Source organism: Ruegeria lacuscaerulensis (assembly GCF_013034685.1).
Taxonomy (GTDB): Bacteria; Pseudomonadota; Alphaproteobacteria; order Rhodobacterales; family Rhodobacteraceae; genus Ruegeria; species Ruegeria lacuscaerulensis_B.
This window is the reverse complement of sequence record NZ_WQGO01000005.1, coordinates 115,343-346,028: the sequence shown is the minus strand read 5'-3', so window position 1 is coordinate 346,028 and position 230,686 is coordinate 115,343. Positions and strand designations below refer to the sequence as shown.

Below are 230,686 nucleotides of genomic sequence, written 5' to 3'. Positions count from 1 at the left end.
GGAACCGGTGCGAGACCTACAACTTCTCGAACCCGTTCTACGAGGTTGTGGATACCTTCTTTGCCCGTGAAGGCTCGGGCTATGAACAGACCCTGACCTATGCCGATTTCGCGGGTACCACGATCTGCCGCCCCGAAGGCTGGTCACTGTCGCATATGGATGCAGTGGGTCTGTATGAGCCAGCGATTTCGATGCTGCGCCCGGTGTCGCCTGACGACTGCTTCCACGCCTTGATGGACGGCACGGCCGATATCGTCGCGGTCGAAGCGCATTTGGCAGTCGAAGCAATTGCGCGCCTTGGCTATGAACATCGCATTGTAGAAAACCCCAACCTTGCGGCGATCAAGTCGCTTAACATAATGACCCACAAAGATAATCCAGATGGGGAAGCGATCCTTGAGACGCTCAACCAGGGTCTGTCGATCATGCAGCAATCCGGAGAGTGGCGGGACATCGTCTCAACCGCTCTGCGCTATCAAATGGAAAATGGATAAGGCCCCAGCTGGCCTGAAAACAACAAAAGTCTGGAGGACGAGACATGTTTAATTTCAATCTGAAGAAGGTGGCATTGTCGGCCACGGCTGTAACTGCCCTCAGCGCTGGCGCGGCGGCGGCTCAGGAAGCGTGTACCAACTACACCGTGCAGGATGGCGACACGATGGCAACCATTGCCATCGCGGCCTATGGCACCTCAAACTATCAGCCGATCTTCAACGCGAACCGCAATGACATCACCAACCCCAACGCGCTGGAGCCCGGTCTGGTTCTGGCCCTGCCCTGTGACGATGGCAGCCTGCCGAACGGCCAGAGCGCGCAGGACATCATCGCCGCCGAAGAGCAGCGCGCCGCCAGTGTCAAACGTTCGAATGTCTACGCTCCGCCGATCAAGATGGTTGCCGGCAATGGCTGGGAACCTTTCACCAGCGAAGGTCTGGGCGGCGGCGGTATCATGACCCGTCTGGCGACCACCAGCCTCCAGCGTGCAGGAAACCAGCGTGAATATTCGGTCAGCTTTGTGGATGATTGGGCATCGCACCTGGATACGCTGCTGCCGCTTGGCGCGTTCGATATCTCGATCGCCTGGACAGTTCCTGATTGCACCAACCGCACCTATGAATGGTCCGAAGAAACCGAAGCACGCTGCTCGCAATTTGTGGCTTCGGTTCCGGTCTATGACGTCGTAGGCGGCTTTTTCACCCTGCCCGAGAGCGAATATGTCGACGCAACCTCCTTCTCGGATTTCGAAGGCGCAACCATCTGCCGGATGGCCGGTTGGAGCATGGTCGTTCTGGAAGAGGTTGGCCTGAACCGCAGCAACACCACCGTGGTTCAACCCAACTCGGCCCGCGAATGCTTGGATGCGGTTCTGACTGGTACCGCCGATGTCGCAGCGTTCGAAGTTGAATTGTTTGCGGCCACGAAGAAAGACATGGGCCTTACGTCGGCTGACATCGTGGAAAACCCCTATGTTTCGACCCTGTCGTCCATGAGTTTCCTGGCGCACCGCACCAACCCGTTCGCACGCGAATACATCGCCATGATGAACAAGGGCCTGAACGAGATGCGCGAAAGTGGCGAATGGTATGCGATCATTTCGGACACGCTGCGCGAGCAGAATGAAAAGCTGAACGCAGCATCGAACTAATAGATTGGGGCTGGTCCCACGATCGGCCCCTTTTTTACGACGCCGCCGCATAGCAGGCGTTGCAGACCAAGAACCTCGATCGGAAAGGCGCAATTCTTTCCTACTCACTCTAATAAAGGGCAGACTTTGGGGGTCGGCCCTTTTTCTATTTTTGATAATGTGCGCGTTCGCTGTGTTTTATGCGTCTATCAACGCATTCAGCGTGGCACTGGGGCGCATAACCTTGGCGGTCTTGGCCGGATCGGTGTGGAAATAGCCACCCAAATCAGCCGCCCCACCCTGAGCCGAGGCAAGCTCGGACAGGATCGCCGCTTCGCCATCGGCCAGCGCTTTGGCCAAAGGCGCGAATTCGGCGGCCAGGTCGGCATCGTCCGATTGCGCCGCCAAAGCCTCGGCCCAGTAGCGCGCAAACCAATAGTGGCTGTCGCGGTTATCGGGCTGACCGACCTTGCGGCTGGGCGAGCGGTTGTTGTCCAGAATGCCCTGCGTCGCGGCCTCGGCTGCCGCGCCCAGAACGCCCGCCTTGGCATTACCTTTGCTGTCGGCCAGGAAGTTCAGCGACTCGCCCAACGCGCAGAATTCACCCATCGAATCCCATCGCAGATGGCTTTCCTCGACCAGCTGCTGCACGTGCTTCGGGGCGGAACCACCCGCGCCGGTTTCGAACAGGCCACCGCCATTCATCAGCTTGACGATGGACAGCATCTTGGCCGAGGTGCCCAGTTCGAGGATCGGGAACAGATCGGTCAGATAGTCGCGCAGCACGTTGCCGGTAATCGCAATCGAGTCGTTGCCGGCCGTGATCGTCTCCAGCGATTGACGGGTCGCTTCGCGCGGGGCCAGGATCATGAACTTGTCAGCCACGCCTGCGGCCTCAAGCGCCGGTTTGACGTATTTGATCAACTCAGCGTCATGTGCGCGGTTTGCGTCCAGCCAGAAGATCGCCTCGGACCCGGTCAGGCGCTGACGGTCCATGGCCAGCTGAATCCAGTTCTCGATCGGGGCTTTCTTGACGGTGCAGGACCGCCAGATGTCACCCTTTTCGACGTCGTGCGAATGTAGCACGTCACCATTGGCCAGAACGATGCGAATGGTGCCGTCGGCGGGTGCCTGGAACGTCGTCGGGTGGCTGCCGTATTCTTCGGCCTTCTGCGCCATCAGGCCCACATTGGCGACCGCGCCGGCGGTGGCCGGGTTCAGCGCGCCATTGTCTTTGAAGAAGTTAATCGTTTCGTCATAGACGGACGCATAGCAACGGTCGGGGATCACGCAGTTGGTGTCACCCTTGGCGCCTGCCTCATCCCAGCCTTTGCCACCCGCGCGGATCACGGCGGGCATCGAGGCGTCGATGATCACGTCCGAGGGCACGTGCAGGTTGGTGATGCCTTTATCGCTGTCGACCATATACATGGACGGGCGGTCGCCCTTTATCGCGTCGATGGCGGCCATTATATCGGCATTGCCCTGAACACGCTCCAACAGGTCGCCGAGCCCTGAGTTCGGGTTCACACCCAGCGCATCCAGTTCCGCACCGAATTTGTCAAACACCGGGGCCAGCCACGCCTTGACCGCATAGCCAAAAATGATTGGGTCCGAGACCTTCATCATGGTGGCTTTCATGTGCAGCGAGAACATGGTGCCGTCTTCTTTGGTGTCCTCGATGGCCTCGGCCAGGAACGCGGACAGTGCTTTTACCGACATGAAAGTCGCGTCAGCCACCGTGCCTTCCGCCAACGGCCAGCCGTCTTTCAAAACGGTGGTGCTGCCATCTTTGCCGACGAATTCAATCCTTGCGTCGCCTGCTTGGTCTGCGGAGATGGTGGCCGATTTCTCATTTGCGTAGAAATCGTTGCCGGGCATGGACGACACTTTGGTTTTGCTGTCCGAGACCCATTCGCCCATCGAATGCGGGTTCTTCTGGGCGTAGTTCTTCACGGCCTTTGCCGCGCGACGGTCGCTGTTGCCTTCGCGCAGAACCGGGTTCACGGCCGAGCCCTTGATGGCGTCATAGCGCGCGCGAATAGCCTTTTCTTCGTCACTCGAGGGTTCTTCGGGATAGTTCGGAATGTTGTAACCCTGCGATTGCAGCTCGTCGACGGCGGCCACCAATTGCGGGACCGAGGCCGAGATGTTGGGCAGCTTGATCACATTCGCTTCGGGTGTCTTCACCAGTTCACCCAGGGCGGCCAGATCATCGGTGATGCGCTGCGCGTCAGTCAGGTTCTCGGGGAAGGTCGCCAGAATACGTCCGGCCAGCGAGATATCCTTGGTCCCAACGCTTACGCCTGCGGCGGATGCGAACTTGCGGATGATGGGAAGGAACGAGGCGCTGGCCAGCTCGGGCGCTTCGTCTACAATGGTATACAATATGTCGAAGTCTGATTTATCTGCCATATTCTTTTACCTTTTTTAAAGCCTTTCGGGGCGTGCGTTCCAAGAGTTGGCCACTTTCGAGTGGCATAGGCGGGGCACGGCTATCCTGGTGCCCCAACGGTGACTCTGATTTGACAGGGCCTCCCTTAAATCACGTTTGGCTTGGGATCAATCACATCTGACCGCGCATTTTGACACGGTTTGCGGAAAATCGCGTCAAGAACCCCGTCGTGCTCAATTTTCAGACGCCCCAGGTGTCGCTCAGCTTGTAGCCGCCCGGCCAGGGATCGCTGGGGTCCAGCATGTGTTGATGAGTGCCGGTGATCCAGCCGCGACCGCTGATTTCGGGGATGATGGCGGGGTGTGACCCGACTGTTGCGGTGTCCAGAATTTTGCCGGTAAAGCGAGAGCCGATGATCGAGACGGCCTCGAACGTCTGCCCAACGGCCAGTTCACCCTTGGCGGCCATCAGGGCCATGCGCGCCGATACAGCAGTTCCTGTGGGCGAGCGGTCGATCTTGCCCGGTTGAATAGCGACGGCGGATTTGCCCCGCAGCCCGGTTTCTGTCTTCTCAACCGGGCCACAGAATGCGCAAAACGAGATATGGGTCCAGTCGGGGTTTTCGGGGTGCCGGAAATCGAGTTGTTCATTCGCAGCATTGGTGATTGCAACGCCAACGCGTGCCAGTTCGCGTGCCTCAGATTCGACGATGTCAAAGCCAAGTTGCGCCGCGTTGGCCACGACGAAGCTATCGCCGCCATAAGCGGTATCCACCGTCAGGTGCCCGATCCCTGGAACCTCCAACGATGCCGCCATCCGGTCGGCGAAGCTGGGCAGGTTCTGCACATAAATGCGCTCGGCCTTGCCATTGCGACAGTCGGCCCGAACGCGGACCAGCCCGCCGGGGGCCTCGAGCGTCAGATGCGTGACGGGTTCCTGCATGGGGATCATCCCGCTATCCAGCAGCACGGTCGCTACGCAGATGGAATTCGACCCGGACATAGGCGGCGTATCCTCGGGCTCCATGATGATAAAGGCCGCATCTGCCTCGGGGTGTTTGGGCGGGATTAGCAGGTTCACATGCCGAAACACGCCGCCGCGCGGCTCATTGAGCACGAAGTTGCGCAGTGTCTGGTCCCGCGCGATGAAAGAGCGTTGATCCCAGAGGGTCTCACCGGGCGGAGGCAAAACGCCCCCGACGATGACATCGCCCACCTCGCCTTCTGCGTGGGCGGAGATGACGTGGATGGTTTTCACGCTGCGCATCTGATCTCCCTAAAACCGAGTGGCGGAATAGGGGTTCATCGAAATGGGCGGCTGCGTCCCATCCAGCAACGCGCCAACCAACTCGGCGGTGCCCGCTGATTGCGTCAGCCCCAGATGGCCATGTCCGAACGCGTAGATCACATCGGGCGCGTTGGGGGATGGCCCGATCACCGGGATACTATCTGGCAGCGATGGTCGAAAGCCCATCCACTGTGTGCCCCCTTGCGTGTTCAGTCCGGGCATGAACTGCGCGGCCTTGTTCAGTAGAGTCTCGGCGCGTTTGAAATTGGGTGGCAGGGACAGCCCTCCCAATTCGACCGCACCACCGATGCGCACGCCGCCGTTGATCCGGCTGGCCACAAAGCCGTGGCCGGAAAACGTGAGATGCATCCGCAGATCGAAGGCACCCGGCGGCAGAGTCGTATTATAGCCGCGCTCTGTCTCAAGGGGGATGTGATCTCCCAGCGTTTGCGCCAGATGGTGCGACCACGCGCCCGCCGCGACGATGACCTTTGCCGCATCCAGCGTCCCATCCTCAAGGGTGATGCGCGTCCCGTTTTCCAGCGGGGTCAGGGCCCGGACGCCGCGCGTCTCGATCCGCCCTTGCCGGTCGCTGAATGCTTTGGCCAGATGTTGGACCCACGTCTTTGGATCGATTGTATTCATCCAGTTCGGCGTAAACCCTGCATGGGTGAAGCGGGGGCTGAGGCTCGGTTGTTTCTCGGCTATCGCTTCGCGCGTTTCAAGCAGTTCGAACTCAATCCCATGCGCGCGCCGCTGGTCCCAAGCGGGCAAACTGATGCGGAATTCAGCTTCGGATTCGTAGAGTTGCATCTGACCATCGCGCTGCATCATTGCCTCACCCTCGACGGCCGGTATCAAACGCTCTAACGCAGAGCTTGAGACCTGCATCAGTCGGGCCTGCGCGTCCAGCAGATCCGCATAGCGCGAAGGCCGACTTGCTCGCCAAAAGCGGTACATCCACGGTGCGATCTTCGGCGCGTATGAGGGCGGGATAGACAAAGGACCCAGCGGGTCCAGCAGCCATTTTGGCGCTTTGCGCATGATACCGGGCGTAGCCAGCGGCTCGACCTCGGGGAAAGCAAATGCCCCTGCATTCCCCGCCGAGGTTTGAGAGGCGACCCCGTCCCTGTCCAGCACCAGAACCGAATGCCCTCGGCGCTGCAGTTCCAGCGCGGTCGTGATGCCAATTACCCCAGCCCCGATGATGACGACCTGCTCGCTCAAACTTGTATCCCTGTTTTGAACGGGTCAGATTCCGGGAAGATCAGCGTGGTTTCCGCCATGACATAGGCCTGCCCGGTGATGGAGGGGATCACGCCGCCATCCAGGCCGGGGTGATAAGACAGGCGATAGGTGCTGCCGATAACACTCTGCTGCGTGATCTCATCGCCGGGGGCCAGCGCGCCATCGGCGGCCAAACAGGCCAACCGGGCCGAACAGCCGGTGCCGCAGGGCGAGCGGTCATAGTTATCGTCTGGGCACAGCACGAAATTGCGACCATGAATGGCTGGATCATCCGACGCGCCCTGAAAGATCACATGGTCTATCGGCTCACCCTGTTCGCCGCTTATCCCCTGCGCAATCGAGGCCTCGCGAATAGCGACCGTCATATCGGTGAGTTTGCGAATATTGGCAGATTCAACGGCAATCGGGCTGGGATCTACGATAAAGAACCAGTTTCCGCCATATGCAACATCGCCGGTCACCTGGCCATGACCCGGCACGTCCAGTGTCACGTCGCGATGCACCCGGCGGCTTTCGATATTCTGGACGGTCACTGTGTTTGCGTCGTGCAAAGTGACCGTCACCACACCGGCGGGGGTTTCGATGCGATGTTCTCCGATGCCGATACGTCCCAGATGCGCCAGCGTCACCGCCAGCCCGATGGTGCCGTGGCCACACATACCCAGCACTGCGTCAACGTCGAAATAGATCACGCCGGTTACGCAGGTTGGATCGACCGGTTCAACCAGCAACGCCCCGACCATGGCGGGTTGGCCACGCGGCTCCAGCATGATCGAGCGGTAGAATTCCTCGTGATCGGTTGCCAGCCTTCGGGCGCGGTCGGCCAGCGACCCGGTACCCAGATCGGGTGCTCCATCCAGAATGACCCGCGTGGGCTCGCCTCCGGTATGGCTGTCGATCACATGCATTCAGCGATCACTCCGCCCTGTTTCGACCAATTGGCGAACCACGCGCCGAACAGGGCATATTGCTGTTCGCAATAGTTGCGCTGCGCGTCAGTCAGCTCATCCGTTTCGTTGAAGTGCAACCGGTATTCCTCGTCCCCGTTGAGCACCAGAAGATGCTTGTAGTAAAGCACCAGATCCGGCCCTTCGTCAAAGCTGGACAGAACGTGAATCGCCTCGGTCAGTTCCTGTGCGCGCTGGCGGGCTTCGGCATCACCTTTGGCCGCCCGCTTGGACAGTTCGGCCAGCAACAGCGCCTCGCGCGGCAATGCGGTGCCGATGCCCGTAATCGAGCCGGTTGCGCCGCAATTGACGAACCCGTGATAGACCTCGGTGTCGACGCCAACCATCAGTGTCACCTGATCATCTTGACTGGTGATATTCTCCGCCGCATAGCGCAGGTCGTCTTTGCCCCCGAACTCTTTGAAGCCGATCAGATTGGGATGCTCGGCCCGCAGCGCAAAGAACAGGTCAGCGCGCGTGGCGAACCCGTAATAGGGGCTGTTGTAGATGATCGCAGGCACATCCGGCGCGGCGGTCAGGATTGCCTTGAAGTGGTTCTTCTGCGCAGTCGGAGAGCTGCCACGCGACAGAACACGTGGGATCACCATCAACCCAACGGCACCCACCTTTTGCGCATGCGCCGCGTGCGCAACAGCGGATTTGGTATTGATCGCCCCAGTGCCCACGACAACAGGCAGCCCCGCGGCCACCAGACGTTCAACGCCTTCCATCCGCTGGGCATCGGTCAGCAAAGGCCAATCCCCCATCGACCCGCAATAGACAACCGCCGACATGCCTGCGTCGATCATCTGTCGCCCCTTACGCACCAACGCGTCGAAATCTGGTTGACGGTCCGCTGTGCAGGGGGTCATGAGCGCTGGCATTGTGCCGGTGAAAACATTGGTCGTCATACGGCGATCCTTCGACAAATCTGAGGTTGCGGCGCAGGAGATGCGCCGTTTCAACCGCGATATCGGATATTGGATACAAAATCCACAACAAAATTGCGCTTCAAAAGGCGCCGTGTCTCGTGGCCAACGCCCTTCTGCGATGGACTGGTCTGCGTTTACCGCAACCGTTCACCCGTTTCGGCGTCGAACATCATTGCACGGTCGGGCGAGAAGGTGACGCCAATACGTGCGCCTTGCTTGCTGCGTTCATCGTCCCGCTCTTCCACGATCAGCTTGTCGCCATTCGCGGTCAGCAGATACGAGTAACTGACACCCCCCAAAGCTTCGGTCAGGTCCACGGTGCAACTGTCGCCAGAACGGTCCACCTGAAGGTGTTCGGGGCGAACGCCCAGCGTCACTTTCGTTGCGTTAGCAGGAACCGAAGACGTCACCGGCACTGGCTGGCTGAACGCGGGATGCGTCACATGGCCATCTGTCACGTCGCACTCCAAAAAGTTCATCGCAGGCGAACCGATGAAGCCCGCGACGAACCGGTTGTCCGGGTCGCGATAGAGGTCCATCGGCGCGCCCACTTGTTCGATCCGGCCATCGCGCAGAACCACGATCTTGTCCGCCATGGTCATCGCTTCGACCTGATCATGGGTCACATAGATCATGGTCGCGCCGATTTCATTGTGCAGGCGCGCGATCTCGACCCGCATTTCGACGCGCAACTCGGCATCCAAGTTGGACAGAGGCTCATCGAACAGAAACACCTCGGGGCCGCGCACGATGGCTCGACCGATAGCAACACGTTGCCGCTGGCCACCGGACAGAGCTTTGGGCTTGCGCTTCAGATACTGATCGAGTTTCAGAATGCTCGACGCTTCTTGTACCTTCTTGTCGATTTCGGTCTTGGCGACGCCGTTCATACGAAGACCAAAACCCATATTCTCGGCCACTGTCATATGCGGGTAGAGCGCGTAGGTCTGGAACACCATTGCAACCCCCCGTTTGGCCGGGTCCAAATGGGTCACATCGCGCGACCCGATCCGGATCTCACCCTCTGTCGTTTCCTCAAGCCCCGCGATCATCCGAAGCAAAGTGGATTTGCCGCACCCAGATGGACCCACAAAGACGCAAAACTCGCCATCCTCGATCTGTAAATCGATTCCGTGAATAACCTGCGTCTCACCATATCGCTTGATCGCACTGTTCAGAGTGACGCCTGTCATGTCGCTTGCATCCTGTCCTTAGATCCGTTTGGACGGCTTTCGGGAAACCGCCACGCTTGCGCTTCAATTCCAATTTGATCAGCCACACGGCGTACACGAGGCACCCATGCCTGCAACTGATCAAAGCTCATTCGTTCCGTCGATCCGGTGATCGAAATCGCACCCAAAATCCGCCCCCCTTCGGTCAGGACTGGACAGGCTACGCAGATAATGCCCGGTTCGTGTTCTTCATCATCCACGGCGTATCCCCGCGCACGGATGACATCGAGATCCGCCCGCAAGAGTTGTTCCGACGCCAAGGTCTTGTCGGTAAACCGATGAAAGCTTTGCTGCGACAGAGCTTTATCCAGCGCGTCAGCGTCCAGATACGCCATCATGGCCTTTCCCACGCCTGTGCAATAAGCTGGGCCAACTTTACCCGCTTGCGAATACATTTCTACAGGTTGGGTCGCGTTGCGCTTGTCGACATACAGAACCTGACCTGAATCCAGTTGGGCAAGGTGTACAGTCTCGCCCGTTTCGCGGCTGAGCGCGTCCAGAAAAGGTCGTGCAATCGGGGCAAGCGAACTTTGGGTCCACGCCGCATGCGCCAAACGGACGAGGCGCAGCCCGGGCGCGTATGTCTGCCGGTCCGGGTCATAAGACAGCATGCCCTGGTTTGTCAGGCTTTGAAGAAAGCGATACAGGGTCGCCTTTGGAAAATCGCTGCTTTCCAAAAGTTCCGCGAATCGGACCGGGCGGGCAAACGCTGCCACCTGCTCCAGTACGTCGCACGCTTTTCCTATAGTACCGTCGCCAGCCACGAGCGCCTTCCATCCTCCCATTGATCCACCGTCTTCGTCACGAGGGTCTTGACAAGATTAACCGATTCGATGTGTAGTTTTCAATATGTAAAACAAGGTTTCATTATTTGGAACCAAAATAACCAAAAAAATGGAATCTAAGGGAGGACACCATGAATTCCATCTTCAAGCGCACTGCGGCAGCTTTGGCGGCGAGTGTGGCACTTGCAGCGCCTGTAGCAGCTGAACTGACCGGCGAGCTGCGCATTTTCCTGGACACATCGAACCCGGCGCCTCGCGCAACGATGGAAGCGATGATCGACCGGTTTGCGGCGCAACACCCTGGTCTGGAGATCGAGACCACTGTGATCGACCGTGAGGCCTACAAGACTCAGATCCGCAACTTTCTGACTGCTGATACTCCGGATGTTGCCACCTGGTATGCTGCCAACCGGATGAAGCCCTATGTCGAGGCTGGCCTGTTCGAAGACGTGTCGGACCTTTGGGCCGAAGCCGAGATTGGCGACAATCTGGCCTCGACCAAAGGCGCGATGACCATCGACGGAAAGCAATGGGGCGTGCCCTATACCTATTACCAGTGGGGTGTTTACTATCGCAAAGACATCTTCGATGAGCTGGGTCTGACCGAGCCGACCACATGGGAAGAAGAGCTGGCCAACTGTCAGAAGATCGTCGATTCCGGCCGCGCCTGCTATACGATCGGTACCAAATTCTTGTGGACCGCAGGCGGCTGGTTTGACTATCTGAACATGCGTACCAACGGCTTCGACTTCCACCAGCAGTTGGCCAATGGCGAAGTGAGCTGGGAAGACGGCCGCGTCAAGCAGACCTTCGCCAATTGGAAACAGCTGATCGACATGGGCGCGTTCATCGACAACCACCAGACCTATAGCTGGCAAGAAGCCCTGCCCTTCATGGTCAATGGCGAAGCTGCAGCCTATCTGATGGGCAACTTCGCCGTGGCCCCGCTGCGCGAAGCCGGTCTGAGCGACGATCAGCTGGATTTCTATCAGTTTGTGTCGATCAACCCCGATGTCGAACTTGCCGAGGACGCGCCAACGGATACGTTCCACATCCCGTCGAACGCCTCGAACAAGGAAGCTGCGCGTGAATTCCTGCGCTTTGTTGTCTCGCCTGACGAACAGACCGAAATTAACAACGGCAAAAACCTGGGCCAGCTTCCTGTCAACGCAAAATCGGCCGTGGATGACGACAAATTCCTGAACCAGGGCTTCGAGATGCTGTCGTCCAACAGCCCCGGCGGTGTCGCCCAGTTCTGGGACCGCGACGCACCGGCAGAAATGGCCAAAGTGTCGATGGAAGGCTTCCAGGAATTCATGGTCAAGCCTGACAATGCCGACCGCATCCTGGCCAAGCTGGAACGCGCGCGTCAGCGCATCTACGACAACTGATCCGGTCAGACCGGGCCTCTGGCCCGGTTCGTACCAAGACCTGCGCAAGGCGGGTAAAGCCCGCCTTGCTCCTTTGATCCAATCCGAGTGTCCCCATGACCACTGCCGCCGAAGCTCCTGAACAGGAAAGCTGGTTTCACCGCAACCAGCAGCGCATCGCCCCGTGGCTGTTCCTTGCCCCTGGCCTGCTGTTCTTCATGGTCTACGTCATCATTCCAGTTTTTCAGTCCTTTAACCTCTCTCTTTATGAGTGGGATGGGCTGGGTGCTGCGGAATATGTAGGCTTTCGCAACTATGAGGACCTCTATTGGGAGTGGGTCGACCGGGATGCCTTTTTCATCTCACTCAAGAATAACCTGATCTGGCTAATACTGTATCTGGCCGCGATCCCTGCAGGGCTTTTCATTGCGCTGTTCCTGAACCAGACCGTTTGGGGTATTCGCCTCTACAAGTCGCTGTTTTTCTTTCCGTTCGTGATCTCACAGGTTGTTGTGGGCCTTGTTTTCACATGGTTTTACGACCCGACCTTTGGATTGCTGAACGAATTCCTCGCCTTCTTCGGTCTTGGCCCGCTCAACGTGCTGGGCGACGAGCGTTTCGTGACCTATGGCATCATCGTTGCCGGTCTCTGGCCGCAAACCGCTTATTGTATGATCCTGTATCTGACAGGTTTGAACGCAGTGGACCCGGAACAGATTGAAGCCGGCCGCTTGGATGGCGCAAAGGGCTGGCGGATGCTGTGGCACATCATCCTGCCGCAACTGCGCCCTGCCACATTCATTGCTTTCGTCGTTACAATCATCGGCGCCTTGCGCAGCTTTGACTTGATTTCGATCATGACCCAGGGCGGTCCTTTCGGTTCGTCTCGCGTGCTGGCCTACTACATGTTCGAAGTTGCCCTGTCCGAATATGGATTCCGTATGGGCTACGGTGCCGCCATTGCGGTCATCCTGTTCCTCATCATGCTGTGCTTCATCGCCTACTTCCTGTGGTCGATGTACCGTGAAGAAAGGGGACACTGAGATGTTTCCCAAACCTATCGAAAAACAGCCCCGCGCGGCGCAGATCACCTATCAGGCCATGCTACCCGTTGCCTTGCTGCTGTGGTTGGGACCATTGCTGGCGGTGGCGCTGTTCTCGGTCAAACCCGCGGCGGATTTCACCAACGCCAACTACTGGGGTATGCCGTCCAGTTTTGAAGGAGCCTTCAACTATGGGCAGGTGTTCTTCAACTCGGACATGCCGCGATATCTGCTGAACTCGTTCCTGATCACCATTCCTACTGTGATTGGTGCTGTTGCGCTTAGCTGCATGACTGGTTTTGCCCTGGGTATCTACAAGTTCAGGTCGAACCTGTGGATTTTCTTCCTCTTCGTGGCCGGCAACTTCGTGCCTTTCCAAATCCTGATGGTGCCGGTGCGCGATCTCACGCTGGAATTGGGCCTCTACAACACCAAAACCGGGCTGGTGTTGTTTCACATTGCCTTCCAGACTGGGTTCTGCACTCTCTTCATGCGCAACTTCATCCGGGCGCTTCCGTTTGAGCTGATCGAGGCCGCGCGGGTAGAAGGTATTAGCGAGGTGCGTATCTTTTGGTACGTCGTTCTGCCGCTGATGAAGCCGGCCATCGCTGCGTTGAGCGTGCTGATCTTCACCTTCATCTGGAACGACTATTTCTGGGCGGTGGTGTTGACCCAAGGGGCTGAAAGCCAGCCTGTTACCGCCGGGATCACCAGCTTTAACGCCCAATTCCGCGCCGCTTATCAACTGATGAGCGCCGGTTCCATCGTCGCGGCACTGCCGCCCGTGGCGATGTTCTTCTTGATGCAGAAACACTTCATCGCGGGTCTGACCCTCGGTGCCGTAAAATAACGTCAAACCAAAGGTTTGCAAAATGACAAAGATTGCCTTCGTCGGAGCGGGCTCCACGATCTTCATGCAGAATATCGTCGGCGATGCCCTGCTGACCCCTGCGCTTGCAGACAGCCATTTTGCGTTGATGGATATCGACGCGAACCGCTTGGCAGAAAGTGAAACCGTTGCCCGCGCCATGATCCGCTCGGTCGGGACCGGCGCAACCGTCACGACCCATTCAGACCGCCGCGCGGCGCTTGAGGGTGCGGATTTCGTGGTGACGGCGTTTCAGGTGGGGGGCTACAAACCCTGCACGGTCACGGATTTCGAAATCCCCAAGCAATACGGGCTGCGCCAGACCATCGCCGATACGTTGGGCGTTGGCGGGATCATGCGCGGCCTGCGCACGGTTCCGGTTCTTTGGGATATCGCGCAGGATATGCAGCAGCTCTGTCCAAATGCAACGATGCTGCAATACGTCAACCCGATGGCAATCAACACCTGGGCGCTGGCCGAACGTTTCCCGACGCTCAAACATGTCGGGCTGTGCCACTCGGTCCAGAACACTGTTGAGGAACTGGCCCATGATCTGGACCTGCCAAAAAGCGATATTCGCTACAAAGTGGCGGGCGTAAACCACGTCGCTTTTTTCCTGCGGTTGGAGCATGAAGGGCGCGATCTTTATCCCGCTCTGCGTCAGGGCTATGCCGGTGGTCGGTTCCCCAAGGCGCCCCTGTTGATGCCCCGCTGTCCCAACAAAGTGCGGTACGAGGTGATGGACCACCTTGGCTATTTTTGCACCGAAAGCTCGGAACATTTGGCCGAATACGTTCCATGGTTCATCAAGGACGGTCGTGGGGACCTGATCGACCAATTCGCGATCCCGCTGGATGAATATCCCACCCGCTGCGAAGAACAGATCGCCGGTTGGAAAGAACAGGCAAAAACGCTAACGGACGGGCGTGACATCGAGGTTGCCCGCAGCCATGAGTTTGCGGCGGATCTGATGAATGCCATCGTAACGGACACGCCGTACGTAGCTTATGGCAATCTGCCCAACACCGGCCAAATCCCTCAACTGCCTTTGGGTGCTGCGGTCGAAACGCCCTGTCTTGTAGACAGCAACGGGGTGCAGCCTTCCGTCGTGACGGATATCCCGCCGCAGCTGATTGCTCTGATGCGCACCCAGATCAATGTGCAGGAGCTGACCGTGCGTGCGCTTGTCGACCAAAACCCTGAATATATCTATCACGCCGCGATGATGGACCCGCATACAGCTGCGGAACTGGACTTGCGGCAAATTCGCAATCTGGTCACCGATCTCCTGACCGCGCATTCCGAATGGCTGCCCGATTGGTGTCAGCCTGCCAGGGCCGCGTGAGAGGCCCGACAAATTATTTTTCCAAACGGGCCAAACTACGCGCCCCGTAAGCAGAAAGAGCCGCTGATGAGCCAACCCGCCACATTCCACGACCTAAACGGTGCCTCGGTTTATATCACCGGTGGAGGCTCAGGCGTTGGCGCTGCGCTAACCGACGGGTTCATGGCGCAGGGGGCCAATGTCGCGTTCATCGGCCGGTCTGATGCCAGTGCTTTTGTTGAAGAGATGCGCGAAAAACACGGTCGTGCGCCGCTGTTCCTGCAAGGGGATATGACGGATACCGAACTGCTACGCGCCACGATGACCAAAGCTGCCGAGGCGCACGGACCGCTCAACGTGTTGGTCAACAACGCAGCCAATGACAAGCGCCACTCACTCGAAGAAACAACGCCCGAATTCTGGGATTGGATGATCGAGGTGAACCTCAAGGCGTATTTCTTTGCCTCACAGGAAGCCGCACGTCAGATGACTGAAGGCGGCGCGATCATCAATTTCAGTTCGATCAGTTACATGATGGGCAATGCCGGCTATCCGGTCTACACCACTTCGAATGCAGGGATAACCGGCATGACCCGCTCATTAGCACGTGAACTTGGCCCCAGGAATATCCGTGTCAACGCGCTGGCCCCCGGCTGGGTGCTGACGCAGAAACAACTGGACATGTGGGCCACGCCCGAAGATCTGGCCTCGCATCTGGACCGGCAATGCCTGAAAGAACATCTGACCCCAGAAGACATGATTGCGCCTACGCTTTTTCTGGCCTCGCAGGCCAGCCGAGCGATGACTGGTCAGTGCATGGCGGTCGATGGCGGTGTCGTGGTGACGGGATGAGACCATGAGTATCGAATGGATCGCAGCAGATTGGGGAACATCCCATTTACGAGTTTGGGCAATGCAGGGCAGCCATGTTCTGGATCAGGCGGACTCGGACAAGGGTATGGGAAGTCTGACCCGGGGCGCGTTTCAGGATGCATTGCTGGAATTGATCGAGGATTGGCTTGGCGCCGAGCCGGTCGATGTCGTCGCCTGTGGTATGGTAGGCGCGCGTCAGGGCTGGGTCGAGGCCCCCTACTCTGCCGTGCCTTCAGTGCCAGTGCCACGCGCTCCGATCAGGGTGCCGGGCACGGACCCGCGCTTCCGCGCTTTTGTGGTGCCCGGTTTGAAACAGGCCAACCCGCCAGACGTCATGCGGGGTGAGGAAACTCAGATCGCAGGCTATCTGGCAGGATACAAGAATTGGGACGGCGTGATCTGCTTGCCGGGGACCCATACTAAGTGGGTTCAAGTCAGCGCGGGCGAAGTGGTCAGCTTTCGCACCTTCATGACCGGTGAGATGTTCAGCCTGCTCAGCGGACATTCGGTGCTGCGTCACTCGGTCGGAGAAGGATGGGACGATGCGGCTTTTGCCGAAGCCGCGGCAGATGCTTTGTCCAAACCTGAACAGATGGCGGCGCGCCTGTTTGGACTGCGCGCAGCTGATTTGCTGAATGGGCAGGATGCTTCTGTTGCCCGCGCCCGTCTGTCAGGATTTCTAATCGGGGCAGAACTGGCTGCCACGCGACCCTATTGGCTAGGTCAGCAGATCGCGATCATCGGGGCTGAGGGGCTGTCGGATGTCTATGGTCACGCCCTGAAACAGCAAGGCGCTTTTTTTGAAATCGCCGATAGTACGAACACCACTCTGGCGGGTCTGCATCAGGCCCGAAACCTGACGAGGCAGACCGCATGAGCCGTCCCATTATTGCAATCCTCAGAGGTCTTCACCCGACCGAAGCGGCCGATGTTGGCCAGGCTCTGATTGATGCCGGTATCGACCAAATCGAAGTGCCGCTGAACTCGCCCGAGCCGCTGAAAAGCATCGGCATACTGGCCGAAAAATTTGGTGACACGGCGTTGATTGGTGCGGGCACGGTGTTGACCGTGGAACAAGTGGATGCCGTGGCCAAGGTTGGCGGCAAGCTGATCGTTTCGCCCAATTGCGACACGGATGTCATCCAGCGCACGGTCGCGCTGAACATGCAAAGCTGGCCCGGCGTCTACACCCCGACCGAGGCGTTTGCCGCCCTCAAGGCAGGCGCAACGGGGCTCAAGTTGTTTCCCGGTGTGATGGCGGGACCGACCGGATTGGCCGCTATGCGCCCAGTATTGCCGGAAGGGGCAAAGGTCTACGCCGTTGGTGGTGCTGGGCCCGATAATTTCGATGTGTGGATCAATGCGGGGGCGGACGGTTTCGGCATTGGATCGGCCCTTTTCAAGCCCGGCTTTTCAGTAGCCGAGATCTCGGAACGTGCACGCGGAATCGTCGCAGCCTACAACGAGGCCGCCGGATGAGCACCGTCTTTGACGACCGCCCTTGCGCATTGGGCGAGGGGCCGCTGTGGCATCCCCAACGGAAGCAGCTTTTCTGGTTCGACATTCTTGGCAAACGTTTGATGACGCAGGTCGATAGCGCGCCCGTTGAATGGCAGTTCGACGAACATGTCTCGGCCGCCGGGTGGGTCGACACTGAGACGCTGCTGATCGCGTCCGAAACCGGGTTGTGGCACTTCAATCTTGAAAGCCGCAAAAAGGCGCTGATCACTGCGCTTGAGGCAGAAAACTCTGTCACACGCTCGAATGATGGCCGGGCTGATCCGTGGGGCGGGTTCTGGATCGGAACGATGGGGAAAAATGCTGAGCGTGGAGCAGGCGCGATTTATCGGTTTTGGCGCGGGGAACTGCGCCGTTTGGTGCCTGACGTCACGATCTCGAACGCGATCTGTTTCGCGCCCGACCGATCCTGCGCCTATTTCAGCGATACGGCGACCAAGCAGGTGATGCGCTGGACGCTGAACCCGTCGGATGGCTGGCCCGAGGGCGACAGCTCCGTTTTTCTTGATTTACGCGCAGATGATCTGAACCCAGATGGTGCAGTGGTAGATGCCCAAGGCAACATTTGGATTGCCCAATGGGGTGCAAATCGCGTTGCAGCCCATGCGCCGGACGGTCAGTTCCTGCAGTCGGTGGAATTCGATGCGGCACATACCTCATGTCCCTGCTTTGGAGGGGCTGATCTGACAACCTTGTTCTGTACTTCGGCCCGGCAGGGGCTGGATGCGGATATCCTTGCAAAACAGCCTTCAAACGGCATGACCTTTGCGGCACACAGCGCGGGAAAAGGTCAGCCAGAATACAGAGTTATCCTATGAAACCGGAACTTGGCGTCTGCTATTATCCTGAACATTGGCCAGAAGTGATATGGGCCGAAGATGCCGCACGCATGGTCGAAAACGGCCTGTCCTGGGTGCGCATCGGCGAATTCGCTTGGAGCCGGATGGAACTAACTCCGGGTGATCTGCAATTCGACTGGCTTGACCGGGCCATCGACACTTTGGGCGCGGCGGGTTTGAAAGTGGTTCTGGGGACACCAACCGCCACGCCACCGCGCTGGATGCTTGAGAAATACCCGGACATGCTAGCAGTTGACGCGGACGGGAACCCACGCAAATTCGGATCGCGCCGGCATTACTGCTTTAGCCATCAGGGCTATATTGAGGAATGCGCCCGGATCACGCAGATCATGGGTAAGCGATATGGAAGGAACCCCCACATTGCAGCGTGGCAGATCGACAATGAATATGGCTGCCACGATACCACCATCAGCTATAGCCCTGTCGCCCTTGCCGCGTTTCAGAATTGGCTTGAGGATCAATACGGCTCGATTGATGCATTGAATACGGCTTGGGGGAATGTGTTCTGGTCGATGGAATATGATGGGTTCGACCAGATTGACCTGCCCAACCTGACCGTGACTGAACCCAACCCCGCCCATGTTCTGGCTTTCCGCCGGTTCAGCTCGGATCAGGTGGTGATGTTCAACAAGGCGCAAGTGGATGTGCTGCGCAAGCTGACCGACGCGCCGCTGCTGCACAACTACATGGGCCGAGTATTGGAATTCGACCATTTCAAGGTCGGCGCTGACCTGGATATCGCGACGTGGGACAGCTATCCGATCGGCTTCTTGTCTGACCGGCTTGAGGTGGAAGAGGCGCATAAAGCCGCCTTTTTGCAACAGGGTGATCCTGACATGCAGGCGTTCCACCACGACCTCTACCGCGCCGTGGGGCGGGGTCGCTGGTGGGTGATGGAGCAGCAACCGGGTCCGGTGAACTGGGCGCCCTACAACCCGGCACCGTTGCAGGGTATGGTCCGGCTCTGGTCGCTAGAGGCTGTCGCCCACGGGGCCGAGGTGGTCAGCTATTTCCGCTGGCGACAAGCCCCCTTCGCGCAAGAACAGATGCATGCAGGGCTACTGACACCAGATAATCGCCCTGCCCCAGCCTTGGCCGAAGCGCGAGAAACAGCGGATACCCTTGCCCAGATCGGTTCTGTGACGCAGCGCAAGGCGGATGTAGCCATTCTGTTCGACTACGCCTCAGACTGGGCGTGGGCGACCCAACCTCAGGGGGCAGGGTTTGATTATTTCCGGCTGGTCTTCTCGACCTACCGCGCGTTGCGAAGGGCGGGCTTGTCGGTGGACTTCCTGTCGCCCGACAGCATTCCGGCGGATGGCTACAAAATCATACTGGCACCTGGTCTGGCCACGATCGATAAGGACTTGGAGCGGAGTATTTCAAACGGCTGTGATCTGGCCATTCTGGGACCGCGTAGCGGGGCGATTACCCGCGATTTTCAGATTCCTCAGACTGGTCGACCGGGCCTGGTCGGCCTGGACAGCCATGTTGACCTGATCGAAACCCTGCCGCCCACGTCCAAACGCGATGTCTCGGGCGGAGGAGCGGCCTGTCACTGGGTCGAGCGTTTGTCTGGGACCGCCACAGCACTGTTGACCCATGCAGACGGAACGCCAGCGCTGACGGGCACCGGATCCATGTGGTATCTGGCCAATTTCCCGAACGACACTCTTTGGGATCGTGTCGTTCGGATGGCCGCTCAGCATACGGGGTTGAGTGTGTATCCCATGTTGAGCGGCCTCAGACGTCGTGAGACAGGTGAACATACATTCCTGATCAACTACAACGCCGCGCCGGTCACGTGGAACGGGCATGTGATTGATGCCTGTGATGCGCTTGTTCTGGAAAAAGGCGCGCCCGCCGAGGGGTAATCCCGGCGGGCGCAGATTGCGCTATTCGTCCGTTTTCAGACTGTTGGGGTCAAACGCTCCGCCGAACCCGCCATTGGTCGAAGGTTGCGGCTCGGCGTTGGATTCATCTTCGTCACCACTCAAAGCATTTGGCGCGAAGACATTGCCAAACCCGCTATTGTTCGACGGTTTCGGAGCGGATTGCGTCTCGCCTTGTTCTGCCTCGTCAGCTTCGCGCTGTTTGCGGCGTTCTTCGCGCTGCTTGCGCAGCTCTTGGATACGCTGGTCGGCTTCAAGCTGCTTTTGCTCTTTCACGTTGGCGATGCATTGGTCCGGGCTGTAGGCGGTTGCCGTGCCCACAACTGTGATCGTAGCGGCCGCGAAGATAACCACGAGCATGGCGGCGACATTGCCTGCAAAGAAACTGGGCAGTTTGATCTTGCCCGCCAGTTCTTCGACCGTGGCATTCTTGCGCGCGGCGGCGACCAGTTCCTGTCGCTTCAACTTCGCCTCGTTCAGCAGGGCAAAAAACACCGTCAGCGCCACGATGATAAAGGCCAGGGCCGAGATCGACGGCGTGATGCCATAGCGTACTTTCTGTGCCAGTTCGATGGTCAGTGTCGGGTATTCGCCGAAGGTGAAGGTGGTCGTGTTGTAGTTTTCGAACGACGCGAGGAACGCCAGCACTGCGGCGCTTGCAATCGCGGGCCGCATAAACGGCAGCAGGATTTTGCGGAACGCCTGCGCATGGGTCGCGCCAAGGTCCAGTGCGGCCTCGGTCAAGGCCACGTCATACCGCTGCAGCCGCGCCACCAGAACCAACATGCAATAGCTGGCGATAAAGGTGGACTGGCCAATCACCGTCAGGAAAATGCCGTTCGACAGGACACTATCCGCGCCCAGCCCCAGCATCCGGTTGATCCGGTCCCAGAACACCAGGGTTGAAATCCCCAGAACAACCCCGGGGATCAGGATAGGCGCGATGATGATTGTGTAATAGGTTGCGCGCAGCTTGGGCCAGATCTGGGTCAGCATCAGCGCCCCCGCCAGCCCCATCGCCACCGACAGAACCACCGTACCGGCCCCGATGATCAGCGAGTTCTTGATGCCGTTCAGGATACGCTGATCCTGAAACAGCTCTCCGAACCACTGGAAGGTCAGGCATTCCCACGGAGTCATCCGCGGGAAAGCAGACGAGTTGAAGGCCGTGACCGACATGATCACCAGCGGGCCCAACAGATACAGGAAGAAGATTGCCAGATAGACCCAGATACTTACACGAAGGAAGGACAGGTTCATTTGCCGATATCCCCCATATTCACCTTGAACAGACGCATTACGGCCAACACAAACAGGATACAGGTCACCAGCAGCACGATCGCGTAAGCGGCCCCCTGCGGCCAGTCATTGTTGTCGTTGAATTGCTGATAGATCAGCTGCGTGAACCACAAGCTGGACGGCCCACCCAGAATTTGCGGCGCAGCCAGCGCTCCTGCCGACAGCATGAACACCATCGTACAGCCCGAACTGATCCCCGGCTTGGCATAGGGGATGACGACCCGCCAGTGAATCCGCCACCACGGGGCACCCAGATCCCGTGCGGCCTCGATCTGGTTGCCGTCGAGGCTTTCGATCACGTTATACATCGGGAAAATCATCAGCAGGATGTAGGCGTAGCCAAGCCCTGCATAGAGCGCGATGTCGTTGCGGATGAAGTCGAACGGCGTGTCAAAGACGCCAAGGCCGACGAACAGGGTATTCAGCACGCCTGTCTCACCAAAGATGATGCGCAAGGCAAAGGCGCGCAGGATTTCGTTGATCCAGTAAGGGATGATCAGCATGATCGCAAAGATGCGAATATGGCTGCCCTTGGACTGGCCCAGATAGTATGCGATTGGGTAGCAGAGTATCAGGTTGAAGATCGTCACACAGACCGCCGCAACCAGAGTACGGAAGAACACGCGCAGATCGACCGCGTTGTAATCCTGACTGCCGCCCTCGGGGCCGTAAATCAGATATTTGTAATTCTCCAGCGTGTAGACATCCTTGGGCCCGCCAATCTCAGGCGGAGGCAGGTTAGGCCGGAATGAGAAATCCAGCATCGACAGCTGCGGCAGGATGATCAGGCCGATGGTCCAGAAGATCACCAGACCCAGAATCGCTAGCCCCATACCGGTGCCGTTGCGGTTAAAGAACTCTTTCAGGAAGCGGGGCATTTCAGTTCCCCCTATTCCGCGGCCAGTTCACCCGCCGGAACCAGAACCGCATTCTGCGCCTCATATTCCAGCGTGATGTTCTGTCCGGTGTGATCCTGGAAGGATTGACCATGGTTCGGGATCGAGACCTTGATCTCCTTCCCGCCCTCACCCTCAGTGAAGATGTTGAAGACGTTCCCCTCGAATTCCTCGTGGTTGACGCGGGCGGTGACGAAATGGTCGCCCGTCGCCCCATCGGGGGCGATGGCAAACGCCTCGGGGCGGATGAACATCATGGCGTCATCCCCCTCTTTCAACTTGCCTTGGTTGGCGGTGGAAATTCGCGCCACTAGATCACCAGAGCGATTGGTCGCGATCATCGCCTCATTGCCCATGACCTGCTTGATCTTGCCCCGGAACACATTGTTTTCCCCAACGAATGAGGCCGCGAAGGCTGTGTTGGGATCATTGTAGATGGTCTTGCCATCGGCAATCTGGTCGATCACGCCCGCACGCATCACGGCGATGTTGTCGGACATGGTCAACGCCTCGCCCTGGTCGTGGGTGATGTAGATGAAGGTGATGCCAACACGCTGCTGAATCTCGCGCAGCTCGGTGCGCATATGCTGGCGTAGCTTCAGATCCAGCGCCGAAAGTGGTTCATCCAGCAGCAGCACATCGGGTTCGGCACAAAGCGCACGGGCAATGGCGACCCGCTGGCGCTGACCACCCGACAGCTCGCTGGGCAGTTTGTCGCCCTGCCCCGGCAGCGCGATCATGTCCAAAAGCTCATCGGCGCGCTTGCGGCGTTCCTTGGCGCTGGCGCCCTTGATCTCCATGGAAAAGGTGATGTTCTCCCACACTTTCATCAGTGGAAACAGCGCGAGGTTCTGGAAGATCAGAGCTGTAGGGCGTTTGTTCGGTCCAATCCCGCGCATGTCGTTGCCGCCGATCAGAACCTTGCCCTCGCTGGGGTCCAGAAAGCCCGAAACCGCACGCAGGATCGTGGTCTTGCCACAGCCCGAGGGGCCAAGGAACGAAAAGAAATCGCCCCCGTTGATATTCACATTGGCATCCCGCACGGCGACGAAATCGCCGAACCGAATCCACAGGTTTTCCAGATCTACACCGACCCCTGCACTCATTTTAGGTATCTCCGTCTGGTGCGGATGGGGACCACACCGATATAGGGTCCGTCACGCCAAAGCGCACGGATGGATGGCCCCCCGCGACATCGCGGAGGGCGTCGTTTCAAAGCGATCAGGCGCTTTTGAACTTGTTGACGAATTCGGTCCGGGTTTCAGCGTACCACGGTGCTTCGGCCGGCCACGGGTTGAGGTTGGCCAGCGAGTCGCCCGGATAGGCCTCGGCAAAATTCTTCTTATAGGTGTCGCCCGAGTATTGATCGGCACCCAGAACCGGCGAGTTATAGCCATGGCTATCAATCGCCACACCAGCCGGCTTCGCCTGATAAGCGAAGTCGATGAAGGCGTAGATCTGGTCGATATTTGCCGCACCGGTCGGAATCGACATACCGTCAACCCAGGCCATCGCACCTTCGACAGGAGCTTGGTAGTGCACCGGCTCGCCCGCCGATTTCAGCGCTAGCGGCGGACCATCCCAGGTCTGGCCGACAACAACACCTTCGTTCAGCAGGCCGTTTTTCTGAGTATCCGCGTCGTTCCAGATCAGTTTGATCCGGTTCTTGCGTTCGATGCACCAGTCGGTGATCTGACCCCAAACCTTGCGCATGGTGTCTTCGTCACCATAAGCGGCCCAGACCGAGCCCGGCTCCATCTCCCCCGAACGTTCCATGTAAAGACCTGCGCCCAGCATCATCGAATGCGCGCGGCCCATGGTTTTGCCCGCGTTCTCCTCGGACCAAACATCGCCATAAGACGGCGCATCGCCCTCGGGCAGCCATAGATCGGTGCGATAGGCAATGCCCTCGGTGCCCCAGATATGCGGCAGCCAGTGCACGCCCGCATCGCCAAAGTTCCACGCATCTGTGCCAATAGCGGCCATCGCCGGGTTCACCAGATCAATCGGCACCTTGTTCATGTCGAAGGGCTGCAGCAACTCAAGCGGTTCCCACTGCAAGGACCGGTTGTTGGTGGGCGAGACGATGTCGAAGCCTTGGCCCTTGGTCGCCTTCATCTTGTTGATGATCTCTTCGTTCGACCCGATGCCGGTATAGTTAACCTTGATTCCGGTCAGAGTTTCAAACTCTTGCAGGAAACTGGGTGGCAGATAATCCGACCACATCAGAATGTTGATCTCACCTGAAGAGGCCAGTGCGCTTTTGCTGTAAAGAGGGGCCGCCAGAGCCGCGGCACCTGCGCTTTTCAGCACCGTCCGCCTGGACAGGTTTGTTAGTTTAGTCATTGTTAGATCTCCCGTTGTAAATCCGTTTTTTTGTTTTTGTGGATACAGGTTAGACCTTTGCGATCCAGCTGTCAGTCCAAAAGTGACAGTTGGCAGTTTCCATAAGTCCAGTTTGAATTGACTTGGCGCCTTTGCGACCACGTAACACCGCTGGTCGACGGGTCGGAACACTTAACCAACCGGTGCGTTTACAAGCTAAAAAACACGTTCCATTATCCGATTAAGGCACGTTGGAATACCTGGCGGCGTGGCCGACAGGTACAATCGAAATGATCAACGCTGATGATTAAATTGGACTTCACCAATTCGCAGAAAAGTCAGGACTTGCTGCGCATAGATTTTCCGTCGTGAAACAAATGCACCTTTTCGGGACGGGCTGAGACACCAACAGCTTGTCCCCGCATATTGCGCTGGATACCTTGCAACTTGGCAATCACAGATTCAGCCCCGGTGCGGTTTTCAAAGTACAGCAGTGTGACTTCGCCTAGTGCCTCGGTGAAGTCCACCACCCCTTGAAAGGCCGCGTCCGCGTCAGCTGGAACAAAATCTTCTGGCCGGATGCCGACATTCACTTGTTTGCCCATGTCCTCCGCCTGGGTCGCGATAGCGCTCGTGATCGTTCCACCGGCCTCTAGCGTGACAACTGTCGTTTCGCCCGTTTGTGTGATGATACCGGGCAGCAGGTTCATCGAGGGCGAGCCGATGAATTGCGCGACAAATTCGTTATCCGGCGTCTCGTACAATTCCAGTGGAGTCCCAACTTGCGCGATCCCCTTATTGGCAAGCACCACGATGCGACTGGCCAAAGTCATCGCCTCGACCTGATCATGGGTCACGTAGATCATGGTGCTGTCAGGCATCGCCTCTTTCAGGCGCGCGATTTCGATCCGCGTGGCGACTCGCAGGGCGGCGTCGAGATTCGAGAGCGGTTCGTCGAACAGATAGACCTTGGGATCGCGGACAATGGCCCGCCCAATGGCAACCCGCTGACGTTGTCCGCCCGAAAGTGCCTTGGGGAGCCGATCCAGAAATGGTTCAAGCTGAAGGATACGCGCGGCACGTTCGACAGCGGCATCCACATCCGCCGCAGGCATCTTTGCGATCTTGAGAGCAAAGGCCATATTCTCGCGCACGGTCATGTGGGGATAAAGCGCATAGCTTTGGAACACCATCGCAATGCCGCGCTGCGCCGGGGGCACATCGTTCATCACCTGCCCTTCGATCTCAAGCGTTCCGCCCGAGATCTTCTCCAACCCTGCAATCATACGTAGCAAGGTGGATTTACCGCAGCCCGAAGGACCGACGAACACGATCAGCTCGCCCCGGTCAATGTCCAGATTGATGTTCTTCAGAACATCTACATGACCATATGTCTTGGCCACGTCCGTGAGTTTGAGTTCAGACATAACCTACCCCTTGTCCCGCGCCAGCAGACAGAATTGCGCAGCGTCGAGGGACAATGCCCCTTCCCCGTCGACGCTGCCCAACTCCTCCCCGATTATGTGCCAGTTCCCCTCGGGCAGAGTGAATTGGGTCGGATCCGAACCCAGATTGAAGGCACAAAAAACCTGCTCGGTCGGGGCGTCCCGCAGGAAGGTCAGAACAGGGCCGGTCTGGGCCATCTGCATCTGCTCCCCGGACATCAGTGCCGGATGCGCATGTCGCAGCGCAATCGCGCGGCGATAGTGATGCAGCATCGAATTGGGGTCTTGCTCCAACCTGTCTACCGCGCGTTCGGCTTGCGGCGGGCTGACGGGCAGCCAGGGACGACCGGCACTAAAACCCGATTGCTCGTCCTGCGCGGCCCAGACCATCGGCGTGCGGCACCCGTCGCGTCCTTTGAATTCTGGCCAGAATTCGATGCCATAGGGATCTTGCAGGTCTTCGAATGCCACATCGGCCTCGGGCAGGCCCAGCTCCTCACCCTGATACAGGCAAGCAGAGCCCCGCAGGCACATCATCAGGACCGCATGCTGTCGAACGGCCTCGTCGCTTAATCCCCAACGTGTCGCGTGTCGCTGAACGTCGTGGTTCGAGAAGGCCCAGCAAGGCCACGCATCACCGGCCTTGTCCTCTAACTGATCGAAAACCTGTTTGGCATAAGTCGCCGTTAGCGCGCGTTTTTCCAGAAACTCGAAAGCATAGCACATGTGCATCCGCTTATCGCCGGTGGTGTATTCGCCCATGATCTCAAGCCCGCGCTGCGCGTCGCCGACCTCACCCAGACAGGCGCGGCCTTCGTATTCGTCGGTCAACGCACGCAACCGTTCGAGGAAGGCGATATTCTCAGGCTGGCTCTTGGAGAAAAGGTGATCTTGATGGTTATACGGGTTCACCATGGGCGCGATTGAGGCGTTGCGCTGCTCCATCGGCAGGCCGGGGTTGTCGCGCAGCTGCTTGTCATGGAAGTAGAAGTTGATCGTATCCAACCGGAATCCGTCGACACCCAAATCCAACCAGAATCGGGCCACATCCAGCAAGGCGTCCTGAACCGCCGGGCAATGAAAATTCAAGTCGGGCTGCGAAGTCAGGAAGTTGTGCAGATAATACTGCAACCGGCGCGAATCCCACTGCCAGGCCGAGCCTCCGAAGATCGACAACCAGTTGTTTGGCGGCGTTCCGTCCGGTTTCGGGTCCGCCCAGACATACCAATCGGACTTTTCGTTTTCGCGGTTGGACCTGCTCTCGCTAAACCACGGGTGCTGATCCGAGGTATGCGACAGCACAAGGTCGATCATCACTTTCAGCCCAAGCCCATGCGCCTGATCCAGAAGCTCTTTGAAATCCGCCATCGTTCCGAACATCGGGTCGACATCGCGGTAGTCGCTGACATCATATCCGAAGTCCTTCATCGGAGACTTGAAGAACGGCGATATCCAGATCGCATCGACCCCAAGCGAGGCGATATAGCCCAGACGCTGAGTAATCCCTTTCAGGTCGCCAATTCCGTCGCCGTTGCTGTCCTGAAAGCTGCGGGGATAGATCTGATAGATCACACCGCCACGCCACCAATCGGACGCTGCTTGGGTTGCCTTCGTTGTGTCCACAGTGTTCTGCACGTTCATCAGAAGCCTCTATTTGACGGATCCGGCCAGCAGGCCCCGGACCAGATATTTTTGCATTGCGAAGAAAACGATCAGCGGCACGGCGATCGACACGAACGCCGCCGTGGCCAGAATTTCCCAGTTGCCGCCCCGCGTGCCCAGCAACTCGACAATCTGGTTGGTCATGACGGTGGTCTGACCCGACGCGTCGATCAAAAAGACCTTGGCGACCAGCAGATCATTCCAAGTCCACAGGAACTGGAAGATCGCGAAAGAGGCCAGCGCCGGGAAACTCAGCGGCAGGATCAGTTTGGTGAAGATCTGAAACTCGGTCGCTCCGTCGACCCGCGCGTTTTCGATCAGGTCTCGGGGAAGGCCAGCCATGTAGTTGCGCAGCAGGTAGATCGCCAGCGGCATCCCGAACCCGGTATGGGCCATCCAAACCCCAAGATAGCCTTTCCCGATCCCGATATTGAGGTGGAATTTCAAAAGTGGGATCAGCGCCAGTTGCAACGGTACCACCAACAATCCAACTACGGCAGCAATCAGCAGGGCGCGGCCGGGGAAATCCATCCACGCCAATGCGTAGGCCGCAAAGGCGGCCACCAAGATCGGAATGATTGTCGCAGGGATGGTCACAGTCAGAGTATTGAAGAACGCCCGCCCCATGCTGTCAGAGGAATCTTCGGCCAACAAAACCTTGTGGTAATTGGCCAACGTGAACTCGGGCGGCAATTCTGCGGTCACGAATACACGGGCACCTCGGCTGCCGGTAAATTCTTCCGAATTCTCCATCCTGTAGTTGCCCTGCGCGTCCACAGTGATCGTACCACCCCGGCGCAGCTCAGCGGTATCACCCGTAACAAACGCATCCACGGCCCGAGAGCTGACACCCCATTGAGAGATCGTAGCCGTTGTGCCCGCGTCAAACAGGTTGCCTTCGATCACGTAAACCCCGTTTTCCAGAACCTGTGTGTCCGGCGCTGCAGACCGCAAAGTCAGATTCTGTTCGGACGGGAAGAGAGATTTCCACCAGCCGCTTGTGGCAATCTGATCGGCCGTGCGAAAGGACGAGATCAACAGCCCCAGTGTTGGCACCACCCAAAGCACGACCAGAAATGTGACCGAGGCATGGACGACCCAGCGCAGCGCCGGTTTGGTTCCTGCAATATCGCTCATGGCCTCACTCCATCTCTTTGCGCGCGTTGCGCACGTTCCAGATCAGGATCGGAGTGACCAGCAGCATGATCACCATGGCCGAGGCCGACCCCACACCCCAGTCATTGGCGCGGAACAGCTTGTCATACATGTAGTTGGCCAGAACCTGTGTCTCCCACTGGCCGTTGGTCATGGCAAAGACGATGTCAAAGACCTTGAGCACGGTGATCGTGATCGTGGTCCATACGACTAGAATTGTGGTCTTGATCTGCGGCACCTTGATGCGGAAGAAAATCTGGAACGGGTTGGCGCCGTCCAGAATGGCGGCCTCGATGGTTTCCTCGGGGATGCCACGCAAGGCCGCGGACAGGATCACCATGGCAAAGCCGGTCTGAATCCAAATCAGCACGACCATCAGGAAGAAACTGTTCCAGAACGGGATGGTCAGCCAAGTTTGCGGCTCGGTCCCGCCAAAGAAGATATAAAGCGCGTTCAGCATCCCGATCTGATCCTGTTCGGCCGGGCGAGTGTCATAGACCAGCTTCCAGATCACCGATGCACCCACAAAAGAAATCGCCATCGGCATGAAGATCAGCGACTTGGCGATATTGCCCCAACGAATGCGGTCGGTCAGTTGCGCAACCAAAAGACCCAAAGCGGTGGACATCGCCGGCACGATGATTAACCAGAACATGTTGTTGCGCATGGCTTCCCAGAATTTGGGCTCATTCGCCATCTGGATGTAGTTTTCCAGGCCCACCCATTCATAGCCCCCACCGGGTACCCGATCCGTAAGGGACAAGCGCAGCGTTTCGACCACCGGATAGGCCAGATACAGACCCAACGCCGCCAACGCCGGGAACAGAAACAACCACGGACGGATCATGTTGGCGCGGTTGATATTGCGCCCTGCATTCGGGCCGCGCGCCGGGAACAGCACTTTGTCCAGAAATTGGTTGGAGAGGTAGAAATAGCCCACACACCCTGACACGCCGATGGCGATGGTCAGCAGGCCCTGTAATGCCGGATGCATGCCGCGTCTCCCTTGCGACGGTGGCAGGCAACCCGGACTGGCGGGTTGCCCGATCAGGAACGCTTAGTCCAGCGCGTCCCAGGAGGATTGGATTTCGTTGGCAACCTCTTCCGCCGAGGCCCCGCCAGCATAGTCGACCATGCCGGTCCAGAACGTCCCTGCGCCAACACCGCCGGGCATTAGGTCAGACCCGTCAAACCGGAAGGTGGTCGCACCTAGAAGGATGTCGTTCATCTTCTTCAACGTCGGGTCCGAGAAAAGCGAGGTATCAACGCCCTTATGCGGTGTCAGGAACCCGGTCAATTGCATCCAGGTCTCGTGCGCTTCGGGGGTCTGCAGATACTCGATCAAAGCATGAGCGCCGGGGCTGTCATTGGTGATCGCCCAAAGCGTGCCCGCACCCAGAACCGGGCTGCCCAAGTCCTTGCTTTCATAGGCCGGGAAGTAGAAGAAATCCGCATCTTCACCCACGACCGTACCTTCCGGGAAAAATGCCGGAATGAACGAGGCCTGACGGTGCAGATAGCATTGCGGCGGAGAGCTGAACATGCCTTTGGGACTGTCGCGGAAATCGGTCGTGGCCACAGCCCCTGCCCCACCAGCGACATAGTCGTCGTTGCGGGCGAAGGCTCCGAATTCTTCGATGGCCGCGATGACCTTTGGGTCATTGAATTTCATTTCATTTGCGACCCAGGCGTCATAATCTGCGGGCGATTGCGTGCGCAGCATCATGTCCTCGACCCAGTCGGTCGCGGGCCAGCCGGTCGCTCCGCCAGACCCCAGACCGATACACCAAGGCGTCTCGCCATCCGCGACGATCTGGTCCGTCAGAGCTTTGAGTTCCTCCATCGTGGTCGGCACTTCGTACCCGGCGTCCTCGAAGTTCTCGGGAACATACCAGACCAGTGATTTCACATCGACCTTGTAGAAAAACCCGTAAAGGTTATCAGCCCCGTCCGGGCCTGCATATGTCCCCAGATCGACCCAGGATTGACCCGCAGCGTAATTGTCGCGAATCCAATCGGATGTGCCATCTGCCAAAGGCGTCAGAAAGCCGGATTTGGCCATATCCGCTGCCAGACCGGGCTGCGGGAACACCGCAACGTTAGGGGCAGATCCTGCTTCCGCGTCGATGCGGATCTGCTGTTCGAAACTATCCGAGCCGACATAGGCGTACTCATGCCCGGTCGCGGCAGCAAAGCCGTCCAGCACCTTTTCGACATTTTCCTGATCCGGCCCCAACCAGGGGCCAAACACCGTGACCTTGTCGGCATGCGCCGCGCCCGCCATCAGGGCGAACGTTGCCGCGCCTGCGTAAAGCGAGTGTTTCATGAATTCTCCTCCCAACTCTGTCGCGCCCGTGAGACTCAGTTTTCAAAGCGCTTTGAATGACGGGTTTTATCCGCTAACATTCAAGTTCTGTCAATATTAGGTTTGAAATTCGTCAAAAAATTAATAAAACACACGGAATGTAGAAACAGGTTGACCCAATGGGAAAACCCACCCACAAAAGTTTTGCCACTAATTTGAAGGCGCTTTGAAGCTAAATGAACCTAAAGCAGCTCTCAGAAATCCTTGGTCTTTCGCAGACAACGGTCAGTCGCGCGCTGAACGGATACCCTGAGGTGAACGAGGCCACGCGAGAGCGGGTTCAGGCTGCGGCGACCAAACACGGCTATCGCCCGAACAGCCGCGCCAAAGGGCTGGCCACGGGGCGTTCTATGGTGATCGGGCACGTGATCCCCAGTTCCTCGCAACATGAAATGGTCAACCCGATCTTCGGGGATTTTGTCGCCGGAGCCGCTCGGACCTATGGCGCGCATGGCTATGACATGATGTTCACCAATGCCGACGATACCTCGATCGAACGCACCTATCGGGACCTCTTCCAACGCGGCGCTGTCGACGGGGTCGTTCTGCAAGGCCCCAAGGTCAACGAACACCGGATCGAGGTTTTGACCCGCATGGCAGTTCCGTTCATCGTCCATGGCCGCTCGACCGGGATCGAGGTGCCTTATGACTGGGTCGATGTGAACAACAAAAGCTCATTCCTGAGGGCGACCCGGTTTTTGATTGATCTCGGGCACAAACGTATCGCGCTGATCAATGGGTTAGAGGATATGGATTTCGCCCAACGTCGGCGCGAAGGATATCTGCAGGCTCTGCAAGAAGCCAATCTGACACCCGAACCCGCTCTGATGCGCAGCGCCGAAATGACCGAGGTTTACGGCCATCACGAAGCCCGCGACATGCTGCAGCTGGACAACCCCCCTACGGCCATATTGGTCTCGTCAATGATATCTGCCATCGGGGTGCGACGCGCTTTGAATGAGGCTGGGCTGAAATTGGGGCGCGATGTATCGGTTATCGCCCATGATGACGACCTGTCCTATCTCAAGAATGGACAAGACGTGCCGATCTTTACAGCAACGCGATCCTCGGTCCGGCAGGCTGGGGAAATCGCCGCCGAAATGTTGATCGACCGGATCAAATCACCGGAGGACCCGGTTAAAACTAGATTGCTGGAGGCCGAACTGGTAGTTGGCGGCTCGACCGGCCCCGCTCCTGACAGGTTCTGAACATGAAATATACCCGCGCTGATTTCCCCAAAGATTTCCTCTTTGGTGTCGCAACCTCTGCCTATCAGATCGAAGGCCACGCGCAGGGTGGCGCAGGTCAGACCCATTGGGACACCTTTGCCCGCACGCCCGGCAATGTGGTGCGGTGCGAAAACGGAGATCTCGCTTGCGATCACCTCAACCGTTTCGATCAGGACTTTGATCTGGTGCGCGAAGCCGGTTTTGATTGCTATCGCTTTTCAACCAGCTGGGCCCGGGTTCTGCCCGAAGGACGTGGGGCGGTGAACCAAGCCGGGTTGGACTATTACGACCGACTAGCCGATGCTCTGCTGGAACGCGGCATTCGCCCCTGTGCGACGCTCTATCATTGGGAACTGCCCTCGCCGCTAGCGGATCTGGGCGGCTGGCGAAATCGGGATATCGCTGGGTGGTTCGCCGACTTCACTGAGGTCATTATGGGCCGCATCGGCGACAGGATGTTCAGTGTTGCCCCCATCAACGAACCCTGGTGCGTCAGCTGGTTGAGCCATTTCGACGGCCACCACGCCCCCGGCCTGCGCGATATCCGCGCGACGGCTCGCGCGATGCATCATGTTCTGCTGGCGCATGGCCGCGCGATCGAGGCGATGCGTGGTCTGGGCATGTCCAACTTGGGAGCGGTGTTCAATCTGGAATGGGCCGAACCCGCCGATGACAGCGCCGAGGCGCGCAAAGCCGCTGACTTGTATGACGGTATCTACAACCGCTTCTTTCTGGGCGGCGTATTCAACAAAGCCTATCCGCAAAATGTTCTGGACGGGTTGGAACCCTATCTACCCGCTGGCTGGCAGGATGATTTCGACACGATCGGCGCGCCCGTGGACTGGTGCGGGCTGAACTACTACACCCGCAAACTGATCGCGCCCGCCGACTCCGCCTGGCCCAGCCTGCAAGAGGTCCCTGGCCCCCTGCCCAAAACGCAAATGGGGTGGGAAATTGAGCCTTCCGCCCTGACACGTTTCCTGACCCGGGCCGCTCGTGAATATACCGGCGATCTGCCGATCTATGTGACCGAAAATGGCATGGCCAGCTCTGAGCGCCGGCAAGATGAGGACCGGATCGACTACCTCAACCAGCATTGGGCCGCTGTGAAAGACGCGTTGGATCAGGATGTGCCCGTCAAAGGCTATTTTATCTGGTCGCTGCTGGACAACTACGAATGGGCCCTTGGCTACGAGAAGCGCTTTGGTCTGGTTGATGTGGATTTCGACACGATGGGGCGGACGCCCAAAGCGTCCTTTGAGGCGGTGAAAACTGCCCTCGCCGGTGCACAAGTCTCTGTCCCCTTAGCACAACCCGCCGGAGCCATGCATGAACACTGGAATCTGGTGGCCGATATCGGCGGGACCAACACCCGATTGGGGGTTATCTCAAACGGGAGACTCACCGATCTGCGCAAATACCCAACGGGACAGCTGCCGCAACTGCTCGAAGCGTTTCACAGCCTGCGCGACGAAGTTGGCACCGACCCCCGCGCGGTTGTCGCCGCCGGGGCGGGCCCTGTGCGGGATGGTACGATCCGACTGACCAACGCGCAGCTTGATTTGTCCGAGGACGACATCGGACGCGCGACCGGCGCGCAACATACTTTTGTGATCAATGACTTCACCGCAGCCGCGTGGTCTGTGGCTGAAATCAGGGCCGGTGACGTCGAGGTTTTGCAAGGTGCGGAAACCCCGCCGGTCGGCACTCGCTTGGTCGTTGGGCCGGGCACCGGGCTTGGGGTTGGGTCGCTGCTCTATTCCGAGGGGCACTACCATACGGCATCTGGCGAAGGCGGCCATGTAGGCCTGTCACCGCGCCACGCTGACGAGGTTGAAGTATTTCGCGCCGCCCGCGAGGTCGCGACCGAGTGTTTCTTTGACGACTCGCTGACCCTTGAGGCCGAGATGTTCCTGAGCGGCACCGGCCTGCCCATCCTCTACCAAGCCATCCAACTCGCAGCCGGTCAAACCAACGCGGAAACCCGTCCCGCAAAGGATATCCTGCAAGACGCGCTGGCCCAAACCGACCCTCATGCGGTACGCGCGGCCCATATGTTCACCACTCATCTGGGGGCTGTCATGGGCGATATGGCTGTGACCATGATGCCAGCGGGCGGTGTTTTTCTGGTGGGCGGCGTGGCCGAAAAGAACCGTTGGCTGTTCAAGGACACCTTCCGCGACGCTTTCAACGCCGGGGGTCGGTTCAGTGAGCTACGCCGGTCGATGAACCTCTATGTCTCGGAACAGGATGAATTTGGCATTGTTGGCGCTAACAATTTCTGCAAAAGTGCCCTCGCGCGTCGGATGGCCTGACGCGGCCAAACTGGAAAGGTCCCGGCATGATCCTGTGCTGCGGTGAAGCGCTGATCGACATGATCCCCACCCCAACCACCGACGGGGCACAGGGCTTTGTCCCCCATTCAGGCGGAGCGATCTTCAACACCGCCATAGCGCTTGGTCGTCTGGGCGCGTCGGTTGGGATGCTGACTGGCTTGTCCAGCGACATGTTCGGGGCACAACTGTCCGACGCGCTGACCGACAGCCACGTGGATCAGACTCATGTCATCCGCTCGGACCGTCCATCGACACTGGCCTTTGTGCAGTTGAAGGACGGACAGGCCAGCTACAGCTTTCTAGATGAAAACTCGGCCGGGCGGATGCTACGGCCCGAGGATATGCCCGCGCAGTTGCCCGGCACCACAGCGCTCTATTTCGGTGGTATCAGCCTGGCCTGCGAACCTTGTGCGGATGCGTATGCGGCCTTGTTGGACCAACATGCCGACGCGTGCGCTGTGATGCTCGACCCCAATATCCGCCCCGGCTTTATCGCGGATGAGACCCGGTACCGCACCCGCCTGAACCGCATGATCGAACAGGCCGACATCGTAAAAGTATCTGACGAAGACTTGAATTGGATCGTCCCCGGACCTGAATCCCTGACCGAGAAAGTCCCTGCCCTGCTGGAAGCCGGACCGTCTGTTGTCATTATTACCAAGGGCAGCGAGGGCGCCTCGGCCTATCTACACGACGGGTCCGAGACCTCGGTGTCGGTCAAACAGGTGCAGGTGGTCGACACAGTCGGAGCGGGCGACACGTTCAATGCGGGCGTTCTGGCCCAGCTTGACGCGGACGGCTTGTTGACCAAATCCGGTCTACGCTCGGTGGACGTCAGTGCCATACGATCCGCTCTAAGCACAGGGGCCGAGGTTGCCGCCGTCACCGTATCCCGCGCCGGGGCGAATCCGCCCTGGGCACACGAACTCTGACCACGAAGGCCAAACCGATGAAACGTTCCGAAATCAACGAGATCAAATCCGCAGCCGAGGCGTTCATTCATTCCTTTGGTGCGGTTCTGCCTCCTTTCGCAACATGGTCGCCGGAACAGATGCGCAGCGCTCGGGCCGATGGCATTCGCGCGCGGGGATTGGGCTGGGATATCACCGATTACGGTCAGGGCCGATTTGATGAGCTTGGATTGTTCTTGTTTACACTGCGCAACGGCGATGTCACTGACCTTAGCAAAGGGCGCGGTATGCTTTATGCGGAAAAACTGCTGGTCTCGCGGGACAAACAACTCTCACCCATGCACCGCCATATCGTGAAGGCCGAAGACATCATCAACCGGGGCGGCGGTGATCTGGTGATGGAGATCTATGCCTCGGACACGGATGGCGGCATCGACCGCGACAACCCGGTCATTGTGCCAAGCGACAACTGCCCGGTCACGATCCAACCCGGTGAACTGTTGCGTCTGAAGCCCGGTGAAAGCGTGACATTGATGCCGGGTATCTGGCATGCCTTTTGGGCGGAGAAAGGCGATTGCCTGATAGGCGAAGTCTCAACCGTCAACGATGACCGAACCGACAATGTGTTCGAGGACCCAATTCCGCGCTTTGCCACGATCGAGGAAGATGCCGCGCCCGATTTCCTGCTGGTGGCCGATTACTGAAAATCTCAATGCGTGCCGCGGGGCACGAAGTGAGGTTTAATCAGAATTGTTTCGCTGGCTTTCAAAGGGTTCTTCAGCCGTTTCTCCAAAAGTTGAATGACGTGCTCGACAGCTTCGTCGATCGGGTTGCAAACCGTTGACAGATCGAATGTTGGCCAGCCAGCCATCTCAATATCATCGAACCCCACAACTGACAGGGTTTCTGGAACTGATACTCCCAAGTCTCGGGCCGCTGTCAAAGCCCCAATCGCGGTTGCATCATTGGCACAAATCAATGCATCCAGCGAATGCGTGGTCAGCAGGCGGGTGGCCGCCCTGTGGCCGGCGTCGACAGTGAAGTCGCCGTCGGTTTCGGCAACCAGCGAAAGCCCAGCCTCAGCCAAACTGTCCAGTAGCCCAGCCCGGCGACCGCTAGAAGAGGAGAAAGCCTCGGGGCCACCGATATAGCCGAATTTCTTTCTTCCCTTTTCGATCAGAACCCGAGTGGCAATCCGGGTGCCCTCGGCGTTTCGACAACAAACATTGTCAACACCCTGGGCCTCGACGACGCGCCCAGCGGAAATCATTGGAACCCCGATCTTGCTGCAATGCGTGACGACTTCGGCCTGCATACTTCCACCACGCAGGATCAACGCGTCCAACGGGTAGCGCAAGACTTGCTGAATTGCCTTTTCCGCAGACTGATCGCCGCCGTCGATCAGGATCGGCCATTTGTTCAGCGGGTTCAATTGCCCAACCAAAGCCATTACGAACTCGGTGTCATAAGCACTGCGCATATTTCCGACAAAAACAGCGACAAGATGCGAGCGACCATCTTTCAGCCCTGCCGCCAGCGCATTGGGCTGATACCCCATCTGCGCCGCGACCTCATGTATCTTTTTCCGCTTATCTGCATCCAGATAGGCGCCAGGTGTGAACGCGCGTGACACAGACGACCGCGATACACCTGCCGCTTCGGCCACAATCTGGGCAGTCACCCGCCGGGGTCGCGGGGTATTATATTCATTGTCACTGCTCACGCACTAGCTGTCCTATGTTTCTGAATAATTTGTCAATAATGCTAAAAATCTTTCACCGAACTGTCACATGCAAAGCGTATGTGACCACGTGTGCACAAGATGTGCATCACGAATGGGATTCGCCCTATTTGTGCAGATTTTTGACGCTGCCTGGGGCTTCGGCCCCGCAACCTGGTGCGCTGACCAAAACCTTGGTCCGCGGCCAAACCGGAGAGAGACATGACCAAGCTGACCTTCAGCGCTACCGCCGCCGCACTCGCCTTTACTGCGACCGCAACTTTTGCCGAAACCGAGATCACATGGTGGCACGCAATGGGCGGCCAACTGGGTGAAACCGTCAACAAGATTGCCGAAGATTTCAACGCCTCGCAGGACGATTACAAGATCACTCCGGTCTACAAGGGCAGCTATGAGGAAACACTGACCGCAGGTATCGCCGCCTTCCGTGCGGGCGAGCAGCCCAACGTCATGCAGGTCTTCGACGCCGGTGCCGCCACCGTGATCGGAGCCAAGGGAGCAACTATCCCCGTTCAGGATCTGCTGGCCGATAATGGCGTGAATTTCGACATCAACGACTACATCGCCGGTGTGCGGTATTTCTATGCCGACAGCGACGGCAAGATGATCGGCATGCCCTTCAACTCGTCTACGCCAATCCTGTACTTCAACGTAGACGCGCTGGAAGCTGCAGGTGTCACTCCGCCGAAGACCTGGGAAGAGTTCCAGACAACCACTGCTCCTGCGCTGAAAGACGCGGGCTACATCGCGCTCAGCCAGTCGCACCTGCCCTGGATCTTCACCGAAAACTTCATGTCGCGCCACAACCTGCCTTTTGCCACCAACAACAATGGCTATGACGGCATCGACACGCAGATCCTGGTGAACAATGACGCCATCAAGGCCCACTTCACCGCCGTGACCGATTGGAAAGACGAAGGTCTGTTCGAATGGTATGGTACCGGCTGGGGCGACAACGCCAAGCCGTTCGAAGAAGGCAAAGTCGCCATGTGGCTGGGTTCGTCGGGCTCTTTTGGTGGCCTCCTGCAAAAAGACCTGCCGTTCGAATTCAGTGCAACCGAGCTGCCCTATTGGGAAGCCGTGACCGCCGAGCCTACCCAAACCTTCATCGGTGGCGCCGCTTTGTTCGCAATGTCCGGCAAATCGGACGACGAGAACAAGGCCACGGCTGAGTTCTTCCGCTTCCTGACCGCGCCTGAAACCCAGTACTTCTGGCACCAGGAAACCGGATACGTACCGATCACCGAAGCCGCATATGAGGTTGCCAAGAAAGACGGCCATTATGACCGCTTCCCGGCCGCCGAAGTTGGTGTGAACCAGTTGCAGGCGAAGGCGGGCGACAACACCAAGGGCTACCGCATGGGCTTTTACGTCCAGATCCGCGACATCATGAACCGCGAATATGGACGTATCCTGACTGGTGAAACCGACATCGAGACCGCCTTCAAGACAATCGAAAAAGAAGCCAACGAACTGCTGGCACGCTTTGGTAAGACCCAGGGTTAATCCCCGTTATCACCCCCTGGATGGTCGTGCCTCCGGGTGCGACCATCGCTCATTATTCGCACGGAACCATTCATGAAACGCGCGGGCTTTGACACGATCTGGCTTCCTGTGGCGCTGCTGATGCCGCAACTGCTGATCATTGCCATCTTCTTCTACTGGCCTGCGGGCTGGGCTTTGCAATCCTCGTTCTACTTGCAGGACCCGTTTGGGTTCGGCTCGACCTTTGTAGGGGGGGAAAACTATACCTCGCTGCTGGGCAATGATCAGTACAAGCGCGTGGCAGTGTTCACGATCCTTTATTCGGTGCTTGTGACGTTCTTTTCGCTCGCCATCGCGCTGCTGTTAGCGATCAAGGCGGACAAGGTAATCCGAGGGGCAAAGACCTATCGCACGCTGCTGATGTGGGTCTATGCCATCGCACCACCTGTGGCCGGGTTTCTGGGCATCCTATTCTTTGATCAAAGCACTGGGCCGCTGACCAAGTTTTTTCAGATGTTCGGCTGGGATTTCAAACTGGGCGTGGACTATAACGCCACGGCCACCGCTATGGTCATCGTGGCCGTGTGGAAGCAGATCCCGGTTAATTTCATCTTTTTCCTCTCGGGCCTTCAATCCATTCCGCGATCCGTGCGCGAGGCGGCGATGATCGACAACCGCTCGGCCACCGGACGGTTCTGGCAGGTGACTTTCCCGTTGCTGGCCCCCACCGCGTTCTTCCTGCTAATCATCAACATCACCTACGCGCTGTTCGACACCTTTGGCGTGATCGACGCGCTGATGAAGGGTGAGCCGGGCAACAACCCGATGACGCTGGTCTACAAGGTCTATCTGGACGGGTTCCGGGGCAATGACCTTGGCGGCTCATCCGCGCAATCGGTGATCCTGATGGTGCTGGTGCTGATCCTGACCGTGTTTCAGTTCCGCCTGATGGAACGCCGGATTCACTATACGTAAGGGCTTTGGACATGGCTGAGACAACACTCGAAACTCCCGTTGAAACCCATCGTCCCCGCCGCATCAAATGGGGCGCGATCGGCGATCACACCGTCCTGATCCTAGGCGCTTTGCTGATGATGATACCACCGCTGCTGGCGCTGACCACGGCCAGCCATGACGCTGTGACAATCCACCGCGAGGGGTTGCAGCTGACGCTGGGCGACAATCTGGGCAAGAACTTCCATGCCGCCATGTTCGAAAAGGGTGGGTTCACCCAGACGGTGGATGGCACGCTGATGCTGATGAATTCCTTCATCCTTGGCATCGGCTTTGCGGTGGGCAAGATTATCATCTCGATGATGGCGGCCTATGCCATCGTCTATTTTCGCCTGCGCTTTGCCACGCTGGCCTTCTGGGTGATCTTCACCACCCTGTTGCTGCCGCTGGAGGTGCGCATCCTGCCCTCATACGAGGCGATCCAGAAACTGGGCCTGACAAACACCTATACCGGTCTGATCGTACCGCTGATCGCATCCGCAACCGGCACGTTCTTTTTCCGTCAGTTCTTCATGTCCGTCCCTGAGGAGCTGGCCGAGGCCGCCCGGATCGACGGCGCAGGCCCATGGAAGTTCTTTGTCGATATCCTTGTACCGCTTAGCCGGACGATGATCGCTGCGATCTTCATCATCATGTTTGTCTTTGGCTGGAACCAATATCTGTGGCCGACACTGATCACGACGGATGAGAGCTTTTTCACCCTGGTCCGGGGCATCAAACAGATCGTGCTGTCCTACACAGATAGTCAGATCCCAGAACACGGGCAGGCATTGGCGCTGGCCATTGTCGCGATGATCCCACCCGTGGCGATCGTCGTCTTTTTCCAAAACTGGTTCGTTAAGGGCCTTACAGAATCCGACAAATAAGGAATACGCGCATGGCTCAGGTTTCATTAGAGGGCATCCGCAAGGTCTATCCCAACGGCTTTCAGGCGGTTCAGACCACCAGCTTCACCATTCAGGACGGCGAGTTTGTCGTGCTGGTCGGCCCCTCGGGCTGTGGCAAATCCACCCTGCTGCGGATGATCGCGGGGTTGGAGGAGATCACCGAAGGTACACTGAAGATCGGCGACCGGGTGGTCAATGACGTGGATCCGGCGGACCGGGACATCGCGATGGTGTTCCAGAACTATGCGCTCTACCCGCATATGACCGTCCGAAAAAATATCGGCTATGGCCTCAAGAATCGCGGCAACCCGGCCTCCGAGATCGCGGCCAAGGTCGAAGACGCCGCCAAGATGCTGAACCTGACCGAATATCTGGACCGCAAACCAGCGCAGCTATCGGGTGGTCAACGTCAGCGCGTCGCCATGGGCCGCGCCGTAGTGCGTGATCCGGCGCTGTTCTTGTTTGATGAACCGTTGTCGAACCTCGACGCCAAGCTGCGCAACCAGATGCGGATCGAGATTAAGGCCCTGCAACGCCGCCTTGGCACCACAGCCGTCTACGTGACCCATGATCAGGTCGAGGCGATGACGATGGCCGACCGGATCATCGTCTTGAACGCTGGCCGGATCGAACAGATCGGCACGCCGTCGGAAATCTACCACAACCCAGCCTCGACCTTTGTGGCCTCATTCATGGGGGCACCGCCGATGAACCTGATCCGAGCTCAGGTCGAGCAAGGAGAAGTGCGCATCAATGGCTATGACGGTCTGATGCCAGCACCTGCTTCGCAAAACGGGCCGGTGACTTTGGGCATTCGCCCCGAGGATGTGGTACTGGACGATCACGGCAACATCCCGTTCCGTGTGGACATTCTGGAAGAGCTTGGCGCCCATCGCCTGTTGCATGGCGTGGTGGGGGAACAACCTTTTTCGGTGATGATCGGCAAGGATGATGCAGCCTCCACCGGGACCGCGACATTGAATTTGAAGCCCGAGGCCCTGCGGCTGTTTGATCCTGAAACGGGGCGCAAACTGTGACGGGGCAAACGTTTGAGACATTGCCCGCCGTGACGCTGGAACAGCGTAACGCGATCTTGGCTGCGCCGCGCACGGCTGAAGCGCATCGCGATTTGCTGTCCAGCCTGCCTGCCATGAATGCCGTGCAAGTTGGAGGCCGTGCTACGTCCACTCATTTGCAAAGCGATTTCACAGTGGCTGCCTGGAATGTGGAACGGTGTCTTTTTCCCGAAGAAACCGCCGCACATCTTGGCAAGGTCTGCCCCGATATCGTCTTGTTGTCCGAGGTCGATCACGGCATGGCCCGCACTGCACAGCGGCATACCACTGAAGTGATGGCCGACGCGCTTGGCATGACCTACGCTTACGGTGTCGAGTTTCACGAACTTGATCTCGGCGGCGCGACCGAGCGGGGCTTTTGCACGGATGACTTCAACAGTCTTGGCTGGCATGGGAACGCAATCCTGTCCTCGGTGCCGTTTGAACGCACGTCACTGATCCGACTGGACGATCACGGCCATTGGTTTGCCTCGGACACTGGCGCGACGGACCCGGATCAACCGCGGGTCGGCGGTCGCAATGCCATCGCCGCCATTGTCCCGGCTACGCAAGGTTCACTTTGCATTGTGTCCACTCATCTGGAAAGCAACGCAGATGCAGCGCACCGCCATCAACAGTTCCAACGGTTGTTAGATGAAATCGACGCGTTTGCGCCCGGACTGCCCGTTCTGATCGGTGGGGACCTGAACACCGGCAACCATCTGCCCCCCGATTTTAACTGGCGACGCGAAACCTTGTTTGGGTTGGCCGAACGCGAAGGCTACTCATGGTCTTTCACCGCAGAAGGTCCTACAACCCGACCCAGCCTGATCACTCCGCATCCTGAGCGGGTCATGAAACTGGATTGGCTGGCCGGACGGGGTCTGAAGTGTCTAGACAAAGGCATTCTGACTTCAATCTCGGACGAAGGTACGCCGCTTTCGGATCATGATTGCGTCTGGTGTCGCACAGGCTAAGCACTGGCCCGCTCAACTATCTGGATAAGTCCCTTTTACCGAAATAGAAAAACCGTCTAACATGCGGTTCATCGCGGTAGTAGGGACGCAACCATGGTAACAAAAGCAGAATTGGAAGCAGAGGTCGCCGAACTGCGCCGCCAGTTGGCCGAACACGCCAACCCCGAGCCACCCAAGGCCCCGGAACCAGCCGATGCATTCGTCGACAACCTCGGCCATTGGACTGCCCAAATTGATGAAGTTCTGACAGAATTCGAGGATTTGCCGCATAAAAAGCCCATCCTATTCGCCCTTGGCGTCTTTGCGCTTGGGTACATGATCGGTCGATCCCGGTAGGAGCCTGACATGAGCCGCATTTCCCGAAATATCTCGATCATTTTGCGCGCTGAACGGCTGATTGCACAGCGTCAAGTCGCAGTTGCCGCAAAGCGCACAGGCATCTATGCCGCAGCAGGTCTTGCCGTGGGTCTTGCCGCCGTGATGCTGAACGTGGCCGGGTTTTTCTGGCTGTCAGAGACTCTGTCGACGACCTCGGCCGCGCTGATTGTTGCCGGGATTGATCTGGTGGTGGCCGTTCTGCTTGCGGTAGTTGCGAATTCCATGACGGCACAGACAGACACGTCGGATGCCGTCGAACTGCGCGACATGGCTTTGCAAGATATTGAAACCGAAATCCGAGAAAACTTCGCGGATGCGCGCAACGCCGTAACCGGCATTAGGCGCGATCCGCTTGGCACGCTGACACCTGAAATTGTCAGTGCACTTCTTGGGGTCCTGCTGAAATACGCCAAGACCCGTAAAAAGCCGCAGGACTAGGTCACTCCACTAGGTTCGCAGCCGCGCGGGCGATCACCATTTCCTCATTCGTCGGAATCGACAGAATCCGCACGCGGCTGAAATCGGTTGAAAGAACCGTGCCACCATCGGCATTCCGGGCGTGATCCATCTCGATCCCGATCCAGCGCATGCCGTCACACACCATCTGCCGGATTGCGGCCGAGTTCTCGCCAACACCACCCGTAAAGACCAGCGCGTCGATCCCTTCCAGTGCGGCTGACAATGCGCCCAATTCGCGGCGTATGCGGAAGACGTAATAGTCAATGGCCTTACGCGCCTCGGACGTGTCAGCGGACAGAAGGGTGCGCATGTCCGACGATATCCCCGACAGACCCAGCAGACCGGATTTGCGATACAGAATCTCGGCAATCTCATCCGCCGACAGGCCTTCCTGCTGCATCATGTAAAGCACAACACCAGGGTCAAGCTGCCCGCTACGCGTTCCCATTGGCAACCCGTCCAGCGCCGAGAACCCCATAGTCGAGGCCACCGCCCGACCACCCGAAACCGCACACATCGAGGCCCCGTTACCCAGATGCGCAATAACCACGCGCCCGTCGTACAAGCCCGGCGCGATCTCTTTCAGCTTTTGCGTTATGTAGTCGTAGCTGAGCCCGTGAAACCCGTACCGTCGTACGCCTTTGTTATAGTAGCTCTGCGGCAGGGCGAAGGTGTCGTTGACCCAAGGGTGTGTCCGATGGAACGCCGTGTCAAAGCAGGCGATCTGCGCTGTATCCGGGAAGGCCGCGCTGGCTGCGCGTATCCCTGCAAGACTATAGGGCTGATGCAGCGGCGCGAAAGGTATGAACCCAGACAACGTCTCGACAACCGAGGCGTTAATGCGCACCGGCTCGGAATAAACAGTGCCCCCGTGGACGACGCGGTGCCCGATGGCACGTACATGGATGTCCGGCAGGTATTCCCGCGCCATTTCCAGAAAGGCGTGGATCGCCTCGTCATGGCTTTTGGTGTTGGTCAAAGGACGGTCGATCGAGCGTCCTCCAGCGGATTGGGCCAGCAAACGTGGTGCGTCGCCCAAACGTTCGATCTGGCCACGCCAGCGCATACTGGGGCGATTGCCCTCAACCAGCTCATAAAGCGCGAATTTCAGGGAAGAAGACCCGGCGTTCAGCGCCACAACATGATCAGCCATGGATTTTACCCTTGTTTGCATGCGCATGAAGCGCGGCTACAGCACAGGATGCCAATCGCGAGGCATCATCATCGGATCGTGACGTCAAAATGATGGGAACGGCCGCACCGATCACGACCCCTGCCGCCTCGGCATGAGAGATGAAGGTCAACTGTTTTGCCACCATATTCCCGGCCTCAATATTAGGCGCGACCAGAATATCGGCAGCACCGGCAACCTCTGACGTGATCCCTTTGGTACGGGCGGCGTTCAGATCAACCGCATTGTCCATCGCCAGCGGCCCATCGACCAACCCGCCGGTGATCTGACCGCGCTCGGCCATTTTCGACAGCAAGGCCGCATCGACCGATGACGGCATATGCGGGTTGATCGTCTCAACCGCCGACAACACGCCGACCTTGGGCTGTTCAATTCCCAAAGAATGTGCCAGGTGAATCGCGTTTTGCACGATATCCGCCTTGGTTTCCAAATCAGGCGCAATATTCACCGCCGCATCCGTCACCATGATCGGGCGCGACATGCCCGGAACATCCATTACGAACACATGTGACAGTCGCCGCCCTGTGCGCAGCCCTTTTTCACGACGCAAAACCGCGTGCAGCAACTCATCGGTATGCAGATACCCCTTCATCAGGGTCTGCGCGCGTCCGTCGACTACAAGATCCACGGCACGGTGCGCGGCGATGCCGTGGCTGCGGGCCTCGACAATTTCGATGCCAGACAAGTCGGCCCCCAGCTCAGCGGCAGCAGCGGCGATTTTATCGGGGTCCCCGACGAGGATCGGCGAAATAATATGATTGGCATGCCCCAGCAACGCGCCGCTCAGAGAGTTGGGCTCTTCTGGCGCAACAACGGCGGTTGGCATCGGCTCTAGTGGGCGCGCTTTTTCCAACAGCGCGTCGAAATGGCGGTGCCGCTGCACGATCAGGCCAGGGACCTCGACCGAGTCGAACTCCATATGCGTCGAAGGCGGTGTGACCTGAACGGTGCCGCTGAGAACCAGTGCATTGTCAACGACCCGTCGCACTTCGACTGAGCAGAGCAGATCACCATCGTCGCGCTTTTCCTCAACAGCGACAAAGGCAGTCAGTTCTTCACCCGCAAGCACCGGGAGGTGGAAGGCCAAATCCGCGCGGCGAGTCTGCGTTCCGGCGCCGGGCATGTAGTTTCCCAGCACGGCTGCGACCAGACCGGCGGGCCACAGCGCGGGTGCGACGGCTTCGGCAAGGCCGTCGCCATCCCCGTCATAGGCTGCCAGATGCAGCGGATTGTGATCGCCCGAGGCCGAGGCAAAAGCATAAAGGTCGTCAACCGTGCACAAGCGGGTCAGTTGTGCCGCGTCGCCAACCTTGAGCTGCTCGAAGGTTTTGTTTTCCTGGATTTTCATAGCGTGCCAACTTTGGTTTTTCGGACGTCTTACCGACTTGGGTCGCGGGTTTAATTGATACAGGTCAGTTCGGGGTCACAATAGTACGTCCAGCACCCTTGAGCCCGCAAAACGGAGCCTCGGCTTTCAAATTTTGCTGCGTCGCAGCATAACTGATTGCCCACTGAGCAGCAATATCCTTTGCGCTGTCTTCACTGGAACGTTGCGGAATCCATATTGACCCATGCTCTGATCTGAGGCAGTGACGCTACGATGGTTCCCGATGCTGCACGCGCGGGATGAAAAGGGAATACGGTAAGGTGCAGACCAAATCCGTAACTGCCCCCGCAACTGTAGGCGGTGAGCGACGCCAATATCCCACTGGCCGGATCAGGTCGGGAAGGGTGGCCAAGCACAGACCCGCGAGTCAGGAGACCTGCCATCTCAAACGCAACCAAACCGGGGCGGGGTGTCCTGGAAAGAGGCTCAATGTCACATCGACCCGATGTCATCAGAACCGTTCCTCTCCCTGCCCGTCTGGCATGCAGGTGGGGCGGAGCATGACGGATCATGTGGTGCTGATCTGCACGACCTGCCAAGGGGCAGAGGCGGCGCTATCGATTGCCGAGGCCCTGCGCGAGCGCCTGCCCGAGGGCTACGGCACACGGATGATCGAGTGTATGGCCGGTTGCGATCACCCACTGACCGTTGGATTTCAGGCGGGTGCGAAGGCACAATATCTGTTTGGCGAAATTCAAACCTCGGCCGATATCGACGCTTTGGCCGCTTTCGCGCGGCAATACCAAAACAGTTCCACAGGTTGGACCAAGGCAACGGATCGCCCCGAGGCGCTGTTGCACAAGACCTTGTCGCGGATGCCGCCCTTGGCGACGGGGGCCACATGAACGAACATGCGTTCCTTCAGGTCAACGGCGTCGGTTATCACGCCTATCACGGCGAAGTTCTGCTTCAGGACATCACCTTTGCGCTTCACGAAGGCGCGGTTCTGGCCATCGCCGGGCCCAACGGCGCGGGCAAGACAACGCTGATGAACCTTCTATGCGGGTCCGAGCATCCTTCGGACGGCAATGTATTGTTCAAGGGGCGAAATTTGCGCAGCATGTCGGCGACCGAGCGTGCGCGGATGATCGCTGTTGTCAGCCAGCAGGAATATCCCGACGGGCGGCTCTCCTTGCGCGAGTATGTAGCGCTGGGACAGATCCCGATCCGGGCCGACCGCTCGGCCGAGGCCCATGCCGCCGATCTTGCGCGAATTTTGGACCTGACCAGCCTGAACGATCTGGCCGACAAGCGCATGGCGGTTCTGTCGGGCGGGGAACGGCAGCGCGCCCATATCGCGCGGGCATTGGCACAAAACCCGGCACTGCTGTTTCTGGACGAGCCCACCAACCATCTGGACCCGGACGCCAAGGGGCGGATGTTGTCACTGGTGGCCGGGCTGGGGATCACAGTGGTGATGATCGTCCACGATCTGGTCATGATCCCGGAATTTGCGACGCATGTCGCGCTGATGAAATCCACCCGTCTTACCGGGTTCGGACCTGTGGCCGACGTGCTCACCACCGACCGCGTGCGTGACACGTTCGGCGTAGATTACCTGTTTTTCCAGCACGAGGGCCGCTTGATCCCGGCGCTGGACATCCGAAAAACCTCAGTTTCCAATCCTGTTAGGAGCATTTCCGAATGAAACACATATTGTCCGTGGCGCTGGTTACAGCCATGGCGGGCGGTGCCGCCGCGCATGAAGTTACCGTCGACAATTGCGGCGAACCGCTGGCGTTTGAAACCCAGCCCGAGCGTCTGGTCGTGCATGACATGAACATGACCGACATGGCCTTTGCACTGGGTCTACAAGACAAGATCGTCGGCCTGACCGGGATTACCGGCTGGTACAAAACCAGCCCCGAGTTCGACTCGCTGCGCGGCGATATCCCGGAACTGGCCCCGAAATATCCGACGGTCGAGAACCTGGTGGCCGTTGAACCCGACCTGTTCTTTGCCGGTTGGTACTACGGAATGCGGCCCGGTGGTGATGTGACACCGGAAACGCTGGCGCCCTTCGGGATCAAGACTATGATCCTGTCGGAAAGCTGCGTTCACCTGCATAAGGACCGCCCAAAGGCCAGCATGGACCTGCTGTTTGACGATGTCCTGCGTCTGGGCAAGGTCATGCATGTTGAAGACAAGGCCGAAGCGTTGGTTTCAGGCTGGAAAGACGAGCTGGCCGCGATTGAGGCGAAAACCGCCGATCTGCCAAAACCGCGCGTGTTCCTGCTGGACGGGCCCGCTGATGCGCCCTTCACCGCCGGAAAATACGCCATCCCTGATGCGATGATTGCCGCTGCGGGCGGTCAGAACGTGACCCATGACATGGATACAAGCTGGGGCCGCAGCTCTTGGGAGGCCGTGGCCGCCGCGAACCCCGAGTTCCTGGTGCTGTTGGACTATCAAACCGGAAATGGCGCGGCGGATACGTTCAAATTCCTGCAAGAGCACCCGGTGATGTCGCAAACCGATGCGGTCAAAAACGAGCGCTGGATCGGTCTGCGGTACGAAGAACTAACGCCGGGACCCGCGAACATTCAGGCGATCTCGAAAATGGCACAGGCCATGCATAAGGGCCTGAACTAATTTGGGCCGTCTGGGGCTGACACTTTTGGTGGGGGCGGTCATTCTGGCCGCCCTTCTTCTGGTTTCAACAATCTACGGAACCACATCCATCCCTCTGTCCGATACATTCGAGGCCATATTGCTGGGCACAGGCCTTGTGGATGGAGACGTGTCGCCCCTGCACCGTATCGTCTTTGACCTGCGCCTGCCCCGCGCGCTGTTTGCGGCCGTGATCGGCGCTGGTTTGGGGATTGTCGGCGTTGTCTTGCAGACAACCACGCGGAACGATCTGGCCGACCCGTTTCTGTTCGGGCTGTCTTCGGGCGCTGCAGCGGGTGCTGTGTTCGTCATCACCGTAACCGGGGACATTCTGGGGTTCTGGACCTTGCCGCTGGCGGCGTTTTGCGGAGGGCTGGTGGCCTCTGGCATCGTGCTGGCTTTGGTACACGGATTGCGGACGAGCGCGCCTGAGAAATTGATCCTAGCCGGGCTTGCGGTGTCCTTCCTGTTCTCAGCCCTAACCAATTACCTGATTTTCGCAGGCGATAACCGTGCTGCCCATTCCGTCATCTTCTGGATGCTTGGCGGTTTGGGTCTGGCGCGATGGGAAACCTTCCCGCTGGTCTGCGCCGGGCTGGCGCTTATTCTGGCCTATGCCCTCTATCGTAGCCGCTGGCTGGATGCGCTGCTGACCGGAGATGTCACGGCAACAACACTGGGCGTTCCGGTTCAGTCGCTACGGTTCAAAATGTTCTTTGTTGCAGCGCTCGCGACCGCCGTTTTTGTGTCGGTCGCCGGTGTGATCGGCTTTGTTGGCCTGATGGTTCCACATATTGCGCGCGGCATCGCTGGTCCTTTGCACAATCACCTTGTCCCGACGGCAGCCGTGGTTGGCGCGGTGCTGCTGACCGGGTCCGATATCCTCAGCCGCCTGATGCTTGCCCCGCAAGAGCTACCGGTCGGAATTGTGACGACCTCACTGGGCTCGATTTTCGTGTTCATTCTGCTGCTCAGAACGGCGAAGCCCAAAAGATAAATTGGCTTGTTTTTGTCAGTCCCGACGCTTGCCGAGCTGTCAGCGCACCTGCAACAATTTGACAAAACAGATTTTTTGCATGCATATTTTTTTAAGTTCCATGCAAAAACTGCCAAGAAATTGATCAATATCAAATCCGGCGCTAAACGAAGCCGTTAATCGGGAATAGCGACGAACAGAATCTAGCAAAGCCAGGTCTTTGAGAATGGGCCAAGTGACTACCCGGCGCGCCTTCCTGAGCGCGAGATTTCACGATGAGGACGGTGTGACAGCCAGACCTCCGGGATCGGTCGGGCCTGACTTTCTCAAGCACTGCACGAAATGCGGCGATTGCGCATCGGCTTGTCCTGAGGACGTGATTGCAATCGCTGCGGACGGCTTTCCTGTTTTTCAACCCTCAGACAATCCCTGCACTTTTTGCGGCGAATGCGCCAATGCTTGCCCAACCCCTGCTTTGGACATCGACCTTGTTTTCGACTGGCCATGGCGTGCCGCGCTGAAGCTGGACTCTTGCCTGTCGATGAATGGCGTCAGTTGCCGCCTCTGCCAGGACAATTGCGAAGAAAGCGCGATCCGGTTCTCGCTGCAAACCGGTGGTCGGGCCAAACCGACACTGGATGTAGCGGCCTGCACCGGCTGCGGGCTCTGCCCTACCGTTTGCCCGGCGGATGCCATCTCGCTGGGCCACACCCCTCAACCCAAAATGGAAGCTGTGCAATGAACATCTGCGGTTGCCTTGCCCATGTCGCGCCCGACTACGCTACGGCTGCGGCGCAATCCATGAGCGATACACCGGGTGTGGAAATCCACGCCCAGACCGAAGACGGCCGTTTCGTCGTCGTGGTCGAAGATACCCCTGAACGCCTTGCGTCCGAGACCATCATGGATCTGCACCAGATCCCCGGGGTCGTGTCTCTGACGTTGACCTATCACCATTTCGAGGACCTCGCAGAGACCCGCCCGCGTCCCGATGCCCTAAGCCAAACCACCAGCCGGAGGCTCACGCTATGACACATTCTGAATCACGCCGGACATTCCTCAAAGCCACTGCTGCCACAGCCACGGCCTCGGCCGCCGGTATTCCGCTGGCCACAGGCACGGCCGACGCTCAGGCGGCGACGCCGGATATCCGCTGGGACAAGGCCGCGTGCCGGTTCTGCGGAACGGGCTGTTCCGTTCTGGTTGGCACCAAGGAAGGTCGCGTTGTGGCCACTCAGGGCGACCCGGACGCGCCGGTGAACCGCGGCCTGAACTGTATCAAGGGCTATTTCCTATCCAAAATTATGTATGGCAAAGACCGCCTGACCACTCCGTTGCTGCGCAAGACCAATGGCGAATACGACAAAAATGGCGAGTTCGAACCGGTCAGCTGGGACGAAGCCTTTGATGTCATGGCCGCCAAGTGGAAAGAGGCGCTGGCCAAGAAAGGCCCGACCAGCGTGGGCATGTTCGGCTCGGGTCAGTGGACGGTCTGGGAAGGCTACGCCGCCGCCAAGCTGATGAAAGCCGGCTTCCGCTCGAATAATATCGACCCCAATGCCCGTCATTGCATGGCCTCGGCTGTTGTTGGCTTCATGCGCACCTTCGGCATTGATGAGCCGATGGGTTGCTATGACGATTTCGAACACGCAGACACGTTCGTTCTGTGGGGCTCGAATATGGCCGAGATGCACCCCATCCTGTGGTCGCGCCTGACAGACACGCGTCTGACCAAACCGGGCAGCGAAGTTCATGTCCTGTCAACATTTGAACATCGTTCTTTCGAATTGGCTGACAATGGCATCGTGTTCAATCCACAGACAGATCTGGCGATCCTGAACTATATCGCCAACTACATCATTCAGAATGGTGCGGTGAACGAAGACTTCGTCAAAAAGCACGTAAACATCACCAAGACGGCAACCGATATCGGTTACGGCCTGCGCGACGAAAACCAACTTCAGCAAGACGCGGAAAACCCGAACTCGGGCAAAATGGAACCCATCAGCTTCGAAGAATATGCCAAAGCTGTTGAGCCATACACTTTGGAATATGTATCTGAACTCTCAGGTGTTCCCGCTGACAAGCTTGAGAAACTTGCGAAACAATATGCGGATCCAAACCGGAAAGTCATGAGCCTTTGGACCATGGGTTTCAACCAGCATACGCGCGGTTCGTGGGTGAACTCGCTGATGTACAACGTCCACCTTTTGGTTGGCAAGATTTCCGAACCCGGCAACTCGCCCTTCTCGCTGACCGGCCAACCATCTGCCTGCGGCACCGCCCGAGAGGTTGGCACATTCGCCCACCGCCTGCCCGCGGACATGGTTGTCGCAAATGACGAGCACCGCGAGATTTGTGAAACCGCATGGAAAATTCCCGAAGGTACAATCCCGCCAAAACCGGGCTTCCACGCTGTTTTACAACATCGAATGCTGAAAGACGGTGTGCTGAACGCGTATTGGGTTCAGTGCAACAACAACATGCAAGCCGCCCCGAATATCAATGAGGAAGGGTATCCCGGTTATCGCAATCCTGAAAACTTCATCACCGTTTCAGATCCCTATCCAACCGTCACCGCAGTTTCAGCCGACCTGATCCTGCCAACGGCTATGTGGGTCGAGAAAGAAGGCGCATATGGCAACGCCGAGCGCCGCACTCAGTTCTGGCATCAACAGGTTAAAGCGCCGGGCGAGGCTAAATCCGACCTTTGGCAGCTAATGGAATTCTCGAAACGCTTCACCGTAGAAGAAGTCTGGGGCGAAGAGCTGCTGGCCAAGATGCCAGAGCATCGCGGCAAGACGATGTTCGAGGTTCTGTTCCAGAACGGGAATGTGGACAAATACCCGCTTTCTGAAACTGCCGAAGGTTTCGACAATGACGAAGCACAGCATTTTGGGTTTTACGTGCAGAAAGGATTGTTCGAAGAATACGCCGAATTCGGGCGCGGTCATGGGCACGATCTGGCACCGTTCGAAATGTACCATCAGGCACGCGGTATGCGTTGGCCGGTCGTGGACGGCAAAGAAACGCTTTATCGTTTCCGCGAAGGCTATGACCCCTATGTACCCGAAGGGGCCGACGTGAAATTCTATGGCCACAAGGACGGCAAGGCCAAAATTATCTTCGCGCCTTACGAACCTGCTGCTGAAGAGCCGGACAATGAATACGATTTGTGGCTCTGTACTGGTCGGGTTCTTGAACACTGGCATTCGGGTTCGATGACCCGCCGGGTTCCGGAATTGCACCGCGCCTTCCCGTCAGCTGTTGTTTTCATGCACCCCGACGACGCCCGGGATCGCGGTCTGCGGCGCGGTCAGGAAATTGTTTTGTCCACCCGCAGGGGCGAAGTGACCAGCCGGGTCGAAACCCGTGGGCGCAACAAGGTGCCACGTGGGCTGGTCTTCATGCCTTGGTTTGACGAGCACCAGCTGACTAACAAACTGACGTTGGATGCAACCTGCCCGCTGTCGAAGGAAACCGACTACAAGAAATGCGCCTGTAAGGTCGAGCGCGCATAAGAAACTGGCAAGGCAAAGGTAAGACCCATGTCTGGTGTTGGCTCTCCCCTCTCGCCGCAGCGGCGCCGGTTCCTGCAGGACTCGGCGCGCGCCGCTGGCGGCTGCGTGGCGGCCGGGTCCTTGTTGGCCTGGCTGGCGCGCGACGCGCGGGCTTTGCCGGCCGAGGCCTTGCGTCCCCCCGGTGCCTTGCCGGAACAAGACTTCCTGTCCGCCTGTATCCGTTGCGGTCTGTGCGTGCGGGATTGCCCATATAACACGCTAAAGCTGGCCGAGCTTGGCGTCGATGCCGTCGCCACCGGCACACCCTATTTCACCGCGCGCGACGTGCCCTGCGAGATGTGCGACGACATTCCCTGTGTCGCCGCCTGCCCCACCGGGGCGCTGAACCCTGCGCTGGACAATATCGACGACGCCGATATGGGCGTGGCCGTTCTGGTCGACCAGGAAAACTGCCTGAACTTTCAGGGCCTGCGCTGCGATGTTTGCTACCGGGTCTGCCCGGTGATTGACGAAGCGATCACGCTTGAAACCGCGCACAACACCCGTTCTGGCCACCATGCGCTGTTCATCCCCACCGTTCATGCCGATCGCTGCACCGGCTGTGGCATGTGCGAGAAAAGCTGCGTTCTGCCACAGGCAGCGATCAAGGTTCTGCCCGCCCGGCTGGCGCGCGGTTCCAGCGCCGATCACTATCGCAAAGGCTGGGAAGAGAAAGAGGCCAAGGGCGCACCAGTGGTCGAAGGCATCATCGACCTGCCTGACCGCCTACCCGGACCGGGCACCGACAATCTGGTCACGCCGGGTGGATTTGCGCCGGAATACAATTTGCCGGGGGCTCGACAATGAGTGCACGCACACATTTCCCCGTCGGCCAAGAGGCAATCGAAGCCAAAGGCTGGTTAGGTGCGCACAAATACCTGTTGCTGCGCCGAGCCTCACAGTTGCTCTTTCTGGTCCTGTTCTTGCTGGGCCCATGGTTCGGCATCTGGATCGTTCAAGGCACGCTGGCCGGGTCGCTGACCCTTGGCGTGTTGCCGCTGACCGACCCATTTGTTCTGCTGCAAAGCGTGGTTGCCGGGCACTGGCCCGAACTGACCGCCCTGATCGGAGGCCTGATTGTTCTGGTCGCCTACGCGCTGATCGGCGGGCGCGTCTATTGCTCCTGGGTCTGCCCGATCAACCCGGTAACCGATGCCGCCCATTGGCTGCACCGCAAGCTAGGCCTGCCCAAAGGCTGGCAACCCAAACGCGGTACGCGGCTGTGGATATTGGCCACGGTACTGATCGTCTCGGGTCTGTCCGGGGTCATCGCGTGGGAACTGATCAACCCGATCACCATGCTGCATCGCGGCCTGATCTTTGGCGCGGGCTTTGTCTGGGCGATGATCGTTGCAATCTTCTTCTTCGACCTGTTCGTGTCCCGTCACGGATGGTGCGGTCACCTGTGCCCGGTCGGAGCATTCTATGGCCTAATCGGCACCAAAGCGATGTTGCGTGTCAGCGCGCCCAATCGCGCAGCCTGTGACGACTGCATGGATTGCTTTGCCGTCTGCCCGGAAAACCACGTCATATCACCCGCGTTGCGCGGCAAAACCGGCACCACACCGCTGATCCTGTCACCCGACTGCACGAATTGCGGCCGCTGTATCGATGTTTGCGCGGTTGATGTTTTCAAGTTTACTCACCGGTTCGACGACCACGTCGCCGCACCTTCCGATCCCGTTCCCGCGCCCATTCAGCGCGCAGCCAGACCCACCTAAGGGAGTGCCAAGATGAACAAGCCAATCCTGACCGGCGTCACAGCCCTGATCCCCGTCATACTCCTGAGCGGGTTCGCCCTTGCCCAATCCGCGCAAGTCGAAGCCCTGCGCGGGGCCGAGGTTGATGAACCCGTTCCACTCGATCAGGTCCACCGCACTATCGAAGGGCGTATGCAGAGGAATTACCGGCAGCAACCCCCGCTGATCCCGCATTCAATCGAACAATACCAAATCGATCTGCGGACCAACCAATGCCTGTCCTGCCACGACTGGACAAAGGCGGGTGAGCGCAACGCACCCACTTTATCGATGACGCACTATCTGGACCGCGAAGGACGTGAACTGGATCAAATCGCCGGTACTCGGTACTTCTGCAACCAGTGTCATGTCCCACAGGCAGACACGCCGGCGCTTGTCGATAACGTTTTTGAACCTTCTTCCGGAAACTGATCCAACGCTTGACTGAAAGGAGCACCGAAATGGCAGACTCCCCCGAAAAACGCGGCTGGATCGGCCGCATCTGGAATGCGATCTGGACACCGACCGTTCTGTTCAGCTCGGGCTTTCTGGTGCTGGCAGGGTTTCTGGCCGGTATCCTGTTCTGGGGTGGGTTCCACTGGACCCTGGAACTGACCAATACCGAAGAGTTCTGCACCTCGTGCCACACGATGGAAACGAACCTCGGCGAATACCGCGAGACGATCCACTACAACAACCACTCGGGCGTGCGGGCTATATGTTCGGATTGCCACGTGCCGCATGAGTGGAACCACAAGATCAAAGCCAAGATCATGGCGGTCAAGGATGTCTATCACGAGCTGGCTGGCACCATCGGCACGCCCGAGAAATACGAAGAACATCGACTAAGCATGGCCACCGCCGTGTGGAAAAAGATGAAAGCTTCAGACAGTCGTGAATGCCGCAACTGTCACAACTTCGACTATATGGACTTCACCCTTCAGGAAAATCGTGCGGCGTCCGAGCATCAGCGTGCCATCGACACCGGCATGACCTGCATCGACTGCCACCAGGGGATCGCGCACAGCCTGCCACCTGGACATCTGCAGCGGTATCAGGAAATCACCGAAGAGCTGGCTGCTGATGCACCGACGCCGCTGGGTCAACAGGTGGCGGACGGAAGTGAAGAAATCCGGTCATTCCTGACCAATCGGTCCGAGTAAAAAGGAGGCAGATATGCTGGAACTTCTGGGAACAATCGGAGCCAACATAATCAGCCTGCCCGGTATATTGGGCCTGGCACTGGGTATGATGACCCGCAACCCCTTGCTTGGCGCGGTGATGGGAGGCGTTGTTGGAGTCGCTGAAACGCTAATCTTTGCGCATTGGTCATTCGCCAATTTCGGAACAGGCGAACTGCTTATCGCAGTGGTCGTCGGGATGTGCGCAGGGGCCTTGGGTTCGGCAATTCGCATCAAGGGCGCTACTGTTTGATGTTTTGACAAACAGGTTTGCCGTAGCAAACTTTGCATTGAACAGTTGAAGGCGGTGCTAAATTGGCGCCGCCTTCTCTTTTCGCGCAAAAGTTGCGCTCGACGAAAAGGGCCCACAAACATAGAAAACATCAAACAATCTGACTCATTTTAGCGGATTGTTGAAACACCAGGGCACATAGATACTTCAAAAATTGGTGTCCATTGGGGTGCAACAAGGTTCGGTTTTTGCACAAACGCGCTGAATTTTTATTTCAACGTTTTCCGACGCTTGTTGACCAGAAGATTCGATGGGCATCTTGAAGTCGCAATACGAAGACCGCTGTTGCAAAATTGCAATCTGACAAAATTTTCCAACTAAACACTTTCCACCATTTACGCCCCCAACTCGCATTGGCTACTAATGTTAACATATCGTTAACGAGTTCATCTTTCGGGGTATGCAATGAATAGTTGCGCAAAGCAGCACACGCCGGCACGTGTGGCAAGAGGCGGTCGTGTTGTGAAGTGGAAGGGCCGGGTGGCCAGTGTTGCGCCTTCGGTATTCCTGGCCTCGATAGCGGTAAGCGCATGCGCAACTGTTGCTTCTGCGGATGTTGTCATTTCTGCACCGCAGACGACCCCGGCGGACTTTCTCATCGACGAGGACATAACGATCACCGAAACCGGGGCTGTTAATCTGACCGCGGATTCTGGCCCCGCCGTGCAGATCAACACCGATTACACCAGCGTCTTTACCAATGACGGAACGATCTCCGGCCCCGCCCCCGGAGAACAACTTGGGTTCGGCCTGGAGCTAAATGGAGATCTGGGTGAAACCGGACAGGTTATCAACAACGGGTTGATCGACATTGATATCGACGCCAATGGGTCCGCGCTTGGCCTTGGTGTCCTGTTTGACGACGATCTTGCCGGAACATATCAGAACAACGGGACAATCGACGTCAATGTCAGCAGCGACAATGCCGTCGCATTGGCGATTGGAACTGTGGTCGACGGTGTTGCTCAATCAACGGCGACGATCGAAAACAACGGGGACATACTGGTACAGTCCTCGTCGGTTCCGACTGAAAACGCGGCTGCGGCCGGGTTTCTGTTCGTGAACCCCGCCGAAACAGACATCGACAATACCGGTACGATCCAAGTCACAGCCCAGACGGGCGAACAGGCCTCGGCCTTCGGCTTTCAGTTTGAAGGAAGCCTGAACGGCAATCTGACCAACTCGGGCACGATCAGCGCTACGGCCACGGACGGGGTGGACGATGTCTATGCCATCGGGGTTGAGGTGATCACCGATGTAAACGGCGACTTCAACAACACCGGCACTATCTCAGTTCTGGCCAATGGTTCAGCGGATGACGCGACTGCCTGGGGCATCCATGTCGAAGGCGACCAGAACGGTGCCCTGATCAACTCGGGCACCATCGTCGCAACGGCGCAAACGACCTCGGGCAGCGCTGATGGCGCGGCTGTCTATGTTGAGGGCAACACGGTTGGCAACATCACCAACAGCGGGACGATTGATGCACGCGGCACCGGGACGGCATCTGCCAGCGGAGCGGCTTATTATCTAGGCGGCGATTTCGACGGCGATTTCGAAAACTCGGGCACCATTCTGCTGGCCTCTGACTCCACCGCGTCCGAGGCAGAGACTTTTGGCCTGTTTGTCAGCGGACAAATGGACGGTGATTTCACCAATGGTGGCACGATCACCATAATCGCCACGGGCAGTTCCGCCGAAGCCCATGCCCTGATGGTCAATGGCGGCCTGAACGGGGAAATTCGCAACACCGGCACGCTTACGACCCAGATCAATGCCTCGTCCGAGGGATCTGGCGGCGGGTTTGTCATCCGCAACGGGCTAACCGGAAACTTTGCCAACACCGGCACGCTTCAGATCAACGTTTCAAGCGAAACCTCCGAGGCGACGGCCTTTGGCCTGCGTGTCTTTGGTGGAATGGACGGTGACGTCACTAATGACGGCACAATCACAGTCGAAGCCGAGGGCGATTTCTCGGCCTTTGCGGCGGCTGCCGATATCCGCAACACCCTGACCGGATCAATCACCAACACTGGCACTCTGCGTATTCAGGCCGAAGCGTTTTCGACCGCAACTGCCGGGGGCTATACGATCACCAACGGGATGGTTGGCAGTTTCAGCAACAGCGGTACCCTAATGGTGTCGGCCATTGGCAGCACGAACGAGGCTCGCGCCTTTGGCCTGCGCGCCTTTGGCGGGGTCGATGGGGACATCACGAACTCTGGCACGATTGCCGCTCAAACCAGTGCGGCGCAAACATCGGTGGCTACAGGCTTTATTGTCGGCGGGCCGTTTGACGGTAACTTCCTGAACACCCAGACAATTACGGCAATGGCCGAAGCCAGCACCGGGTCGGCCCGCGCCCATGCCCTGGACATCACTAGCACCTCGACAGGACAGATCGAAAACAGTGGCACACTGAACGTGCGGGCCGAAGGATCGACCAACGCCTTTGCATCCGCCATCGACATCAGCGGCGGCTTGAATGGCGACTTTGTCAATTCCGGCACCGTCCGCGCCGAAGCGGACAATCTGTCCGGTGGCTCCTCGGCCTCTGCTTTCGGGGCGTTTATTGCCAACGGCATGACCGGAAATATTGAAAACTCGGGCACGCTTACTGTTGAAACCAAAGGACAAACTCTGGGTGTCGCTGCCGGGGTTTTCGTGACCAATAATGGGTTGGACGGAGATTTCACCAACTCAGGCACAATCATGGCCAATGGATCAGCCGAAACCGGCGACGGTCGCGCCTTAGGTCTGCTTGTGAATGGCGGAATTGATGGCGTGCTGACCAACAACGGCACCCTGATTGCCGAAGCCTCGGCCCTTTCTTCGGCCCGCGCAACCGGCATTGTCGCGAATGGTGGACTGACGGGAAGTTTTGCCAATTCGGGTACGATCTCGACCATGGCGATTTCAGAAACCGATGAAGCGCTGTCGCAGGGTATTTTCACGGGCAACAGCAGCGATGCAGCCGCAAGTAATACCGGCAATGTCTCTGCGTCTGCCACCGGCGCATTGGGTGCAACGGCGCAGGCGTTGTCTCTGGGTGGGGTCTACAATGACGCAGTCACCAACTCGGGCCAGTTGACGGCAGTCGCCGCTATTGCAAACGGAACCGGTGATGCCGACGCCAGTGGTGTGATTATTGCCGATTTGCAGGGCACATTCGCCAATACTGGCGTGATCAATGTCGCTGCTTCGGGCGGCGACACGTCCGAGGCCTTTGGTCTGAACATCCAGAATTTCGACGGCGAGATTACCGAGGTTGGCTCTATCTCGGCGCGTTCGGACACAGATGATGCCTATGCCATCTTCTTGGGCTCGGGAACCGGGACGCTGAATCTGGACACTCAGGACAATGTCGACGGCTTGATCCGTGTTCAGGATCATCAGGTCAATCTGTTCGCCCAAGGCGGCAGTTCGGTGTTCTTTTTCGAAGATGCCGCGCCAGGAACAGGGGATTTCAACACGATTATCTCGGACGGCCGGTCGGGATGGTTCGTGCAGGATGAAGGTGGCCCGGCACCGGTCTATGCCGCTGTCGATCCGGCCGAAATTCTGACATCGGCCGATATCGTAGCCTATTACGGCACTCTCATCGGCAGCTCGAACGGCGCGCTGCGCTATGAGGCTGCGCAGGTCACACGGAATGCCGAAACCGGCAATGTCTCGGGCCTGAGCATTGGTGGCTTCCGTCCTTATGTGCATCTCGACGCGGCCTCACGCCGGTTCGAAAATGTGCCGGGCATTGATACGGATGTCACGGCGATCAACGGTAGCGTCGGCTTTTCGGGACAGTTGGACAATGGCACCGCGCTGGCCTTTGGGCTGGGCGTGTTCCGCACGGATGGCGACACCGACACCACCGATTTTGACACGGACGGCTTCTATATCGACGCCTCGATCGGACGTCAGATCGGCACCTATACGGTCGAGGCCGGGCTGGGCTATGGCTGGCTGTCCACCGACCGCACGCGTGAGATTTCAGGCAGCGCTGATGCGGATGCCGATTTCGACAGCACCTTGCTGACGGTCTACGCCGGTGTCGAGCGGGATTTCGAGACCACAGGCACCATCGGCCTGACCGGTTTTGGCGACCTCCGCTATACCCGGCAAGAGGATGACAGCTACACCGAAACCGGCTCATCTGCGAACGCGACCGTGGATGACGCCACGACTGACGTGATTGAGGTCCGCTTGGGTGTCGAAGCCTCCAAGGCTCTGAACACAGGCGGCGTGTTGGTCGGTCAGCTTTCCGGCGTTGTCCGGCAGGGTCTGGGCGACTCGGATGCGGATGTCACTGTCTTTGGCTCAACCCAAAGCCTCAGCTTTGCGGCCACCGACTTCTCGGGCGGGAGTGTTCTGATTGGATATGAGCATGAGTTCATCCCCAACATGCAGTTCGAGGCCAACGCCTCGCACGAGGTTGGCAGCGATGCGCAGGGACCGAATTTCCTTGCGGGCATTCGCTGGTCGTTCTGAGGAACCGATCTTAAAGAACAAGGGCCGAAGTGGTTGAACACTTCGGCCCTTGCTTTAGCGGCGGCCTTTCTTCCTGTTCATCCAGAAAGGCGGCACATCACCTGCCATGATACAGCCGTAGGGGTCGATATAATCCTCGATTTCGGCCAGATCATAGGATTTGATCTGCGCCACAACACTGTCCGCGCTTTTATAGCTGGACGGCAGTTCCGAGGCGTCCACACCACCGGCATGGAAGCGAATATCCAGACCTTCGGTTTCCGCCTTCAGCATCTCATCCGGCGTAACCGACCCCATCCGGCGCTTATGTTCGGAACGCGAGAAATTCCGCCCCGCCCCATGTGGGCTGAAGCCCAGACCGTGACCCGCATCCTTGCCGCGCACGACCAGAACCGGCTCGGACATGTTCAGCGGGATCAGGGTCAGCCCGGTCGCATCAGCGGCATAATCACCCCACGCTGGGGTTGCGCCCTTGCCGTGATAGAACAGATCGCCCCGTTTGAAGACGAAGTTATGTTCGTTCCAATACCGATCCCCGACATCGCCCACACGCGCGGCCTCAACCGTTGCCTGATGGATCGCGTTGTGGTTGGCCTTGGTCCATTTGCGGATCAGTTGCAGGGCATCCCAATAGTCGCGCCCCTCCTGCGTGTCAGCCGGAATCCAGGCGTTTTGTTTCGGCGTACCCGGCGACAGCTCCTTGCGGAAGCGATGCGCGACGGTCATGCCGTTCTTATACAGAACAGCCCCCGGCCCGCGCGAACCGTGATGGGTCACAATCGCCGTCCGCCCGGTTTTGCGCGACCGGCCGACAAACAGGAAATGGTTCCCGTCGCCTTGCGTCCCCATATGCTCCTGCGCCATACGCAGCAATTTCGGGTTGTCGAGAAACGGATTTTCACGGAACGCATCCAGCAGTTTCAGCGAGGTTGTGAAGCGCTTGCCCTGCGGCCGACCACCCGGTCCGAAATGGGTCGCTGACTGCGCCGCATCCAGCACGGCCTTTGGGTCAGCATTCCCCAGATCGGTGATCATGACCGAGCAGCAAATGTCGGCCGAATGCATCCCCGGATGGATCGCATTGCGCGCCGCCGCGACGCCGCCAACCGGGATCGTGCCGACCGGACCAGCCGGACAGGCATCGGGCATAATCGCCCCGGCCTCAATCGTCGGGGTCCGCATCAGCGCGGTCATCGTTTCGCGGACTTTCTCGACGTTGTCCTCCTCATCCGGATCGCTGGCGTCGATATTTTCGTGAAACGGCACCTCACCGGGCGCGCGCAGATCCAGCGTAGGCGGAGTCGGAAGGATCTCACCCTCCAGCTCCTGCCGGATGCGCACCAGACCGAAGCCTTCGGCCCGCATCTCATTCGCGCGCGCCAACAGGACGGGGAATTGCTTGCCAGGGCGATGCCCCCAGTCTTTCAGGTGTTCGCCCGTTACGGGATCAAATGTGTTTTCCATCATCATATTCACTCAAATTCAGGCCCCGGCGACAAGTGGGGAAGAAACAGTTCGGGAGGCCCGCCCCGCATCTGAATGGGCAGATGCGTTTGCCGTCTGGGCGCCGGCACGGAGGGGAGTTGAACCCGCTCGACCTGTCCCTGAGGTGCCATGTAGTTCCTTCGGCATTCGCCGGGGGTGTCCTTTCGTTTTGGGTCTCGACGACAAGAGTTTGGTGAAACGCCCTGCTCTACCCAACTGAGCTACCGTCCGTCCCCCGTGGGGCTCGGACGAGCGGGATTCGAACCCGCGACCTGGAGATTAACAATCTGTAGTTCCACCGGCATTCGCCGAGACATGCCTTTCGTTCGGGTCAGGCAGACAAGGGGTGATGAGACCACGCCCTGGTCAGGGCGCGGATCGGTAACAGCGATGTAGTCCCACCGGCATTCTGCCTGATGTTGTTCTGATGGCCGGGGCAGCGCACTGCCCGAGCCTTGTTTATACATCGATCTTTTCGATCTCAGCGACCCAATGATCCGGGCCGGTTTGACCGCTGGCAAATGCCGCGATCTGGTCAAAGACCGCATCCGAGAACCCGCCGACATTCAACACATCGGCACGCGTCTGCGCCTGAGTGGTCCCGTATGGGGCGATGTCAATGCAGACCAGCTTGGCCTGCGGATTGCGACGCTTGATCACCTCCCACTCCGTCAACATCGCTGTGCCCTGACCACCATTCCGGGCATCCACCCACGACTGGTTGTCAGACACGAACACCACCAGATCCGGTGCGCGGCCGCGCTTGTTCAGCCAGGCCAGTGGCGCGGAACAGTTCGTCCCGCCACCGGCCAGTGCGGCCAGACGCTCGGCATTGGTCAGGATCGTGTCGCGGGGTTCCAGACGCACATCACGCACGTCGAAATCGAACGGCAACACCTGACACCCGCGGTTCACCCGCTGGAAGGACGCTGCTACCAGCGCAGCCACATCCACGTGCCGCACGGCCGAGGTTGCCCCCGGACGATACCCGGTCACGGACCACGTCATCGAACCCGACACGTCCGGGCATACAACCACCTGCCCCGCAACCTGCGGCACGTTCTGCGCGGCGATCTCCATCGCGTCGTGCAGCGCGTCCACGATCGAGCGTGGCATATCCGGCACCACGTTTTGCGCAGCCACCATTAACTGGTACGGAAAGGCCCGTGCCTTGGCGATGGCTTTTGGGTCGCGCAGCAAAGCAGCTACGTGATCCACGTTGCGGGACACGTCGAAAACGCCGTGACGCTGGAATGTGTTCAGGTTCTGACGCACCATCTGCCACGAGCCCTTGCGCGCAATCCGCGCCCATTGGACCTGTGTCAGTTCCAGTTGCGTCAGCATCTGGAACGGCACGTCCGGCAACGGACCCTTGCCGGTTTCCCGAAACGCGATCCAATCCCTCAGGGCCTGCGGCAGCCGTGCCAGATTGCACGGCCGCCCGACGATCCAGGCAAACAGCGCCTCCCGCTCGGCCGAGGCCGGTTTCGGGTGCACCATCTTGATCACGTCCGCCAAAGACGGGTCATTCCCGATATTGGCATTCAGCAGCACCCGGTCAGAGACGGTGTTCAACCAGGTCTGGACCATCGCTTTCGGTGCCGACCCCAGAGACTTACGCCCCGTTTGACCCGACCGGGTAACCTGCACGAACGTGCGCAGCATCTTGCCGTTATCGACCACACGGGCGAAAGCCGCCCGAAACAGGACCGGATCACGCCGGGCCAAAACAGCCAACAAGACAGCAGGCATGTCCTTCATGTACCCCGACTGGCGGGCATAGATCGCAGCCTGCGCCAAGTACTTTGGCTCAACGGTCTCAGCCACATCCAGAACGTATTCCAACTCTTCCTGCGGCGACTGATAGAACATGCCGCCAAATGTTCCCGTCACGGCGACCTGCGCCAGAGCATGGGCATCTGAATATGCAAAAGCCAGCGCGCCATGGGCGTTCTTCGCAGTTGCTTTCGGCGGCAACCGGCCTTTCAACGATGCAAACACGGATTTGTTCGCCATTTTCCTATCCTCGTTTTGTCTTGAGGATGTTTTCTCATGGTCCAGCCAAAGCGCAGAGAAAAAAGTGAAAATAGTATAAGCTGTTGTTTATAATATAGTAATCGACGATTTGCGATACGCGTAAACTCGCGATATTATACTTTTGTATCTTATATTATAGAGTTGGATATATCGTGAAGAATGTGGTCATCGGGTTTCTTGGTACGCAGCTGGATATGGGCAAAAAACGGCGCTGGAAGCCGACGCCCAGCCTGACATCGCATGATCATTTTCCTGTGCATCGGCTCGAATTGTTGCACGACCGCAAGTTCAACCGGCTCGCCCATCAGGTCAAACATGAGATCGCCGAGATATCGCCCGAGACCGAGGTCTTGCTGCAACAGATGGACCTGAATGACCCCTGGGACTTCCAAGAGGTCTACGGCAAGCTGTTTGACTTTGCTCGCGCCTATGGCTTTGACGAAGATCGCGAGCAGTATCATGTGCACCTGACCACCGGGACGCATGTGGCGCAAATCTGCTGGTTCCTACTGACAGAAAGTCGCCATGTCCCGGCGCGGCTGATCCAAACCGGCCCGCCCGGCCCGGAGGATCCAACCCCGAAATTCGATGTCATTGACTTGGACCTGAGCCGATACAATGCCCTTCAGCAACGGTTCGACCAGCTTTCGCGTGAATATAGCGATCAGTTAAAAGGCGGGATCGAAACACGAAACGCGCAATATAACACCTTGATCGACCGGATTGAGTTGGTTGCGAGCAATTCCGACGATCCGATCCTGCTGCTGGGTGAGACCGGGACCGGCAAGACGGAATTGGCTCAGCGGATTTACAACCTCAAACTGGATCGGCGCAGGGTCAAGGGACGACTAGTCCATGTCAATTGTGCCACGCTCAACGGCCCCGATGCGCTGGCCACCCTGTTCGGCCAGCGACGCAGCTATCTGGGGCAGGCCGGGACCGAACGTGGCGGGCTGCTGCGTGAAGCAGATGGCGGCGTCCTGTTTCTGGACGAAGTTGATGAATTAGGCTGGTCCGAGCAATCCATCTTGCTCAGCGCGATCGAGACCGGACGGTTTTACCCACTTGGATCGGATCACGAGGTGTCCAGCCGGTTTCAGGTCATCGCAGGTGCCAGCCACGATCTGCGCGCGTTGACGGCCGAGGGACGTTTTCGCCCTGACTTGCTTGCCCGCCTGAGCATGTGGAACTTCAGATTGCCCGCCCTGCGCGACCGGCGTGAGGATATCGAGGCCAACCTTCACTATGAACTCGCACGGTCGGAGCGCAGCCTAGGCATTCAGGTCGGCTTCAACATCGACGCGCGCGAGAAGTTCATACAGTTCGCCACCAACCCGTCGACCCATTGGCCGGGCAATTTCCGCGACTTCAGCGGATTGGTGAAACGCCTCTGCACACTGGCCCCGCGGGGCCGGATCACCCGAACAATGGTCGAGGATGAGACAGCCGCGCTGCAACAAGATTGGGCATCCTCGACCTCAGACAGCGACGAGACGCTGGTGCGCGGTATTTTGGGATCAGCCACGCGTGACATTGATCCTTTCGACCTGGTGCAATTGGCGAATGTCATCCGAACATGTCAACGCACGCCCAATCTCAGCGCGGCGGGTCGGGCGTTGTTTTCGGTCTCACGGGAAAAGCGCAGCACGCAGAACGATGCGGATAGGCTGCGTAAATACCTGCAGAAATTCAACCTCGACTGGCACAAACTAACCGTCCCCAGCCAATAATCAGCCAGTATTTTTTCGCTGGAGCAATCACGGAACGGTGAGAGATTTCTAAATTGGAAAAAAAATATTACCAATTCCTAAAGTCTCCTCTATGCTCTCTAGCTATCAGCATGTTTTCTGCGAAAGCATGGTGATGATCTATGGGAGGATCAAATGACCAATAAACTGATTACACGCCGCAGCGCGTTTCGCACCCTTGCCGGTGCCGGGGCGGCAACTTTGGCTGCACCGCATATCGCCACCGCAGCAGGTGAGACCACCACTTGGAAGATCCAGACATCCTGGCCCGGCGGAATCGGGTTGCAGACCTTCAAGGACTGGTGCGCCACGATCGAAGAAAAAACCGGCGGTGAGCTGGCCTTCCAGGCCTTTGGTGCCAATGACGTGGTTGGGGATTTCCAATTGGCAGATGCGGTGAAAAATGGCGTGCTTGATGCCATCAACCCGTTCACCATCTACTATCAGGGCATCATTCCCGCCGCAGTGTTCCTCAGCTCGTACCCGCTGGGTCTGCGCCAACCGCATGAATACGACACGTTCTACTATGGCCTGGGCGGGATCGATATCGCGCGCGAGCTGCTAGGCCGTCAGGGTCTGCACTTTGTCGGACCGGTGCATCACGGGCCGAACATCATCCACTCGAAAGTTCCAATCCGGTCAGTTGACGACTTCGCGGGCCGTAAAATGCGCCTGCCGGGCGGTATGGTGGCCGAGGTATTCTCGGAGCTGGGCGCTGAAACAACCGTTCTGCCGGGCTCGGAAATCTTCCCGGCGCTGGAAAAAGGCACTATCGACGTGGCAGACTTTGTGGGTCCGGCCGTGAACCACGCCTTGGGCTTCAGTCAGGTGACGGACTATATTGTGATGGGTCCTCCGGGCTTCATGTCGGTCTATCAGCCGGTCGACATCATGGACATCACCGTGGGCAAGGCCGCATGGGACAAACTGAGCCCGCAGATGCAGGAATTCGTGGAAATGGAAACCCATGTCTATTCCGATTTGCACCACGCCGCCATTCAGGCCGCCGACCAGGAAGCCTGGAAAAAGTTCGAAGCGGAAGGCACAGAGATCACTCGACTGACGCAAGACGATGTCGAGCTGATGACCGAGGTCGCCGTGCCGATCTGGTTCAAATATGCCAACCGCGACAAAGATGCGGCGCGGGTCTTCAAGATCCAACTTGACTACATGATGTCAGGTTCCTTGGGCTATGTGACGCCTGAAATGATCGAAGGCCAGACGCTGGACCTGTAATCCGCTGAAGCCTAACCAAAAGTCCGCGCGAATTTCGCGCGGACATGCCTTTTCTTTGGAATTCGGAACGTACTATGCCGAGCGTCGATTTCACGCTGCCGCACTGGCTATACTGGGTCGGACTAATCGCTTTCCCGGCCCTGGCCATGGTGCTGGCACGCAAAGCCCAACCAGAAAAACGCACTTATGGGTTGCCTTTGGGCTATCTGATCCTTGTCACCGGGGGAATGCTGGGCCTGCACCGCTTCTACCTGCGTAGCTTGCTGGGGTTGGTCTATCTACCCGTCTTCCTGCTGATCCTGTTCGCCAATGGAGAAGAGCGCACGGCCCGCAACGAATTCTCGAACGCGGTCAATATCGTCCGTCAGGCCGAGCGTACGATCACGCGCGAAACCGAACGGGTTGCAACCGCCGAGGAAGGGCTGGAAGACCTTCGCGCCGCCGCCGAGGCTGCGCAGGATGGCACTGCGCTGCAAAAACGCCGGGCAGAACGCGCTTTGGATCGGGCGGAAAAAGCTATTGAGACCGGACGCGAACGGCTGGCGGAATCCGAGGCAGCGCTGGCCGAGGCGCAACCGCTGGCCGAAGTCGCCGGTGCTGATCGGGCCTTCTGGAGTTCGGTGGCGCGTTATGCGTTCTACACCATTCTTGCCTTTATGGCGATTGATGCGCTGATGCTGCCGCGCCTTGTGGCCAATGCGCGCGTCAAGGCGGCCGCGGATCCACATGAGCCCGAGATGGAGATTGACGAAGAAACCGCTGCACGGGCTGCGGAAATGGACCCCGGTGCACGCAAGGCGGACCAGGATTATGCCGAGAACTGGATTGACCGCCTGTCTCTCTATGCAGGTGAGTTCGTCAGCTATTGGGCCGTGATCGCTGTATTCGTCTATTACTACGAGGTGATCGTCCGCTATGTATTCAACGCCCCCACCAACTGGGCGCATGAATCCATGTATCTGATGTTCGGGATGCAGTACCTGATCGCCGGGTCCTATGCGATGCTGACCGAAAGCCATGTGCGTGTGGACATCTTCTATGCACCGCTGACCAAGCCGAAACGGGCATGGGCGGACCTGTTCACCTCGGTCTTCTTCTTCATCTTCGCCGGAACCCTGCTGGTGACGTCCTACATCTTCGCGATGGATGCGATTGCGGTTCCGACCGGTAACTCCGTCGTCTCAGACTGGGCGCGGGGCGAGATGAGCTTTTTCCAGATGTTCGGCGCACTGACCTTCGGCGACTGGACCGATCCGAACATCCGCTGGGGCGAGATCAGCTTTAACGAATGGGAAATCCCGCTGTGGCCAATGAAATGGATGATGGTCGTGGGCGCGGTTCTGTTGATTTTGCAAGGGGTGTCGAAACTGTCCAAAGACATCCGAACGATCGCACGGGGGTACTGACCGATGGGTCTTGATATGTCCATCGAGCTGTTGACGCTCGTAATGTTCGGCTCGCTGCTGGTTCTGCTCATGGCAGGCCTGCCGCTGGCCTTTGTGACCGGAGGCCTGGCCTGTGTGTTTCTGTTCGTTCTGGGGGATGCGCGTGCACTGAACATTGTGCCCAGCCGGATTTTCCCGCTGATGACGAACTATCAGTTATCCGCCATTCCCTTGTTCATCTTCATGGCCTCAATGCTGGAAAGGGCCGGGATCATCAACGATATGTTCGATGTGATCTACAAGGTGCTTGGCGGTCTTAAAGGCGGCCTTGCAGCGGCCACGATCATCGCCTCGACCGTTCTGGCGGCCATGGTCGGTGTAATCGGCGCGGCTGTGGTGACAATGGGGATCATCGCCCTGCCCGCCATGCTGAAACGCGGCTATGACACAAAGATCGCTATGGGCTCGATCATGGCCGGGGGGACGCTGGGCATTCTGATCCCGCCCTCCATTCTGGCCATAATCTACGCCGTTGTTGCCGAACAATCGGTGGGGGAGCTGTTCATCGGCGCGGTCATTCCCGGCCTGATGCTGTCGGGCATGTATATCATCTACGTTGTAGTGCGGTCCTATATCAATCCGGTGCTTGGCCCGCCAATCCCGGTTGACGAGCGTATCTCGAACCGAGAAAAAATGCGCCTGCTGGGCAAGATGTCCGCGCCCATTGCGCTGATCGTAATTGTTCTGGGCGTGATCTTCTCGGGCGTTGCAACCCCGGTTGAGGCGGCGGGTATTGGCACCTTTGGCGCGTTCATCGTGGCTGCGATCCACAACAAGCTGGACTGGCCCACCGTGCGCGAGGCATGCCTGACCACTCTGAAAGCCTCGGCCATGGTGATCTGGATCATGTTCGGCGCCACGATCTTTGTGGGTCTCTACGTGCTGGAGGGGGGACAGCAATTCGTGCAGGAAACCATGCAAGGTGCAGGTCTGGGGCCCTGGGGTATCCTGATCGTTATGCAAATCCTGCTGGTGGTGCTGGGCATGTTCCTGGATTGGGTCGGCATCCTGTTGCTGTGCGTTCCGATCTTTGTGCCGATCATCAAGGCGCTGGGGGCTGCGGCCTTTGGCTTTGATGACCCTAACGATCTCGTGCTGTGGTTTGGCGTGCTCTATCTGGTAAACATGCAGATGAGCTTCCTGTCGCCGCCCTTCGGGTATGCGCTGTTCTATCTGCGCGGCGTGGCCCCACCGTCGATTCCGATGACGGATATCTTCAAGGCGGCGCTGCCCTTCCTGTTCCTGCAGATTGTCGGATTGGTCATCTGTATGATGTTCCCGTGGGTTGTGACGTGGTTACCCAATATCGTCTACGGGTAGACAAAAAAACGGGCGGGGAATTCTCCCGCCCGTTTTCGTTTGACCGTTCTGTCGGTCTCTGCCGTCATTTTCTATTGGTTCAGTTCGTGAAGTCCGGCTTACGCTTTTCCTCAAACGCGCGGATGCCTTCCAGCGCTTCGTCCCGGCCCAGAGCAAGGCCCATCTCTCGGCGTTCGCGTAGCAGATGTGCCTCAAACTCGGCCGTATCGGGGGCAGAGAGCAGCGCCTTGATCGCCGCCTGCGCCTCTGGCGGTCCCGAGACCAGATCCCGTGCTAGCTCCAATGCCTGGTCCAACGCCGAACCGTGTACAACCACCCGGTTCACGACGCCTACGTCATACATGCGCGGGGCAAGAACAGGCCTGCCGGTCAGGCACATCTCGGTTGCAAGTTGACGTGGCAAGTTCATGGTCAGGAATCCCGAACTACCCCCATCAGGCACTAGCCCCGCTTTGACATAGGCCAGCGTGAACTTTGCATCTTCCGCAGCAACGATCATGTCGCAGGCAAATGCCAATGAAGCACCCGCCCCCGCGGCCCCCCCTTCCACAGCCGCAATCACCGGGACAGGGCACGCACGGATGGCCCGGATCATACGGTGCAGGTATTCAATCTGTGCCTCACGCTCCGGCAGGGTCATTTCGCGACGGGACTTGAGCATCCGCAAGTCGCCCCCGGCAGAAAAAAACCCACCCGCACCCGTAATCACCACGGCGCGGACGCCGGATTCAGCTGCGGTAGCGTCGCGCAGCGCTGCCTCAATCGGTTCATAGACCAGACGCGACAAAACATTGCGCCGTGCCGGTTCATTGATGGTGATGATCAGCACCGCATCGCGAGCTTCGAACAAAACAGCCTCGCTCATGGATCAGCTCGCCATGACACGGTGCAATTGCGCATAGTGATCGCCCAATTGGTGGTCGATCATCATCAATCGTTTGGCGTAGTGCGAGCCGGGATATTCCCAGGTCATTCCGATCCCTCCGTGAAGCTGAATGCATTCTTCTGCAATCATCGTGCCTGCGCGTCCGATCAGGTTCTTGGCCATTGCGATATACTTCGCCTCGGCGTCGGAGCCCAGTTTGCTTGCTGCCAGAATAGTGATCGAGCGGCATTGCTCCATTTCGATGGCCATATCGACCGTACGATGCTGCAACGCCTGAAAACTGGCAATCGGGCGCCCGAACTGCGTGCGCTGCTTGAGGTAATCGACCGTCATGTTGACCAACACCTCCATCACGCCCACAGCCTCGGCACACAGCGCCAACCGACCCGCGTTCAGGGCGGATTCAATGATGTCACCAGCATTCTCACTCAGGCAAATGGCGGTTGCGCTGTCGAGGATCAACTCCCCTGCTCCACCGCCGTCAATCATCGCATAGTCGACGGTTTCAGGATTTTCGACCAGAAACAGGCCAAGCCCCTCGTCAAGGCGTGCTGCGACCAGCACGCCATCTGCCCCAGGCAATCCATAGACCACCGATTTACGACCATTCAGCACCCAGTGATCGCCGGATTTGTCTGCGCTGGTGCGGATCAACGCCAGACTGTCCGCATCCGGTTCAAACACAGCCAAAGCAATCCGCTTTCCACCTGTGACCAACTCTTCAACCAAGGCTGCAGCACCACAATCGGCGGCGGCGCGAGCCGACATCAACGCGGCCAGCATCGGCTCGGGGCACAGACCACGGCCCAGCTCCTCAAATATGGTTGTGATGTCGAAACCTGTGCCGCCAAAGCCGCCTTGCTGTTCCGGGACAAAGGCACCGATCAGGCCCAATTCGGAGAGTTCAGCCCATTTGGCCGGGGAATGGAACGGCGCAGCGTCCAGCACGCCGTAGCGGGTGTCGAAATCATACTGATCCGCCAGATAGCGCCTCACCGTGTTCGACAACATCTGCCTGTCTTCGGTTAAGTTGAAATCCATAGGTCAGCCTCCAAACAGGTCTTTGGCAATGATGTTGCGCTGAATTTCGTTCGATCCACCGAAGATCGAGAGTTTTCGATTGTTGAAATAGCTCGCCGCCGCACGCCGGGCGTCTTCGGGCACCGTCACCGCGTTTTCGGGCAGATCTTCAACGGGGAACGGCGCGGCGGCTGCCCCCAGGGCAGTACGCGTCAAGCTGAGTACCCGCTGCCGGATCACCGTGCCTTTGATCTTCAGCATCGAACTTTGCGTACCCGAGGCCGCGCCTTCCTTGGCCGCCGACAACATCCGCAGGTTCGTCACGCGCAACGCCTCCAAATCAATCTCGACCTCGGCCATTTCGGCGGCGAACAACGGATCCTGCGCCAAGGGCCTGCCCGCGCGCACCAGCATCTGCGACAAGTCCTTGAGCTTTTCCAGATCGCGGGTCGAGAACCCGACACCCGCGATATTGGTCCGCTCATGCGTCAGCAGATATTTGGCGATGGTCCAACCTTTGTTCTCTTCACCGACCAGATTTTCCACCGGCACCCGTACGTCGGTGAAAAAGACCTCGTTCACCTCATGCCCGCCTTCCAACAGTTTGATCGGGCGCAGCTCAACGCCGGGGGCGTCCATATCGACCAAAACAAAGCTGATGCCTTCCTGCGGCTTGCCCTCGGTCGACGTGCGCACAAGGCAGAAGATCTTGTTGGCGTGTTGACCCAGCGTGGTCCAGGTTTTTTGACCGTTGATGACGTAGTCACCCCCGTCCCGCACCGCGCGAGTTTTCAGGCTGGCCAGATCCGAGCCAGCGCCCGGCTCTGAATAGCCCTGACACCACCAGTCTGAGCCATCCAGAATACGTGGCAGAATCTCAGCCCTTTGCTTATTGGTGCCGAATTTGATCAGCACCGGCCCCAGCATATTGAGGCCAAAGGGCACGATGCGCGGGGCGTTGGCGAGGGCGCATTCTTCGTCAAAAATATGCCGCTCAACCGCGCCCCAGCCGGGGCCGCCATATTCGGTGGGCCAGGTCACAGCAAGCCAGCCCCGCGCATTCAGCCGGGCATGCCAACCTTCCATTTCCTCTTTGGTCAGACTTTCCGAGTTACGGCCTTTTCGGACCAGCTCCGGGCTCAGGTTTTCCGACAGAAAGGCGCGGACTTCAGCGCGAAAAGCCTCTTCTTCGGGGGTGAAACTCAGGTCCATGCTCAGCCCTCTTTGTTGAGGTCGTTGAAGGTTTTGCCCGCCTCGACCAGTTCGCGCAGCAGGGCGGGCACCTGCCAATAATAGGGGTCTTCCTGCGCATATTGTTCGATCCGCTGCACGATGACAGCCAACCCGGTGATGTCAGCATATTGCAGCGGACCGCCCCAGTGGCGCGGGAAACCGTAGCCAAACAGAAAGACCGCATCCACGTCGATCGGGCGCAGTGCGATCTTGTCTTCGACCACCCGCGCGGCCTCGGACACCATCGCGGCCATATAACGATCCACAATTTCGGCATCGGTAAAACTGCGGGCAGCGATACCCTTGGCCTCCCGCTCGGCCTGTGCGAATTCCGCCACGGCCGGGTTCACGCTGCGATTTTTGCCGTCGTAGATATAGAAACCCTTGCCGCTTTTGCGCCCGAACCAACCCTGTTCACACACTCGGTCGGCAATCTCGACATAGCGCTCTTCGTCCGGACGGAACTCGGCCTGACGTTTGCGCGTGGCCCATCCGATATCTTGACCCGCCAGATCGGACACAGCGAACGGCCCCATGGCAAAACCAAAATCTTCAAGTGCCGCGTCGATCTGTTCAAATGGCGCGCCGTCCAACTGCATATAGGCCGTCGACTTGCGGTAATGCGCGAGAATGCGGTTGCCAATAAATCCGTCGCAAACCCCGGACCGGACCGCGACCTTGCGCAGTTTCTTGGCCAGTTTAAAGCTGGTTGCCACAGTTTCAGGCGCGGTATCCTTGCCCACCACCACCTCGAGAAGGCGCATAACATGCGCGGGTGAGAAGAAATGCAACCCGATCACATCCTGCGGTCGGCTAGTAACCCCAGCGATTTCGTTCACGTCCAGGTACGAGGTGTTAGTCGCCAAAATCGCCCCTTGCTTGCAGATCTGATCCAGCTTGCCAAAGACCTCGCGCTTGACATCCATGGATTCAAATACCGCTTCGATCACCACATCCACATCGGCAAGCGCGGACATATCGGTGGTGCAAGTCAGTTTCGCCAGCGTCGCATCGCGCTGTTCCGCGTTCAGCTTGCCGCGTTTCACAGCACCCTCGAGGTTCTTGGTGATCGTATCGCGCGCGAAGGCCACGCGGCCCTCTTCCATCTCGATGAGGGTGACCGGCATCCCGGCCAGAAGCATCGCAGTGGCAATGCCCGACCCCATGGTACCGCCGCCGATCACCCCACCGGTTTGCAAATCGCGCGCCTCGGCCTTGGATTCGGGGATATGAGAAACGGCCCGTTCGGCAAAAAAGGCGTGTTTCAGGCCCTTATGGGCATTGCTCGCCATAGCCTCGGTGAATAGACGCCGCTCTTCTTTTAGTCCATCAGACAGCGGCAAGTTGCTGGCCTCGGCCGCTTTCAAGGCACGTTCCGCGACCTCGCCCCTTGTCTTTGCGCGGAAGGCGTCCAGATCGTTAGTGGTTATGCGGTTTTCAAGATGCGCCGTTACTCGGGGCGTAAGCGCGCCGTCCAAAACCTGCCGGCCGGCGGCCAGAGCGACCTCAGCCGGGACGCCATCCTGCAGATCATCCAGCAGTCCGGCCTCTAACGCGGCCTCGGCGGAAATCGGTTTCCCCGAGGTGATCATGGTCAGCGCGGTCATCCCTTCGACCAGCCGCGGTAGGCGCTGCGTGCCGCCAGCACCGGGCAGAAGACCCAGATTGACCTCGGGCAGACCCAACTTAAGACCCTTGATCCCGACCCGTGCCTGACAGCTCAGCGCGATCTCAAGACCGCCGCCCAAGGTCGTGCCGTGCAATACGCAGACAATGGGCTTGGCGCTGGCCTCAAGGATTTCGCAAACTTCAGGCAGCATAGGCTGTTTCGGAGGTTGGCCGAATTCCCGAATGTCGGCGCCCGCCACAAAGGTGCGGCCCGCCGCATAAAGCGCGATGACCTTGACGCGATCGTCCTCCTCCAGTTCGCGCACCGCATTCACCAACCCGATGCGCACATCAATCCCCGCCGCATTGACTGGCGGGTTGTCGATTTTCACCAGCGCAACCTGACCTTCGAACTTTGTTTCAACCGCTGCCATAAAAACCTCCTGTTCTCAACCACATATGCCTAGGCTGCGCCCCAGCGTTTGTACCGTGTCGCGCAGTTTCGGCCCCACGATCTGTTCCAGTTTCTCGCGGTTCAACTCAGACGTGTTGGCCCCGCAGAGAAACGCAAAGGGCGGCGCGCCGGGGGCGGGGCTGAAGGGAACCGCACAGGCGTTGACGGCCCGGTTCCACCCGCCCAGAGACGAAACATAGCCCATGCTTTCCAACTGTTCGCGATCCCTGCGCACCTGATCCGTTTCCCGCGCTTGCGCGGGTTCCACGGCCAGAATAGCGCGGCCCGCCGCGCTTTGTTCCATCGGAATGCGATGCCCTTCACTCAACCACAGTGACGACGCGTTTCGCGGCCGCCAGCAGCGCGTCAGCATCACCGCATCACCATTGCGCATTGTCAGGGCGACCAGAACGCCAGTGTCATCAGCCAACTGCTGCATGATGTTTTCGGCCATTGGCAAAAAGGACAATCCCGCTCGCGCCGTGTACCCCAGCGCCATGACCGAGGGCCCAAGCCGGTACGCCTCGGACGGGTGCAACTGCTCCAGAAACCCCATCGAGGCCAGCGTGAACGTCATCCGCGCCACGGTCGAGGGCGGCATACCCGTGCGCCGGGCCAATTCGCGGTTGCCCAGCGATGCATCGTCGGGCTTGAACGCCTGCATGATCCGCAGCCCCTTGGCCAGGGTCGCGGCGAAGCGGCGGTCTCGTTCCGCGTCCGGCATCCGGCTTAGACGCGCTCGAGGATCAGCGCGATCCCCTGCCCTACGCCAATGCACATGGACAGACAGGCATAGCGCCCGCCGGTTTCCTCAAGATAGCGCATAGCGGTTAGGGTGATCCGCACACCTGACGCGCCCAGCGGATGCCCAACCGCAATCGCGCCTCCGTTCGGGTTCAGGCGGCTGTCAGCGGGGTCCAGGTCCAGATGTTTGCAGCAGGCCAGAACCTGCGCGGCGAATGCCTCGTTAATCTCTATCAGGTCCATGTCGTTCATGGTCAGTCCCGCGCGGTCCAAGGCCTTTGGGATGGCCAGCGCCGGCCCGATCCCCATTATCCGGGGCGGCACGCCTGCGATAGCACCGGCCACGATACGGGCGCGTGGCTTGGCACGGTCGGTCTTGGCGCCGATCATCAGCATCGCCGCGCCGTCATTGACGCCCGAGGCGTTGGCCGCCGTCGTCACACCTTCGGGAAAGATCGTGCGCAGCGATGCCATTTTCTCAAGCTGTACATCCGGGCGAGGATGTTCGTCCTGCGTCACCTCATGGGTCGCGCCTTTACGGCCTTTGATCGTGATCGGAGTGATCTCGGCATCAAAGAACCCCCGCGCGCGGGCGGTTTCGAACCGGACCTGAGAGGCGTATCCAAACTGATCCGAGGCTTCGCGGGTGATCTGGTAATCCTGCGCCAGATTGTCGGCGGTCTGGGGCATTGGATATTCGCCATGCATCTGGGCAATGCGCGGATTGGGAAACCGCGCACCAATGGCACTGTCGTAGATTTGGGTCTGACGGGCATAGGGAGTTTCAGATTTGGCTATTGTGAAGGGTGCGCGGGTCATGCTTTCGACACCGCCCGCCACATACAAAGGCGCCTCGCCCACCGTAACCGACCGCGCCGCGTCCAGCGCCGCCGACATGCCCGAACCACACAGGCGGTTGACGGTTTGCCCCCCGACCTCGACCGGCAGACCGGCCAGCAGAGCGCTGTAGCGGGCGACATTGCGGCTGTCTTCGCCCGACTGGCAGACATTGCCCAGAATGACATCCTCAATCTCAGCAGCATCAAAAGCACTGCGCTGAACCAGCGCCTCCAGCACCTGTGCGGCCAGATCGTCGGGCCGAACCGAGGCCAGCGCACCGCCATGGCGGCCAAAAGGGCTGCGCAGCCCGTCATATATGTAAGCGTCAAGCATTCTTGGCCTCTTGATCCAGTTGTGCCAGTTCGGGCGCAAAGGCCTGAACCAACTTGTGTTTCAGAATTTTCCCCGTCGCGGCTTCTGGCAACGCGTCGGTGACAACAATGTGATGGGGGATTTTGTAGCGGACCAGAGTTTCCCCCAGATGAGCCTTCAACTCGGCCACGGTCGCTGGAACGCGTAGGGTCACAAAGGCCAGCACGTCCTCATTCCCATCCCGCGCGCGGCCCACAACGGCGGCTTGCGTGACGGATGGATGGGCGTTCAGCGCGGCTTCGATCTCGGGCGGGTAAACGTTGAAGCCGGAATGGATGATGACCTCTTTGCAGCGCCCTACGATGTAGATGCGCCCGTCTTCCTCTATTCGCGCCAGATCACCAGTGCGCAGGAAGCCGTCCGGGGTAAAGGCCTGCGCGGTTGCTTCCGGATTACGGTAATATCCCTTCATGATGTTACGTCCACGCGCCAGCAACTCGCCGACTCCGTCCGCGCCGGGATTGTCCAACCGCACGTCGATCCCCGGCAAAGCAGGACCTACCGAGTCGTCCTGCGGTGGGTTCTCGGGCTGCGTGGTGGCAATGCCCGGAGACCCCTCAGTCAGCCCATAGCCGTTATGGATCGGGCAACCGAATATCCGCTCGACCCGGCGCTTCCAGCTTGGGTCCAGAGGCGAGCCCCCCGAAGACAGATAGCGCAATCCGCTGTCCACGCGGTCTATGCCTTTGTCTTTGCAATGCTTGAGGATCAACGCAAACATCTGCGGCACGCCCGACAGCATCGTTGCGCCGCTATGCAGCCCAGCGATCACCTGCGCCGGATCGAACCGGGGTTGAAACCGCAGGCAGCCGCCCGCCAGTAACGTGGTCAGGATGATCGAGGAAAACCCGAAAATATGTGTCCCCGGCAGAACCACCAGCGACTGATCGGCCGCCGTTGCCTGCCGACGTTGTTTCGAGGCGTTGGCCGTGAACAGCAAATTATCATGGGTCAGCATCACCCCTTTGGGTGCGCCGCTGGTGCCGGAAGTATAGAGGATCGCTGCGACCTGCCCCGCGCCGGCTTCGACCGGTTCGGGCGTTTCTTCCCGCAAAGGTGAAATCACAAGAGACCCGCAGCTCAGCTGCCCCGACGAAACGGCCCCCAGCCGTTGCGCATGGGCCCGCGCAGCATCGGACTCATCCGATGTGCAAATCACGCAACGCGCGCCAGAATGGGCGATGACCGTGTCGACCTCTTGTTCGGTCGCGCGCGCATTCAGCGGGACGATCCACGCGTCCAAGTCACTGAGCGCGAGAACAACTGCCGCATAAGTGGCGCAGTTCTCGGCCAGTACAACAACCCGGTCGCCCGGACGCACGCCATGCGCCCGTAACATCCGGGCGGCCTCCCTTACCGCGCCCCGCAACTCCTCATAGCTGAGCCGCGTTTCATCATGGTCGATGATCGCCAGCGTTGCCGGGTCCTTGCCGTCGATCAAGTGGTGAATTCGGTGCAACGCATTCTCCTCAGATGCGGTGCGACTGTTCTAGCAATCCGTCAGAAAGGCGTCAATATTCGGCACTCTGTTCCGCAATGCAGAACACAAACTCGTCAGAATACCTCAAAAAGGCCCGCCGCGCCCATTCCGCCACCGATACACATGGTTGCCACGGCATATTTCGCCCCGCGGCGTCGGCCCTCGATCAGCAGGTGGCCGGCCATCCGCGCGCCGGTCATCCCAAACGGATGCCCGATCGAGATCGAGCCGCCATTCACATTACAAATCTCAGGATCAATCCCCAGCGTTTGACGGCAATACAGCGCTTGCGAGGCGAAAGCCTCGTTCAACTCCCACAGGTCGATGTCATCCACCGTTAATCCATGGCGTTTCAGCAGACGCGGCACCGCGAAAACCGGGCCAATGCCCATCTCATCTGGCTCGCACCCGGCAACGGCAAAGCCCATGAACGCACCCAACGGCTCCAGCCCTTCCCGCGCCGCGAAATCCGAGTCTACCACCACACAGGCCGACGACCCATCGGACAGTTGCGAGGCATTCCCTGCCGTTACGAATTGGTCCGCACCGCGCACCGGCTCTAACCCGGCCAGACCTTCGAGCGTCGTATTCGGCCGGTTGCAATCGTCCCGGTCAATGGTCACGGCTTTTTCTGAGATTTCGCCAGTTTCTTTGTCTTTGACCCGTTGCACCGCCTGCATCGGCACGATCTCATCGTCGAACTTACCGGCGGCTTGGGCCGCGGCGGTGCGTCTCTGGCTTTCCAACGCCAGTTCGTCCTGCGCTTCGCGGGTGACACCATAGCGCGCGGCCACGATATCAGCGGTTTCGATCATGGTTAGATAAACGTCGGGCTTATGTTCCAACAGCCACGGGTCGCGGTCAAAAGGCCCCGGTGTCTGATCCCTTAGCGTGATGGATTCCACCCCACCCGCAATCGCGGCAGGCACCCCGTCCTGCACCACTGCATGCGCTGCCATGGCAATCGCCTGCAAGCCCGAGGAACAGAACCGGTTGATGGTCGTCGCGCCCACGGTCACGGGCAACCCTGCGCGCAGCACCGACTGGCGGGCGATATTTGCGCCGGTCGTGCCTTCGGGAAACCCGCACCCGATGAAGGCATCTTCGATCAAGGCAGGATCTACGCCGGCGCGGTCAACCGCATGTTGGATCGAATGCCCCATCAAAGAGGCCCCAAACGTGTTGTTGAACCCACCCCGGAAGGACTTGGCCAAACCCGTGCGGGCGGTTGAAACCAGAACGGCTTGTTTCATCTGGTAGGTTCTCCTTTTGCTTTAGTGTTTGGCGACACCCTCGCTTTGTAGCAAGAATGGCACTCCGCCCGGATCAATCCCGGCTAAAAGCGGCCAAACGATCTGTGATGATCTCGTTGGCATCCGACATGATCCGATCAATCAATTCCTGACAGGTAGGGATGTCATGGATTAACCCCGCAACCATCCCGCAGGACCACGCGCCTGCATCCATCTCACCATCTTGCATGACGCGCGGATAGACACCTGCCACTTCATTCATGATGTCCTCGAATTGTAGCTCCGTACCCTTGGCACGCTCCGTTTCCAAAACACGTTCGACGGCTGTGTTGGTCAGAACGCGCTCAGTGTTGCGCAAGGGGCGCATGACAAGGCGTGTGTCCAGTTCCGAGGCCGCGACGATGGCATCCTTGACGTTCTGATGCACCGGAGCTTCTTTCGTGGCGATGAACCGCGTACCCAGATTGATCCCGTCCGCCCCCATCGAAAGCGAAGCCACAAGACTGCGCCCATCCGCCTGCCCGCCCGATGCGACAAAGGGGATCTCCAGTTCATCCGCTGCGCGCGGCAACAGGATCATGTTCGGGATATCATCCTCGCCCGGATGACCGCCGCATTCAAACCCGTCGACTGACACCGCATCGCAGCCGATCTCTTGCGCTTTCAGCGAATGGCGAACCGACGTGCATTTGTGGATGACCTTGATCCCGGCCTCTTTGAGGTAGGGCATCACCTGCACAGGATTGCGTCCGGCCGTTTCGACAATCTGCACCCCGCCATCGATGATTGTTTTGATGATGGCCGGGTAGTCGGGCGCGTTTACCGTTGGCAGAAAGGTGACATTGACCGCGATAGGCTTGTCGGTCATGTCCTTGCAACGCGCGATCTCATTGGCCAAATCTTTGGGTGTCTTCTGTGTCAGTGCAGTGATCGTCCCCAACCCGCCCGCGTTTGAGACCGCAGCCGCCAGTTCTGCAAAACCCACGTAGTGCATTCCCCCCTGCATGATGGGGTGTTGGATGTCGAACAGCTCGGTAATTCGGGTTTTCATACTCTGCCCTTCAAATTTAATCTTCGATCGTTCAATCTGCCATCTATGCCAAAGAACCGTCTTGGGAACAGGTTCTGCCTCAAGACTGTATGATCAGTCTATTTCCTTCATTCTGTCCTTGGGAATGCGCGCGCCGAAATGTCGGATAACTTCGCCCGCCGTCCTCTGCCCCCAATGAACTGCCTTTTCCTGATCACAGCCTTTGAACCGAGCGGAAAGATATCCAGCGTTGAATGCGTCTCCGGCACCCGATGTGTCGCGAACACCATCCACGTATTGGGTCGGAACTTCGCTCAGATGATCGTCGCAAAACGCCGTCAGAGCCGCCGCGCCATTTTTGACGGCAATTTCAACGACGCCAGCGCGACGCAAACGTTCAACTGTCTGAACCGGCGACTCGTCGCCCCACAGGGCGCTTTCATCGTCAAAGCTGGGGAGCGCGATATCGGTGAGCGTATTGATCCTGGCCAGAACAGCCCGCGTTTCTTCAGCAGACCTCCATAGTCGCGGGCGCACGTTAGGGTCGAATGACACGATCGCTCCCTGCGCCCGCGCCTTGGTTAAAGCTTCAAACAGAGTTTCACGGGCGGGCTCAGACAAAATGGCCAGTGTAATACCCGACAGATGGATCAACCCTGCACCGGTCACGACCTGTTCCAGCCATTCCAGATCGTCAGCCAACAACCTCGCCGCTGACGTATCCCGCCAATACTGGAAACTGCGCTCAACCCCATCAAGCTCAATCATGTAAAGACCCATCGTACGAGCCTCTGATCGACCAATACCCGAGACATCCAGCCCGTCCTGCTGCGACTGCTCGACAAAAGCATCTGAAACGGAATCCATGCCAACTTTGGTAACAAACCCGACCTCGGCCGCATCCCCAAGTAGTTGTGCCATGTGCCAAGCGGTGTTGAACGTATCGCCGGCAAAGCCCCGGCGATAGGTTTCGTTGCCTACATCCGCCATTTCGATCATCGCTTCGCCGATAGCGAGCGCCTTTCGGGATCCAAACGCTAACACTGGGCAACCTCCAATTCGGGCTTTCCGCCGGGCGGCCGCGCGCAGCAGATTTTATCTGGCAAAAGAAACGCCTTCGCGATGCGAGAACGGGCCAAAAAATACTCAGCGATTCCGTCACTCACATGCGGGTTTATCATTCAAAATTCCAACGGATTGATGGCGATAACAACCTTGTATCGTCAATGTATCGCAATCGACAACGGTTTCTTGTAGCGCGCCCTTTCAGACCCATCGACCATGGGCCCTGGACCACGAGAAATCCAGACCCGTCAGCATGGCCATTTTTTAGAAGACGTTGTGGTCCTGTTTGATCATATCTGCAGCCTTTTCGCCGATCATGATCGACGGCGCGTTTGTGTTTGATGAGTTGACAGTTGGCATGATCGACGCATCTGCGACCCGCAGCCCCTCGATCCCATTGAAGCGCAAACGCGGGTTCAGAACAGCTCCGGTATCGCCGCCCATCCGGCAAGTGCCGGCGCAATGGTGTGAGGTTTTGGAATGTTCGCAGATGAAATTGAAATAGTCTTCGTCCGTGCGCACATCCGGCCCCGGAAGGCGTTCGGCCAGAATGTAGGGTTTCAGCGCCTCCTGTGCCAGAATTTGCTGCACCAATTTCAGCCCGCGAACGGACATCTCACGATCATAAGGATCTGACAGGTAATTCGGATCGATCAGAGGTATGTCGGCGGGATTATCACTGCGCAACCGAACCGATCCCCGTGACCGTGGCCGCAAATGACAGGCGTTCAGCGTCACACCGCCATTTGGCATTGCCGCGACACCGGCTTCGATCCCGGTGCCAAGGCCCAGATGCATCTGGATATCGGGTGAGCGGGCGTTTTCATCTGCATACCAGAACCCACCCGTCTCAAACAGGCTTGAGGCAACCGGGCCCTTGCGCGTGAGCAGGTATTGCAATGCCGCCAGCACTGACAGATGCGGCTTGGCATAACGGTCATAGGTATGCGGGCCCGTAACCTCGCATATCGCATAGAGGTCCAGATGATCCTGCAAATTCGCCCCGACATCGGGCTGGTCATAGACGACATCAATTCCCAAAGCTCTCAGCGCCTCCGCCGGACCAATACCCGAAAGTTGCAACAACCGGGGCGAGCCGATGGCCCCCGAGGACAGGATCACCTCAGCCTCAGCGACGATTTTGCGGCCGTCCAGCAATTCGACGCCCGTTGCCCGACCGTTTTCAACCGTGATCCGGCGCACCTGCGCGTGTGTCTGAATGGTCAGGTTGGGCCGCGACTGTATGGGCGCAAGAAAGGCCATCGCGGCAGAGGACCGACGCGCACTGCGCTGGGTCAGTTGATAATACCCCGCCCCGTCCTGCTTGGCCCCATTCACATCTGTTGTCTTTGGTATGCCCAACTGACCGGCGGCCTCGATAAACGCATCGCAGATCGGCAGAGGGGCTGCGGGCATGGAAACCCCCAACGGGCCGCCTTGGCCGTGGAACTCTCCCCCATATGTGTCATTGTCTTCGGATTTCTTGAAATAAGGCAGAACGTCCGCGTAACCCCAACCCTCGCAGCCCATCTGACGCCAGTCATCATAGTCCTGTGCCGCTCCGCGGGTGTAGATTTGGGCATTGATGGCCGAGCCTCCACCGATCACCTTGGCCTGTGTATAGGTGAACACCTTGCCCTGCATGTGTTGCTGCGGCACGGTGCTCCACCCCCATGACCCAATGCCTTTGGTCATCTTGGCGAAGCCTGCGGGCAGGTGGAACAAGGGATGACGGTCGCCGCCTCCGGCCTCAAGCAGCAGGACCCTCAGATCGGGGTTTTCCGAAAGGCGTGCGGCGATGACGGACCCGGCAGACCCCCCGCCTACGACGATAAAGTCGTAGCCGGTTGTCATGCGTTTAGGACCTTCATCACAGTGGATTATCCCTGAATGCGATTTTCGGTTTCAGGATCGAAGGCCACCGCTTTTTCCATGTTGACCGCAAAGGTGAAGTCCTGCGCAGGCGAAACCTCGGCATCCGACCGCATGCGTGCAATCACATCCCGACCACCCAGCGTCATGGACACAAATGTGTCGGACCCCGCCGGTTCTGTCACGACGATCCGATTGGTCATCTGCGCGATATTCGACGATTTCCGATCTGCCCCGTCAACATCCGTGATCGTCTCGGGTCGGATACCAAGCAGGATGTCGCGCCCGTCCCAATGGGATAGGTTGTCCTGGCTGAACGGCAGTTGCGCCATCGCGCCGTCATGCAAGGCAACCTCGGCATGGGGGCACCCATCCACCATCACCACCTTGGCAGGCACCACATTCATCGCAGGCGACCCCATGAAGGTGGCGACGAAGATATTGGCGGGGGTGTCATAGATCTCTTGGGGAGTGCCCAGTTGTTGCACGTAGCCACCGTTCATGACGGCAATCCGGCTGGACAGGGTCATCGCCTCGATCTGGTCATGGGTCACGTAGACAATGGTCGTGCCAAGGTTCTGGTGCAGTTTCTTGATCTCGGTCCGCATGTCGACGCGCAGCTTGGCGTCCAGATTGGACAGAGGCTCGTCGAACAGGAACACATCAGGGTTGCGCACCAAAGCCCGCCCCATGGCCACGCGCTGACGCTGACCGCCCGACAATTGGCCCGGCTTACGATCCAGTAACTGCTCAATCTGCAACAGCTTGGCAACCTCGGCCATGGCCTTTTCACGTTCGGGTTTCGGCACGCCGTGCATTTCAAGTCCGAAGGTGATGTTCTGCCCCACGGTCATGTTGGGGTACAATGCGTAGCTCTGGAACACCATGGCGATGTTGCGGTTTGAGGGATGAACCCCGTTCATCACCTGATCCTTGATGCGGATCTCACCGCTGGTGATCTCTTCCAGCCCCGCGATCATGTTCAGAAGGGTGGACTTGCCGCAGCCCGAGGGCCCGACGAGCACCAGAAACTCGCCCTCCTGCACCGAGATGTCCACCTTGTGCAACACCTCGACCGCACCGTAGGACTTGGTTGCGTTGTCGATATCAAGAAAACCCATGGTCCGTTATCCTTTCACTGAACCCGCCATCAGGCCGCGGACGAAGTAACGACCGGCCACGATATAAACGAGCAGCGTTGGCAGCGCGGCCAGAATGGCGCCTGCAAAATGTACGTTGTATTCCTTTACCCCCGTCGACGACTGCACAAGATTGTTGAGCGCGACCGTCATTGGCTGGCTGTTGGCATCGGCAAATGACGCGCCAAACAGGAAGTCATTCCAGATATTGGTGAACTGCCAGATGATCGACACCACCGCGATAGGGCCTGAACTGGGCAGCAGGATGCGCCAGAATATCTGGAAGAACCCCGCCCCGTCGATCTGTGCCGCCCGGATCAGTTCGGTAGGGAAAACGGCATAGTAGTTTCGGAAGTAAAGCGTGGTGAAGCCAATGCCGTAAACCACATGCACCAGTGCCAGACCCCATGTGGTGCCCGCTAGGCCCATCAGGCCCAGCATCCGCGCCATCGGGATCAGAACGATCTGGAATGGGATGAAACAGGCAAACAGCATCAGCCCGAACAGGATGGTGTCATACTTGAAGCGCCACTTGGTCAGTACGTATCCATTTAGCGCGCCCAAAATGGTCGAGACGATAACGGCGGGCACAACCATCTTGATCGAATTCCAGAAATACGGGCGCAAGCCCGTCGGTTCGACCCCGATCTGGGCCGAGGACCAGGCTTGCAGCCACGGCTCGAGCGTGAAGACCTCTGGCAGGTTCATCATGCCGCCGCCAGTGATTTCCTCCAAGGGTTTGACCGAATTCACCAGCATCACGTAAAGCGGCAAGAGGTAAAACAGTGCAAACAGCAGCAAAACCAGATAGATCAGCGTGCGCGTGACGCGGCCCGTGCGGATTGCGGTGTCTTGCGAAGTCTGAGACATCAGCGTTTCTCCCGCAATTCAGCGTAGAGATAAGGGATCATGATCGCAGCGATGGTCATCAGCATGATCGTGGCCGAGGCTGCGCCAATCCCCATCTGATTCCGCGTGAACGTGTAGGAATACATGAAGGTTGCGGGCAGCTCGGTCGCGCGGCCCGGACCGCCGCCGGTCAACGCGATTACAAGGTCAAAAGTCTTGATCGCGAGGTGGCTGAGGATCACGAAAGCCGACAGGAAAGCGGGCCTCAGCTGCGGGATGATGATCCGACGATAGAGGTTCCAGTTCGACGCCCCGTCCATTTGCGCCGCGCGCAGGATTTCATTGTCGATACCCCGCAGACCAGCCAGAAACATCGCCATGACAAAGCCCGAGGTCTGCCAGACCGCCGCCAACACGACGGTGTAAATCGCAAAGTCGCGGTTCTTGATCCAATCGAACTCAAAACTGGTCCAACCCCAAGTATGCATCACGTTTTCCAGCCCGATGCCGGGATCGAGGAACCATTTCCACGCCGTTCCGGTCACGATGAAGCTGAGCGCCATCGGATACAGGTAAATTGGACGCAGCAGGCCTTCACCGCGAATTTTCTGATCGAGGAAGATCGCCAATCCCAAGCCGATGCAGGTGCAGATCACGATATAAAGCCCCGCGAAAATCCCCATATTGATGAGCGAGGTTTCCCAATGGCTCAATCGCCAGAGCTTGTCGTAATTCTCCCAGCCGACCCAGCCGAAGCTGGGCAGAATACGACTGTCGGTGAAGGACAGGTAGACCGAGAACAGGATGAACCCGTAGACAAAGACCAGAACCATCGCCAGTGAAGGCGACAGGACCAGTTTGGGAATCCAGTTCTGAAGGCGTGTCTTGAAATCCGCGTCGGCTGAAACAGCCATGGCGCGCCCTCCTCGTTCCAGAGTTGGTGTTTTGGGGCTTATCCCGCCCCTTTCAAGACAGGGCGGCCAGGCAGCCGCCCCGTCAGAAGGTTCAAGTCGGGATTATTTGGCGATGGAAACCGCGTCGACAAGTTCGGTCACAGCTGTTTCACTGTCATACTCGCCGTTGAAATGCGCCGTCACGACGTCATAGACCGCGTTTTTCACTGAAGCCGGTGCCGCGTGTCCGTGCGCCATAGAACCGAACAGGTTGCCAGACGATGCAGCGGCGGCCAGATCCTTCATGCCTTGCTGACCACAAGCGTCCAGGTCGCTGCCATCCACGTCGGTCCGGGCCGGAACGGAACCCTTCACCTTGTTGAATGCTATCTGGAAGCTTGGCGACAGAATGGCGCTGGCCAACGCTGCCTGCTCGGCTGAAACCGAACCGCCTTGGTCGAACATCATGAACTGGTCGGCGTTGAAGGTGACCTGGTCCTGCGTGCCGGGGAAGCGGAAGCACAGGAAGTCCTGACCCGGAACTTTGCCCGCGTTCAGAAATTCACCCTTGGCCCAGTCACCCATCATCTGGAAACCGGCCTCGCCATTGATCACCATCGCGGTGGCAAGGTTCCAGTCGCGGCCCGAGAAGTTCTCGTCCACATTGGCGGCGATGAAGGACATGCGATCGAACGCTTCTTTCATAGCATCACTGCCCAGCGTTTCTTCGTCCAAATCAATGAACGCCGCCTTGTAACCGTCCGCCCCCAAGGTTGACATCGCGATTGCGTCAAACACGGTTGCGTCTTGCCAGGCCTGACCGCCATGGGCGATCGGGGTGATCCCGGCGGCTTTCAGCGCTTCGACAGCCGCGACGAACTCGTCCCAGTTGGTGGGCTGGGCGATACCGTTTGCATCCAGGACCGCCTTGTTTGCCCACACCCAGTTGGTCGAATGCACATTGACCGGAGCCGAAACCCACTTGCCGTCATGCTTGGCAAAAGCCTTCAATGCGTCTGGCACCACATCGTCCCAACCTTCTTTGGCTGCAACTTCGTTCAGGTCCGCCAATGCGCCCTGATCGGCCCAGTCCAGAATGTCGAAACCCAGTGCCTGAACGGCAGTCGGGGCATTCCCGGCTGTGACACGGGCACGCAGAACGGTCATCGCCTGCTCACCACCGCCACCGGCGACAGGCATGTCGGTCCAGCCGATACCCTGCCCGGACAGGTCGTCTTTCAGAACATTCAGTGCGGCGGCTTCACCGCCGGACGTCCACCAGTGCAGAACCTCAACCTCTTCCGCCTGCGCCAGGCTGGTGGTGCACAACAGCCCTGCCACAATCAGAGATTTTGTTTTCAGTAAGTTACGCATTTTCTTTCCTCCCAATATGCGATCTTTTTTGCACGGCCCCTTTTCGGGGTCCCTTTCTTCCGTCTTGCGGCCATCCTCCAACCGCACATTCACCCGAAACGTTTATTGCGTTTTCTCGGCGAAATACTCCCAAACACTTAAGTTCATTCTTACCGAAGTCCCGGCCAAAGTGAATGTCAGCGCTATCATTGATCAAGGAACCGGCTTCGTCCAGTGTTTTGAACGCCAAAGTCAAAAGAAGGGTTTCAAATACCCGAGTCTTTTCGATCGGTTCGTTCGGGCACATGGCAGGGCCGCCAGATCGAAACGTCGCTTGGCTTGATCCGTGGGCCAATAGCCCGCATGATCACGAAATGAGTTTTGAAGTCACGTCATGGCTGAAAGACCTTGGAATGGAGCAGTATGCTGACACGTTCCTGCAAAATGACGTCGATGCACGTGCCCTACCGCTGCTCTCAAATGAAGACCTCAAAGAACTTGGCTTGTCCCTTGGCCACAGGAAGATCGTCCTCGCCGCCATAGCAAAGTTGGATGGCAACCCCGGATTGCCCATCACAAACGCCCCACCAGATGGAAACAAACCCGGTGAAACCGAAACCCGAGCACCTGCTGCCGAGCGACGCCATCTGACCGTGTTTTTTGCCGATCTTGTCGGATCGACCGAATTGACAAACAAGTTCGATCCCGAAGATATGCGCGCCTTGCTGCAAAGTTATCAAGACAGTGTCGCTGGGGCAGTGACGCGTTTTGGCGGCTATGTCGCCAAGTATCTGGGCGATGGATTGCTGGTCTTTTTTGGTTGGCCACAGGCCTATGAAGACCACGCCATCCGCGCGGTGAAGGCGGGATTGGATTCAGTTGCGCACGTGAAAACCCTGAAATCTCCTGACGGCGAGCGTTTGTCCGTTCGGATCGGTATCGCAAGCGGTGACGTGGTCGTAGGCGACGCCGTTGGTGAAAATACCTTCGAAGAGGGCGCAATGACCGGTCCGGTTCTGAACCTGGCGGCGCGGTTGCAGGAAAACGCGCAGCCGAACACGGTGGTAACTACAAGCGAGGATTCTGATGCCAGCCTGCGACGGGTCTTTTCGATTTCCTCACTTGGCCCTGTTTCGCTAAAGGGCTTTGACACCCCGCGTACCTTGCTGCAGGTCACGGCCGAGCGCAGCGCCGACAGCCGTTTTCAGGCGTTGCATCGTGAAAGTGAAAGCTCGGAAATGATCGGGCGGGACTTCGAAAAAGGTATCCTGCACCAAACCTGGCAACGGGCCTCTGCCGGGCATGGTGAGGTCGTCCTGCTGTCTGGCGAAGCCGGGATCGGCAAATCCCGCCTGACGGAAGAGTTTCTGAGCGGCGACGACATCGCTGCGACAGCAGACGTCTTACGACTGAATTGCTCGCCCTATCTGACCAGCAGCCCCTTTCACCCGGTGACCGAGCGCATCTCGCAGGATGCAGGTGTCGGACCGGACTTGGATGACGATCGGGTGGTAGAGCTGGTCCGCGCCATGCTTGAGAAACGCGAAGGGATCGAACTGGATCACGTCCTGCCAGTTTTTGCGGCACTGGTCGCCCCACACAGTGATGTGGCCGAAAAGATTCTTGATCTGTCACCACAGGAACAGCGGGATTTGACCATCCAGACGTTGATCGACACGGTCAAAGCCCGCTCAACTGTGCGACCGGTTGTATTGTGTGTTGAGGACGCGCATTGGATTGACCCTTCGACAAACGCCCTGCTGGAAAGGTTCAAGTCCATCTGCTCGGACCTGCCATTGATGATGTTGATCACTCACCGCCCGGGCTGGGATCTTGCGCGGGACGAAGGGGAAGCACACACTCAAACCCTACACCTGCGCCGCTTTGATCCAGACCATGTGGCGAACTTGATCCGCAACGTCTCGGGTAAAACCCCTGACACCGATCTGGTTCAGCTGATCATAGAAAAGACGGACGGCGTCCCACTATTCGTCGAAGAACTGACCCGCGCCTATCTAACCACAGGTGGGCAGGGTGCAGTGGCTGTTCCTTCGTCACTAAAAGGCGCGTTGATGGCGCGGTTGGATGCGGTTTCATCAGACGCGAAACAGGTGGCACTGACAGGCTCGGTGATCGGGCGCGAGTTTGAACCTGGCCTGCTGAGTGCAGCACTGACGGATGCCACGGTCGACACCGCAAAGGGCCTGGACGAACTGTGCAAAACCGGACTTGTTTTCGAAAGCGGCAACTCCAGAGGTCACTTCGTTTTCCGTCACGCACTGATCCGCGACACTGCCTATCAATCCATGCTCAGCACAACTCGGCGGGCGCAGCATGCCCATGTTGCCAAGGCGCTGGCAGAGTTGCGGTCCGCCGAGATTGAACGTCGACCTGAACTTGTCGCCCGACACCTGACCGAGGCCGAAGACTGGAGTGCGGCGTTCAAAAAATGGCAGGCGGCAACTGAAATGGCGCTGGCTCGTTCCGCCAGTCACGAGGCAATGACTAACGCGCACGAGGCGCTGAATGCAGCACGGAACCTTGAAGGCGACAATCAGTCCGAAACAATCCGGGCAACTGTTCTTGTCGGGCGCAGCTTTGATAGTTTGGGACAGCTACCCGAAGGCATTGCGGAACTCAAAAGCGCCTCGGACGCGGCAAATGCCCTTGGGGATGTCGAATTGGCCGCCGACGTAGCCCTGCATTTTTCGGATTCCTGCATGATGGCTGGGCAACGACATGGCGAAGTGATTTCCCTGTGCGAGGCTGCTTTGAAAAAGCTGCCCGCGCAAGACGAAAGACGCCAGTGCCAGCTAAAAAGTCAGCTTGCCCGCGCCTGTCTGTTCCTTGGTCAAGCCTCAGAGGGCGCCCGATACGCCCAGGAATCGATGGAGCTTGCCGCCAAGCTTGGAGACAACAAATCCCAGTTCTCGGTCATGATGATGCAATACGGCGCGCCATTTATCGCAAGACCCGCCGACGAAAGGCACAAATGGCGGGAACATCTGGACAAGATGCACGAAGTAGCGCAGCATCTTGGCTCGATTGATCAGGGTCGGGACCGCACTCTCAGCCTGTTTGTTGGGGCTGAAATGGCTGACCGGGCTCTGCTGGACCGGTCATTGAAACTGCTGACCGAGGTCTCCCAGAAAGACAATCACTTGCAGCTCTATTGGGTTCAGACCCATGCCCGAGCAATGATAGCGATCATGGAGGGCGACTTTGGCAAGGCCGAAAAGCTAGCTACCGAGGCGGTAAAAATCGGCCGCAAAACCCACGGGAAACATATCGAAGGCGTGTTTGGCGTTCAGATGTTCACCCTGCGCCGAGAACAAAGCCGTTTGCACGAAGTGGCTCCGGTCATTAAAAAACTGATGGATGAAAACGCTGACGACATGACCTGGAAGCCCGGTTTTGGCGTCATCGCAGCTGAACTGGGGTTTCATGACCCCGCTGAACGCATCCTGAACGAGGTCGCCGAGAGCGGATTTTATCTGCCGTCAGACGCCATGTATTCGACCACATTGTCCTATCTGTCCGATATTTGCGTCGCAGTCGGTCATACCACGCACGCGCAAACGCTGTTCGAGATGTTGGCCCCTTACGAAGACCTCACCATTACCGCTGGGGCAACGACGGTATGTACTGGCGCGGGTGCGCGGCGGTTGGGAAATCTGGCTGCATTGCTTGAAGATTGGCCAACTGCAGAACGGATGTTTACCAAGGCAATCCAGATTGACACGGACATGGATTGCCCGCCCTGGGTGGCACACAGCAAAGCCGCCTATGCGGCGGCTTTGCGCAGGCTTGGCGGCAAGGACAACCTTGAACAGGCCATCCATCTCGAGGCCGAGGCGTTGGCAACAGCTCAGAAATTGAGTATGGTTTCCCTTAGGGAAAGGCTTGAAGGAACTGCAAGCTGAACCCTGTTTTCATTTCCTGGGGGGGAAATATGCCAAGGTATATTATTGAACGCCAATTCGCCGAACAGGTAAACCTGACCGAAGGCGACAAAGCTCATATTAAAGAAATAAATGACGAAGAAGGGATCGAATGGATCTTTTCTTTCCTCAGCGCGGACAAGCGCAAGACTTATTGCCTTTACGAGGCCCCTGACGAAGAAAGCCTGAGACAGGCCGCCAAACGGCTGAATATTCCGGCAGATGTGATTACTCCGGTAGATCGCATCGACCCCGGCGTTTTTGCCTGAGTTCTCGCAAACGATAAAAGGCGCGTACCCGCCGGACAACAGGCGGGGCACAGGGGCAAGAAACCTTCCTTGAACCAGGAAGGAATTTAAGATGTTTGACGTCAAGACATTGGACGGCAGCGCCGCTCGGATCGAGCGCGCTGCCTTGGACACTTTGAACGCAACGCTGCGCGGCGGCGTCCATTTGCCCGGCAGTCCCGAGTATGATCAGGCCCGCACAACCTGGAATAGCATCGTGGAGCGGCACCCAAGTTTCGTGATCCGCGCGCTTGGGTCCAGTGACGTGCAAAAAGCGGTGAATTTCGTGCGCGAGGCCGGGTTGACCATGTCCATTCGGTCGGGTGGTCACCAGATCGCGGGCCATGCTGTCGCCGACGATGCGGTTATGTTGGACCTGTCGCAGATGCGTTCGGTACATGTGGACCCGGTCAACCGAACCGCGCGCGTAGAACCCGGCGCCGTATTGGGCGATGTCGACCGCGAGACACAGGCCCATGCGCTGGCTGTGCCATTGGGCATCAACTCGACCACCGGAACGGCTGGTTTGACACTAGGTGGCGGCTTTGGCTGGATCACCCGGAAATTCGGGATGACCATCGACAACCTGATCTCTGCCCAGGTTGTAACCGCCGAAGGCGAAATCGTCACCGCATCTGCCAAAAGTCACCCTGACTTGTTCTGGGCCCTGCGGGGCGGAGGTGGCAACTTTGGCGTCGTCACATCGTTCGAATTCCAACTGCATCCGCTGGGCCCCGATGTCTTGTCAGGTTTGGTCGTTCACCCGATTGAAGCGGCCCCCGACCTACTGCCGGAATACGTGAAAATCGCGGATTCCGCGCCGGATGAACTGACGGTCTGGACCGTGATGCGCAAGGCCCCGCCTCTGCCCTTCTTGCCCGAAGAATGGCATGGGCGCGAGGTCTTAATCTTTGCCGCGTGTTATGCCGGACCAATGGCCGACGGCGAAAAAGCTATGGCCGGCTTGCGCGGTCTTGGTGATCCGATTGCAGATGTCATCTCGCCCCATGCATTCGTGGACTGGCAAGCGGCCTTTGATGGGCTTTTGACGCCCGGCGCGCGCAATTACTGGAAAAGCCACGATTTCAGCACGCTGACATCCCACGCGACATCCGACCTGCTTGCCGCAATCGCCACGCTACCTGATCCGGCTTGCGAGGTGTTCATCGCACATGTAGGCGGTGCCATGGCGCGGGTACCCGCGGATGCAACGGCCTATCCCGAGCGCAGCGCTCATTTCATCATGAACGTTCACACCCGATGGGAAGATCCCTCAAAAGACGATACCTGCATCAGTTGGGCGCGGGCGTTGTACGATCAGATGGCACCTCACGCCACAGGCAGCGCCTATGTGAACTTCATGCCCGAAGATGAGGCCAATCACATGGCTGGTGCCTATGGTTCCAATGGCGCAAAACTGGGTCAAATCAAAGGACAATACGACCCGCAGAACCTGTTTCGGATCAACCACAATATCGTGCCAACCTGAGCGCAGATTTCAGAGCGACAAGGCAGAGCGCGCCAGCCACGCGCTTAGGTCCTTTTCAGCAGCGACGATGGCTTCGTTGTTCAAAATCTGCGAGGTTATCGCCTTAGACACGGCGCGCACGCGTTTGTTGATCGCAATATCTCCGGCTTCGATCAGCAGGTCGTTGACGTCCAGCTTTTCGTAGATCGACAGCAAACGGTTCTGGATAGTGCGCAATGCCAGTTTCCGGCGGGCGGCAATGGCCTTGTCAGGAAGACCCAGTGCAAGATCGGTCAGGATCGCCAGTTCAACCTCGGTCAGCGCCTCGCCCGACCGGCTTTGATCCCGCTGGATTTGGTGAATCTCACGGTCGACCATGATCTGGGCTTCCAGCAGGACCGCCCTCAGTGCCAAATGCATACGCGATGGGCTGGCGGTTTTCAGAACATAGCCATACGCGGCCTCTTTCGGGACGATCCGGGCGATGCCGCGCAGATACGCCTCGTCCGAATAGTTCGACCAGAACAAGATGCGTGTTTCCGGTCGCTCGGACCATATGGTGCGGGCTGCCTCAATCCCGTTGCGCTCTTTCATGCGCAGGTCCATGACGATGGCTTCGACACCATCTTCGCGGGCCTTGACCTCGCCCTCGCGTCCGTTGGCCGCCAGACTGATTTCGGACGCTTCAGGCAAAGCCTCTAGAACCAACTCTTTGAGGTAGTTGGCGTGCATTGCGTCATCTTCGACCAGAAGAACCTTCATGCCACTTCCTCTCTGCCGCGGCATTCCGACACCGGGAGCCTGACGCTGATTTCAGTTCCTTCGGCGTAGCGGATATCAAACTGTGCCGCGATAAGCCGGGCACGGGTACGCATATGGGTCAAACCGCCAGAAACTTTACCTGTTTCAATGGCTGCCGAACTGGCCCCATCGTCACGTATCGATAGATGCAGCCCGTCACGGCACTCGATCTCGACCAGAATGGAAGACGCCCGCGCGTGCCGCACGGCATTGTTGATCGCTTCTTGAGTGATGCGGTACAGCGCAATTCGTTTGGTCTGTGGCAAATCGTCAATCAACCCTTCAGACAGGTCGCGCACATCAATGTCGATCTCCTGATCCGTTCCGACAGCCCGTTCAAGATGCGTGCGCACAGCGTGCTGGAACCCGAACAGCTCCAGCAGGGACGGGATCGAAGTGTCGATAATCTCGCGCAGCCCCTGGATGCAGGTTTGCATCGACCCGCGCACAGCTTCGATATCTTTCTGAGTTTTGCAGCGCTCAAGCTCTCGGCTGATCCGGGTCATATCGGCCAGCGTCTGGTCGTGCAGATCCATGCCGATCCTCTGCCGCTCAAGCTCAAGCGCGTCGGTCAGGCTTAGTGCGCCCAGACGTAACCCTTCTTCGCGCGCCTGCAATTCCGCGCGCATGATCGCTTCGCGCCGCGATTGTTCATTGGCCCGTAACGCATAGAAATAGGGGGCAAGAATATCGGCGATGTTGCGAACCTGTTCGACCGCCTGGTCATCGTAGAAATCCAGCTTCTGCGACGAACAGTTCAAGGCACCGATCGTGCGTCCCAGCACTTTCATCGCCACGTTAACGCGACTGCGCATCTGATGTTTGATGATCGGCTCGCAATCGGCCCCTTCGAACACATATCGCGGGTCTTCCAGCGCGTTGCCGGTCAACATGCTGTCGCATTCCCCCCGCAGGATATCGCGCACCGGAGAAACCTCGACAGGCGCGCGCGTGCGGCTCCAACTGGTGCGCAGACCGACCTCGTAGCTGGTGTTCCAGTTTCCCTTGTCGTCAACCAGGCACACGTCAAGGTGATCGACCTGCAAAATGCGGTCGATCTCGGACTTGACCGAGCGTAAAGCGGACTTGATGTCGAGGTTGCCTGCCAGGTGATTGGAAATCCGCAGGTAATAGGCAAGATCGGCCATGGACGCACTTTCGAAAAACCGGTCCGCGGCGACCGGCACAACACAGTATAGAAGTCCGACCCCACCCTGTCATGCGGATCACCGCAATAGTTTTGCGGGAACCCGCAATCTTTGCGCGCATCCTACTCTTACACTTTTGCCCATTGCGCGGAATCCTCTCGCTGCCTGCCGGATTGAGCGGGCCCGATGAACGTGCGGCGGAGGGGCCGCCCAGGGAGGAAACTATGACACTCAAGGCAATCATGCTTGGCGCTGTCGCCGGGATTACCGCAATGGCGGCCACCGGTGCCACCGCAGACACATCCGACAAACGCATCGCGCTGTCCAACAACTATGCCGGAAACTCATGGCGTCAGGCCATGCTGGAAAGCTGGCAGAAAAATGGGGATGCAGCCGTGGCCGAAGGCTTGGTTGCCGCAGCGGATGCCTTCACCACCTCTGAAAATCAGGCGACCGAACAAGCTGCCCAGATTCAGAACATGATCCTACAGGGCTATGACGCCATCGTCATTAACGCAGCCTCGCCCACGGCAATCAATGGCGCGGTCAAAGCTGCATGTGACGCGGGCATCACCGTTGTCTCGTTTGACGGGATCGTGCAGGAGCCCTGCGCATGGCGCATCGCCGTCGACTTCCAACAGATGGGCCGCGAACAAGTGAAATACCTGGCAGAGCGCTATCCCGATGGCGGCAACCTTTTGGAAATCCGTGGGCTGGCCGGTGTCTTCGTCGATGATGAAATCAGCGCGGGTATTCATGACGAGGTAAAGAACTCCAACTTTGAGATCGTAGGTTCGGTTCATGGCGACTGGGCGCAGGACGTTGCGCAAAAGGCCGTTGCGGGCATTCTGCCAAGCCTGCCGGAAATCGTCGGTGTCGTGACCCAAGGTGGTGACGGCTATGGCGCCGCACAGGCCATTGGAGCCACCGACCGCTCGATGCCTACCATCGTCATGGGCAACCGTCAGGACGAATTGCAGTGGTGGGCCGACGAAAAAGCCGCCAACGGCTATGAAACCACGTCGCTGTCGATTGCTCCGGGCGTCAGCACGCTTGCTTTCTGGGTCGCGCAACAGATTCTGGACGGAAACGACGTGCCCAAGGACCTGACCGTGCCTTTCCTGACCATCACCCAGGACGAATTGGAAGAGTCGCTGAAAACCACGCCCAAAGGGTCGGTCGCCAACGTTGAATATACGTTGGAACAGGCCAAAAACGTGATTTCGTCGGCTCAGTAGTCAATGAGCGATTTACACACGATACCCGGCGCAGTTTCTGCGCCGGTTGTCTCTCTGGACGCGGCCCATATGTCTTTTGGGCCCGTTCACGCGTTGCGCGCAGCGACGCTGGAAATTGCCGCGGGCGAGTGTATCGGATTGGTCGGCCACAATGGCGCGGGCAAGTCGACACTGGCCAATGTAATCAACGGGCGGCTGTCCCCCACTCAGGGCGCTGTGACCTACCGCGCCGGGGATGCCACGTTGACCAATGGACAAAAAGCGCAGGCATCCGGCGTGCGCAGCGTGTTTCAGGAGCTGTCGCTCTGCCCAAACCTGACCGTGCTGGAAAACCTACGCATTCCATTTCGCACCATGCCACGCAAGAATTGGCGACGCGTGGCGCGGCAGAAAATGCAGGACGCGCTGGATCTGGTTTTTCCCGGCCACGGCATCAAACCAAGTGCCACTGTCGGCAATTTGACCATTGCCGAGCGTCAGATGGTCGAAATCGCCATCGCCTTCGCAGACCGCGACAGCGAACCCAGCCTTGTTATTTTGGATGAGCCGACCTCGTCACTTGATGCGGCCATCGCGCAGCAGTTGCTGGATCATATCAAACGCTTTTGTACCGAAGGTGGCGCGGTGCTGTTCATCTCGCACATGATGGGCGAGATTTTCGATGTGTCGACCCGGATCGTGATCATGAAGGATGGTCAGATCGTGGATGACCAACCTGCCCGAAATTTCACCCGCGAAAGCATTGTGGACGCTATGGGCCACGTGGCACCGGATGACACCGATACCGGTGCAACCCGCACCGCCAAAACGCTGGGCGCCGAGGTTGTACGCGCAGAGAATGGCCTGAACGCCCGTCAAGGTGAGATCGTTGGCTTGGCCGGTCTGGCCGGTCATGGGCAGGCCGAAGCGCTGGCGCAAATCTTTTTCGACCATTCTTCGGTCTGGAAATCCTCGGGTAATCCCGAAGTGGTCTTCGTCGCGGGTGACCGTACGCGAGATGGGGTTATGCCGCTTTGGTCGATCCTCAGAAACCTGTCTTTGACCACCCTGTCCGAATTCAGCAACCGCATTTTGGTGGATCGCGGAAAGGAATCCGATCTGGTTCAGAACTGGAAACAGAGGATTGGAATTCGCACCGACAACGTATCGAACCCCATCCTTTCTCTCTCTGGGGGGAACCAGCAAAAAGTTCTGTTCGCTCGGGCCTTGGCCTCGTCCGCGCCGATTGTGGTGATGGACGACCCCATGCGCGGTGTCGATGTGGGCACCAAGAAGGAAGTCTATCAAATGATCCGCGACGAAGCCGCCAAGGGGCGCAGTTTCTTGTGGTATTCCACCGAGACGGACGAGATTCTGGAGTGCGACCGGGTGTTTGTCTTCCGCACCGGGCATATTGCAGCGGAACTCAGCGGGGATGAGATCACCGAAGAGAACATTCTGGCCGCCTCATTCGAAATGCAGGAGGCCGCAGTATGACCGGAGATCGCCTGCGTCTCGCCCTGCCCGTTTTGTCGCTGGCCGTGCTGTTGGGGGCTGTTTTCTACCTTCAACCGCGCGCGATGAGTTATTTCGGGCTGAACCTGCTGTTCAATCTGGCGATTCCGGTCGCTCTGGCGACCATCGCCCAGATGATGATCATCATGGTCAACGATATCGACCTGTCGATTGGCACCTTTGTCAGCTTCTGCGCCTGCGTGACTGCTACGTTCGTTCACGACACACCACTGATCGGCTATGCCATCCTGGCGGCAGCCATTCTGGCTTATGCCGGTTTGGGCGCTCTGATCCAGTTCAGGGGGTTGCCTGCCATTGTCGTAACTTTGGGTATGTCCTTTGTCTGGGGCGGGCTGGCAGTTCTGATCCTACCTTCTCCCGGTGGCGCATCGCCGGAATGGCTCAAGACGTTGATGAGTTACAAGACACCTCTGGTCCCCATTGCTGTGGTCGCACCTTTAGTTATCGCATTGGTGGTACACCTGCTGATCAAACGATCCTGGGTCGGCGTGATCCTGCAAGGGGTCGGCGGCAATGACCGCGCGATGGAGCGCGCAGGGTGGTCTCTGGTCAAACTGCGCGCGTCCGCCTATGGGCTGGCCGGGTTGTTCGGCGTTCTGGCCGGAATGTGCCTTGTCGGTCTGACAACAGCGGCAGATGCCAACATTGCGCTGCGATACACTCTGCTGTCCATTGCCGGTGTCATTCTGGGCGGGGGCGAGTTTGTCGGTGGACGCATCTCTCCGTTTGGGGCGGTGATCGGCGCGCTTACCCTGACCCTTGCAGCCAGTTTCCTGTCCTTCTTGCGCCTGTCGCCTGACTGGCAGATCGGAGCGCAAGGGGCGATCCTGATCCTTGTTCTGGCGGTGCGGCTGCTCTTCGTTCGGAAGGAGGCTGCGGCGTGACCGATAATACCTCGTCCACCGAAGAGCCCTTGAATCCTGTGCGGATCTTGTTCTCAAAACCCTGGATCTGGGCCTTTGTGGCCGCCGCCCTGACTTTTGCGGCAACCAGTCTGGTAGCCGGTTCCGGCGCTGGGTCGCTGTTCTATGCCGCCCTGACATTTGCCGCTTTTTCCGCCATCGTCGGGATTGGGCAGATGCTGGTGATCACCTTGGGTCCCGGCAATGTTGACCTTTCGATCCCCGCATCAATGACATTGTCGGCGACGCTGGCGTTGAAATTCATGGATTCGGAAACCGCGCTGATCGTACCCGGTCTATTGGTTGCAATCGGCGTCGGCATTGGCTGCGGCCTGGTGAATTTCGCCTTAATCCTGTTGCTGCGTATCCCGCCAATCATCGCGACCTTGTCTGCCTCTTTCCTCTATCAGTCACTGGCCATCTGGTCGAACCGAGGACTGCGTATCAAACCGCCCGAGCCGCTAGCTGATTTCGCAACCGGCGGAGCGCTGGGAATTCCTAATGTCGCCGTGATTGGCATCCTGCTGGCGATTTGCGCCTGGGTTTTGCTGGAACGGTCGATCGCGGGGCGGTGGATCTCGGCGATCGGTCAGAACCTCCGCGCCGCACGGCTGAGCGGTGTTCCCGTCAACGCCGTTCGCTTTGGCGTCTATGTCAACTCGGCTGTCTGTGCTGCGCTGGCGGGGTTTCTTCTGGCCAGCTTCTCGGGGGGCGCCAACCTGAATATGGGGACTGAATACATGTTGATGTCCATTGCGGTCGTCGTGATCGGCGGGTCGTCTATTGGTGGCGGAAATTCCAACGTGCCCGGTATCTGGGGCGCCGCTTTGTTTATGTTTCTCATCGTCTCAATGCTGAACTCATACGGATTAGGAGCTGGCGTCCGGCTTATATTGACCGGCCTTGTCATCGTCGGAGTCGTCGCATTGGCCAGCCGTAAAGGATATGACGTATGACTTTTTCGCAGACCTACGACATCATCCGGCCGGAGTTCCGCGATCTGATCCATAGCAATATGGGCCTTGCGCGCATCTCGTCGGGGCACCGCTGGACAGAAGGGCCGGTCTGGTTTCCCGCACATAACCTGTTGCTGTTTTCGGATATACCCCATGCCCGCATCTACCAATGGACCGAAGGTGGTGGGGCAAGTGTGTATCGTCAGCACTCCGAATATTCCAATGGCAACACCCGCGATCAGAACGGTCGCCTTGTTACTTGCCACCATGGAAGCCGCTCGGTTGTGCGCACGGAACATGACGGCACACGGCAGGTGATTGCCGAAAGTTACATGGGCAAGCGCCTGAATTCTCCTAACGACGTGGTGGTTCGCTCGGACGGGTCCATCTGGTTCACGGACCCGACCTATGGCATTCTGTCCAATCTGGAAGGGCATCAGGCCACCCCGGAACAAGAGGGTAGTTTTGTCTATCGCGCCAGCCCGGATGGGCAGGCACTTTCGGCGGTTGTCACCGATTTCGTTCAGCCCAACGGACTTGCCTTTTCGGTGGACGAAAACCGGCTCTATATTGCGGAGTCAGGCAGCAGCCACGACCCTGAAGTTCCTTCAGTGCTACGAGCGTTCGACGTGAACACGGATGGCAGTCTGAGCGGCGGTCAGGAGTTTGCAACCATCGACAACGGATTGCCGGATGGGTTGCGGGTGGATCGCCACGACAATATCTGGTGCTCGGCAGCAGACGGGGTGCATGTCTTTTCGAAGGCAGGAGATTTGCTGGGTAAGATCCTAGTGCCCGAAACGGTTGCGAACCTAACATTCGGGGGCACGCGCGGGAACATGCTGTTCATCACGGCCTCGACCTCTGTCTATTCGATCTTCGTCAATTCCGCCGCGGCCTGACGGGCTCAAGGCCCTATAGGCTATGAAGCTTCAACAGTTTCTTTGCAAACTTACCGGTCTTTCCGCCAGCTTTGATCGCCGCCAAAGCTGCTGTAGACTTTGGTGCTGTCAAACCAGACCCTGACAGCACACAAAGCTCATGGAGCAGTTCCAGAATTCCGCCCAAATCGCGCGGAAGCATGTCGGGCAAGTCATACAGCATCGCTGACAAAGCTTTTTGAATCTCATGCGCGTGCATTTTGGATAGCTCAGAGACTTGCGCCATGCGTTTGGTCCAACGCCGCAGGGGGAGCGCTCCGAAAAAGACCAACTCGCGCGCGGCGTCGGCAAATTCTTCGGATTGAAATCTGCCCTGCGCAATCAAGGTTGCGATTGAGTCACTGGTGGTCATTCCGATACCTTCATCCGCACTTGCCAGATACCACGCCAACATCGCATGGGCCATTTTACCCGGCTGCAATCCGGGGCGAAAAAACGGGTCCAGATAGGTCAGGCAATGGTGCCGTGTCAGCTTTTGATCCAGTTCCAGATCGAAAATACCGGCAACGAAATACAACTCTGGCTGCGTTGGGTTCATCAATACTGCCCACGGGTTCAGTCCTAGCAGCCAGCTGGCACCAGGATCGCTTCCATAGCAGTGTTCGAATTTCGCAGGCAGGGCAAAACCCAAACTCGGATCAACATCACCCGGCATTTTCGGTAAAATAGAGACGTTGGGCTGCGGCCAGAAATACTCGTCGATACGCCGGATTTTGGCCGTGAAACGATACTCTGCAGGAGTACCCAGACCGGGAATAGTACCCCCAACCAAACGCTGGATATTGGGGTCGGCCTCAATCGGTCGGCGCCCCTGCCAGGCCATAGCCCAGAGTTGGCAATCTGTCTCAGGCCTGAACTCACCGCCCAAGGCATATCCCAACGCACGCTCTGCTTCGGTCTGCGGGTTTAGAGCCGCCAACGCCTTTTCGCGCCCTTCCGACCCCAGTCGCAGGATCGCAAGCCTGAAATCCATGGCCCCCGGCCGAACACCCAGGCCACGGTAATGTTCCAGCCTGTCAATCAAACGCAATGGGTCAACACATCCGCGATTGTCGGAAGGGGCCGAGAGCATCGGAACCGAATGGCCCGCCTGAACGAAAGACAACAGCTCTTTGGCGCGCGCCGCGAATATCCCTTCGAAACTATGGGGCGAAATACCCAAGGGTTGGTGACCGGAATATCGTGGCTCTAGATAGGGTTGCAGTTCGGCATCGAAATCGGACCCGTTGGCCCAGCTCAATCCCGCAACCGAAATAGGTCGCTGAAAATACTTACCCGGACTAAAACCGCCCTCGAGATCGCGCGTTCTGATCTGATTTGCCCGCTTTTTTAGAGGGCCAAGTAGCGGGGCAGCCTCGGCTCCGAACCGCGCTATTCCATCAAATGCCTGCTCGATCAGGAAGGGGTCATGGCAATCCTCCAGGAGGGCCAGATATGCCGAAACCGCCTCATCTACGGAGGAAACAGGCTCAAACGGCTCAGGTCTAGGAACGGGAAAGTCGGTGATTTCCGCTTCGGCCAAAGGTGCGGTGTCAACAAGCCGCGCGCGGACCGTCGGCGTCACCACATCCAGATAGTCCGCCATCGCCGTCTGAACCCCGGCATTATGCATCTGACCGAGGCTTTCTATCAGATCCACCGCCCGCGTTTGCACATCCCCAACCTCTGATATCAAAGACGAGGTGGCGGTTTCGGCAATTTCGGCTACCCTATCCGGATTGCGTTTGGCGCAGGATTTCAAAAGACTTAACGCATTCAAAGCCGTCGATTTCTGGTGGCTTTGCAAAGCAGGTTCAATCGCGTCGAGCAGGGCCTTTGCGTCAAGTTCACCACATTTGTCGACGCGCTTCAACGCCTTGACCGCAAACGCCACTGTCGGGGGAACCGCACTATTGAGGAGGCCGAGGTACTGATCCACGCGCTCAACGATTTCAGCATCGCTCGGTTCTAGCGCTGTATGAAACCGCGAGTACCAACCCGCGCGAAACTGCGCAAAATCCCGCTTCAGGGCCTCTAGTGAGCTATCCAACAAGCGCTGTCGGTCCAGGTCACCGTTTTCGCTCAGAGCTCGCAAAACATCCGCCCATCCTGCGCGGGGTCCTGAATATTTGTCATGCGCAGCAAGGCTGAGATCACCACCGCCTTCAACCTCGAAGAACCGCCAGACATCCTGAGACAAAAACTGATCCCGCGCGTTGTCGGGAACGCCCGCCTGAATGGCGTAGTAGCCAAGAATATAGGCGTCCGTCTGAGGGATTGAGCACAACCGTTTTCGGTTCAACAAATGTACCGCGTCGATCAGGCGGGGATTGTCTTCAACCGCAGCCTCGGCCCAGGCGTCGATCCAACTGAGCTTAAGCTGCGCAAACACTTCGTCCAAAGGAAGGGATTGCGGCAAGATACGCCAATCCCCACAGGCATATTCCGAGGGTCTGGCGGTGGCAATCACGGCGATCCCCAATGCTTCGCCGTCTTTGGCAAATGCTTTGAGCGGCTTTTGGCCTTTCATCTGCGCTTCCCACCAGACCTTTTCATAAGCTTTTTGCGTCTTCAGCGCATGCCGGGCAAATGGCCTTCGATCCGCCTCCGACATCTTTGCGAGGGCCTTTAGAACATAGCGCGCAGTGCGCGTTGTAATCAGGGTCAGAAACTCCTGTTCAGTCACGCTTGGCGCTCCATCATCAGTTCGACGGCTAAAATGTGTTTGCAGGGACCACGCGTATGGCCATTGGCAGCAAACCACGGGCATGTGCAGCTGTGCCCGTCCTCGGCAAAGCGAACCCGATGCGTAACATCGCCACTTTTCACATCCGCATAGTTTTGGGACAATGCGACCGCTCCGTTGTCCGCCAGGTTTGCGGCGGCTTTCAGCCTTGGATTCAAAGATCTGACGCGCTCGAAGCCAAAGGGGAGTTCTCGGTGAAACCAGGTTTGCGACCAAAGATCATAACCTACACGACCCAACGCAGCCAATTGGCACAGCGCGATGTGCACCTCGTGCGGTGAGGCGTTGATGAGGGGTGCCAGGATATTGGGATCAAGCCGGTCCTGCCAGTTCAATTGCGCGGTTACTGCAGCCGTTTTCTCGGCCTCGGTCGTGAGTTCAGAGAGCAACTGCCCGTCGCCTGAAAACCCGCGCCAAGGATCTGAATTCAAGACCAGACACAAACGCTGCCCAGCAAAATCCAAAACCCAGGCCGAACTTTTCAGACCTTCGTTGAAAAAAACACGCAGCGTCTTCGCCTTGGGAACCAGAGACAGCAACACGTTTAACCGATGACCACCGCGCAACGGCACGCTACCCAGCGAAGCTCGGGTTGTTGCTCTGACCCGTTTCCCCTGAGCCGATACCCAAACCAGATAATCCGATTTCGATCGCGGCAAACTGCGCAAAAATTTCTGTGCTGGTGTCGGGGCCAATGAAAGAGCGGGTACCATACCAGCCATATGGCTCTGCACCTCGGCAAATCCCTTCAACCAGCGCAAGGGAAGCGGTACTTTTCGTTCGACGAGTCGGTTGTCATCATGTGTCAGGGCCACGGCTTTGGGCCCAATCGAGATCTGCAACTGGCTGTCGGGCGAAACCTGGGCCAGCATAGCCCTCAAGTTGGGGCCAAAATCCACATTGGTTGTCCCTGTGCGACGCTGTTCGGCGTCTAGCGCGGCCTCATCTATGTCCAGACGGGCATAGGTGCTGCAACAAGCTGAAAACCCCTCAAACCGCACGGTTTCGTGCCCTACTGTGACCACTGGGTCCGCTTCGCGCAGAATCCGGGCCAGCATCGCGGGTGGGACGTAAAAGCGGCTGCCGACGATATCGGAAACCGCGCGCAAAGACCTAGCCGTGATCAGAGGGTGTTTGGCGTGTGCGATCAGGAAATCCTGAGAAGCATCTGGATCGGACTGATCAGCCACCAGACTCAGCTTCTGCTGAGATGACATTCCGGTCAGAGATGACCGGCCCGCATAGTGATACGTGTAGTCGAGTTCTCTCATCTCCGGATACCGGAACTTAAAAACTAATCAATTTGTTCCGATTCATCGTAGACGCCGATTGCACCGCTATTCAACTGACCGAAACGGCCCGAGGGCGTCGTGAGACATTATCGCCGCAATTCCGGAATCGTCAGGGGAGCAACGGCGTCTGATCCGCGGCGGTCCGATCATTCCCATCACTGTGTGTTTGATGTAGCTTTTGCGGCAGTGTTCCGCTCTATCTCACAACCCATGCATTTTAACTGTCTTTGTGGTGCGTTAGAGTCAAAACAGCATTGTCGTCGAAAGTCCTACTCGTGAAGCCAGCAAGCCGTTTCTCTCAACCTCCACAACACGAGCTGCGCAAAGTTCGCAATCAGGGATCAGCCTTTCTGACGCTCGCCTTCTTGTTCAGCATTTTCGTGAATCTGCTGATGCTGACCGGACCGTTGTTCATGCTGCAGGTTTACGACCGCGTTCTGGGGTCGCGCGCGGTCGAAACATTGACTGCTCTTTTCCTGTTAGTGGCGCTTTTGTACGGGTTGATGGCAATGCTGGACTATGCCAGGGGCCGTATCGTGGCCCGTTTTGGTGCCCGATTCCAGTCGACCCTGGACGAACGTGTGTTCGAGGCGACGTTACAACGATCTTTGAATCCTCAGGTCCGGGCTGCGCCTTCAACAGGTTTGCGGGATTTGGAAGCCATTCAAAACCTCTGCTCATCGCCGGTATTGTTGGCTGTGATGGACATTCCGTGGACACCGGTTTTCATGGCTGCCATCTTCCTGTTCCACCCGATGCTGGGATGGCTTGCCGTAGGCGGCGGAGCATTTCTGGTGACTATAGCATTGCTGAACCAAGCGCTGACACGGCGCAAGGTGGCCACGGCGCAATCGGCTTCGGCACAGGCGAATTCCTTTTCCGAACACGCGCGGCAAGCGGCGGAAATTGTACGCTCTCAAGGGATGCAGAAGGACATCATTCAGCGTTGGCAAAAACAACGCACCAATGCATTGCATCAGACAATCGCAGCCAGCGACTGGACTGGCAGTTTTACCTCACTGACCAAATCACTGCGACTGTTCCTGCAATCCGCTATGCTGGCTTTGGGAGCCTGGCTGGTTCTGCGCAACGAGTTGACACCGGGCGCGATGATTGCTGGCTCTATTCTGCTGGGTCGCGCGCTGGCTCCGATCGAGCAGACAATTGGCCAATGGGCGATGATCGAACGTGCCCGAACAGCCTGGGGGTCTCTGAACGAGTTTCTGGATTCAACTCCACCTGAAACGCCTCGTACCAAGCTGCCTGTTCCCGAGGCCCGGTTGACGGCCAAGGGACTAACCGTCATTCCACCGGGTGCGGAAAAACCAACTTTGCGCAACATTTCCCTAAACCTGGCACCGGGCAGCGCTCTGGGCGTGATCGGGCGCAGCGGTTCGGGCAAATCGACACTAGCCAAAGCCTTGCTGGGATTGTGGCATCCGGCGGTCGGCGAAATCCGCTTGGGCGGTGCGACGTTGGATCAATACGACCCGACCGATCTGGGCCAGCATATCGGCTATCTGCCGCAGACCGTGACCCTGTTCAATGGCACTGTTGCGGAAAACATCGCACGAATGTCGGAAAACCCGGACGCCGAGGCCGTGGTTGAAGCTGCCCGAAAAGCGAACGCGCATGAGCTGATCCTAACGCTGCCAAAAGGCTATGACACGTTTCTTGAAGGCAACGATAGCCAGCTTTCAGGTGGTCAAAAACAGCGGATCGCTCTGGCGCGCGCCCTCTACGGGGACCCGGTACTTTTGATTTTGGACGAACCGAACTCGGCCTTGGACGCCGATGGGACAGAGGCGCTGAACACCGCAGTGCGCGGCTTCAAGGCAGCTGGGAAATCCGTGATAATCATGACGCATCGTCCGCAGGCAATTTCGGAATGTGAAAACCTGATCGTTGTCGAACGTGGACAGATCATCAAGTCCGGTGCCCGCGACGAGGTGCTGGGAGCCATGGTCCAAAACGCTGGTGCGATCAAACGCGGCCTCAGTCAGGCGGGGAATTGATGCAAAAAAGCAGCTCTGATACGCGTCCTGTTTGGCGCATCACATTTCCGGCGATGGTGGGGTTTGTCGCCTTGGCCATTCTGGTTGGCGGTTTGGGAATCTGGGCCGTACAGACCCGACTTGCAGGGGCCATTATTTCGCAGGGGACGATCGAAGTTCAAAGCAACCGGCAGGTCGTTCAGCACCCCGACGGCGGCGTGGTCGGAGAGATTTTCGTGCGCGACGGTGACGAGGTTCAGCAGGGCGATCTGTTAATCCGGTTGGACGGTACTTTTCTGAAATCTGAGAAAATCATCGTAGAAACTCAACTGTTCGAGCTTTTGGCCCGCAAAGCCCGACTGGAAGCGGAACGTGACGGCATCCCGGCACAGGAGTTGCGCGCACGTCTGGACGAATTGGAACGGCAAGAGGCCATCGAACCCGAACTAGTCGGCGGCCAGCAACGTTTGTTCGAGGCCCGGTTGGACACATTAAGTCAACAAGCCGAGCAGCTCGGGAAGCAACGCATTCAGACGGAAAGCGAGATTGAAGGTACGGAGGCTCAGCTTATCTCTCTGCGCCGTCAAGTCGAGTTGATCCGGGAGGAGCTGGAAGATCAGCAGAGCTTGTTCGATCGGGGCCTGACACAGGCCAGCAGGGTCTCGGCGCTGTTGCGGGAAGAGGCCAGCCTGACCGGGGATATCGGCCGGTTAGAGGCCAATATCGCCCGTTTGCGCGGGCAGATCGCGGCAACCGAGATCCAGATTGTCGAGCTGAAAGCAGCCCGCCGAGAAGAGGCGATATCGACCCTGCGCGATGTTCAGGCACAGATCGCTGAACTGGCCGAGCGACGCCTGTCCCTGACCGTGCGTCTGTCCAGGCTGGATATTCGCGCACCGGTGACAGGGGTCGTCTATGGCAGTCAGGTTTTCGCGTTGCAATCCGTGGTCCAACCCGCCGAGCCTATGATGTATGTGGTGCCCTTGGACACACCTTTACTGGTAGCCTCGCGCGTGGACGCTATTCATGTCGATCAGCTGCACGTGGGACAGCCTGTCCTGCTGCGATTCACCGCGTTCAATCAGCGTGAAACACCAGAAATCGAAGGGCAAGTCATCAACGTTTCGGCTGATGCTTTTACCGATGACAACACCGGGCTGACCTTTTATCGCGCCGAAGTTGTACCAAATGAAGGACAGCTTGGCCGTCTGAACGGTCAGGAACTGCTCCCCGGAATGCCCGTCGAAACCATGATTAAAACAGATGAGCGTACGCCTCTGTCCTATCTGGTCAAACCATTGTCGGACTATTTCAACAGGGCGTTCCGGGAATAGAGCGGCTAGGCCTGTTCAATATTGCCAAGCAGGATAGTGGTCATATCTGCGGTGATCACGTTGTCTACGGCAACGATATCGACCCCTGTTTCGTAGGACACATTGTTCGGCGTGATGCCGCTGAGATCCGCATCATCGTCCAAGAACACCCATTCCGGCGAATGTGGGGTAGATTGCCCAACAGAAACCTGCAAAATCGCCAGCGCGTCCAACGCATTTACAGTGCCGTCTTGCGTGATGTCGGCCGCAATCAGATTCTCGGCCGAGGCCGGTCCCCATGTTGGTTCAAGCCCGACGGAAATACGCAAAACCTGAAGCGCGTCTAGGGCATTGATATCGGCACTTGCTGTTGAATAGCCCTTGATCACGTCAAATTCACCCGAGAACATCCCAGGAGGGAGGTCAAAGTCGAATACACCATTCTCGTCCGCGCGCACGGTCAAAATGCCCCCGCCTTCGAGCGCTAACTGGATTTCTGCATTGGCCAAAGCCGGATTCTGCGTTTGGGAATCGATCGAGATATCGCCCAGAACACCATCCGAGCTACCGGGGTCCAGACCCCCCAAAGTCCCCAGGTCCACGGGTATATGATCGGGGCCACCAAAGCCCGCGCCGAATACCTGTTGCTCGGACAATGGACCTCCCGCAGCGGATATGAGTTCGACCGTAGTGTCCAGAAACTCTATCCAGGCCCCCTGACCTGTAGCCGTGAATGTAAGTTGATCCGGCGTGCGCAGCAGTGGGAAATCGAACATGTCCAGACGGTCTGTACCCGCCTCGAAATCAGTAATGATCACAGGGGCGCTGCCATGCTGCATGACGAAAATATCCGCTCCGGCCCCACCGGTCATCTCCGTGGCTCCGGCACCGGCGATCAGGATGTCATCTCCCGCCCCACCCGACAAATTCGTGTCGAGAATACCTCCGTTAAGCATGTCGTTTTGATTTGTGCCAGTGATCGTGCCAAACCCTTCCTGCACGATCCCCAGATCAGAGAGGTCAACTGTCAATTGCGTCAGACCACCATCCTGTTGTGAGGAGGCAAATATTTGCAGCTCATCCCCGACATGAGCCGTGATCACTGTCTCAACATTTTGTAGTCCGGTGTCCAACGTGTCGGCAAAACTGCCCAGGTAAACCAGTTGCCCGCCCGGTGTCATCGTGAAAAGTGTGACCCCGTCATCGCCTCCCCCAGCCACTAAGAACACATGGCCGTCCACCTCGATGACGGACATGTCCTGAAGGGTTTCGAACCGCGTGTGCAACGAATCCAACACGTGATCCGTGGGTACAAGCGAACCCGAGGCATCCAGCTTCATCAAGCTGATGGAATTGCTCTGCGCCCCGGCGACGACGACCCATGACTGACCGTACGCTTGCACCACGTCAACCGCGGTAGGCACTGCAATGCCCAGTTGGTTCAGCGCATCGCTGTTATCAACTTCTGACAGTCCCCCCGTGGCGGAATCCACTGTGTAAATCGCGATGGAATCCGTCTCTGCATCAGAGGCCACCACGACATTCTCACTGCCAAATTGAATGACCTCCATCGAGTCGGCGCGACCGGCGACGGATCCCGACACCGTCAGACTTCCGTCCGGATTCACTAGATAGGTCGAGATGTGACCCGTATCTTCATGGGCCAAGGCCAGCACTCCACCCGTCTCAACCGAGTATTGCACAAGCGCGGAAACATCTCCGCCCCCGATCAGACTGTCGGTGGTCTGTAACGTTCCGACAGTTCCATCTGGATTAAGTGTGTATCCTAGCAATCCCGTGGCCAAATCGACATCCAGAATCAGTTGGTCACTACCGGCAAGCGTCACGAGCTCGGCACTATTGCCTATTTGTTGCGAAATCGTCCCGCTGTAATATTGAATGTCTTGCTGTTGCGGAACAATGCCTTCTAGCAGCTTCCAAACCGTGATGCCGCCTCCAGGGCCCGTCACGCTGTATAGAAACGTGTCCGCGTTAAACGTTTTTAAAGCCGTATCGCTGATACCTGAATCGAGCGCTACGCTTCCCGTTGCAACCATGCCTTCGAACTGAAGCATCATGTCAAATCACCCCGTGCCACACTTGGCTTTAATGACAGGATGATCTGATGCCCGGTCCGAAACCAAAGCACAAATGTGGTGAAAACGCGAAGTTCGGCATCAGTTTAACTCAATTTTTTCTGGTCCGACCGCATGAGTCACTGGAGGGCAAAACAGATGAACAAGAGCTGGACCCCTTGGGCGGACGCGGACACCACATGTGAGGGTAAGATGACCAAAGACCACGATTCCAATCGCCACGCGAACAACCCCGAGACCGGGGTCGAGGACAAAGCGCAGATTCGTCGTTGGCTTGATGACAAAATGCGCCGCTGGGCAGGTCGGGGTCTTGCAGGTGGGTTGGGCTCAACGCTGATGGCGCTGCCTGCTCTGGGGCAAGCCACGATCGAAGAGCTTTACGCCTTTCAATTCGCCGAAACCATCCCAGGTGTCAGATCGGTCAAACTGCTGAAAGATGGCGATGTCCTGGTTGTATTGGCGAACGGGAAATCGATGATCGTAGCGGCAGAGAACATCCAGATTCTCGATAGTGGTGCAATCATGATCGCGGAAGATATCGTGGCTGAGATTGCGCAGTTCAGCCTGGCCGCAGAAGCGGGCGGCGCGGCTGCCGCAAGTGGCATCAGTGGGGTTGGCGCTGCCGCACTAGGTGGACTTGGTTTGGCCGGGGCGGCCGCTGCTGCAGGCGGCGGGGGCGGAGGCGGGGGCGATGATCCCGCTCCGGCACCAACATTTCCCCACCTGAATTTGGCAGGAGCCCAATCCAACGCGCTGAGCAGCACCGCACTAAATTCGGCCACGCCCGATGGGACAACAGATATTGAAGTGTCGATCGGATCCGTTTCCGTATCGGTGGAGCCCGAACCAGACGGAAGCTGGAACGTTGCACTGACACCCGACCAAGCGGCAAACCTTCCCCAAGGTGTCAACACCGTTACGATCCGTCATCTTGACGGCGACGGGAACGAACTGGCGGTCGAAAACGTGACCTTCAATGTCGATACAATTCCTCCGACGCTGGCAATAACCGATTTCTCGCACGGCGCGGTTGTGAACGCCATTGAGCAAGGAAACGACCTTACCGTATCCGGAACTTCGGACGCTGAAAACGAGCAAACCATCACGGTGTCCGTCAACGGACAAGTCTATTCAGCCACGGTGAACGCAGGCCAATGGACAGCGACAATACCAGCGGCAGACCTGTCAGCTTTGCCAGATGGAACAACTATTTCGGTAACTGCAGATGTGACAGACGCTGCGGGCAACCCTGCGCCACAGGCAACAGGCAGCTTTGAAACGGATTTCACCGCGCCCACGTTGACCCTCAATCCGGTAGCTGGCGGATCCATCGACCTGATTGACGTAGGGAGTGACCTTAATATTACCGGGACGACCACGGCTGCGGATGGCGAAATAGTCTCGCTTGACTTCAATGGGCAGATCTACACGGGCACCGCATCCGGAGGAAACTGGACTGTCACAATCCCCGCCGCGGACCTAAGCGGACTGTCGACCGGCACACCTGTCGCAATTGGCGTTTCAGTAGCAGATGCGGCTGGCAACATTTCTACCTTGGTCAACGCATCTATTCCGGTCGACTTGACCGGGCCATCGATCTCGATCGCAACCCTCCCCGTTGGCGACGCACTGAACACGGCGGAAGTGACATCAGACCTGACAATTTCCGGGACGACGGCAAATGTTCAGGATGGTCAAACCGTAACCGTCACACTGGACGGCCAGACCTATACAGGTACGGTCACAAGTGGAGTATGGAACGTTACTATCCCTGCATCCGATCTCGGCGCATTGACCGATGGCGGAACATTTTCCATCACAGCAGATGTGTCTGACACGGATGGATTGATAGCACCGCAAGCCAGCACGGCCATCGTCAAGGACGTCACCGCGCCGACCCTTAGCATCGACAGTTTTTCGGCTGGCGCTGTCATGAATGCATCCGAGAGGGGTACGGATCTGACAATCACTGGCACCACCAACGCCGAAGACGGGCAAACGGTCACCGTCAATCTCGGAGGCCAATCCTACACCGCTATGGTATCTGGCGGCGCATGGACAGCAACTGCTCCTGCGAGTGACGTAGCCGCCCTATCGGACGGCGCAACCATCGCCGTCACCGCTGATGTTTCCGACGAGGCCGGAAACCCAGCTGTACGAGCCACAAGCAGCTTTGACACCGACTTTTCCGCACCCTCAATCAACGTGACTTCACTTTCGGACGGGCCTGCTCTGAACTTCGCAGAACTTAGTACCAACCTCGTGGTTTCCGGCACCTCCGATGCGGGCGACGGAGCTGTCGTTTCCGTCCAAATTGTCCGGGGGGATGGCACCGTAGATGTCGCAGGGACCGCCACTGTGAATTCGGGAAGCTGGTCGTTTACCGCGACACCTTCTGACCTGACTGCATTACAAGACACGGACTCCTACACCGTATCCGCCTCTGTTTCCGACGCGGCAGGCAATACTGCAGCCGACACCAGCACTTTCGATACCGATTTTTCAGCGCCTGTCATAGCGATTGACCCGTTAGCTGTCGGATCTACGCTGGACATCGCGGAAAGGGGCTCGGACCTGACGGTATCCGGCACCACGACCGCTGAGGATGGGCAAACTGTTACGGTCTCTCTGAACGGTCAGGACTATGTCGCCACGGTTGCTTCGGGAAGTTGGAGCGCGACCATCCCTTCTGGAGATCTCGGCAGCCTGGCAGACACAACAGCCTTCACCATAAGCGCAAATGTCGCTGATTTGGCAGGCAATCCGGCGACACCGGCGACGGCAGCGATAACGACGGATTTCCGCCCGATACTATCCTTGAATTCCACGGGTACCAACGGATCGGTCTTGCTCGCAGACGCGCAGAGTACGGGACTCACAGTCTCTGGAAGTTCGATAGGTCTTACAGCAGGACAGACTGTTAGTGTAACCCTGAACGGAACACCTGTGGGGACAGCCTCGGTTGGCGCAGACGGGACATGGTCTTTGCCGGTCCCTTCAAGCGACTTTGCTGGTCTAAACGCTGGTGACGACCTCACTTTTCAAGTTCAGGCAACAGTTACGGGTGGGCCGGATCCCGCACCCACAACGGATACAACAACCGCGTATTTACCCGCCGCATACACAATCTCGGAAGTCAGCAACGATGGTTCTTCAGTGATATTCCAAATTCACGCCGACCCGAACCGCGATATCTCGGGCGGGCTGGCCGTCACAGCAGAAATCGGATTTGATCCGGCCGTTGTCACAATCAACCCTACCTCCATTTCCGAGAACAGTGATTTCGGGCTTTTCCTGACCAATCCAGTCGGAGCATCAGCTGTCAACATCGCGGGGGTCGCAACGACCTATTCGGACCTGTCACAACCCGTTGTGACATTTACCGCGGCTGTCGTTGATCCTTCCAAACCAATCATTCTGACCATAGATACGCCCGACGGTGGTCCTTCGGTCTACCAATTGGGCAATGGAGGAGACGATACGCTCACCGCAAACGCCGTCGATAATTTCCTGCAAGGTTTCGGAGGAAACGACACCATAGACGTATCGAACGCAGGGCGGGATGTCGTGGTCTTCGAAGCTACGCCAGCAGCGAACGGCGTGGACACCATTACGGGCTTTACGCTCGGCGCAAAGGCTGAGGTCACAGATGCGATTATGTTCAATGGGTTCGACAGTACCACACTGCGGGGAGACGGAACTAATTTCGAAACCCTGGAACTGGGAGACGCCGTTGGCACAAATACTGGTTTCGTGGGTCTTACGACCGTTTTGGTAGATTTGAGCGCAGGCACAATTGAAAACGCTGTCGAGAGTTTGAGCGATCTGCAAGCGGGTGACGAAATCTATGTCATGGCGACAGATGGCAATGACAGCGTGTTGGTCCATGTCGAATACAGCGCACCAAATGCAGCATCGGTTGAAACAGTTGCAGAATTCACAGGGCTGGACGACCTAAGCGGTTTGTCCCCCGACAATATCCTGCACACCGACCCAACTGGCGCATCCGCCTGATCCAACGATACTGCCGAATTTGAAAATCGGCGGTGTCTTATATCTGCATGAGGTGAATATGGCACAGAACGGTCAGTTTCCACTGACGTTTTCGAGGTACCAAGGAAAATACTGGAAACGTTTTACCTCTTTTCGCTTTGCGCAAAACCTCACAGAATGTCCGATCGTCGAGAAAGAGATTCGTCAGGTTGCGGCGGCTTTTCCGATCGTGTTTCGGCGCGCGGGCACTGAAATTCACCCCTTTGCTTTGCTGAGTCTAAGCGGCGCCCGCACCCCTTTCGTCTCAGATGATGGGCGATGGTTGGCAGGCTATGTTCCATCCGATTTGCGCTGTCCTCCTTTTCGCTGGCGCACCAGTCAAGATCCAGCCAAGCAGGACTTGAACGCAGAGGGGCTTTTGGTCGACGAGTCACTGGGGTTTGTAGGTCAGGATGGAGAACCCTTCTTCAATGCCAGCGGTGATCTAACGCCTGAACTGCGCCAGGTCTTTGGCTTCTTAAAAATGCGGGCTCAAAACGAACAGAAAACCGCAGCGATTTGCAATAAATTGGATACGTTTGACTTGCTGCAATCCGCCGGAATGCACGAAGGAATCGAATTTCCCGAAGGTATTCTTACCGTAGATTCTGGAAAGCTGGCGGCCCTGACCGACAAAGATAAATTGGCGCTGATCAATGATGGAACGCTGCGGCTGGTTCACGCCCATCAAGTGTCGTTGTCTCATTGCGCTTGGCTGGCAAGCGCCGAGCGAAATCTGACAACTTGTCAAGCCCAAACCTCGTACACCGAAAATTCAGATCTATCGGGTTTCCTCGGCGCAATGGCCCTCGCCCAATGGAACGAAATTCAACAAAACGGTAGTTATTAAATGCGGCTATCCCCTAGAAGACTGGTCCTTTACTTCATCCTCTCAGGCTGGCTTACCGCTTGCGCTTTCGGACCGGATTTATCTTATGTCGACTCGTCTCTTTCCGCTGGTGCAGTCGGTCGCGGGGCCACTGCTCCTTCACTGACCCTGCTTCGAACGTCTTTTGGGCAACGCATTAAGCAGGCGGTCGAGAACAACCCGAGCCTTGCAGAAAGTGAAAGCCGCTATAAAAGAGCTACCGCAACCGAAGAAGCGGCACGTGGAGCTTTTCTTCCCCAAGTAAATCTCGGTCTCAGCGCTCGATCGCAACGATCCGATTCCGACCTTGCGAATTTCACGCCCTACGTTCGTATTTCCCAACTCGTCTATGATGGCGGGGTCGCCTCCAGTGAGCTAACCGCAGCAAAAGCGCGCGTCCTTGAAAGCAGGGGAGACCAACTGCAAACAGGGTCCGCAATAGCTCTTGCAGCAATCGAAGCGTACGTTTCGGTTCTCAGCCGTCGTGAGATTTTCAACATTTCAGTTCGAAACGTCGAAGTTCACGAAGATATCCTGCACCAGATCACTGAAAGGTCCTCTCTTGGTGCCGGATCAACGGCGGATGTCATGGCGGCGCGATCTCGAATGGCGGATGCGCAGACACGCCTCGCAGATGCACGCGCCAGAATCGACCGTGCCGAAGCGCAATTCCGCGACATCTTCGGCCAACAGGCCGGGGATCTATCGAAGCCGGCAAAGGCGCCGAAGCTGACGCGAACAGACACGGAAATTGTAGTGAACAGCCCTCAGGTCAGACGAGCAGACGCGGCCTTATTGGCCGCTAAGGCAGATTTGACAGCGGCTTTGGCACGCCGTCGTCCGGGCGTTGAATTGGCTGCCTTTGCAGACCGCGACGATGACGATGATACAGATTTCGGAATTGACCTGTCCGTGAACTATGAGCTGGATAGCACCGGCCAGCGCCGCGCTTCGATTTCTGCCGCTGAAACCAGAGTAAGCGAAGCCGAATTCGCGCGCGAGACGCTGATACGAGATATCCGGCGCGAGCTTGACTTTATTCGCTCTGACCAGCAAGCCGGCGCCAAGCGACTGCAAGCTGCCAAGATCGCCGCGAAGGCAAACGAAGACAGCGTGGAGGCAGCGCGGGCGCAATTCACCATAGGTCGGCGTAGTCTCATCGAAATTCTCGACGCCCAACGTGACTATGTAAACGCTCAGGAAAGGCTGATCCTGGCAGATCAGAATTTCTTTTTGACGAACTATGCTGCGCTCAGTTTGACAGGTGACATTTTGGACCTTCTCGGCCTTGGGGTCGTGACCCAGGGGGCAAGACAATGACACAACAACAAATTCTGATTGGGCCGTCCAAAACGTCTGGGCTTGAAACGTGTTTTTTGCACGTTGCAGCTCATCTCGATCGTCCACTTACAAGCGCTGCATTGAATGCCGCACTAACCGGAGACGGCGACGGGCTGACCATTCACGACCTGCTCGAGGTGGCTCAGAATGCTGGGTTGCAAGCCGGTTATGGGCGTTGGGCGCTCGGGGATTTGGACAGTAGTTTTACGCCCGCAATTTTACTTCTGACAGATCAACACGCCGTCGTCTTTCACGGTTTTTCGGAAAACGGCGATCTCCTGATTTTTGACCCAAAGATGGGAAACGAAATAACCGAGATCGAAGGGGCTAAGTTGGCAACGATCTACACTGGCTACGCGATATTGTTTCGGCGCGTGCACAACGAAGATCACAACAGGACATTCAGACCCGAGACCGGTCATTGGTTTTGGTCGGCCATTGGTTCAAACCGCTGGTCCTACACGCAAGTTGCGCTTGCGGCTGCGGTGGCAAATTTGCTCGGGCTTTCCACATCTGTCTTTATCATGGTGGTCTATGATCGAGTGCTACCCAATGAAGCAACTGAATCGCTGATCGCATTGACCCTTGGTGTCGGTCTAGCACTGGTATTCGACTTCGTCCTGAAACTGTTGCGCGCCGGGTTTATCGACCGAGCAGGTCAAAAATCGGACAGGATGATGGGACGACGCATTTTCGACCACCTTCTCAACATTCAGATGAAATCCAGAACCGGATCGACGGGCGCTATGGCCAGCACAGTTCGCGAGTTTGAAACGCTGCGCGAGTTTTTCACCTCGGCAACCTTGGTTGCTGTCGTTGATCTGCCTTTTGTCGCTTTGTTCGTATTCGTCATCCACCTTGTTGGTGGCCCTCTTGCCATAATACCGGCCATGGCAGTGCCAATCGTGTTGCTTTCGGGGCTGGCCGTGCAACCGTTTTTGTCCCGGTTGGCCGAACAAAGCTTTTCCGGAGGGCAATCCAAACAATCCGTTTTGGTCGAAACGGTTTCGGGACTTGAAACCATCAAAACGACGGCCGCTGCCAATCAGATGCGTTGCCGTTGGGAAGGTGCGGTCGAACGGCAGGCATCACACAGTGTAAAAAGTCGAGCTATTACTCAATTGGCTCTGAACCTGACAGGGTTCACTCAGCAAGCAGCCCAGGTCTTGATCGTGTTCTATGGTGTCTTTCTGATCACCGAAGGGGCGACCAGTATGGGTGCCCTTGTCGCCTCGGTCATGTTGACCGGTCGGGCTCTCGCCCCTTTGGGGCAGCTCGCGCAAACGTTGACACGCGCAAATCAGGCGCTCAGCGCGTACCGCAATCTGAACGCGCTGATGGAAGCAGAAAGCGAGCGTCCTCAAGGGAGGACATGGATCACCCGTGGCACTATTGAAGGACGTATCGCATTTAAGAACGTCTCGTTTTCTTACCCTGGTCAAACCCGTGACACCCTCAGCGATGTGTCCTTCGAAATTGAAGCTGGCGAAAAAGTCGCAATTCTAGGCCCCATCGGGTCGGGCAAAAGCACTATCTCGCGGCTATTGCTGGGTCTCTACCAGCCCCGCGCAGGGTCAGTGATGCTGGATGGTGTAGACATCCGACAAATTGATCCAGGCGACCTGCGGCGCAACATTGGTTCAGTGCTTCAGGACATATGGCTGTTTTCGGGAACGATCCGTGAAAACATTGCCAGTGGCACGATCAGGCCGCAAGATCAGGACCTAATTGACGCAGGGCAAGTTGCCGGAGTGGAAGATTTCATCGCCGACCATCCTGGCGGTTATGACCAGCCTCTTGCCGAACGTGGCGAAGGATTGTCCGGCGGGCAACGCCAAGCCATTGCCTTGGCACGGGCTTTGATTGGCCGTCCTCCGGTACTTTTACTGGACGAACCCACGAGCGCGATGGATGTGAAAACCGAGGCTGAGGTCATAAAGCGCCTGCATAGCGCTACCAAACGCGACACGATGATTATCGTGACCCACCGCACCAGCCTTCTGGCGCTTGTTGACCGGATTATCGTGATCGAAAACGGACAGGTTGCCGCAGATGGGCCAAAATCGATTTTGACGCGGCAGCCACGCCCCAATGGGAGGCATCTGAATGTCGCAGCATCCTGACTTTGCATCATTGGTCAATGAAATAAGGGGGCAATCTCCTTGGCGCGGTTCTGTGTTGTTGTTTGCAATTCTGGCTTGCCTGCTGACAGTAGGGTTCTGGGCGTATTTTACTGAGTTGGACGACGTCACACGCGTGGACGGGCGCATCGTTCCATCAGCCAATGTTCAACTCATCGACGCCACAGAATCCGGCGTATTGCGATCGCTGCACGTCAAAGAAGGCCAAATCGTGGATGAGGGCGCATTGTTGATGGAGTTCGACACCACGCAAATAGACAGCCAACTCAACCAGGAACAACAAAGGGCTTTTGGCTTGATGGCCAGAGTCCACCGGTTGCAGGCGGAAATAAACGAAACCGAATTGCGATTTGCGCCAAGGCTGGTCGAAGGCGCGCCGGAAGTCGTCAGATCGGAAGCGGCCCTATTTGACGCCCGGCAATCCGAGTTGAGATCTGAGATCGCGATCCTGGAGCGACAACGACAACAACGTCACCGGGAATACGAGGAAAGCTTAGTTGATCAGGTAACTGCCGACGAAACCTTGCAAATACTGGCAGAGGAACGCGCCATCATGACACCATTGGTCGAACAGCGTATGGAACCTGCGACGACACTGCTGACGTTGCGACGAAATGAGGCCGAATGGGAGGGGCGGCTTACACGGGCTGTTGCGATCACGCATCGCTTGAAAACCGGGCTGGATGAAATTGACGATCGGATTTTAGCAGCGCAAAGCCGGTTTCGAAGCGCAGCATTGACCGATTTGGCGATCACCACGGCAGAACTTGCGACCCTACAACCTCTTTTACCGGCCCTTAAGGATCGTGCCGAACGTGCCCAAGTCAAATCCCCAATGCGCGGCGTGGTTAATCGGATCTACCGTACTACGATCGGAGGGCTGGCCAGAAGCGGAGAAGAGTTGATCGAGATTATCCCTCTCGACGATCGCTTGCTGGTCGAAGCCTATGTAAAACCGGAAGATATCGCCTTTCTACGCGCAGGGCAGCCGGTCAAAGTAAAGATTACGGCCTACGACTTTGCCCGTTATGGTGCATTGGATGGCCAGATCACGCGGATTGGAGCCAACACCATCACCCGGTCCGAGCGAAATGACGAAGAGGTTTTTGTCGTCGAAATTCAGACCAAACACTCGATTTTGGATGCCAATGGTGTAGAAGTGGAAATTATCCCAGGCATGATCGCAGAAGTGGATATTTTGTCGGGCAAGAAAACCGTGCTGGACTACGTTTTGCGTCCCGTCGTCAAAGTCAAAGACCAAGCGTTTCGCGAATAGTCCCGTCTGAAAGTCTCCGCATCTCATGTACAAACTGGGCAGCGGGGTCTCGACGACTATGAGACCGTCCGATCAGGCCCACTCAACATCCCCCAGAAAAATATAGCCTGCGCCATAAATCGTCTTGATCAGACGCGGGTTTTTAGGGTCTTCACCCAGCTTCGTCCGCAGCCGAGATATGCGCACATCCATGGCCCTGTCAAAACTGTCACCGGCTCCCCCACCCAGCGCCTCTTGCATCTGAGCGCGGCTGATCAAGCGTTTAGGACTTTCAAGAAACAGTCGTAGAACTTCGCCTTCCGCATGGCTGAACGAAGTTTCCGCACCATCCTCGTTCTCAAGGATGTAGCGATCGAAATAAGCCGACCAGCCGTTAAAGCGGGCCGTATCCGACTGCACGGCCTGTACCCGCGGCGATCGCAATCGGGCGCGGATACGCGCAACAACTTCGGCAGGATCAAAGGGTTTGGTGATATAGTCATCGGCCCCCAATTCAAGCCCTGTGACGCGGTCCTGAACTTGCGCTCGGCCGGAAATGATGATGACTGCCGCGCCTTGCTCCAACGCCAACCGGTGCACCAGCGCCAAGCCGTCCGTGTCGGGCAGAGACAGATCCACAAGGCAGACATCGGGTGTGGCGCGTTTTAGCGACGCCTCGAATTCGCGGGCTCGGGCGAAGCTTTGAGTCCGGAACCCGGCATCTTCCAGGGCATCGGTCAGGATGCGGCGGATTTCAGGTTCGTCATCGACGATGGTGACCAATGGCTGTGTCATCAAGCAACCTCGGATCGGAGAAGGGCGGAAAGTTGTGCCCGCGTAAAGGGTTTGCGCAGAACAGGGGCGCGCGTCAGAGCTTCGCGGTGTAACGGGTCGGAATATGGCAGGGATGTCATCAGGATTGTTGGTAAACGTGACCGCATCCGTGTCAGCAAGTCCAAACCGGTTGCATCCCCTTCAAGCCGAATATCTGACAAAACCAACGCGATGTCGTTCAGGTCACTGGTCAAAGCCAGCGCTTCATCGGCAGAGGTGGCCTCGATCACAGTGAACCCCAGATCAATCAGCATATCGCGAAAGTCCTGGCGCAAGGCATCGCTGTCTTCGACCAACAAGACCAACCCTTCCTGCACCGGCGGCGCGGGACGATAGGGCAGCCGCAGAACGACGGATGCACCGGACGGCGTGTTGCGCAGGCTCAGATCGCCGCCGGCCAATTTCACCGTGTCATAGACCATTGGCAGCCCCAGGCCCGACCCTTTGTCGCCCTTGGTGGTAAAGAACGGGTTCAGGGCCTTGTCCAGCGCCTCGGTCGAGAAACCGGGGCCGGTATCGGACACCGCAATTTCGATCCAGATCGTCCCGATCGTATGTGCACTGATCGTCACTTGCCCGGAGCCGCCACAGGCATCGCGCGCATTCAGAACCAGGTTCAGCAATGCGTCCTGCACCATGCCCGGATCCAGCATCAGCGCCTCATCTGGCAGAGTATTCACCACCGAAAGACCCACGCCGCGTGGCAGAGAGGGTGAGGCAAGGATACGCAAATCCTCTAACAAACCTCGCATATCGGTTGCCTTGGGCTGCGGCGTTCTGCTGCCGGTCATGTCGGCGATGCGGTTTAGAAGCTGGCCGCCTCGGCGCGCCGTCTGTTGCGTGGCGGCCACCAGTTCTCGGGCGCTTTCGGGCAGATCCATCTTTTGCAGCCGCGACTGTATGCCCAGAATGATCGTCAACAGGTTCGAGAAATCATGCGCCAGCCCGCTGGTCATCTGCGCAGCCATCGCCCGACGGCGTGTTTGTTGCAGTGCGACTCTGGCCTGCGTTTCTTCGGTGATATCCACCGACATGACATATACGCCTCCTTCGCCATCTGGCGTGAACGAGACCCGAATGCGACGAGAATCCTGATCCTCGTTAAACTCAAAAACCGAAGGTTCTCCGCAATAGGCATTTTGCAAATGCGCTTCGACCCGGAGATATGTGGCCGATCCCAACGCTTGCGAAATATGCATCCCAAGTATATCGGACGGCCGGCCGGGCAGTACGGTGCTCAGACGGCGGTTCGAGTAATCATAGCGACCCTCGGAATCCAGATGCGCGATATGGGCTGGCATCATCTCGGTCGTCATCCGGGTACGGGCTTCGATCTCGGTCAACTGGCGTTTGGCTTCCTCCAGCGCCGAGATCGTCGCAGCCAGTTTCCGGTTTGTTGCCGTCAATTCTTCGGCACGGTCCAGAAGTTGTTCGGACAATTCCTCGGATCGGGCGCGCAACAGGGCCTCGGCCTGTTTGGTGTTGGTGATGTCGGTATAAACGGCGACCCAGCCACCTTTGGGCAGCGGCGCCCCCTCGACCGAGATCACCTGCCCATTGGCCCGCACGCGTTCCATATAGTGGGGTTCGAATGCAAGTGCCTGTTGGACACGTTGTTCTACGATTGTATCGACATCGGCTACGTCGCCATATTCGCCAAGTTCGGCAAGATATCGGATCGTGTCATGAAAGAACGCGCCGGGCTGGACCAAGCGATCCGGCAAATCGAACATTTCCTGAAACGGACGATTGCTGACGACCATCCGCAACTGGCTGTCATAGATCGACAGCCCCTGACCAATCAGGTTTAGGCCCGCGGTCGTCATGGCCTTTATATTCTTGTCAGTTAAGTCCAAACCTGTTCTCCCCGATATATGCGTAGCACCGGATCTTTCACAGGTGTAGAGGGCACAGGCGCGACATACGCGCCAGTGCGTTTCAATAGCGGTTTTGCACCTTCGGTCCATCCGAGGTGATGGAATGCAAGGACAGCGTATGATCCGTATTGCGCATCCGGTGACGCAGCATCTGCCGCCCCAAACGGGCCAGATCGGTTGCATATGCGGGATCGTTGGCTACGTTTTGCATTTCACCGGACTGTTGGTGATCGAACAGAATGGGCGGCAAGTCAGCGGCAAATTCGACCAAAGTAAACCGCGCGTCGCGCAAGATGGACAGGTTCGAGGCGCTATGGCCGGTTCCAAGCCGCTGTTGCCATAGAGTTTTTGCTTGCGGATCTCCGAAATCCAGTTCGCTGTAGGTGTAATTGCGCCAATCTTCGGGCGCGTCCCCCGTCAGCAAGGGCAGCAATGACCGTCCGTCCATCGCATTGGGCGGCGTCCGGCCAACCCAGTCGAGGATGGTGGGCGCGATATCAATGGACTCGGTCGGAACGGTCACAACCTGACCGACCTGTGCCTGATTGCCCGGCACCCGAATGATCAGTGGCGTATGATAGGCGGCGTCAAACACCGTCATTTTGCCCCAGCTATGATGATCGCCCAGCATCTCGCCATGGTCTGCGGTCACTACGATAAGCGTCTGCTCATACTGGCCACTGTCTTTCAAAAACTGGATAACTCGCCCAATATGGTGATCGACCTCTGTGGTCAGGCCCAGATAGACGGACCGCAATGTCTGAATATTCTGATCACTCGGTTCGACTTCATCGAACCCCAACACAACGTCTCGTGCGCTATGGCGGTCTATGGTCGGCTCAAAGAACGGGTGCATGGCGCGATCTTGCGCCTCGTCTGCGTGCCGGATCGGCAAAGGCAACGCGGCGGGATCATACATGTCGTTATAGGGCGACGGGGCCACCAGCGGCGGATGCGGCCGGATATAGGTCAAATGCGCAAACCAGCCCTGACCGGCCATCGGCGCCATATGGTTCAGGAAGCTGTCCGTCAGAAAGGCTGTGTCGCTGTCCTCGGCCCGATAAGGTGCGGGATCGTTCAGCCTTGGCGCGCCACCGTCGGGTGCGGTTGGCTTGTGAAGATCCCAATAGTCCTGAAACGCATAGCCCTTTTGCATCAGATGGGCGCGCCAAGGATAGGACTCCTCCAACCGCATCTCCAGCACTTCATCAAAACCAGGCATCGGATGCTCATAAGATTTGAGGATCGGGTCTGACGCATCATAGGCCCTTGGGTCCGCCGAAGTATCGGTATAGCCGAACAACATCGGGCGATACCCCGCCTTTCGCATTTCCGATGCGATGCTGGGCGTGTCATGCCGCAGGGGCGTTCCGTTGCGCACAGACCGGTGGTTCATCGCATATTGCCCAGTCAGGATAGATGCCCGCGACGGCCCACAGGGATTGGTGACTGAAAAATGGCGGTCAAAGCGGACGGCATCAGCTGTCAACGCCCTGAGATTCGGCAGCTCGATACAATCCGCCAGAGCGCCGCTCAGACAATCTGCCCGAAGCTGATCAATGACAATGAAAAGGACATTCCCCGACTGCGGCATGTCAATTCTCTCAAACCCGAATTTAACCTGCGGCCACACTGTCCTGAACAGGTGAATTGAGCAATAGGTATAGACCATGCGCAATCTGGCTTTGGGGCTTGTCGCATTCACGACATGATGCAGGGACAAAATTGCTTCTTCCCAAAAAATTACATTGCAGCCCCACACTGTTTTACATCACATACAGCCATGACGCGACCTAGCCTGAATTCGGAAACAAGCGCCGACGGCGTTTACCTTCGGGTGTCCGGAGACTTGCTGACTCAGACACTCAGTAGCGTCGAACAGAGCTTTGCTGCGTATAAGCCTGACGATAGCAATCTGATCATTGATCTGTCTGGAATCCAGGCGCTGGACACCAGTGGGGCTTGGGTGGTTGCCGACCTTGCGCATAGGGCGAAACTGGCCGGAGCCGAGGTGCGGTTTCAAGGGGCGTTGCCCGCGTATTCCGACCTGATCGAGACGGTCACACGCAACATCCCCGAGGATCCGGAATCAGAAGACACTAGTCGCAGTTTTGCAGATTGGATCGAAAGTCTGGGCAAGCGGACTGCAGGAGGGTGGAAAGACACGCTGTCGATGCTGGAATTCCTTGGGATGACCCTGCACCGGTTGATGCGCACCTTAATGATGCCTCGACGACTGCGCGGTGCCGCGCTTGTGTCGCAAATGGAGGAAACCGGCTTTCGCGCCATTCCAATAGTCGCGCTGATGGGCTTTCTGATCGGGGTGGTTCTGGCGTTTCAGGGCGCAACCCAGCTGAAGCAATTCGGAGCCGAGATCTTCGTGGTCGAGTTGATCTCGATCTCGGTCCTTCGGGAACTGGGCATTTTGCTCACGGCCATCATCGTGGCGGGCCGCTCTGGCTCGGCCTTTACGGCCTCGATCGGGTCGATGAAAGTGCAAGAAGAGATTGACGCGATGAGGACCCTCGGCCTGGATCCGATCGAAGTTCTGGTCATACCCCGCGTCATGGCATTGCTGGTCATGCTGCCCATTCTGGGGTTCATTGCCAATATGGCGGCCCTGATCGGCGGCGGATTGATGAGCTGGATTGATCTGGGCGTCAGCCCCGGCATGTTCGCCACGCGTCTGAAAGAAAACACAGGCATCTGGCAATTTGCCATCGGCATGATCAAGGCCCCTTTCTTTGCGCTTGTGATCGGGGTGATTGCCTGCTGGCAGGCGTTACAGGTCAAGGGTTCGGCCCAAAGCGTTGGGCAGCGTACAACGGCGTCTGTGGTTCAATCCATTTTTATGGTGATCGCGTTGGACGCCTTGTTTTCCATCTTCTTTTCGGTGATGGGTGTCTGACATGGACGGGACTTTGCCGCAGCACAGCCAAAAGGCGGACACACAGCGCGAAGCTGTTATCCGCGTGCGCAACCTGACCAACCAATTCGGCCCTCAGATCGTGCATCAAAATCTGGATTTAGATGTCTGGCGCGGTGAAGTTCTGGGCATCGTCGGCGGATCAGGCACCGGGAAATCCGTTCTTCTGCGCACGATCGTTGGGCTAAACAAACCGGCCGCTGGCAGTATCGAGGTTCTGGGCGTCGATGTTGTGAACGGCCCCGAACAGGAGCGCCGCCAGATTGAACAGCGCTGGGGCGTTGCGTTTCAGGATGGCGCGCTGTTTTCCTCTCTGACCGTGTTGCAAAACATCATGGCGCCGCTTCGCGAACACACGGGCCTTAGTGAAAGCCTGATGTGCGCATTAGGAAACCTCAAGATCAGCCTTGTCGGCCTGCCACAATTTAGCTGCGGCAAGTTTCCGTCCGAATTGTCCGGAGGGATGCGTAAACGCGCCGCCCTTGCACGTGCGCTTGCGCTGGACCCCGAGATTGTCTTTCTGGACGAACCCACCGCCGGTTTGGACCCGATCGGGGCCGCCGCCTATGACGATCTGATCGGCGAGTTGCAACACGCGCTTGGGCTGACCGTTTTCATGGTAACTCATGATTTGGACAGCCTTTATGCCATCTGTGACCGGATTGCCGTACTTGCAGAAAAACGCGTCCTGGTTGAAGGTCCGATTGAAGAAATGACCAAAGTCGATCATCCTTGGGTGCAAGAATATTTCACCGGCCCAAGGGCACGCGCGGCACAAGAAAAAGGGCTAGGCAGGTAAAGGCAATGGAGACCCGAGCAAATTATATCCTGATCGGTGCCTTCACGCTTGCGGGCATTCTTGGTGCGTTCGGGTTCTTCCTTTGGCTCGCCAAATTCGAAATCTCGCGCCAATACGCGTATTATGAGGTGCTGTTCGACAATGTCTCGGGCCTCTCCGCCGCCGGTGGGGTCAGCTATAACGGGTTGCCCGTCGGACAGGTCATTTCGCTGGAGCTGGATGAGGACGATCCTTCGAAAGTACGAGTCCGTCTTGAGGTGGACGCGGAAATCCCGGTGACATCCGAAACTATTGCGCAATTGCAATCGCTTGGGGTGACCGGCGTTAGTTTCGTGGAACTGACCGGTGGATCGTCAACCGCAGAACGCCTACCGCAGAACAGCCTGATTCAAAGCAAACGCAGCGCCATTCAGTCCCTCTTCGAAGGCGCGCCTTTGTTGATGGAGAAAGCCATCACCCTGCTTGAAGACATCAACGAGGTTGTAGACGAAAAAAACCGACAGGCCGTTTCCGATATTCTGGCCAACGTCGCCTCGGCCACCGGGCGGCTGGACAAGACCCTGTCAGATTTCGAATCCCTCTCGGCCGATCTGGGCGGCGCTGCGCGAGAGATTTCGGACTTCTCCAAACGTCTGGATCAGCTCGCCGATACGGCCGAGACCACTCTGACCACCGGAACCGATACACTGAATAGCGTCAAGACGGCCTCTGAATCCGCTGCCGCCGCGCTGGATAGCGCCAAGACGACTTTTGAGACCGCAGACCAGGTTATCCAGCAGGATCTGAGACCGTTTATTGACCGCGCCTCATCTCTGGCAGAAAATCTGTCTGGCCTGTCAGATGAAGGCAGCGTGGCGCTTGCGACTGCCACGGAAACCTTCCTGAATGCCAACGAAACACTCGGCTCTATCACCGGTGCAATGGACACAGCAAAAGGCACACTGACATCAGCCGAGAGCGCCTTTGATTCAGCCAATCGCGTGATCAACGAAGACGTGGGCGCTGTCATGGCCGACATCCGCAACGCCGCCAATCAGGTGGCAACCACTGTCACCAGCTTCACCGACAGGCTGGACGAGATTTCCGAGGATATCCTCAGCGCGTCGGAATCGGCCTCGAACCTGCTGGGAACGATTGACGGAATCGTCCAGGAAAATCGCCGTCAGATTTCGGATTTCATGCGCGTTGGCCTGCCCCAATTCACCCGGTTCATCGAGCAATCCCAACGTTTGGTGGTCACTCTGGATCGGCTGGTCGACAAGGTTGAACGTGACCCCGCGCGGTTCCTGCTGGGCACTCAAGCATCGGAGTTTCGCCAATGATCAGGTTTCTTCCTTTCGTTCTGGCGGCAGTGGTTCTGGCTGGATGCACCGGGCTGGGTACGTTGCAACAGGCGTCAAAGCCCAACGACCTGTATCTGCTGACGCCTAAAAGCACGTTTTCATCGTCGCTGCCACGCGTACAGAAACAGATCGTTGTAGAAGAGCCGACCGCAACGGCGGCGGTCAATACGGATCAGATTGCGATCCAGCCTTCGCATCTGCAAGTACAGTACCTGTCCCGCGCGCGTTGGGTCGACCGAGCTCCCCTGATCGTGCAGGCGCTAATGGTTGAAAGCTATGAAAACAGCGGCAAAGTGGCCGCGGTTGGACGGTCCACTGTTGGCCTTCGAGCAGATTATGTCATCGTCCCCGATCTGCGCGAGTTTCAGGGCATAGTCGTCAGCGGCACCGATGGCGAGTCGACCGTTCGCATAGAAGTGCGCATGAACATCAAGATAATCGACGAGTTCGAAGACAAGATCATAGCGTCGGGTTCGTTTCAGGAAGCCGTGATTGCCGAAAGTGAACAAACCCCGGATCTGGTCAACGCTTTCGATATCGCCCTGGGCAAAACCATGCGCGACGCGGTCGAGTGGAGCGTTCGAAGAATACACACACACTCGACCAATAACCCAAGGTCGTTCTAATCGGCCAAGGACTGGGCCAGGCGCATCAACATGATTGCCTCGGCCCTGTATCCAAACGGATCGTCCCCCCGTGCCGCCGTGGCCATATCGATGGCTTGCGGATAAGACCAATTGCCCAGATATTCACCGCCCCGCAGCGCCTGGGCGTATCCCGCAATCGCGTGGGAAAACGCGACATCGTCCGTCAAAACGCCCTGGTCGAAACGAATAGGGTTTTCGATCAACTGGCTGCGGTCCGATCCGGGTTGCTTGTAGCGCAATTTGAAATATCCGATCTCCTCGTCCGTATCCGCGACCACCTGAGACGCGCCATAGCGCAAGGGACCATTGCGGATCGCGTCGGAGCCGACAGGTGTGACTTCGTAAATCGCAGTCACACTGTGCCCTGCCCCGATATCGCCTGCATCGATTGCATCATTGTCAAAGTCCTGACGCCGAAGTGCCCGCGTCTCATAGCCAATCAGGCGATATTCGGCGATTTGCGCGGGGTTGAACTCGACCTGAATTTTGACATCATTGGCAATCGGAAACAGCGCGCCGGTCAGTTGATCGACCAGCACTTTGCGCGCCTCGCCCAGCGTGTCGATATAGGCCGCCTGCCCGTTCCCGTTCTGCGCCAGCGCCTGCATCGTGGCATCATCCAGATTGCCGCGTCCAAAGCCCAAAACGCTCAGATAAGTTCCGCTGTCGCGTTTCCGAGCGATGAAGTCCTTCAAAGCCTCCGGATCCGACAGCCCCACATTGAAATCACCGTCTGTTGCCAGAACGACCCGCGTCACCTCGCCATCCGACGCAATCTCCCCGGCCACCTGATAGGCCTGTTGCAACCCGGCTTGTCCGGCGGTCCCGCCTCCAGCCTCGAGCTTATCCAGCGCCGCCAAAATCTTACTCCGCTCGGTGGCCCGGGTCGGTTCCAGCACCTGTCCTGTATTGCCCGCATAGGTCACGATTGAGACCTGATCTTCAGGCCCAAGTTCCGACAGCAACAGCCGGAAAGACTGTTTAAGAAGCGGCAGCTTGTTTGCATCCTGCATCGAGCCTGAACTGTCGATCAAAAACACAAGATTCAGGGGCGGACGTTCGGCAATCTGGGGCAGCGCGCCCTGAATACCGATATGCACAAGCTGCGTTCCCGCGTTCCAAGGCGTCGGGCTGACCGTGATCGTCGGACGAAACGGGGCCTCACCATCGGGTGCCGGATAGGCGTAGGGGAAGTAATTCACCATCTCTTCCACCCGCACCGCGTCTTTCGGTGGCATCTGACCATTCAACAGCGAGGACCGGACAATCGCATAGGATGCCGTGTCGACGTCGATCGAGAAGGTCGAAACTGGGTCCTCGGCCGTGACTTTCAGTGGATTGCTATCGGCGTTTGCGAAGGCTTCTGTGTTCGGAGTTGATGCGACTACGACGTCGGGTGCAGCCGGGGCGATCCGGGCAACCTCGGCGACATTATCCCAACCGAGGCGAACCGTCGGCTCGCTGTTTGCACCTTCCGCGCGCTTGCTCAGCGCCTGCGGGGCAGCGGCGATAGCGTCGGCAAATTTTTCCTCGGCTTGTGGCAACGGCTGAGGGATGGGTGCCGGTTCAACAACCCGGCTTTCGATCTGGTCCGTCACGCGCAGCGGGCCAGTTTGCATCTGCGGGACAATAAGCACCAATGCGATAGCCCCAAGGGCTGTTGTAGCGGTCAGAACACCACGGGAAGTCAGGGAATTCAGCATGAAAATCGCTCCTTCTGTCAGGCGGGCTACTGGGCCACGCTTGACGGTGGGACGTGCGCCGACGCGAGATCCTTGGGCACGCGCAAAAGATTTTCGTGCCCGGTCCAGATTATTCGCCCGGCGTGCGCTGTCGGGGGCGGGTGTTGCCGCATCCATCAGCGATTTGAGATGGTCAAGATCGTCGGTCATTGGTCCAATTCCTCTTGCCGCATGGCCCGCAAGCGCTTTCGGATGTCCGACATACGCCACGAGACCGTCCCTTCAGACACGCCCAGAACCTCAGCCGCCTGCGCGTGGGTCATCTCTTCCTCAAGGGTCAGGGCAAGCGTCTCCTGCAAATCCTGCGGCAGGCTGCGCATTGCCCTTTGCAACCAATCCACGGCCTCGGCGGCCTCGGTCGCTTCGGCCCGGCGCATCTGTTCGACGTCGCCCCACCCTGCTGCGACGCGACTGTGAGAAGTGGCGCGGCGACGCGCATCCTCGGCTGCATTGACTACCACACGATAAAGCCATGTGGTGAACTTGGCCCGCGCCTGAAAGGCCTGGACTTTCAAAGGAAGCGCCGCGCAGATATCCTGCGTCAGGTCCTCAGCCTGATCCGCCCGCCCGGTCAGCCGGAAACACAGCCGGAAAATCCGGTCATAGTGGCGCCGCAAAAGAGAAGCGAACGCGTCCGCGTCGCCTTTTGCCGCCGCCCGGGCCAGATCCTCATCCGATGTTTCCATACGCATCACGATGAGTAAGACGGATGGAAAAGGTCAATCCTTGGCGCGCGCGTGAAAAAAATCAGAAATGCTGGGCCGAGGCGATTTTCCAATCGGCTGCGAACTCATCCGGGACGGCATCGCCCAGGAACGCACCCTCATCCACGATATCGTACAGTTCTGCGTAAGAGTGCTCTCGCTCATCCGCTGTACGACGCCGGATATCCGAGGGGTTAAGTTCGGACACTTTCTCTTTGCCCATGGCCCCCAGAATTTCGCGGAAACTTTCCAACGTGGCGTCGTGATAGCGATGAACCCGCTGTCGTTTCTGCGGCACGTTCACGGCGCGACCACGAACCGGGTCCTGCGTGGCGACGCCGGATGGGCAGCGGTTGGTGTTGCAATGCAGCGCCTGAATACAACCAATGGCAAACATCATCGCCCTTGCCGCGTTACACATATCCGCACCAAGCGCGAATTTCTCGATCATGTCATAACCGGTGGCCACTTTGCCCGAACAAATCACCCGGATCTTGTCGCGCAACCCTGCGCCACGCAGGCAATTGTTCACAAAGATCAATGCCTCGTTCAGAGGCATGCCCAGACGGTTGGTGAACTCGACCGGAGCCGCGCCAGTGCCCCCTTCGGACCCGTCAATAGTGATGAAATCTGGCAGAATGCCTGTCTCAAGCATCGCTTTGCAGATTGCCATGAATTCCGACGGGCGACCGATGCATAGCTTGAAGCCAACCGGCTTACCACCCGACATCTCACGCAGATGCTGAACGAACTGCATCAATCCGGTCGGACCCTCAAAGGCGGAGTGCGTGGGGGGCGAAATGACGTCCTGGTGCACCGGAACGCCACGAATTTCAGCAATCTCCTCATCAACCTTGGCGGCAGGCAACACCCCCCCATGCGAGGGCTTGGCCCCCTGCGACAGTTTGATCTCAATTGCCTTTACAACGTCCTTTTTGGCCTTTTCGGCGAATTTGTCCTTGTCGAACCCGCCATCCGCTGAGCGGCATCCAAAATAGCCGGTTCCGATCTGCCAGATGATATCCCCACCCTCGGCCAGATGATGCGGAGACAAACCACCCTCGCCAGTGTTATGAGCAAATCCTCCATCCTTGGCACCGCCGTTCAGAGCCCTGATCGCATTTGCACTAAGCGCGCCAAAGCTCATCGCCGACACGTTCAGGCGCGAAGCATTGTAAGGCTGGGAGCATTGCGGACCGCCCAGCAAAACGCGCTCTTCGCTTTCGTCCACATGTTTTGGGGCGAGTGAGTGATTGGTGCGGTGATAACCCACGGAATTGATATCGTACTGCGTCCCAAAAGCCTGCGTGTCCACCTGACCTTTCGCGCGGGAATAGACCAACCCGCGAACAATTCGGTTATAGGGGCGGCCACTTTCGTTCGTTTCCACAAAATACTGGCGGATTTCGGGGCTGACAAACTCCAGCATATAGCGAAAATGCCCAAGCACCGGGTAATTGTTCAGAACATTGTGCTTCGTCGTCAGTATGTCGTACAGACCGATCACGGCGTAGGGGATCAGCAAGATCAACAGCCAATGGATCGGAGACCAGACAAACCCAAGGATCAGGGTCAGCGGCAGGCAAACACAGCTTAGAAAGTAATAGAGTCGGCGGACTATCATTGGGGCTCTCCTGAACTGGCCTGCGTTACATCGGAAGTTGGGCAATTCGATCTTTTGTTGCAAGCGTTTATGCCATTTGTCACCTGTTCCAGCGGATTCGTGATAGTGGCGGTCGATGGTTGATCCGTCCCCAGCCAGTGGGTATGCCGATAGGCACAAAGAACTGGGCAGGGTCTGTGACTGATAGCAAACTTCAACCCAACATTGGGCGCATGTTCCTTGCCGTTTTTGTCGGCGGCGCGGCAGGTTCGCTGCTGCGTGAAGGGTTGTCGGTCCCGCTGCCCAGTATCTTGGCCGTAACGACGACCTTCGGGATCAATGTTCTTGCCTGTTTCGTTCTAGGCTGGCTCTATTCCATCCGGCACCGGGTTCATGCGCATGTATTGCATCTGGGAGCTGTGGGGTTTTGCGGCGGGCTGTCCACCTTTTCCTCTTTCGTGGCCGATCTGGCCGCGATCGCCTCAACTAGCCCATGGGGCGCGGTCTATGTTGCCACGTCCGAGATTGTCTTTGGCCTTGCCGCAGCCCTGTTGGGTGAGGCAGTCGGGCGGCGCGTTCACGGCGTGAAGGGGGCCAGATGACCGAAGCCTATCTGCACGCCATCTTTGGCCTCGGCGGAGGGTTGGGAGCGGTTCTGCGCCATTGGATCGCCTTGCGGCTGCGGCACGATCTGCCGATTGCAACGCTGTTTGTGAACGTGCTGGGCAGCCTGTTGCTGGGGCTTTGGATAGGGGTTCTCGGCGGGCCAGTCGAGATGGGGGAGGAGGCGCGGCGACTGGTATTCGGATTCTGCGGCGGCTTCACCACGTTTTCTAGCTTTGCCTATCAAACGCTGGACCTGAAACGAGAACGCACCCTTGTGTTGGCCGCTGGCAACATCGCGTTCAGCCTTGCCCTTTGTTGGGGGGCGGTTGTATTGGGAATGTGGCTGACGCAGTGACCGATCGCGGCCCCGGCAAGTTACATCGGATAGGTATGCATCCGCATCGACAGATTGCCCATGATCCAGACCGTGCCCACGATGATGATCAAAAGGACAAGCGTTGAAAACAGCACCAAGTCCAAATCCTCGCGGCTGCTGCGGCGGCGATCAATATGCAGGAAATACACCAGTTGCACGATCAGTTGGGCCAGGCCCAACAGACCAATCGTCAGGTAGACGCCCGTGGTTTTAATGCCGAACACATAGGCAATGATGAAAACGATCAGCGTCAGCACCAATGAACCGCCGTAACCGACAACATAGCGTCTGCGTTCGCGCCGGTGCATCTCGGTGAGGTTATCCATAGGTCAGCCCTCCGAAGTAGACGATAGTGATGATGCCGATCCAGATCAGGTCGAGAAAGTGCCAAAACAGCGCCAGACGCACAACGCGGGACATCAGCACATCGGTCAGGCCAAAGACGCGCAGCTGTATGCCAAGCACGACCAACCACAGACACCCCGCCGCAACATGCAGCCCGTGTAGCGGGACCAACCCGTAGAATGCCGACAGGAATCCACTGCGCTGGGGTACTCCGCCCTTTTCCGCCATCGCCATGAAGTCGCGCAGTTCAAGCACCAAAAAGCTGAGGCCAAGGACCAGCGTTATCCCAAACCACATCACGATGCGGGATCGTGGCAGGTTGTATTTCAGAGCCAGCATTGCCAGCCCGACCGTCAGGCTGCTGGTCAGCAGGATCAACGTCTGGGCGAAAATACTGGTCAGATCGAACAGCTCATGCGGACCGGGGCCACCAGCCTGCGCGTCGATCATGGTGATGTAGATGGCGAACATCAGGCCGAAATAGACCAGATCGCTCATCAGAAAGACCCAGAACCCGAACGAGACGACCTCGGTGGCTTTGTCCGCGCCGGGGTGGCGGCGACCAAGGTTCAGGCCAGGATAGCTGTGGGTGGGCGCGCGCTTCATGTCGCCGCCTCCAGATCGGGGCGGGCAAGGCCGCGATTTTCCGGCGCGTATTCGTGATCGCGGTCAACGGGGGTCGCTGCGCGGACCAGATCCAGCCAAGCCTCGTGTTCCTTGCGCACCTGTTCGGCTGGGATGACCTCTTCGGTATCGGTTCTGAACGTCCAGGCGATGAAGGACACGAGCATAAGACCGGTAGTCAGCGCCGCCAGCCACCAGATCCACCAGACAAGTGCGAACATCCACACCCCGCTGAGCACGCAGAGGATGAAACCGATGCTTGTGTTGCGCGGCAGCAGGATATCCTCGTAGGCATCCGGCGTTGGATAGGCCGCACCCTGCTCTTTCGCTTCGGCAAAGTCGTCACGGTCTGTCACCTGCGGGATAACGGCGAAATTATAGGGCGGCGGCGGGGCCGGGATGGACCATTCCAACGTGCGCGCGTCCCATGGGTCCCCGACAGGAACGCGTGTGGTTTCACGCTGTTTGATACTGACCCACAACTGCGCGACAACCGACAGAAGTGCGGCCAGAATGACCAGCGAGCCCAGGGCAGCCACGATCATATAAGGGTGAAAGCTGGGGTCTTCCCAACTGAACGACCGGCGCGGCATCCCCATCAGTCCCACGAAATAAAGCGGCAGGAAGGTCAGCATGAACCCGACCGTCCACAGGACCACCGAGATCCGGCCCCATGTTTCGTTCAGGCGAAATCCGAAGGCCTTGGGGAACCAATAGTTATACCCGGCCAACAGCCCGAACAGCACCCCCGGCAGTAGCACATTGTGGAAATGCGCCACCAAGAACAGAGTATTGTGCACCTGATAGTCGATGGTCGGATTGGCAAGAATGACACCCGACAGCCCTCCGATCACAAAGAGCATCAGGAACGCCAGACCATAGAGCATCGGCACCGAAAACCGGATGCGCCCGCGAAACAGCGTCGCCATCCAGTCATAGACTTTCACGCCGGTCGGGATGGCGATCAGCATTGTGGCGATGCCGAAAACCGCATTGATCAGCGCGCTTTGCCCCATGGTAAAGAAATGGTGCAGCCAGACCGTAAAGGACATAATCGCAATCGACATGGTCGCAATGACCAGCGAGTTGTACCCGTATAGCCGTTTGGCCGAGAAGGTGGCGAAAATCTCGGAATAGATCCCGTAGGCGGGCAGAACCAGCAGATAGACCTCGGGGTGGCCGAACAACCAGAAAAGATTGGCGTAGTTCATCATGTTGCCGCCAAGGTCATTGGTGAAAAAGTGGAAATCCAGATACCGGTCAGCCGCCAGCATCAAAGCGGCCACACCCAAAGGAGGCATTGCAAAGACGATCAGGATTGAACTGCAAATGATCGTCCAGCAATACATCGGCAGCCGCATGAAGGTCATACCCGGCGCCCGCAGCTTGTAGATCGTCACCGCAAAGTTGATCCCTGTCAGGGTGGTGCCGATCCCCGATACGACAATGGCCCAAATCCAGTAATCCGGCCCGACGCCCGGATTGAACGCGGCACCGGTATAAGGCGGATAGGCCGTCCACCCTCCGGTCGAGAACGCACCCACGACCAGCGAGACCATCAGCATCATCCCGGCAGAAACCGTCAGACCCAGGCTGATCTGGTTCATGACCGGAAAGGCAACATCGCGTGCGCCGATCATCAAAGGGATTAGAAAGTTCGCGACGCCAAACACAAAGGGCACCGCCACAAAGAACACCATGATCGTGCCATGGGTACTGAAAAGCTCGGCGAAATGTTCGGCCTCAAGAAAACCGTCCCCCGGGCCCGCAGCTTGCTGGGCGCGCATAACGACGCCCTCCAACACTCCACGCGCCAGCATGACAATGGCAAAGACGATGTACATGATGCCGATTTTCTTATGATCCGCACTGGTCAGCCAATCACGCCACAAGGGCCCCCACAGGCGGAACCATGTCAGCAGCCCTACAACGACAACAACCCCGACCAGCACGACGGCGGCGGCGGCATTCGCCACAATCTCATTGGCGTTCGGCGTCTGGATCAGACCTACGATCGGGAACGCGTCCCAGCTTAACCGCCCGATCAGCCCTCCTGCTTCCGACGTCATTGCGCACCCTCCTGCCCATAGGTTGCAGTTCCGGGTTGCTGATCTGTCGGTAGCGGTTGCCCACCGTGATATCGGTGCAGGATCGAGTGGAACAAATCCCCCTCCTCAAGCGTGAAATACAGCGCGTTGAGCGGCATGAGCGGCGTACCCAACGCGGCCTGTACCTCATCGCGGTCGGTGCGCATGGCCAATGTTTGATAGGTCTCATCGGTCAGCGGAATGCCATGGGTGCGGACGCTGTTGACCCAGGCCTCAAAATCGCCCGGTTGCATCGCTTGCGTCACGAATTTCTGCTTGGTGAACCCACGGCCGTTATATTGGGTGTTTTCGCCCTGCATGGTCCGGGGGGTGTCGGCCACCAGATGCAATTTGGATGTCATGCCGGGCATCGCGTAAATCTGCCCTGCCAGCGCCGGGATCATGAAGGATTGCATGACCGTATCGGTCGTCAAGGTCAGGGCCACCTGCTGGTTCACGGGTATGCCGAACTCTCCCACGCTGGCGATGCCATGATCGGGGTAGATGAACAGCCATTTCCAGTCGAGCCCCACAACCTGCACGTTCAGGGCGGGTTGGCCTCCAAACGGGGCGGCATAGGGATCAAGCCGATGCGTCGCTTTCCACAAGTAGAACGACAGGATGGCCACGATCAGTACCGGCACACCCCACATAGCAAATTCCAGAGGCCCCGAGAAATCCCATTTGGGTCGGTAAGCGGCAGAGGTGTCGGGGCGACGGCGATAGCGATAGGCGATCAGGGGTACCAGCACCAACACCGGGATCACAGCAATCAGGATCAGAGCCGTCGCGCGCAGCAGATGGGTTTTCTGCACGGCCGCAATCGGCCCCTGCGGGTCCAGAAAACTGTCGCTGGCAAAAACGGATTGCGCGGACACAAGTGCAAGCACAACCAGCACGAGCACTCGCGACCAACTGAAATACCTCACACCCAAAAGCCCTTATACCGATATCTGGGTCAACTATCGGCAGAGTCACACGATTACTCAAGGCTTTTTCGGGTCGGATTTTCGCCCGACCCAAGCGAGCGGTGTCAGCCGCGCCCACGATAGGGCGGCACGCCCTGATCGGGAATCCAGACATGCTCGGGTATGGCCCCCGTCTGCCAGAAAACATCAATCGGAATACCGCCCCGCGGATACCAGTACCCGCCGATCCGTAGCCAGCGCGGGTCAAGAAAATCGACCAGACGACGCGCGATGGACACGGTGCAATCTTCGTGAAACGCGCCGTGATTGCGGAACGAGCCCAGAAACAGCTTGAGCGACTTCGATTCCACCAACCATTCGCCGGGCACATAGTCGATCACCAGATGTGCAAAATCCGGCTGCCCCGTCATCGGGCACAGCGAGGTGAACTCGGGCGCGGTGAACCGCACGCAATAGTCGGTATCGGCCTGCGGGTTTTGCACCCGTTCCAGCTCGGCGGTTTCGGGAGAGGTGGGCAGTTCGGTTTTGCCGCCCAATTGGGTCAGGTCGCTGTAGATGGTTTCCATTGTCTTCTCCTGATGGGGTTTTAGACCCCGCGTTTGTTGCCCCACAAAAGGACATGCAGTTGAGGCAGCACCCGAGGGGTGAACCAGCCATCTGCGGTGACTTTCTCGACCAACCATAGCAGTCGATCCGACAGGGTTTGCGGATCGAAGGGCTGCGTGGGATCGACTGTATCGTTGCCCGGTTGCAGGTACAGCGGCAGCGCAGGATAACGATCCGCCGCGGCACGGGCCCAGTCATAATCGCGTTCATCAAAGATCACGATTTTCATAACCGTTTTGGGGCTGTTTCCAGCAGCCAACAGGCAGGTGTCGAACGCTGCCCAATCCACCGTCTCCCCGCTAGAGGGCGGTTTGGGGCTCAGGACCAGCGTATCCAGATCGCTGAACCACGGCTTTGCGATAGAACCTTGCGTCTCGCAGGCGAACCGATAGCCTTCGACCTTTCCCTTGGCGATCAGAGGGGCAAAGTCCTGAATGGCCGGGTTGCCACCCGACAGCGACACGGTCAAAGGCCGCCCGCCTGACAGATCGCACACCCGGCTCCAGACTACATCCGTGGTCATCGCCGCCCAGTCATGACGATAGGCAGTATCAACCGCGTGCAGGCTATCGCACCAGCTGCACCGGTAATCGCATCCGCCGGTGCGCACAAACACGGTAGGTTCCCCGATCAGCGCGCCTTCGCCCTGAATCGTAGGGCCAAAAATCTCGGCAATGCGCAGGCGGGTCATGGGCGATACTCGGCCCATGTTTTCGGCGTCTCACTGACCCGCACAGCGGCGGTTTCCGGCCAACGAGCAGCACACCAGTCATAGAAATGACGCGCCATGTTTTCAGCCGTGGTCAGGATGTTCATCACATCGTTCAGATGGCGATGATCAAACGTCTCGTCGATATAGGTCTTGAGCGGCTTCAGCTCGCCATAATCGCGGACAAACCCGTCAGCGTTCAGGTCCTTGGCGGCCAGTTCGACCTCGACCACATAATTATGCCCGTGCATCCGCGCGCATTGGTGATCGTCGGGCAGATGGGTCAGTTGGTGCGAGGCAGAAAAGTGGAATTCCTTGGTGATCCGATACATCAGGCGCTTTCCTTCTGTGCCGTGGCCGCCACCCAGAAATCAGGGTCGTCATAGGTGGTCGGGTCCGGGATGCCGGCCAGATGGAACGCCTCGCGCCGTTCCACGCAGGTGCCGCAGCGCCCGCAGTGATGATCTCCGCCTTTGTAGCAGGACCATGTCTGCGCGAAGGGGGTGTTCACCCGTGCGCCCTCGGTCACGATATCGGCCTTGCTGCGATGCACGAACGGCGTGAACAGCGAGACATCGGCATAGCCATCAAGCGCCAGTTTCTGCATCGCCTCAAAGGCCTCGGTGAAGGCCGGGCGGCAATCGGGATAGATAAAGTGATCCCCGCCATGCACGGCAGTGGCCACAGCATCCGCACCACGGGCGGCGGCGGCACCGAATGCGACGGTCAGCATGATGGCATTGCGGTTGGGCACCACGGTCACTTTCATGCTGTCCTCGGCATAATGCCCGTCGGGCACATCCACATCATCGGTCAGGGCCGAGCCGGTCAGAACCGCACCCACAGGGCGGAGGTCGATGATGTCATGAGACACGCCAAGGCGCTGTGCACACAACGCGGCATAGTCCAGCTCTTTGCGGTGACGCTGGCCATAGTCGAAAGAGATCAGGCCCGCCAATTCGTGATCCTGCGCAACCATATGCGCCAAAGATACCGAATCCAGCCCGCCCGAGCAGATTACGATCGTTTTCATATTTTGAACCCTTGTTTTGATACCCGGGTAGGCTGCGACCGGGATGCGCCCTGTTATACTCTGTCGTGCGCGGTGCCAAGGCCCAAGCGCCTGATTGCCGGATCACAAGACGGACAGATGGATTCAGGAGCGATTCGCATTTTTGGATCAGGTGACGTGAGGGAAATGCAAAGACTTCAGGTCAAGTCCAAGCCCCGCGCTTCACGAAAGTGTCAAGAACACGTGAAGTTTCGCCATTTTATTGCCTGCGACCTCTCGGTTTCATTCACAATCCACCTAAGGTTGCCTAATTTGCAGGCAAAGGCTTTAACCTTTTTTGAAATAATGCCAACGTCTGCCCCAGTGAAAGGCGACTTTCGCAACAACATTCCTGACTGCAAACCGAAACCCAGTGACGCGGTGTTCATTGCGATCTGACAAAGCAAAATCTGAACCTGTTCCGGGCCGCTTTCTGGTCGGGCAATCAAGGTGGCAACGGGCCACCCTGATCGGCTGCGTGCGCCTTGCCTTCAAAAAACGGGAGTTAACAATATGAACAAGTATATTCGGACATCTCTGGCAGGTCTGCTGACCTCGACCATGATCACCGGCGCGGCTTTTGCCGCCGGGACCCACCCGACCACGGGCGAAGCGTTGGCCGATGACCAGACGTTCACCTATCGCATTCTGGACGAGCACAGCTCGGTCGATCCGCAGGTAGTTGAGGATGTTTCGGGCGCCGAGATCGTCCGCGATCTGTTCGAAGGTCTGATGAACCAGGACGAAGACGGTAATCTGGTGCCGGGTGTTGCCACCAGCTTCACCACCAATGATGCCAAGGACGTCTATACCTTCACCCTGCGCGACAATGCCAAATGGTCCAATGGAGATCCGGTTACAGCTGGCGATTTCGTTTACGCCTGGAAACGTGCCGTCGATCCCGCGCTGTCCTCGCCCTATGCGTGGTACATGGAGCTGATGTCGATCGAGAACGCGTCTGAAATTATCGCAGGCGAAAAGCCGGTTGACGATCTGGCCGTCAAAGCCATCGACGACCACACGCTGGAAGTAAAGCTTAGCGCACCGCTGTCCTATTTCCCGCAGATGACCACGCATGCGACCACCTTCCCTGCCCCGCAGAAAGTGATTGAGGAGTTCGGCGACGCCTGGACCAAGCCCGGCAACATCGTGTCGAACGGTGCTTATGTTCTGACCGAGCATCTGCCGCAGGAACGCTCGGTTCGCGAGCGCAACGAGATGTACTGGGACAACGACAACACGATTATCGAAAAAGTCGTGGCCTTGGTCATCAACGACGAAAACGTGGCCCTGACCCGCTATCTGGCCGGTGAACTGGACCGCACCGAAGTGCCCGCAGGCCAGTTCCCGCGCCTGCAAAAAGAGCACCCGGAAGAGGCGATCAGCTTCCCGCGTCTGTGCAACTACTATTACACGTTCAACCTGTCCGAAGGTGGTCCGGAAGCGTTCAAAGACCCGAATGTCCGTCAGGCCCTGTCGCTTGCTGTAGATCGTAAGATCATCACCGAGAACATCATGGCAGGCGGTCAGCCGCAGGCATATACTTTCGCACCCGAAGCAACCGCAGGCTTCACCGTTCCGGACGTCGAAATGGCGTCGATGTCGCAAGCCGAACGGGACGAACTGGCCAAAGAACTGCTGGCCGAGGCTGGTTATGGCGCAGACAATCCGCTGAGCTTCGAGATGGTCTACAACACGTCAGAAGCGCACAAGAAAGTTGCCGTGGCGCTGAGCCAGATGTGGAAACAGAAACTGGGCGTGAACGCCGAGCTGGCCAACATGGAATGGAAAGTGTTCCTGGAAGAGCGCGGCAACCAGAACTTCGATCTGGCCCGTGGCGCATGGTGTGGCGACTATAACGAAGCCTCGACCTTCTTGGACTTGTTGCAGTCCGAATCGGGCTATAACGACGGCAAGTACAACAACGCCAAAGTTGATGAACTGCTGGCCTCTGCCAAAACCGCAGACGATGCCGCGCCGCTTTATACCGAGGTCGAGCGTATCATCGCGCAAGAGACCCCCGTCATCCCGATCTATCACTATGCTGGCGTCTATATGATGGACAGCGATGTGGGGAACTGGCCGGTCAACAACGTAGAGCAGAACTGGTACTCCAAAAACCTCTACAAAACAGCCGAGTAATCACCTTTAGATCCCGCTGTGCCCCAAGGACCGCTTTGGGGCACAGCCAATAATTGGGGGCATGAAATGCTTGCCTATATTATCCGGCGGCTATTGGTCGCCGTTCCGACGATCCTTTTGCTGATCGTCGCCAGTTTCTTTCTGATGCACTTCGCGCCCGGTGGGCCCTTTACCTCGGAACGGCCCCTGCCGCCCGCGGTTCTGGCCAATATCGAGGCACGCTATGGGCTGGACCAGCCGCTGTGGAAGCAGCTTTGGGACTATCTGTATAACATCGTGGTGCATTTCGATTTCGGGCCATCCTTCAAGTTCAAGGATCGCGATGTGAATGATATCATCGCCCAAGGTTTCCCGATCTCACTGACCTATGGGTCCCTGTCGTTCCTGTTTGCCACCACGATTGGTGTGGGGCTGGGGATTGCGGCGGCCATCAAGCACAATAGCTGGATCGACTATTTCGCTGTCGGTCTGGGCATTGCAGCTCAGGCGCTGCCGAACTTCATCATGGGCCCGATCCTGATCCTGACCTTCACCCTTTGGCTGGGTTGGCTGCCGGGCGGTGGCTGGAACGGAGGGCAATGGCCATATCTGATCATGCCCGTTATCGCGCTCGCGACCTCATATATCGGCTCGATCGCGCGGATCACACGATCGTCTATGCTCGAGGTTCTGAACTCGAACTTCATCCGCACCGCGCGGGCCAAAGGACTGCCGACCAGAACCGTGATCTGGCGCCATGCGCTGAAACCGACGCTTTTGCCGGTGGTGTCCTATCTGGGACCGGTCTTCGTCTATGTTCTGACGGGTTCGGTCTTCGTTGACATCTATTTCTCGACCGGCGGTCTGGGGCAAGCCTATGTCGGCTCGGCCCTGTCGCGTGACTATGCGGTGCTCTTGGGGGTCACGATTCTCTATGGCGCGCTGACCGTCATCGTGAACCTTTTGACCGACCTGGCCTATGCCTGGTTCGATCCGAAAATCCGGTACTAAGGGGCGAAACATGCTTGGAAAATCTCAAAAAGCCGCCCATCTGGCCGAAGATATCACCGATTACACGATCATTCAGGGGCGTTCACTGTGGCAAGACGCACGGATGCGTTTTGTGCGCAACAAGGCCGCGATGGCCAGCGTAATCATTCTGGCGCTGATCGTTCTGTTCACCCTTATCGGGCCCTACTTTGCGGTCTGGAACAATGAAGAGATCGACTGGAACGTTATGGGTGACGTGCAGGGCATGGGTATGCCCTCAGTCGAAACCGGCCATTTCTTTGGCGTCGATGATTTGGGGCGCGATCTGTACAGCCGCGTCATTCAGGCCACCACCACATCGCTGCTGGTCGGTCTGATCGGTGCAGCGACAGCGCTGATCGTTGGCACCTGCTATGGCATCGCCGCCGGCTATATCGGTGGCCGGACCGACAGCGTCATGATGCGCTTTGTCGACATCTTGCTGGCGATCCCGGCAACTTTGGTGATTATTCTGCTGCTAGTCGTGGCGGGTCGATCCTTCTTCATGCTGTTCATCGCACTTGGTGCGGTTGGTTGGCTGACCATGGCGCGGATTGTACGGGGTCAGACCCTGACCCTGAAGAACCGCGAGTTCATCGAGGCCGCCCGCGCCGCAGGTGTCAGCGAATTTACCATCATGTACCGCCATATCCTGCCCAACTTGCTGGGCGTTGTGATCGTCTATGCCTCGCTTCTGGTGCCTGAAATGATCCTGACCGAGAGCTTTATCTCGTTCCTTGGGCTGGGGATTTCAGAACCTTACACCTCGCTGGGTCGTTTGATCGCGGAAGGGGCCGGAACCATGGGGTATGGCACCTTGTGGCAATTGATGTTCCCGCTGACTTTCTACGTCGCCATCATCATCACGATGTTCTTCATCGGGGATGGTCTGCGTGACGCTCTGGACCCGAAGGATCGCTGATATGAGCCTGTTTTCCGTAAAAGACCTGAAGGTCCAGTTCGACACCCCCGATGGCGTGGTCGAGGCCGTCAAAGGCATCAGTTTCGACATTAACCCCGGCGAATGCCTTGGCATCGTGGGCGAAAGCGGGTCGGGCAAAAGCCAGACCTTTATGGCCGCGATGGGGTTGCTGCCACCCGCAGGACGGGCGCTGGGGTCGGCCACTCTGAACGGCACCGAAATCCTGAACCTGCCGATCAACCGCCTGAACAAGATCCGTGGCTCTGACGTGGGCATGATCTTTCAGGACCCGTTGACAGCACTTACCCCGCATCTTCGGATAGGCCAGCAAATGCGCGAGGTTCTGCAGGTGCATGAAGGGTTGCAAGGCGCGAAGGCGCGGGCCCGCTGCCTGGATTGGCTGAACCGCGTCCGTATCCCTGAGGCCGCGCGGCGACTGGACCAGTTCCCCCACGAATTGTCCGGGGGGATGCGCCAACGCGTGATGATCGCCATGTCGATGCTGTGCAATCCCAAGCTGCTGATCGCGGATGAGCCCACCACGGCGCTGGACGTGACCGTTCAGGCCGACATTCTGGACCTGATGGTGCGCCTGCAAAAGGACGAAGGCACCGCCATTGCCCTGATCACCCATGATATGGGCGTAGTCGCCCGTATGTGCGACCGCATTCAAGTCATGCGCATGGGCGAATTTGTCGAAGCCGGAGACACCCGCGAAATCTTCCGCGACCCGCAGCACGACTATACCCGCACCCTCCTCGATGCGATGCCGCGCATTGATGCGGGCGATGCGCCCAAGGCGTTGGAGAAGGTCGAAGAACCGCTGCTTATGGTCGATGACGTCAAGGTGCATTTCCCGATCAACGTCAAAGGCGGGTTGTTCGGCCGCAAAGTGCCGCTCAAGGCTGTCGATGGCGTCAGCTTTGACATCCGCAAGGGTGAAACTCTGGGCGTTGTGGGCGAATCCGGCTGCGGCAAGTCCACGCTGGCGCGCGCCGTATTACAACTGATCGAACCCAGCGGTGGAAATGTCAGTTGGTTGGGCCACCCCATTGTGGGTCTGAAGCGCGCCGAGTTGAACAAGTACCGCAAGGACTTGCAGATCGTCTTTCAAGACCCTCTGGCCAGCCTTGACCCGCGCATGACAATCTCGGCATCGATCGCCGAACCGCTCAAGACCTATCGCCCCGATCTGACGGACCGCGAGCGCAAGCAGATGGTCAGCGAAATGATGGAACGTGTGGGCCTGAATGCCAACATGATCAACCGTTATCCGCACGAGTTGTCAGGCGGTCAGAACCAACGGGTCGGCATCGCGCGCGCGATGATCAACAAACCCAAGCTGATCATCTGCGACGAGGCAGTCTCGGCCTTGGACGTGTCCATTCAGGCGCAAATCGTTGAATTGCTGCGCGAGTTGCAGCAGGAGTTCGGTCTGTCGATGATCTTCATCAGCCACGATCTGTCGGTGGTACGCGCCGTTTCGAACCGGATCATGGTGTTGTATCTGGGTCGGATCGTGGAGCTGGGCGATGGCGAGGTGATCTGCTCGGACCCGATCCATCCTTACACCAAGTCGCTGATCTCGGCCGTTCCGATCCCTGACCCGGATGTGGAACGCACCCGTCAGCGGCTGAAGCTGCCAGGAGAGCTGCCCTCACCCATGGACCCCAAAGCCGCGCTGCGCTTTTTGCCCAGCCGGTTGTCTGCCGGTGAGACCGACTATGTTCCAAGCCTCAGCGAAGTTCGTCCTGACCACTTTGTCGCCGAACACGACCCGTTGGATGCCATCATGGCCAATGGGTGATACCCGGCCCGAAGTCAGAATGCTGACTTCGGGCGTATTCAAACCCTGCTTAATTTGCAGGCAAGATTAACTAATAATTCAGCACTAGTTTAACTCAAATAAGTAAGATTGTTTCCAAACCGTTGGAACTCATTCGCCCGGCGCGCACCTTTGACATCGGATCGTTTTGACTTCCTGCCGTCTGAGTGGCACGCTTGTCGGCGATTGGTTATTTGATACGAGTGTTGACGTTGTACATTCCGGCCGCACCGCCTATGAACACGCCGTGGGCACCTGACGGAATTTCCGGCACTATAGATTGAACTTGAGAGGTACTATGGCACGCAAGGTCACCAAAGCAATTTTCCCGGTCGCGGGACTTGGTACCCGCTTTTTGCCTGCGACGAAATCCGTCCCAAAAGAGATCATGACTCTGGTGGATCGCCCGCTGGTTCAATACGCGATCGACGAAGCCCGGGCAGCCGGAATTACGGAATTCATCTTTGTCACGTCACGCGGGAAATCCGCCCTCGAAGACTACTTTGATCACAACCACATCCTCGAACAGGAATTGAAAGCCAAGGGTAAGGATGACCTGCTGGAAGCGCTGAATGCCACCAATATGGAAAGCGGCGCGATTGCCTATATTCGTCAGCACAAAGCACTTGGTCTTGGGCACGCAGTCTGGTGCGCCCGCCGCCTGATCGGGGATGAGCCCTTTGCCGTTATGCTGCCCGACGATGTGATTGCGGGGGACAAACCTTGCCTTCAACAGATGGTCGAAGCCTATGAGGAAACCGGCGGCAATATGGTTGCCGCGATGGAAGTTCCGCAAGAGAAAACAAAATCTTACGGTGTTCTGGATGTCGGTGAAAACATCGGATCGGTTGTGCGCGCACGCGGCATGGTAGAGAAACCAAAACCCGAAGAAGCCCCGTCGAATCTGGCTGTGATCGGGCGCTATATTCTTGGGCCGTCGGTTCTCTACAACCTCAACCAAAAGAAGAAAGGCAGCGGCGGTGAGATCCAGCTGACTGACGCCATTGCAGAAGATATCGGCAACGGAGTTCCCGTCTTTGGCTACAAGTTTGAAGGCCAGCGGTTCGACTGCGGTTCCAAGTCCGGGTTCCTGCAAGCCACCGTGGCCTTTGCTCTGGCCCGCCCGGATCTGCGCGACGATCTGCGCGAATATCTGCATGACATTGTTGCGACGGATCAGGCGGCCCAGTAATCGGCCACTCTTTCCTTTGATCGCAAGACGCGCAATATAGGCGCGACGCGCTAATAGGCAGATATTGATGACTACGATTTATCCCGTGATTCTTTGCGGTGGGGCGGGGACTCGACTGTGGCCCTTGTCGCGCAAGAGCTATCCCAAGCAATTCGTGCCCCTGATCGGCGCGACAAGCCTGTTGCAGGATTGTGCCGAGCGGATGCGTGGCCCTGCGGATGTCCCTTATGCCAAGCCATTGATTCTGACCAATGATGCTTTTCGCTTTGTGGTGCCCGAACAACTGGCGGAAATCGGCATTGATCCCGGCCCCATTCTGATCGAACCCGAAGGGCGCAACACCGCCCCGGCGGTTCTGGCCGCCGCGCTCTATCTGCACGCCAGCGACCCCGATGCGGTGATGCTGGTCGCCCCGTCCGATCATGTGGTTCCGGACAAACTGGCATTTCATACGGCCGTTGCAGCCGGTGTGGACGCCATCACCACTCGCAGTGATTTGGTCACATTCGGTATTCAGCCCGACCGCCCCGAAACCGGCTATGGCTATTTGAAACTCAGCCATGCACCGACCGGTGAGGGCCAAGCTGTTCCACTGGAACGGTTTGTTGAAAAGCCCGACCTGGCCCGCGCACAATCCATGTTGGAGGATGGCAGCTATCTGTGGAATTCGGGCATCTTCTTGTTTGCGGTCCGCGATATCATCGCAGCCTTTGAAGGCCATGCGGCCCAATTGATGGACCCTGTGCGCGCCGCAGTCTCGAACGCCAAAACGGACCTTGGTTTCTTGCGCCTTGACCCTGAGGCTTGGTCGCAGGTCGAGGATATCTCGATCGACTACGCCGTCATGGAAAAAGCCCCGAACCTGAGCGTCGTGCCCTATGCCGCAGGCTGGTCCGATGTCGGCAGTTGGTCCGCTGTTCACGAGTTGGGAGAACCAGACGCGCAAGGGGTCGCAACTGCAGGCGAGGCGACCGCTATCGACTGTCAGAACGTGCTGATCCGCTCGGAATCCTCGGCGCAGGAAGTAGTCGCGTTGGGGGTACAAGACATGATCGCCATTGCAATGCCAGACGCCGTTCTTGTGGCCAGTATGGATCGGGCGCAGGACGTGAAGAAAGCTGTGGCCGCCCTGAAGGAAAAGGGCGCGAAGCAGGCAGAATCCCTGCCGGTGGATCATCGCCCCTGGGGCTGGTTCGAAAGCCTGGTGATCGGCGACCGCTTTCAGGTCAAACGCATCCACGTGCATCCCGGCGCCGCGCTAAGCTTGCAATCGCATCACCATCGGTCCGAGCACTGGATCGTTGTGGAAGGAACGGCGAAAGTCACGATTGATGACGAGGTGCGTCTGGTCTCGGAAAACCAATCGGTCTACATCCCGCTGGGCGCGGTCCATCGGATGGAGAACCCGGGCAAGGTTCCGATGGTTCTGATCGAGGTGCAGACAGGCTCGTATCTGGGTGAGGACGACATCATCCGATACGAAGACATCTACGCCCGCGGTTAACCAACATCTGCTTGCAAACTGGAAGTTACCAACTGGTTTCGCCGCCGTGCGTGCCGGTCACACGGGATTCATGCGCTTAATCTCATTGTGGCGCGCAGTGAATGCCGGACCGACAACCACAGGAGGGCGCGCCCAATGTCACAGAACTCACCCCGTTTGAACCTGCCATTTATCCAGCCATCGCAGGCGCAAAAGCATGTCACCCACAACGAAGCTCTGCGCCATCTGGATCTGGTCGTGCAACTCAGCCTTATCGCAACCGATGCTGTTACCCCGCCCGCGACGCCCGCGCAAGGTGACATCCACGCTTTGGGTGCCGCGCCCATCGGCGATTGGGCGGGACAAGGCGGGAAGCTGGCTGCATGGCTGGACAATGGCTGGGTGTTTTTTGACCCGAGCTTGGGATGGCGCGCCTGGGATCAGGGTGCGAGTGTCCTCAAGTTGTGGGACGGGTCGAATTGGATCGCGCCCCCGGCGGGCACGCAGAATCTAGAAGGTGTGGGCATTGGAACATCGTATGATGACACCAACAAGCTGGCGGTGCGGGCAAATGCTACGTTGCTAAGCCATGATGGCGCGGGTCATCAGTTGAAGATCAACAAGGCAGCGGCGGGCGAGACCGCGTCGCTGCTGTTCCAGTCGGAATGGACAGGTCATGCCGAGATGGGTTTGACCGGAACCACTGGGTTTACGATCAAAGTATCCCCGGATGGCAGCAACTGGAGCGACGCGTTGGCTTTGGACCCCGCAACCGGCACTGCATCCGGTACCGCGATCCAGCAAAACGCCAGTGACACCACAACCGGCCGGTTGATGCGGGCAGATTATGGTTATGGTCCCGGCAACCTTTTGGGCTCGGTGCAAGAAAACGCAGGCACCCCAACGGGCGCAGTGATCGAACGGGGTTCAAACGTGAATGGCGACTATGTCCGTTTTGCAGATGGCACCCAAATTTGCACAGCCCGGCTAAACCCGACGGATTGCACCACGGCGACAGGCGGGGGGTTCACCAGCGCCGAAGCCACCTGGACCTTTCCAATGCCCTTTGCGGCGGGTTCTGTTCCCGCGTTGTCAGGTGATGGCGGCGACACAAAACGCTTTTCTGCGTGGGGCACCCCAAGCACGACGCAGGTCAGCTATAAGGTGCAGTCGTTCACCTCGGACGCCACCATGGTCGCCCCCGGCGCTGCCGCCATCGGTCGCTGGTTCTGATCCTAAGGCCGCCCGGCAATCTGTCGGGCGGTTACTTCGCGCGGATTTGCGTCTGAGACTGATCCAGAAACCACGCATAGGTTTCGCGAATACCGTCATCCAGCCCGACCCGCGCGCGCCATCCCATGTCGGCCAGCCGCGAGACATCCATCAACTTGCGCATCGTCCCGTCCGGCTTGCTGCTATCCTGTGAAATCCGCCCGTCATACCCCACGGTCCGCGCCACCAGTGCGGCAAGTTCCGCGATCGAGATATCTTCACCACAGCCCACATTGATATGGCTCAGCATCGGCTGGGTATTGGCCTCGTAAATATCGCGCGGCAGGTCGAGCACGAACAACGAGGCCTCGGCCATATCGTCCACATGCAGGAATTCGCGCCGGGGCTTGCCAGTGCCCCAGATCACCACCTCATCCAGCCCGTCGCGCTTGGCCTCGTGAAAGCGGCGGATTAGGGCGGGCAACACATGGCTGTTCTCGGGGTGGAAATTGTCACCCGGACCATAAAGGTTCGTCGGCATGACCGAGCGGTAGTCGACCCCATGCTGCCGGTTGTAACTTTCGCACAGCTTGATCCCCGCGATCTTGGCGACCGCATAGGGTTCATTTGTCGGCTCCAACACGCCAGTCAGCAGGGCATCTTCGCGCATGGGTTGCGGAACCGCGCGCGGGTAGATGCAGGAACTGCCCAGTTGCAATAGGGTCTGAACCCCTGCAGCAAAAGCCTGATGGATCACATTGCACTCGATCATCAGGTTTTCGTAAATGAAATCCGCTGGATAGGTGTTGTTGGCATGAATGCCCCCAACCTTGGCGGCGGCCAGTACCACCACATCGGGGCGTTCGGATTGCATAAAGTCGCGAACTGCCGCCTGATCGGTCAGATCAAGCTCGGCATGGGTGCGGGTGATGAGCTCAAGCGCTTCACCTGCTTTTTTACGGCCTTGCAACCGACGCAGGATCGCGCCACCGACCATGCCGCGATGTCCGGCAACATAGATCTTTCGCATGCCCCGCTCCTCAGCCATTTTCCAGACTGACCGGCAAGTCATACCCGTGCTCTTTCAACAAGGCATGGCGTTTGGCGGTCTTCAAATCCTCACGCACCATTTCGGCGCACATTTCCTGAACGGTCAACTCGGGTTCCCACCCCAGTTTGTTTTTGGCATTTGACGGATCGCCCAACAGAGTTTCCACTTCAGCCGGGCGGAAATATTGCGGGTCGATCCGCATCACAACATCCCCGGCCTTCAATGCAGGCGCATCCGCGCCTTCGACCGAGACCACAGTGGCAATCTCATCCACGCCATCGCCCGAAAACGCCAGCGTCACACCCAGTTCAGCCGCTGACCATTCGATGAACTGACGCACCGAATACTGCACACCGGTTGCGATCACGAAATCCTCTGGCGTGTCCTGCTGCAACATCAGCCACTGCATCCGCACATAGTCCTTGGCGTGACCCCAATCCCGCAGGCTGTCGATATTGCCCATATACAGACACTCTTCCAGACCCTGCGCGATATTGGCCAACCCCCGCGTGATCTTGCGGGTGACAAATGTCTCTCCCCGGCGTGGGCTTTCGTGATTGAAGAGGATTCCGTTGCAGGCATACATGCCATAGGCTTCGCGGTAGTTCACCGTGATCCAATAAGAATAAAGCTTGGCCACCGCATAGGGTGAGCGCGGATGGAACGGCGTTGTCTCACGCTGCGGAATTTCCTGAACCAGACCGTAAAGCTCCGAAGTCGAGGCCTGATAGAACCGGGTTTTCTCCTCCAGCCCCAGAAAGCGGATCGCTTCCAACAGGCGCAGGGTTCCGATGGCGTCCACATCGGCAGTGTATTCCGGCGACTCAAAGCTGACCGCCACGTGGGATTGCGCTCCCAGGTTATAAACCTCATCCGGTTGCACCTGCTGGATGATCCGGGTCAGGTTCGACGTGTCGCTCAGATCGCCATAGTGCAGATGAAGGCGTGGATTCGGCACATGCGGGTCCTGATAGATATGGTCGATCCGCTGCGTGTTAAATGACGAGGCACGGCGCTTGATACCATGCACCTCATATCCTTTTTCCAGCAAAAACTCGGCCAAGTAAGAGCCATCCTGCCCAGTGATGCCGGTAATTAATGCTGTTTTTGTCATCGGTCCATTCCACACATTCTATCTGCTTGATCGCAGACTCAGAAACAGCAAGATACCTCGGAATGCAACCCAAGGTCACGGCTGGGCATTGAAACCGGCGAAACTTTCCTGAATGAATGCGCCACAAGGCGGTTTCCGAAGAAGGATATTGATACATGCGTATTGCAATGATCGGCACAGGGTACGTGGGGCTCGTGTCGGGGGTCTGTTTTTCGGATTTTGGCCATGACGTCGTTTGCGTAGACAAGGCCGAAGGCAAGATCGAGATGCTTCAGACGGGCGAAGTTCCGATCTATGAGCCCGGTCTGGACGTGCTGATGGCCAAGAACGTCGCCTCGGGACGGTTGAGTTTCACCACCGACCTCGCCGCTGCCGTAGATGGGGCGGACGCTGTGTTTATTGCGGTGGGCACCCCGACCAGGCGCGGCGACGGGCATGCAGACCTGACCTATGTGATGGCCGCCGCCGAAGAGATCGCCAATGCGCTGACCGGCTATACCGTGATTGTCACGAAATCCACTGTTCCCGTGGGCACCAACCGTCAAGTTCAACAGGTGGTCGCCGCCGCCAACCCGCAGGCCGAATTCGATGTCGCCTCGAACCCGGAATTCCTGCGCGAAGGGGCCGCCATTGATGATTTCATGCGGCCCGACCGGGTGGTTGTCGGTGTCGAAAACGACCGGGCCGCCGGGGTGATGGCCGATATCTACCGCCCACTCTACTTGCGCGATTTTCCGATCCTGACAACCGATCTGGAAAGCGCCGAGATGATCAAATACGCGGCCAATGCGTTTCTGGCGACCAAGATCACCTTTATCAACGAAATCGCCGGCCTGTGCGAACGTGTTGGCGGCGATGTCAAAGAGGTGGCTCGCGGTATCGGTCTGGATGGTCGGATCGGTAACAAATTCCTGCATGCTGGCCCCGGTTATGGCGGATCATGCTTTCCAAAGGATACCAACGCGCTGGCGCGGATCGGACAGGATCACGCCTATCCGATGCAAATCACCGAGACGGTCATTCGGGTCAATGACGGTGTAAAAAACCGGATGATCGACAAGATCCGGGATGCCTGCGACGACAGTTTCAATGGCAAGACCATCGCGGTGCTGGGCGTGACCTTCAAACCCAACACCGACGACATGCGCGACGCGCCCTCATTGACCATCGTGCCCGCCCTGATCGGGGGCGGTGCCCGTGTCCGCGTCGTCGATCCGCAAGGCCGCGCCGAAGGCGAGGCCCTGCTGCCCGGTGTCGACTGGTTCGACGATCCTTATGCCGCCGCAAAGGATGCGGATGCGGTCGTGCTGCTGACCGAGTGGAACGAGTTCCGCGCCCTGAACCTCGGCGATATGGCGGCCTCGATGACCTCGGCCAGAATGGTCGACCTGCGCAACATCTATTCCCGCGACATGGCCCTGAAGGCCGGATTCGAGAGCTATTCCGGGGTCGGTCGCTAACCGTATAGCGGCACATCCGCCTGCGCGCCCTCGGCCAAAGCCTTGCTTTGGTCGCGCCGCACCTGGTCGTACAGGGCGAGGGAATCGGCAGAAAACAGGCTGCCGGGCGGGGGAACGGGAACAAAATTGCTCTGCCCGTCGCGCCCACGCGCCAGCATGGCATAGTCCTTTTCGGCCACCAATTGTTTGGCATTGGGGTTCAGATACCGGATCGCCAACCCGATGCGCCGGTCGTCCGAGCTGTTCGGTCCTGACCCGTGGATCGTTAAACCGTGATGCAGCGACATTTGCCCCGGCGACAGCTCTATCCGGGTTTTGTCCTCCTCCAGCACCTCCACGGCGATCTCTTGCCCGCGTGACAGAAGGTTCGTGTCAGAATAGGTGTCGTTATGCGGCAGGATCGGGTTCTTATGGCTGCCCTGCACAAAATCCATGCAGCCGCTTTCAGGCGTCGCAGGCGAAAGCGCGATCCAGGCCGTAACCTGATCCGGCGTCTCGCCCATACCCCAATAGGTCAGGTCCTGATGCATACCGACCGTGTGCGCTGTCCGCGGTTCCTTGACGAAAAATTCGGCTGACCAGATCATGATATCGGGGCCCAAAACGCCCTCGACCAGATCCAGAACACGGGGGTCCATGGCAACGCGGGCGGCCAAAGGCATTACAAGATGCGAATTGACCCGCTTATAGGTGTTCAACGGCAAAGGCAGATCGGCATCCAGCCATTCCCGCTCAATCTGTTCGAACTCGGCCCGCAGGGCGGCCGTTTCCGTGCCCGTGAAAACGGTCAGGGGAAACAAATACCCATCCTCCCAATACTGAGCGGATTGTTCGGGCGTCAGGGCGGTTTGAGCCATTGAGACAGGGTCAGACATGCGCGCTCCTCCTTACTGCATGTGTTTGCAGCCTAGTTGATGCGTCATTAATGGCAGAGCACAGGTTCTTGCCCGTCAGGCTAAGTTCAGCTTAGTCTAACTGCCATGGCAGGCCGTATCCCATCGCTGAACTGGCTGCGCGTGTTCGAGGCCGCCGCGCGAACCGAAAGCTTTGCGCGCGCGGCAGCCCAATTAAACATGTCCGCCGCCGCCGTCAGCCAACAGGTCAAGGCTCTCGAGACGCAATTGGGCACCCCTCTGTTTCACCGCCATGCGCATTCCGTCACCCTGACCGAGACCGGACGCGCCTATCTGCCATCGGTGCAGCAATCACTGCTGATGCTGGAAACCGCAACGACCGGATTGTTCGGCGAAACACGCGAACAGCGGCTTTACGTGCAGTCGGTTCTTCTGTTCGCTCATGGGGTTTTGGCCGGGGGTCTGCCCGATTTTCACACGCAAAATCCCCATATCAACCTGTCGCTGTCGACCGGCAATCTGGACGCTGATTTCAGCAATCGTTTCACCGATCTTCAGATCGTGTTTGGCAATCCAAACCTCTTTGGCACGGAAAGCGATGAACTGGTGCGTGAAAGGCTGTATCCCGTGGCCCCGCCCGAATTGGCTGCGCAGATCGACACGCCGCCGGATTTGTTCAACTTCACCCTGATCGAGGTCTCGACCCACCGGGCAAGCTGGCCACATCTGTTCGAAACGCTACGCCTGCCCGCGGGTCAGGCGCGGTATTTCTTTGCCGACAACTCACTTATCGCGGCCGAGCTTTCGGCGGCAGGCGCGGGCATTGCGCTTGCCCGAGCGCCTGCGTCAGACCGTATTGTAGCTCTGTCGGGCTTGGTTCCATGCCTCGACGGGATCGAGGTACCGGGGCAAGAGGCTTATCACTTGATCTACCCGTCCCGCCGAACTCTGCGCCCTCCGGCTCGGCGGTTTCGGGACTGGATCATGGATCACAGCGCGGCAGTCCAGACGCGGTAACGCCCCTGCCCGGTCACTTCACGGATCAAGCCGCGATCCGAAAACCTGTCGATATTGCGCTGAACCGCCGCACGCGAGGCACCCGTCAACTCTTCGGCCAACGGGGCCGACACCATGGGCCAGGCTGTCAGCGCTTCGATCAGTTTGGGTGGGGTTCGTCCGCTCAGGTCGTCGGTCGCGGCACGGGCACGAGCGTCCCAGGCGCTGACACGGTCCAGATGCAACAAGGCGGCCAAGGCGGCCTGCCCAAGACCCCGATACCACGCGCCCAGCTTTTCCCCGGTATCACCCATGCCGCGCAAAGCGCCAGGGCCAGACAGGGCCAATGGCATGAAAAGCGCGCCGCCCCGACCCATCGTGGCCGCATGGCGTGCTGCGATGATGGCTGCTTCGGTGTCGTGCCCGACGCCGGGTGAAACCGCACGCCACGCATGAAAAGCAATCGCGGCTTGCGTGATCGGGTGCAGCCCGTCTGCATGCCCCATCACCTCGGCCAGGTCGGCAATGGCCTCGGGCACTTCGTCGATCCCCTGCGCCATCCGGTCAAGAAAGGCTGTCACCCCGGTGGCCCATCCACCCTCGGACGGTCCAGCACCCGATGTCAGACGCCGCACGGCCCAGCCGGACCGAAACAAAGCCTGCACGTCATCACCGGTCGCGCCGATCCGCAACCCGGTCCACAGCGCCAAGCGATCCACACCGATCCGATCACCAGTCCACCAACCCAGATCAGACACATCCATCAATGCCAGACGATGCGTCCAGCCTTTGGGACCAGCCCGTAGCCTTTCATCCAAGGCGCCGAATGTGGCCGCCAGATCCGCCAGTTCCAGTGACAGTTCTGCCTGCGCCGCCCGCCAATCCCGAGAGTCGAACAACAGCCTGCGATCGGCCTTTGGGCCGGGCAGGATAAAATCCTCTTCGGGCTCTTCGTCGGGGGGCAGAAACCACAGATCGTCATCCTCGGGCGGGTCGACATCATAGATACTGCCGGGGCCCAGCGTTTCGTCATCCTCATCGGGATCAGGCATGGCAGGGTTTGTGGTCATACCCGACATATTTCGGGTATTTCCACCAGTTCACAAGACGATTCTGCCGCTTAGGGATCAGCTGGCGAAACTTGTCGTCAGAATATCCAGCTGCCCCTGCAACGGTGTTTGCGGGCTGCTGCCGATCAGCATGTACCCATATCCACCTTCAGACCATGTCGCGGTTGCAAGGCCGCTCAGCTCAGCAAGGTTCACATCTTTGCTGGGGGCGCCTTCGCCCTGACGGATGATGCAGAAGGCAAAGGGCTGACCCTGTTCATCTGCGAACACGACCTGAATCAACGGCTTGCCGTTGAACGACAGAACCTGCGCGCGCTTTAGCTCCATCCCCGGCAGGGCTTCCAGCGTGTCGCGGTTCAGCGACCGGCCCAGCTCGGCCTCGGCCAATTCGAACTGCGTGTCCAGCGCCTGAGCCGAATTGTCCAGCGAAGCAATCGTATCGGGCACATAAAGCGACTGGTAGATCGCCGCCTGTTCAGCCCAGCCCAGCGGCTCGGGCCGGGTGCTCCAGAAGGTTGCCGACACCGCCAGCACCGCGACCGAAGCGGCGACAGCCACCAAACGCCACGGGCTTCCGGAATGGTGAACAGGAACAGCCGACTGCGGTTCAGGCAGATCGACCTGCGGTGCCTCGGCGGGCACGTTTTCAAACACCGCCTGCACAACCTGTGCAAACGGATCCAGCGCCATCAGGCGCGCTTCCAGCTCGGGGTCGGCCGCAACCGCGGTTTCAATCGCGTTTGCCTCAGCCTCATCCACATTGCCTTCCAGATACGCTGTCAGCGTCTCATCGGAAAACTTCATTTGCCACTCCGTCGAACGGCGCTTGCAGCATCATGCTGCATCACGGTTTTAAGTTTCTGCCGGGCGTTGGACAACCGGCTCATAATCGTACCGATGGGAACGTCCAGCATCGCCGCCGCTTCGCGGTAACTGTAGCCTTCGACAAAGACCAGCATTACCGTTTCGCGCTGCGCTTCTGGCAGTTGCATCACTTGGGTAAACACCTCAGCCGCGAAAATATTCGTTTCGGAATCGGAATCATGTGAAATTAATTCCGCCTCGGGCGTCACCGACAACGCCTGCGCCTTGCGGACCGAGCGCGAGCGCACCTCGTTCAACCAGATCGAGCGGCAGATCGTCATCAGCCAACTGTCCAATCGATCATGTGAAGTCACCTGATGGTGACGCTCCAACGCACGCAGGCACGTGGATTGCAGCAAGTCATCCGCCACATCGGAGGCTCCGGACAAGGCAAGCCCAAAACGCCAGACGCGTTTCGAATACGTCTGTATCGCGCCGCGCACGGCCTGTTCGGAACTAATTTCACCACCCATTGAATAAATAGTGACCTGTGTGTGTTTGACATTCACGGATCGGGCCCGCGAGGTCAGGAATGTCATAACCTGTGGAGGAATGAAATGAAACTTATGTTGAAAGCAGTCACGATTGCGTCGGCAATTATTGCAACCCCGGCCTTGGCTGAACATTGGACCTTGTCGCCCGAAGGCTCGCACCTGGCCTATGGCACCATCAAGAAAGACACCGTGGGCGAAGTCAATTCCTTCACCAACCTGTCGGGCCATGTCAGCCCCGATGGCAAGGCCGAGATCGAGATCGACCTGTCCTCGGTCGAGACGAATATAGACATCCGCAACGAGCGCATGATCGAGCATGTCTTTCGCAATGCAGGCACGGCGACTTTGACCGCCCAGATCGATATGGACGAGGTGAAGGCGCTGGCCGTCGGTCAAACAGCAGTCGTTGATGTCGAAGCGGCACTGTCGCTGATCGGCACGGATGTTGAGTTTGATACTGAAATGTTCGTCCTGCGGGTTTCTGAGAAATCCGTGATGGTCTCGACCAACGACATGGTGTTTCTCAGCACCGAAGACGCGGGCGTAAATGCCGGGGTCGACAAGCTGATGGAGCTGGCCAGCCTTCCCGGCATCACCCGGACCGTGCCCATCACCGCACGCCTATTCTTCAACATGGACGAGCAAAAAGCTGACGCTGGGACAGCTGCTCCGGTTGAGGTCGCCGCTGTCGCCGCCGTTGATGGGGATATCAAGGCGGGCAAAAAAGTCTATCGCAAATGCAAGGCGTGTCATCAGATCAAAGAGGGCAAGAACGGTGTAGGCCCCTCGCTCTACGGCATCGTTGGCGCCTCGGCTGCGCAAGCGGATGGGTTCAAATACTCGGACGCGCTGAAAAGCTCGGGCATTGTTTGGGATGTCGAGACCCTGACCACTTTTCTGGCTGACCCCAAGGGCACTCTGCCCGGCAACAAGATGCAGTTCGCCGGCTTGAAGAAGGATGAGGACATCACCAACGTCATTGCCTATCTGCAATCGGAATCGGAAGGCTAACGCCGGAAAGCTGTTCCTTCGCCTGCCCCGCCGCGCTATTCCTGTGCATGACACCATGGGAAAGGAAGGCGGGGCATGAGCGATACGGTCAAATTGACTTTGGATGAGATCCACGGGCTCAGCCTGACCATCCTGAAAAATGCAGGCTACGGCCCGGACCATTGCACCGCCATCGCGGATTTGCTGACCACCTGCCAGATCGACGATTGTCAGTCGCACGGGCTGTTTCGCTTGCTTATGTGCGCAGAGACGATGAAAGCGGGCAAGGTCGACGGCCATGTCGCGCCAGTCATCACCCCCTCGGACAACGCCATTGTTCGTGTCGATGCACGCGGCGGGATCTCTCTGCTGGCCTTTCATGAGGCCCTGCCCCACCTGATCGAGAAAACGCGCACGCACGGCATCGCCGCCATGGCGATCAACCGGTGTTTCCATTTCTCAGCCCTCTGGCCCGAGGTTGAACAATTGTCCTCGGCCGGGCTGGCCGCGATGGCGATGGTGCCCAGCCATTCCTGGGTCGCCCCAGCCGGAGGTACACGCGGGTCACTTGGCACCAACCCGCTGGCCTTTAGCTGGCCGCGTCAGGGTCAGGATCCGTTCACCTTCGACTTTGCCACCAGCGCCTTTGCACGGGGAGAGATCGAGCTTTACCGCCGCGCAGGCAAACCCCTGCCCGACGGCGTAGCGCTCGACAAGAAGGGCAACCCAACAACCGACCCGCACGCTGCGATGGAAGGCGCGATGCTGACCTTCGGCGGCTATAAGGGGTCGGCGTTGTCGATCATGATCGAGCTTTTGGCTGGGCCCTTGATCGACGATCTGACCAGTCTGGAAAGCTTGGCCTATGCCGACGGCACCAGCAGCGCACCCTATCATGGCGAGATCATCCTGGCCTTCGACCCCGCGCAGTTCAGCGGCGGGCGCGTAGACGAAAACGATGCCCGCGCCGAGCGTCTGTTTGCCGATATCACGGGTCAGGGCGCGCGCCTGCCCTCGCAACGTCGCTATGCCGCGCGGGCGCGCAACAAGGCGCGGGGCTATGTGGAAATCTCGAAATCGCTGCATGACGATCTGCTGGCTCTGGCCCGTTAGCATTCGGCCTCTTTCCCTTGCCGGTGCCTGTGGCTAAGAAGACCCTCCGACCCAGTTGCAGGAGACCCCCTTGGACCGCATCGCACGCACCATCGCCGCCGAGATCAACGCCCGCCCCGATCAGGTGGGCGCTGCGGTCAAACTGCTGGACGAAGGGGCCACAGTCCCCTTTGTCGCCCGTTATCGGAAAGAGGCGACCGGCGGGCTGGACGACAGCCAGCTCCGCACCCTGTCTGAGCGACTGGACTATCTGCGCGAGCTTGATGCCCGCCGTGACACGATCCTGAATTCGATCCGGGATCAGGGCAAACTGACCGACGACTTGGCCAAATCCATCGCCGGGGCCGAGACCAAAGCGCAGTTGGAAGACATCTACCTGCCCTACAAGCCAAAGCGGCGCACCAAGGCAATGATCGCGCGCGAAAACGGGCTGGAGCCGCTGGCAGAGGCGATATTGGCCGACCGCTCTGCCGATCCCGAGGCGCTGGCCGGGGGCTATGTCTCGGACACAGTGCCCACGACCAAAGATGCCCTGAACGGTGCCCGCGACATCATCACCGAGCGTTTGACCGAAAACGCCGCCCTGTTGGGTGAACTACGTGGCTTCATGCAACGCGAGGCCCTGCTGACCGCAAAAGTAATCGACGGTAAGCAGACCGAAGGGGCCAAGTTTAGCGATTATTTCGACCATAGCGAACGCTGGGCCGATACACCCTCGCACCGGGCGCTGGCGATGCTGCGCGCCTCGAAAGAGGGGATCGTGACGCTCGATATTGCCCCCGACCCCGAAACCGGCACCGCAAGGGCCGAGGCGATGGTCGCCGCCCATCTTGGCACGCGGACCAATTCGCCCGGCGATCTTTGGCTTCGCAAGGTGGCGGGCTGGACATGGCGGGTCAAACTGTCTCTGTCGATGATGGTCGAATTGATGGCCGATCTCAGAAGCCGCGCCCAGGATGAGGCGATTCAGGTCTTCGCCCGCAACCTTAAAGACCTGCTGTTTTCCGCCCCTGCTGGGGCCAAGGCAACGCTGGGGCTGGACCCCGGTATTCGTACTGGTGTCAAAGCGGCGGTGGTCGATCCCACCGGCAAGCTGGTCGCCACCGACACCTTGTATCCGTTCCAGCCCAAAAACGATCTGCGCGGCGCGCAAGCCGCCATTCTCAAGCTGATCTCGACCCATGACATTGACCTGATCGCAATCGGCAACGGCACCGCCAGCCGCGAGACTGAAAGCTTTGTCGCCGATACTCTGAAACTGCTGCCAAGCGCGGTGAAAGCCCCGACCAAGGTGATCGTCTCAGAGGCGGGCGCGTCGGTCTATTCCGCGTCGGAACTTGCCGCGCGCGAGTTTCCCGATTTGGACGTGTCCCTGCGCGGCGCGGTTTCAATCGCGCGCCGCCTGCAAGACCCGCTGGCGGAACTGGTCAAGATCGAACCCAAGTCCATCGGCGTCGGACAGTACCAGCACGATGTCGATCAGCACCGCCTGTCCCAATCTCTGGACTCCGTAATCGAGGATGTGGTGAACGCGGTCGGTGTCGATCTGAACACCGCCTCGGCCCCCTTGCTGTCGCGGGTGTCGGGTTTGGGTCCGGGTTTGGCCGACGCCATTGTGGCCCATCGGGACGTGAACGGCGCGTTTGACCGCCGCGAAGACCTGCTGAACGTGGCGCGCCTTGGCCCACGCGCTTTCGAGCAATGCGCGGGTTTCCTTCGCATTAGAGACGGATCCGAGCCGCTAGACGCCTCCTCAGTCCACCCCGAGGCCTATGGCGTGGCGCGCCGCATCGTGGCCGCCTGTGGGCGCGACATTCGTCAGATCATGGGGCAGAAAGACGCGCTGAAAGGTCTGCAAGCCCGGCGTTTTGTCGACGATGCCTTTGGCCTGCCCACCGTGATGGATATCTTTACCGAGCTTGAAAAGCCCGGCCGCGATCCGCGACCCAGCTTCAAGACCGCCTCTTTCGCGGAAGGGGTCAATGAGATCACCGACCTGAAACCAGGAATGCGGCTTGAGGGCACCGTCACCAATGTCGCAGCTTTCGGGGCATTTGTGGATATCGGCGTGCATCAGGACGGGCTGGTGCATATCAGTCAACTGGCCGACCGCTTCGTCAAAGATCCACATGAGGTCGTCAAAACCGGTCAGATCGTCAAAGTCGCGGTCGTGGAAGTGGACGTCAAACGCAAACGCATCGGCCTGTCCATGCGCAAGGATGGCGGGGCGGGTCAAACTGGGCGCGGGCGTCGTTAACAGATTATCTATTTGGGTTGCGCGCTCGGTTTCGCTAGGTTGACGGAAAATGACAGTCGGAGAGACCAGAATGCCCTCATTATTCAGTCCATTTGACCTGCGATCCGTGTCTTTCAAGAACCGTATCGCTGTCTCACCGATGAGCCAGTACAGGGCGAAAGAGGGAGTCGCCAATGACTGGCATCTGGTGCATCTGGGCCGGTTTGCCATGGGCGGTGCCGGGCTGGTCTATGCCGAAGCCACCGCGGTGACACGCGATGGGCGGCGCACGCCCGGCGATCTGGGTCTTTGGGATGACGACCAAATTGCCCCGTTGAAACCCATCGCAGATTTCATTACTCGCGAAGGCGCAGTGCCGGGCATTCAACTCAGCCATGCGGGGCGCAAAGCCTCGGAACGGCGTCCCTGGCACGGCGAAACTCCGCTGGATGACGAAGACGCCACGCAGCGCGACGAAGCGGGCTGGCCCACCATGGCACCGTCGCCCCTGCCCTATGCCGAGGGCTGGCCAACCCCGCGTGAGATGACCGAGGCCGATATCGAAGACATCATCGCCGCTTTTGGTGCGGCCGCACGACGGGTGCAGGCTGCCGGATTCAAGATGATCGAGGTCTATGCCGCGCATGGCTTTCTGGTGCATCAATTCCTGTCTCCGATCACCAATCAACGCTCGGACCATTGGGGCGGAAGCGCCCAAAACCGAGCGCGCTTTGCCGTCGAGATCGCACGTGAAATTCGACGAAACTGGCCTGAGGACTATCCTCTGGCTTTTCGGTTGTCGGCGTCGGACTGGGTGGACGGCGGCCTGACCGTCGAAGACACCGTTGACATCGCCAAGGCGCTCAAAGCTGGCGGGGTGGACATGATCGATTGCAGCTCGGGCGGGATCGGCGGCAAGGATCGCCCGCAACGGATGACAATCGAACACGGCTTTCAGGTGCCGTTTGCATCACAAGTCCGGTCCGGGGCGGATATGCCGACGATGGCAGTCGGTTTCCTGTGGGACCCCAAAGTGTGCGACGCGGTGATCCAACAGGGCGACGCCGACATGATCGCCGTGGCCCGCGAATTGCTGGACGACCCGAACTGGCCCCTGCGCAGCGCCGCTGCACTAGGGGCCGACCAGAACCATGCACTATGGCCCGTCGAGGCCGGATGGTGGCTGATGAAACGCAACCGGCTTTTGTCCAAACTGGGCCTGCGATAGCGCATCAGATCGCGCCTCGAGGTCCAGCGAGGCGCTTCTCTGTGTCGAAAATGGCGTCGCCTGCGCGAACATGGCTAAGACGGACACATTCGATACAAATGATACACGTCTGGGGATATTCTGGCGGACAAGGGATCGCTAGCATCTGCGCCAAACTCGTAGTTTGTTGGTCAGGATTTAACGATGTCAGAATACCAGTTTGTCGAATCTGCCCCGTTCGAGACCGGATTTTCCCGGATCTTTGACCAGCAGATCGCCCCATTCCTACGCGAGAAAGAAGTTGAACGTCAGGCCGCCGTCTCGCGCAGTATGTTCTGGATCAAGTTCTCTGGCGTTGTTGCCGTCGTACTGGCCGGACTAGGCGGGTATTACATTCATCCTCTTTTTGCGATTTTTCCACTTGCTTTCGGCGGGGCCGCGGCCTTGATCCTTTATCTGGAACGAGGCGGAAAAGTCAGTTCCGATGTTTCGAAATACATTCGCCCCATCCTGTGCAAATTCCTAGGGCATATGGAGCTGCACTCGGACGTACCTATGAGCTTCCTTCCCATTGGGCGCTTGGTTTCATTGCAAATCATACCTGAATCCGAACGCGTGCGCGAAAATCACGCGATCAGCGGCACCTGGCGGGACACCAATTACAAACTGCTGCAAATGAGCTGCTCGGACACTTACAGAGACAGCGACAACAAACGAAAGACCAGAACCCTGTTCTCGGGCATCGTGCTGGAAATCGACTGCCCGGCCACAATACCACGCACGGTCTTCGTCAAAGATTTCGGTGGGACCCTAAACAAGCTGTATAGCTGGGCAAGCCGCAACGTCTTGCCCCAACATCGCTGGGATCTTGGCCTAGAGGATGCCGAGAAGATCTTTGAGGTTTTTACCGACGACCCGCACCAGCTGGAACAATACGTCAAACCCGAATTTGCTTATACGCTGAGCGAGATCGCCAAACGCTACCAAGGTGGGCGCGACTATTGCTCAGCGGCATTTTCGGGCAAGAAATTCTATCTGGCGCTCAGCCTTCCCCACGGGTTTCTCAGCTTCAACCTTGGTGGTGCCCCGCTGAGTGAAGCGGATGAAACCATCCATCGCGCCTTCCGCGATCTGGTAATGCCACGACAGATCATTGATGCCCTTCATCAATGAACGCTGTCGGGCGGCTCAGTCTTTCACCGATTGCATCGACACATGGGTCGAGGTGCTGTCCACATGCGGGAGCGTGGACACAACACGGCCCAAAATCTCACGGTAACTGCGCATATCCTTGGTGCGCAGTTTCAGCAGATAGTCAAAGGCACCCGCAATCATGTGGCATTGTTCGACCTCGGGCGCGCGTTGCACGGCTTCATTGAACTCAGTCAAAGCCGCTTCGGTGGTGATTTTCAGGCTGACCTCGACAAAGACCACCTGTTCGACCCCCAGCTTCGAAGGGTCCAGAATCGCGCGAAACCCCTGTATATACCCTTCCGAGATCAGACGTTTCATCCGCACCTGACAAGGTGTCTTGGACAATCCGACCCGCGCCGACAATTCCGTAACCGGAATACGGCCTTCACGGCTCAGAATACGTAGGATTTTCAGGTCATGTCGGTCTAGTTGACTATTTTTCTCTATTAACACGGTCTCAATCGCCAAAACTAAATAGGAAATTTGGTCAATAAACACGCCTATTTTGAAGCTTTAGTCAACATAACTTTCGGCGATTTGATAAGATTATTTGAATTGAACGCGGATTGGAAAGAACATGACCGGGCTACATGATATTCGTCTGAACCTTCGACACAACCACCTGCGCGCAGAATCCGAGGTATTGCAGGACCTGACAAGCCGCAATCCGATTGACGCAGCAAGGCGGGCGGTGGTCCAGAATCGCGCGGCTGATCTTGTACGCGCGATCCGCAACGACAGCCGCCCCGGCCTGATGGAAGTCTTTCTGGCCGAATATGGCCTGTCCACCAATGAAGGCGTGGCCCTGATGTGTCTGGCCGAGGCGCTGCTACGGGTGCCCGACGCAGATACGATTGACGCGCTGATCGAGGACAAGATCGCACCTTCGGCCTGGGGGCAGCATCTAGGGCAATCGTCGTCGTCTCTGGTCAACGCCTCCACCTGGGCATTGATGCTGACGGGCAAGGTTCTGCAGGATGGCACCGGCATTGCTGCGACCCTGAAAGGGGCGGTGAAACGGCTGGGGGAACCGGTGATCCGGGTCGCGGTGGCGCGGGCGATGAAGGAAATGGGCGCGCAGTTCGTGCTGGGTGAAACCATCGAAGAAGCACTGGAACGCGGCAAGAAACAAGAAGCCGAGGGCTATACCTATTCCTACGACATGCTGGGCGAGGCTGCTTTGACAGCCCACGACGCCAAGGCGTTTCTGGCCGCGTATTCGGACGCCATCGCCAAGCTGGCCAGGGAATGCGACGCGCAAGACATTCGGGAAAACCCCGGCATTTCGATCAAGCTCTCGGCGCTGCATCCCCGCTATGAGGTCGGGCAAAAAGACCGGGTGATGGCGGAGCTGGTGCCCCTGACGCTGCAACTTGCACAACAGGCCAAGGCCGCCAATATGGGCCTGAATATCGACGCGGAAGAGGCGGATCGGCTGGATCTGTCCCTTGACGTGATCGAAGCTGTTCTGCGCGACCCGTCGCTTGCGGGCTGGGACGGGTTCGGCGTGGTCGTGCAGGCCTATGGCAAGCGCGCAGCCTATGTTCTGGATTGGCTGCATGCGCTGGCTGCTGAATTGGACCGTAAAATCATGGTGCGTCTGGTAAAAGGTGCCTATTGGGATACCGAGATCAAGCGAGCACAGGTCGAAGGGCTGGGCGGCTTCCCGGTTTTCACTCGCAAGGCGGCCACCGATATCTCGTATATCTGCTGCGCCCAGAAATTGCTGGGCATGACAGATCGGATATATCCGCAATTTGCCACCCATAACGCCCATACGGTGGCCGCGATCCTCGACATGGCCACAGACACACGCAGCTTTGAGTTCCAGCGCCTGCACGGCATGGGTGAAAGCCTGCATGATCTGGTCCTGAAAGGCAGCGGCACTCGGTGCCGGATTTACGCGCCGGTCGGGGCGCATCGGGACCTTCTGGCCTATCTGGTGCGGCGCTTGCTGGAAAACGGGGCGAACTCTTCGTTCGTGAACCAGATCGTGGACCAATCCGTGGCCCCGGAAATCGTCGCCGTCGACCCGTTCGATGCGCTCGACTCAGGCTCTAACGCGGCTGTTCTGCTGCCTGCCGACCTTTATGGGACCGAACGCCCGAATTCACGGGGCTGGGATTTGCACGACACCGACGATCTGGCCGAGATCGAACAGGCCCGCGCGCCATTTCGCGCAAAGTTCTGGCAGGTTGGGCCGCTTTTGGAGAGCGCGTCGCAGAACACCACAGACCGCCCTGTCCTCAATCCCGCCGATCACGCGGACAAGGTGGGTGTGGTGGCTGAGGCATCGGTCGAGGATGTCGAAACGGCACTTGGCGCGGCGGCCCCGTGGAACGCGGATGCTGAAACGCGTCGCCAGACCCTGTTTCGCGCCGCCGAGCTATATGAGCAGAACTTCGGAGAGCTTTTTGCCATCCTCACCCGCGAAGCGGGCAAGACCCCGATGGACGCCATCGCCGAGCTGCGCGAGGCGGTCGATTTCCTGCGCTACTATGCTGTGCGCGGCACCGAAGTTACGCGACCTGCGCGCGGTGTGATGGTTTGCATTTCACCGTGGAACTTCCCGCTGGCCATCTTCACCGGGCAGATCGCCGCCGCGCTGGCCGCTGGCAATGGTGTCCTGGCCAAACCGGCGGACCCAACGGCCATCACCGCCTGTGTCGCCGTCAACCTGATGCATGAAGCCGGCGTTCCGAAGACGGCGTTACAACTGCTGCCGGGCCGCGGCTCGGTCGTAGGCGCACGGCTGACGTCGGATCCAAGGATCAAAGGGGTGTGCTTTACCGGCTCAACCCACACGGCGCAGACTATCAACCGCGCCATGGTTGATCAGATCGCCCCCGAGGCCCCTTTGATCGCCGAAACTGGTGGGCTGAACGCGATGATCGTGGACTCCACGGCGCTGCCGGAACAGGCGATCAAGGATATCGTCGCCTCGGCCTTCCAATCCGCCGGTCAGCGCTGTTCTGCGCTACGGCTGCTTTACGTACAAGAGGACGTGGCCGAACCCTTCCTCGAGATGCTCTACGGCGCGATGGATGAGCTGGTCGTGGGCAACCCATGGGACTTGCGTACCGATGTCGGGCCGGTGATCAGTGACGGCGCGCAGGGTGAAATCCTTGCCTATGTCGAAGACGCCCGCGCACAGGGGCGTGTGTTGAAAGAACTGGATACCCCGACAGACGGGACCTTCGTTGCCCCAACCGTCCTGCGTGTATCGGGTATTGGTGATCTGGAAAAAGAGGTGTTCGGCCCGGTCATGCATGTGGCCACCTACAAGGCCGCCGAGCTGGACGCGGTGGTCGCCGCGATCAATGCCACGGGCTTTGGCCTGACCTTCGGAATGCACTCGCGCATCGACGACCGGATCGAACAGGTTACGTCGCAGCTGAACGTCGGCAACATGTATATCAACCGCAACCAGATTGGCGCGATTGTGGGGTCCCAACCTTTCGGGGGTGAGGGGTTGTCGGGCACCGGGCCCAAGGCGGGCGGTCCGTCTTACGTCAAGCGCTTCACCAAGCCGGTGACGCAAAGCTTTGCCGCGGCTACGGGACAGGCCGCCGATGAGGCCACGGTTCAGGCTGTCCTGACGGCGACCAAACGCCCACCGCGTATCGCGTTGAAACGGCAACAGCTACCGGGGCCGACGGGCGAGTCGAACACGCTGTCGACCTATGGCCGTGGCATCATCCTGTGTCTTGGCCCATCGCTTGAGGCCGCGCAGGCGCAGCGCGAAATCGCTGTGGCGCATGGCTGTTCCGCCGTCATCGTTGCGCCCGGCGCAACGGGTCCGAACACGGTGGACGGTGTACTGGAACCCGCTGTGTTAGGCTCGATTTCGGGCTTCGATGCGGTTGTCTGTTGGGGAGAAGAGGCTCAGCTTCGGGCCATCCGCACGGCCTTGGCGCAGCGACCCGGTGCTTTGATCCCGATGATCAATGACGCGGATTTCGGCGACCGCTGTCAGCTTGAGCGTCACGTGTGTATTGACACCACCGCTGCCGGTGGCAACGCCTCGCTTTTGGCGGCAGCAAGTTAACCCGCGACCGCCCCGGCAGACCGATTTGTCCGGGGCGGTGCACAAAAATGAGAGGCGGTCAGATCACCCCACCTTTACGACCATCTTACCAAAGTTCCCCCCGGCCAATAACCGATTGAACGCTTCAGGCGCGTTTTCCAGCCCCTCGACCAAGTGTTCTTTGTAAGTGACCGAGCCGTCTTTTAGCCAGCCGGTCATGTCGCGGACGAATTCCTGATACACCTCGGGTCCGAAATTGTCGAAAATGATGAAACCCTGCATGCGCACCTTCATCCGTAACAACGTCCCCATGATCGCCGGGCCCATATCCGGCCCCTCTGGCAGACCGGGCAGATTGTACCAGCTTACGATGCCGCAAACGGGTACGCGCGCAAACGGGTTCAACAAAGGCAGAACCGCATACAGCACCTTGCCGCCGACATTCTCGAAATAGACGTCAATACCGTCCGGGCAGGCCTCGCGCAGTTGTCCAGCCAGATCATCCGAGCGGTGATCCAGACAAGCATCAAATCCCAGATTTTGCACCACATGCGCGCATTTCTCGGGCCCACCCGCAATGCCGACCACGCGGCAACCTTTCAGCTTGGCAATCTGACCCACAGTCGCCCCTACCGGGCCTGAGGCTGCGGCGACAACAACGGTTTCACCGGGTTTAGGCTCACCGATTTTCAGCAGCCCGGCATAGGCCGTATAGCCCGGCATCCCCAAAATCCCCAGCGCCCAGGACGGGTTGTCTGGTGATTGACCAAGATTGACCACCTGCACCCCGTCCGAGATCGCATAATCCTGCCAGCCGCTCATGTTCAGGACATAATCGCCAACCGCAAAGCCCTGAAGGTTCGACTGCTCGACCCGTCCCACGACCTGCGCAGTCATAACACCGCCGATCGCCACCGGCTCGGCATAGGATTTCGCATCATTCATGCGTCCACGCATATAGGGGTCCAAAGACAGAAAGACCGTGCGCACTAGCATTTCATCTGCCCCGGGCGTCGGGACATCGGTTGTCTCTAACCGCAGAGTGTTCTCGTCTGGCTGGCCCTTGGGGCGTTCGGCCAGAACAATACGGCGGTTTGTGTCGGGGGATTGGGGCATGGTGCTCTCCTACAAATCGGTTTGCCGTAGCAGAGACCGGATAGCTAAGATGTGCAACCCAATCTGCCCCGGAATTGTGGCGATACAACCATAGGCTGCTGAAATCCACCGATCTCTTCACCTTGCAAGGGTTTGACATTGCCGGGCCAATCGCCAACAACTTGCATGTCTCATTTCGTCAACCGACCCGCTGCGCCCGTGGTTTACAATCCTCATTTCGAAGGGCTGGCGCGTTTTGGGCCTGTTGCGGCAGGAACACGGCCCTCGGGGGCGCGACACAACCAGGAGGATAGGCAATGAAAGTCGGCGGCGTTCACTATCGGGCGATCTGGCGCGATGCGCAAAGCGGCGCAGTGCGGATCATTGATCAACGCTGGCTGCCGCATGAATTCAAAGTCGTCACCTTGTCCGCATTGGAAGATTTCGAAGTCGCAATCCGCGACATGTGGGTGCGCGGGGCGCCTCTGATCGGGGCGACCGCCGCCTATGGCATGGCCGAGGCGATGACGAGGGACCCCTCGGACGTGAATTTCGAACACTCCAGCACCGTTTTGAACGCGACGCGGCCCACGGCGGTAAATCTGGCCTGGGCGCTTGCGCGGTGCCGCGCGACTCTGCTGCCGCTGCCCCCTGAAAACCGGGCTGACGCTGCCTGGGCGCTGGCGCAGGAGGTGTTCGAGGAAGATATCGAAATCAACCGCCGCATTGGTGAAAACGGCCTGGCCCTGATCAGAGAGATCGCCGCGAAGAAGCCCGCAGGCGAGCCAGTGAACCTTCTGACCCATTGCAACGCCGGCTGGCTGGCGACGGTCGATTGGGGCACGGCCACCAGCCCGATGTACCACGCCTACAACGAAGGGGTTCCGATCCATGTCTGGGTCGACGAAACCCGCCCCCGCAACCAAGGGGCCCTGACCGCGTGGGAGCTGGGCGAACATGGCATCCCGCACACCTATGTGGTGGACAATGCAGGCGGGCATCTGATGCAGCGCGGGCTGGTCGATCTGGTCATCACCGGCACCGATCGCACCACCGCACGCGGCGATGTGTGCAACAAGATCGGCACCTATCTCAAGGCGCTGGCGGCCTATGATAACGGGGTGCCGTTCTATGTAGCTTTACCCTCGCCCACAATAGACTGGTCGCTGCAAGACGGGGTCGCCGAAATCCCCATCGAGGATCGCCCTGAGGCCGAGATTACCCGTATTCAGGGTCTGAATCAGGGTCAGATCGGCGAGGTTCTGGTCACGCCACAGGGCACATCAGGCGGCAATCCGGCCTTTGACGTCACCCCCAACCGTCTGGTCACGGGGCTGATCACCGAACGTGGCATCTGCGACGCCAGCACCCAAGGCCTGGCCGGCCTATTCCCCGACAAAGCCCATTGAAAGCCCACAGACTGCAAACCGAAAGAACACCGATGATTGAAAACTGGTACGACGCGGCAAAAGCACAGGAATGGCGCGCGGCGGCGGGCGATGACCCTGCCGATCAGGAACTGGCAGAACGTGTCTATACCTCGCGCCTGATCGGCCAGAACCCCGACCTGTTGATGCATGGTGGCGGCAATACTTCGGTTAAACTGGAGCGTCCTGATCTGTTCGGCGACCAGCGCCAGGTGCTGCATGTCAAAGGCTCGGGCTGGGATCTGGACACGATCGAGGCACCGGGTCTGCCAGGGGTCTGGCTTGATCCTTTGCTGAAGGCCCGGCAACTTGAAACCCTGTCCGACGAAGACATGGTCAACTACCAACGCTCGAACTTGCTGGATTCGACCTCGCCCAACCCGTCGGTCGAAACGCTGCTGCATGCGTTCCTGCCGCATAGATATGTTGACCACACCCACGCGACACCTTTCCTGATCCTTGCTAACCTGCCTAACGCAGCCGAGATCTGCCGCGAGATCTTCGGCGATCGTTTGGGCATTGTACCCTATATCATGCCCGGCTTCGATCTGGCCAAGGCGGCCGCTGATGTCTACGACGCCAACCCTGCCGTCGAGGGGCTCTTGCTGCTGCAACACGGGCATTTTGCCTTCGGTGACACGGCGCAGGAAAGCTATGACAAGATCGTCAGCCACACCAATGAGGTCGCCGCCTATCTGGGCCTGACGGGCGTCACCCCTATCGGCGAACGCCGTCCAGCTGAGGGTTTACAGGTTCTGCCTATGCTGCGCGGTGTCATCGCCGAGGTGAATGCCGAGCGCGACGACGCGATGCCCATCTTTGATCTGCGCAACGGCGATCATACCCATACCTTCATGGCCCGCCCCGATATCGACGCGCTGGCCACACGTGGGATGGCATCACCCGATCACGTGATCCGCACCAAGGGCCGCCCGCTGGTGCTGCGCCGCGCCGATCTAGCCAACCGCGAGACCATCAAAGCCAAGGTCGAAGGTTTTGCCGACGAGTATCGCGCCTATTTCAACCGTCAGGCTCCGCACGCCAAGGAACCCAAAACCCTGCTGACCCCTGATCCCAAACATGCCTGGATCGAAGGGATCGGCATCGTCGGCATGGGCGGAAACGCCAAGGCAGCAGCAGCAGCGGCCGATCTGGCCGAGCAAAATATCCGCGTGCGCGCCGTTGGCGAAGATGCGGGCGGGTTCTATCCAATCAGCGAAAAGGACATGTTCGACTGCGAGTATTGGTCGCTGGAACAGGCCAAGCTGGGCAAGGGAACGCCATCGCCGTTTCAGGGCAAAGTCGTTATGATCACGGGCGGCGCGGGCGCGATCGGGGTGGCCACGGCCAAAGCCTTTGCCGCCAAGGGGGCCAACCTGGTGCTGATCGACAAGGACCCGCAGGCGTTGGATCAGGCGCTGGACCAGCTTGGGCGATGGCACGTCCCCCATGCCGAAGACATCACTTCGGACGGCGCGGCTCAGCGGGCGATGGACGCCGCGATCCTAGCCTTTGGTGGGTTGGACATCCTGATCTCAAACGCAGGCACAGCAAGGTCGGGGGCTTTGCTGGATCTGGACGATGCGGCCTTCCGGCAGGCATTCGAATTGAATTTCTTTGCCCACAAGAATTTTGCCACCGCCGCCGCCCGCGTGATACAGGCGCAGGGACGCGGCGGGCAGATCCTGTTCAACATCTCAAAACAGGCGGTCAATCCCGGCAAGAATTTCGGGGCCTATGGCACACCGAAAGCGGCCACCATGTTCCTGATGCGCCAGTTGACTTTGGAACTGGCCGGTGCGGGCATTCGCGTTAACGGGGTGAATGCCGACCGCATCCGCTCGGGCCTGTTAACGGACGATTTCATCAAGGAACGCGCCGCCGCCCGTGGTGTCAGCGAAGACACCTATATGGGCGGAAATCTTCTGGGCCGCGAAGTTCAGGCTCACCACGTCGCCGACGGTTTCGTGACCCTTGCACTGTCCAAGCGTACAACCGGCCACGTCCTTACCGTCGATGGCGGCAACACTGAGGCCGAATTGCGTTAGCCGGGTGATTTCTGCGCCTGCTGCCACTCTCGCCAATGCTGGTCCAAAGGCCCCTGTACTGCAGCCATCACGGCCTCGGCCTGTTCAGCGGGAATGGCGACGCGGTCAATCGGGGCGATACTGGGATTGCACCAGGTCGTGGCCCCCAGCCGGTTGCCAAAGCAATCAAAAATCACGTAGTCGAAATGGTCAAACATATCGGCCAGCAGATAGCTGTTATTGGGTGAACTCGCGACATTGAACTCAAACGCCACAACGGGTCGGAAGTTTTCGAACGTTTTGTGAGCACCGTGCAGGACCTCAAGCTCGAACCCTTCCACGTCGATTTTGATGAAACCAGGTGTCAGGCCGAACTGATCGACCAGCACATCAACGTTCAGCATATCCATACGGATGGTTTCAAAATCATCCTCGATATCAGGGAAGAACTCTTCAATGTAATTTGGGCGCGCGGAGCCAAGCTCGTGATGAGTTTCGGAATAGGTAAAGCTGACATCGCTGGCCGCCCGAGACCCGATAAGCACATTGGTAATGTCGACCTGCGGGTCGCCCGCAAAACCTTGCTGCAACGCGCGATGCAGCGTCGGGTGCGGTTCGACTGCAATCAGCTTCTGGTCCGGTCGGCGAAAGGCATTGCGCATGGCATGGGTGTGAAACCCTTTGTTTGCCCCGATGTCGATAGCGTCACCGCCGCGTTCAAGCACCGGCGTATAATATAGCCGGACAACATCATGCAGCGCCTGCATGAAGGGATCAGGAAACCAGCCGTCTTTTACAAACGGAGCATACTGCGTTTGCAACTGCTGCGGCGTCGGTGCCTGAGGACTGGATTGCACCGTTAGATTTAACGCTTTGAACGTCATCAGGGTTATACGCGGGTCGCTGAACCGAAGGCCAATGATCGGATCCACTTCGGACCCATCCAGCTCGAAAACCAAGGTCTCGCGGCCCCAAGCATGATCCAGTAACCGCGGGTGAGAAGCCGCGTTGAAATTTCGATTTTCAGGGGCGCCGTGCTCCAAATAAGCTTCGAAAACAGGCGGCATGTCGCCGCTTTGATCATGGCGCCCAAACCATGAGAACGACACTTCAACTCACTGTTTTCCGCCTGACAAGTCAAGAACCTGGTCAAGGCGGAAAAATGCGGCATGGAAGTGCATATCCTGATTTTGAGAAACCCGGACGAACCGCGCTGTTCTATCCCAGACCTCGAAGGTCATATAATTTGGGCTTGTCGAAAATACTTCCATCAAATGCGATCCTTGGTGCGGCATCGGAGGCCACAAAAGCCTACGGTCCAAAATAGCTGTTGTGTGCGGTTAAGTCAGCCCGCACGCTAGAAGTCAATCGACATAAACACAAGCAATGAGGCCTTATTTAACCTATTCGAAACTGGCGATTTTCCGCTTGTCCCGCTCCACTGCATTTGCCCCTGTTCAAATCCAATGTGCTAGTGTCTGGTAAATGTCACTTTAGTGTGCGAGTGACCTACCCGACGAATGCGAAATGAGGCTCAGGATGAGAGTATTGGTGACGGGTGGAACCGGTTTTCTGGGGCAAGCGGTCTTACGCCAATTGGCGGAGAAACCTTTTCACATAGGCAGCTTGCAACGTGCATCATCTACCTCTGTTGACGACATTCTCGCCGATGGCGCCGCGACCGTTGAGACACTGATCCTGAATCCTGAACTTAAGGATGTATGCGCGCAGGTCGAAGCCTTTTCGCCTGGTGTAGTCGTGCATATCGCGGCCGTTTCTCGGGCCAAGGAAGACGAAGAGGGCATACGCGCGATGCTCGAGGTCAACACGCTATTGCCGTCGCTTCTGGCCCAAAGCGCGGCGCGATGCGGGGCGAAGGGCATGGTGGTATGCGGCACAAGCTGGCAAACTTCGTCGCCGGAAAACATCTATGACCCGTTCAACTACTACGCAGCGACAAAGCAGGCCGCCGAAGATATTCTGGTTCCTTTCGCAAAGAACGGGCTGAATGTCATTTCCCTAAGAATGTTTGACAACTACGGCCCATCAGATTGGCGCAACAAAGTTGTCGATCTTGTTTTTAACGCGGTCGTCGCGCAAGAGCCCCTGAAAATGTCGCCGGGGTTTCAGAAAATGGACCTCGTCTACGTCGAAGATGCGGCGGCTGCGATTGTCGCCGCGACCGAGCGCGCGGCAGGCGACCCGCTGGACCAATTGGAAGTCTATGGTGTGTCTTCAGGTGAGCATCACTCGCTTCGCGATCTCGAAGCATTGATCGGCGAGATCGCGGAGGCAGCACCCCCCATCCAATGGGGTGAACGCCCGTATCGTCCGAATGAAATAATGGAGCCCAACCGCAAATTGGCGCGCGTTCCGGGGTGGTCCCCTCACGTAAGTCTTCGTAAAGGTCTTGAAAGAGTGTGGGAATCAAAACGCAACGCATTGAGACTGGCAAAGTAAATGTCGCAAAAACACACGTTCACAACTCTCGCGCTGCTGGACAACATCCAGTTTCCTAAGCTGGAAAACGGCAAACCACTTGCCTTGAACTACAGCCACGACAAGAACCTGTTTCAATTTGTGCACGAAGCGCTCAGACGCGGTCACACTGTATTCTTGGCCTCAGCGCAGGAACCTACGGACCCAAAATACCGCGTGAAGGTAGTAAGCGCCTACCCCAACTATGTGTGCGAAACCGCAGATATTAACAACAAGGACGTCGATTTTGTCGTGAGCGTTTTTCCCGACGCTCTCAACATCAAGCCGACATTTCCCAATGCCAAGATCATCGCCATTATGCCCGCTTTGCATTGGGTTGAAGATCCCGGCTTGTTTACGCATGACTACCTGCGGCGGGTGATTACCGCGGCCCGTTATCACGTGGATTACTACGTCACCCAAAACATCCGTATGAAACAGGTGCTGTTTTCCCTGCTGCACCTGCTGGCACGGTTTCCTTACGAAGATCGTATCCTGGTCGCACCCCAAGGGATCGTGGATGAGGTCAAGCGACAGGCCCCTGATCGGCAGAAACTGCGGCAGAAACTGGGACTAGAACCCGATGACATCATGGTTCTGAATTCCGGCGGCATCTGGAAATGGACAGACTTCAACACTTTTTTCCAAGCGTTCTGCGAATTCACTGTCGAAAACCCGTCTCATAGGCTGCGGCTCTACATGATGGGAATTGTACAGCCCTTTAACCGCGATCACGACGAGTACGTCGCGCAATTCCGAGCCATTCTGGACAAGTACCGGGATAAGCTGGGTAATCACCTTGTCCTGTTTGAAGACTGGGACGAAGGCGGTAAACATGTCCAAGACTATCTGAGCATCGCCGATGTTGGGATCAATGTCAGCCAGGACACGCTCGAGGCGTGGCAAAGCTACAGAATGCGCTTTCTGGACTACATGTATTTCGGCATTCCAGTGATCAACACGTCCGGGGATGATTTTTCGACCAGGCATTCCGACGCGTTGTTCGTTTGCAAACCCAAAGATACGGAATCGTATAAAACCATATTCCGGCAAATTACGGATCGCCCGGAGCTTGTCAGCGAAAAATCAGCCATGATGCGCGAAATTGCAGCTGAATATGATAGCCAGCAAACCTATGGCCGCCTGATCGAAAAGCTCGAGCGTTTGCCCGCGCGCTTCGAAAAAGACCATGTTATGTGGGATGCAAGCATTGCCGATCAGCCAGATTTTTCGGCAACACCTGCGCTTCATCATGCTCAGGAACGGCATAAAAATTGGTTTGTCAGAACTTGGAGACGCCTCACCCAGAGCCGGAAACGCAACCGAATGCGGATGAGACACATGTTAGCCGGCCAAAGTTATCTGATCGAGCGGCAGGCGGTGGCTGTCGACCAGCTTTCGAAGATAGATATGCAGCAAAAGGAAATTGCCGACGCTCTGGATCGCCTGAACTCGGCCGTCAATCAAAAGGACGCGCCAACGCAACAAAAGTAGGAATGGAATACTTGTTGCAAAGGGCAGCAGCATTTGGGAAGCGTAAACCACAATAAATACTCGAAGAAATTATTAGCGTTCAATAAATCCAAACACCCAGGAACTGAAAGATAGAAAAATGAAGGCTGTTATTCTTGCCGGCGGGTTCGGTACGCGCCTTGCAGAAGAAACCGGATTGCGCCCCAAGCCGATGGTTGAAATAGGCGGCAAACCGATCTTGTGGCATATCATGAAAACCTATTCCCACCATGGCATCAATGATTTCGTTATTTGCCTGGGATATAAGGGCTACTTTATCAAAGAGTATTTCCAAAACTATTTCTTGCACAATGCCGACGTCACTTTTGACATCAAACAAAACAGCATGACCGTCCATGAAATGCGAGCCGAGCCTTGGACCGTTACACTGGTTGAAACCGGCGAAAACTCTCAGATTGGTGGTCGGATCAAGCGGGCTTCGCGGTATTTCAAAGATGACGAGGCCGTGTGCATCACCTATGGGGACGGCGTCGCTGACGTTAACATCACTGCTGCCATCGAATTCCATAAACAACACGGAAAACTGGCTACCGTCACCGCCGTTCAGCCTCCGGGGCGGTTTGGCGCACTGGACCTTCAAGACGAGAAGGTGCTCGGGTTTCAGGAAAAGCCGGTTGGCGACGGCGGCTGGATCAATGGCGGATATTTCATCGTTTCTCCGAAAATCGTGGACTATATCGACGATGACTTCACGGTTTGGGAGCGCGAACCTCTGGAAAACCTTGCAAATGACGATCAGTTGCGGGCTTGGTACCACCATGGTTTCTGGCAACCCATGGATACCCTGCGGGACAAGGAGCATTTGAACCGTCTTTGGTCCAACAACGAAGCAAAATGGAAAGTGTGGTGACGTAGCATGTCTAAGAAAATCCTAGTGACCGGAAACACAGGTTATGTCGGCCCCGTTCTGGGGCGTTTTCTGAAACAGCGACACGCGGACCTGCATCTGGTCGGGTATGACGCGGGCTTTTTCTCGCATTCGCTGACCGGGTCCGATTTCCTGCCCGAAATCGTGTATGACACACAGCACTATGGCGACACACGCGACATCACCGCTGACCATCTTGCGGGCTGCGACGCGGTGGTCCATCTGGCCGCCGTTTCCAACGACCCCATGGGCAAAGAATTCGAAACAGTCACCCATGACATCAACCGCGCCGCAAGCGTTCGGCTGGCCAAGCTTGCCGCCGAATGTGGCGTATCGAATTTCGTCTTTGCCTCCTCCTGTTCCATGTACGGCGCGGCAGAGGGCGGCCCGCGCAAGGAAACCGACGCTACCGCCCCGCAAACCGCCTATGCCCGGTCCAAAATAGGCACCGAGCTTGACCTGCAAGAGGCCGATTTGGGCGACATGACCCTGACCTCTTTGCGGTTCGCAACTGCCTGCGGCATGTCCGACAGGCTGCGTCTGGATCTAGTGCTGAACGACTTCGTGGCCTGCGCCATGGCTACCAACAAGATCGTCGTTCTCAGCGACGGAACGCCGTGGCGGCCCTTGATCGATGTCGAGGACATGGCTCGCGCCATTGAATGGGCAGCTCTGCGCGAAACGTCGAATGGCGGTAAATTCCTGGCCGTGAATGCCGGACGTGACGAAAGCAATGTGCGTATCTCTGAGCTGGCCGAAAAGGTCAAAGCACAATTCCCCGGCACCGTGGTCGAGATCAATACCGACGCGCCGCCCGACAAACGCTCGTACCAGGTTGACTTCGCGCTGTTCAAATCGCTGGCCCCCGAGTCCATCCCGCAAGTGACGCTCGAGCAATCCATCGAACGTCTGCGCGCAGGGCTGGAACATTTCGGCTTTGGCGACACTGATTTCCGCAGTTCGTCCTTCATCCGCCTGAACGCGCTGCGTGCGCATATCGACAGCGGACGTTTGTCGCGTGATCTTCGCTGGGGGTCGCTGTAAATGCTGTTCACCCCGACCCCGCTTGAAGGGGCTTACCTGATCGAGCTGGAAAAACGCGGCGATGACCGCGGCTTCTTTGCCCGCATGTTCTGCGAGGACGAGTTCAAAGCACATGGCCTTGTCGGAAAGTTCGTGCAGATCAACAATTCATTGACCATGTCGAAGGGCACAGTGCGGGGTATGCATTATCAACTTCCCCCCCACGCCGAGGTCAAGCTGATGCGCTGCGTAAAAGGTGCGATCTTCGATGTCATCGTCGATCTTCGGGATGGGTCAAAGACGTTCGGTCAATGGTTCGGCGCTGAACTTACCGCTGAGAACCGCAAGATGATGTATGTGCCGAAAGGCTTCGCCCACGGCTTCATGAGCCTTACTGATGACACGGAAATTATCTATCCGGTCAGCTCGGCATACGCGCCGGAAAGTGAGCGTGGTCTGCGTTGGGATGATCCGGCGATCGGCATCAATTGGCCTATGGCAGCTCAGGAAGTTTCGCAGAAAGACCAAACGTGGAACGATCTGGACAGTTCGACCCATGCAGTAAAAGAAACTGAGTAATTTGCGGAAACTGGCCCAGGATTTCTGCAGGTCAGCTTCGGAAGTTACCCGATTTTGATACTCAGAATATTGTGGCATAGCCGGTAGAGCACACGGAAGGCACCGTAAGATGAAAAACCCTATGAAATCGCGGATTCGAAACAAACACATCAAGCGCAGCGTTGACGAATTGATCGCACAAGTTAGCGAGCTAAAACAGGCGCTGACAGGTGACGGTTCGCTTTATCCAGCGCAACCTGCGGAACTTGCCTTGAATCTACACAAGGCGATCGTAGGGAACTGGAGCGCGGTTGCTGCTACATGGCCGCTGGCTCGGACACCCAATGTCGACATTGCTCCTGACTACGAAACCCCCATACCGTCGCGCGACAATATTGGCAGGATACAGGGTAAGTATAATCCCTGTGTCGTGGGCACAGATGGATCTGAACCGGATGCGCTGAATAAGTCGTTTATTTCAGGCGGCATAGAAGACATGACCGTTGTCATGAACATCAGCGAGGTTATGGGGCTGCCGCTAACCAAGGACACCGTTACACTTGATTGGGGCGTCGGTTGCGGACGCATCGCCAGACATATCCCCGACATACTGAAACCAAACTTGTTTGGCGCCGACGTTGACCCTGTCAATATTGCCTATTGCAAGGAGAACATGCCGTTCGGGGACTACACAGTGCTCGATCCATACAGCGCAACTCCTTACGATGACGATCAATTCGATCTGGTCTACTCTCATAGTGTGCTGACCCATCTTGCAGAACCTGACCAAAATCACTGGCTCCAAGAATTGTCGCGCATAACCCGTGGCTTGATGGTTCTGTCTGTTCACGGCCCGTATAGCGTGTCGACCGCCGAGTGGTCGAAAAACCCCTACGCGGTCGAACACTACATGTTGCAAGGCATCGTAGACGCACCCGACCCGAACCCAGACATCGCAGACGTAACCGACCCGGAATATTATCGCGATATTGGCCATACACCCCAGTACATTCAAAACCACTGGTCAAAATTCGTGGAAGTCGTCGAGATTATTCCTAAAGGCTTCGGGCATGTGCATGATGCAGTGGTCTGTCGTCCAAAATAAGATAATTCCCGCAGGTTCAACTAACGTACGAGCCTGCGGAAAAACCACTTGGGCTCGGCGCCTGAGCGGACCGATACATTGAAGGCCGGCGCATTTCCGCGATAAAATGCGGTGGTCAGATCCCGGTTTCAATTGGTTGCCACCTTCAACAGGGCTCGAACTTAAATAACAGGTATGAACAACTTGGCTCCAAGCGATCAACTGCTCGAACGCGTCGATTCCTTTAATTTTCTATCGGTCGATATTTTCGACACGCTTCTGTTCCGCCACTGCAAGTCTCCTGTTGATCTGTTCGAATTCATAGCGGATCATCCTGAGGTCCTCCTAGCTACCCAACATTTCAAAGACTATCGCACTGGCGCCGAGGCAATGGCGCGAGAGGATGCTTCCGCACAGCGGATCGAAGACGTGACACTGGATCAGATCTATGCCTGTTTCGCGCAACTGACAAATTGCACAAAAGATCAGGCTGACAAGATCAAACAGCTGGAACTTCGGACTGAACGCGATCTATTGCATGTGACCAGCCTGGGCAGGAAACTTCTGACTCGTATTCAGGACAGTAAGTCGCGCTGGGTGATCACCTCGGACATGTACCTGCCGAAAGACGAGTTGGAAGATCTCCTGACGCAAAAGGGTATAACCGGATGGGAGCGCGTCTTCGTCTCCGGTGAACAGGGTAAGACCAAGCACACGGGCAGCCTGTTTGACGACGTCGCAGCGCATTTTGATGTACCTCGCAACCAGATCCTCCACATTGGCGACAACCGTCATGCAGACGGGAAAATGGCGACGCAGGCAGGGTTCATATCGCATGTGCTACTGGCCAGCAAAGACCTGCCAACGCGATCTCCAAAACCCCGGCGACACACTAGTCTGCTGAATGGAACGCAGCCGATCTCACAGATTTTCACCGCCAACTACTTGGAAACACATCACTACGACTCGGAAAATGTCGACTTTCGAAAACTGTCCGACGACCAGTATCTTGAAGCGTTTGGCGCCTTGATGATTGCTCCGCTCATTACATCGCTGTTGATTTGGATAAAGCGGGAAATGGACAAACAAGGTATTTCGCGGCTCGCGTTTCTGGCACGGGATGGAATGTTTCCAAAAGCTGTTTTCGATCTGCTTTGGCCGCAAGGATATGAAACTCAATATGTCGCTGCTTCCCGGCGTTTGTTGACCCTTCCTTTTACCGAGTTAGACCCTGATACAATCGCGGGAATGTTGCATGCCACGCTTGAGGGATCGCAAACGCTGGACGAGTTTCTCGGGAAGATTTCCGCAGGCCCGCTGTTGAAATCTCTATTTGCAGACGCTGGCCTATCTGGCACGGACGAACTGACAAAAGAGCGCCGCCGCACCATCCTGAATCTGTTGCGTGAAAACCCTGACGCTTTCTATCAATCTTTCGCGCATGAAAAGGAGGTTCTGTCCACCTACTACCGCTCGGTCTTCCCTGAAGGCACACACACAGCCATCTTCGACGTCGGGTGGCGCGGCAGTTTACAGCGGTCTATTGATGAGATTATCGGCAAGGACGCACATGTTCTGGGTCTTTATTTTGGCACGAGCGCTCAGGCTGCCTCTATTCTGCGCCGAAATGGGCTGGAGTACGAAAGTTTCGCCGCGTCCAATGGCCTTCCTCTGTTCATGTATCCTTGGGTCGAAGACTTCCGCGATATCGTAGAATTCTTCTTTTCTGCCGATCATGGCAGCGTTCTGGGTCTACAGGAAAAACCGCAGGGCGAAATCGCTTGGAAGACGTCTGACGTCAGTACGGCAGAAGCTGAAAACCTCCAACGCGCCAAAAAGATTCAGGATGGCGCGCTGCGTGCCATCAAGTCGGTCACTTCGGCCATACCCATCGATGTGCTCGCTAAATATGCCGATCCAAGGGACGAAAAGGATCTTCGACAGTTTCTAAGCAAACCGCACCGCCACGATGCCGTCCGCTTCAACAAGGTCCGCATATTTTCAGGTGTGGGCGATACCACCGGAGAAAGCTTGACCCGCGTTGGCGAACGCAAATCTCATTACCGAAATGCGAAAGGCAGCCGGTGGAGGGCTGGCTACGTTGCTCAGCTAAACCCGATCGCATTCGCCTGGGTGAAATTGCAGTTCCGGAAAAGGAAGCGCATCCGATTGTAACGGATCGAGCCAGAACGCGAATCTAGCCCGGGCATTACTGGCACTTAATGTCGAAACACACAGTGTCTTCCCTGAGGATACGGCCCGTAAACCTGACGTCAAACCACCGCTTCAGCCGCATCGGGCAGCAACAAGGTCAGATCATCTTCCGCAAACAGGTCAAAAGACACGTCCCATGCAGCGCCGGGCCACAGAAGTTGCAGCTGTTTCTTCGCGGGCCGGTAGACGGCTGTATAAAGCGTCCCGAACCCGGATTTGAAGGCGGTGGAATAAAGCGGCGGGCGCAGGAACGCGTCGATGAAACGCTTTTCGCTTTCGGGGTGCTGGTTCAGGCGGTTCAGCAGAAACCGTTCCCGTTCGACCGTTGCGGTAAACCGCGCATGTTTGGACCACTCAACCTGCCCCTGATGGTTTGTCGCCACCGGCACATCTGAGATTTGAGGGTGCCGGTCAGGGGCAAGATAGACCGTGCTGTGATTGTATTTCGCGTCCAGAACGGTGACGTTATAGCTCATGTGGCAGGGAATGCGGCAGAGCGCATCTACCGCTTGTGCCGTGGTCTCACAGGTCTGCAACACATAGCGCAAGATCAGCGGCACGCCGAAGCCGTCGCCCACCTCGCGCCGACCGCCAAAGGTCAATGAGACCGCAAGGCCGGTATCGTTGATGCCATCCAGCAGGCCCAGAATGCCATCGCTCATCCCGATCACGCCGCGCCCGCCCCAGCGGGTTTTCAACAATGCAGCGTCAAAGGTTTTGGGGTGGTAGTCGTAGTTGCGCACCAAAATGGGTGTCTTGCCACGCCAGATCGCCTGGCTACACCCCGACAGATATTTGGGCGGGCAATAAAAGCTGAGAAACCGCGCCTGACTGTCGCTGCCGCCCACCAGTTCAACCACCTCTTCATATAGCGGCAGGATCTCGGGCATGTGCGTTTGCAACGCTCGCAAGCATTCGCGATAGGTGGGCCGCGCCGAATACCCCTCTTGCACCCACCATTTATGGTAGGCGGGCCAGTATTCGGCAAACAGCCCGGCCAGCTTGGGACCGGGCTGTTCCTCGTCGATTGAGCGAAAAACAAGCGCCATGAGGCCTTCTACATGATTTTGAACGCAGGATCTTCCATCGGCTGCGCGGCTGGCAGCGGTTCGGCGGCGTAGGCCGACGTGATGCCGTGAATCCACTTTTTCGACTTGTCCGTCAGCTTGAACCCCTTGGTCATTGACCGTCCCCGCGTCACCAGAATGCCCAGATCGGCCCCTTCATAGCGGTAGTCGCCGACATTTGAGATGCGCAGAAAGAACGCCTCATTCTCTCCCACTGCGCGGCGGTGATAGTCGAAGCGGTCAAACACCACACGGCCATCTTCGAGCATCTTGTAGATGCCCGATTGCGGGGCCTGCGTGATGCGGTCGACGCTGTCATCGGTATGCTTGATCACCATCTGCGACCAGCTGTCGATCATGTCAGGGTCGGCCCAACGGGCGTTCAGTTCCTCGACATCCAACTCGAAGGGCTTCTTCGAAAATTCCAGCAGGTGGAACAGGAACAGGGGCGCGTCGGCATGGGCAAAAGCCGCATGGTTGGTCATCGAACTGGCCCCAGTGATGCGCGGGTTCAACTCACCCAGCCACAGCTCATCGGTTTTCTTGTCGATCAGGAAATCCAGTTCGAAATAGCCACGATAACCGGATTTGCGCAGTTCCTCGCCGAACTGGAAGGTCAGCTGCCGCGCCTGTTCGCGCGCCTTGGGTGGGAAGGCAGTCGAGAATATCTCGTTCCCGCACCAACCGCCGCGATAGGGGGTGAGTTCGTTGAAGCCCACGAGCTCGGTCATCAGCGGTCCCACAATAGTGCCTTCGGACGTCGCGCAGGCCTCGATCGCCGCACCGCGACAATCGATCCGCTTCATGATCTTGATCTCGCCCTCGCCTACGATCTCATCCTTGTGTTTGTTGAAATCCGCCTCGGATTTGATGAAGAAAGTGGTGTGGCCGCTGTCGCCAAAGGCCGATTGTAGCACCAGATCATGCCCCAACCCGGCTTTGTCGCAAATTTTCTTCAGGTGATCATAGCTTTTGACCACGCTCAGCGTATTGGGCACCGACGGCACACCCGCCTTGTTGCCGATGCGGACCGTTTCGATCTTGTTGTCGCATTTGGTGCGCAGCTTGGCTTTGGGGAACCACAGCTGACCGCCCAGTTCCTTGACCAGTTTCTCGGTCGTCTCATCGAACATCAGGAACACGAACTTGGGCTTGCCACCGCGCCGCTTGACCAGGTCGATGACCTCTTTGTGCTGTAGCAGATAGTTGTTGATGTCTTCGATCGACTGGAATTCGTCATGCGGCATCTCAGAGGGCACGAACACGTTCGGATGCCGCCCGTCAAAGCAATCCATGTAGCAGATATAGGTGAAGTTCATCACCCACTCATCCAACCCCAACAAGTTGAAATTGGTCGCCGACACAAAATAGATCGGGTCCTTGTTGGTGTGGAAATACCGGCGGATTTCCGAGATGTTCTTCAGCACCTTCTTAGGCATATGGTCCTCCCAGTCCCTTATGTTTTCTTGACTGATTTCAAAGCGTCTTCGGTAAAAATGCGCAGGCCCAGATCGGCGCGGAAACCGTGGATCTCCGACACGTCCAGTTCCTGCATGAATTTGAGAATTTCCGGGCTAATCACCTGCCCCGGCACCAGAATAGGAAAGCCCGGCGGGTACGGGATCACGAAGGTGGCCGAGACCATTTCCTCGCCCGCCTCCAGCCGGTCCAGCATGTCATGATCGGGTTCCACGTAGTCACAATTGTCCTCGTCATAGGACAGGAAGAACGCGGTGCGGATATCGCCCGCCTCGGTGCCTTCAACACAGCGGAACGCATCATGGAAGCGGCTGAAGTCGGGCAGTGGCGGGACGTGTTCGCTCAGGTTGCGGACTCGCTTGTCAAAGGCGCGCTTTTCCATCTTGGACGCGTCGTCCATCAGATCGTCCAGCTCCTTGGCGATCTCGACCAGCACCTCGATCAGATAGGCGACCGAGCTGCGCGTGGTGCCGATATTGGTCATGAACAGCACGGTATTGCGCGAGGTCTTGTTGATCTGGATGCCGTATTTGTCCATCAGGATCTTGGTCTTGAACGTATCACCGTCCCAGCCCGTTGCGCCCACATGCAGCGTAATCCGCGTGGCATCCAGAACAAATTCATCCTTCGCCCAGCAATCCCAAACGTCCGCCCAGCCCTGATCGGGATCGAAATAGCTGGTCATACCGCTTTCGCGGTACTCCTCGGGGATCATGTCGCCTGCAGTGACCAGTTTGAAGTATTTCTTCAGCAGCGGATGCGTCGTGACCGCCCGGCGGATCGCCATGGCGCTTTCGACCTGACGCTGGACGAACTCATAACCTTCGATCTCGACCTGCCTGCGGCCAACATCCAACGAAGCGATGATCTGATAGTTGGGCGAGGTCGAGGTGTGCGTCATGTAGGCTTCGTGAAACGCTTCTTCCACAGCGCCTTTGAACTGTTGGTCGTTGACGTGGATCATCGAGCCCTGCCGCAGCGCGGTCAGCGTCTTGTGTGTGGATTGCGTGGCATAGACACGCACCCGTGCGTCCGGCGGGGCGATCAGACGGGTGTTCAGCAGGGTCTCATCATCCGCGCCCTCCAGCTCGACCTGTTGGGCTGCATAGGCTTCGGAATGGTCTGCGGAGCGGAACTGTTCACGCAGGATATTGGCCGAGCGCATCGCCGTTCGCACGCGCGTGTTGGGTGCGAAACGGGCATAACCGAACCAGGCTTCATCCCACAGGAACACAAGGTCTTTCTTGATCGCCAGACATTCCTGCATCACCCGCTGAACGTTGTAGACGATGCCATCAAAGGTGCAGTTGGTCAGCAGCACCATGCGTACCTGATCCAGCTTGCCCTCGGCTTTCAGGGCCAGCAGCTTGTGCTTGATCTCGCGGATCGGCACCGCACCGTACATCGAGTAATCGTGCAGAGGGTAGCTGTCCATATAGACTACGCTCGCCCCCGCCAGCACCATGCCGTAATGGTGCGATTTGTGGCAGTCACGGTCGACCAGAACGATATCGCCGGGGCGCACCAGCGCCTGCACCACGATCTTGTTGCAGGTCGAGGTGCCGTTGGTAGCAAAGAAGGTCTGTTTTGATCCGAACGCGCGGGCGGCGGCCTCTTGCGCTTCCTTGATGGGGCCGCGTGGCTCCAGCAGAGAATCCAGCCCGCCCGATGTGGCCGAGGTTTCGGCCATAAAGATGTTCGACCCGTAGAACGCCCCCATATCCTGAATCCAATGGCTACGGCTGATCGACTTGCCGCGGCTGATCGGCATGGCGTGGAAAACGCCGGTGGGTTGCTTGGAATATTCTTTCAGCGCGGTGAAGAACGGGGTCTTGAACCGCCGCTGCACCCCGCGCAGGATGTTCAGATGCAGTTCCAGAAAATCTTCCTGATTATAGAACACCCGTCGGCACAGGCCCAGATCAAGCCCGGCGATATCCTCGGCCGAACGGTCGGTGATTAGATAGGCATCCAGCTCAGGGCGCAGCATTCCAATCCGGCGACAGGTTTCCGGCCCGTATTCCGAAGGGGACAGCGCATCAAGATCTGCGCCTTCGCCGTACAGGCTGATATAGCGCCCCAACACGTTGGTTTCGTTCTTGGACTTCAGGCTCAGACCCGGACGAACGATCACGGCCTGCACATTCTGGTTGAACAGAACGCCAATCAGCGCATCCTCGACGCTGGGCACCACGACGGTCTCATAAATGAACGGGTCTTCGCTGCGGCGCATCCGTTGCAGGCTGGATTGCAGGAACCGTTCCTGATGTTCGTTGACATTGTCGACGATCATTACCTCGAAATAGGGTCGCCCCAGCGCACGGGCTTCGTGGCTTTGAGCCGCTTCATCCTCGAACTCGTCGCCCTCGGTCTCATCCGCGATCAGAGGGATCGAGCGACGCCGATACGCCCCCGATGTCAGCGCGCGCGAGACCCGGCGCACGGCGGTCGAGAAATCGCCGAAATTGCCATGGTCCAGCAACCTGCGCAAATAGTCAAAGGCCGACGCGCCAGGAAACGCGAAATAAACCTCGATAGGGGCCAGTGCCTGAAGCAGACGGCGCGCCCTGTCCCGATCAGAATCACCGGCGTTTTGATCCAGAGATTCGGCTGTTTCCCGCAGCGCGCTCCACCTGTCCGCCCGCAATTGCGAGGCGCTGTAATAGTCCGAGATGGTGTGGAGCTTTTCGCTGTCGGATAAGCCGTGCATGAGATCAATGTCCTTTCTGCAATTCCCGAAAAGCTGCGCTGGTATCAGTCTGTGCCTGAGCGCCCTTTGTAGAGATAAAGATTATCGGGCTTGGTCGAGGTATCTTCGTTGTATCCCAGCGCTGTTCTGGGGTCGGAAGCGGCGACACCGGCAACATCGCCCTTTTGCGGGATGCGCAGCGGCCCCAGCGTGTGCAAATAGGCATCTGCTCCGCTGGCCCGGTCATAAACCGGGAAATCCGCCTCGCGGTCGCGGAAGCTTTTGAGAACCTGCCCCAGCCCTTTCAGCCCGACCTCGCGCTGACGTCGTACCTGATCCAGGTCGATCTCGATGGGGAAGATGTCCTCTTGCCCCGCCGACTGGTGAAGCACCGTGGCCGAGGGATCAACCACCAGCGACCGCCCAACTCCACCAGCGGCCAGACCGTTCACGTCGAACACGTAACACTGGAACTGCGCCGCGGTGGCCTTTGCAATCGACAATTCGGCCTCACGGTCAGTGGTGCCGGTCAGCACCGGATGCAGCAGAACCTCGACCCCCTGGCTGGTCAGGTGGCGAGTGGTTTCGGGGAACCAGATGTCATAGCAGATCGACAGGCCGAACCGACCCACATCCGGGACGTCAAAAATGCAGAATTCCGTGCCGGACGAAATGCTCTGTTCGTAGGGTTTGAACGGGAACATCTTCGAGTATTTCGAAACGATCTCACCCTCGGGGTTGATCACCACCGAGGTGTTGAAAATCCGCCCGTCCTCGCGCTTTTCGAACATCGAGCCGGGGATCAGCCAAATTCCATAGCGACGCGCAGCGTCCTGAAAACGCGACAGATCGTCATTGGGAAAAGGCTGGGCAAACCGGTCGAGCGGACCATAGGGGGCCAACTCGCTGAACAGCGCCATCTGGGTCCAGGGAAACCGCGCCATCATAATGTCGATCCGGTGCAGCATCGCGTCTACATTCGACTGCAACGCGCCCACATGCATCTGAATTCCGGTTATCGCAAAAGGGGTCATCTTGTTTGTCTCTTCTTCTTGCCGATTGCGACCGCCGAGGTGGTCCGGCGTTCTTCATCGGAACATGAAAGCACGGATTGGTGCAAGCCCACGATCCGCAAGGGGGTGATTTAGTCGGTCTCCTCCTCGCCGGGGGATTCCACAAAGTCGATATCGTTGCGCACCCAAAAGAACCGGAACCCGCAACTACGCAGCCATTTCTCCAACCGGTCCAGACTGGACCATTCCCGCCGCAGACCGCGCGTGGATTCCACCAGCGCCCACTGACCATCGACCAGAAAATAGACCGTCCAGGTGTTGGGATGCGCCGAGTGGTTGGCAAAGCCGCCGCTAACAACCTCGCGCGCGGTGCGCACAGCGACCGGATAGTCTCCGATCCTGTTTTCAGCGGCGAGGATGGCCAAGTCGTTCTGGCGGATCGTGAAAGTTGGAAAGGGAGCGTCGTTCATGATTTGCCTGTTAAAGAACACACCCATTCCGGTGCCCCACGATCCGTCTGTAGATCAGCATATGACGGATCACGCGGCCACGGTCTGGTTTGCCGGCTCAGTGGTCTCGCCCACAGCTTCAGCATCCTGATCCTGAATGGCGCGGAACAGGGCCCTGCGGCGCTCGCTGATATCTTCAGACTTCAGATTTTCGATCCGCGTCGCCAGTGTCCAGATATGGCCAAACGGGTCGGCAACCGTGGCGCAACGTTCGCCCCAATAGGTGTCGACTGCCTCGGCCATCAGGGTTGCGCCGTTTTCCAAAGCGGCCTCCAGCGCGGCATCCGCGTCTTCGACATACATGTGGTGGCCCACCGGGGTAACGGTGCCCGCAACTGTCGGAACATGTGCGCCCCAACCCGCAGTGACGAACAGCATCGAGTTGCCGATCTTGATGGCGGCAAAGCCGGGGGCCTCATCCGCATCAAAGGCCTGAATCTTGGCGTCAAAGGCTTTTTCGTAAAAGGCCAGCGCCGCAGGCACGTCCGCAACAGCCAGCGATGCCGTACAGGTGCGATAGCCGCGCGGTAGAGTGGCAGGCTTCTTTTCCATATCTCAAATCTCCGAATTGGGCGGGGGAGCGCCCGATGAGACATGCGGGAAAATCCCGCAGTATGAATCATACTGTGGATCAACTGGTCACTCATTGCAACACTATGGTTCATAGTGCGGATACATCCGCGATGACGGTCAGAAAGTCGGCGGGGTACAGGCGCTGACGATCCGGCATTTTTCCGGTCCAACCTGACGGAACCGGTGCGGGGTGCGGCTGTCGAAATAATAGGCGTCCCCCGGCCCTAGCACCTTGCGATGATCGCCCACCGTAACTTCGACCCGACCCGAAATCACCACGCCGCCCTCTTCGGCCTCGTGGCCATACATTACACGTCCGGTATCCGCGCCCAGATCATAGGTTTCCTGCAAGATCATCATCGCGCGCCCGTGCAAGTTCGATCCCACCTGCCGCAGCGACAGCCCGCCCTTGCCGATCTCGGTCAGGTCTTCTGCGGCATAGAACACGGTCTGCTCGGCCTCGATCTCGAACGAGAAAAAGTCGGACATGCCGATCGGAATACCCTGCAAAATCCGCCGCAACGCTCCGACCGAGGGGTTCATCTTGCCCGACTCGATCAGCGAGATGGTCGAGTTCGGCACATCCGACTTTTTGGCCAACGCCCGCTGCGACAGACCCGCGCGTTCACGCAGGGCGCGCAGGCGCAATCCAAGGGTCAGATCATCCTGATTGGCGTTCTTCATGTTCACTATCCGCATCACTTGAGGGGTGCCGAGACCGTAAATCAAGGGCTTATGGTTGGCAAGAAACAGGCTTTCGCTCAAACCTGTGGCTACTACAGTCACGCGATCAGATTTACGGGCGCGCGCCCGACAACCCGAAAGGACGCAATATGCTGAATGCTCAGATTGCTGAACGCCGCAACACATCGATCGCGCAAGGCGTGGGAATGCAGACGCAGGTCTATGTGGACCGCGCTGCGAACTCCGAGGTGTGGGACGTCGAAGGCAAGCGTTACATCGATTTCGCCGCAGGCATAGCCGTTGTGAATACCGGGCATTGCCACCCCAAGGTGATGGAGGCGGTCACGACGCAGGCCGCGAACTTTACTCATACCTGCCATCAGGTTCTGCCTTACGAAAACTACATCCGTCTGGCCGAGCGTCTGAACGAAAAGGTGCCGGGTGATTTCACCAAGAAGACCGTCTTTGTGACCACCGGCGCCGAAGCGGTTGAGAACGCTGTCAAAATCGCCCGTGCCGCCACCGGCCGCCCCGCCGTTATCGCCTTTGGCGGCGGCTTCCATGGCCGCACCTTCATGGGCATGTCGCTGACCGGCAAGGTGCAGCCCTACAAGGCCGGCTTCGGCGCGATGATGCCCGACACCTATCACGTCCCTTTCCCGGTTGAGCTGCACGGCACCTCGACCGAGGATTCGCTGGGCGCGCTGACCAAACTGTTCAAGGCCGATCTGGACCCGGGCCGCGTTGCTGCCATCATCATCGAGCCGGTTCAGGGTGAAGGTGGCTTTTACCCCGCCCCGGCCGAGCTAATGCGCGGCTTGCGCGCCCTGTGCGACGAACACGGCATCGTTATGATCGCAGACGAAGTGCAGACGGGTTTTGCCCGCACCGGCAATTTGTTCGCGATGGAAGCCTATGACGTGGCCGCCGACATCACCACCATGGCCAAAGGTCTGGCGGGCGGTCTGCCGTTGGCCGCGGTCACGGGTCGCGCCGACCTGATGGATGCGGCGCAACCCGGCGGTCTGGGCGGCACCTATGGCGGCAACCCGCTGGGCATCGCCGCCGCCCATGCGGTGATGGACGTGATCGAAGAAGAGGACCTGTGCGGCCGCGCAAACGAGCTGGGCTCGCGTCTGAAACAACGTCTGGAATCGATCCGCGCCCGTACACCCGAGATCGTCGACATTCGAGGCCCCGGCTTCATGATCGCGACCGAGTTCAACACCACCGACGGTAGCGCACCAAACCCCGAGATGGCCAACGCCGTGCGGGCCGAGGCGCTTAAGCGCGGATTGATCCTGCTGACATGTGGCGTATATGGGAACGTAATCCGCTTCCTCGCACCGCTGACGGTGCAGGATGAGATCTTCGCCGAGGCGATCGATATCCTCGAAGCCTCGGTCGACGCTGCCAAAGGAGCCTGAACATGCTGGATACCAAAGTGACCAAGCTGGAGCTGAAAGATCCCAGCCTTCTGGAAACCCGCGCCTATATCAACGGCACATGGGTTGAGGGTGAAGCGACCTTTCCCGTTTACAACCCTGCAACCGGCGATCTGATCGCCAATGTGACCGATGTCAGCATCGAAGGCACCGCGCGAACCGTGGACGCGGCCTATGCGGCAAAGAAAGAATGGGCCGCGCAAACCGGCAAGGAGCGCGCCGCAATCCTGCGCAAATGGTTCGATCTGATGGTGGAAAACGCCGACGATCTAGCCACGATCCTGACCGCCGAGATGGGCAAACCCTGGGCCGAAGCGCGGGGCGAGATCCTGTACGGGGCGTCTTTCATCGAGTGGTTCTCGGAAGAGGCCAAGCGGGTCTACGGCGACGTCATCCCCGGCCATCAGCGTGACAAACGCATTGTCGTTCTGAAACAGCCTGTGGGCGTGGTCGGTTCGATCACCCCGTGGAATTTTCCCAACGCCATGATTGCCCGCAAGGTTGGTCCGGCACTGGCTGTAGGCTGTACCTTTGTGGCCCGTCCGGCAACGCTGACGCCTCTGTCTGCGCTGGCGATGGCTGTTCTGGGCGAACGTGCGGGCATCCCGGCAGGTGTGTTCAACGTCATCCCCGGCACAGACAGCTCGGGCGTGGGCAATGAGATGTGCACCAATGACAAGGTGGCCAAGATCACCTTCACCGGGTCGACCCGTGTTGGCCAGATCCTGATGCGTCAGGCGGCAGGCACGATCAAAAAGATGAGCCTCGAACTGGGTGGCAACGCGCCGTTCATCGTGTTCGACGACGCCGACGTGGACGCTGCCGTGGATGGTGCAATGATCGCCAAATTCCGCAACAACGGCCAAACCTGCGTCTGCGCCAACCGCATCTATGTGCAGGCGGGCGTCTATGACGAATTCGCCGCCAAGCTGGCCGAGAAGACCAAAGCCCTGAACGTGGGCGACGGTTTCGGTGACGGTGTCACCACCGGCCCGCTGATCAATGACGCGGCCGTCGCCAAGGTCGAGGAACATATCTCGGACGCGGTGTCCAAGGGCGCAACGGTCACGCTGGGCGGCAAACGCTCGGACCTTGGCGGCACGTTCTTTGAACCCACCGTTCTGACCGGTGTGACCCGCGACATGGTGGTCGCAAAGGATGAAACCTTCGGCCCTGTCGCGCCCCTGTTCAAGTTCGAGGACGAGGACGACGTCGTCGCCATGGCCAACGACAGCGAATTCGGTCTGGCCTCGTATTTCTACAGCCGTGATCTGGCGCGCGTCTGGCGCGTGGCCGAAGGGCTGGAATCGGGCATGGTGGGCATCAACACCGGTCTGATCTCGACCGAGGTCGCGCCCTTCGGCGGTGTCAAACAATCCGGTCTGGGCCGCGAAGGCTCGAAATACGGGACCGAGGATTTCCTCGAGATCAAATACCTCTGCATGGGCGAGATTTCCTGACCTTATCGGGCAGGATCTGACCCCGCGGCACCAAAGAAAAGACCGGGCTTCAACGCAAGCCCGGTCTTTTCTTTCCAATTCTGGCGGCTTCAGAACCCTACCGGATCACCGCCTCACTCTTTAGTGCGAAAGGCCAAAGATCTTCAGTATCCCTTGCGCACAGAGCGATCCGCCGACAGCGAATTTTGACTCTGTTCAACCAGCATTTCGATTGCATCTGCCAGATGTTCCCGGTTGATGTGATGATCCCCGCGCGCGACGCGAAGTTTATGCGCTTTTAGCAGTACATCGGCATGGCGACAGCCTTCGGGCGGTTCGAACCTATAGCTTGCGATTTCAAGCCGGAGCCCCAGCGGATCGCGGAAATAGATCGAATCCATGAAGCCCCGATCGACGGGACCCGTGTTATCAACGCCCCGCGCATCCAAACGCGCTGCCACTTGCCAGAATGTGGCTTGGCTGACGTTGAAAGCGAGATGATGCAAAGACCCGATGGCCTCTGGTACAGGGGTCGCATCCGGTTTCCGGTCTTCATTGGTAAAAATTGTGATGAGGCGCCCATCGCCGGGGTCAAAATACAGATGCCCCTCGTTAGGATTGTCGAGATTCGGCTGATCAAAAATGAACGGCATTCCCAGAACCCCTTCCCAGAAATCAATCGACGTCTGTCGGTCCGCTCCGTTGATCGTGATGTGGTGCACACCCTGCGTTTGAATTTTCTTAATCTGATTGGACTTTGACATTTTGCGACTCCGGGGTTTGTACACTCAGGCCTGACCTGTCGGGTTTGATTTCTGCGGCATCACAGGTGCGGGCCCAAGGTTCATAAGCTTTGCCAGTGCAACAATTTTGCGCCCCACATTGTTTTTCAAAAACGTTTCAGCCGGGCCCTTTCACGTGTTGGTGACAGAATACGGCATCTCCCTTTTGCACGGCTCATTTGGTCAACCGGTCTTCTGCGAAAAGCTTCGGGTCAATGATCGCGACAATGTCGCTGCCGCTGTCCTGCAATCCAAGCCTTTCACACAAATAGGCAGACGCAACATTGCCGGGCGCAATGCCCGTCTTGAACCCGGTGGCGCCAAGCTGTTCATGAGAGTGTATCAGAGCCATTGCCCCCAAGATTGTCGCAATCCCCTCGCCCATACGCTCGGGTTTGGTCGAAAGCTGACCCCATTGCGCGCGACGATGCAACGGGCTGCTGGGTGGATGACACAGAACCGAGCCCGCGGTTGCGACCGGTGTACCCGACCTGTCAACGGCGACCATGGCAAACCCGGGCCGGGACACTCCACGCATAACCGGTCCGATCGGCGGCAAAACTCCGTGGCTCAATGCAACTTCGGCAAAAGCTTCCAGCCATTCCGGCGGAGAGTCGCGATCAATCACGTGCACGGTCAAATCTTCGGGCAGCGCCCGCGTCTCGACAACGTGGTGCGCGACGTCAACGCAATTCAGGCCTCCCAGATAGCAGGCTATCGTATCTGTTTTGAAACCCTGGCTTTCAATTTTTGCCAGCGTTTTCGCAACCTCAGGGCGTGGTATGCTCTCAATCGCGGTCACGCCAAGGATCCGGGCCATTGCATAGGCATCATCCAAGGCCTCGCTATACTCATTGGAAACCTGAATACCCCGCCCATGGCTACAGAACCGAGGGTCATCCCCCAGCAGATGCAAAAGATGCTCGCCAGTGGTGGACATGTGTCGCTGGGCTTCACTACCAAACACTTCCATCGGTTTTCCTTCAGGGCACCCCATGACAGTAAACCGATGATCATTTGATCAGGGTTTGCCGTCAAGACGCTCGACCGTATTCTACCCGCCATGTCGCGGACTTGAGGTTTCCCTCAGAAAACTTGCGCTTGCTTCGTCGGATGGAAAGAACAGTTCGATCTTCAAGTCATCCAGAGTGACATCCGTCACGGTGCTGAATTGCGCAACAGTCCCAAACATCGACACCCGTTGCTCCCCAAAACGATAGATCGCCGGAACCGTTGGACCGGGAACCATATCCCTGTGGATGCTTGCATAGGGCGCAAGCGCCTTGGCCGCAGCGTCCAATTCGGGCAACCCGCCAGCATTCGCGCTTTCCGAGCGCAAACGCAGCATTGTATGATGCGCAACCTCGGGCCAGTTTTCTACCAGCTCGGCCATGACCGGGCTTGTAACAAGCGCCAACAGGCTTTGCCCGGTTTCGATCCCAAGCGGTGCAAACAGAAGCTCGGCCGCTTTGTTCAATCTGACAATCCTCCAAACCCGATCCAACACAATCCCCGGGTAGGGGTCATGCCGTTTCAGTGTCCATTCTACGGCATCGCGGATCGGGGCCATGGCGGCGTCATCAAAGGGAGTTTTGGCAAAACGGGCGGCAAAACCTTCTGCCTGCAGCATCTGGTTTCTGGCGTCGACAGGTACATCCATAACGTCCGAAAGATGAAGGATCATATCCGGGCTGGGTCGAGACCGGCCGGTTTCGAGAAAGGAAATATGTCGCGCACTGACATCGGCTTCGGTCGCCAGGTCAAGCTGGCTCATCCGCCGATGCTTCCGCCATTCTTTCAGCAAACTGGAATAAGGGGTCATGGTGCCACCTTAGTGACCCTGCAGGTAGAAATCACTTACCTCTGACGTAATTGATCTCGACCCGCCCCGACCGCATGAAGGACACCATCGAAAGGAGGGCGTCATGACCCCACAACACATCGCGATGCGACGGTCGGGCACGGCATTGGTCGCCACCGGAGTTCTATTTACATTGACCGCACTGCCTGCCTTGCACAGTCTGGCGCATATCTTTCTGACAGTGGCGTATTGGCCGATCCACTCGGTTGCAGCCGATATCACCGTCCCAGCGCCATTATTGCTTGCAATTGTTGGCGGTCTGACGGCCGGGCTAGGCGCGATGCAATGGGCGTTGGGAACCTACGTTGTGCCGATATCCCCTGCCGCTGCAGCCAAAGTGGCACAGATCACCGCATGGGTCTGGTTTTGCACCGACAGCACTGGCTCGGTCTTGGTCGGAGCGCCCTTAAACGTTGCCCTCAACATTTCCTTCCTGCTGTTGATCCTCTGGTCCAGCCGACCGCAACCAGATGAAAATCCTTGAGGATCTGACGTTTTCGATCACCCAGCGATGGGTTCAATCTCGAATTGTCGAGGCCCGCTGCAAGCAACGGGCGCGACGTCAGGGTTTTCAAAATCCATATCGACGGACACACAAATACAAATTCACCAGAGTTAAGTTGGAAATAGCCGGGTGGGATACAAAAAGTACTGGGTCAGCACAAAGGTGCCCTGCAACGTGCCTGCAAAATCTCACTCGATGAAACTGATGACGGATTTCAGCAAGCGCCGGATGATCGTTTATAAAAAGCGATAGAACTCCGGGGGGCTGAGTTGCAAAATCACGTTGAGAAATCTGTTTCCAGCTTGAAAAGGTCAGAGCCCCAAGGGGCTCTGACCCGTACCAGCGGCGTTACATGTCACTATCCGAGAACGGACGCGGATAGTTGTTGATCTGCTCGGGCGTGAAGGGCAAATTCTCGACCTCGACTGGCGCGGTATAAAGCTGCCGCGTCTCGGGCCGTTCGTTTGCGATACCCGTCAGGGCAGGCCCCGGAGTTGGATCGGGACGGTTCGGATATTGGTCCATCCACAGCTCGTGCCGAGCGCGTTGGCGATTGAACATCGACTTGATGTGGAACTGCTCGATCATCTCGCCGGTTTTCTCGCGCGGGTCGGTATAGAGATCATAGAACTCGTTCTTCGACAGGCCGGGAGTTGCGTTTTTCCAATCCCGCTTGAACCGGCCCTTGACGCCAGCCGACAGGTTGGGACCCTGATAGATCATGACATAGTCGCGGCGGCTGAAGCCGTCTCCGTTCAGCAACAGCGAGGTCTGATCGACACCGTCGATCACCCGGTCGGTTGGGATGGCATCCATCGCACCTCCAAGGCGCGCGAAGGTGGTGAAAAGGTCGCTGACATGCAAGATGTCCCCCACGATCTGATCGGGCTCAATCACACCCGGCCACTTCGCGATTGCCGGAACCCGCACACCGCCTTCGGTAAAGTCACCCTTACCGCCTGTATACAGCGTCTCGACCATGCCACGCGGCCCGTAGTGAATGAATGGACCATTGTCGGCCATCACGATCACCAGCGTATTTTCGGCGATGCCCTTGGCCTCGAGATAGTCAAACAACTCTCCCACGAATTGATCGATTGCAACCAGACCTTCTTGCGCAAGGTTCTTGTTGGCCGTGTCTTTCTGCGTCTTGCGCGGATCAGGAAAAAATGCCGCCAGGATCGGGTGGTAAGCGATGAAAAAAGGCTTTTGCTCCTCGACACTCTTGTCGATGAACGCCAGTGTCCGGCGCTGCGCTTCTGTTTCGATATCCCAATAGTTCTCGATATTGGGCGGCGGGCCCCATTCCAGCGTCTCGCCGCCTTTGGTTCCCTCAAGCGTCCAGACCTGACCCAACGGCTGCCAGGAGTTGTCGATGTCATATTTGTCTTCACCATAGAAGTCCGGATAGAGGCCGGTGATCACGTTGCCGACCTCGGCCTGCGGTATCCACATCGACGGAACCTGATTGTAGGGGGTAAACAAGGCCTCGTCATAACCCTGGTTGTGGGCGTATGAGAACTCGGTATCCCCCAGGTGCCACTTGCCGTAAAACGCGGTGTTGTACCCGGCACCCGAGAGGACCTCGGCAATGGTCACCTCCTCAGCATCCATGCCTGAATATTCAACGGGGAAGGACACTGTGTGCATCCCGCTGCGCACGGCGTAGCGGCCGGTCTGAAATGCAGCCCGCGTGGGGGTGCAAGCGGGTTCGGTATACATGCGCATGAAGTTGATCCCTTCATCCGCCATCTGGTTCATATTGGGGGTCTCGAACCCACGCACGGCCTGAATTTCGGGGATGCCAACCTCGCCCACGGCGGTGTCGTCCCACATGATGTGGATGATGTTGGGTTTGGTGCCGTGTTCAGCCGCAAGCGCATCGAGTTTTTCCTGAAGCGCGGCATCTTCGGTCGCCCACCGCTCGCCGTGCTGAGCATGAAGGATGTAATGTTCGGCGTCGTGGATGATGGGCTGAGCCGCCACATCCGACGAAAGCACAGCTGCCGCTGCGCCACAGATTGCCAGACTAAATTTCATTTCAGTTTCCCTTTCCTCTATGCTGTTTCCAACAAGTTGATCGGATCCGCGCGGCTGGCGTTCAGCCCCCAAGATTGCGTTCAAGTACGGTTTCGATTTCGCGGACCAGCCCCTGCAGGCTTTCAAGCAGAAGGTCGCGTTCGGCCTGTGTTCCCGGATGCGAGCTGGGACGGCATCGGATCAGAGCGTTCAGGTCACCGGCCAGCAGCTCGTAGTCGCGTCAGATTTCGGCGAAGACTACGTTGGATTGCCGAAGCTGCGTGATAAGCACCTGCCGGTCCGGCAGGTACAATTCGACCGTCGAAGGTATAGTTCCGATCTGTCAATATGCAGAGCCATGCATGGCAGCATGAGCGCGGTTGAAAGGACCCGATAGGGGTTATACGGTGAAATACGACGTGAAACCGTGACTTCATACCGGTTTAGAAACCTGTTTTTGTTGACTTAAGCGACTCTGAGATGAGCGGCGCATCGAATATGGAAAAGCGTGACGAGCCTTTGGCCGAAGCCCAGATCCGAGAGGCGTTGGCCAGAGTTCTCAACAGCCCGCAGTTGTCAGCCTCGGCGCGGTTGCAGGACTTTCTGACTTACGTTGTCGACGAAAGCCTGCACGGTCGGGGGCAAGCCATTGTCGGCAAAATTATCGCGCAGGATGTTTATGGGCGCGACCCCACCAAGGGCAGCGACAACGTTGTTCGGGTTGATGCGCGTAGGTTGCGACGGGCGCTCGCGGAATATTATGGCGCGGATGGTGCGGATGACCCAGTGCATATCCATATCGACAAAGGCCACTATACGCCGCGGTTCGAAGCACGGTCGCAGGCAGATCGGCCAGGACCACAACATGCGCGTGCTCAGGGAAGGCGAATGTCAGCGCTCTGGCCCATTCTGATGGTCGGCGCGATCGTCAGTTTGGCAGTTGTATTCTGGATGTCTTTTAAGGAAACGCCGCAACCCTCAGAAACAGAAAACGCAAGCAATGCTGCGCAGGAACGGCTGGCTCTGGCGGCAAAATCAATGGCAACATTGCAGGCTGCCAACATGTCGCAAAAGGCCAGCGAACTTTTGTTTCCCATAGCGGATACAGATCATCAGAATTCGGCCACGCAAATGTTCAAAGAGGCCATCCGCATCGATCCCGAATATTCAGGCGGCTATGCAGGTGCTGCGCACAGCCTGTCAACTCTGGCTATTCTGTCCCCAGAAGAAACCCGGCGGCAGGCGATGCTTCGCGAAGCGTCGCAGATGTCACAAAAGGCGGTCGATCTTGACCCGACGAATGGTTGGTCAATCTCGTCTCAAGCATGGCTGGCTTTTGCTTCGGGCGACTTGGAAACCGCAAAAGAATTAGCGGATCGGGCTTTCAAACTCAGCGACATGGATGCGCGGGTTTTGGATTTCAGCGCGGTGATCTTTTTACTGACAGGTGATTTTAAATCCGCTCAGATGATTTCTGACCCGGAACAGCCACGCAGAGCTGCGGGATTGCATCACGCACATCGAAACATTTTTGGCGTCGCGAGTTTCCATTTGGGCAACTACGAAGCCGCTATCTCGGCCTTTGATACGGCCATTGCTTCCGGAGGTCCCGTCAGTGAGTTGACACTGCTTTTCAAAGCCGCCTCCTATCAAGCTGATGGTCAGACAGATATGGCAAAAGTGCTTCTTTCAGAACTGGCACAGATTTGGCCCGATTTTCATCCTTCTGTCGCGCTGAACAGGCTATACATCAATCCCGATCACGCGAGCGCTGTGCTGTCGCAATTGAAAGCCGCGGGTTAGCAAGAAAACCCGAATGTGCCGAAACACTCGGACGCCAATTGACGGGCACGACGGCCCGTTCTGCTTTGCTTGCGACGTCTCCCTGTTAGTGAAACACGGTTTCACCAGCGTCGTCGCGGATGGTCGTTCCCTTGGTACCGGCCACGATCCCAGCCAGATCAGCCAGGGCGCCGATGGCGGCGGATTTGCCGGTCAAGCGGGCGAACTGAACCGCTGCATCCACCTTGGGACCCATCGAGCCTGCGGCGAAATCATAGGCGTCGATCGCATCAGGTGTTGCCGTCTTGATGCCACGTTGATCATCAGTGCCCCAGTCCAAATAGACGCTGTCCGCATCGGTGGCTGAAATGAACAGGTCCGCCCCCACTTCGCGAGCCAGCAGTTCCGAGGCCAGATCCTTGTCGATCACCGCTTCGATCCCCTCCAGCGTACCCGCGTCGTTATAGACGGTGGGGATTCCGCCGCCACCGGCGCAGATCACCACGGTCTGTTTCTCCAACAACCATTTGATCGGCCGGATCTGGAAAATCCGCTTGGGCAGGGGTGAGGCGACCACGCGCCGCCATTTGTCGCCATCGGCGCGGATGTCCCAACCCTTGTCAGAGGCCAGCCGTTCGGCCTCGGCCTTTTCATAAATAGGCCCGATGAACTTGGTCGGGTTGTCAAAGGCGGGGTCCTTGGCGTCGACCTCGATCATGGTCAGCAGCGTGGCCAGAGGGGTTTCCTGCGGCAGGCGGTTGCCCAGCTCCTGTTCGACCATATAGCCGATCATGCCTTCGGTCTCGGCCCCCAACACGTCCAGCGGGTAGGCTTCGTCCGGTTTGTAAGCATTGCCTTGCAGCGCCAGCAGGCCGACCTGTGGGCCATTGCCATGGGTCACGATCAGCTCGTTGCCTTCGGCGATGGTGGCCAGCGCCTCGGCGGCGATGGCGGTGTTTTCGCGCTGGTTCTCCGCGGTCAAGGCCTGACCGCGGCGCAGCAGCGCATTGCCCCCAAGGGCGACGACAATGCGCATGGCTCAGCTCCCTAATGTGGCGACCAGAACCGCCTTGATGGTGTGCATCCGGTTTTCGGCCTGTTCGAACTGGATCCCGGCGGGGCTTTCGAACACCTCTTCGGTCACTTCCATTTCGGTGATGCCGAATTTCTGATGGATGTCCTCGCCCACCTTGGTTTCCGTGTTGTGGAAAGCGGGCAGGCAATGCATGAATTTGACGTTCGGATTGTTCGCCGCCGCCATCAGATCGCTGTTGACCTGATAAGGCGTCAGCTCCTTGATCCGGCTTTCCCAGACCTCGGCTGCCTCACCCATCGAGACCCAGACATCGGTATGGATAAAGTCCACGCCGTCCACCGCCTCTTTCGGATCGTCGGTGATGGTCAGCTTGGCGCCATAGCGCGCGGCGGCCTCTTCGGCGGGACCTCGGAATTCGTCCGAGGGCCACAGCTCTTTCGGGGCGCCGATGCGCACGTCCATACCCATCATGCAGCCCGCGATCATCAGCGAATGACCCATGTTCGAGCGCCCGTCACCAACATAGGCATATTTGATGTCATGCAAGGGTTTTTCACCATATTCCTGCATGGTCAGCAGGTCGGCCAGCATCTGGGTCGGGTGGAATTCGTCCGTCAGGCCGTTATAGACGGGCACACCCGCATAGTCGGACAGCGTTTCGGCCAGATTCTGACCGAAGCCACGGTATTCGATCCCGTCGAACATCCGGCCCAGCACGCGGGCGGTGTCTTTCATGCTTTCCTTATGCCCGATCTGCGACCCCGAGGGCCCAAGATAGGTGACGCCCGCGCCCTGATCCATCGCCGCCACTTCAAAGGCACACATGGTCCGGGTCGAAGTCTTTTCAAAGATCAGGCAGATATTCTTGCCCTTCAGGTGCTGAATCTCGGATCCGGCGTATTTCGCACGTTTCAGGTCGCGTGACAGGTCCAAAAGATAGCGCAGTTCGCGCTGGTTGAAGTCGAGCAGTTTGAGGAAGCTGCGGCCCTTGAGGTTAAATGCCATCGTCTTCGTCTCCTTTTCGTCATCAGTCTCAATAATCTACGGGGTCGCGCCAGATCGGGCAGGTCATGCAATGCCCTCCACCACGTCCACGGCCCAGTTCGGACCCGGAAATGGTGATCACCTCGACACCCGCCTTACGCAGCAGCGTGTTGGTATAGGTGTTGCGGTCATAGGCCACGACCACGCCGGGCTCTAACGCGACCACGTTGTTGCCATCGTCCCATTGCTCGCGTTCCTGATTGAACGCATCACCACCGGTCTGCACGATGTTTAGCGACTTGATGCCAAGGCACTCTGCCGCGACATCAAACAGGTGTTTGTCCTCACGCCGGAACTCGATCGAGCCCTCTTTGTTGCCCGAATGCAGGCTGATACACTGGATCTCGTTACAGACATCCACAAAAGCGGTCGCGGTTTCGCGGTCGCAATGGCTAAACACCGTATCCAGATGCATGGCCGCCCGGCTGCGTGGCATCTGGCAGGCCACAACCCGTTCAGCCGCACCCTTGGCGAACAGCGCGCGTGCCACCTGACCCACCGCCTGCGGGCTGGTGCGTTCGCCCATACCGATCAACACGCTGCCATTGCCCCAGGGCATGACATCGCCGCCTTCGACCGTGGCCGCACCATGATCTTCGTCGGGATCACCCCACCAGATTTCAAAGTCGCCATCCTTGAAATCAGGGTGGAACTTGTAGATCGCCGTGACCAGAAGCGTCTCGGGACGTCGTGCGGGCCAATACATCGGGTTCACCGTCACACCGCCGTAGATCCAGCAGCTGTTGTCGCGGGTGAACTGCGTGTTGGGGATTGGGGGGATCACAAATCCCAAAGGGCCAAGGTAGCTGCCGAACATGCCCGAGGGCTTGAAGGGCATATCCTCGACAGCGATGCCGCCGATCAGGTACCTGGCCAGTTCTTTGGCCGGCATTTCATCAAGCCATCCGCGCAACTCAGTCAGCAGGCCGACGCCAACCTGATTTTCCGTGATCCGCCGTTCCAGCACCCAGTTGCGGGCATCTTTGTCCTTGAGTGTCGTCTCTAGCAAAGCGTGGAATTCCAGCACTTCGACCCCGCGCTCTTCCATTTTCATGCGGAAATCAGCGTGATCGGCACGGGCTTTGTGCACCCATAGAACGTCATCATACAAAAGCTCGGCTGCGTTGCCCGGGGTCAGGCGGGAATGGGCAAGGCCCGGTTCGCACACCATCACCTTGCGAAGTTTGCCAATCTCGGAATGGGCTCCAAATCCAGTCATGATGTCTCCTTCGGTGTTGCTTTGCCGGACTGCCAGCGCAGCCAGACATGGATGGGCAGACCTGCCAAAAGCAGCAGAACGCCCCAGAAAACCACATCCTCACCCGCGCCGTAGATCGCCCAGAGCGCGTAGGCAAAGCCCAACGTGGCAAGGATAAGGATGTTGGGTGACAGCCGGATGTGGTCGCCCCGACGCGCATGGATCATGATCTCGGCCAGGGCGCATAGCAGATAGGGGATCAGGGTCGACAGCGTGGCCAGCAGGATGATGAATTCGAACTGTTCGGCCAGCGACCGTGTGTAATTCATGGCAATGAGGGCACTGGCCAGAAGGCTGGACACGATCAACCCAAAGGCCGGTGTACCTGAGCGAGACAGGCGCGCGAAATAGGCCGGGAACAACCCGTCGCGGGCCGCGCCTAGGGGCACCTGCCCAGTCAGAAGAACAAAACCGTTCAGCGTCCCAAAGGTTGAGATACAGGCCCCGATGGCGATAAAGACAGCGCCACCGAAGCCCCACATGACCGTGGCGACATCGGCAAGCGGCGCATTGCTTCCCGCCAAAAGTGACGAGGGCACGACACCGAGCGCCACATAGGTTGTCGCGATATAGATCAAAGCCGCCACGCATGTGCCAAGGATCGTGGCGCGGGGAATGGTGCGCTTGGGATCTTTGACCTCACCTGCCGGGACGGTCGCCGATTCCAGCCCCACAAAGGCCCACAGTGTCAGCGCAGCACAAGTTGAAATCGCCGAGATGTTGGACATTCCGCTGACATTCACCAGTTTGAAATTAGCGCTGTCTACATATGCAAAGCCCAAAACGATCAGCACCAGCAGCGGAGCCAGTTTCATCACGGTGGTCACGACCTGAATGATCCCCGCTTCACGCACACCGCGCACGTTGATCCAAGTCAGCAACCACATCGACCCCAGTGCTGCGGCCAAACCGGCCAATGCGCTTTGGCCCACGGCAGGGACCATAACGCTGAGATATCCAGCAAAGGCCACGGCCACGGCGGCATTTCCCGACCAAAGGGCGATCCAATAGCCCCACGCGATGATGAACCCTGCAAAATCCCCAAAGCCTTCGCGGGCATAGGCATATGGCCCACCGGTATCAGAAGACAGGCGCGCCAGCCGTCCGAAGATCAGCGCCAGGACGATGGCTCCTCCGGCGGTCAGAACCCATCCCGCCATCGAGATCGGCCCAAACGCTGCAAGAGACGACGGCAGCAGGAAAATTCCCGACCCGATCATATTGCCCACCACCAAGGCGGTACACATCCAAAACCCAAGAGCGTGTGGGGTATCAGAAGAGGTCATCGGACAGCCTTACGCAATTGCCGACAGGCTGAGACCGACCATGATGATCACGATCAGTACACCCAGCAGCGGAAGGGTGAATTTCAACCACCGTTCATAGGGCACACGTCCCAACGCCAAGCCACCCATCACCACAGCCGAGGTCGGCGTGATCAGGTTCACCAGACCGCTAGCGGACTGATAGGCCGTGACGACCAAAGAACGGTCCACGTTCGAAAAATCCGCCAGTGGCGCCATGATCGGCATGGTCAGAACCGCCAGACCCGATGAGGACGGCACCAGGAAAGACAACAGCCCCTGCAGCCCGAACATGGTATTGATGAAAGCCACCTGACCCAACCCGTTCACTGCACCCTCGGCCCAATACAGGATCGTGTCCGTTATACTGCCAGCATCCATCACGATAACGATGCCACGTGCAATCCCGATCACCAGCGCCACGCCCAACAGATCACGCGCGCCATCCACGAAAGTCGAAGTGAACTCTTCTTCTCCCATCCGTGCGATCAGCCCGACGACGATGGCGGCCACAAGAAACAGGCCCGACATCTCGGCCATCCACCAACCTCCGACGGATACGCCCCAGATCATTACGCCGAAGCTGGCTGCAAAGATCACAAGGATTACACCATGGGTGCCCGTAAAGGTGACAGGCGCATCGCCCTCGCGTTTGCCTTTGAGGAAATGTGTTTCATTGCTTTCGCGTTTGTCGGCGACGATCGACAGCTGAGGGTCGGCTTTGACCCGCGCCGCGTAGCGCATGACAAACGCAACACAGGCCAGCCAGCAGACCGCAAGCAGTCCAAAGCGCAGCATGATCCCATTGGTGAACGGTACCCCCGCCGCGTCCGAAGCGATCACGGTGGCAAAGGGGTTGATGGTGGACCCCAGCGTACCCACGCCCGCGCCCAGCATGATGATCCCACACCTACAGCGGCGTCATAACCCGCCGCAATCATCACCGGAATGATCAGGGTGTAGAAGGCCAGCGATTCCTCAGCCATGCCATAGATGGTGCCGCCTGCAGCAAACAACGCCATCAGGATGGGGATCATCCACTTTTCATGCCCCTCCATCCTTGCCATCGCTTTGGCGATGCCTGCGTCAATGGCTCCGGTATGGGCCACGATCCCCAGAAAGCCTCCAATCACAAGAACAAACAGCGCAACGTCGATGGCCTGAGCCTCATAGGTGGCAGGATTGTAGAACCCCGCAATCGGTGCCAGAACCACATCGAAAAAGCCCTGCGGCTGCGGGTCAACTACCTGATAGCTGCCTGGAACCGGGACATCCTTGCCCAGCTGTTCATTTGCGACTCGGTCATACTGACCGGCGGGCACGAACCAAGTGGCGATCGCAACCACTGCGATCAAAGCAAATAGAATGGTGTATGCAGTAGGGAACTGGAACTTCATTTGAACGATCCACTGAAAATACCGAGAATGAAAGCTAAGCTGCCTGCGTGCCCGATGATCTTCCGTTCAGTCCGGCCGGGTTCGTTGCAAGCTGTTGCGTGAAATGTGCAAAGCAAAATCAAACAGGACTTTGACTTGGATCATTAAAAACCCAAAAAGATGTAACTGATTTGTGAAATTTAGCCCTCGGAATTTTGCATGCGCAGACAAAAGCCGTTTTTTGCGGGCTAGCTGTTCACGTTATCCGGATCGAACGTTCCCGATGACAGATCGACACGCGCGTCGACCTCAGCTGCGTTGACGGTCGCATCGGCCCCCGGCTCGCTCAAAATAGTAGCTGTCTAAGGGGCCGGCTTTTGGCGTGTCACACTTCGAACTTTTCCCGGCACAGGCTTTCAATCTGTGCCCAAGTTGATTTGAATTCAGGTGTATTTTCGGCCGCATAGTGGAAGTTCTTCATCAAGCCTGTCAGCTGCGTAAACACCTGACGTACTTCGGCTTTATCGGCGAAATCTGCGGTGGATTGGGTCACGCCATAGACAAGCTTGAAAGTCATCTTCTGCCGCTCCAGCGGAACGGTCGCGTCCACCTGATCGAATGCGTCCTGCTGCAGATACACCATATCCACAAACAGCCCCTTTTGCTGAGTGACAAAGTCCTCGATCGTGACGCCCTCTTCGCCCGTCACTTGCATCATCTGGTCGACCTGTTCGCCCTTTTCGATAAGCGCCAGCAGATCGCGGACCTTGCCGGTCCAGCCAGCTTCGGCATTCTTGTCATACCAGTCGGACAGCTGATCCAGATATCGTGACCAGCTGAGCATCGGGTCCACCGCCGGGTAAAACCGCTTGTAAGCGCGCTCGGACGACAGGCCGAGGAAACACTTGACCGTAGAAAGGGTCGACTGCGTGACCGGTTCGTCAAAATTGCCCCCGGCGGGGGACACGGTGCCAATCAGCGTCAGGCTGCCCAACGCGCCGTCATTGGTCTTCATCGCGCCTGCGCGCTCGTACAGCCCCTTGATCGAGCTTTCCAGGTAGGCTGGGAAGCCCTCCTCACCCGGAATTTCCTCCAGCTTGCCCGAAGTCTCGCGCATGGCCTGCGCCCAGCGGCTGGTGCTGTCGGCAATCAGCAGCACGTCATAGCCCATCTGGCGGTAATATTCGCCCAGTGTGATGCCTGTAAAGATTGACGCCTCGCGCGCAGCAACCGGCATCGAGGATGTGTTACAGATAATAATCGTCCGGTCCATCAGGCTGCCGCCCGAGGTCGGGTCGGTCATCTTGGGGAATTCCGCGATAGTTTCCACCACCTCGCCCGCGCGCTCGCCGCAGGCGACAACGATCACGATATCGACCTTGGAATTCCGTGCGATCAGGTTCTGCAGCACGGTCTTGCCTGCACCGAACGGGCCGGGAATACAGGCCGTCCCGCCGCGCGCGATAGGGAAGAACGTGTCGATCAGGCGTTGCGAGGTCAGAACCGGCTCGGTCGGGTAAAGACGTTCAGACAAGGCGCGCTTCAGGATGTTTTCCGGCAACGCCCTCCGGACGGGCCATTTCTGTGACAGGGTCAGCGTGTGTTCGCCGCCCTGCGAATCCTCAAGCCGGGCCACGATGTCGTGGATCGTGGCAGCCCCTTTCTGGACCCAGACGACCTTGTAATCGCCAACCCAGTTAAACGGCAGCATGATCTTATGCTCGAACCGCCCCTCGGGCACCGTACCGATGCTGTCGCCCGCTGTCACCGTGTCGCCCACCTTTACCGAAGGTGTAAACGACCATTTCGCCAGCGTATCCAGCGGGGCCACGTCCGCGCCGCGCGGCAGGAAAGTGCCAAACTCAGCGGCGACCTTGGGCAAGGGCGATTGCAGCCCGTCAAACACCTGACCCAGCAGACCCGGACCCAGTTCGACCGATAACAACTGGCCAGATTGCTCCACCGGGTCGCCCACGGCCACGCCGTCGGTGCTTTCATAGACCTGCACATCCGCTGTATCCCCGCGCACGCGCAGCACTTCGGCTTTCAAACGTTCCTGACGGCCACCGGGGCCTGGGCGCGTGGGCAGGATGAAGACCACCTCGTTCTTGACCAATTGCCCCGGCGCGCCCGAGGCATCTGCGTTGGCCTGAATTTGCACCAGCCCCTCTTGCACCGAGACAACGCGGGCAGTGGCGGTTTGCGTGACGGGGGTTGCGGCGGTCATGCGTAGGCTCCCTCAAAGTCGATATCGGCGACGTCGGCCATGGCCTGTTGCGCCAGTTTTTCAAATCGCGTTGCCGCATCCTGCGCATTGCTCTGCGCCCAGCGGTCGAAAATACTCCAGATCAGAACGTAAATCGCTACGGCCTCGAAATCGAACAGATGGCGGGCGGCGTGGCGTTTCAGCTGCTTATGGCTAACCGAAAGCAGAAGCCTCTCCAGACCCAGCGGGTCCTCGGCCTCCAGCAGTTGCTGCGCTTCCTTGAGCCACGGCATCGAGCTCTCAAGCTTAAAGGTTGGATCACTCCAGTTTGCCGGGATGTGGCGAGCCCAGCGGCCCATGCCGAAGGTTCCGGCGGGCGAGCTGCCACCCTGTTTGCGAAGGCGCAATGCGGCTACGGCGGTACGCAAATCCATCCGCTCCAGAAACAGCTTCTGTAGGGTCGGCTGCGGGATATCGCCCAACGCAGCTTTGCACCTTTCGACGGCCTGCACGTCTGTCACGTCCATATCATAGTCGCCCCAATTCAGAGCGTGCTCCAACACCCGCAGCACCTGCGCATCCTCACGCGCCAGCGCGCGCAACCGACGGTCCAGCCGAAGGCGCGAGATCGGGGGCTGCTTGGCGACGAACAACCGCTCCGAGCCCGGGAGGCTGCTGATTAGCGCGATATAGGCGTCGGGGTCCGACATGTCAGCGGATCACCCCTTCCAGCACGGCACGGAACCGGGGCTGAAGATGCTCCATCAGCAAGGAGGCAACAGCCTTGTCCGTCAGGTCCAGCACCACGCCCTGATCCTCGGCCCGCACCCGGATGCCATCCTGCGTGCTGTCTGCAGCGTGCAGTTCCACCTGTTCGCGTAGCATGTCGGCGGTCAGGCCCAGCACGTATTTCGTCAGCTTGCCCGACTGGATATCGTCAGCGTTCTGCTTGATATCCTCTTGCGTGGCCACCTTAGCAGGCAGGATCACCTGCACCTTACCGCCCAGCTTGGCCCCTTCAGCCGCGCGCCCGACGACCTCAAGGATCATCTGTTTCAGCATCTCGGGGTCAGCCATTTCTTTGGTGACAAGGCGTTCGACATCTTCGCGGAACCGGTCGGTCAGGCCCGCCTTCATGGTCAGCACCGCATCACGCATGGCGGTGTTCAGCGCCTCTTCCCCGGCGGCACGGTAATTGTCGGATTCGGTGCGCGCCTTTTTCTGATACTCATCCGCTTCGCGCTTGGCATCGGCGAGAATCTTCGCCGCCTCGGCCTTGGCTTCAGAACGCAACTTGTCCGCATCCGCCTGCCCCGCCGCGACACCGTCGCTGCGCAGCTTGTCGATCAGCGCATCGACCCCGTGCGAGATCATTCCGTCCTGTGCCATCAGCTGATCCCCGCGCTAATGACCAAGGCAAAGACAAAGGCAAAAACGCCAAAGCCTTCTATGATCGCCGCAGGGGCCAGCGACAGGCCGAAGATCTCAGGTTTCTCCTTCGTGGCATTGATCGCCGCCGCACAGGCCCGGCCCTGCCAGATGCCGCAATACATCAGCGCAATCCCCGAAAGGATGCCGATACCGAACAGCCCGCCCGCGTTTTCCGGCGTCACATCGCGGTTCAGCGTAAACATGATCACGATGCCATAGATCACCATGGTCGACGGAAAGGCCGAGACGCCAATAAACCGGCCATAGCCGCCCTCGGTCTCGGTCATCGCGCCGATACTGGCCTGCCCCGCGATGGCACAACCAATGGCGCTGGACGCCGCACCCAATGCCATGGGCGCATAGATTCCCAGCCAACCCAATGTCAGTACAAGCTCATTCATTCCTGAACCTCCTTGCGGGCGAACGGGCGAAAGACGATGCCTTCATCCGGCAGACCCCATTTAAAGAATTCGATGTAATTCAGACGTAACCCGTGGACGACGCCGCTCATCATCGCGAGGGCGAAGTTAAGCACATGACCGGCAATCAGGATCAGCAGCCCGAACAGGATGCCCGGCCCTTTCAGCGCCTGCATCACTTGGACCGCCAGATCGTTGAACGTGATCGCCAGCGAGGCCGAGGCCAGCCCCAGCGCGAACAGGCGCATGTAACTCAAAACATCGCCAAACGCCCCCATCGCCCCCGCCAGCCCCTGCAGTCCTTCGATCAGACGCCACAGCCAGTCGGTAGGTTTGGTGATCTGTCGCTCGCTAGTGAACAGCAGAATGGTCAGAAAACCGGCAACCATCAGGACGGTTCCGGGCAGGGTCGCGCCGTCGTTCATGTAGGCCAACCACAGAACAAACCCGCCGATTAGCACTCCGATCCAACCTATATTGGCAAAAGCTCTGCGACGTCCCCACGCCGCGCGTGCGGCCAGTGCGTTGGCCAGCACCAGATGGAACACCCCCACCACGATCGAGATCATCATCATCGCGTTGAAGTTGTTCAGATCCAATATCTTGAGCCGCGCCCAGATCGACCCCTCCGCAGGGGACGCGCCGAAATAGCTGCCGACCATGACCCCATAAATCACTGTCGCACCCGCGATGATCACACCATAGAGCCGCCACGACCGCTGCGCCGGGGTCTTGTCCACCTTCCTCCAGAAGGCCAGCAGGCCCAGCACGATCACCGCGCCATAGCCCGCATCCGCCACGATCATCGCAAAGAAGATCGCAAACGAGGCCGCAACGATGATGCTGGGATCCCAGTCCCTGTAGCCCGGTATTTGGTAAAACAGCGCCAGATCGACCGCCGCGCTGCGGTTTTCGGGCTGCTCCAACAGCGTCGGAGGGGCGTCATCCGGGCCCGGTTCCTCGATCAGAACAGCGGCGTCTCGCGCCTGCGCCATCTCCAGCACCGCATCCACACGATCTTCAGGCACCCAGCCCTGCAGGGCAAACATCGCGCCCTCGTCGCGGACCTTCTGTGTGGCATGGGCCAGTTCCGCCGCGCTTTCCGCCGCCGACAGGTTTCGGCGCATCAGGGTCAGGTAACGGGTCTGCGCGATGCGTTCCGCCTCAAGCGCCTCAATGGCGATCTCGGCCTCTTCCAGCTGCGCCTCAAGCTCATGGATCGGCAGCGACCCGGTATGAGTGCGCGGCACTGGCAGAATATCATCACCCGGATCCTCGGGCGCGATCAGCACCGCGTAAATATAGCGGTGATCCTGTTCCAGAATGGCCCAGGGCAGTTTGACCTCGGACAACGCCTCGCGGTGTTTCACCGGCAGTTGGTAGAACCACAGCCGATTGCCCGCCAGCACATCATTGGGTGGAAAATCCAGATCACCCCACGGACGCACCTGCGCAATCCGATGCGCCAGAAAATCCCGCCGATCCGTCGCCGCGCGGCTGCGTTGCATCAGGTCCAGCACGTCGCGCACGAACTGGTCCATGTCGAAGGCCGGATCGCGCTGTATCTGGCGGCGCGGGTCGGCCACATCGGTCAAAAAGCGCAGCGCCTTATAAGCGTCATGCGCGCCACGTTCGCTGATCTTTTCCGGCTCGGCGGGTGGAGGCGCCAGTGGCAGTACATGCATACAGCCCAGCCCTTGCAGCGCCTCTAACGTGTCGCCCTTATGCGCGGCGGGTCCGACGAGGGACAGTTTCTTCAGCCGCGCGACGCTCATGTCAGCGCCTCCTGCGCATGTTTGCGTTTGGAGATTTTCGAGCGCACAACCGCCTGCATCTGCTCATCGCTCAGATAGATGCGGATTTTCTTGATATTGGCCTTGGCGCGCGGGATCAGAACCTTTTCGAACAGGTTGACCCGTTGCGTGATCGTGGCCACGGCCTTGTCGAAAATGCGCACCCTTTCTTCGGCGACCTTCACGCGTAGCCGCGCCTCGATCATGTCATGCAACAGGTTGGCGGCGGCATCGACCCAATGTGGTTTGGCCAACAGCGAATAGGGTCGCACGGCAACTTCGATTCGGTCCAGATCGGGCATCTTGACGCCGACCACGTTGACCTCTTTCAACTGGTAATCCTTCAGCTGAACCAAGCCGTCGAGATCAACCCCCTGCTGTGCCAGCATCGGCAGCTTTTCCCCGACCTGCTGCGCCAGATCATGCACCTCTTGCTGAAGGCGTTGGACATCTTCGCGGGCTTTGGCACGTTCCGCCATCAACTGCTGGCGCTTGAGGTCCAGCGACGGCAGGAACCGCTCATAGCTTTTCAGCTGGGTCTGCTGGCGAGCCAGCGACGATTTATTCAGCTGCAACCGCGCCATCGGTATCCTTTGGGAAATACTTCTCGACCAAAGCCTGCTTCATCAGCAACTGTTCAGGCTGGAAACACTCGGCCAGCGTCTTCCACCCCAGATCCAGCGCGTCCTCGAGCGGGATCGAGACGTTGATGTCCATAAACCGCGCCCGGAACAGCGCGCCGAATTTCAGCAACTGGTGATCGTAATCCGAAAGATCAAAGGCCATCGCCTGTTTCTGCGCCGCATCGCGGCTTTCGGAATAGAAGCGGATCATCGTGTTCATGATCTGCCCGTGATCTTCACGCGTGGTCTTGCCGATCACGTTCTGCTTGAGGCGTGACAGGCTGCCAAACGGATCAATCACCCCCGAATGCAGGTAAAACTGCCCCTCGGTGATATAGCCCGTGTTGTCCGGCACCGGATGGGTCACATCATTGCCGGGCATCGTCGTGACAGTCAGTACAGTGACCGAACCGCCTTTGGCATAGTCACATGCCTTCTCGTACCGCCGCGCCAGTTGGGAATAGAGATCGCCCATATAGCCGCGCTGCGAGGGCACGCGTTCCTGACTGATCCCCACTTCTTTCATCGCGTCGGCATAGGCGGTCATGTCGGTCAGTAGCACCAATACCCGCTTACCTTCCTCGACCGCGAATTTCTCGGCCACCGCCAGCGCCATATCGGGCACCAACAGCCGTTCCACCAGCGGGTCCATCGCCTGATTGACGAACATCACCGTGCGCGAGAACACGCCCGCATCCTCGAACGACGTCCGGAACGTGTGATAATCGTCAAAGATCAGCCCTAGCCCGCCAAACACCACGATATCCGCATCCGCCTGAATTCCTATCCGGCTGAGAAACGCATTAAACGGCTCGCCCGAGACCGAAAAGATCGGGATTTTCTGACTTTCGACCAGAGTATTGAACACGTCGATCATCGGCACGTCCGTGCGAATCATCTTGTTGGGCACTGCACGTTCCGAAGGATTTACGGTCGGCCCGCCAATTTCGATCCGCGGTTCGGATGACAGGTCCGGCCCACCGTCGATTGCCACCCCTGCCCCGTCAAAGACACGGCCAAGAATATTGGCCGAATAGGGCGTCTGCATCGGATGACCCAGAAAAGTGGCTGTCGCCTCGGTCGAGATACCCTTGGTGCCCGAGAACACCTGCAGCGTCACCACATCCCGGTCGATGAAAATCGCCTGCGCCAGCGTTTTGTGTCCGTCGATGGTTTCGATCACCGCCAGATCGTTGAACCTAACGGTTGCTTCAGCCGATCCGTCCAACGGAACCCTAACTTTGATCGTATCCCCAACAATTTCCAGAACACGAGTATATTTCAAGAGACTCTGAGACATCGCCTACCCTAAGTCGCATGATTAAGAGTTTATTTTTCTTTTCACCTTCAAACTGCCCACCGAACCAGTGCGCTCGGAGGGTTTAATATTGATTTGGTAAATCCGGTTGCCTCCAAGCTAATAGAGATTGCAGGCCTAAAGCAATGAAATCAGTTCAATTCTGATTGGATTTTGTGTCGCCATGCGTTTTCAAGACTTTGCCATTGACCTCTGCGACGCTGCCTTTGGCCCCGTTTCAGCATCAGGACGATAGTCCAAAACGCGCACAAGCAAGTTGGCCATCTCTTCAAGTTCTTTGGAAGGTGTTTTGACTTCCCCTATGATGCGTTTGACCAGATCAACGGCTTCAGTGCGCTGCTCCTCGTCAGGCAACAGATAAGGCAACGTCTCGACTGCACCCTTCGGATCGAAAGTGGCGACCAGAGTCTGCTCGTGCAACATACGTTGACGTTCTACAACCGAAATGGATTTGAACGGCGCTTCGTGCCGAAAGATATGCGCCCAGCGGTGCAGAATCTCAGCGCGAAAGCCTTTGTGGCTGTCGGCCAATAAGATCAGCATTCGAATGACCGCCTCGGGCAGACCTCCTTGCCGCATATGCGCAAGCACCGTGTTGACCTCTGGCAAATTGCGCAAAGACGCTGGGTCTGGCAGGGTTCGGCGCTTGGAATACTCTTGCCCGAACCAAGTTGCGAACGGCCCGCCCCAAGTGGCGAAGAAGGTTGCCTCATACCATGCGTCGCGCAAATCACGGCCCAAATCCATCGATTGCTCGATCCATTCACCGGTGAGTTTTTCCCATTTTAGAAACGGGTTGTCAGCATCGGCTGGCGCGCGCTGCGCTCTGGCGTCCTGCGCCAGTTTCTCGATCCCTTTCCCCATAACTGTGTTCGAAGACATCGACGAACGCTGTACGCGCAGCGGATGCGCATCGCGCAAAGCCTGCGCTGTCACCGGTGTCGACATTGTTTGCAAGACTGGGCGACCAAAGGTTTCATAGGCACCCGCTTGCACTTCCGACATATGCGCCACGGCGGCAAAGCAGGTTTCATCCTGGCGACCGTCATCCAATGCAGCGACATCTGAAAGCGTTCGATCGACGAACCGAACTTCGAAGGATTTTTCGACCCCGTCCCCTTCGATGTTATCAATGACCATTTCATAAAGACCGGGTGCCATTGCCTCGACTGTTTCAAGTGTAGAGGCGAGGCCTGTGTGCTCTTTGCGCGCAATCTTGGAGGAAACAAAAATGCCCAGATGCCCCACTTCATCATGAAGCATGTAAATAATGCGCTGGCCGCGTACTCGTATCTCTTCTTCGTCCGCATACGTTTCAGCGATCCAGTTCAAAGCCTGTTGCGGCGGCGTGATATTGTCGCCGTGACTTGCAAAGACAAAAATCGGCGCTTTGATCGCCTTGAGATCTACGGGAACTCCGGGTTCCAGTTGTGCGGTATTCTTGACGAGCCGGTTTCCAACGAACAGTTGTTCGACAATCCATCGAATTTCGGCCTCGTTCAGAAGAAAGAAACCGCCCCACCAACGCTCAAAATCGATGAAACGCTGACGGCCGGCTTCGGGATCGCGGTACAGGTCGAAATACTTGCCAAAGTAGTTGCGGCTGGGATTTAGCTGCTCGAAATTCATCACCAGATTGGCACCGTCAAATTTGCCGTTCCCCAAATCTGACCAGAGCATCGGCTGCCATGTACCGCCAAGCATCCCACCATTGTAGCGCATTGGATTTTCACCAACTTCACCCGACCAAGGTGCGACCGGCGCACCATTGAGCACCAGAGGCCCGGTCAGATCGGGGTTGCAGGCCGCCATCAGCAAGGTCGCCCAGCCGCCCTGGCAGTTTCCTGTCACAACAGGTTGCGGGCTTTTTGGGTGACGCGCGCTGACGGTGCGAACAAATCCAGCTTCGGCATGCATCACATCCGCCAGTGTCTGTCCTTCGACCGGGTCACGGCCAAAACTCACAAAGTATACCGAGTGGCCCTTCGCCAGCGCCACGCCGACCTGGCTGTCGGACTTGAACCCACCAATACCACCGCCATGTCCAGCACGAGGATCAATAATGATGTAGGGGCGTTTGTGATCGTCTACGTTGATCCCTTGCGGGGGAACAATGCGCAAAAGCTGATAGTTGCAGGGCCGATCGAGCTCCCTCCCGTCAACCATCACTTCGTAGTCATAGACAAGCACTGGCGGGCAACCGGCCGCTTCATGTTCGAGGAAAACGTCTCCGCGCTCGCGCAAGACGTCCATCGTCAGGGCGACGCGCTGACCTGCATCCTTGATATAGTCCGTCCATGCCGAACCTACGGATTTCGTCCGCGCGAATTGCACCGCAAGATCTCGCAGTTCGTTTGACCATTTCGTAGACCGGTTTGAATGGTGCTCAGTTATTTTCTGTGCCTGATTAGTAGCGGCTTGCGACAAAATTTGGTACTGCATACCAGATTGATCAAGCACACCAGAAATCGCATCAAGCACGTTGCTGTTTACGGTCGCTGTGGTTTTTTCACCGGTTGAAGGGTGCGACGCATTTTCTTTCGCAATTGAATTCCGGGCCATAGGTCAATCCTTCCTCAGACGATGCTGTACCCACCGTCGATGGGGTGTACGCCGCCAGTCACGTTGAACGCCTCGCGGCTTGCAAGAAACGCGGCATAGGCACCGACATCTTCGATGGTCGCCAACTGATGGGTGGGTGCACGCTCGGCAGCGGCGCTCAGCAGTGCATCAAAATCGGACAGCCCGGTGGCCGCGCGGGTTTTCAGAGGGCCAGGCGACAGAGCGTGCACCGAAATGCCTTTGGTCCCCAGTTCTGCAGCGGCATAGCGCACCGAGGCTTCCAAAGCGGGCTTCACCGGCCCCATGATATTGTAGTTTTCAACAACCCGAGTCGCCCCAAGAAACGAGACCGTCATACATGTTCCGCCACGCACCATCAGCGGTTCGGCCATGCGGATCATGCGCAGAAACGAATGAACAGAAATATCCATGGCCACCCCAAACCCTTCGGCCGAGGTATCAATAACCCTTCCGTGCAGATCATCGCGTGGCGCAAAGGCAATAGAATGCACAAGAGTGTCAATCCGGCCCCATTGCGCCCGGATTGCATCAAACAAGGCGTTTGTCTGGTCTGCATCCCGCACATCCAGCGGAAGACAGATTTTTGCATCAACCTCTTCAGCCAGCGGGACGACGTATGGTTTGGCCTTTTCGTTTACATAAGTCAGCGCGATCTCTGCGCCTTGTGCATGAAGCGCACGCGCGCATCCCCACGCAATCGACTGATCGTTTGCGACACCGATAACAACTGCTTTGTATCCGTCCAATCGAAACATAGCATGCCTTTTTCTGCAGTGCAGCATAGCGCCTTTTCCTCGATTCGGGAAAGACGATTGCGGGGCAATTCTGCCTACGCTGCGTCACAGAGCGATGAACACGCACCAGTATGCTCAAAAACGGGCGAATTATGTCCGGGCTTTTTCCGTTTCAGCAATTCGCGCAGTAGACGATAGTATACGCCCGTGCCTTGTCCGGCCACGAGTGTTGAGATAACACTCAAACGGAAACGACGCTCTAAACTTCGGCTCTGTACCTCAGCGGAGTGCGAAGGGGTTTTCCTGGATTGCCGCGTTTGCTCGGGTACTACCTGTGAGCCCAAAGCAACCATATCCGCACTAACTAAAGCGCAAGACCGTATCGAAAGCTCAAATCAAAAAGAAATTTTAGCGCATTGCCTGCTATTGCTGAGGGCCCATCAATTTCGCGTTTCGACGGCGCGCAATCTCCTGTCGAATTAGGTCTATGTGCAAACGTGCATCATATGCGCCTTGGCGATATGCGAGCGGCAGGTTCAGATTTGCAAGTGCGGTGTCCACTTCTTCGAATTTATTGGCGACCTCTTCCACCTCAGCCAAAGTCTGTGCCTTGCTGAGTTCTTCCTCAAGCGCAGCGATGCGCTGGTAAAAACGCCAGACCCTACGCTTTTGAAACCAAACGTAGCCAGACGGGACGATCCGCAGAAAAGGAACTAAGAACAACAAAGGCAATAACAACAGCAATACACTGCCAAATTGCGCTGCGATCCAATATGGCAAGACGCCATGCAAAAAGTTTGGCCCAGAATTTATGAGTTCTGTCGCAATTTTGTTTAGTGGCACAGGCGGTGAAGCTGTGTTTGGATACTCGCGCGCACTTTGCAAAATAGTGGCTTCGCTATGAATGTTCTTCGCTGCATTCACCAACCTATCGGTTACTGCAGGATGAAGATCGGAAGCGGCGATAAGTGAAGCCCTCAACGCTAAGATTTTGACATCCTCCGGCGGCCTCGGAGGGTCCAGTGTGATTGATCCTGCCGGTACAGTTACCGAATTTGCGCCTGCAAGTTTCAATGCCAGAGCATCGACCAAAGCCATGGGAACGAAAACGATTTCTGGATCAAAAATTGCGTCCATAAGATAAGGCGCATCGAGGGGTGCGACAAACAACGCTGCATCCGCTTCGTTGGAATACAAGGCCTCTATTGCATCGTTTCCCCCGGCATCGACTAGGGTTATGCCGACATTTTGCAAACCTGCGGCCTCAATTAGCGATAAAGCAGCGGCGCGAGTACCAGACGCCTTGGTTCCTGCTGCTAAACGTATGTCTCCCCATTCTCCTGCATTGGCCCCAACTGGACTAGACGGCCCACGGAACACCACCATGGGTTCAAGAAAAATGGCACCCAGGGACTGCAAGTTTTCGTCCTGAGGTAGTTCAAGACCGCCTTGAACAAAAGCGGCATCCACTTCGCCGGAAACAAGTTTTTGAATGTTCTCAACGGACCCCTCGGTTTCAACCAAAATTACCTGAATGCCGTCACGTGCAAGTTCTGCTTTATAGAGTTGTCCAACTTGCCAGTATCCGCCGCCGTTTATGCCAGCAGCCAGCTTAATATTGTTGGGCGGTTTCAAACCAAAGATCAGAAAAACAACCAAACCGACAAACATAATCGGAAAGAGAATGAAAAGAGCTAAGCGCATTTATTCCCACATTCGGATGATCGGAACCGTTAAGTCGTTCTCATTTGATAGCAATCTTTTTGCCAACGAGAAACTGATCCCAGCGATTGGCACTCGTAGCTCTTATGAGCGTCAAGACCCATAAGTATGCACCTGATACTCCTGATCGAGTTTGTGTTTTGCGTCAGCCAACCAGTCTTGTAATGATCATAATAAAGACTTTTTGCGCACCACATGATTGAGCACATAATCTATCCTCGTCACGAACTAGACAGCCAAAGCGGCATTCAAACCTGCTAAATAAGGATTTGACTCCAATACATCCCCTTGTGTCCACCACCTGCAGTCACCCCCGCCCTTACATGTTGCGCCGTTGCCCTACCGACCGATGTGCTTACTGGGTCCACGAACCCCTCCTTTGTAGACAGACCCAGTCATTGCGTTCCTAGCATCCAATCCTAAGCTCGCATCATATGCCAGGGCTCGGCCACAAGATTCGCCGCCAACTGCCATCAAGTCCAAAACAGCTTTTGGGGAAACCCGCCCTAAAAATGGCGCACGAAAAACGCCGGGCACTGGCCCGGCGTTTCTGTTTGTTAGCATGTTGCTGATCTTACCCGTGGGTAAGGTCGTCGTCTTCCTGCAACTCGTCCAGCAATGAGGCGATCGCTTGCTCTAGCTTGGCACGGTTCACCCGTGTGAAGTCCAGATTATAGCGCAGTTCAATTCGCCCGCTTGAGGCCGAGCACTTCGCCACCCCTGCCCTGCCCGAAACTTGAAACGTGGTCTTCGCCCGCCGCGTCTTTCCACCGCTTGCACCTGGCACTTTCTTGGGGTTGTCAGCTGTCGGCTCTAAAAACGAGCGAAGAATAGCAACCTCGCGCGCGCCGTCGCGATCCGGTTCGTTCATCAAACTGGTGCTCACATGACGCGCCAAACCGGGATCGGCATCCAACCTACGTTTCAGCTCAACGCCGACATTGCGCGGAATATCGTTAGGATGCATCAGCACCTTGTCCAGCATCATCAGCAGGCTGGCGAACGATCGGATATAGCTGCGTTTGGTATAGCTGGCGGACTTGAACAAAAGCGCAACGGCCTTGTCCACGTCCGGGCATTCATTCGCAGGGTTCTCGGCAAAGGCCCGCGCCAATGTACCCATTTCCGCAAATGAGATATCCTTGCGGATCAGGTTTTCATCTACCATGCGACGGTAGCTGTCATTCAGATCCGCGCCATCCGAAATGCCCGCCGGGATAGTCGCATACACTTCATTGCCGGTTTCCTGATACAGAGCTCGATAGGCAGACAATCTCCGCATCCCTTGAATGAGCTCGTACCGACCATCAGCCCGACGCTCCAACCGGATTGGGTTCGACAATCCGATTTCGCGGATCGAATCCTTCAACTCGTCCAATTCAGGATCCGGGCCGTTCTTGCGATCCCGGGTCAGCTTTTCAGTTACCACATCAGCCAGAAGTACATGCTCAGTCACCAGACCTTCGGACCGCAGACGAACGAGCTCATGGGCCAAGCGATCGTTTTCGGCGCGTATGGTGTCCTCTGTCGATTGTTGCCCGCGCAACGCTTCGGCGTTTTCCGAGATCGCGGCGGCCATCGGGCCACGGCGTTTTTCCAAGACCTTGTCAGGAACTTTGCCAACCGGGATATCCTCCATGGAAGGCATGTCGATGTCGAACATTCTGCGTTTGCGGCTCATGCGTCATCCTCCAATTGGTCCCAGGCCGAAAGCATCACGCCCCGGAATTCCTCGTACACGTTATCAAATGTAGACCGCGCCCTGCGCCATGTCTCGCGCGTCATTTCGCGGTAGTCCATCTCATAGACCGAACTCAGGAACCGACCGGATTGTTCGACCGCACGGGTCATTTCAACCGGATGCTCGGCCACATGTTCACCGAATACTTTCTTGAACGCCTCGAACATGGCCGAATGCAGCGCATTGCCTGGCTCGTACCGGGTCAGCAGAAAGCGCATTTCACAGAATGTCTTGGGTAAGCCGATCTTACCCGTGGGTAAGGTCTTGTCGAAACCGTAGGCAAGGTCTTCCAGCGCTTCAGCCAACTGACCAATGAAAGAGGTTGTCGAGTCGTATTCCCAATAGCCGGGCCCTGAGGGAATATAGAGCATGTCTGCCGCGAACACCGCGTTCATGGATTGATAACCAATCGCAGGCGGGCAATCGAACAGGATCAGGTCATAGGCATCATCGGGGATCTGATCCAGATAACGCGACACAGCCGCGAAGAATGACCACTCTGGGTTCAAGTGACGATACTGGGCCGAGGCGAACTCGACAAAGGCGGCGTTGGCGCAGGAGGGGACAACGTCAATGGTCGACCACGAGCTTTGCTTGATGAAATCCCCAATCCGAAGATCGCCCAGGCCCATGTCCGTGATCGACGGCGGCAATTCGCGGCGGGGCAGGGCGGTGCCTGATTCAGCAGCGACGGGGCGGTTGTTCATACGCTCGGTTTCGCGGATCAGATCGCGGGCCATAATACCCCAGACCGTGAAATCTTCGGCCACATCGGTCAGGCCCATGGAATGGCTCAAAGTGGCTTGCGGATCGAAATCCACCACCAACACGCGGTAGCCATCCAGCGCCGCCGCATGAGCCAAGTGAAGCGCAACGGTCGACTTACCAGCGCCGCCTTTGAAGTTTGCCACCGCCGCACGTATCGCGCGTTTACCAACGGGGCGGGGCGGCATAAGAGATTTGCGGTTCACCTTGAGCCGCCGGCGGAGCTCATTCACCTCTTCCAGGCTGAACCAGCGTTGCCGGCCGTCTGGTTCCACCTCACCACCCGGCAGCGAGGGATCCGCAGCCAGCTTGCCCCGAAAGGTCGACTGGTTAATGCGAAAGATCAGCTCGGACACTTCCCAGCTGGAAAAACGACGAAGAGTCTTCTCCATCTCAGGACTAAAGGTTTGCTGCCGAATCCAGCCCTGCAACTTAAGGGACTGGTTCCGCAATGCGTTCAGGTCTTCGTGCGTATACATGCCTCGGGTCTCACTATTATGGACGCTATTTTTTATGATTTCACTATTTACGCCCTATTTGCACTTTAAGCAAAAGAAAATATACTCAGATCACGATCTTACCCATGGGTAACATAAACAAGGGAAATCAACGTCCTTCAGGACCCGAATCGCGGTGATTCGCGGTGCCTCTGGAAAATAGGGCAGGACGCTATATTTAGGGGGGCGTTAGACTCTCTATCGGTCGATTTGGGGGGACAAATACGCCACTTAAGGGGACAACTAGAATGTCCCCCATCACCAATACTTCACCATTTTTCTTTTTTAAAATTGGGTTTGAGTTGCTGAAAAACCGGGTCAAATCAAACTTCTCTTGACAGAATCGTCGCTTTGGACGCTAATCAGGGCATCAAGACGAAAAGCGTTGGCAAACAGCGCAACAGGGGTGGAAACTCCGCCCGAGGCAGACAGAGCGGTAAGATTGGAATGCAGGTTGCAAAACCGGTTGGGCTAAACGCGCCCGCCATAAAATATGATATCCTGTCCGCGATGACGGTGCACGCTTTGTCAGGCGACAAGCATCGGCAGCGCAGTATTCTACGCATCATTGCGTTGATCACCACGCGGTATAACTGGCGCGCGAATGAGTTGTCGATCGGGCGGGAAGAGATTGCGCGGCTATGGTCGGTGAATGAGCGCACCGTCAAACGTGAGATGTCCAAGCTGCGGTCTATGGGTTGGATTGCGGTCAAACGCCCCGCCGCGCGGGGCAGGGTGGCGGTGTATGAGCTGGACCTCAAACAGGTGATGATCGACACGTCCGAGGTTTGGCCGACGATTGGCGCGGATTTTGTCGCGCGGATGTCAGACTCGCCCGAGCCCGGCACAAATGTGGTGCCGTTCAAAGTGAAACCTCCAGCGCCCGAGGAAAGCGATGGAGATATCTGGACGCAGGTTCAGGCCATTTTGCACGGGCGCGATCCCGAGCTTTGGGCCAGCTGGTTTCGCCATTTGATCGAGGCCGAGAGGGCAGGGGGGACCGTAACCCTTGTCGCCCCCTCGCGGTTCGAGGCGGACTATATCCATCGCAACTGGTCCGAGCGTCTGCTGGCCGCCTATAGCCGCATCGCGCCCGAGATCAGAAAAGTGCGGATCGAATCCAGCGGCTAGACAGGAGGGTTAACCAGAAGCACTGAAATCACGCAGAACCTGACCGGAATTGCTGGATGTGCGCAGGCCGTTCCGCATCGCCAATGCCCCGTTCACCAGCACATGTGCAATGCCCGAGGCATAGCGGCGGGGGTGTTTCGCGGTTGCGTTGCTGGCAATATTGACCTGATCGAACACGCAGATATCGGCCTGTTGCCCTGCGGCCAAAACCCCGCGGTTCTTCAGCCCCAACCGATTGGCGGGGATCGAGGTCAACTTGGCCACCCCCTGTTCCAGAGACAGCGTCGACTTGTCCCGCACGTAGTATTGCAGGAACCGCGCGGCCCAGCCGTAACCCGATAGCGAGCCAATGTGGTCCTTCAGAACGCCCTCATTGGCGATGGCCACAGTGTCCGAGATCACGGCGCATTCGGGTTGTTCCAGACAGAGTTCCACATCCGAGTTTCGGAAGGATTTGGACGACCACATGCAGGCCATCAGGTTCTCGCCTTCCTCCATCAGGATATCGAGCACTGCGTCATAGGGGTGGCAATTCCGCATTCGGCCGATCTCGGCGAAGTCGGCGCCGACGATGTCCTTGTTGACGGTGGCGTTCAGCAAGACGATGTCCGACCATTTCTCGGCCTTGACGATCAACCACATGGGTTGGGGGTTGGCCTTGATCCGCGCGCGGGATTCAGGGTCGGCCAGTCGCGCAAGCACATCGTCCACGGACCCTGCCTGCGCCCATTTCGGCAGGATCGCCGCCATGAGGGTATGGTTCCAGTCATGCGGGATGACGTCAAAGGCGATGTCCACGTCGTGACGGCGAGCCAGGTCGATCATTTCCAGTGTGTGGTCCATGGCATAGTCCGGCGCGCCGAATTTGGGCTGGATATGGCTGATCTGCAGCTTGGAGCCGGATTGGCGTGCGGTGGCGATGGCTTCGGCAAAGCCCAGATCGTAATGCGTATCCCGGTTGCGCACATGGGTGGCGTAGAGGCGTTTGTATTTGGCCGCGACCTCACACATCGGCACCAGATGCTCCGGCGAGGCGAGGCTGCCGGGGAAATATTCCAGACCCGAGGAGAACCCGCCCGCGCCTTCGTCCATGCATTGATCGACCAGCCGGGCCATTTCGGTGACGTCTTCGGCCTCGCCCGGATGAAGCTGATCGCCCAGAACCGCGCGATGCACGGTGCCGTGGCCGACAAAGGCCATGACATTCACGCCGAGTTCGGTGCGATCCAGCACATCCAAATAGTCGCCGAAACCCAGCCACGTGTCATGCTTGGCCTGATCGGTGTACCACGGGGCCACGCGGCTGATATCGCCTGGGCTGTTAACGGGCGCGCAGCTGATGCCGCATTGGCCGATCACCTCGGTCGTGACGCCCTGATGCACCTGACTTTCCGCGCGTCCATCAGCGATCAGCGTGAAATCGGAATGGGTGTGCATGTCGATGAAACCCGGCGCGACGACCAGGCCCGAGACGTCGATCTCTTGCGCGGACTTCTGCGCGGCCAACTCACCGGCGGGCAGAACGGCGCTGATGGTCTCGCCTGTGACTGCCACGTCGCCCAAATAGCCGTCCTGTCCCGTACCATCGACAATGGTGCCGCCTTTGAGAACAAGATCGAACATGGGTGCCTCCTATTTCGCTTCTCCGTACAGCCAGTCGGGCAGGAAGGTGGTGAGGTCGGGGAAGAATATCAGGATCACCATGCCGATGATATAGGCGAGGATGAACGGCAGGACGGCGACGGATATGCGTTCGATGGATATCCCGGAGATCCGCGCCGCAACCGTCAGGTTGGCGCCAAGGGGAGGTGTCAGGAACCCGATTTCGCAAGTGATGACGGTGAAGATACCGAACATCACCGGATCAACGCCCAGAGAGCTGACCAAAGGCAGGAACACAGCGGTGAAGAGGACGATCTGGGCCAGCGACTCCATGAAGGTGCCGATGAAGATGTAGAACACGCCGATCAGCAGCAGGACGAGGAATTTGTTCTCGGTGATCGAGGTGATGCCGTCTTGCACGGCCGTGGGCACGTCATAGAACGCGGTCAGTTGCCCGAAGGCCAGCGTGGGCGTCAGCAGGATCAGGATGCCGGTCAGCAGCGAGGTAAAGCGCAGCGCTTCGATCAGCTTTTTCAGGGTCAGTTCGCGATAGATGAAGAAGCCCACGAATAGCGAATAGAACACGGCCACGCCGGCGGCCTCAGTCGGAGTGAAGGCCCCGCCATAGATGCCGCCCAGGATCAGAACCGGCGCGCCGATGGACCATTTCCCGTCCCAAGCCGCGCGCAGAAATGGACCCCATGAGAACCTCTCGCCGTCGCCGCCATATCCGCGCCTACGGGCGACGATATAGGTGGTGATCATCAGCAGGATCGTGACCATGACACCGGGGATGAGCCCCGCCAGAAACAGGCGCGGAATCGAGGTTTCAGACACCAGCCCGTAAATGATCAGCAGGTTCGAAGGCGGGATAAGACTGCCCAAGGCGCCTGCGCTGGCGGTGATGGCGGCAGCGAAGGGCACGTCATAGCCTTCGCGTTTCATTGCAGGCACGGTTACAGACCCGATCGCCGCCGTGGTGGCAGGGCCCGAGCCCGAAAGTGCGGCAAACAACATGCAGGCAAACACTGTCACCAGCCCCATCGAGCCGCGATAGGCCCCCACCAGATTGGTCGCGATCGAAATCATGCGGGTGGCCATGCCGCCCACTTCCATCAACCGTCCAGCCAGCACAAACAGCGGAATGGTCAGCAGTGGGAAGGGGGTCAGGCTGCCATAGCCGGTCTGCGCCATTAGCGTATATGGGATGTCGATCAGATACAGCGCCAGCGCCGTGGTCAGACCGACCGACACAAAGAGCGGCACGCCCATGACGGTCAGCACCACAAAGGCGATGGCCAAGATCATCAGGGCGCTCATATCTGATGCTCCTGATCCTTCGAGGTTGCTTCCCATTCCTCATCCAGCATTCCGGGCAGGCCGTTGCGCCCGTCGCGCCACCAATTGACATAGGTCTGCGCCAGGCGGATCAGCATCAGCCCATAGCCGATCACCAGAATGGTTTGGGGGTAGAATTGGTTGATGCCCAAACTGGGGCTGGTTTCGGGAAAGCGCCAGAAGACGGCCAGATAATCCCAACTGATCCGCAGCATGAAGAGGCAGAAGAAGGCCCAGAAGATATCGGCGATGAAAATGACGATCTTGCCGAAGCCGGTGGGCAGCGCCTGCACCGCGACCATGATGCGGATGTGGAACCGCTCGCGCACACAAAGCGATGCGCCCATATAGACCGCCCAGACCATGCACATGGCGGCGGTTTCCTCGGTCCAGTGCAGCGCCACCTGAAAAACGTAGCGCGCCACCACCTGCGCAAAGACTGCCACGGCGATCACCGCCAGACAGGTGCAGCAGATCAGTTCCTCGAAATGCCGTTCGAGCCACTTGAGTGCAGCCATTTTGTCCCTCGTCCGCTTGCCGGGCCGAAAAAGGGCGCCTTGTGGCGCCCGGATTGTTTATTGGGCGGCGGCCTGAATGGCGTTCACCAAGGCGATGAAATCATCACCGCGTTTTTCCGCGAACTCCTGCTGCACGCCTTGGGCCGCGGCAATAAAGTCGGTGCGATCCGGGTCGGTGCGGGCCATGCCGCCTTCGTCAACCAGCCACTGGCGGACCTCTTCGGTCTCACTCGCGACCTGAGCGGCAAATTCGGCCCCGGCCTCGGCAGCGGCGTCCATGATCTGGGCACGCTGTTCATCGTTCAACTTCTTCATGAAATTGTCCGACGCGAACAGAGGTGCGAAGGCCACGAAATGCTCGAGGATGACCAGATGCGGCTCGAACTCGAAGAACTTCATGTCGCGAATGAAGGATGTTCCGTTGTCGCCACCATCCACGGTGCCAGTTTGCAGCGCGGTGGGGGTCTCGGACCACGCAAGCGGCACTGGGTTTGCGCCAAAGGCTTCGAAGGTGGCAATCATCACCTCGTTCTTGGGGACGCGGATTTTCAGACCTTCCATATCCGCCATGGTGTTCACGGGGCGAACAGAGTTGTAGAAATCCCGATAAAGCGCCGGACCAAAGGCCAGCAGGTGGACGCTGGTATCGGCTTGCAACTGATCTTTCATCTGCTGTCCGACTTCGCCGTTCAGCACCCGGTCCAGATGTTCGGCGTTCTGGAAGATATAGGGCAGCACCGTGACATCCATCAGCGGCCAATGGGGCGAGACGTTGTTGGCGGTGATAAAGAACCCATCAACCGTGCCAAGCTGCATGGCCTTGAACGCCTCATCCTCGCTGGAGATCTGGTTGCAGCAGCGCAGTTTGACTTCGATTGCACCGTCCGAGTGCTCGGCCACTTTTTCCTGAAAAATCTTGCCGAACCGGCCATAGAGCGATTCCTCTGGCGCGCCAAAGCCGACATTCATCGTGATGTCAGCGGCCAGTGCGGATGTGGCGGAGAGTGCGAGTGCCAGTACCGGCATCGTCACCGTTTTCAAGTTCCAAAGTTTCATGAAGTCCTCCTGGTTGGTGCGTTCTTGTTGTTTGATCTTGCCGTTTGCCGCCCCGATTTTGTTGATATTCCGTAAGCCTATTACGGGGCGGTAGAATTCTGCAAATCCCAGCGCGCCAAAGAGTGTCAGGCAGCTAAAGCCTGATCCCTCGGATCTGTTAGTGGGACAGGGAAACGCTACCCAATCCTCATTGATGCAGAAAACAGTTGTTTTCTGGGGGTATTATTGCATTTTTTGGGTTTATTGCGCCGCGTACGGCGCAGGCTGCGTCAGGAGGTGATCAAACCCGCCCTGATCCGAGATCTCGCGGCAGGTTTCCAGCACCTTGCGCACCAGGGCCGAGCGTTTGCCCGCGCCGGTATAGGCTACCCCGTAAAAAGGCGCATCCTGATCCCCTGAAATCGGCCGCGCGACATAGCCGTTCTGACCTTTGCGGTCCAGCGGCCCGCAGATGTTCAGAATGGCATAGCCCAGATCCGCCGCGACCATCCCGCGCAGAACCGAGGAGCTTTTGGTGGTGTGGGCAATACGCGGGCGCAGCCCTTCGGTGGTGAACAGGGCCTCGAAATAATCCGGGGCGCCAGGCAGATCCAGCAGGATCATCGGCAGGTCGGCCAGATCGGACAGCGCCACCTGGTCCTTTTGGGCCAAGGGCGAGACATCGGGGATCATCGCAATTGGTGCCGCCTTGAACATGGGCAAGAAAGGCTGCGCCTTGGGCGCGGCGCGACGGTAGGTCAGGGCCAGATCGACCACGCCGCTGTTGAGCATTTCGGCAATGCTGAGCATGTCGCCCTCCTTAATCTCGACCCTGATCTGGGGGAAATCCTGCGAAATGCGCTTGAGGATCGGCGGCAGAACATAAGGCGCGGTGGGGGCATAGCAGCCCAGACGCAGAGTGCCAGCTGGATCTCCGGTCAGGGTCAGCAGATCGGATTCGAAGATGCGCGCCTGTTCCAGAAAGGTGCGGATACGAGCACCGATCTCGATGCCTTTGTCGGTGGGGACAATGCCTTTGGCGGGCATCCGCCGCAACAGTTCGGCCTGGGTCGTGCTTTCGATCATGTCGATGGCGGCCGTGATCGAGGATTGCGAGATATTCATCTCGACCGAGGCCCGCGCGATCGAACCGGTGCGCAGGGCCGCATCGAAATACTGAAGCTGTTTGAGGGTAAAGCGCACGGGTAATTCCTGTATTTTTTGTGTGATACTCTGATACTAATTCTATTTTTCCAAGTGACCAAGCTTGGCTAGCTGTAGGAGACCCGAGAGGAGGGGGACATGGGCAAAACGCTTCTTTTCCATGCGAAATCCGTGGTCACGATGGACAGAAACCAGCCGCGCGCCAGCCATGTGGCGGTGCGCGACGGGCGGGTTCTGGCGGTAGGCGGACCGAATTGCGCGGACCCGTGGGGCGGGGCCGAGGCCCATGTCGATCTGTCTGACACGGTGTTGATGCCGGGTTTTGTCGAAGGCCATGCGCATATGATGGCCGGGGCCATGTGGGACTATGCCTATTGCGGCTATCACGACCGGATCGACCCGCAGGGTCAGATGCACAACGGTATGACGCAGATTGATCAGGTCATTGCGCGGCTGTCAGAGTTCGAGGCGACCCTGGCACCGGAGCAGCCGCTGATCGGCTGGGGGTTCGATCCGATTTTCCTGACCTCGGAGCGGCTCAGCCGCCATCATCTGGATCAGGTCAGCACCACGCGTCCCATCGTTATCATCTTTTCGAATTTTCACCTGCTCTGCGGCAACAGCGCAGCGCTTGCACTGGCGGGCTATGACGCTGCCACCAATGTCGAGGGCGTCACCAAGGGGTCGGACGGTCAGCCGACCGGAGAGTTGCAGGAAATGGCCGCGATGTTTCCAGTCATGCGCCGGACGGGGATCGACTTTCGCGACCTGACGCAG

187 protein-coding genes, 2 pseudogenes and 1 riboswitch (2 of these 190 cut by a window edge) are annotated in these 230,686 nt (G+C 57.9%); of the genes and pseudogenes, 91 read left to right on the top strand and 98 right to left on the bottom strand.

Annotation, left to right across the window (positions count from 1 at the left end; translation table 11 throughout):
* Positions 1-494, top strand: partial view of a transporter substrate-binding domain-containing protein gene (locus GOV80_RS15060; protein ID WP_170785944.1) — the 3' end only. The gene continues 769 nt to the left of window position 1, outside the view; the window shows 494 of its 1,263 coding nt (coding positions 770-1,263); its start codon lies beyond the left edge, outside the window; it ends in the stop codon at positions 492-494.
* 44 nt (positions 495-538) lie between these two features.
* Positions 539-1,645 carry a LysM peptidoglycan-binding domain-containing protein gene (locus tag GOV80_RS15055; RefSeq protein ID WP_170773525.1) on the top strand — a complete coding sequence of 369 codons (1,107 nt, stop codon included), beginning with the start codon at positions 539-541 and terminating at the stop codon, positions 1,643-1,645.
* A gap of 177 nt (positions 1,646-1,822) precedes the next feature.
* Here GOV80_RS15055 and GOV80_RS15050 read toward each other — a convergent pair whose 3' ends face one another.
* The 7 genes from GOV80_RS15050 to GOV80_RS15020 form a co-directional block, all read right to left on the bottom strand.
* Positions 1,823-4,039 carry an NADP-dependent isocitrate dehydrogenase gene (locus GOV80_RS15050; protein WP_170785942.1) on the bottom strand — a complete coding sequence of 739 codons (2,217 nt, stop codon included), beginning with the start codon at positions 4,037-4,039 and terminating at the stop codon, positions 1,823-1,825.
* Positions 4,040-4,259: 220 nt separating this feature from the next.
* Positions 4,260-5,285: a trans-3-hydroxy-L-proline dehydratase gene (locus GOV80_RS15045; RefSeq protein WP_170785941.1), complete on the bottom strand. Its 1,026-nt coding sequence runs from the start codon at positions 5,283-5,285 to the stop codon at positions 4,260-4,262.
* Positions 5,286-5,294: 9 nt separating this feature from the next.
* The gene (locus GOV80_RS15040) at positions 5,295-6,533 is read right to left on the bottom strand and encodes an NAD(P)/FAD-dependent oxidoreductase (protein ID WP_170785939.1); all 1,239 of its coding nucleotides are present in this window, start codon (positions 6,531-6,533) and stop codon (positions 5,295-5,297) included.
* Complete coding sequence (locus GOV80_RS15035; protein WP_170785937.1) at positions 6,530-7,462, bottom strand: 4-hydroxyproline epimerase; 933 nt, start codon at positions 7,460-7,462, stop codon at positions 6,530-6,532. Before GOV80_RS15035 ends, GOV80_RS15040 begins: the two co-directional genes overlap by 4 nt.
* A complete protein-coding gene (locus GOV80_RS15030; protein WP_170785935.1) occupies positions 7,453-8,412 on the bottom strand; it encodes a dihydrodipicolinate synthase family protein in 960 nt (319 codons plus the stop codon). Before GOV80_RS15030 ends, GOV80_RS15035 begins: the two co-directional genes overlap by 10 nt.
* Before the next feature lie 155 nt (positions 8,413-8,567).
* Positions 8,568-9,626, bottom strand: coding sequence for an ABC transporter ATP-binding protein (locus tag GOV80_RS15025; RefSeq protein ID WP_170785933.1), 1,059 nt, complete (start codon positions 9,624-9,626; stop codon positions 8,568-8,570).
* Positions 9,623-10,429, bottom strand: coding sequence for an IclR family transcriptional regulator (locus tag GOV80_RS15020; protein WP_170773516.1), 807 nt, complete (start codon positions 10,427-10,429; stop codon positions 9,623-9,625). Before GOV80_RS15020 ends, GOV80_RS15025 begins: the two co-directional genes overlap by 4 nt.
* 152 nt (positions 10,430-10,581) lie before the next feature.
* On the opposite strand from GOV80_RS15020, the gene GOV80_RS15015 reads away from it, so the two are divergent.
* From GOV80_RS15015 to GOV80_RS14975, 9 genes are all read left to right on the top strand, one after another.
* Complete coding sequence (locus GOV80_RS15015) at positions 10,582-11,841, top strand: ABC transporter substrate-binding protein (RefSeq protein ID WP_170785931.1); 1,260 nt, start codon at positions 10,582-10,584, stop codon at positions 11,839-11,841.
* Between the two features lie 95 nt (positions 11,842-11,936).
* A complete protein-coding gene (locus GOV80_RS15010) occupies positions 11,937-12,863 on the top strand; it encodes a carbohydrate ABC transporter permease (protein ID WP_170785929.1) in 927 nt (308 codons plus the stop codon).
* 1 nt (position 12,864) lies between these two features.
* The gene (locus GOV80_RS15005) at positions 12,865-13,713 is read left to right on the top strand and encodes a carbohydrate ABC transporter permease (protein WP_170773509.1); all 849 of its coding nucleotides are present in this window, start codon (positions 12,865-12,867) and stop codon (positions 13,711-13,713) included.
* A gap of 22 nt (positions 13,714-13,735) precedes the next feature.
* Positions 13,736-15,076: an alpha-glucosidase/alpha-galactosidase gene (gene melA / locus GOV80_RS15000; protein ID WP_170785927.1), complete on the top strand. Its 1,341-nt coding sequence runs from the start codon at positions 13,736-13,738 to the stop codon at positions 15,074-15,076.
* Positions 15,077-15,142: 66 nt separating this feature from the next.
* Entirely contained in the window at positions 15,143-15,907 is a 765-nt protein-coding gene (locus tag GOV80_RS14995) for an SDR family NAD(P)-dependent oxidoreductase (RefSeq protein WP_170773505.1), read from the top strand.
* Positions 15,908-15,911: 4 nt separating this feature from the next.
* A complete protein-coding gene (locus GOV80_RS14990) occupies positions 15,912-16,805 on the top strand; it encodes a 2-dehydro-3-deoxygalactonokinase (protein ID WP_170785925.1) in 894 nt (297 codons plus the stop codon).
* Positions 16,802-17,407: a 2-dehydro-3-deoxy-6-phosphogalactonate aldolase gene (locus GOV80_RS14985; protein ID WP_170785923.1), complete on the top strand. Its 606-nt coding sequence runs from the start codon at positions 16,802-16,804 to the stop codon at positions 17,405-17,407. Before GOV80_RS14990 ends, GOV80_RS14985 begins: the two co-directional genes overlap by 4 nt.
* Entirely contained in the window at positions 17,404-18,264 is an 861-nt protein-coding gene (locus GOV80_RS14980) for an SMP-30/gluconolactonase/LRE family protein (protein WP_170785921.1), read from the top strand. The genes GOV80_RS14985 and GOV80_RS14980 overlap by 4 nt, the downstream gene beginning before the upstream one ends.
* Positions 18,261-20,180 carry a beta-galactosidase gene (locus tag GOV80_RS14975; protein ID WP_170785919.1) on the top strand — a complete coding sequence of 640 codons (1,920 nt, stop codon included), beginning with the start codon at positions 18,261-18,263 and terminating at the stop codon, positions 20,178-20,180. Before GOV80_RS14980 ends, GOV80_RS14975 begins: the two co-directional genes overlap by 4 nt.
* 21 nt (positions 20,181-20,201) lie before the next feature.
* Here the strand turns inward: GOV80_RS14975 and GOV80_RS14970 are convergent, their stop codons facing one another.
* The 9 genes from GOV80_RS14970 to GOV80_RS14930 form a co-directional block, all read right to left on the bottom strand.
* Positions 20,202-21,458 (bottom strand): ABC transporter permease, encoded by a 1,257-nt coding sequence (locus GOV80_RS14970; RefSeq protein ID WP_170773498.1) that lies wholly within the window; start codon positions 21,456-21,458, stop codon positions 20,202-20,204.
* Complete coding sequence (locus tag GOV80_RS14965) at positions 21,455-22,375, bottom strand: ABC transporter permease (protein WP_170773497.1); 921 nt, start codon at positions 22,373-22,375, stop codon at positions 21,455-21,457. The genes GOV80_RS14970 and GOV80_RS14965 overlap by 4 nt, the downstream gene beginning before the upstream one ends.
* A gap of 11 nt (positions 22,376-22,386) precedes the next feature.
* A complete protein-coding gene (locus GOV80_RS14960; protein ID WP_170785917.1) occupies positions 22,387-23,499 on the bottom strand; it encodes an ABC transporter ATP-binding protein in 1,113 nt (370 codons plus the stop codon).
* Between the two features lie 115 nt (positions 23,500-23,614).
* Positions 23,615-24,739, bottom strand: a complete 1,125-nt coding sequence (locus tag GOV80_RS14955; RefSeq protein WP_170773495.1) for an extracellular solute-binding protein — start codon at positions 24,737-24,739, stop codon at positions 23,615-23,617.
* A 317-nt stretch (positions 24,740-25,056) separates the two neighbouring features.
* A complete protein-coding gene (locus GOV80_RS14950; RefSeq protein WP_170785915.1) occupies positions 25,057-26,145 on the bottom strand; it encodes an ABC transporter ATP-binding protein in 1,089 nt (362 codons plus the stop codon).
* A 3-nt stretch (positions 26,146-26,148) separates the two neighbouring features.
* Entirely contained in the window at positions 26,149-27,804 is a 1,656-nt protein-coding gene (locus GOV80_RS14945; protein ID WP_170785913.1) for an alpha-amylase family glycosyl hydrolase, read from the bottom strand.
* A 9-nt stretch (positions 27,805-27,813) separates the two neighbouring features.
* Entirely contained in the window at positions 27,814-28,962 is a 1,149-nt protein-coding gene (locus GOV80_RS14940; protein WP_170785911.1) for a carbohydrate ABC transporter permease, read from the bottom strand.
* 4 nt (positions 28,963-28,966) lie between these two features.
* Complete coding sequence (locus GOV80_RS14935) at positions 28,967-29,974, bottom strand: carbohydrate ABC transporter permease (RefSeq protein ID WP_170785909.1); 1,008 nt, start codon at positions 29,972-29,974, stop codon at positions 28,967-28,969.
* A 63-nt stretch (positions 29,975-30,037) separates the two neighbouring features.
* Positions 30,038-31,306 carry an ABC transporter substrate-binding protein gene (locus GOV80_RS14930; protein WP_170355129.1) on the bottom strand — a complete coding sequence of 423 codons (1,269 nt, stop codon included), beginning with the start codon at positions 31,304-31,306 and terminating at the stop codon, positions 30,038-30,040.
* A 215-nt stretch (positions 31,307-31,521) separates the two neighbouring features.
* On the opposite strand from GOV80_RS14930, the gene GOV80_RS14925 reads away from it, so the two are divergent.
* From GOV80_RS14925 to GOV80_RS14910, 5 genes and pseudogenes are all read left to right on the top strand, one after another.
* Positions 31,522-32,553: a LacI family DNA-binding transcriptional regulator gene (locus GOV80_RS14925; RefSeq protein WP_170785907.1), complete on the top strand. Its 1,032-nt coding sequence runs from the start codon at positions 31,522-31,524 to the stop codon at positions 32,551-32,553.
* Positions 32,554-32,555: 2 nt separating this feature from the next.
* Positions 32,556-33,857 (top strand): annotated as a pseudogene (locus tag GOV80_RS22400) (GH1 family beta-glucosidase); the annotation flags it as partial.
* A 42-nt stretch (positions 33,858-33,899) separates the two neighbouring features.
* Entirely contained in the window at positions 33,900-34,889 is a 990-nt protein-coding gene (locus GOV80_RS22395) for a glucokinase (protein WP_237215877.1), read from the top strand.
* Positions 34,890-34,915: 26 nt separating this feature from the next.
* Positions 34,916-35,842 (top strand): carbohydrate kinase family protein, encoded by a 927-nt coding sequence (locus tag GOV80_RS14915; protein WP_170785903.1) that lies wholly within the window; start codon positions 34,916-34,918, stop codon positions 35,840-35,842.
* A 17-nt stretch (positions 35,843-35,859) separates the two neighbouring features.
* Complete coding sequence (locus GOV80_RS14910) at positions 35,860-36,525, top strand: D-lyxose/D-mannose family sugar isomerase (RefSeq protein ID WP_170785901.1); 666 nt, start codon at positions 35,860-35,862, stop codon at positions 36,523-36,525.
* Between the two features lie 5 nt (positions 36,526-36,530).
* On the opposite strand, the gene GOV80_RS14905 is transcribed toward GOV80_RS14910, so the two are convergent.
* Entirely contained in the window at positions 36,531-37,544 is a 1,014-nt protein-coding gene (locus GOV80_RS14905) for a substrate-binding domain-containing protein (RefSeq protein WP_170785899.1), read from the bottom strand.
* A gap of 219 nt (positions 37,545-37,763) precedes the next feature.
* On the opposite strand from GOV80_RS14905, the gene GOV80_RS14900 reads away from it, so the two are divergent.
* The 7 genes from GOV80_RS14900 (at position 37,764) to GOV80_RS14870 (ending at position 43,796) form a co-directional block, all read left to right on the top strand.
* Entirely contained in the window at positions 37,764-39,068 is a 1,305-nt protein-coding gene (locus GOV80_RS14900; protein WP_170785897.1) for an extracellular solute-binding protein, read from the top strand.
* Positions 39,069-39,140: 72 nt separating this feature from the next.
* On the top strand, positions 39,141-40,022 hold the full coding sequence (locus GOV80_RS14895; protein WP_170785895.1) for an ABC transporter permease subunit: 882 nt from the start codon (positions 39,141-39,143) through the stop codon (positions 40,020-40,022).
* Between the two features lie 11 nt (positions 40,023-40,033).
* Positions 40,034-40,927: an ABC transporter permease subunit gene (locus GOV80_RS14890; protein WP_170785893.1), complete on the top strand. Its 894-nt coding sequence runs from the start codon at positions 40,034-40,036 to the stop codon at positions 40,925-40,927.
* A gap of 11 nt (positions 40,928-40,938) precedes the next feature.
* A complete protein-coding gene (locus tag GOV80_RS14885; protein WP_170773458.1) occupies positions 40,939-41,985 on the top strand; it encodes an ABC transporter ATP-binding protein in 1,047 nt (348 codons plus the stop codon).
* Complete coding sequence (locus GOV80_RS14880; RefSeq protein WP_170785891.1) at positions 41,982-42,980, top strand: endonuclease/exonuclease/phosphatase family protein; 999 nt, start codon at positions 41,982-41,984, stop codon at positions 42,978-42,980. The genes GOV80_RS14885 and GOV80_RS14880 overlap by 4 nt, the downstream gene beginning before the upstream one ends.
* A gap of 93 nt (positions 42,981-43,073) precedes the next feature.
* On the top strand, positions 43,074-43,316 hold the full coding sequence (locus GOV80_RS14875) for a hypothetical protein (protein ID WP_170773454.1): 243 nt from the start codon (positions 43,074-43,076) through the stop codon (positions 43,314-43,316).
* 9 nt (positions 43,317-43,325) lie between these two features.
* Positions 43,326-43,796, top strand: a complete 471-nt coding sequence (locus GOV80_RS14870) for a phage holin family protein (RefSeq protein WP_170785889.1) — start codon at positions 43,326-43,328, stop codon at positions 43,794-43,796.
* 1 nt (position 43,797) lies between these two features.
* Here the strand turns inward: GOV80_RS14870 and GOV80_RS14865 are convergent, their stop codons facing one another.
* Together GOV80_RS14865 and GOV80_RS14860 are read right to left on the bottom strand one after the other, a co-directional pair.
* On the bottom strand, positions 43,798-44,970 hold the full coding sequence (locus tag GOV80_RS14865) for an acetate/propionate family kinase (RefSeq protein WP_170785887.1): 1,173 nt from the start codon (positions 44,968-44,970) through the stop codon (positions 43,798-43,800).
* The gene (locus GOV80_RS14860; RefSeq protein ID WP_170785885.1) at positions 44,963-46,357 is read right to left on the bottom strand and encodes a bifunctional enoyl-CoA hydratase/phosphate acetyltransferase; all 1,395 of its coding nucleotides are present in this window, start codon (positions 46,355-46,357) and stop codon (positions 44,963-44,965) included. The genes GOV80_RS14865 and GOV80_RS14860 overlap by 8 nt, the downstream gene beginning before the upstream one ends.
* Positions 46,358-46,594: 237 nt before the next feature.
* Positions 46,595-46,794: riboswitch (cobalamin riboswitch) on the top strand.
* A 102-nt stretch (positions 46,795-46,896) separates the two neighbouring features.
* On the opposite strand from GOV80_RS14860, the gene GOV80_RS14855 reads away from it, so the two are divergent.
* The 13 genes from GOV80_RS14855 to GOV80_RS22670 all read left to right on the top strand — a co-directional run bounded on the left by GOV80_RS14855 (position 46,897) and on the right by GOV80_RS22670 (position 61,239).
* On the top strand, positions 46,897-47,241 hold the full coding sequence (locus tag GOV80_RS14855; RefSeq protein ID WP_170785883.1) for a DUF1636 family protein: 345 nt from the start codon (positions 46,897-46,899) through the stop codon (positions 47,239-47,241).
* Positions 47,238-48,044 (top strand): ABC transporter ATP-binding protein, encoded by an 807-nt coding sequence (locus tag GOV80_RS14850; protein ID WP_170785881.1) that lies wholly within the window; start codon positions 47,238-47,240, stop codon positions 48,042-48,044. The genes GOV80_RS14855 and GOV80_RS14850 overlap by 4 nt, the downstream gene beginning before the upstream one ends.
* Positions 48,041-48,988, top strand: coding sequence for an ABC transporter substrate-binding protein (locus GOV80_RS14845; RefSeq protein WP_170785879.1), 948 nt, complete (start codon positions 48,041-48,043; stop codon positions 48,986-48,988). The genes GOV80_RS14850 and GOV80_RS14845 overlap by 4 nt, the downstream gene beginning before the upstream one ends.
* A 1-nt stretch (position 48,989) precedes the next feature.
* The gene (locus GOV80_RS14840) at positions 48,990-50,003 is read left to right on the top strand and encodes a FecCD family ABC transporter permease (protein ID WP_170785877.1); all 1,014 of its coding nucleotides are present in this window, start codon (positions 48,990-48,992) and stop codon (positions 50,001-50,003) included.
* A 205-nt stretch (positions 50,004-50,208) separates the two neighbouring features.
* Positions 50,209-50,724 carry a ferredoxin-type protein NapF gene (locus GOV80_RS14835; RefSeq protein WP_170785874.1) on the top strand — a complete coding sequence of 172 codons (516 nt, stop codon included), beginning with the start codon at positions 50,209-50,211 and terminating at the stop codon, positions 50,722-50,724.
* Entirely contained in the window at positions 50,721-51,014 is a 294-nt protein-coding gene (locus GOV80_RS14830; protein ID WP_170773436.1) for a chaperone NapD, read from the top strand. Before GOV80_RS14835 ends, GOV80_RS14830 begins: the two co-directional genes overlap by 4 nt.
* Positions 51,011-53,503: a nitrate reductase catalytic subunit NapA gene (gene napA / locus GOV80_RS14825; RefSeq protein WP_170785872.1), complete on the top strand. Its 2,493-nt coding sequence runs from the start codon at positions 51,011-51,013 to the stop codon at positions 53,501-53,503. Before GOV80_RS14830 ends, napA begins: the two co-directional genes overlap by 4 nt.
* A 27-nt stretch (positions 53,504-53,530) precedes the next feature.
* Entirely contained in the window at positions 53,531-54,349 is an 819-nt protein-coding gene (gene napG, locus GOV80_RS14820; RefSeq protein WP_170785870.1) for a ferredoxin-type protein NapG, read from the top strand.
* Positions 54,346-55,263: a quinol dehydrogenase ferredoxin subunit NapH gene (napH, locus tag GOV80_RS14815; protein WP_170785868.1), complete on the top strand. Its 918-nt coding sequence runs from the start codon at positions 54,346-54,348 to the stop codon at positions 55,261-55,263. The genes napG and napH overlap by 4 nt, the downstream gene beginning before the upstream one ends.
* 12 nt (positions 55,264-55,275) lie before the next feature.
* On the top strand, positions 55,276-55,713 hold the full coding sequence (locus tag GOV80_RS14810; protein ID WP_170773428.1) for a nitrate reductase cytochrome c-type subunit: 438 nt from the start codon (positions 55,276-55,278) through the stop codon (positions 55,711-55,713).
* A 29-nt stretch (positions 55,714-55,742) separates the two neighbouring features.
* Positions 55,743-56,444: a NapC/NirT family cytochrome c gene (locus GOV80_RS14805; RefSeq protein ID WP_170773426.1), complete on the top strand. Its 702-nt coding sequence runs from the start codon at positions 55,743-55,745 to the stop codon at positions 56,442-56,444.
* Positions 56,445-56,457: 13 nt separating this feature from the next.
* Positions 56,458-56,715, top strand: a complete 258-nt coding sequence (locus GOV80_RS14800; RefSeq protein WP_170773424.1) for a hypothetical protein — start codon at positions 56,458-56,460, stop codon at positions 56,713-56,715.
* 501 nt (positions 56,716-57,216) lie between these two features.
* Positions 57,217-61,239, top strand: a complete 4,023-nt coding sequence (locus tag GOV80_RS22670) for an autotransporter domain-containing protein (protein ID WP_170785866.1) — start codon at positions 57,217-57,219, stop codon at positions 61,237-61,239.
* 54 nt (positions 61,240-61,293) lie between these two features.
* Here the strand turns inward: GOV80_RS22670 and GOV80_RS14790 are convergent, their stop codons facing one another.
* Together GOV80_RS14790 and GOV80_RS14785 are read right to left on the bottom strand one after the other, a co-directional pair.
* Positions 61,294-62,703, bottom strand: a complete 1,410-nt coding sequence (locus GOV80_RS14790) for an RtcB family protein (protein ID WP_237215861.1) — start codon at positions 62,701-62,703, stop codon at positions 61,294-61,296.
* Positions 62,704-63,183: 480 nt separating this feature from the next.
* A complete protein-coding gene (locus GOV80_RS14785; RefSeq protein ID WP_170785861.1) occupies positions 63,184-64,740 on the bottom strand; it encodes a vWA domain-containing protein in 1,557 nt (518 codons plus the stop codon).
* Between the two features lie 173 nt (positions 64,741-64,913).
* Here GOV80_RS14785 and rtcR point away from each other — a divergent pair, with 173 nt between their 5' ends.
* From rtcR to GOV80_RS14765, 4 genes are all read left to right on the top strand, one after another.
* Positions 64,914-66,491, top strand: coding sequence for an RNA repair transcriptional activator RtcR (gene rtcR / locus GOV80_RS14780; protein WP_170785859.1), 1,578 nt, complete (start codon positions 64,914-64,916; stop codon positions 66,489-66,491).
* A 153-nt stretch (positions 66,492-66,644) separates the two neighbouring features.
* Positions 66,645-67,745: a TRAP transporter substrate-binding protein DctP gene (gene dctP / locus GOV80_RS14775; protein WP_170785856.1), complete on the top strand. Its 1,101-nt coding sequence runs from the start codon at positions 66,645-66,647 to the stop codon at positions 67,743-67,745.
* A gap of 74 nt (positions 67,746-67,819) precedes the next feature.
* Positions 67,820-69,151 carry a TRAP transporter small permease subunit gene (locus GOV80_RS14770; RefSeq protein WP_170785854.1) on the top strand — a complete coding sequence of 444 codons (1,332 nt, stop codon included), beginning with the start codon at positions 67,820-67,822 and terminating at the stop codon, positions 69,149-69,151.
* A 15-nt stretch (positions 69,152-69,166) separates the two neighbouring features.
* Complete coding sequence (locus GOV80_RS14765; protein ID WP_237215859.1) at positions 69,167-70,510, top strand: TRAP transporter large permease; 1,344 nt, start codon at positions 69,167-69,169, stop codon at positions 70,508-70,510.
* A 79-nt stretch (positions 70,511-70,589) separates the two neighbouring features.
* Here GOV80_RS14765 and GOV80_RS14760 read toward each other — a convergent pair whose 3' ends face one another.
* The 15 genes from GOV80_RS14760 to GOV80_RS14690 form a co-directional block, all read right to left on the bottom strand.
* Entirely contained in the window at positions 70,590-71,375 is a 786-nt protein-coding gene (locus GOV80_RS14760; RefSeq protein WP_170785852.1) for an oxepin-CoA hydrolase, alternative type, read from the bottom strand.
* Between the two features lie 3 nt (positions 71,376-71,378).
* Positions 71,379-72,437 carry an acyl-CoA dehydrogenase family protein gene (locus GOV80_RS14755; protein WP_170785850.1) on the bottom strand — a complete coding sequence of 353 codons (1,059 nt, stop codon included), beginning with the start codon at positions 72,435-72,437 and terminating at the stop codon, positions 71,379-71,381.
* A gap of 3 nt (positions 72,438-72,440) precedes the next feature.
* Positions 72,441-73,628, bottom strand: a complete 1,188-nt coding sequence (locus tag GOV80_RS14750; protein ID WP_170773403.1) for an acyl-CoA dehydrogenase family protein — start codon at positions 73,626-73,628, stop codon at positions 72,441-72,443.
* 2 nt (positions 73,629-73,630) lie between these two features.
* A complete protein-coding gene (locus GOV80_RS14745) occupies positions 73,631-75,691 on the bottom strand; it encodes a 3-hydroxyacyl-CoA dehydrogenase NAD-binding domain-containing protein (protein ID WP_170785848.1) in 2,061 nt (686 codons plus the stop codon).
* Between the two features lie 15 nt (positions 75,692-75,706).
* Positions 75,707-76,435 (bottom strand): IclR family transcriptional regulator, encoded by a 729-nt coding sequence (locus tag GOV80_RS14740; RefSeq protein ID WP_170785846.1) that lies wholly within the window; start codon positions 76,433-76,435, stop codon positions 75,707-75,709.
* A gap of 5 nt (positions 76,436-76,440) precedes the next feature.
* Positions 76,441-77,628: an acetyl-CoA C-acyltransferase gene (locus tag GOV80_RS14735; RefSeq protein ID WP_170785844.1), complete on the bottom strand. Its 1,188-nt coding sequence runs from the start codon at positions 77,626-77,628 to the stop codon at positions 76,441-76,443.
* A complete protein-coding gene (locus tag GOV80_RS14730; protein ID WP_214648028.1) occupies positions 77,621-79,126 on the bottom strand; it encodes a class I adenylate-forming enzyme family protein in 1,506 nt (501 codons plus the stop codon). Before GOV80_RS14730 ends, GOV80_RS14735 begins: the two co-directional genes overlap by 8 nt.
* 95 nt (positions 79,127-79,221) lie before the next feature.
* The gene (locus GOV80_RS14725) at positions 79,222-80,400 is read right to left on the bottom strand and encodes an acetyl-CoA C-acyltransferase (protein WP_170785842.1); all 1,179 of its coding nucleotides are present in this window, start codon (positions 80,398-80,400) and stop codon (positions 79,222-79,224) included.
* Positions 80,401-80,473: 73 nt separating this feature from the next.
* Entirely contained in the window at positions 80,474-81,451 is a 978-nt protein-coding gene (locus GOV80_RS14720) for an NAD(P)H-dependent flavin oxidoreductase (RefSeq protein ID WP_170785840.1), read from the bottom strand.
* A 93-nt stretch (positions 81,452-81,544) separates the two neighbouring features.
* Positions 81,545-82,474, bottom strand: coding sequence for a sugar kinase (locus GOV80_RS14715; protein WP_336510168.1), 930 nt, complete (start codon positions 82,472-82,474; stop codon positions 81,545-81,547).
* Between the two features lie 285 nt (positions 82,475-82,759).
* A complete protein-coding gene (locus GOV80_RS14710) occupies positions 82,760-84,349 on the bottom strand; it encodes a GMC family oxidoreductase (RefSeq protein WP_170785838.1) in 1,590 nt (529 codons plus the stop codon).
* Between the two features lie 26 nt (positions 84,350-84,375).
* Complete coding sequence (locus GOV80_RS14705; protein ID WP_170785836.1) at positions 84,376-85,488, bottom strand: ABC transporter ATP-binding protein; 1,113 nt, start codon at positions 85,486-85,488, stop codon at positions 84,376-84,378.
* 6 nt (positions 85,489-85,494) lie between these two features.
* On the bottom strand, positions 85,495-86,376 hold the full coding sequence (locus tag GOV80_RS14700; RefSeq protein WP_170785834.1) for a carbohydrate ABC transporter permease: 882 nt from the start codon (positions 86,374-86,376) through the stop codon (positions 85,495-85,497).
* Entirely contained in the window at positions 86,376-87,269 is an 894-nt protein-coding gene (locus GOV80_RS14695; RefSeq protein WP_170785832.1) for a carbohydrate ABC transporter permease, read from the bottom strand. The genes GOV80_RS14700 and GOV80_RS14695 overlap by 1 nt, the downstream gene beginning before the upstream one ends.
* Before the next feature lie 102 nt (positions 87,270-87,371).
* Positions 87,372-88,622: an ABC transporter substrate-binding protein gene (locus GOV80_RS14690; RefSeq protein ID WP_170773381.1), complete on the bottom strand. Its 1,251-nt coding sequence runs from the start codon at positions 88,620-88,622 to the stop codon at positions 87,372-87,374.
* Positions 88,623-88,975: 353 nt separating this feature from the next.
* On the opposite strand from GOV80_RS14690, the gene GOV80_RS14685 reads away from it, so the two are divergent.
* The 3 genes from GOV80_RS14685 to GOV80_RS14675 all read left to right on the top strand — a co-directional run bounded on the left by GOV80_RS14685 (position 88,976) and on the right by GOV80_RS14675 (position 94,318).
* Positions 88,976-92,524 (top strand): adenylate/guanylate cyclase domain-containing protein, encoded by a 3,549-nt coding sequence (locus GOV80_RS14685; protein WP_170785829.1) that lies wholly within the window; start codon positions 88,976-88,978, stop codon positions 92,522-92,524.
* A gap of 29 nt (positions 92,525-92,553) precedes the next feature.
* Positions 92,554-92,811: a DUF4242 domain-containing protein gene (locus GOV80_RS14680; protein WP_170773377.1), complete on the top strand. Its 258-nt coding sequence runs from the start codon at positions 92,554-92,556 to the stop codon at positions 92,809-92,811.
* Between the two features lie 91 nt (positions 92,812-92,902).
* Positions 92,903-94,318: an FAD-binding oxidoreductase gene (locus GOV80_RS14675; protein WP_170785828.1), complete on the top strand. Its 1,416-nt coding sequence runs from the start codon at positions 92,903-92,905 to the stop codon at positions 94,316-94,318.
* Between the two features lie 9 nt (positions 94,319-94,327).
* On the opposite strand, the gene GOV80_RS14670 is transcribed toward GOV80_RS14675, so the two are convergent.
* Both GOV80_RS14670 and GOV80_RS14665 read right to left on the bottom strand, forming a co-directional pair.
* Positions 94,328-95,059: a response regulator transcription factor gene (locus tag GOV80_RS14670; protein WP_170773373.1), complete on the bottom strand. Its 732-nt coding sequence runs from the start codon at positions 95,057-95,059 to the stop codon at positions 94,328-94,330.
* The gene (locus GOV80_RS14665; protein WP_170773371.1) at positions 95,056-96,246 is read right to left on the bottom strand and encodes a GAF domain-containing sensor histidine kinase; all 1,191 of its coding nucleotides are present in this window, start codon (positions 96,244-96,246) and stop codon (positions 95,056-95,058) included. Before GOV80_RS14665 ends, GOV80_RS14670 begins: the two co-directional genes overlap by 4 nt.
* A 224-nt stretch (positions 96,247-96,470) precedes the next feature.
* Here GOV80_RS14665 and GOV80_RS14660 point away from each other — a divergent pair, with 224 nt between their 5' ends.
* From GOV80_RS14660 to GOV80_RS14640, 5 genes are read left to right on the top strand one after another with little or no spacing between them, the layout of a single operon-like run.
* Positions 96,471-97,484 carry an ABC transporter substrate-binding protein gene (locus GOV80_RS14660; protein WP_170785826.1) on the top strand — a complete coding sequence of 338 codons (1,014 nt, stop codon included), beginning with the start codon at positions 96,471-96,473 and terminating at the stop codon, positions 97,482-97,484.
* Between the two features lie 3 nt (positions 97,485-97,487).
* Positions 97,488-98,960, top strand: a complete 1,473-nt coding sequence (locus GOV80_RS14655) for a sugar ABC transporter ATP-binding protein (protein ID WP_170785824.1) — start codon at positions 97,488-97,490, stop codon at positions 98,958-98,960.
* A complete protein-coding gene (locus GOV80_RS14650) occupies positions 98,957-99,883 on the top strand; it encodes an ABC transporter permease (RefSeq protein WP_170785822.1) in 927 nt (308 codons plus the stop codon). Before GOV80_RS14655 ends, GOV80_RS14650 begins: the two co-directional genes overlap by 4 nt.
* The gene (locus GOV80_RS14645) at positions 99,880-100,857 is read left to right on the top strand and encodes an ABC transporter permease (protein ID WP_336510167.1); all 978 of its coding nucleotides are present in this window, start codon (positions 99,880-99,882) and stop codon (positions 100,855-100,857) included. Before GOV80_RS14650 ends, GOV80_RS14645 begins: the two co-directional genes overlap by 4 nt.
* Positions 100,854-101,759, top strand: coding sequence for an SMP-30/gluconolactonase/LRE family protein (locus GOV80_RS14640; RefSeq protein WP_170785820.1), 906 nt, complete (start codon positions 100,854-100,856; stop codon positions 101,757-101,759). The genes GOV80_RS14645 and GOV80_RS14640 overlap by 4 nt, the downstream gene beginning before the upstream one ends.
* A 13-nt stretch (positions 101,760-101,772) precedes the next feature.
* Here the strand turns inward: GOV80_RS14640 and GOV80_RS14635 are convergent, their stop codons facing one another.
* Together GOV80_RS14635 and GOV80_RS14630 are read right to left on the bottom strand one after the other, a co-directional pair.
* Positions 101,773-104,463 (bottom strand): DUF6493 family protein, encoded by a 2,691-nt coding sequence (locus tag GOV80_RS14635; RefSeq protein WP_170785818.1) that lies wholly within the window; start codon positions 104,461-104,463, stop codon positions 101,773-101,775.
* Complete coding sequence (locus GOV80_RS14630) at positions 104,460-105,794, bottom strand: SWIM zinc finger family protein (protein WP_170785816.1); 1,335 nt, start codon at positions 105,792-105,794, stop codon at positions 104,460-104,462. Before GOV80_RS14630 ends, GOV80_RS14635 begins: the two co-directional genes overlap by 4 nt.
* A gap of 296 nt (positions 105,795-106,090) precedes the next feature.
* Between GOV80_RS14630 and GOV80_RS14625 the strand changes: the two genes are divergently transcribed.
* Both GOV80_RS14625 and GOV80_RS14620 read left to right on the top strand, forming a co-directional pair.
* Positions 106,091-107,830 carry a type I secretion system permease/ATPase gene (locus tag GOV80_RS14625; RefSeq protein WP_170773364.1) on the top strand — a complete coding sequence of 580 codons (1,740 nt, stop codon included), beginning with the start codon at positions 106,091-106,093 and terminating at the stop codon, positions 107,828-107,830.
* Positions 107,830-109,143, top strand: coding sequence for an HlyD family type I secretion periplasmic adaptor subunit (locus GOV80_RS14620; RefSeq protein ID WP_170773363.1), 1,314 nt, complete (start codon positions 107,830-107,832; stop codon positions 109,141-109,143). Before GOV80_RS14625 ends, GOV80_RS14620 begins: the two co-directional genes overlap by 1 nt.
* A 5-nt stretch (positions 109,144-109,148) precedes the next feature.
* Here GOV80_RS14620 and GOV80_RS14615 read toward each other — a convergent pair whose 3' ends face one another.
* The gene (locus GOV80_RS14615; protein ID WP_170785814.1) at positions 109,149-111,200 is read right to left on the bottom strand and encodes a dockerin type I domain-containing protein; all 2,052 of its coding nucleotides are present in this window, start codon (positions 111,198-111,200) and stop codon (positions 109,149-109,151) included.
* Between the two features lie 156 nt (positions 111,201-111,356).
* Here GOV80_RS14615 and GOV80_RS14610 point away from each other — a divergent pair, with 156 nt between their 5' ends.
* The 5 genes from GOV80_RS14610 to GOV80_RS14590 are packed head-to-tail and all read left to right on the top strand — an operon-like array spanning position 111,357 to position 120,876.
* Positions 111,357-115,232, top strand: a complete 3,876-nt coding sequence (locus GOV80_RS14610; protein ID WP_237215857.1) for a beta strand repeat-containing protein — start codon at positions 111,357-111,359, stop codon at positions 115,230-115,232.
* 58 nt (positions 115,233-115,290) lie between these two features.
* The gene (locus GOV80_RS14605) at positions 115,291-116,100 is read left to right on the top strand and encodes a SapC family protein (protein ID WP_170785812.1); all 810 of its coding nucleotides are present in this window, start codon (positions 115,291-115,293) and stop codon (positions 116,098-116,100) included.
* Complete coding sequence (locus tag GOV80_RS14600) at positions 116,101-117,438, top strand: TolC family protein (protein WP_170785809.1); 1,338 nt, start codon at positions 116,101-116,103, stop codon at positions 117,436-117,438. It begins immediately after the preceding gene.
* Positions 117,435-119,582 (top strand): type I secretion system permease/ATPase, encoded by a 2,148-nt coding sequence (locus GOV80_RS14595; protein ID WP_170785807.1) that lies wholly within the window; start codon positions 117,435-117,437, stop codon positions 119,580-119,582. The genes GOV80_RS14600 and GOV80_RS14595 overlap by 4 nt, the downstream gene beginning before the upstream one ends.
* A gap of 52 nt (positions 119,583-119,634) precedes the next feature.
* Complete coding sequence (locus tag GOV80_RS14590; RefSeq protein ID WP_336510166.1) at positions 119,635-120,876, top strand: HlyD family type I secretion periplasmic adaptor subunit; 1,242 nt, start codon at positions 119,635-119,637, stop codon at positions 120,874-120,876.
* Between the two features lie 72 nt (positions 120,877-120,948).
* On the opposite strand, the gene GOV80_RS14585 is transcribed toward GOV80_RS14590, so the two are convergent.
* The 3 genes from GOV80_RS14585 to GOV80_RS14575 form a co-directional block, all read right to left on the bottom strand.
* Positions 120,949-121,650, bottom strand: coding sequence for a response regulator transcription factor (locus tag GOV80_RS14585; protein WP_170785802.1), 702 nt, complete (start codon positions 121,648-121,650; stop codon positions 120,949-120,951).
* Positions 121,650-123,515, bottom strand: coding sequence for a PAS-domain containing protein (locus GOV80_RS14580; protein WP_237215855.1), 1,866 nt, complete (start codon positions 123,513-123,515; stop codon positions 121,650-121,652). Before GOV80_RS14580 ends, GOV80_RS14585 begins: the two co-directional genes overlap by 1 nt.
* 112 nt (positions 123,516-123,627) lie before the next feature.
* Positions 123,628-125,160 carry an alkaline phosphatase family protein gene (locus tag GOV80_RS14575; RefSeq protein ID WP_170785797.1) on the bottom strand — a complete coding sequence of 511 codons (1,533 nt, stop codon included), beginning with the start codon at positions 125,158-125,160 and terminating at the stop codon, positions 123,628-123,630.
* Between the two features lie 189 nt (positions 125,161-125,349).
* On the opposite strand from GOV80_RS14575, the gene GOV80_RS14570 reads away from it, so the two are divergent.
* The 4 genes from GOV80_RS14570 to GOV80_RS14555 are packed head-to-tail and all read left to right on the top strand — an operon-like array spanning position 125,350 to position 129,260.
* Positions 125,350-126,474 (top strand): ABC transporter permease, encoded by a 1,125-nt coding sequence (locus GOV80_RS14570; protein WP_170785795.1) that lies wholly within the window; start codon positions 125,350-125,352, stop codon positions 126,472-126,474.
* A gap of 1 nt (position 126,475) precedes the next feature.
* On the top strand, positions 126,476-127,291 hold the full coding sequence (locus GOV80_RS14565; protein WP_170785793.1) for an ABC transporter ATP-binding protein: 816 nt from the start codon (positions 126,476-126,478) through the stop codon (positions 127,289-127,291).
* Between the two features lie 5 nt (positions 127,292-127,296).
* The gene (locus GOV80_RS14560; RefSeq protein ID WP_170785791.1) at positions 127,297-128,613 is read left to right on the top strand and encodes an MlaD family protein; all 1,317 of its coding nucleotides are present in this window, start codon (positions 127,297-127,299) and stop codon (positions 128,611-128,613) included.
* On the top strand, positions 128,610-129,260 hold the full coding sequence (locus tag GOV80_RS14555; protein WP_170785788.1) for an ABC-type transport auxiliary lipoprotein family protein: 651 nt from the start codon (positions 128,610-128,612) through the stop codon (positions 129,258-129,260). Before GOV80_RS14560 ends, GOV80_RS14555 begins: the two co-directional genes overlap by 4 nt.
* Here GOV80_RS14555 and GOV80_RS14550 read toward each other — a convergent pair.
* The 3 genes from GOV80_RS14550 to GOV80_RS14540 form a co-directional block, all read right to left on the bottom strand.
* Positions 129,257-131,173, bottom strand: coding sequence for a vWA domain-containing protein (locus GOV80_RS14550; RefSeq protein WP_170785786.1), 1,917 nt, complete (start codon positions 131,171-131,173; stop codon positions 129,257-129,259). The two genes, GOV80_RS14555 and GOV80_RS14550, sit on opposite strands and share 4 nt — an antisense overlap.
* Entirely contained in the window at positions 131,170-131,709 is a 540-nt protein-coding gene (locus GOV80_RS14545; RefSeq protein ID WP_170785784.1) for an RNA polymerase sigma factor, read from the bottom strand. The genes GOV80_RS14550 and GOV80_RS14545 overlap by 4 nt, the downstream gene beginning before the upstream one ends.
* Positions 131,710-131,770: 61 nt before the next feature.
* Positions 131,771-133,351, bottom strand: a complete 1,581-nt coding sequence (locus tag GOV80_RS14540) for an FMN-binding glutamate synthase family protein (RefSeq protein ID WP_170785782.1) — start codon at positions 133,349-133,351, stop codon at positions 131,771-131,773.
* A 176-nt stretch (positions 133,352-133,527) separates the two neighbouring features.
* On the opposite strand from GOV80_RS14540, the gene GOV80_RS14535 reads away from it, so the two are divergent.
* Both GOV80_RS14535 and GOV80_RS14530 read left to right on the top strand, forming a co-directional pair.
* Positions 133,528-133,932, top strand: coding sequence for a fluoride efflux transporter FluC (locus tag GOV80_RS14535; protein WP_336510165.1), 405 nt, complete (start codon positions 133,528-133,530; stop codon positions 133,930-133,932).
* Positions 133,929-134,291 carry a fluoride efflux transporter FluC gene (locus GOV80_RS14530; RefSeq protein ID WP_170773343.1) on the top strand — a complete coding sequence of 121 codons (363 nt, stop codon included), beginning with the start codon at positions 133,929-133,931 and terminating at the stop codon, positions 134,289-134,291. Before GOV80_RS14535 ends, GOV80_RS14530 begins: the two co-directional genes overlap by 4 nt.
* 20 nt (positions 134,292-134,311) lie before the next feature.
* On the opposite strand, the gene GOV80_RS14525 is transcribed toward GOV80_RS14530, so the two are convergent.
* The 8 genes from GOV80_RS14525 to queC all read right to left on the bottom strand — a co-directional run bounded on the left by GOV80_RS14525 (position 134,312) and on the right by queC (position 140,645).
* Positions 134,312-134,638: a cytochrome o ubiquinol oxidase subunit IV gene (locus GOV80_RS14525; protein WP_237215853.1), complete on the bottom strand. Its 327-nt coding sequence runs from the start codon at positions 134,636-134,638 to the stop codon at positions 134,312-134,314.
* Complete coding sequence (locus GOV80_RS14520; protein WP_170785780.1) at positions 134,631-135,263, bottom strand: cytochrome c oxidase subunit 3; 633 nt, start codon at positions 135,261-135,263, stop codon at positions 134,631-134,633. The genes GOV80_RS14525 and GOV80_RS14520 overlap by 8 nt, the downstream gene beginning before the upstream one ends.
* On the bottom strand, positions 135,260-137,350 hold the full coding sequence (locus GOV80_RS14515; RefSeq protein WP_170785778.1) for a cbb3-type cytochrome c oxidase subunit I: 2,091 nt from the start codon (positions 137,348-137,350) through the stop codon (positions 135,260-135,262). Before GOV80_RS14515 ends, GOV80_RS14520 begins: the two co-directional genes overlap by 4 nt.
* Positions 137,347-138,267 (bottom strand): cytochrome ubiquinol oxidase subunit II, encoded by a 921-nt coding sequence (locus GOV80_RS14510; RefSeq protein ID WP_336510164.1) that lies wholly within the window; start codon positions 138,265-138,267, stop codon positions 137,347-137,349. The genes GOV80_RS14515 and GOV80_RS14510 overlap by 4 nt, the downstream gene beginning before the upstream one ends.
* A 134-nt stretch (positions 138,268-138,401) precedes the next feature.
* Positions 138,402-138,863: a preQ(1) synthase gene (gene queF / locus GOV80_RS14505; RefSeq protein ID WP_170785777.1), complete on the bottom strand. Its 462-nt coding sequence runs from the start codon at positions 138,861-138,863 to the stop codon at positions 138,402-138,404.
* A gap of 20 nt (positions 138,864-138,883) precedes the next feature.
* A complete protein-coding gene (gene queE, locus GOV80_RS14500) occupies positions 138,884-139,594 on the bottom strand; it encodes a 7-carboxy-7-deazaguanine synthase QueE (RefSeq protein WP_170785775.1) in 711 nt (236 codons plus the stop codon).
* Positions 139,591-139,944 (bottom strand): 6-carboxytetrahydropterin synthase QueD, encoded by a 354-nt coding sequence (gene queD / locus GOV80_RS14495; protein WP_170773332.1) that lies wholly within the window; start codon positions 139,942-139,944, stop codon positions 139,591-139,593. The genes queE and queD overlap by 4 nt, the downstream gene beginning before the upstream one ends.
* Positions 139,944-140,645 (bottom strand): 7-cyano-7-deazaguanine synthase QueC, encoded by a 702-nt coding sequence (gene queC / locus GOV80_RS14490; protein WP_170773330.1) that lies wholly within the window; start codon positions 140,643-140,645, stop codon positions 139,944-139,946. The genes queD and queC overlap by 1 nt, the downstream gene beginning before the upstream one ends.
* Before the next feature lie 531 nt (positions 140,646-141,176).
* Here queC and GOV80_RS14485 point away from each other — a divergent pair.
* The 7 genes from GOV80_RS14485 (at position 141,177) to GOV80_RS14455 (ending at position 150,468) form a co-directional block, all read left to right on the top strand.
* Positions 141,177-142,805: a peptide ABC transporter substrate-binding protein gene (locus GOV80_RS14485; protein WP_170785773.1), complete on the top strand. Its 1,629-nt coding sequence runs from the start codon at positions 141,177-141,179 to the stop codon at positions 142,803-142,805.
* A 66-nt stretch (positions 142,806-142,871) separates the two neighbouring features.
* Positions 142,872-143,795, top strand: coding sequence for an oligopeptide ABC transporter permease OppB (oppB, locus tag GOV80_RS14480; RefSeq protein WP_170773326.1), 924 nt, complete (start codon positions 142,872-142,874; stop codon positions 143,793-143,795).
* 10 nt (positions 143,796-143,805) lie between these two features.
* The gene (locus GOV80_RS14475) at positions 143,806-144,735 is read left to right on the top strand and encodes an ABC transporter permease subunit (RefSeq protein ID WP_170785771.1); all 930 of its coding nucleotides are present in this window, start codon (positions 143,806-143,808) and stop codon (positions 144,733-144,735) included.
* A 1-nt stretch (position 144,736) separates the two neighbouring features.
* Entirely contained in the window at positions 144,737-146,542 is a 1,806-nt protein-coding gene (locus GOV80_RS14470) for an ABC transporter ATP-binding protein (protein WP_170785769.1), read from the top strand.
* 316 nt (positions 146,543-146,858) lie between these two features.
* Positions 146,859-147,752: a UTP--glucose-1-phosphate uridylyltransferase GalU gene (gene galU / locus GOV80_RS14465; RefSeq protein ID WP_170773319.1), complete on the top strand. Its 894-nt coding sequence runs from the start codon at positions 146,859-146,861 to the stop codon at positions 147,750-147,752.
* A gap of 67 nt (positions 147,753-147,819) precedes the next feature.
* Complete coding sequence (locus GOV80_RS14460) at positions 147,820-149,256, top strand: mannose-1-phosphate guanylyltransferase/mannose-6-phosphate isomerase (protein WP_170785767.1); 1,437 nt, start codon at positions 147,820-147,822, stop codon at positions 149,254-149,256.
* Between the two features lie 135 nt (positions 149,257-149,391).
* Positions 149,392-150,468, top strand: a complete 1,077-nt coding sequence (locus GOV80_RS14455) for a DUF2793 domain-containing protein (protein ID WP_170785765.1) — start codon at positions 149,392-149,394, stop codon at positions 150,466-150,468.
* A 31-nt stretch (positions 150,469-150,499) separates the two neighbouring features.
* Here the strand turns inward: GOV80_RS14455 and fcl are convergent, their stop codons facing one another.
* Both fcl and gmd read right to left on the bottom strand, forming a co-directional pair.
* Positions 150,500-151,477 (bottom strand): GDP-L-fucose synthase, encoded by a 978-nt coding sequence (gene fcl, locus GOV80_RS14450; RefSeq protein ID WP_170773315.1) that lies wholly within the window; start codon positions 151,475-151,477, stop codon positions 150,500-150,502.
* 10 nt (positions 151,478-151,487) lie between these two features.
* Positions 151,488-152,612 carry a GDP-mannose 4,6-dehydratase gene (gene gmd, locus GOV80_RS14445; protein WP_170773314.1) on the bottom strand — a complete coding sequence of 375 codons (1,125 nt, stop codon included), beginning with the start codon at positions 152,610-152,612 and terminating at the stop codon, positions 151,488-151,490.
* A 155-nt stretch (positions 152,613-152,767) separates the two neighbouring features.
* Here gmd and GOV80_RS14440 point away from each other — a divergent pair, with 155 nt between their 5' ends.
* The gene (locus GOV80_RS14440) at positions 152,768-154,072 is read left to right on the top strand and encodes a UDP-glucose dehydrogenase family protein (RefSeq protein WP_170785763.1); all 1,305 of its coding nucleotides are present in this window, start codon (positions 152,768-152,770) and stop codon (positions 154,070-154,072) included.
* Here the strand turns inward: GOV80_RS14440 and GOV80_RS14435 are convergent.
* Positions 154,069-154,947, bottom strand: a complete 879-nt coding sequence (locus GOV80_RS14435; protein WP_170785762.1) for a phytanoyl-CoA dioxygenase family protein — start codon at positions 154,945-154,947, stop codon at positions 154,069-154,071. The two genes, GOV80_RS14440 and GOV80_RS14435, sit on opposite strands and share 4 nt — an antisense overlap.
* 105 nt (positions 154,948-155,052) lie before the next feature.
* On the opposite strand from GOV80_RS14435, the gene GOV80_RS14430 reads away from it, so the two are divergent.
* Entirely contained in the window at positions 155,053-155,943 is an 891-nt protein-coding gene (locus GOV80_RS14430) for a LysR family transcriptional regulator (RefSeq protein ID WP_170785760.1), read from the top strand.
* Here GOV80_RS14430 and GOV80_RS14425 read toward each other — a convergent pair.
* The 3 genes from GOV80_RS14425 to GOV80_RS14415 are packed head-to-tail and all read right to left on the bottom strand — an operon-like array spanning position 155,916 to position 158,365.
* A complete protein-coding gene (locus GOV80_RS14425) occupies positions 155,916-156,992 on the bottom strand; it encodes a helix-turn-helix domain-containing protein (RefSeq protein WP_272871060.1) in 1,077 nt (358 codons plus the stop codon). The genes GOV80_RS14430 and GOV80_RS14425 overlap by 28 nt on opposite strands.
* Before the next feature lie 57 nt (positions 156,993-157,049).
* A complete protein-coding gene (locus tag GOV80_RS14420; RefSeq protein WP_170785756.1) occupies positions 157,050-157,796 on the bottom strand; it encodes an anti-sigma factor family protein in 747 nt (248 codons plus the stop codon).
* Positions 157,793-158,365, bottom strand: coding sequence for an RNA polymerase sigma factor (locus tag GOV80_RS14415; RefSeq protein WP_336510162.1), 573 nt, complete (start codon positions 158,363-158,365; stop codon positions 157,793-157,795). The genes GOV80_RS14420 and GOV80_RS14415 overlap by 4 nt, the downstream gene beginning before the upstream one ends.
* A 48-nt stretch (positions 158,366-158,413) precedes the next feature.
* Between GOV80_RS14415 and GOV80_RS14410 the strand changes: the two genes are divergently transcribed.
* The 5 genes from GOV80_RS14410 (at position 158,414) to GOV80_RS14390 (ending at position 165,069) form a co-directional block, all read left to right on the top strand.
* A complete protein-coding gene (locus tag GOV80_RS14410; protein WP_237215850.1) occupies positions 158,414-159,361 on the top strand; it encodes a c-type cytochrome in 948 nt (315 codons plus the stop codon).
* Positions 159,362-159,436: 75 nt separating this feature from the next.
* On the top strand, positions 159,437-160,453 hold the full coding sequence (locus tag GOV80_RS14405) for an Ldh family oxidoreductase (protein WP_170785752.1): 1,017 nt from the start codon (positions 159,437-159,439) through the stop codon (positions 160,451-160,453).
* A gap of 70 nt (positions 160,454-160,523) precedes the next feature.
* Positions 160,524-162,710, top strand: a complete 2,187-nt coding sequence (locus GOV80_RS14400) for a Tex family protein (protein WP_170785750.1) — start codon at positions 160,524-160,526, stop codon at positions 162,708-162,710.
* Between the two features lie 70 nt (positions 162,711-162,780).
* Positions 162,781-163,917, top strand: a complete 1,137-nt coding sequence (locus GOV80_RS14395) for an NADH:flavin oxidoreductase/NADH oxidase (RefSeq protein ID WP_237215848.1) — start codon at positions 162,781-162,783, stop codon at positions 163,915-163,917.
* A gap of 183 nt (positions 163,918-164,100) precedes the next feature.
* A complete protein-coding gene (locus GOV80_RS14390) occupies positions 164,101-165,069 on the top strand; it encodes a DUF3137 domain-containing protein (protein ID WP_170785745.1) in 969 nt (322 codons plus the stop codon).
* Between the two features lie 15 nt (positions 165,070-165,084).
* Here GOV80_RS14390 and GOV80_RS14385 read toward each other — a convergent pair whose 3' ends face one another.
* Complete coding sequence (locus GOV80_RS14385; protein WP_331252117.1) at positions 165,085-165,543, bottom strand: Lrp/AsnC family transcriptional regulator; 459 nt, start codon at positions 165,541-165,543, stop codon at positions 165,085-165,087.
* Between the two features lie 124 nt (positions 165,544-165,667).
* On the opposite strand from GOV80_RS14385, the gene putA reads away from it, so the two are divergent.
* Entirely contained in the window at positions 165,668-169,138 is a 3,471-nt protein-coding gene (gene putA / locus GOV80_RS14380; RefSeq protein WP_170785743.1) for a bifunctional proline dehydrogenase/L-glutamate gamma-semialdehyde dehydrogenase PutA, read from the top strand.
* Positions 169,139-169,201: 63 nt separating this feature from the next.
* On the opposite strand, the gene GOV80_RS14375 is transcribed toward putA, so the two are convergent.
* Positions 169,202-170,233, bottom strand: coding sequence for an NADP-dependent oxidoreductase (locus GOV80_RS14375; RefSeq protein ID WP_170785741.1), 1,032 nt, complete (start codon positions 170,231-170,233; stop codon positions 169,202-169,204).
* Between the two features lie 296 nt (positions 170,234-170,529).
* Here GOV80_RS14375 and mtnA point away from each other — a divergent pair, with 296 nt between their 5' ends.
* Together mtnA and GOV80_RS14365 are read left to right on the top strand one after the other, a co-directional pair.
* Entirely contained in the window at positions 170,530-171,621 is a 1,092-nt protein-coding gene (mtnA, locus tag GOV80_RS14370) for an S-methyl-5-thioribose-1-phosphate isomerase (RefSeq protein ID WP_170785739.1), read from the top strand.
* Between the two features lie 32 nt (positions 171,622-171,653).
* Positions 171,654-173,687 carry a bifunctional aldolase/short-chain dehydrogenase gene (locus GOV80_RS14365; RefSeq protein ID WP_170785737.1) on the top strand — a complete coding sequence of 678 codons (2,034 nt, stop codon included), beginning with the start codon at positions 171,654-171,656 and terminating at the stop codon, positions 173,685-173,687.
* Here the strand turns inward: GOV80_RS14365 and GOV80_RS14360 are convergent.
* Complete coding sequence (locus GOV80_RS14360; RefSeq protein WP_170785735.1) at positions 173,684-174,733, bottom strand: FkbM family methyltransferase; 1,050 nt, start codon at positions 174,731-174,733, stop codon at positions 173,684-173,686. The two genes, GOV80_RS14365 and GOV80_RS14360, sit on opposite strands and share 4 nt — an antisense overlap.
* Before the next feature lie 472 nt (positions 174,734-175,205).
* Between GOV80_RS14360 and GOV80_RS14355 the strand changes: the two genes are divergently transcribed.
* The 7 genes from GOV80_RS14355 (at position 175,206) to GOV80_RS14325 (ending at position 183,385) form a co-directional block, all read left to right on the top strand.
* Complete coding sequence (locus tag GOV80_RS14355) at positions 175,206-176,126, top strand: NAD-dependent epimerase/dehydratase family protein (protein ID WP_170785733.1); 921 nt, start codon at positions 175,206-175,208, stop codon at positions 176,124-176,126.
* A gap of 120 nt (positions 176,127-176,246) precedes the next feature.
* On the top strand, positions 176,247-177,638 hold the full coding sequence (locus tag GOV80_RS14350; protein ID WP_214648027.1) for a glycosyltransferase family protein: 1,392 nt from the start codon (positions 176,247-176,249) through the stop codon (positions 177,636-177,638).
* Between the two features lie 118 nt (positions 177,639-177,756).
* Positions 177,757-178,527, top strand: coding sequence for a glucose-1-phosphate cytidylyltransferase (rfbF, locus tag GOV80_RS14345; RefSeq protein WP_170773284.1), 771 nt, complete (start codon positions 177,757-177,759; stop codon positions 178,525-178,527).
* 6 nt (positions 178,528-178,533) lie between these two features.
* On the top strand, positions 178,534-179,589 hold the full coding sequence (locus GOV80_RS14340; protein ID WP_170773282.1) for an NAD-dependent epimerase/dehydratase family protein: 1,056 nt from the start codon (positions 178,534-178,536) through the stop codon (positions 179,587-179,589).
* On the top strand, positions 179,590-180,147 hold the full coding sequence (gene rfbC / locus GOV80_RS14335; protein WP_170785730.1) for a dTDP-4-dehydrorhamnose 3,5-epimerase: 558 nt from the start codon (positions 179,590-179,592) through the stop codon (positions 180,145-180,147). It begins immediately after the preceding gene.
* A gap of 121 nt (positions 180,148-180,268) precedes the next feature.
* Complete coding sequence (locus tag GOV80_RS14330; RefSeq protein WP_214648026.1) at positions 180,269-181,231, top strand: class I SAM-dependent methyltransferase; 963 nt, start codon at positions 180,269-180,271, stop codon at positions 181,229-181,231.
* 174 nt (positions 181,232-181,405) lie between these two features.
* Positions 181,406-183,385 (top strand): HAD-IA family hydrolase, encoded by a 1,980-nt coding sequence (locus tag GOV80_RS14325; RefSeq protein ID WP_170785726.1) that lies wholly within the window; start codon positions 181,406-181,408, stop codon positions 183,383-183,385.
* Between the two features lie 98 nt (positions 183,386-183,483).
* On the opposite strand, the gene GOV80_RS14320 is transcribed toward GOV80_RS14325, so the two are convergent.
* The 7 genes from GOV80_RS14320 to GOV80_RS14290 form a co-directional block, all read right to left on the bottom strand.
* Positions 183,484-184,473, bottom strand: a complete 990-nt coding sequence (locus GOV80_RS14320) for a C45 family autoproteolytic acyltransferase/hydrolase (protein WP_170785724.1) — start codon at positions 184,471-184,473, stop codon at positions 183,484-183,486.
* A gap of 8 nt (positions 184,474-184,481) precedes the next feature.
* The gene (locus GOV80_RS14315; RefSeq protein WP_170785722.1) at positions 184,482-185,930 is read right to left on the bottom strand and encodes a biotin carboxylase; all 1,449 of its coding nucleotides are present in this window, start codon (positions 185,928-185,930) and stop codon (positions 184,482-184,484) included.
* Positions 185,931-185,947: 17 nt separating this feature from the next.
* Positions 185,948-188,680 carry an aminotransferase class I/II-fold pyridoxal phosphate-dependent enzyme gene (locus GOV80_RS14310; protein ID WP_170785719.1) on the bottom strand — a complete coding sequence of 911 codons (2,733 nt, stop codon included), beginning with the start codon at positions 188,678-188,680 and terminating at the stop codon, positions 185,948-185,950.
* Positions 188,681-188,724: 44 nt separating this feature from the next.
* On the bottom strand, positions 188,725-189,693 hold the full coding sequence (locus GOV80_RS14305) for a carbon-nitrogen hydrolase family protein (protein ID WP_170773267.1): 969 nt from the start codon (positions 189,691-189,693) through the stop codon (positions 188,725-188,727).
* Between the two features lie 110 nt (positions 189,694-189,803).
* Positions 189,804-190,142: a hypothetical protein gene (locus GOV80_RS14300; RefSeq protein WP_170773265.1), complete on the bottom strand. Its 339-nt coding sequence runs from the start codon at positions 190,140-190,142 to the stop codon at positions 189,804-189,806.
* 69 nt (positions 190,143-190,211) lie between these two features.
* Positions 190,212-190,733 (bottom strand): VOC family protein, encoded by a 522-nt coding sequence (locus GOV80_RS14295; protein WP_170785717.1) that lies wholly within the window; start codon positions 190,731-190,733, stop codon positions 190,212-190,214.
* 138 nt (positions 190,734-190,871) lie between these two features.
* A complete protein-coding gene (locus GOV80_RS14290; protein WP_170773261.1) occupies positions 190,872-191,438 on the bottom strand; it encodes a cupin domain-containing protein in 567 nt (188 codons plus the stop codon).
* Positions 191,439-191,587: 149 nt separating this feature from the next.
* On the opposite strand from GOV80_RS14290, the gene GOV80_RS14285 reads away from it, so the two are divergent.
* The gene (locus GOV80_RS14285; protein WP_170785715.1) at positions 191,588-192,865 is read left to right on the top strand and encodes a 4-aminobutyrate--2-oxoglutarate transaminase; all 1,278 of its coding nucleotides are present in this window, start codon (positions 191,588-191,590) and stop codon (positions 192,863-192,865) included.
* Between the two features lie 2 nt (positions 192,866-192,867).
* Positions 192,868-194,343 carry an NAD-dependent succinate-semialdehyde dehydrogenase gene (locus tag GOV80_RS14280; RefSeq protein WP_237215846.1) on the top strand — a complete coding sequence of 492 codons (1,476 nt, stop codon included), beginning with the start codon at positions 192,868-192,870 and terminating at the stop codon, positions 194,341-194,343.
* Between the two features lie 143 nt (positions 194,344-194,486).
* On the opposite strand, the gene GOV80_RS14275 is transcribed toward GOV80_RS14280, so the two are convergent.
* The 3 genes from GOV80_RS14275 to GOV80_RS14265 all read right to left on the bottom strand — a co-directional run bounded on the left by GOV80_RS14275 (position 194,487) and on the right by GOV80_RS14265 (position 196,926).
* Complete coding sequence (locus GOV80_RS14275; protein ID WP_170773595.1) at positions 194,487-195,068, bottom strand: VOC family protein; 582 nt, start codon at positions 195,066-195,068, stop codon at positions 194,487-194,489.
* A gap of 211 nt (positions 195,069-195,279) precedes the next feature.
* A complete protein-coding gene (locus tag GOV80_RS14270; protein WP_170785714.1) occupies positions 195,280-196,077 on the bottom strand; it encodes a hypothetical protein in 798 nt (265 codons plus the stop codon).
* Between the two features lie 81 nt (positions 196,078-196,158).
* Positions 196,159-196,926 (bottom strand): helix-turn-helix domain-containing protein, encoded by a 768-nt coding sequence (locus GOV80_RS14265; protein ID WP_272871059.1) that lies wholly within the window; start codon positions 196,924-196,926, stop codon positions 196,159-196,161.
* A 103-nt stretch (positions 196,927-197,029) separates the two neighbouring features.
* Here GOV80_RS14265 and GOV80_RS14260 point away from each other — a divergent pair, with 103 nt between their 5' ends.
* A complete protein-coding gene (locus tag GOV80_RS14260; protein WP_170773252.1) occupies positions 197,030-197,449 on the top strand; it encodes a hypothetical protein in 420 nt (139 codons plus the stop codon).
* 369 nt (positions 197,450-197,818) lie between these two features.
* Here the strand turns inward: GOV80_RS14260 and GOV80_RS14255 are convergent, their stop codons facing one another.
* The gene (locus tag GOV80_RS14255; protein ID WP_170785710.1) at positions 197,819-199,510 is read right to left on the bottom strand and encodes a sulfatase-like hydrolase/transferase; all 1,692 of its coding nucleotides are present in this window, start codon (positions 199,508-199,510) and stop codon (positions 197,819-197,821) included.
* A 555-nt stretch (positions 199,511-200,065) separates the two neighbouring features.
* Positions 200,066-200,356 (bottom strand): hypothetical protein, encoded by a 291-nt coding sequence (locus tag GOV80_RS14250; RefSeq protein ID WP_170773247.1) that lies wholly within the window; start codon positions 200,354-200,356, stop codon positions 200,066-200,068.
* Between the two features lie 21 nt (positions 200,357-200,377).
* Here GOV80_RS14250 and GOV80_RS14245 point away from each other — a divergent pair, with 21 nt between their 5' ends.
* Positions 200,378-201,292: a tetratricopeptide repeat protein gene (locus GOV80_RS14245; protein WP_170785708.1), complete on the top strand. Its 915-nt coding sequence runs from the start codon at positions 200,378-200,380 to the stop codon at positions 201,290-201,292.
* Between the two features lie 85 nt (positions 201,293-201,377).
* Here the strand turns inward: GOV80_RS14245 and arcC are convergent, their stop codons facing one another.
* The 17 genes and pseudogenes from arcC to GOV80_RS14160 form a co-directional block, all read right to left on the bottom strand.
* A complete protein-coding gene (gene arcC / locus GOV80_RS14240; RefSeq protein WP_170785706.1) occupies positions 201,378-202,307 on the bottom strand; it encodes a carbamate kinase in 930 nt (309 codons plus the stop codon).
* A gap of 3 nt (positions 202,308-202,310) precedes the next feature.
* The gene (gene argF / locus GOV80_RS14235; RefSeq protein WP_170785704.1) at positions 202,311-203,312 is read right to left on the bottom strand and encodes an ornithine carbamoyltransferase; all 1,002 of its coding nucleotides are present in this window, start codon (positions 203,310-203,312) and stop codon (positions 202,311-202,313) included.
* Between the two features lie 28 nt (positions 203,313-203,340).
* Positions 203,341-204,570, bottom strand: coding sequence for an arginine deiminase (locus tag GOV80_RS14230; RefSeq protein WP_170785702.1), 1,230 nt, complete (start codon positions 204,568-204,570; stop codon positions 203,341-203,343).
* The gene (locus GOV80_RS14225; RefSeq protein ID WP_170785700.1) at positions 204,567-205,895 is read right to left on the bottom strand and encodes an amino acid permease; all 1,329 of its coding nucleotides are present in this window, start codon (positions 205,893-205,895) and stop codon (positions 204,567-204,569) included. Before GOV80_RS14225 ends, GOV80_RS14230 begins: the two co-directional genes overlap by 4 nt.
* Positions 205,896-205,904: 9 nt before the next feature.
* A pseudogene (locus tag GOV80_RS14220) lies at positions 205,905-207,310 on the bottom strand (YfcC family protein).
* A gap of 364 nt (positions 207,311-207,674) precedes the next feature.
* Positions 207,675-209,516 (bottom strand): V-type ATP synthase subunit A, encoded by a 1,842-nt coding sequence (locus GOV80_RS14215; RefSeq protein ID WP_170785698.1) that lies wholly within the window; start codon positions 209,514-209,516, stop codon positions 207,675-207,677.
* On the bottom strand, positions 209,513-210,205 hold the full coding sequence (locus tag GOV80_RS14210) for a hypothetical protein (RefSeq protein ID WP_170785696.1): 693 nt from the start codon (positions 210,203-210,205) through the stop codon (positions 209,513-209,515). The genes GOV80_RS14215 and GOV80_RS14210 overlap by 4 nt, the downstream gene beginning before the upstream one ends.
* A 1-nt stretch (position 210,206) precedes the next feature.
* Positions 210,207-210,884 carry a hypothetical protein gene (locus GOV80_RS14205; RefSeq protein ID WP_170785694.1) on the bottom strand — a complete coding sequence of 226 codons (678 nt, stop codon included), beginning with the start codon at positions 210,882-210,884 and terminating at the stop codon, positions 210,207-210,209.
* On the bottom strand, positions 210,884-211,327 hold the full coding sequence (locus GOV80_RS14200) for an ATP synthase subunit C (protein ID WP_170352721.1): 444 nt from the start codon (positions 211,325-211,327) through the stop codon (positions 210,884-210,886). Before GOV80_RS14200 ends, GOV80_RS14205 begins: the two co-directional genes overlap by 1 nt.
* Entirely contained in the window at positions 211,324-213,120 is a 1,797-nt protein-coding gene (locus GOV80_RS14195) for a V-type ATP synthase subunit I (protein ID WP_170785693.1), read from the bottom strand. The genes GOV80_RS14200 and GOV80_RS14195 overlap by 4 nt, the downstream gene beginning before the upstream one ends.
* Positions 213,117-213,722, bottom strand: a complete 606-nt coding sequence (locus tag GOV80_RS14190; protein WP_170785691.1) for a V-type ATP synthase subunit D — start codon at positions 213,720-213,722, stop codon at positions 213,117-213,119. Before GOV80_RS14190 ends, GOV80_RS14195 begins: the two co-directional genes overlap by 4 nt.
* Positions 213,700-215,061 carry a V-type ATP synthase subunit B gene (locus GOV80_RS14185; RefSeq protein WP_170785689.1) on the bottom strand — a complete coding sequence of 454 codons (1,362 nt, stop codon included), beginning with the start codon at positions 215,059-215,061 and terminating at the stop codon, positions 213,700-213,702. The genes GOV80_RS14190 and GOV80_RS14185 overlap by 23 nt, the downstream gene beginning before the upstream one ends.
* Before the next feature lie 189 nt (positions 215,062-215,250).
* On the bottom strand, positions 215,251-217,413 hold the full coding sequence (locus tag GOV80_RS14180; RefSeq protein ID WP_336510161.1) for a DUF3141 domain-containing protein: 2,163 nt from the start codon (positions 217,411-217,413) through the stop codon (positions 215,251-215,253).
* A 242-nt stretch (positions 217,414-217,655) separates the two neighbouring features.
* Complete coding sequence (gene fabI, locus GOV80_RS14175) at positions 217,656-218,417, bottom strand: enoyl-ACP reductase FabI (RefSeq protein ID WP_170785685.1); 762 nt, start codon at positions 218,415-218,417, stop codon at positions 217,656-217,658.
* A 402-nt stretch (positions 218,418-218,819) separates the two neighbouring features.
* Entirely contained in the window at positions 218,820-220,100 is a 1,281-nt protein-coding gene (locus tag GOV80_RS14170) for a TAXI family TRAP transporter solute-binding subunit (RefSeq protein ID WP_170785683.1), read from the bottom strand.
* A 592-nt stretch (positions 220,101-220,692) separates the two neighbouring features.
* On the bottom strand, positions 220,693-221,799 hold the full coding sequence (locus GOV80_RS14165; protein WP_170785681.1) for a ParB/RepB/Spo0J family partition protein: 1,107 nt from the start codon (positions 221,797-221,799) through the stop codon (positions 220,693-220,695).
* Complete coding sequence (locus GOV80_RS14160; protein WP_170773215.1) at positions 221,796-223,103, bottom strand: AAA family ATPase; 1,308 nt, start codon at positions 223,101-223,103, stop codon at positions 221,796-221,798. The genes GOV80_RS14165 and GOV80_RS14160 overlap by 4 nt, the downstream gene beginning before the upstream one ends.
* Positions 223,104-223,568: 465 nt before the next feature.
* On the opposite strand from GOV80_RS14160, the gene GOV80_RS14155 reads away from it, so the two are divergent.
* Positions 223,569-224,252: a DnaA N-terminal domain-containing protein gene (locus tag GOV80_RS14155; RefSeq protein ID WP_170773213.1), complete on the top strand. Its 684-nt coding sequence runs from the start codon at positions 223,569-223,571 to the stop codon at positions 224,250-224,252.
* Positions 224,253-224,261: 9 nt separating this feature from the next.
* Here GOV80_RS14155 and GOV80_RS14150 read toward each other — a convergent pair whose 3' ends face one another.
* The 5 genes from GOV80_RS14150 to GOV80_RS14130 form a co-directional block, all read right to left on the bottom strand.
* Positions 224,262-225,875 carry an N-acyl-D-amino-acid deacylase family protein gene (locus tag GOV80_RS14150; protein ID WP_170785679.1) on the bottom strand — a complete coding sequence of 538 codons (1,614 nt, stop codon included), beginning with the start codon at positions 225,873-225,875 and terminating at the stop codon, positions 224,262-224,264.
* Between the two features lie 9 nt (positions 225,876-225,884).
* Positions 225,885-227,174: a TRAP transporter large permease gene (locus tag GOV80_RS14145; protein ID WP_170785678.1), complete on the bottom strand. Its 1,290-nt coding sequence runs from the start codon at positions 227,172-227,174 to the stop codon at positions 225,885-225,887.
* Positions 227,171-227,710, bottom strand: a complete 540-nt coding sequence (locus GOV80_RS14140; protein ID WP_170785676.1) for a TRAP transporter small permease — start codon at positions 227,708-227,710, stop codon at positions 227,171-227,173. Before GOV80_RS14140 ends, GOV80_RS14145 begins: the two co-directional genes overlap by 4 nt.
* Positions 227,711-227,767: 57 nt before the next feature.
* Entirely contained in the window at positions 227,768-228,766 is a 999-nt protein-coding gene (locus tag GOV80_RS14135) for a TRAP transporter substrate-binding protein (RefSeq protein WP_170785674.1), read from the bottom strand.
* A 240-nt stretch (positions 228,767-229,006) separates the two neighbouring features.
* The gene (locus GOV80_RS14130) at positions 229,007-229,948 is read right to left on the bottom strand and encodes a LysR substrate-binding domain-containing protein (protein ID WP_170785672.1); all 942 of its coding nucleotides are present in this window, start codon (positions 229,946-229,948) and stop codon (positions 229,007-229,009) included.
* Positions 229,949-230,047: 99 nt separating this feature from the next.
* Here GOV80_RS14130 and GOV80_RS14125 point away from each other — a divergent pair, with 99 nt between their 5' ends.
* Positions 230,048-230,686, top strand: the 5' end (the start) of a protein-coding gene (locus tag GOV80_RS14125) for an amidohydrolase (protein WP_170785669.1). The gene runs 990 nt beyond the window's last position; 639 of the gene's 1,629 nt are visible here — the first part of the coding sequence; its start codon is at positions 230,048-230,050; the stop codon falls past the right edge of the window.

Coding starts and splice junctions, on each gene's coding strand:
- napG (WP_170785870.1), top strand. CDS start 53,531: ATGTCTGGTGTTGGCTCTCCCCTCTCGCCGCAGCGGCGCCGGTTCCTG.
- GOV80_RS14600 (WP_170785809.1), top strand. CDS start 116,101: ATGCGGCTATCCCCTAGAAGACTGGTCCTTTACTTCATCCTCTCAGGC.
- GOV80_RS14805 (WP_170773426.1), top strand. CDS start 55,743: ATGGCAGACTCCCCCGAAAAACGCGGCTGGATCGGCCGCATCTGGAAT.
- GOV80_RS14745 (WP_170785848.1), bottom strand. CDS start 75,691: ATGGCAGCGGTTGAAACAAAGTTCGAAGGTCAGGTTGCGCTGGTGAAA.
- GOV80_RS14930 (WP_170355129.1), bottom strand. CDS start 31,306: ATGAAACACTCGCTTTACGCAGGCGCGGCAACGTTCGCCCTGATGGCG.
- GOV80_RS14430 (WP_170785760.1), top strand. CDS start 155,053: ATGGCAGGCCGTATCCCATCGCTGAACTGGCTGCGCGTGTTCGAGGCC.
- dctP (WP_170785856.1), top strand. CDS start 66,645: ATGACCAATAAACTGATTACACGCCGCAGCGCGTTTCGCACCCTTGCC.
- GOV80_RS14935 (WP_170785909.1), bottom strand. CDS start 29,974: ATGCATCCGGCATTACAGGGCCTGCTGACCATCGCCATCGGCGTGTCA.
- GOV80_RS14555 (WP_170785788.1), top strand. CDS start 128,610: ATGATCAGGTTTCTTCCTTTCGTTCTGGCGGCAGTGGTTCTGGCTGGA.
- GOV80_RS14985 (WP_170785923.1), top strand. CDS start 16,802: ATGAGCCGTCCCATTATTGCAATCCTCAGAGGTCTTCACCCGACCGAA.
- GOV80_RS14915 (WP_170785903.1), top strand. CDS start 34,916: ATGATCCTGTGCTGCGGTGAAGCGCTGATCGACATGATCCCCACCCCA.
- GOV80_RS14170 (WP_170785683.1), bottom strand. CDS start 220,100: ATGCGCTTAGCTCTTTTCATTCTCTTTCCGATTATGTTTGTCGGTTTG.
- GOV80_RS14740 (WP_170785846.1), bottom strand. CDS start 76,435: ATGCCGGACGCGGAACGAGACCGCCGCTTCGCCGCGACCCTGGCCAAG.
- GOV80_RS14975 (WP_170785919.1), top strand. CDS start 18,261: ATGAAACCGGAACTTGGCGTCTGCTATTATCCTGAACATTGGCCAGAA.
- GOV80_RS14940 (WP_170785911.1), bottom strand. CDS start 28,962: ATGAGCGATATTGCAGGAACCAAACCGGCGCTGCGCTGGGTCGTCCAT.
- arcC (WP_170785706.1), bottom strand. CDS start 202,307: ATGCGCATTGTCGTCGCCCTTGGGGGCAATGCGCTGCTGCGCCGCGGT.
- GOV80_RS14245 (WP_170785708.1), top strand. CDS start 200,378: ATGTCAGCGCTCTGGCCCATTCTGATGGTCGGCGCGATCGTCAGTTTG.
- GOV80_RS14955 (WP_170773495.1), bottom strand. CDS start 24,739: ATGACTAAACTAACAAACCTGTCCAGGCGGACGGTGCTGAAAAGCGCA.
- fcl (WP_170773315.1), bottom strand. CDS start 151,477: ATGCGAAAGATCTATGTTGCCGGACATCGCGGCATGGTCGGTGGCGCG.
- GOV80_RS14395 (WP_237215848.1), top strand. CDS start 162,781: ATGCCCTCATTATTCAGTCCATTTGACCTGCGATCCGTGTCTTTCAAG.
- GOV80_RS14860 (WP_170785885.1), bottom strand. CDS start 46,357: ATGAAAATCCAGGAAAACAAAACCTTCGAGCAGCTCAAGGTTGGCGAC.
- GOV80_RS14960 (WP_170785917.1), bottom strand. CDS start 23,499: ATGAGTGCAGGGGTCGGTGTAGATCTGGAAAACCTGTGGATTCGGTTC.
- GOV80_RS14685 (WP_170785829.1), top strand. CDS start 88,976: ATGAGTTTTGAAGTCACGTCATGGCTGAAAGACCTTGGAATGGAGCAG.
- mtnA (WP_170785739.1), top strand. CDS start 170,530: ATGAAAGTCGGCGGCGTTCACTATCGGGCGATCTGGCGCGATGCGCAA.
- GOV80_RS14305 (WP_170773267.1), bottom strand. CDS start 189,693: ATGACCCCTTTTGCGATAACCGGAATTCAGATGCATGTGGGCGCGTTG.
- GOV80_RS14310 (WP_170785719.1), bottom strand. CDS start 188,680: ATGCACGGCTTATCCGACAGCGAAAAGCTCCACACCATCTCGGACTAT.
- GOV80_RS14665 (WP_170773371.1), bottom strand. CDS start 96,246: ATGGCCGATCTTGCCTATTACCTGCGGATTTCCAATCACCTGGCAGGC.
- GOV80_RS14420 (WP_170785756.1), bottom strand. CDS start 157,796: ATGAAGTTTTCCGATGAGACGCTGACAGCGTATCTGGAAGGCAATGTG.
- GOV80_RS14485 (WP_170785773.1), top strand. CDS start 141,177: ATGAACAAGTATATTCGGACATCTCTGGCAGGTCTGCTGACCTCGACC.
- GOV80_RS14970 (WP_170773498.1), bottom strand. CDS start 21,458: ATGAACCTGTCCTTCCTTCGTGTAAGTATCTGGGTCTATCTGGCAATC.
- GOV80_RS14565 (WP_170785793.1), top strand. CDS start 126,476: ATGGACGGGACTTTGCCGCAGCACAGCCAAAAGGCGGACACACAGCGC.
- GOV80_RS14735 (WP_170785844.1), bottom strand. CDS start 77,628: ATGCTTGACGCTTACATATATGACGGGCTGCGCAGCCCTTTTGGCCGC.
- GOV80_RS14845 (WP_170785879.1), top strand. CDS start 48,041: ATGAAACACATATTGTCCGTGGCGCTGGTTACAGCCATGGCGGGCGGT.
- GOV80_RS14460 (WP_170785767.1), top strand. CDS start 147,820: ATGACTACGATTTATCCCGTGATTCTTTGCGGTGGGGCGGGGACTCGA.
- GOV80_RS14270 (WP_170785714.1), bottom strand. CDS start 196,077: ATGGAAGTGTTTGGTAGTGAAGCCCAGCGACACATGTCCACCACTGGC.
- GOV80_RS14425 (WP_272871060.1), bottom strand. CDS start 156,992: ATGACCACAAACCCTGCCATGCCTGATCCCGATGAGGATGACGAAACG.
- GOV80_RS14285 (WP_170785715.1), top strand. CDS start 191,588: ATGCTGAATGCTCAGATTGCTGAACGCCGCAACACATCGATCGCGCAA.
- GOV80_RS14695 (WP_170785832.1), bottom strand. CDS start 87,269: ATGGCTGTTTCAGCCGACGCGGATTTCAAGACACGCCTTCAGAACTGG.
- GOV80_RS14755 (WP_170785850.1), bottom strand. CDS start 72,437: ATGGATTTCAACTTAACCGAAGACAGGCAGATGTTGTCGAACACGGTG.
- GOV80_RS14705 (WP_170785836.1), bottom strand. CDS start 85,488: ATGGGTTTTCTTGATATCGACAACGCAACCAAGTCCTACGGTGCGGTC.
- GOV80_RS14870 (WP_170785889.1), top strand. CDS start 43,326: ATGAGCCGCATTTCCCGAAATATCTCGATCATTTTGCGCGCTGAACGG.
- GOV80_RS14605 (WP_170785812.1), top strand. CDS start 115,291: ATGGCACAGAACGGTCAGTTTCCACTGACGTTTTCGAGGTACCAAGGA.
- queD (WP_170773332.1), bottom strand. CDS start 139,944: ATGTATCGGATCACCAAGGAATTCCACTTTTCTGCCTCGCACCAACTG.
- GOV80_RS14660 (WP_170785826.1), top strand. CDS start 96,471: ATGACACTCAAGGCAATCATGCTTGGCGCTGTCGCCGGGATTACCGCA.
- GOV80_RS14830 (WP_170773436.1), top strand. CDS start 50,721: ATGAACATCTGCGGTTGCCTTGCCCATGTCGCGCCCGACTACGCTACG.
- GOV80_RS14835 (WP_170785874.1), top strand. CDS start 50,209: ATGGGCCAAGTGACTACCCGGCGCGCCTTCCTGAGCGCGAGATTTCAC.
- GOV80_RS14280 (WP_237215846.1), top strand. CDS start 192,868: ATGCTGGATACCAAAGTGACCAAGCTGGAGCTGAAAGATCCCAGCCTT.
- putA (WP_170785743.1), top strand. CDS start 165,668: ATGACCGGGCTACATGATATTCGTCTGAACCTTCGACACAACCACCTG.
- GOV80_RS14300 (WP_170773265.1), bottom strand. CDS start 190,142: ATGAACGACGCTCCCTTTCCAACTTTCACGATCCGCCAGAACGACTTG.
- GOV80_RS14895 (WP_170785895.1), top strand. CDS start 39,141: ATGAAACGCGCGGGCTTTGACACGATCTGGCTTCCTGTGGCGCTGCTG.
- GOV80_RS14800 (WP_170773424.1), top strand. CDS start 56,458: ATGCTGGAACTTCTGGGAACAATCGGAGCCAACATAATCAGCCTGCCC.
- GOV80_RS15035 (WP_170785937.1), bottom strand. CDS start 7,462: ATGCATGTGATCGACAGCCATACCGGAGGCGAGCCCACGCGGGTCATT.
- GOV80_RS14405 (WP_170785752.1), top strand. CDS start 159,437: ATGAGCGATACGGTCAAATTGACTTTGGATGAGATCCACGGGCTCAGC.
- oppB (WP_170773326.1), top strand. CDS start 142,872: ATGCTTGCCTATATTATCCGGCGGCTATTGGTCGCCGTTCCGACGATC.
- GOV80_RS14140 (WP_170785676.1), bottom strand. CDS start 227,710: ATGGCTGCACTCAAGTGGCTCGAACGGCATTTCGAGGAACTGATCTGC.
- GOV80_RS14580 (WP_237215855.1), bottom strand. CDS start 123,515: ATGACGACCGCGGGCCTAAACCTGATTGGTCAGGGGCTGTCGATCTAT.
- GOV80_RS14325 (WP_170785726.1), top strand. CDS start 181,406: ATGAACAACTTGGCTCCAAGCGATCAACTGCTCGAACGCGTCGATTCC.
- GOV80_RS14200 (WP_170352721.1), bottom strand. CDS start 211,327: ATGAATGAGCTTGTACTGACATTGGGTTGGCTGGGAATCTATGCGCCC.
- GOV80_RS15030 (WP_170785935.1), bottom strand. CDS start 8,412: ATGACGACCAATGTTTTCACCGGCACAATGCCAGCGCTCATGACCCCC.
- GOV80_RS14585 (WP_170785802.1), bottom strand. CDS start 121,650: ATGACACAGCCATTGGTCACCATCGTCGATGACGAACCTGAAATCCGC.
- GOV80_RS14980 (WP_170785921.1), top strand. CDS start 17,404: ATGAGCACCGTCTTTGACGACCGCCCTTGCGCATTGGGCGAGGGGCCG.
- GOV80_RS14900 (WP_170785897.1), top strand. CDS start 37,764: ATGACCAAGCTGACCTTCAGCGCTACCGCCGCCGCACTCGCCTTTACT.
- GOV80_RS15055 (WP_170773525.1), top strand. CDS start 539: ATGTTTAATTTCAATCTGAAGAAGGTGGCATTGTCGGCCACGGCTGTA.
- GOV80_RS14225 (WP_170785700.1), bottom strand. CDS start 205,895: ATGACCTCTTCTGATACCCCACACGCTCTTGGGTTTTGGATGTGTACC.
- GOV80_RS14195 (WP_170785693.1), bottom strand. CDS start 213,120: ATGAGCGTCGCGCGGCTGAAGAAACTGTCCCTCGTCGGACCCGCCGCG.
- GOV80_RS14520 (WP_170785780.1), bottom strand. CDS start 135,263: ATGAAGCGCGCGCCCACCCACAGCTATCCTGGCCTGAACCTTGGTCGC.
- GOV80_RS14875 (WP_170773454.1), top strand. CDS start 43,074: ATGGTAACAAAAGCAGAATTGGAAGCAGAGGTCGCCGAACTGCGCCGC.
- GOV80_RS14620 (WP_170773363.1), top strand. CDS start 107,830: ATGCAAAAAAGCAGCTCTGATACGCGTCCTGTTTGGCGCATCACATTT.
- GOV80_RS14525 (WP_237215853.1), bottom strand. CDS start 134,638: ATGGATAACCTCACCGAGATGCACCGGCGCGAACGCAGACGCTATGTT.
- GOV80_RS15045 (WP_170785941.1), bottom strand. CDS start 5,285: ATGCGCAGCGTGAAAACCATCCACGTCATCTCCGCCCACGCAGAAGGC.
- galU (WP_170773319.1), top strand. CDS start 146,859: ATGGCACGCAAGGTCACCAAAGCAATTTTCCCGGTCGCGGGACTTGGT.
- GOV80_RS14320 (WP_170785724.1), bottom strand. CDS start 184,473: ATGGCGCTTGTTTTTCGCTCAATCGACGAGGAACAGCCCGGTCCCAAG.
- GOV80_RS14360 (WP_170785735.1), bottom strand. CDS start 174,733: ATGCCGCCTGTTTTCGAAGCTTATTTGGAGCACGGCGCCCCTGAAAAT.
- rfbC (WP_170785730.1), top strand. CDS start 179,590: ATGCTGTTCACCCCGACCCCGCTTGAAGGGGCTTACCTGATCGAGCTG.
- GOV80_RS14690 (WP_170773381.1), bottom strand. CDS start 88,622: ATGCGTAACTTACTGAAAACAAAATCTCTGATTGTGGCAGGGCTGTTG.
- gmd (WP_170773314.1), bottom strand. CDS start 152,612: ATGACAAAAACAGCATTAATTACCGGCATCACTGGGCAGGATGGCTCT.
- GOV80_RS15010 (WP_170785929.1), top strand. CDS start 11,937: ATGACCACTGCCGCCGAAGCTCCTGAACAGGAAAGCTGGTTTCACCGC.
- GOV80_RS14210 (WP_170785696.1), bottom strand. CDS start 210,205: ATGTCGGACCCCGACGCCTATATCGCGCTAATCAGCAGCCTCCCGGGC.
- GOV80_RS14250 (WP_170773247.1), bottom strand. CDS start 200,356: ATGTTGTGGTCCTGGCCGATCTGCCTGCGACCGTGCTTCGAACCGCGG.
- GOV80_RS14570 (WP_170785795.1), top strand. CDS start 125,350: ATGACGCGACCTAGCCTGAATTCGGAAACAAGCGCCGACGGCGTTTAC.
- GOV80_RS14330 (WP_214648026.1), top strand. CDS start 180,269: ATGAAATCGCGGATTCGAAACAAACACATCAAGCGCAGCGTTGACGAA.
- GOV80_RS14260 (WP_170773252.1), top strand. CDS start 197,030: ATGACCCCACAACACATCGCGATGCGACGGTCGGGCACGGCATTGGTC.
- GOV80_RS14910 (WP_170785901.1), top strand. CDS start 35,860: ATGAAACGTTCCGAAATCAACGAGATCAAATCCGCAGCCGAGGCGTTC.
- GOV80_RS14630 (WP_170785816.1), bottom strand. CDS start 105,794: ATGAGAGAACTCGACTACACGTATCACTATGCGGGCCGGTCATCTCTG.
- GOV80_RS14185 (WP_170785689.1), bottom strand. CDS start 215,061: ATGTCTCAGAGTCTCTTGAAATATACTCGTGTTCTGGAAATTGTTGGG.
- GOV80_RS15050 (WP_170785942.1), bottom strand. CDS start 4,039: ATGGCAGATAAATCAGACTTCGACATATTGTATACCATTGTAGACGAA.
- GOV80_RS14655 (WP_170785824.1), top strand. CDS start 97,488: ATGAGCGATTTACACACGATACCCGGCGCAGTTTCTGCGCCGGTTGTC.
- argF (WP_170785704.1), bottom strand. CDS start 203,312: ATGGCATTTAACCTCAAGGGCCGCAGCTTCCTCAAACTGCTCGACTTC.
- GOV80_RS14390 (WP_170785745.1), top strand. CDS start 164,101: ATGTCAGAATACCAGTTTGTCGAATCTGCCCCGTTCGAGACCGGATTT.
- GOV80_RS14990 (WP_170785925.1), top strand. CDS start 15,912: ATGAGTATCGAATGGATCGCAGCAGATTGGGGAACATCCCATTTACGA.
- GOV80_RS14560 (WP_170785791.1), top strand. CDS start 127,297: ATGGAGACCCGAGCAAATTATATCCTGATCGGTGCCTTCACGCTTGCG.
- GOV80_RS14530 (WP_170773343.1), top strand. CDS start 133,929: ATGACCGAAGCCTATCTGCACGCCATCTTTGGCCTCGGCGGAGGGTTG.
- napA (WP_170785872.1), top strand. CDS start 51,011: ATGACACATTCTGAATCACGCCGGACATTCCTCAAAGCCACTGCTGCC.
- GOV80_RS14515 (WP_170785778.1), bottom strand. CDS start 137,350: ATGACGTCGGAAGCAGGAGGGCTGATCGGGCGGTTAAGCTGGGACGCG.
- GOV80_RS14540 (WP_170785782.1), bottom strand. CDS start 133,351: ATGATAGTCCGCCGACTCTATTACTTTCTAAGCTGTGTTTGCCTGCCG.
- GOV80_RS14885 (WP_170773458.1), top strand. CDS start 40,939: ATGGCTCAGGTTTCATTAGAGGGCATCCGCAAGGTCTATCCCAACGGC.
- GOV80_RS14435 (WP_170785762.1), bottom strand. CDS start 154,947: ATGTCTGACCCTGTCTCAATGGCTCAAACCGCCCTGACGCCCGAACAA.
- GOV80_RS14710 (WP_170785838.1), bottom strand. CDS start 84,349: ATGACAACCGGCTACGACTTTATCGTCGTAGGCGGGGGGTCTGCCGGG.
- GOV80_RS14995 (WP_170773505.1), top strand. CDS start 15,143: ATGAGCCAACCCGCCACATTCCACGACCTAAACGGTGCCTCGGTTTAT.
- GOV80_RS14365 (WP_170785737.1), top strand. CDS start 171,654: ATGATTGAAAACTGGTACGACGCGGCAAAAGCACAGGAATGGCGCGCG.
- GOV80_RS14965 (WP_170773497.1), bottom strand. CDS start 22,375: ATGCCCCGCTTCCTGAAAGAGTTCTTTAACCGCAACGGCACCGGTATG.
- GOV80_RS14670 (WP_170773373.1), bottom strand. CDS start 95,059: ATGAAGGTTCTTCTGGTCGAAGATGACGCAATGCACGCCAACTACCTC.
- GOV80_RS14375 (WP_170785741.1), bottom strand. CDS start 170,233: ATGCCCCAATCCCCCGACACAAACCGCCGTATTGTTCTGGCCGAACGC.
- GOV80_RS14145 (WP_170785678.1), bottom strand. CDS start 227,174: ATGAGCGCCCTGATGATCTTGGCCATCGCCTTTGTGGTGCTGACCGTC.
- GOV80_RS14725 (WP_170785842.1), bottom strand. CDS start 80,400: ATGAAACAAGCCGTTCTGGTTTCAACCGCCCGCACGGGTTTGGCCAAG.
- GOV80_RS14455 (WP_170785765.1), top strand. CDS start 149,392: ATGTCACAGAACTCACCCCGTTTGAACCTGCCATTTATCCAGCCATCG.
- GOV80_RS22395 (WP_237215877.1), top strand. CDS start 33,900: ATGCATGAACACTGGAATCTGGTGGCCGATATCGGCGGGACCAACACC.
- GOV80_RS14410 (WP_237215850.1), top strand. CDS start 158,414: ATGAAACTTATGTTGAAAGCAGTCACGATTGCGTCGGCAATTATTGCA.
- GOV80_RS14340 (WP_170773282.1), top strand. CDS start 178,534: ATGTCTAAGAAAATCCTAGTGACCGGAAACACAGGTTATGTCGGCCCC.
- GOV80_RS14675 (WP_170785828.1), top strand. CDS start 92,903: ATGTTTGACGTCAAGACATTGGACGGCAGCGCCGCTCGGATCGAGCGC.
- GOV80_RS14155 (WP_170773213.1), top strand. CDS start 223,569: ATGCAGGTTGCAAAACCGGTTGGGCTAAACGCGCCCGCCATAAAATAT.
- GOV80_RS14925 (WP_170785907.1), top strand. CDS start 31,522: ATGAACCTAAAGCAGCTCTCAGAAATCCTTGGTCTTTCGCAGACAACG.
- GOV80_RS15025 (WP_170785933.1), bottom strand. CDS start 9,626: ATGACAGGCGTCACTCTGAACAGTGCGATCAAGCGATATGGTGAGACG.
- GOV80_RS14760 (WP_170785852.1), bottom strand. CDS start 71,375: ATGAGCGAGGCTGTTTTGTTCGAAGCTCGCGATGCGGTGCTGATCATC.
- GOV80_RS14355 (WP_170785733.1), top strand. CDS start 175,206: ATGAGAGTATTGGTGACGGGTGGAACCGGTTTTCTGGGGCAAGCGGTC.
- GOV80_RS14160 (WP_170773215.1), bottom strand. CDS start 223,103: ATGTATACGCACGAAGACCTGAACGCATTGCGGAACCAGTCCCTTAAG.
- GOV80_RS15005 (WP_170773509.1), top strand. CDS start 12,865: ATGTTTCCCAAACCTATCGAAAAACAGCCCCGCGCGGCGCAGATCACC.
- GOV80_RS14770 (WP_170785854.1), top strand. CDS start 67,820: ATGCCGAGCGTCGATTTCACGCTGCCGCACTGGCTATACTGGGTCGGA.
- rfbF (WP_170773284.1), top strand. CDS start 177,757: ATGAAGGCTGTTATTCTTGCCGGCGGGTTCGGTACGCGCCTTGCAGAA.
- GOV80_RS14890 (WP_170785893.1), top strand. CDS start 40,034: ATGGCTGAGACAACACTCGAAACTCCCGTTGAAACCCATCGTCCCCGC.
- GOV80_RS14850 (WP_170785881.1), top strand. CDS start 47,238: ATGAACGAACATGCGTTCCTTCAGGTCAACGGCGTCGGTTATCACGCC.
- GOV80_RS14295 (WP_170785717.1), bottom strand. CDS start 190,733: ATGGAAAAGAAGCCTGCCACTCTACCGCGCGGCTATCGCACCTGTACG.
- GOV80_RS14215 (WP_170785698.1), bottom strand. CDS start 209,516: ATGACCGCCGCAACCCCCGTCACGCAAACCGCCACTGCCCGCGTTGTC.
- GOV80_RS14865 (WP_170785887.1), bottom strand. CDS start 44,970: ATGGCTGATCATGTTGTGGCGCTGAACGCCGGGTCTTCTTCCCTGAAA.
- GOV80_RS14790 (WP_237215861.1), bottom strand. CDS start 62,703: ATGGAAAACACATTTGATCCCGTAACGGGCGAACACCTGAAAGACTGG.
- GOV80_RS14315 (WP_170785722.1), bottom strand. CDS start 185,930: ATGCCTAAGAAGGTGCTGAAGAACATCTCGGAAATCCGCCGGTATTTC.
- GOV80_RS14700 (WP_170785834.1), bottom strand. CDS start 86,376: ATGTCTCAGACTTCGCAAGACACCGCAATCCGCACGGGCCGCGTCACG.
- GOV80_RS14230 (WP_170785702.1), bottom strand. CDS start 204,570: ATGACTGGATTTGGAGCCCATTCCGAGATTGGCAAACTTCGCAAGGTG.
- GOV80_RS14550 (WP_170785786.1), bottom strand. CDS start 131,173: ATGACCGACGATCTTGACCATCTCAAATCGCTGATGGATGCGGCAACA.
- GOV80_RS14470 (WP_170785769.1), top strand. CDS start 144,737: ATGAGCCTGTTTTCCGTAAAAGACCTGAAGGTCCAGTTCGACACCCCC.
- GOV80_RS14440 (WP_170785763.1), top strand. CDS start 152,768: ATGCGTATTGCAATGATCGGCACAGGGTACGTGGGGCTCGTGTCGGGG.
- GOV80_RS14945 (WP_170785913.1), bottom strand. CDS start 27,804: ATGAACGTGCAGAACACTGTGGACACAACGAAGGCAACCCAAGCAGCG.
- GOV80_RS14650 (WP_170785822.1), top strand. CDS start 98,957: ATGACCGGAGATCGCCTGCGTCTCGCCCTGCCCGTTTTGTCGCTGGCC.
- GOV80_RS14785 (WP_170785861.1), bottom strand. CDS start 64,740: ATGGCGAACAAATCCGTGTTTGCATCGTTGAAAGGCCGGTTGCCGCCG.
- GOV80_RS14640 (WP_170785820.1), top strand. CDS start 100,854: ATGACTTTTTCGCAGACCTACGACATCATCCGGCCGGAGTTCCGCGAT.
- GOV80_RS14575 (WP_170785797.1), bottom strand. CDS start 125,160: ATGCCGCAGTCGGGGAATGTCCTTTTCATTGTCATTGATCAGCTTCGG.
- GOV80_RS14950 (WP_170785915.1), bottom strand. CDS start 26,145: ATGTCTGAACTCAAACTCACGGACGTGGCCAAGACATATGGTCATGTA.
- GOV80_RS14475 (WP_170785771.1), top strand. CDS start 143,806: ATGCTTGGAAAATCTCAAAAAGCCGCCCATCTGGCCGAAGATATCACC.
- GOV80_RS14595 (WP_170785807.1), top strand. CDS start 117,435: ATGACACAACAACAAATTCTGATTGGGCCGTCCAAAACGTCTGGGCTT.
- GOV80_RS14810 (WP_170773428.1), top strand. CDS start 55,276: ATGAACAAGCCAATCCTGACCGGCGTCACAGCCCTGATCCCCGTCATA.
- GOV80_RS14680 (WP_170773377.1), top strand. CDS start 92,554: ATGCCAAGGTATATTATTGAACGCCAATTCGCCGAACAGGTAAACCTG.
- GOV80_RS14205 (WP_170785694.1), bottom strand. CDS start 210,884: ATGGCACAGGACGGAATGATCTCGCACGGGGTCGATGCGCTGATCGAC.
- GOV80_RS14265 (WP_272871059.1), bottom strand. CDS start 196,926: ATGACCCCTTATTCCAGTTTGCTGAAAGAATGGCGGAAGCATCGGCGG.
- GOV80_RS14290 (WP_170773261.1), bottom strand. CDS start 191,438: ATGAAGAACGCCAATCAGGATGATCTGACCCTTGGATTGCGCCTGCGC.
- fabI (WP_170785685.1), bottom strand. CDS start 218,417: ATGTTTCGATTGGACGGATACAAAGCAGTTGTTATCGGTGTCGCAAAC.
- queC (WP_170773330.1), bottom strand. CDS start 140,645: ATGAAAACGATCGTAATCTGCTCGGGCGGGCTGGATTCGGTATCTTTG.
- GOV80_RS14165 (WP_170785681.1), bottom strand. CDS start 221,799: ATGAGCCGCAAACGCAGAATGTTCGACATCGACATGCCTTCCATGGAG.
- GOV80_RS15015 (WP_170785931.1), top strand. CDS start 10,582: ATGAATTCCATCTTCAAGCGCACTGCGGCAGCTTTGGCGGCGAGTGTG.
- queE (WP_170785775.1), bottom strand. CDS start 139,594: ATGACCCGCCTGCGCATTGCCGAGATTTTTGGCCCTACGATTCAGGGC.
- GOV80_RS14255 (WP_170785710.1), bottom strand. CDS start 199,510: ATGAAATTTAGTCTGGCAATCTGTGGCGCAGCGGCAGCTGTGCTTTCG.
- GOV80_RS14190 (WP_170785691.1), bottom strand. CDS start 213,722: ATGGCGCGGTTGCAGCTGAATAAATCGTCGCTGGCTCGCCAGCAGACC.
- GOV80_RS14720 (WP_170785840.1), bottom strand. CDS start 81,451: ATGAAAACCCGAATTACCGAGCTGTTCGACATCCAACACCCCATCATG.
- GOV80_RS14765 (WP_237215859.1), top strand. CDS start 69,167: ATGTCCATCGAGCTGTTGACGCTCGTAATGTTCGGCTCGCTGCTGGTT.
- melA (WP_170785927.1), top strand. CDS start 13,736: ATGACAAAGATTGCCTTCGTCGGAGCGGGCTCCACGATCTTCATGCAG.
- GOV80_RS14615 (WP_170785814.1), bottom strand. CDS start 111,200: ATGATGCTTCAGTTCGAAGGCATGGTTGCAACGGGAAGCGTAGCGCTC.
- GOV80_RS14135 (WP_170785674.1), bottom strand. CDS start 228,766: ATGAAACTTTGGAACTTGAAAACGGTGACGATGCCGGTACTGGCACTC.
- GOV80_RS14545 (WP_170785784.1), bottom strand. CDS start 131,709: ATGGAAACATCGGATGAGGATCTGGCCCGGGCGGCGGCAAAAGGCGAC.
- GOV80_RS14610 (WP_237215857.1), top strand. CDS start 111,357: ATGAACAAGAGCTGGACCCCTTGGGCGGACGCGGACACCACATGTGAG.
- queF (WP_170785777.1), bottom strand. CDS start 138,863: ATGGAAACCATCTACAGCGACCTGACCCAATTGGGCGGCAAAACCGAA.
- GOV80_RS14750 (WP_170773403.1), bottom strand. CDS start 73,628: ATGGACCTGAGTTTCACCCCCGAAGAAGAGGCTTTTCGCGCTGAAGTC.
- napH (WP_170785868.1), top strand. CDS start 54,346: ATGAGTGCACGCACACATTTCCCCGTCGGCCAAGAGGCAATCGAAGCC.
- GOV80_RS14855 (WP_170785883.1), top strand. CDS start 46,897: ATGACGGATCATGTGGTGCTGATCTGCACGACCTGCCAAGGGGCAGAG.
- GOV80_RS14150 (WP_170785679.1), bottom strand. CDS start 225,875: ATGTTCGATCTTGTTCTCAAAGGCGGCACCATTGTCGATGGTACGGGA.